The 230,686-nt window shown below is 53.5% G+C and carries 202 protein-coding genes, 9 tRNA genes, 6 rRNA genes and 2 pseudogenes (1 of these 219 cut by a window edge); 128 read left to right on the top strand and 91 right to left on the bottom strand.

All coding sequences use genetic code 11. The features are described 5' to 3' along the window. Positions 1-584: 584 nt before the first annotated feature. The 4 genes from rsmG to asnC all read right to left on the bottom strand — a co-directional run bounded on the left by rsmG (position 585) and on the right by asnC (position 4,532). The gene (gene rsmG, locus ACQ0PY_RS24325) at positions 585-1,208 is read right to left on the bottom strand and encodes a 16S rRNA (guanine(527)-N(7))-methyltransferase RsmG (RefSeq protein ID WP_042998756.1); all 624 of its coding nucleotides are present in this window, start codon (positions 1,206-1,208) and stop codon (positions 585-587) included. A gap of 64 nt (positions 1,209-1,272) precedes the next feature. Further along, positions 1,273-3,162, bottom strand: a complete 1,890-nt coding sequence (gene mnmG, locus ACQ0PY_RS24320; RefSeq protein ID WP_109739688.1) for a tRNA uridine-5-carboxymethylaminomethyl(34) synthesis enzyme MnmG — start codon at positions 3,160-3,162, stop codon at positions 1,273-1,275. A gap of 379 nt (positions 3,163-3,541) precedes the next feature. Continuing rightward, positions 3,542-3,985, bottom strand: a complete 444-nt coding sequence (mioC, locus tag ACQ0PY_RS24315; RefSeq protein ID WP_042998758.1) for an FMN-binding protein MioC — start codon at positions 3,983-3,985, stop codon at positions 3,542-3,544. Positions 3,986-4,073: 88 nt separating this feature from the next. Further along, positions 4,074-4,532: a transcriptional regulator AsnC gene (asnC, locus tag ACQ0PY_RS24310; protein WP_042323573.1), complete on the bottom strand. Its 459-nt coding sequence runs from the start codon at positions 4,530-4,532 to the stop codon at positions 4,074-4,076. Positions 4,533-4,682: 150 nt separating this feature from the next. On the opposite strand from asnC, the gene asnA reads away from it, so the two are divergent. Then, entirely contained in the window at positions 4,683-5,675 is a 993-nt protein-coding gene (asnA, locus tag ACQ0PY_RS24305; protein ID WP_044268167.1) for an aspartate--ammonia ligase, read from the top strand. A 2-nt stretch (positions 5,676-5,677) separates the two neighbouring features. Here the strand turns inward: asnA and viaA are convergent, their stop codons facing one another. Further along, the gene (gene viaA / locus ACQ0PY_RS24300) at positions 5,678-7,129 is read right to left on the bottom strand and encodes an ATPase RavA stimulator ViaA (protein WP_109739687.1); all 1,452 of its coding nucleotides are present in this window, start codon (positions 7,127-7,129) and stop codon (positions 5,678-5,680) included. Next, on the bottom strand, positions 7,123-8,619 hold the full coding sequence (ravA, locus tag ACQ0PY_RS24295) for an ATPase RavA (protein WP_042998761.1): 1,497 nt from the start codon (positions 8,617-8,619) through the stop codon (positions 7,123-7,125). Before ravA ends, viaA begins: the two co-directional genes overlap by 7 nt. A 219-nt stretch (positions 8,620-8,838) precedes the next feature. Between ravA and kup the strand changes: the two genes are divergently transcribed. The 7 genes from kup to rbsR all read left to right on the top strand — a co-directional run bounded on the left by kup (position 8,839) and on the right by rbsR (position 16,761). Beyond that, positions 8,839-10,707: a low affinity potassium transporter Kup gene (gene kup, locus ACQ0PY_RS24290; RefSeq protein ID WP_109739686.1), complete on the top strand. Its 1,869-nt coding sequence runs from the start codon at positions 8,839-8,841 to the stop codon at positions 10,705-10,707. Positions 10,708-10,903: 196 nt separating this feature from the next. After that, entirely contained in the window at positions 10,904-11,323 is a 420-nt protein-coding gene (gene rbsD, locus ACQ0PY_RS24285) for a D-ribose pyranase (RefSeq protein WP_042998763.1), read from the top strand. Positions 11,324-11,330: 7 nt separating this feature from the next. Beyond that, positions 11,331-12,836 (top strand): ribose ABC transporter ATP-binding protein RbsA, encoded by a 1,506-nt coding sequence (rbsA, locus tag ACQ0PY_RS24280; RefSeq protein ID WP_061069422.1) that lies wholly within the window; start codon positions 11,331-11,333, stop codon positions 12,834-12,836. A gap of 5 nt (positions 12,837-12,841) precedes the next feature. Further along, on the top strand, positions 12,842-13,807 hold the full coding sequence (rbsC, locus tag ACQ0PY_RS24275; protein ID WP_042998765.1) for a ribose ABC transporter permease: 966 nt from the start codon (positions 12,842-12,844) through the stop codon (positions 13,805-13,807). Between the two features lie 24 nt (positions 13,808-13,831). Further along, on the top strand, positions 13,832-14,722 hold the full coding sequence (rbsB, locus tag ACQ0PY_RS24270) for a ribose ABC transporter substrate-binding protein RbsB (protein ID WP_042998766.1): 891 nt from the start codon (positions 13,832-13,834) through the stop codon (positions 14,720-14,722). Between the two features lie 107 nt (positions 14,723-14,829). Next, positions 14,830-15,759, top strand: coding sequence for a ribokinase (rbsK, locus tag ACQ0PY_RS24265; protein ID WP_109740599.1), 930 nt, complete (start codon positions 14,830-14,832; stop codon positions 15,757-15,759). A gap of 3 nt (positions 15,760-15,762) precedes the next feature. After that, positions 15,763-16,761, top strand: a complete 999-nt coding sequence (gene rbsR / locus ACQ0PY_RS24260) for a ribose operon transcriptional repressor RbsR (protein WP_080721904.1) — start codon at positions 15,763-15,765, stop codon at positions 16,759-16,761. Here the strand turns inward: rbsR and mdtD are convergent. Next, entirely contained in the window at positions 16,727-18,154 is a 1,428-nt protein-coding gene (gene mdtD, locus ACQ0PY_RS24255; RefSeq protein ID WP_044268176.1) for a multidrug transporter subunit MdtD, read from the bottom strand. The two genes, rbsR and mdtD, sit on opposite strands and share 35 nt — an antisense overlap. Continuing rightward, entirely contained in the window at positions 18,151-18,870 is a 720-nt protein-coding gene (locus ACQ0PY_RS24250) for a FadR/GntR family transcriptional regulator (protein ID WP_042998769.1), read from the bottom strand. Before ACQ0PY_RS24250 ends, mdtD begins: the two co-directional genes overlap by 4 nt. Positions 18,871-19,364: 494 nt before the next feature. On the opposite strand from ACQ0PY_RS24250, the gene ACQ0PY_RS24245 reads away from it, so the two are divergent. The 6 genes from ACQ0PY_RS24245 to ACQ0PY_RS24220 all read left to right on the top strand — a co-directional run bounded on the left by ACQ0PY_RS24245 (position 19,365) and on the right by ACQ0PY_RS24220 (position 24,682). Beyond that, a 16S ribosomal RNA gene (locus tag ACQ0PY_RS24245) occupies positions 19,365-20,906 on the top strand. A 171-nt stretch (positions 20,907-21,077) separates the two neighbouring features. Beyond that, positions 21,078-21,153, top strand: a tRNA-Glu gene (locus ACQ0PY_RS24240). A 196-nt stretch (positions 21,154-21,349) separates the two neighbouring features. Continuing rightward, positions 21,350-24,255, top strand: a 23S ribosomal RNA gene (locus ACQ0PY_RS24235). A 96-nt stretch (positions 24,256-24,351) separates the two neighbouring features. Then, positions 24,352-24,467: ribosomal RNA gene (gene rrf / locus ACQ0PY_RS24230) — 5S ribosomal RNA — on the top strand. Together the 16S, 23S and 5S rRNA genes with 3 tRNA genes alongside form the textbook arrangement of a ribosomal RNA operon. Positions 24,468-24,521: 54 nt before the next feature. After that, positions 24,522-24,598, top strand: a tRNA-Asp gene (locus ACQ0PY_RS24225). Positions 24,599-24,606: 8 nt separating this feature from the next. After that, positions 24,607-24,682: transfer RNA gene (locus ACQ0PY_RS24220), tRNA-Trp, on the top strand. 104 nt (positions 24,683-24,786) lie between these two features. Here ACQ0PY_RS24220 and hdfR read toward each other — a convergent pair. Next, positions 24,787-25,620: an HTH-type transcriptional regulator HdfR gene (gene hdfR, locus ACQ0PY_RS24215; RefSeq protein ID WP_042998770.1), complete on the bottom strand. Its 834-nt coding sequence runs from the start codon at positions 25,618-25,620 to the stop codon at positions 24,787-24,789. 118 nt (positions 25,621-25,738) lie between these two features. On the opposite strand from hdfR, the gene maoP reads away from it, so the two are divergent. Continuing rightward, a complete protein-coding gene (maoP, locus tag ACQ0PY_RS24210) occupies positions 25,739-26,077 on the top strand; it encodes a macrodomain Ori organization protein MaoP (protein WP_042326051.1) in 339 nt (112 codons plus the stop codon). 24 nt (positions 26,078-26,101) lie between these two features. On the opposite strand, the gene ACQ0PY_RS24205 is transcribed toward maoP, so the two are convergent. Then, the gene (locus ACQ0PY_RS24205; RefSeq protein ID WP_109739685.1) at positions 26,102-27,622 is read right to left on the bottom strand and encodes a YifB family Mg chelatase-like AAA ATPase; all 1,521 of its coding nucleotides are present in this window, start codon (positions 27,620-27,622) and stop codon (positions 26,102-26,104) included. A gap of 352 nt (positions 27,623-27,974) precedes the next feature. Here ACQ0PY_RS24205 and ilvL point away from each other — a divergent pair, with 352 nt between their 5' ends. The 7 genes from ilvL (at position 27,975) to ilvA (ending at position 34,526) form a co-directional block, all read left to right on the top strand. Next, positions 27,975-28,073 (top strand): ilv operon leader peptide, encoded by a 99-nt coding sequence (ilvL, locus tag ACQ0PY_RS24200; protein WP_001311244.1) that lies wholly within the window; start codon positions 27,975-27,977, stop codon positions 28,071-28,073. Between the two features lie 86 nt (positions 28,074-28,159). Continuing rightward, on the top strand, positions 28,160-28,210 hold the full coding sequence (gene ilvX / locus ACQ0PY_RS24195; protein ID WP_193762813.1) for a peptide IlvX: 51 nt from the start codon (positions 28,160-28,162) through the stop codon (positions 28,208-28,210). Positions 28,211-28,212: 2 nt separating this feature from the next. Continuing rightward, a complete protein-coding gene (gene ilvG, locus ACQ0PY_RS24190; protein ID WP_109739684.1) occupies positions 28,213-29,859 on the top strand; it encodes an acetolactate synthase 2 catalytic subunit in 1,647 nt (548 codons plus the stop codon). Beyond that, the gene (gene ilvM / locus ACQ0PY_RS24185; RefSeq protein WP_042326055.1) at positions 29,856-30,119 is read left to right on the top strand and encodes an acetolactate synthase 2 small subunit; all 264 of its coding nucleotides are present in this window, start codon (positions 29,856-29,858) and stop codon (positions 30,117-30,119) included. Before ilvG ends, ilvM begins: the two co-directional genes overlap by 4 nt. An 18-nt stretch (positions 30,120-30,137) precedes the next feature. Then, a complete protein-coding gene (ilvE, locus tag ACQ0PY_RS24180) occupies positions 30,138-31,067 on the top strand; it encodes a branched-chain-amino-acid transaminase (RefSeq protein WP_042998773.1) in 930 nt (309 codons plus the stop codon). 61 nt (positions 31,068-31,128) lie between these two features. Beyond that, on the top strand, positions 31,129-32,979 hold the full coding sequence (ilvD, locus tag ACQ0PY_RS24175) for a dihydroxy-acid dehydratase (RefSeq protein ID WP_090050777.1): 1,851 nt from the start codon (positions 31,129-31,131) through the stop codon (positions 32,977-32,979). 2 nt (positions 32,980-32,981) lie between these two features. Beyond that, the gene (gene ilvA / locus ACQ0PY_RS24170) at positions 32,982-34,526 is read left to right on the top strand and encodes a threonine ammonia-lyase, biosynthetic (RefSeq protein WP_043001785.1); all 1,545 of its coding nucleotides are present in this window, start codon (positions 32,982-32,984) and stop codon (positions 34,524-34,526) included. A gap of 54 nt (positions 34,527-34,580) precedes the next feature. Here the strand turns inward: ilvA and ACQ0PY_RS24165 are convergent, their stop codons facing one another. From ACQ0PY_RS24165 to ilvY, 7 genes are all read right to left on the bottom strand, one after another. After that, complete coding sequence (locus tag ACQ0PY_RS24165) at positions 34,581-36,302, bottom strand: DUF7055 domain-containing protein (RefSeq protein WP_044267341.1); 1,722 nt, start codon at positions 36,300-36,302, stop codon at positions 34,581-34,583. Continuing rightward, positions 36,283-37,437 carry a glycosyltransferase family 4 protein gene (locus ACQ0PY_RS24160; protein ID WP_109739683.1) on the bottom strand — a complete coding sequence of 385 codons (1,155 nt, stop codon included), beginning with the start codon at positions 37,435-37,437 and terminating at the stop codon, positions 36,283-36,285. Before ACQ0PY_RS24160 ends, ACQ0PY_RS24165 begins: the two co-directional genes overlap by 20 nt. A gap of 95 nt (positions 37,438-37,532) precedes the next feature. Further along, positions 37,533-37,925 (bottom strand): GtrA family protein, encoded by a 393-nt coding sequence (locus ACQ0PY_RS24155; protein ID WP_109739682.1) that lies wholly within the window; start codon positions 37,923-37,925, stop codon positions 37,533-37,535. After that, entirely contained in the window at positions 37,922-38,611 is a 690-nt protein-coding gene (locus tag ACQ0PY_RS24150; RefSeq protein WP_109739681.1) for a methyltransferase domain-containing protein, read from the bottom strand. Before ACQ0PY_RS24150 ends, ACQ0PY_RS24155 begins: the two co-directional genes overlap by 4 nt. After that, positions 38,608-39,897 carry a glycosyltransferase family 2 protein gene (locus ACQ0PY_RS24145; protein ID WP_109739680.1) on the bottom strand — a complete coding sequence of 430 codons (1,290 nt, stop codon included), beginning with the start codon at positions 39,895-39,897 and terminating at the stop codon, positions 38,608-38,610. The genes ACQ0PY_RS24150 and ACQ0PY_RS24145 overlap by 4 nt, the downstream gene beginning before the upstream one ends. Positions 39,898-40,625: 728 nt before the next feature. Beyond that, positions 40,626-41,819: an enoyl-ACP reductase FabV gene (gene fabV / locus ACQ0PY_RS24140; RefSeq protein ID WP_334263204.1), complete on the bottom strand. Its 1,194-nt coding sequence runs from the start codon at positions 41,817-41,819 to the stop codon at positions 40,626-40,628. A gap of 132 nt (positions 41,820-41,951) precedes the next feature. After that, complete coding sequence (ilvY, locus tag ACQ0PY_RS24135) at positions 41,952-42,854, bottom strand: HTH-type transcriptional activator IlvY (protein WP_042998780.1); 903 nt, start codon at positions 42,852-42,854, stop codon at positions 41,952-41,954. 158 nt (positions 42,855-43,012) lie between these two features. Between ilvY and ilvC the strand changes: the two genes are divergently transcribed. Further along, positions 43,013-44,488, top strand: coding sequence for a ketol-acid reductoisomerase (ilvC, locus tag ACQ0PY_RS24130; protein WP_044267332.1), 1,476 nt, complete (start codon positions 43,013-43,015; stop codon positions 44,486-44,488). Positions 44,489-44,610: 122 nt separating this feature from the next. Here ilvC and ppiC read toward each other — a convergent pair whose 3' ends face one another. From ppiC to ACQ0PY_RS24110, 4 genes are all read right to left on the bottom strand, one after another. Continuing rightward, positions 44,611-44,892 (bottom strand): peptidylprolyl isomerase PpiC, encoded by a 282-nt coding sequence (gene ppiC / locus ACQ0PY_RS24125; protein ID WP_001140251.1) that lies wholly within the window; start codon positions 44,890-44,892, stop codon positions 44,611-44,613. Positions 44,893-44,993: 101 nt separating this feature from the next. Beyond that, complete coding sequence (locus tag ACQ0PY_RS24120; RefSeq protein WP_090050779.1) at positions 44,994-46,139, bottom strand: glycerate kinase; 1,146 nt, start codon at positions 46,137-46,139, stop codon at positions 44,994-44,996. A 7-nt stretch (positions 46,140-46,146) separates the two neighbouring features. Further along, a complete protein-coding gene (locus ACQ0PY_RS24115; protein ID WP_042998783.1) occupies positions 46,147-47,415 on the bottom strand; it encodes a GntP family permease in 1,269 nt (422 codons plus the stop codon). Between the two features lie 119 nt (positions 47,416-47,534). Continuing rightward, on the bottom strand, positions 47,535-48,674 hold the full coding sequence (locus ACQ0PY_RS24110) for a sugar diacid recognition domain-containing protein (RefSeq protein WP_042998784.1): 1,140 nt from the start codon (positions 48,672-48,674) through the stop codon (positions 47,535-47,537). 381 nt (positions 48,675-49,055) lie between these two features. Between ACQ0PY_RS24110 and rep the strand changes: the two genes are divergently transcribed. Continuing rightward, complete coding sequence (gene rep / locus ACQ0PY_RS24105) at positions 49,056-51,080, top strand: DNA helicase Rep (protein WP_044258274.1); 2,025 nt, start codon at positions 49,056-49,058, stop codon at positions 51,078-51,080. 44 nt (positions 51,081-51,124) lie between these two features. On the opposite strand, the gene gppA is transcribed toward rep, so the two are convergent. Next, positions 51,125-52,609 carry a guanosine-5'-triphosphate,3'-diphosphate diphosphatase gene (gppA, locus tag ACQ0PY_RS24100; RefSeq protein ID WP_044258276.1) on the bottom strand — a complete coding sequence of 495 codons (1,485 nt, stop codon included), beginning with the start codon at positions 52,607-52,609 and terminating at the stop codon, positions 51,125-51,127. A 132-nt stretch (positions 52,610-52,741) separates the two neighbouring features. Continuing rightward, positions 52,742-54,010, bottom strand: a complete 1,269-nt coding sequence (rhlB, locus tag ACQ0PY_RS24095) for an ATP-dependent RNA helicase RhlB (RefSeq protein WP_042998787.1) — start codon at positions 54,008-54,010, stop codon at positions 52,742-52,744. Positions 54,011-54,249: 239 nt separating this feature from the next. Between rhlB and trxA the strand changes: the two genes are divergently transcribed. From trxA to ACQ0PY_RS23995, 20 genes are all read left to right on the top strand, one after another. After that, on the top strand, positions 54,250-54,579 hold the full coding sequence (gene trxA, locus ACQ0PY_RS24090) for a thioredoxin TrxA (RefSeq protein WP_001280776.1): 330 nt from the start codon (positions 54,250-54,252) through the stop codon (positions 54,577-54,579). Between the two features lie 133 nt (positions 54,580-54,712). Further along, positions 54,713-54,832 (top strand): rho operon leader peptide, encoded by a 120-nt coding sequence (locus ACQ0PY_RS24085; protein WP_071887707.1) that lies wholly within the window; start codon positions 54,713-54,715, stop codon positions 54,830-54,832. 87 nt (positions 54,833-54,919) lie between these two features. Beyond that, positions 54,920-56,179 carry a transcription termination factor Rho gene (gene rho / locus ACQ0PY_RS24080; RefSeq protein WP_002437993.1) on the top strand — a complete coding sequence of 420 codons (1,260 nt, stop codon included), beginning with the start codon at positions 54,920-54,922 and terminating at the stop codon, positions 56,177-56,179. A gap of 238 nt (positions 56,180-56,417) precedes the next feature. Continuing rightward, a complete protein-coding gene (wecA, locus tag ACQ0PY_RS24075; RefSeq protein ID WP_042998788.1) occupies positions 56,418-57,521 on the top strand; it encodes a UDP-N-acetylglucosamine--undecaprenyl-phosphate N-acetylglucosaminephosphotransferase in 1,104 nt (367 codons plus the stop codon). An 11-nt stretch (positions 57,522-57,532) separates the two neighbouring features. Further along, positions 57,533-58,579, top strand: a complete 1,047-nt coding sequence (gene wzzE / locus ACQ0PY_RS24070) for an ECA polysaccharide chain length modulation protein (RefSeq protein WP_042998789.1) — start codon at positions 57,533-57,535, stop codon at positions 58,577-58,579. Between the two features lie 55 nt (positions 58,580-58,634). Next, complete coding sequence (gene wecB / locus ACQ0PY_RS24065; RefSeq protein ID WP_042998790.1) at positions 58,635-59,765, top strand: non-hydrolyzing UDP-N-acetylglucosamine 2-epimerase; 1,131 nt, start codon at positions 58,635-58,637, stop codon at positions 59,763-59,765. After that, complete coding sequence (wecC, locus tag ACQ0PY_RS24060; RefSeq protein ID WP_061069429.1) at positions 59,762-61,024, top strand: UDP-N-acetyl-D-mannosamine dehydrogenase; 1,263 nt, start codon at positions 59,762-59,764, stop codon at positions 61,022-61,024. The genes wecB and wecC overlap by 4 nt, the downstream gene beginning before the upstream one ends. After that, complete coding sequence (gene rffG / locus ACQ0PY_RS24055) at positions 61,024-62,091, top strand: dTDP-glucose 4,6-dehydratase (RefSeq protein WP_109739679.1); 1,068 nt, start codon at positions 61,024-61,026, stop codon at positions 62,089-62,091. The genes wecC and rffG overlap by 1 nt, the downstream gene beginning before the upstream one ends. A gap of 19 nt (positions 62,092-62,110) precedes the next feature. Further along, the gene (gene rfbA, locus ACQ0PY_RS24050; protein ID WP_334263202.1) at positions 62,111-62,992 is read left to right on the top strand and encodes a glucose-1-phosphate thymidylyltransferase RfbA; all 882 of its coding nucleotides are present in this window, start codon (positions 62,111-62,113) and stop codon (positions 62,990-62,992) included. Continuing rightward, a complete protein-coding gene (rffC, locus tag ACQ0PY_RS24045) occupies positions 62,970-63,647 on the top strand; it encodes a dTDP-4-amino-4,6-dideoxy-D-galactose acyltransferase (protein ID WP_044267319.1) in 678 nt (225 codons plus the stop codon). Before rfbA ends, rffC begins: the two co-directional genes overlap by 23 nt. A 4-nt stretch (positions 63,648-63,651) precedes the next feature. Continuing rightward, the gene (rffA, locus tag ACQ0PY_RS24040) at positions 63,652-64,782 is read left to right on the top strand and encodes a dTDP-4-amino-4,6-dideoxygalactose transaminase (RefSeq protein ID WP_044258283.1); all 1,131 of its coding nucleotides are present in this window, start codon (positions 63,652-63,654) and stop codon (positions 64,780-64,782) included. Between the two features lies 1 nt (position 64,783). Next, complete coding sequence (gene wzxE / locus ACQ0PY_RS24035; RefSeq protein ID WP_044267317.1) at positions 64,784-66,034, top strand: lipid III flippase WzxE; 1,251 nt, start codon at positions 64,784-64,786, stop codon at positions 66,032-66,034. Next, a complete protein-coding gene (locus ACQ0PY_RS24030) occupies positions 66,031-67,110 on the top strand; it encodes a TDP-N-acetylfucosamine:lipid II N-acetylfucosaminyltransferase (RefSeq protein WP_109739678.1) in 1,080 nt (359 codons plus the stop codon). The genes wzxE and ACQ0PY_RS24030 overlap by 4 nt, the downstream gene beginning before the upstream one ends. Further along, complete coding sequence (gene wzyE / locus ACQ0PY_RS24025) at positions 67,107-68,459, top strand: ECA oligosaccharide polymerase (protein ID WP_109739677.1); 1,353 nt, start codon at positions 67,107-67,109, stop codon at positions 68,457-68,459. The genes ACQ0PY_RS24030 and wzyE overlap by 4 nt, the downstream gene beginning before the upstream one ends. 2 nt (positions 68,460-68,461) lie before the next feature. Beyond that, positions 68,462-69,202 (top strand): lipopolysaccharide N-acetylmannosaminouronosyltransferase, encoded by a 741-nt coding sequence (wecG, locus tag ACQ0PY_RS24020; protein ID WP_109739676.1) that lies wholly within the window; start codon positions 68,462-68,464, stop codon positions 69,200-69,202. Positions 69,203-69,405: 203 nt separating this feature from the next. After that, positions 69,406-70,791, top strand: a complete 1,386-nt coding sequence (gene thrP / locus ACQ0PY_RS24015) for a bifunctional threonine/serine APC transporter ThrP (protein ID WP_042998800.1) — start codon at positions 69,406-69,408, stop codon at positions 70,789-70,791. Between the two features lie 102 nt (positions 70,792-70,893). Next, positions 70,894-70,970, top strand: a tRNA-Arg gene (locus ACQ0PY_RS24010). A gap of 57 nt (positions 70,971-71,027) precedes the next feature. Further along, positions 71,028-71,103: transfer RNA gene (locus ACQ0PY_RS24005), tRNA-His, on the top strand. A 19-nt stretch (positions 71,104-71,122) separates the two neighbouring features. Next, positions 71,123-71,209: transfer RNA gene (locus tag ACQ0PY_RS24000), tRNA-Leu, on the top strand. Positions 71,210-71,250: 41 nt separating this feature from the next. Then, positions 71,251-71,327 (top strand) — tRNA-Pro (locus ACQ0PY_RS23995). A 686-nt stretch (positions 71,328-72,013) separates the two neighbouring features. Here the strand turns inward: ACQ0PY_RS23995 and hemY are convergent. From hemY to hemC, 4 genes are read right to left on the bottom strand one after another with little or no spacing between them, the layout of a single operon-like run. Further along, entirely contained in the window at positions 72,014-73,210 is a 1,197-nt protein-coding gene (hemY, locus tag ACQ0PY_RS23990; protein WP_044258291.1) for a protoheme IX biogenesis protein HemY, read from the bottom strand. 2 nt (positions 73,211-73,212) lie between these two features. After that, positions 73,213-74,397 carry a uroporphyrinogen-III C-methyltransferase gene (gene hemX, locus ACQ0PY_RS23985; protein ID WP_099434046.1) on the bottom strand — a complete coding sequence of 395 codons (1,185 nt, stop codon included), beginning with the start codon at positions 74,395-74,397 and terminating at the stop codon, positions 73,213-73,215. Between the two features lie 21 nt (positions 74,398-74,418). After that, a complete protein-coding gene (gene hemD / locus ACQ0PY_RS23980; protein WP_109739675.1) occupies positions 74,419-75,159 on the bottom strand; it encodes a uroporphyrinogen-III synthase in 741 nt (246 codons plus the stop codon). Next, positions 75,156-76,097: a hydroxymethylbilane synthase gene (gene hemC, locus ACQ0PY_RS23975; RefSeq protein ID WP_042998804.1), complete on the bottom strand. Its 942-nt coding sequence runs from the start codon at positions 76,095-76,097 to the stop codon at positions 75,156-75,158. The genes hemD and hemC overlap by 4 nt, the downstream gene beginning before the upstream one ends. Before the next feature lie 390 nt (positions 76,098-76,487). Here hemC and cyaA point away from each other — a divergent pair, with 390 nt between their 5' ends. Further along, positions 76,488-79,034 carry a class I adenylate cyclase gene (gene cyaA / locus ACQ0PY_RS23970; RefSeq protein WP_042998805.1) on the top strand — a complete coding sequence of 849 codons (2,547 nt, stop codon included), beginning with the start codon at positions 76,488-76,490 and terminating at the stop codon, positions 79,032-79,034. 33 nt (positions 79,035-79,067) lie between these two features. Here the strand turns inward: cyaA and cyaY are convergent, their stop codons facing one another. Then, positions 79,068-79,388 (bottom strand): iron donor protein CyaY, encoded by a 321-nt coding sequence (gene cyaY, locus ACQ0PY_RS23965; RefSeq protein WP_109739674.1) that lies wholly within the window; start codon positions 79,386-79,388, stop codon positions 79,068-79,070. Between the two features lie 138 nt (positions 79,389-79,526). Between cyaY and lptM the strand changes: the two genes are divergently transcribed. The 8 genes from lptM to corA all read left to right on the top strand — a co-directional run bounded on the left by lptM (position 79,527) and on the right by corA (position 86,463). Beyond that, a complete protein-coding gene (gene lptM, locus ACQ0PY_RS23960) occupies positions 79,527-79,730 on the top strand; it encodes an LPS translocon maturation chaperone LptM (protein ID WP_042326113.1) in 204 nt (67 codons plus the stop codon). A gap of 36 nt (positions 79,731-79,766) precedes the next feature. After that, complete coding sequence (gene dapF, locus ACQ0PY_RS23955) at positions 79,767-80,591, top strand: diaminopimelate epimerase (RefSeq protein WP_109739673.1); 825 nt, start codon at positions 79,767-79,769, stop codon at positions 80,589-80,591. Further along, a complete protein-coding gene (locus ACQ0PY_RS23950; protein WP_044327586.1) occupies positions 80,588-81,295 on the top strand; it encodes a DUF484 domain-containing protein in 708 nt (235 codons plus the stop codon). Before dapF ends, ACQ0PY_RS23950 begins: the two co-directional genes overlap by 4 nt. Beyond that, positions 81,292-82,188, top strand: coding sequence for a tyrosine recombinase XerC (xerC, locus tag ACQ0PY_RS23945; RefSeq protein ID WP_044327585.1), 897 nt, complete (start codon positions 81,292-81,294; stop codon positions 82,186-82,188). The genes ACQ0PY_RS23950 and xerC overlap by 4 nt, the downstream gene beginning before the upstream one ends. Continuing rightward, on the top strand, positions 82,188-82,904 hold the full coding sequence (gene yigB / locus ACQ0PY_RS23940; RefSeq protein ID WP_042998810.1) for a 5-amino-6-(5-phospho-D-ribitylamino)uracil phosphatase YigB: 717 nt from the start codon (positions 82,188-82,190) through the stop codon (positions 82,902-82,904). Before xerC ends, yigB begins: the two co-directional genes overlap by 1 nt. An 86-nt stretch (positions 82,905-82,990) precedes the next feature. Further along, the gene (gene uvrD / locus ACQ0PY_RS23935; RefSeq protein WP_044258300.1) at positions 82,991-85,153 is read left to right on the top strand and encodes a DNA helicase II; all 2,163 of its coding nucleotides are present in this window, start codon (positions 82,991-82,993) and stop codon (positions 85,151-85,153) included. A gap of 148 nt (positions 85,154-85,301) precedes the next feature. Then, the gene (gene ysgD, locus ACQ0PY_RS23930) at positions 85,302-85,358 is read left to right on the top strand and encodes a YsgD/CorL family protein (protein ID WP_212723238.1); all 57 of its coding nucleotides are present in this window, start codon (positions 85,302-85,304) and stop codon (positions 85,356-85,358) included. 154 nt (positions 85,359-85,512) lie between these two features. After that, positions 85,513-86,463 carry a magnesium/cobalt transporter CorA gene (gene corA / locus ACQ0PY_RS23925; protein ID WP_042326126.1) on the top strand — a complete coding sequence of 317 codons (951 nt, stop codon included), beginning with the start codon at positions 85,513-85,515 and terminating at the stop codon, positions 86,461-86,463. A gap of 91 nt (positions 86,464-86,554) precedes the next feature. On the opposite strand, the gene rarD is transcribed toward corA, so the two are convergent. Both rarD and yigI read right to left on the bottom strand, forming a co-directional pair. Beyond that, positions 86,555-87,448: an EamA family transporter RarD gene (gene rarD, locus ACQ0PY_RS23920; RefSeq protein ID WP_042998812.1), complete on the bottom strand. Its 894-nt coding sequence runs from the start codon at positions 87,446-87,448 to the stop codon at positions 86,555-86,557. A gap of 44 nt (positions 87,449-87,492) precedes the next feature. Further along, positions 87,493-87,960, bottom strand: a complete 468-nt coding sequence (gene yigI / locus ACQ0PY_RS23915; RefSeq protein WP_042998813.1) for an acyl-CoA thioesterase YigI — start codon at positions 87,958-87,960, stop codon at positions 87,493-87,495. Positions 87,961-88,124: 164 nt separating this feature from the next. Here yigI and pldA point away from each other — a divergent pair, with 164 nt between their 5' ends. From pldA to rhtC, 3 genes are all read left to right on the top strand, one after another. Further along, complete coding sequence (pldA, locus tag ACQ0PY_RS23910; RefSeq protein ID WP_058587314.1) at positions 88,125-88,994, top strand: phospholipase A; 870 nt, start codon at positions 88,125-88,127, stop codon at positions 88,992-88,994. 84 nt (positions 88,995-89,078) lie between these two features. Further along, a complete protein-coding gene (gene recQ, locus ACQ0PY_RS23905; RefSeq protein WP_042998815.1) occupies positions 89,079-90,908 on the top strand; it encodes an ATP-dependent DNA helicase RecQ in 1,830 nt (609 codons plus the stop codon). A gap of 66 nt (positions 90,909-90,974) precedes the next feature. Then, a complete protein-coding gene (gene rhtC, locus ACQ0PY_RS23900; RefSeq protein ID WP_042998816.1) occupies positions 90,975-91,595 on the top strand; it encodes a threonine export protein RhtC in 621 nt (206 codons plus the stop codon). A gap of 42 nt (positions 91,596-91,637) precedes the next feature. On the opposite strand, the gene rhtB is transcribed toward rhtC, so the two are convergent. Beyond that, positions 91,638-92,258 (bottom strand): homoserine/homoserine lactone efflux protein, encoded by a 621-nt coding sequence (gene rhtB / locus ACQ0PY_RS23895; protein WP_042998817.1) that lies wholly within the window; start codon positions 92,256-92,258, stop codon positions 91,638-91,640. A gap of 236 nt (positions 92,259-92,494) precedes the next feature. On the opposite strand from rhtB, the gene pldB reads away from it, so the two are divergent. From pldB to bioP, 3 genes are all read left to right on the top strand, one after another. Next, a complete protein-coding gene (pldB, locus tag ACQ0PY_RS23890) occupies positions 92,495-93,517 on the top strand; it encodes a lysophospholipase L2 (protein WP_042998818.1) in 1,023 nt (340 codons plus the stop codon). 8 nt (positions 93,518-93,525) lie between these two features. Next, positions 93,526-94,326: a sugar/pyridoxal phosphate phosphatase YigL gene (yigL, locus tag ACQ0PY_RS23885; protein ID WP_042998819.1), complete on the top strand. Its 801-nt coding sequence runs from the start codon at positions 93,526-93,528 to the stop codon at positions 94,324-94,326. 80 nt (positions 94,327-94,406) lie between these two features. Further along, positions 94,407-95,306 (top strand): biotin transporter, encoded by a 900-nt coding sequence (gene bioP, locus ACQ0PY_RS23880; protein WP_109739672.1) that lies wholly within the window; start codon positions 94,407-94,409, stop codon positions 95,304-95,306. Here bioP and metR read toward each other — a convergent pair. Next, positions 95,194-96,147 (bottom strand): HTH-type transcriptional regulator MetR, encoded by a 954-nt coding sequence (metR, locus tag ACQ0PY_RS23875; RefSeq protein ID WP_109739671.1) that lies wholly within the window; start codon positions 96,145-96,147, stop codon positions 95,194-95,196. The genes bioP and metR overlap by 113 nt on opposite strands. 235 nt (positions 96,148-96,382) lie before the next feature. Between metR and metE the strand changes: the two genes are divergently transcribed. Continuing rightward, entirely contained in the window at positions 96,383-98,644 is a 2,262-nt protein-coding gene (gene metE, locus ACQ0PY_RS23870; RefSeq protein WP_054176992.1) for a 5-methyltetrahydropteroyltriglutamate--homocysteine S-methyltransferase, read from the top strand. A gap of 66 nt (positions 98,645-98,710) precedes the next feature. Here metE and ACQ0PY_RS23865 read toward each other — a convergent pair whose 3' ends face one another. Continuing rightward, positions 98,711-99,520, bottom strand: a complete 810-nt coding sequence (locus ACQ0PY_RS23865) for a dienelactone hydrolase family protein (protein WP_061069437.1) — start codon at positions 99,518-99,520, stop codon at positions 98,711-98,713. A 260-nt stretch (positions 99,521-99,780) separates the two neighbouring features. Between ACQ0PY_RS23865 and udp the strand changes: the two genes are divergently transcribed. The 9 genes from udp (at position 99,781) to tatD (ending at position 107,729) form a co-directional block, all read left to right on the top strand. After that, positions 99,781-100,542, top strand: coding sequence for a uridine phosphorylase (gene udp, locus ACQ0PY_RS23860; RefSeq protein ID WP_042998824.1), 762 nt, complete (start codon positions 99,781-99,783; stop codon positions 100,540-100,542). Between the two features lie 153 nt (positions 100,543-100,695). Next, positions 100,696-102,123, top strand: coding sequence for a DNA recombination protein RmuC (rmuC, locus tag ACQ0PY_RS23855; RefSeq protein WP_044267347.1), 1,428 nt, complete (start codon positions 100,696-100,698; stop codon positions 102,121-102,123). A 94-nt stretch (positions 102,124-102,217) separates the two neighbouring features. After that, positions 102,218-102,973, top strand: a complete 756-nt coding sequence (gene ubiE, locus ACQ0PY_RS23850; protein WP_042326162.1) for a bifunctional demethylmenaquinone methyltransferase/2-methoxy-6-polyprenyl-1,4-benzoquinol methylase UbiE — start codon at positions 102,218-102,220, stop codon at positions 102,971-102,973. A gap of 13 nt (positions 102,974-102,986) precedes the next feature. Beyond that, entirely contained in the window at positions 102,987-103,592 is a 606-nt protein-coding gene (gene ubiJ / locus ACQ0PY_RS23845; RefSeq protein WP_042998825.1) for a ubiquinone biosynthesis protein UbiJ, read from the top strand. Next, entirely contained in the window at positions 103,589-105,229 is a 1,641-nt protein-coding gene (ubiB, locus tag ACQ0PY_RS23840) for a ubiquinone biosynthesis regulatory protein kinase UbiB (RefSeq protein ID WP_044258310.1), read from the top strand. Before ubiJ ends, ubiB begins: the two co-directional genes overlap by 4 nt. A 78-nt stretch (positions 105,230-105,307) precedes the next feature. Next, positions 105,308-105,577: a Sec-independent protein translocase subunit TatA gene (tatA, locus tag ACQ0PY_RS23835; RefSeq protein ID WP_042998827.1), complete on the top strand. Its 270-nt coding sequence runs from the start codon at positions 105,308-105,310 to the stop codon at positions 105,575-105,577. A gap of 3 nt (positions 105,578-105,580) precedes the next feature. Then, positions 105,581-106,111, top strand: coding sequence for a Sec-independent protein translocase protein TatB (tatB, locus tag ACQ0PY_RS23830; protein ID WP_042998828.1), 531 nt, complete (start codon positions 105,581-105,583; stop codon positions 106,109-106,111). Positions 106,112-106,113: 2 nt separating this feature from the next. After that, the gene (gene tatC / locus ACQ0PY_RS23825; RefSeq protein ID WP_042998829.1) at positions 106,114-106,905 is read left to right on the top strand and encodes a Sec-independent protein translocase subunit TatC; all 792 of its coding nucleotides are present in this window, start codon (positions 106,114-106,116) and stop codon (positions 106,903-106,905) included. A gap of 41 nt (positions 106,906-106,946) precedes the next feature. Then, positions 106,947-107,729, top strand: a complete 783-nt coding sequence (gene tatD, locus ACQ0PY_RS23820; RefSeq protein WP_109739670.1) for a 3'-5' ssDNA/RNA exonuclease TatD — start codon at positions 106,947-106,949, stop codon at positions 107,727-107,729. 7 nt (positions 107,730-107,736) lie between these two features. Here tatD and rfaH read toward each other — a convergent pair whose 3' ends face one another. Beyond that, the gene (rfaH, locus tag ACQ0PY_RS23815) at positions 107,737-108,225 is read right to left on the bottom strand and encodes a transcription/translation regulatory transformer protein RfaH (RefSeq protein WP_042998831.1); all 489 of its coding nucleotides are present in this window, start codon (positions 108,223-108,225) and stop codon (positions 107,737-107,739) included. A 168-nt stretch (positions 108,226-108,393) separates the two neighbouring features. Here rfaH and ubiD point away from each other — a divergent pair, with 168 nt between their 5' ends. Further along, positions 108,394-109,887, top strand: a complete 1,494-nt coding sequence (ubiD, locus tag ACQ0PY_RS23810) for a 4-hydroxy-3-polyprenylbenzoate decarboxylase (RefSeq protein ID WP_044327658.1) — start codon at positions 108,394-108,396, stop codon at positions 109,885-109,887. A gap of 38 nt (positions 109,888-109,925) precedes the next feature. Next, complete coding sequence (gene fre, locus ACQ0PY_RS23805) at positions 109,926-110,627, top strand: NAD(P)H-flavin reductase (protein ID WP_044258316.1); 702 nt, start codon at positions 109,926-109,928, stop codon at positions 110,625-110,627. A 168-nt stretch (positions 110,628-110,795) separates the two neighbouring features. Here the strand turns inward: fre and fadA are convergent, their stop codons facing one another. Further along, entirely contained in the window at positions 110,796-111,959 is a 1,164-nt protein-coding gene (fadA, locus tag ACQ0PY_RS23800; RefSeq protein WP_046402115.1) for an acetyl-CoA C-acyltransferase FadA, read from the bottom strand. Positions 111,960-111,968: 9 nt separating this feature from the next. Then, positions 111,969-114,158 (bottom strand): fatty acid oxidation complex subunit alpha FadB, encoded by a 2,190-nt coding sequence (gene fadB / locus ACQ0PY_RS23795; protein WP_044258318.1) that lies wholly within the window; start codon positions 114,156-114,158, stop codon positions 111,969-111,971. Positions 114,159-114,348: 190 nt separating this feature from the next. Between fadB and pepQ the strand changes: the two genes are divergently transcribed. From pepQ to rrf (ACQ0PY_RS23750), 9 genes are all read left to right on the top strand, one after another. Further along, positions 114,349-115,680, top strand: coding sequence for a Xaa-Pro dipeptidase (gene pepQ / locus ACQ0PY_RS23790; RefSeq protein ID WP_109739669.1), 1,332 nt, complete (start codon positions 114,349-114,351; stop codon positions 115,678-115,680). Beyond that, a complete protein-coding gene (locus tag ACQ0PY_RS23785; RefSeq protein ID WP_042998836.1) occupies positions 115,680-116,294 on the top strand; it encodes an IMPACT family protein in 615 nt (204 codons plus the stop codon). Before pepQ ends, ACQ0PY_RS23785 begins: the two co-directional genes overlap by 1 nt. 38 nt (positions 116,295-116,332) lie before the next feature. Then, positions 116,333-117,784: a Trk system potassium transporter TrkH gene (gene trkH / locus ACQ0PY_RS23780; protein WP_042326189.1), complete on the top strand. Its 1,452-nt coding sequence runs from the start codon at positions 116,333-116,335 to the stop codon at positions 117,782-117,784. An 11-nt stretch (positions 117,785-117,795) separates the two neighbouring features. Next, positions 117,796-118,341, top strand: a complete 546-nt coding sequence (gene hemG / locus ACQ0PY_RS23775) for a menaquinone-dependent protoporphyrinogen IX dehydrogenase (protein WP_042998838.1) — start codon at positions 117,796-117,798, stop codon at positions 118,339-118,341. A gap of 391 nt (positions 118,342-118,732) precedes the next feature. Continuing rightward, positions 118,733-120,274 (top strand): 16S ribosomal RNA (locus ACQ0PY_RS23770). Positions 120,275-120,343: 69 nt separating this feature from the next. Further along, positions 120,344-120,420: transfer RNA gene (locus tag ACQ0PY_RS23765), tRNA-Ile, on the top strand. Positions 120,421-120,534: 114 nt separating this feature from the next. Continuing rightward, positions 120,535-120,610: transfer RNA gene (locus tag ACQ0PY_RS23760), tRNA-Ala, on the top strand. A 181-nt stretch (positions 120,611-120,791) separates the two neighbouring features. Then, positions 120,792-123,697: ribosomal RNA gene (locus tag ACQ0PY_RS23755) — 23S ribosomal RNA — on the top strand. A 96-nt stretch (positions 123,698-123,793) separates the two neighbouring features. Beyond that, positions 123,794-123,909: ribosomal RNA gene (gene rrf, locus ACQ0PY_RS23750) — 5S ribosomal RNA — on the top strand. Between the two features lie 102 nt (positions 123,910-124,011). On the opposite strand, the gene mobB is transcribed toward rrf (ACQ0PY_RS23750), so the two are convergent. Together mobB and mobA are read right to left on the bottom strand one after the other, a co-directional pair. Further along, positions 124,012-124,515 (bottom strand): molybdopterin-guanine dinucleotide biosynthesis protein MobB, encoded by a 504-nt coding sequence (gene mobB / locus ACQ0PY_RS23745; RefSeq protein ID WP_109740598.1) that lies wholly within the window; start codon positions 124,513-124,515, stop codon positions 124,012-124,014. After that, the gene (mobA, locus tag ACQ0PY_RS23740; RefSeq protein WP_104445878.1) at positions 124,512-125,096 is read right to left on the bottom strand and encodes a molybdenum cofactor guanylyltransferase MobA; all 585 of its coding nucleotides are present in this window, start codon (positions 125,094-125,096) and stop codon (positions 124,512-124,514) included. Before mobA ends, mobB begins: the two co-directional genes overlap by 4 nt. A 69-nt stretch (positions 125,097-125,165) precedes the next feature. On the opposite strand from mobA, the gene ACQ0PY_RS23735 reads away from it, so the two are divergent. The 3 genes from ACQ0PY_RS23735 to dsbA all read left to right on the top strand — a co-directional run bounded on the left by ACQ0PY_RS23735 (position 125,166) and on the right by dsbA (position 127,136). Continuing rightward, positions 125,166-125,435, top strand: a complete 270-nt coding sequence (locus ACQ0PY_RS23735; protein WP_042325406.1) for a YihD family protein — start codon at positions 125,166-125,168, stop codon at positions 125,433-125,435. A gap of 76 nt (positions 125,436-125,511) precedes the next feature. After that, positions 125,512-126,498: a serine/threonine protein kinase gene (locus ACQ0PY_RS23730; RefSeq protein WP_044257145.1), complete on the top strand. Its 987-nt coding sequence runs from the start codon at positions 125,512-125,514 to the stop codon at positions 126,496-126,498. A gap of 14 nt (positions 126,499-126,512) precedes the next feature. Further along, positions 126,513-127,136, top strand: coding sequence for a thiol:disulfide interchange protein DsbA (dsbA, locus tag ACQ0PY_RS23725; RefSeq protein ID WP_042325410.1), 624 nt, complete (start codon positions 126,513-126,515; stop codon positions 127,134-127,136). Positions 127,137-127,148: 12 nt separating this feature from the next. Here dsbA and yihG read toward each other — a convergent pair whose 3' ends face one another. Continuing rightward, a complete protein-coding gene (gene yihG / locus ACQ0PY_RS23720; protein WP_043001789.1) occupies positions 127,149-128,084 on the bottom strand; it encodes a 1-acylglycerol-3-phosphate O-acyltransferase, YihG family in 936 nt (311 codons plus the stop codon). Positions 128,085-128,448: 364 nt separating this feature from the next. Here yihG and polA point away from each other — a divergent pair, with 364 nt between their 5' ends. After that, the gene (polA, locus tag ACQ0PY_RS23715; protein ID WP_109739667.1) at positions 128,449-131,235 is read left to right on the top strand and encodes a DNA polymerase I; all 2,787 of its coding nucleotides are present in this window, start codon (positions 128,449-128,451) and stop codon (positions 131,233-131,235) included. Positions 131,236-131,401: 166 nt separating this feature from the next. Further along, positions 131,402-131,449 (top strand): small protein SpfP, encoded by a 48-nt coding sequence (gene spfP / locus ACQ0PY_RS23710; RefSeq protein WP_071892919.1) that lies wholly within the window; start codon positions 131,402-131,404, stop codon positions 131,447-131,449. Positions 131,450-131,568: 119 nt separating this feature from the next. On the opposite strand, the gene yihA is transcribed toward spfP, so the two are convergent. Then, positions 131,569-132,201 (bottom strand): ribosome biogenesis GTP-binding protein YihA/YsxC, encoded by a 633-nt coding sequence (yihA, locus tag ACQ0PY_RS23705; protein ID WP_042998843.1) that lies wholly within the window; start codon positions 132,199-132,201, stop codon positions 131,569-131,571. 213 nt (positions 132,202-132,414) lie between these two features. Here yihA and ACQ0PY_RS23700 point away from each other — a divergent pair. From ACQ0PY_RS23700 to hemN, 3 genes and pseudogenes are all read left to right on the top strand, one after another. Continuing rightward, positions 132,415-132,676, top strand: a pseudogene (locus tag ACQ0PY_RS23700) (hypothetical protein). A 103-nt stretch (positions 132,677-132,779) separates the two neighbouring features. Then, positions 132,780-133,289 (top strand): Der GTPase-activating protein YihI, encoded by a 510-nt coding sequence (yihI, locus tag ACQ0PY_RS23695; RefSeq protein ID WP_042998845.1) that lies wholly within the window; start codon positions 132,780-132,782, stop codon positions 133,287-133,289. Positions 133,290-133,476: 187 nt separating this feature from the next. After that, positions 133,477-134,850, top strand: a complete 1,374-nt coding sequence (gene hemN, locus ACQ0PY_RS23690; RefSeq protein WP_109739666.1) for an oxygen-independent coproporphyrinogen III oxidase — start codon at positions 133,477-133,479, stop codon at positions 134,848-134,850. Between the two features lie 88 nt (positions 134,851-134,938). Here hemN and ACQ0PY_RS23685 read toward each other — a convergent pair whose 3' ends face one another. The 4 genes from ACQ0PY_RS23685 to glnA form a co-directional block, all read right to left on the bottom strand. Beyond that, positions 134,939-135,049 (bottom strand): YshB family small membrane protein, encoded by a 111-nt coding sequence (locus ACQ0PY_RS23685; RefSeq protein ID WP_090050632.1) that lies wholly within the window; start codon positions 135,047-135,049, stop codon positions 134,939-134,941. A gap of 110 nt (positions 135,050-135,159) precedes the next feature. After that, positions 135,160-136,569, bottom strand: a complete 1,410-nt coding sequence (glnG, locus tag ACQ0PY_RS23680; RefSeq protein ID WP_042998847.1) for a nitrogen regulation protein NR(I) — start codon at positions 136,567-136,569, stop codon at positions 135,160-135,162. 8 nt (positions 136,570-136,577) lie between these two features. Then, on the bottom strand, positions 136,578-137,627 hold the full coding sequence (gene glnL / locus ACQ0PY_RS23675; RefSeq protein ID WP_042998848.1) for a nitrogen regulation protein NR(II): 1,050 nt from the start codon (positions 137,625-137,627) through the stop codon (positions 136,578-136,580). A gap of 272 nt (positions 137,628-137,899) precedes the next feature. Continuing rightward, on the bottom strand, positions 137,900-139,309 hold the full coding sequence (gene glnA, locus ACQ0PY_RS23670; RefSeq protein WP_042325425.1) for a glutamate--ammonia ligase: 1,410 nt from the start codon (positions 139,307-139,309) through the stop codon (positions 137,900-137,902). A gap of 376 nt (positions 139,310-139,685) precedes the next feature. Here glnA and typA point away from each other — a divergent pair, with 376 nt between their 5' ends. Further along, complete coding sequence (gene typA, locus ACQ0PY_RS23665; protein WP_042325427.1) at positions 139,686-141,509, top strand: ribosome-dependent GTPase TypA; 1,824 nt, start codon at positions 139,686-139,688, stop codon at positions 141,507-141,509. A 165-nt stretch (positions 141,510-141,674) separates the two neighbouring features. Then, a complete protein-coding gene (locus tag ACQ0PY_RS23660) occupies positions 141,675-142,376 on the top strand; it encodes a DUF2778 domain-containing protein (RefSeq protein WP_224788373.1) in 702 nt (233 codons plus the stop codon). A gap of 486 nt (positions 142,377-142,862) precedes the next feature. Here ACQ0PY_RS23660 and ompL read toward each other — a convergent pair whose 3' ends face one another. The 8 genes from ompL to yihU form a co-directional block, all read right to left on the bottom strand. After that, positions 142,863-143,555 carry a porin OmpL gene (gene ompL / locus ACQ0PY_RS23655; RefSeq protein WP_042998849.1) on the bottom strand — a complete coding sequence of 231 codons (693 nt, stop codon included), beginning with the start codon at positions 143,553-143,555 and terminating at the stop codon, positions 142,863-142,865. 67 nt (positions 143,556-143,622) lie between these two features. Further along, entirely contained in the window at positions 143,623-145,044 is a 1,422-nt protein-coding gene (locus ACQ0PY_RS23650) for an MFS transporter (RefSeq protein ID WP_044257152.1), read from the bottom strand. A 44-nt stretch (positions 145,045-145,088) separates the two neighbouring features. After that, positions 145,089-146,471, bottom strand: coding sequence for an MFS transporter (locus ACQ0PY_RS23645; protein WP_042998851.1), 1,383 nt, complete (start codon positions 146,469-146,471; stop codon positions 145,089-145,091). A 45-nt stretch (positions 146,472-146,516) separates the two neighbouring features. Next, positions 146,517-148,553 carry an alpha-glucosidase gene (locus ACQ0PY_RS23640; protein ID WP_109739665.1) on the bottom strand — a complete coding sequence of 679 codons (2,037 nt, stop codon included), beginning with the start codon at positions 148,551-148,553 and terminating at the stop codon, positions 146,517-146,519. Positions 148,554-148,602: 49 nt separating this feature from the next. Beyond that, positions 148,603-149,445 carry an aldose-1-epimerase gene (locus ACQ0PY_RS23635; RefSeq protein WP_109739664.1) on the bottom strand — a complete coding sequence of 281 codons (843 nt, stop codon included), beginning with the start codon at positions 149,443-149,445 and terminating at the stop codon, positions 148,603-148,605. Positions 149,446-149,463: 18 nt separating this feature from the next. Beyond that, positions 149,464-150,705 (bottom strand): sulfoquinovose isomerase, encoded by a 1,242-nt coding sequence (gene yihS / locus ACQ0PY_RS23630; RefSeq protein ID WP_044265143.1) that lies wholly within the window; start codon positions 150,703-150,705, stop codon positions 149,464-149,466. A 15-nt stretch (positions 150,706-150,720) separates the two neighbouring features. Next, positions 150,721-151,599: a sulfofructosephosphate aldolase gene (gene yihT, locus ACQ0PY_RS23625; RefSeq protein ID WP_042998854.1), complete on the bottom strand. Its 879-nt coding sequence runs from the start codon at positions 151,597-151,599 to the stop codon at positions 150,721-150,723. Between the two features lie 20 nt (positions 151,600-151,619). Beyond that, positions 151,620-152,510 carry a sulfolactaldehyde 3-reductase gene (gene yihU, locus ACQ0PY_RS23620; RefSeq protein WP_109739663.1) on the bottom strand — a complete coding sequence of 297 codons (891 nt, stop codon included), beginning with the start codon at positions 152,508-152,510 and terminating at the stop codon, positions 151,620-151,622. A gap of 166 nt (positions 152,511-152,676) precedes the next feature. Here yihU and ACQ0PY_RS23615 point away from each other — a divergent pair, with 166 nt between their 5' ends. From ACQ0PY_RS23615 to fabY, 7 genes are all read left to right on the top strand, one after another. Further along, positions 152,677-153,573 (top strand): sugar kinase, encoded by an 897-nt coding sequence (locus tag ACQ0PY_RS23615; RefSeq protein ID WP_044265147.1) that lies wholly within the window; start codon positions 152,677-152,679, stop codon positions 153,571-153,573. 32 nt (positions 153,574-153,605) lie between these two features. After that, positions 153,606-154,409, top strand: coding sequence for a DeoR/GlpR family DNA-binding transcription regulator (locus ACQ0PY_RS23610; RefSeq protein ID WP_044257161.1), 804 nt, complete (start codon positions 153,606-153,608; stop codon positions 154,407-154,409). Between the two features lie 613 nt (positions 154,410-155,022). Beyond that, the gene (locus ACQ0PY_RS23605) at positions 155,023-157,467 is read left to right on the top strand and encodes an autotransporter outer membrane beta-barrel domain-containing protein (protein ID WP_231912848.1); all 2,445 of its coding nucleotides are present in this window, start codon (positions 155,023-155,025) and stop codon (positions 157,465-157,467) included. Positions 157,468-157,610: 143 nt separating this feature from the next. Beyond that, positions 157,611-158,210: a glucose-1-phosphatase gene (gene yihX / locus ACQ0PY_RS23600; RefSeq protein ID WP_044265152.1), complete on the top strand. Its 600-nt coding sequence runs from the start codon at positions 157,611-157,613 to the stop codon at positions 158,208-158,210. Beyond that, positions 158,204-159,076: a virulence factor BrkB family protein gene (locus ACQ0PY_RS23595; protein WP_044257165.1), complete on the top strand. Its 873-nt coding sequence runs from the start codon at positions 158,204-158,206 to the stop codon at positions 159,074-159,076. The genes yihX and ACQ0PY_RS23595 overlap by 7 nt, the downstream gene beginning before the upstream one ends. Next, complete coding sequence (gene dtd, locus ACQ0PY_RS23590) at positions 159,073-159,510, top strand: D-aminoacyl-tRNA deacylase (RefSeq protein WP_044265155.1); 438 nt, start codon at positions 159,073-159,075, stop codon at positions 159,508-159,510. The genes ACQ0PY_RS23595 and dtd overlap by 4 nt, the downstream gene beginning before the upstream one ends. Before the next feature lie 44 nt (positions 159,511-159,554). Beyond that, complete coding sequence (fabY, locus tag ACQ0PY_RS23585) at positions 159,555-160,496, top strand: fatty acid biosynthesis protein FabY (protein WP_042998862.1); 942 nt, start codon at positions 159,555-159,557, stop codon at positions 160,494-160,496. Between the two features lie 15 nt (positions 160,497-160,511). Here fabY and ACQ0PY_RS23580 read toward each other — a convergent pair whose 3' ends face one another. Continuing rightward, entirely contained in the window at positions 160,512-161,438 is a 927-nt protein-coding gene (locus ACQ0PY_RS23580; RefSeq protein ID WP_061069448.1) for an alpha/beta hydrolase, read from the bottom strand. Positions 161,439-161,647: 209 nt separating this feature from the next. On the opposite strand from ACQ0PY_RS23580, the gene ACQ0PY_RS23575 reads away from it, so the two are divergent. Next, the gene (locus ACQ0PY_RS23575; protein WP_162300700.1) at positions 161,648-161,887 is read left to right on the top strand and encodes a ribbon-helix-helix domain-containing protein; all 240 of its coding nucleotides are present in this window, start codon (positions 161,648-161,650) and stop codon (positions 161,885-161,887) included. Continuing rightward, positions 161,887-162,273 carry a type II toxin-antitoxin system VapC family toxin gene (locus tag ACQ0PY_RS23570; RefSeq protein ID WP_042998865.1) on the top strand — a complete coding sequence of 129 codons (387 nt, stop codon included), beginning with the start codon at positions 161,887-161,889 and terminating at the stop codon, positions 162,271-162,273. The genes ACQ0PY_RS23575 and ACQ0PY_RS23570 overlap by 1 nt, the downstream gene beginning before the upstream one ends. A 30-nt stretch (positions 162,274-162,303) precedes the next feature. Here the strand turns inward: ACQ0PY_RS23570 and fdhE are convergent, their stop codons facing one another. The 7 genes from fdhE to fdnG all read right to left on the bottom strand — a co-directional run bounded on the left by fdhE (position 162,304) and on the right by fdnG (position 171,705). Further along, on the bottom strand, positions 162,304-163,233 hold the full coding sequence (fdhE, locus tag ACQ0PY_RS23565) for a formate dehydrogenase accessory protein FdhE (protein WP_042998866.1): 930 nt from the start codon (positions 163,231-163,233) through the stop codon (positions 162,304-162,306). A gap of 144 nt (positions 163,234-163,377) precedes the next feature. Beyond that, entirely contained in the window at positions 163,378-164,064 is a 687-nt protein-coding gene (locus ACQ0PY_RS23560) for a response regulator transcription factor (RefSeq protein WP_044257174.1), read from the bottom strand. Between the two features lie 4 nt (positions 164,065-164,068). Beyond that, the gene (locus ACQ0PY_RS23555; RefSeq protein ID WP_109739661.1) at positions 164,069-165,565 is read right to left on the bottom strand and encodes a sensor histidine kinase; all 1,497 of its coding nucleotides are present in this window, start codon (positions 165,563-165,565) and stop codon (positions 164,069-164,071) included. 17 nt (positions 165,566-165,582) lie between these two features. Then, complete coding sequence (locus tag ACQ0PY_RS23550) at positions 165,583-166,920, bottom strand: vWA domain-containing protein (protein ID WP_086512772.1); 1,338 nt, start codon at positions 166,918-166,920, stop codon at positions 165,583-165,585. A 184-nt stretch (positions 166,921-167,104) separates the two neighbouring features. After that, a complete protein-coding gene (gene fdoI / locus ACQ0PY_RS23545; protein ID WP_044257180.1) occupies positions 167,105-167,740 on the bottom strand; it encodes a formate dehydrogenase cytochrome b556 subunit in 636 nt (211 codons plus the stop codon). Further along, entirely contained in the window at positions 167,737-168,642 is a 906-nt protein-coding gene (gene fdoH / locus ACQ0PY_RS23540) for a formate dehydrogenase O subunit beta (RefSeq protein ID WP_042998870.1), read from the bottom strand. Before fdoH ends, fdoI begins: the two co-directional genes overlap by 4 nt. A 12-nt stretch (positions 168,643-168,654) precedes the next feature. Then, positions 168,655-171,705 (bottom strand): formate dehydrogenase-N subunit alpha, encoded by a 3,051-nt coding sequence (gene fdnG, locus ACQ0PY_RS23535; RefSeq protein ID WP_090050648.1) that lies wholly within the window; start codon positions 171,703-171,705, stop codon positions 168,655-168,657. Between the two features lie 192 nt (positions 171,706-171,897). On the opposite strand from fdnG, the gene fdhD reads away from it, so the two are divergent. Both fdhD and ACQ0PY_RS23525 read left to right on the top strand, forming a co-directional pair. Beyond that, a complete protein-coding gene (gene fdhD, locus ACQ0PY_RS23530) occupies positions 171,898-172,734 on the top strand; it encodes a formate dehydrogenase accessory sulfurtransferase FdhD (protein ID WP_044265169.1) in 837 nt (278 codons plus the stop codon). Positions 172,735-172,862: 128 nt separating this feature from the next. Next, positions 172,863-173,075, top strand: a complete 213-nt coding sequence (locus ACQ0PY_RS23525; protein WP_042998873.1) for a YdgH/BhsA/McbA family protein — start codon at positions 172,863-172,865, stop codon at positions 173,073-173,075. A gap of 54 nt (positions 173,076-173,129) precedes the next feature. Here ACQ0PY_RS23525 and ACQ0PY_RS23520 read toward each other — a convergent pair whose 3' ends face one another. The 4 genes from ACQ0PY_RS23520 to ACQ0PY_RS23505 are packed head-to-tail and all read right to left on the bottom strand — an operon-like array spanning position 173,130 to position 177,840. Further along, positions 173,130-174,878, bottom strand: a complete 1,749-nt coding sequence (locus tag ACQ0PY_RS23520) for a putative frv operon regulatory protein (protein WP_109739659.1) — start codon at positions 174,876-174,878, stop codon at positions 173,130-173,132. Continuing rightward, a complete protein-coding gene (locus ACQ0PY_RS23515; RefSeq protein WP_044265173.1) occupies positions 174,878-175,948 on the bottom strand; it encodes an aminopeptidase in 1,071 nt (356 codons plus the stop codon). The genes ACQ0PY_RS23520 and ACQ0PY_RS23515 overlap by 1 nt, the downstream gene beginning before the upstream one ends. Then, complete coding sequence (locus ACQ0PY_RS23510; RefSeq protein WP_044265175.1) at positions 175,938-177,383, bottom strand: PTS fructose-like transporter subunit IIBC; 1,446 nt, start codon at positions 177,381-177,383, stop codon at positions 175,938-175,940. The genes ACQ0PY_RS23515 and ACQ0PY_RS23510 overlap by 11 nt, the downstream gene beginning before the upstream one ends. 10 nt (positions 177,384-177,393) lie before the next feature. Continuing rightward, positions 177,394-177,840 carry a PTS fructose transporter subunit IIA gene (locus ACQ0PY_RS23505; protein ID WP_044265178.1) on the bottom strand — a complete coding sequence of 149 codons (447 nt, stop codon included), beginning with the start codon at positions 177,838-177,840 and terminating at the stop codon, positions 177,394-177,396. Between the two features lie 483 nt (positions 177,841-178,323). Here ACQ0PY_RS23505 and ACQ0PY_RS23500 point away from each other — a divergent pair, with 483 nt between their 5' ends. Genes ACQ0PY_RS23500 through ACQ0PY_RS23470 form a run of 7 tightly spaced genes read left to right on the top strand, consistent with a single transcriptional unit; the run spans position 178,324 to position 183,175 of the window. After that, positions 178,324-179,304, top strand: coding sequence for a 6-phosphofructokinase (locus ACQ0PY_RS23500; protein ID WP_044265180.1), 981 nt, complete (start codon positions 178,324-178,326; stop codon positions 179,302-179,304). An 11-nt stretch (positions 179,305-179,315) separates the two neighbouring features. After that, positions 179,316-179,630, top strand: coding sequence for a PTS sugar transporter subunit IIB (locus ACQ0PY_RS23495; RefSeq protein WP_042325486.1), 315 nt, complete (start codon positions 179,316-179,318; stop codon positions 179,628-179,630). Continuing rightward, on the top strand, positions 179,623-180,990 hold the full coding sequence (locus ACQ0PY_RS23490) for a PTS sugar transporter subunit IIC (RefSeq protein ID WP_042998879.1): 1,368 nt from the start codon (positions 179,623-179,625) through the stop codon (positions 180,988-180,990). The genes ACQ0PY_RS23495 and ACQ0PY_RS23490 overlap by 8 nt, the downstream gene beginning before the upstream one ends. Continuing rightward, on the top strand, positions 180,977-181,819 hold the full coding sequence (locus tag ACQ0PY_RS23485) for a class II fructose-bisphosphate aldolase (protein WP_042998880.1): 843 nt from the start codon (positions 180,977-180,979) through the stop codon (positions 181,817-181,819). Before ACQ0PY_RS23490 ends, ACQ0PY_RS23485 begins: the two co-directional genes overlap by 14 nt. 59 nt (positions 181,820-181,878) lie before the next feature. Then, the gene (locus tag ACQ0PY_RS23480; RefSeq protein ID WP_042998881.1) at positions 181,879-182,148 is read left to right on the top strand and encodes a hypothetical protein; all 270 of its coding nucleotides are present in this window, start codon (positions 181,879-181,881) and stop codon (positions 182,146-182,148) included. 32 nt (positions 182,149-182,180) lie between these two features. Further along, on the top strand, positions 182,181-182,618 hold the full coding sequence (locus ACQ0PY_RS23475; RefSeq protein ID WP_044257193.1) for a PTS sugar transporter subunit IIA: 438 nt from the start codon (positions 182,181-182,183) through the stop codon (positions 182,616-182,618). Then, positions 182,615-183,175: a P-loop nucleotide/nucleoside kinase family protein gene (locus ACQ0PY_RS23470; RefSeq protein ID WP_044265183.1), complete on the top strand. Its 561-nt coding sequence runs from the start codon at positions 182,615-182,617 to the stop codon at positions 183,173-183,175. Before ACQ0PY_RS23475 ends, ACQ0PY_RS23470 begins: the two co-directional genes overlap by 4 nt. 46 nt (positions 183,176-183,221) lie before the next feature. On the opposite strand, the gene ACQ0PY_RS23465 is transcribed toward ACQ0PY_RS23470, so the two are convergent. Both ACQ0PY_RS23465 and ACQ0PY_RS23460 read right to left on the bottom strand, forming a co-directional pair. Next, positions 183,222-183,545: an AzlD domain-containing protein gene (locus ACQ0PY_RS23465; RefSeq protein WP_042998884.1), complete on the bottom strand. Its 324-nt coding sequence runs from the start codon at positions 183,543-183,545 to the stop codon at positions 183,222-183,224. After that, positions 183,545-184,204, bottom strand: coding sequence for an AzlC family ABC transporter permease (locus tag ACQ0PY_RS23460; RefSeq protein ID WP_042998885.1), 660 nt, complete (start codon positions 184,202-184,204; stop codon positions 183,545-183,547). Before ACQ0PY_RS23460 ends, ACQ0PY_RS23465 begins: the two co-directional genes overlap by 1 nt. A gap of 98 nt (positions 184,205-184,302) precedes the next feature. On the opposite strand from ACQ0PY_RS23460, the pseudogene ACQ0PY_RS23455 reads away from it, so the two are divergent. Further along, positions 184,303-184,848, top strand: a pseudogene (locus tag ACQ0PY_RS23455) (helix-turn-helix domain-containing protein); the annotation flags it as partial. Between the two features lie 339 nt (positions 184,849-185,187). After that, on the top strand, positions 185,188-186,579 hold the full coding sequence (locus ACQ0PY_RS23450) for a carbohydrate porin (protein ID WP_109739658.1): 1,392 nt from the start codon (positions 185,188-185,190) through the stop codon (positions 186,577-186,579). A gap of 43 nt (positions 186,580-186,622) precedes the next feature. Here ACQ0PY_RS23450 and rhaM read toward each other — a convergent pair whose 3' ends face one another. The 9 genes from rhaM to rhaB form a co-directional block, all read right to left on the bottom strand. Continuing rightward, positions 186,623-186,937, bottom strand: a complete 315-nt coding sequence (rhaM, locus tag ACQ0PY_RS23445) for an L-rhamnose mutarotase (protein WP_042998889.1) — start codon at positions 186,935-186,937, stop codon at positions 186,623-186,625. Beyond that, the gene (gene fucO / locus ACQ0PY_RS23440; protein WP_042998890.1) at positions 186,934-188,082 is read right to left on the bottom strand and encodes a lactaldehyde reductase; all 1,149 of its coding nucleotides are present in this window, start codon (positions 188,080-188,082) and stop codon (positions 186,934-186,936) included. The genes rhaM and fucO overlap by 4 nt, the downstream gene beginning before the upstream one ends. 60 nt (positions 188,083-188,142) lie before the next feature. Beyond that, the gene (locus ACQ0PY_RS23435; protein WP_042998891.1) at positions 188,143-189,147 is read right to left on the bottom strand and encodes an ABC transporter permease; all 1,005 of its coding nucleotides are present in this window, start codon (positions 189,145-189,147) and stop codon (positions 188,143-188,145) included. Continuing rightward, positions 189,144-190,148 (bottom strand): ABC transporter permease, encoded by a 1,005-nt coding sequence (locus ACQ0PY_RS23430; protein ID WP_109739657.1) that lies wholly within the window; start codon positions 190,146-190,148, stop codon positions 189,144-189,146. The genes ACQ0PY_RS23435 and ACQ0PY_RS23430 overlap by 4 nt, the downstream gene beginning before the upstream one ends. Further along, positions 190,148-191,653: a sugar ABC transporter ATP-binding protein gene (locus ACQ0PY_RS23425; protein ID WP_044265190.1), complete on the bottom strand. Its 1,506-nt coding sequence runs from the start codon at positions 191,651-191,653 to the stop codon at positions 190,148-190,150. The genes ACQ0PY_RS23430 and ACQ0PY_RS23425 overlap by 1 nt, the downstream gene beginning before the upstream one ends. 119 nt (positions 191,654-191,772) lie before the next feature. Next, positions 191,773-192,759 carry a rhamnose ABC transporter substrate-binding protein gene (rhaS, locus tag ACQ0PY_RS23420; protein ID WP_042998894.1) on the bottom strand — a complete coding sequence of 329 codons (987 nt, stop codon included), beginning with the start codon at positions 192,757-192,759 and terminating at the stop codon, positions 191,773-191,775. 99 nt (positions 192,760-192,858) lie between these two features. Then, a complete protein-coding gene (gene rhaD / locus ACQ0PY_RS23415) occupies positions 192,859-193,686 on the bottom strand; it encodes a rhamnulose-1-phosphate aldolase (RefSeq protein ID WP_042998895.1) in 828 nt (275 codons plus the stop codon). 110 nt (positions 193,687-193,796) lie between these two features. Further along, positions 193,797-195,056, bottom strand: coding sequence for an L-rhamnose isomerase (gene rhaA / locus ACQ0PY_RS23410; RefSeq protein WP_042998896.1), 1,260 nt, complete (start codon positions 195,054-195,056; stop codon positions 193,797-193,799). Beyond that, positions 195,053-196,522 carry a rhamnulokinase gene (gene rhaB, locus ACQ0PY_RS23405; RefSeq protein ID WP_054176966.1) on the bottom strand — a complete coding sequence of 490 codons (1,470 nt, stop codon included), beginning with the start codon at positions 196,520-196,522 and terminating at the stop codon, positions 195,053-195,055. The genes rhaA and rhaB overlap by 4 nt, the downstream gene beginning before the upstream one ends. Positions 196,523-196,822: 300 nt before the next feature. Between rhaB and rhaS (ACQ0PY_RS23400) the strand changes: the two genes are divergently transcribed. After that, positions 196,823-197,659 (top strand): HTH-type transcriptional activator RhaS, encoded by an 837-nt coding sequence (rhaS, locus tag ACQ0PY_RS23400; protein WP_042998898.1) that lies wholly within the window; start codon positions 196,823-196,825, stop codon positions 197,657-197,659. Positions 197,660-197,799: 140 nt separating this feature from the next. Continuing rightward, positions 197,800-198,648: an HTH-type transcriptional activator RhaR gene (gene rhaR / locus ACQ0PY_RS23395; protein WP_042998899.1), complete on the top strand. Its 849-nt coding sequence runs from the start codon at positions 197,800-197,802 to the stop codon at positions 198,646-198,648. Here the strand turns inward: rhaR and rhaT are convergent. Beyond that, complete coding sequence (gene rhaT, locus ACQ0PY_RS23390; RefSeq protein WP_109739656.1) at positions 198,645-199,679, bottom strand: L-rhamnose/proton symporter RhaT; 1,035 nt, start codon at positions 199,677-199,679, stop codon at positions 198,645-198,647. The two genes, rhaR and rhaT, sit on opposite strands and share 4 nt — an antisense overlap. A 286-nt stretch (positions 199,680-199,965) precedes the next feature. Between rhaT and sodA the strand changes: the two genes are divergently transcribed. Together sodA and kdgT are read left to right on the top strand one after the other, a co-directional pair. Beyond that, positions 199,966-200,586, top strand: coding sequence for a superoxide dismutase [Mn] (gene sodA / locus ACQ0PY_RS23385; protein WP_044257452.1), 621 nt, complete (start codon positions 199,966-199,968; stop codon positions 200,584-200,586). 193 nt (positions 200,587-200,779) lie between these two features. Then, complete coding sequence (kdgT, locus tag ACQ0PY_RS23380) at positions 200,780-201,763, top strand: 2-keto-3-deoxygluconate transporter (protein ID WP_042998902.1); 984 nt, start codon at positions 200,780-200,782, stop codon at positions 201,761-201,763. Positions 201,764-201,848: 85 nt separating this feature from the next. Here kdgT and ACQ0PY_RS23375 read toward each other — a convergent pair whose 3' ends face one another. Beyond that, positions 201,849-202,739 (bottom strand): dihydrodipicolinate synthase family protein, encoded by an 891-nt coding sequence (locus tag ACQ0PY_RS23375; RefSeq protein ID WP_044257454.1) that lies wholly within the window; start codon positions 202,737-202,739, stop codon positions 201,849-201,851. 152 nt (positions 202,740-202,891) lie between these two features. Here ACQ0PY_RS23375 and yiiM point away from each other — a divergent pair, with 152 nt between their 5' ends. Beyond that, positions 202,892-203,566, top strand: a complete 675-nt coding sequence (yiiM, locus tag ACQ0PY_RS23370) for a 6-hydroxyaminopurine reductase (RefSeq protein WP_042998904.1) — start codon at positions 202,892-202,894, stop codon at positions 203,564-203,566. A gap of 116 nt (positions 203,567-203,682) precedes the next feature. Here yiiM and cpxA read toward each other — a convergent pair whose 3' ends face one another. Beyond that, positions 203,683-205,056, bottom strand: a complete 1,374-nt coding sequence (cpxA, locus tag ACQ0PY_RS23365) for an envelope stress sensor histidine kinase CpxA (RefSeq protein WP_044257455.1) — start codon at positions 205,054-205,056, stop codon at positions 203,683-203,685. Beyond that, entirely contained in the window at positions 205,053-205,751 is a 699-nt protein-coding gene (cpxR, locus tag ACQ0PY_RS23360) for an envelope stress response regulator transcription factor CpxR (RefSeq protein ID WP_001033731.1), read from the bottom strand. Before cpxR ends, cpxA begins: the two co-directional genes overlap by 4 nt. A 150-nt stretch (positions 205,752-205,901) precedes the next feature. Between cpxR and cpxP the strand changes: the two genes are divergently transcribed. From cpxP to ACQ0PY_RS23305, 11 genes are all read left to right on the top strand, one after another. Next, positions 205,902-206,402 carry a cell-envelope stress modulator CpxP gene (gene cpxP, locus ACQ0PY_RS23355; RefSeq protein ID WP_043001792.1) on the top strand — a complete coding sequence of 167 codons (501 nt, stop codon included), beginning with the start codon at positions 205,902-205,904 and terminating at the stop codon, positions 206,400-206,402. Between the two features lie 148 nt (positions 206,403-206,550). After that, positions 206,551-207,453 carry a CDF family cation-efflux transporter FieF gene (fieF, locus tag ACQ0PY_RS23350; RefSeq protein ID WP_042998907.1) on the top strand — a complete coding sequence of 301 codons (903 nt, stop codon included), beginning with the start codon at positions 206,551-206,553 and terminating at the stop codon, positions 207,451-207,453. 184 nt (positions 207,454-207,637) lie between these two features. Beyond that, positions 207,638-208,600, top strand: a complete 963-nt coding sequence (gene pfkA / locus ACQ0PY_RS23345) for a 6-phosphofructokinase (protein WP_042998908.1) — start codon at positions 207,638-207,640, stop codon at positions 208,598-208,600. A gap of 202 nt (positions 208,601-208,802) precedes the next feature. Then, on the top strand, positions 208,803-209,792 hold the full coding sequence (gene sbp, locus ACQ0PY_RS23340) for a sulfate/thiosulfate ABC transporter substrate-binding protein Sbp (protein ID WP_044257458.1): 990 nt from the start codon (positions 208,803-208,805) through the stop codon (positions 209,790-209,792). A 102-nt stretch (positions 209,793-209,894) separates the two neighbouring features. Continuing rightward, positions 209,895-210,650 (top strand): CDP-diacylglycerol diphosphatase, encoded by a 756-nt coding sequence (locus tag ACQ0PY_RS23335; protein WP_042998910.1) that lies wholly within the window; start codon positions 209,895-209,897, stop codon positions 210,648-210,650. A gap of 265 nt (positions 210,651-210,915) precedes the next feature. After that, positions 210,916-212,250 carry an MFS transporter gene (locus ACQ0PY_RS23330; RefSeq protein WP_042998911.1) on the top strand — a complete coding sequence of 445 codons (1,335 nt, stop codon included), beginning with the start codon at positions 210,916-210,918 and terminating at the stop codon, positions 212,248-212,250. Positions 212,251-212,260: 10 nt separating this feature from the next. Further along, positions 212,261-213,211, top strand: coding sequence for a PfkB family carbohydrate kinase (locus ACQ0PY_RS23325; RefSeq protein ID WP_046401643.1), 951 nt, complete (start codon positions 212,261-212,263; stop codon positions 213,209-213,211). 18 nt (positions 213,212-213,229) lie between these two features. Next, complete coding sequence (locus ACQ0PY_RS23320) at positions 213,230-214,270, top strand: ADP-ribosylglycohydrolase family protein (protein WP_042998913.1); 1,041 nt, start codon at positions 213,230-213,232, stop codon at positions 214,268-214,270. 62 nt (positions 214,271-214,332) lie between these two features. Continuing rightward, the gene (locus tag ACQ0PY_RS23315; protein WP_043001793.1) at positions 214,333-215,055 is read left to right on the top strand and encodes a GntR family transcriptional regulator; all 723 of its coding nucleotides are present in this window, start codon (positions 214,333-214,335) and stop codon (positions 215,053-215,055) included. Between the two features lie 85 nt (positions 215,056-215,140). Further along, positions 215,141-216,445 carry an SLC13 family permease gene (locus ACQ0PY_RS23310; RefSeq protein ID WP_109739655.1) on the top strand — a complete coding sequence of 435 codons (1,305 nt, stop codon included), beginning with the start codon at positions 215,141-215,143 and terminating at the stop codon, positions 216,443-216,445. 112 nt (positions 216,446-216,557) lie between these two features. Further along, positions 216,558-218,030, top strand: a complete 1,473-nt coding sequence (locus ACQ0PY_RS23305; RefSeq protein ID WP_042998917.1) for a DASS family sodium-coupled anion symporter — start codon at positions 216,558-216,560, stop codon at positions 218,028-218,030. Positions 218,031-218,072: 42 nt separating this feature from the next. Here the strand turns inward: ACQ0PY_RS23305 and tpiA are convergent, their stop codons facing one another. Both tpiA and ACQ0PY_RS23295 read right to left on the bottom strand, forming a co-directional pair. Next, entirely contained in the window at positions 218,073-218,840 is a 768-nt protein-coding gene (tpiA, locus tag ACQ0PY_RS23300; RefSeq protein WP_042325562.1) for a triose-phosphate isomerase, read from the bottom strand. 112 nt (positions 218,841-218,952) lie between these two features. Next, positions 218,953-219,549, bottom strand: coding sequence for a YiiQ family protein (locus ACQ0PY_RS23295; protein ID WP_044328380.1), 597 nt, complete (start codon positions 219,547-219,549; stop codon positions 218,953-218,955). Between the two features lie 100 nt (positions 219,550-219,649). On the opposite strand from ACQ0PY_RS23295, the gene ACQ0PY_RS23290 reads away from it, so the two are divergent. Beyond that, positions 219,650-220,078 carry a DUF805 domain-containing protein gene (locus tag ACQ0PY_RS23290; RefSeq protein WP_042998919.1) on the top strand — a complete coding sequence of 143 codons (429 nt, stop codon included), beginning with the start codon at positions 219,650-219,652 and terminating at the stop codon, positions 220,076-220,078. 6 nt (positions 220,079-220,084) lie between these two features. Here the strand turns inward: ACQ0PY_RS23290 and fpr are convergent, their stop codons facing one another. From fpr to glpF, 4 genes are all read right to left on the bottom strand, one after another. Then, complete coding sequence (gene fpr / locus ACQ0PY_RS23285) at positions 220,085-220,831, bottom strand: ferredoxin--NADP(+) reductase (RefSeq protein ID WP_044257466.1); 747 nt, start codon at positions 220,829-220,831, stop codon at positions 220,085-220,087. A gap of 96 nt (positions 220,832-220,927) precedes the next feature. Beyond that, positions 220,928-221,938 (bottom strand): class II fructose-bisphosphatase, encoded by a 1,011-nt coding sequence (glpX, locus tag ACQ0PY_RS23280; protein ID WP_042998921.1) that lies wholly within the window; start codon positions 221,936-221,938, stop codon positions 220,928-220,930. 158 nt (positions 221,939-222,096) lie between these two features. Continuing rightward, positions 222,097-223,605 (bottom strand): glycerol kinase GlpK, encoded by a 1,509-nt coding sequence (glpK, locus tag ACQ0PY_RS23275; protein ID WP_044257467.1) that lies wholly within the window; start codon positions 223,603-223,605, stop codon positions 222,097-222,099. A 22-nt stretch (positions 223,606-223,627) separates the two neighbouring features. Then, complete coding sequence (glpF, locus tag ACQ0PY_RS23270) at positions 223,628-224,473, bottom strand: glycerol uptake facilitator protein GlpF (protein WP_042998923.1); 846 nt, start codon at positions 224,471-224,473, stop codon at positions 223,628-223,630. A 388-nt stretch (positions 224,474-224,861) separates the two neighbouring features. Between glpF and zapB the strand changes: the two genes are divergently transcribed. Continuing rightward, positions 224,862-225,107, top strand: coding sequence for a septal ring assembly protein ZapB (gene zapB / locus ACQ0PY_RS23265; protein ID WP_090050665.1), 246 nt, complete (start codon positions 224,862-224,864; stop codon positions 225,105-225,107). Positions 225,108-225,328: 221 nt separating this feature from the next. Here zapB and rraA read toward each other — a convergent pair whose 3' ends face one another. The 6 genes from rraA to cytR all read right to left on the bottom strand — a co-directional run. Then, a complete protein-coding gene (gene rraA, locus ACQ0PY_RS23260) occupies positions 225,329-225,814 on the bottom strand; it encodes a ribonuclease E activity regulator RraA (protein ID WP_042998924.1) in 486 nt (161 codons plus the stop codon). 92 nt (positions 225,815-225,906) lie between these two features. Next, entirely contained in the window at positions 225,907-226,836 is a 930-nt protein-coding gene (menA, locus tag ACQ0PY_RS23255) for a 1,4-dihydroxy-2-naphthoate polyprenyltransferase (protein ID WP_042998925.1), read from the bottom strand. Between the two features lie 66 nt (positions 226,837-226,902). Next, complete coding sequence (hslU, locus tag ACQ0PY_RS23250) at positions 226,903-228,234, bottom strand: ATP-dependent protease ATPase subunit HslU (RefSeq protein WP_044257468.1); 1,332 nt, start codon at positions 228,232-228,234, stop codon at positions 226,903-226,905. 9 nt (positions 228,235-228,243) lie between these two features. Continuing rightward, a complete protein-coding gene (gene hslV / locus ACQ0PY_RS23245; RefSeq protein ID WP_044257469.1) occupies positions 228,244-228,774 on the bottom strand; it encodes an ATP-dependent protease subunit HslV in 531 nt (176 codons plus the stop codon). Between the two features lie 91 nt (positions 228,775-228,865). Beyond that, positions 228,866-229,846 carry a cell division protein FtsN gene (ftsN, locus tag ACQ0PY_RS23240; protein ID WP_042998927.1) on the bottom strand — a complete coding sequence of 327 codons (981 nt, stop codon included), beginning with the start codon at positions 229,844-229,846 and terminating at the stop codon, positions 228,866-228,868. Between the two features lie 85 nt (positions 229,847-229,931). Then, on the bottom strand, positions 229,932-230,686 hold the 3' portion of the coding sequence (cytR, locus tag ACQ0PY_RS23235) for a DNA-binding transcriptional regulator CytR (RefSeq protein ID WP_044257471.1). 271 nt of this gene lie beyond the right edge of the window; only the last 755 of its 1,026 coding nucleotides appear in the window; its start codon lies beyond the right edge, outside the window — the gene reads right to left on this strand; the stop codon is at positions 229,932-229,934.

Below are 230,686 nucleotides of genomic sequence, written 5' to 3'. Positions count from 1 at the left end.
GCCGCGTGTCGTATAAAACGTTCTTTGAGGCTTAGAGTCAAGCATCAAAAAGCGGTCAAATTATACGGTGCGCCCTCGTGATTTCAAACAATAAGTAGCTAAAAGGTGAATAAATGTTTAAATATTTTTCCCTGGCCCACATTTATGACTTTTAGCCAAACTGTGAACGATCATGCAAAACTGCAAATAGCGCGTAAACACTGGTGTTAAAGCGTGCTTCAGATCACATATTGAGCATATTCGCCCCGACGGTATTTATTTACTTGGCAAATGATGCCTTTTCAACTTTCTGATATTTAAGCCTAAAATCACTCACTCTTTTAAAAACGACCGATTACATCTCAAAAACCAACCATTGACATTTTTAATAAAAATTCAACACTCGAGAGTGATTCTACGCCTGGATTTTTAGCAGCCTGATATTTTCAGTGTTGACTAATTTTGTCTTTAGCCAAAAAAGCCACGTTGCCCTGTTGATAATAGACAGTAAATGTGGCGTTAAGTGTGACGACTTATATCGGCAAAAATGTCTCAGTGTTTTAACAATAAAAAGACCGATTTTTCTCTATTTTTTTTGATAAATATTAAATTTTGTTTGGCTTAATCACCACCAGATGGCGCTCACCTTCCAGATGCGGAACCTGCAGTTTAACTACCGATTCAACACAAAACGCAGGAGGAAGCGACGCTATTTCGTCTTCCGGTAGCTGGCCTTTCAGCGCATAAAAACAGCCCTTCTCGCCCGGAAGGTGGTGACACCAGCTCACCATGTCATTGAGTGAAGCGAACGCCCGGCTGATCACGCCATCAAACGGTGGCTCTGCGGGAAATTCTTCCACACGACTTTGCACTGGCGTGATGTTAGCCAGCTTCAGCTCATGCTGGACCTGACGCAGGAAACGCACGCGTTTACCCAGACTGTCGAGCAGGGTGAAATGCGCTTGCGGACGCACAATGGACAACGGAATGCCCGGCAACCCCGGTCCAGTTCCGACATCAATAAAACGCTCACCCTGCAAATGCGGTGCCACGATAATACTGTCGAGAATGTGACGAACCAGCATCTCGTTGGGATCCCGCACAGAGGTCAGGTTGTACGCTTTGTTCCATTTGTGCAGCATTTCAACATACGCAATCAGCTGATTTTTCTGGTGATCAGTAAGCGAAATGCCGGCGTCTGCCAGCAGGCGTGAGAGTTTGTTGAGCACGGTGATTACCTGTTTTAACTAATTTGCCCGGTAAGCAATGCGCCACCGGGCAACGTTCAACACATTAAGCGCTGCGGCGCAGCATACCCTGTTTTTTCAGCCACACCAGCAGAATGGAGATAGCGGCAGGCGTGACGCCAGAGATGCGCGATGCCTGGCCGATCGAAACCGGCTTGTGATCGTTTAGCTTGGCAATCACTTCGTTCGACAGGCCAGATACCTGGCGGTAATCCAGCGTGGCAGGCAGCAGCGTGTTTTCATTGCGCAGCTGTTTTTCAATCTCATCCTGCTGACGAGCGATATAACCTTCGTACTTCACCTGGATTTCAACCTGCTCAGCAGCCTGCGCGTCTTCCAGTGCGGGGGCAAACGGCGTCAGCCTCGTGAGCTGTGCATAGGTCATTTCCGGACGACGCAGCAGATCTTCACCACTGGCTTCACGAGACAGCGGCGCAGTAAGGTGAGCATTCACTTCGTTGGCCGATTCCGCCGCAGGCGTCACCCAGGTAGATTTCAGGCGCTGGCGTTCGCGTTCGATGTTCTCCAGCTTCTCGTTGAAGCGAGCCCAACGCACGTCATCCACCAGCCCCAGTTCACGCCCCATTTCGGTCAGACGCAGATCGGCGTTGTCTTCGCGCAGCATCAGACGGTATTCGGCACGCGAGGTAAACATGCGGTACGGTTCTTTGGTGCCCAGCGTGCACAGGTCGTCAACCAGTACGCCGAGATAGGCCTGAGAACGTGCCGGTGCCCACCCCTCTTTGTCTGCGGACAGACGCGCGGCATTGAGCCCTGCAAGCAGGCCCTGGGCAGCAGCCTCTTCGTAGCCGGTGGTACCGTTAATTTGTCCGGCGAAGAACAGGCCCTGGATAAATTTGCTTTCCAGCGTCGGTTTCAGGTCGCGCGGGTCGAAAAAATCATACTCAATGGCATAACCCGGACGGACGATTTTCGCGTTCTCCATCCCTTCCATTGAGCGGACAATCTGCATCTGCACGTCGAAAGGCAGGCTGGTGGAGATCCCGTTCGGGTAAATTTCATTTGAGGTAAGCCCTTCCGGCTCCAGGAAGATCTGGTGCTGGTTACGATCGGCAAAGCGCATCACTTTATCTTCGATCGACGGGCAGTAACGTGGCCCGATCCCTTCGATCACGCCTGCATACATCGGGCTACGATCGAGGTTATTACGGATCACGTCATGGGTTTTCTCGTTGGTATGCGTGATATAGCACGGCACCTGTTGTGGGTGCTGGGCAGCATTGCCCATGAACGAGAAGACCGGCATTGGGTTGTCGCCATGCTGCTGCGCCAGCACGCTGAAATTAATCGTGCGTGCATCGATACGCGGCGGGGTGCCGGTTTTAAGACGGCTTACGCGCAGCGGCAGTTCGCGCAGACGGCGAGAGAGCGGAATGGATGGCGGATCGCCAGCACGGCCACCGCTGTAATTATCCAGACCAATATGAATTTTGCCGTCAAGGAAAGTTCCAACGGTTAACACTACCGCTTTGGCGCGGAATTTTAGCCCCATCTGGGTCACAGCGCCAACGACACGATCGTTTTCAACAATCAGATCTTCAACCGCCTGCTGGAAGATCATCAGGTTGGGTTGGTTCTCCAGCGCGGTACGCACCGCCTGACGGTACAGCACACGATCCGCCTGAGCACGGGTAGCGCGAACCGCCGGTCCTTTGCTCGCGTTTAGTATCCTAAACTGGATACCTGCCTGGTCGATTGCTTGTGCCATCAGCCCGCCGAGCGCATCCACTTCTTTTACCAGGTGTCCCTTCCCAATACCGCCAATCGCCGGGTTGCAGCTCATCTGCCCCAGCGTGTCGATATTGTGTGTCAAAAGCAGGGTTTGTTGACCCATACGCGCTGCGGCCATCGCGGCCTCAGTGCCTGCATGACCCCCGCCAATGATGATGACGTCAAAAGGATCCGGATAAAACATGGTAATTGCCTCGCATAACGCGGTGTGAAAATGGATTGAAGCCCGGGCGGTGGATTCTACTCAACTTTGTCGGCTTGAGAAAGACCCCGGGATCCTGGCTATTAAAAAGAAGATCTTTTTATTTAGAGATCTGTTCTATTGTGATCTCTTATTAGGATCGCCATTGGCTGTGGATAAGGCGGATCCCTGTATTAAGATCAATACTTTGGTAAGGATCATTAGCTGTGAATGATCGGTGATCCTGGTCCGTATAAGCTGGGATCAGAATGAAGGGTTATACACAACTCAAAAACTGAACAATGGTTATTCTTTGGATAACTACTGGTTGATCCAAGGTTCCTGACAGAGTTATCCACACACGATCGCACGATCTTTACACTTATTTGAGTAAATTAATCCAGGATCCCAGCCAGGCTTCTGCCGGATCTTCCGGAATATCGTGTTCAAGGATATTGATCTTCAGCGTTTCGCCGATCTGTCTGGCTCCGGAATGCTTCAGTTCAGCTTCGATCTTCTCGATAGCGCCACAGAAGGTGTCATACTCGCGACTGCCTATACCGATCGCGCCGAAACGAACCTGCGACAGATCTGGTTTTTGCGATTGAAGATCTTCATATAAAGGAACAAGGTTATCCGGAATGTCTCCCGCACCGTGCGTGGAGCTAATGACCAACCAGATCCCGGAGGCAGAAAGATCCTCTAACAGCGGGCCGTGCAGGGTTTCAGTAGAAAAACCGGCATCTTCCAGCTTTTCAGCCAGGTGTTCTGCAACATATTCAGCGCCGCCGAGGGTGCTGCCGCTAATAAGAGTTATGTCAGCCATACGAGCCCATCCTGTTAAAGAAGGGCTATTGTACGCTGTGAGTGAGCTGGGATCTACCTGTGGAAAAATGTGGGATTAAAAAAGGCGATCACGGCTTGATGGTACGCATAATCGGGTTTTGCAGGACGATCAGTGTCTCGGTGGACTGAATTTCATCAATTGTTTGGATCTTGTTGATAAGTACATGCTGGAGCGCATCGATCGACCGGCACATGACCTTAATAAAGATGCTGTAGTGGCCGGTGGTGTAGTACGCCTCAGTGACTTCATCCAGGCTTTCCAGTCTGGCCAATGCCGAAGGATAGTCCTTGGCGCTTTTGAGAATGATGCCGATAAAGCAGCCGACGTCATAACCGAGTTGCTTCGGGCTGACGTCAATGCGCGCACCGGTGATGATCCCCGCCTGTTTCATTTTCTCCACACGCACGTGAATGGTCCCCGGACTGACGCCAAACTGTTTTGCCAGTTCGGCGTAGGCGGTACGGGCATTTTCCATTAAGGCATCAAGAATGCCGCGGTCCAGATTGTCGATCTGATAATTTTCCATAGTTTTTTCTTATGTGTATTAATGATTCACTCTATTTTAGCGGTTAATTTTAATGAATCAAAATTGAATGCGGCTTTTTATTTGTTGATTATTGAATATCACCCCCATTTTGTTGCTTAATCATAGGCAACAGGACGCAGGAGTAAAAAAATGAAAACCGCTTACATTGCCAAACAACGCCAAATTAGCTTCGTGAAATCTCACTTCTCTCGTCAACTGGAGGAGCGTCTGGGTCTGATTGAAGTCCAGGCACCGATCCTCAGCCGTGTAGGGGATGGCACGCAGGATAACTTGTCGGGCTGTGAAAAAGCGGTGCAGGTGAAAGTGAAAGCGCTGCCAGATGCCCAGTTCGAAGTGGTTCATTCGCTGGCGAAGTGGAAGCGTCAAACACTGGGACAACACGACTTCAGCGCTGGCGAAGGGCTCTACACGCACATGAAAGCCCTGCGCCCGGATGAAGATCGTCTCTCCCCGCTCCACTCAGTGTATGTCGATCAGTGGGACTGGGAACGCGTGATGGGCGACGGTGAGCGTCAGTTCTCCACTCTGAAAAGCACGGTAGAGGCTATCTGGGCGGGAATTAAAGCGACCGAAGCAGCGGTAAGCAAAGAATTTGGTCTGGCACCGTTCCTGCCAGAGCAGATCCACTTTGTTCACAGCCAGGAATTACTGAGCCGTTATCCGGGTCTTGATGCAAAAGGTCGTGAACGTGCGATCGCCAAAGAGTTAGGCGCGGTCTTCCTGGTGGGGATCGGCGGTAAGCTCAGCGATGGCCACCGCCATGACGTTCGTGCGCCGGACTATGATGACTGGAGTTCCGCATCCGAGTTGGGGTATGCCGGTCTGAACGGCGATATTCTGGTCTGGAACCCGGTGCTGGAAGATGCGTTTGAACTCTCTTCCATGGGCATCCGTGTCGATGCCGACGCGCTGAAACATCAGCTTAAGCTTACCGGTGATGAAGATCGTCTGAGTCTGGAATGGCACCAGGCGCTGCTGCGCGGTGAAATGCCGCAGACTATCGGCGGCGGCATTGGTCAGTCGCGCTTAACCATGCTGCTGCTGCAACTGCCGCACATTGGTCAGGTTCAGTGCGGCGTATGGCCTGCACAGGTCCGTGAAAGCGTAGCTTCGCTGCTGTAATCTTATCGCCGCCAGCGTCTGAGCAGGCGGCTTCGCATCCCGGTATCAAAGCGCCAGATATGATCGAAAATGCGCATGATGCCGGGTTTGCCATGTGCTGACATCGCCACCGCGTGAAAGCGATGTTGATGAACCCGTTGCAGCTCTCCGACTTTACTCACCACTTCGTCAGGCAACCGCTGGGCGATAAAATCTGAAATCACCACCGCATCGGCATCAAACCACTCTCGTCCCTGCATGCGTTCAATAATGGCGCGAAAACAGCTGGCGATATCCGTACCGCCGCGAAAGCGTTGGCTCAGAAAGCGGATAGCCTGCTCAATGCCTTGTTGGCCGGAAAGCTCATAGCGCACCACTTCGGTGGAAAATAGCATGATGAAGCAACGACGGTTATCGGCAAGGGCAATGCGCATCAGGGCCAGGCAAAAGGCCTTTGCGCACTGTTCATTAAAGCCCCCCATTGAGCCGGAGGTGTCAACGCACACAATGAACGGCCCGCGCGGCTGTTCATCGAAATCCTGATGAATCACCGGTCGTTCAGTGACCTTCTCGCGCCAGGCTTCACCGTGCAGACGATAAGTGAGCAGTTGTTTTTCCACCAGCCGCCGGTAGAACTCATATTCCAGTTCTGTTATGCCGAGCGTGGCCAGTTCCGGTGGCAACAGACGCAGAATATCGTCACTTTGCTGAATACCATCAACCTGCTCAGGCACCGTGGCGGGCTCGCGCACCATCGTGCGAAAGGTCTCCATCGGCGCATCTTTTCGCGGAACGGATTTGGCTTCTCTGGAACGCCCCAGTTGCTCTGCCAGTCGCATCAACTCCGGCTGTTCGCGCAGAAAATCACCGTACTTAACGATCAGTTGATAATCACCGCGTCTGAGCTGACCGGCGCTCATATCCCACAGGCGGCCTGCGGCGGTTTCGTTTTCTGCCAGAACCGGATCCAGTTGCCCGCTCAGGGTCATTCGTTCCTGAACTTCACTCAGTAACTGTTCACGCTCTTCTTCAAGCAATTGCTGATTCAGTGTCGTGGTCTGCACCACCAGACTTAAGCGCCAACGCTGTAAAAAGAGCGTATGCAGAGCGGGGGTGAATATCGTGTTGCTGTCCACCAGTTGCTGCGCCTGTTCGGCATACGGCGAGTGCAGCCGGTGTAATAGCGTCAATATTTGCGGAAGCTGGACGATGAACTGCGCGGTAGAGAGAAGTTGGCTCTGCTGGTAGCACATCACCTCTTCCGTCAGCTCAGGCGGTACGCGTGCATCTTTAAGCCGCCGACGAAGCGCTTCGCGCCAGCGCGGCAGATCGTCCGTGATTGCCGCTTTCAGACGGGGAAATTTTTCAAAAAAGACCGCCAGCTGTGGCGAGGCCAGCAGCGCGAGGATCATCTCTTCGATCATCCCCTCTTCACTGACGGCTAACATGACATTGAGTGTATCCAGTGTCAGCATTGTTGCGCCTGACGGATCTGCTCACCGACATCCTGAAGGCTGGCCTCAATACGACCTAACCAGTCGCTATGAATAAACAGGCACTTTTGCTGTTCGCTAAAGCGGGTATGCTGCTGGCGCCAGTCGTTTTCCAGCGCCTCCAGCTGCTGCTTGATTTCGCCGGGCATGGCTTCTTCCGACGAACCAGGAAGCGCCAGGCGCGTGCCCTGTAGACTCACATCGCGCACAACCAGATGCTGGGCGCTATCGACTTCCATATTCAGCGTCTGAGCAAACCCGATCCCGTTAAGTTTACCGCGGATCTCGCCCCCTTTCGCCAGCCATTGCTCCAGCGCGCTGCGATCAAAAGCGATGTGGATCACTTCCATATCATGCAATTTCAATGGTTTTTGCAGAAGTAGTGTCAGAGTTGTCGCAGTGACCTCAGCGGGCAAATCGTAATGCGGACGACGGCTGAACATGCCACCCTGACGCAGCACGGTAAACGCGGTTTTATCGCTTTGTTGCTGCTGTAACTGAATGCGTTGCTGGACGATACCGCCGAGGCGTGTCAGCATGGTTTGCTGTTGCCAGGCGTGTCCGGTCATCAATATTTCGAGCTGTTGCTGCATCAGGTTCAGGCTCTGGGCGTCGTACCACAGGCAGTCCTTTAGCAGAATGAGATCGATAGGGGCAACGGCGTCACGCCCGCTAAAGAAGGCGCTGGCCTGTAACAGACGAATCGCTTTTTTCCAGCGACGGTCTGAGACGTAAGGCGCATTCGGCAGATTATCCAACTGCTGGCGCAGCGTAAAAATCAGCTCAAAAACATGATCGGGCAGCGTAATTGCGCCAATGTCTTTCTGCCAGCGGTAATACTCTTCATCGCTCACCTGTAGTGAGGCGGGAACCGGGTTTTCGCTTTCGTCCTGTTGGCTTACCAGTAAGGAGCGAAAGTTAGCTTTGTCCTGCACTTTGTCCAGCCACAGACGGATCAGCATACGGTCGTACAGCGCTTCCAGACTGCTGTCTGCTTCCGGTAGTTCGTTGGAGGCGGCCACCAGCAGGCGCATAGGGATTTTTTCTTCGTGCGCGCCGTTGCGAAAGTGACGTTCGTTAATTGCAGTCAGCAGGGTATTGAGGATTGCCGGACCCGCTTTCCAGATTTCATCAAGAAAGACGATTTCCGCTTCGGGAAGATAACCGGCGGTTAAGCGTTCGTAACGACCTTCATCTTTAAGCGCCTGAATAGAGAGTGGGCCAAAAACCTCTTCCGGCGTGGAAAAACGCGTCATCAGATATTCAAACGCCCGCGCATTCTGGAAGGCAAATTTCAGCCGACGGGCAATCAGGCTTTTGGCGATCCCTGGAGGGCCAAGTAAGAAAACGCTTTCGCCGCTCAGGGCGGCCAGCAGGCAAAGCCGAATGGCGTGACTGCGCTCATAGAGACCTTTTTCCAGCGCGCTGCTCAGGCGGGAAATTCTTTCCGCTAATAAATGTGGGTGAGCCATAATAGAGTGGCGTCCTTTCATAAATGTACTGCGTTAACAGCGAGTATAGACGTTTCGGTTCACAGGCTGAACTTGTTCGGGAGGCTGTTTATTTTTCTTTGAGCCAGGTTAATCTGGTCTCATTTAGGGGTACGATTTTGCTTGGAATCGTGCATACTGTGCGCTTTTTGTGGGCCAAGGGACTACGCACACATTTCTTTATATATGAAAGACTAGTCTATGAGCACTGATAATAAGCAATCATTGTCTGCGATTACCCTCGCAGCCATTGGGGTTGTCTACGGTGATATTGGTACCAGCCCACTTTATACACTTCGTGAATGTTTGTCCGGTCAGTTTGGTTTTGGCGTTGAACGCGATGCCGTTTTTGGTTTTTTGTCGCTGATTTTCTGGCTACTCATCTTTGTTGTTTCGATTAAGTATCTGACTTTCGTCATGCGTGCTGATAACGCTGGTGAAGGGGGGATCCTGACGCTGATGTCGCTGGCGGGGCGTAATACCTCCGCGCGAACGACCTCTATGCTGGTCATCATGGGCTTAATCGGCGGCAGCTTCTTTTATGGTGAGGTGGTGATCACCCCGGCCATCTCGGTGATGTCGGCCATTGAGGGTCTGGAGATCGTTGCGCCACAGTTGGATACCTGGATTGTCCCGCTGTCGATAATCGTCCTGACGCTGCTGTTTATGATTCAGAAGCACGGTACCGGGATGGTGGGGAAATTATTTGCGCCTATCATGCTGGCCTGGTTTTTGATTCTGGCCGTGCTTGGCCTGCGCAGCATTATTGCCAACCCCGAAGTGCTGCAGGCGTTGAACCCGATGTGGGCGGTGCATTTCTTTCTGGAATATAAAACCGTCTCCTTTGTTGCGCTTGGCGCGGTGGTTCTGTCGATTACCGGTGTCGAAGCGCTGTATGCCGATATGGGGCACTTTGGTAAGTTCCCCATCCGTCTGGCGTGGTTCACCGTGGTACTGCCTTCGCTGGTGCTCAACTACTTTGGTCAGGGCGCGCTGCTGTTAAAGTATCCGGAAGCGATTAAAAACCCGTTCTTCTTGTTGGCGCCGGACTGGGCGTTGATTCCGCTGCTGATCATTGCGGCGCTGGCGACGGTGATCGCCTCTCAGGCGGTGATTTCAGGCGTCTTTTCGCTGACGCGTCAGGCGGTTCGCCTGGGATATCTGTCGCCCATGCGTATCATTCATACGTCAGAAATGGAGTCCGGGCAGATCTACATTCCGTTCGTCAACTGGATGCTTTATATCGCAGTGGTCATTGTGATTGTCAGCTTCGAACACTCCAGTAACCTGGCGGCGGCGTATGGGATTGCCGTGACCGGCACGATGGTGCTGACCTCGATTCTCTCAACCACCGTGGCGCGTAAAAACTGGCACTGGAATAAGTATTTCGTAGCGCTGATTCTCGTCGCGTTCCTGTGTATTGATATTCCGTTGTTCTCGGCAAACCTCGACAAACTGCTGTCTGGTGGTTGGTTACCGTTATCGCTGGGTCTGGTGATGTTCACCATCATGACCACCTGGAAGAGCGAACGTTTCCGCCTGCTGCGTCGTATGCACGAGCACGGTAATTCTCTGGAAGCGATGATTGCCTCGCTGGAGAAATCCCCGCCGGTACGCGTACCGGGAACTGCGGTATATATGTCTCGCGCGCTGAATGTGATCCCCTTTGCTCTGATGCACAATCTCAAGCACAACAAGGTATTGCATGAGCGAGTGATCCTGCTGACGCTGCGGACTGAAGATGCGCCGTACGTGCATAACGTCCGTCGTGTGCAGATTGAACAGCTGTCGCCAACCTTCTGGCGCGTCGTTGCCAGCTATGGCTGGCGTGAAACGCCGAATGTTGAAGAAGTCTTCCATCGCTGTGGTCTGGAAGGGTTGAGTTGCCGGATGATGGAAACGTCGTTCTTTATGTCGCACGAGTCGTTAATCGTCGGCAAACGCCCCTGGTATTTGCGTCTGCGTGGCAAGCTGTATCTGCTTCTCCAGCGTAACGCGCTGCGCGCGCCTGACCAGTTTGAGATCCCGCCTAACCGCGTGATTGAACTGGGGACACAGGTCGAGATTTAACGTGCTCATCCAGCCGGGCAGCGCAACGCTTGCCCGGCATTTTTCTTCCCGTCCAGCTCTGCTTTGTCTCTCTTGCCATTTCACTTAGCGAAACGTTTCGACGGTGATCACAAATCTGTTACGTAATGATGGTTATTTGCTCACTTCTCAGACTACACTCAATACCAGCGAAACGTTTCGCTAGTGGAGTAAGAAAATGAAGAAAGGCACTGTACTCAATTCAGAGATTTCATCGGTGATCTCCCGTCTGGGGCATACCGATACGCTGGTGGTGTGTGATGCAGGTTTACCCATCCCGAACAGAACTACGCGTATTGATATGGCATTAACCCAGGGCGTACCTTCTTTTATGCAGGTACTGGATGTGGTGACCCGTGAAATGCAGGTTGAGTCGGCCATTCTCGCGACGGAAATTAAACAACATAATCCGCAGCTCCACGAAACGTTGCTCAGCCATATCGAGCAACTGCAACAACACCAGGGAAATACCATAGAAATTCGTTACACCACGCATGAACAATTTAAAAAACAAACCGCAGACAGTCAGGCGGTAATTCGCAGCGGGGAGTGTTCCCCGTATGCGAATATCATTCTCTGTGCTGGCGTCACTTTCTGAGGCTGTCATGGACGCATTACTGCAACTCAAAGGGATCGATAAAGCGTTCCCTGGCGTGAAAGCGCTATCCGGCGCCGCACTCAATGTTTATCCCGGCCGCGTGATGGCGCTGGTGGGGGAAAATGGTGCCGGCAAATCCACCATGATGAAAGTGCTGACCGGTATCTATACCCGTGATGCGGGTTCGCTGTTGTGGCTGGGTAAAGAAACCACCTTTAATGGCCCTAAATCGTCCCAGGAAGCCGGTATCGGCATCATCCATCAGGAACTTAACCTGATCCCACAGCTCACCATTGCGGAAAATATTTTCCTCGGCCGCGAATTCGTTAACCGCTTTGGCAAGATTGACTGGAAGAAAATGTATGCCGAAGCGGATCTCCTGTTAGCTAAACTCAATCTGCGCTTTAAGAGCGACCGCCAGGTTGGTGAATTGTCGATTGGCGACCAGCAGATGGTCGAGATCGCCAAAGTGCTGAGCTTTGAGTCGAAAGTCATCATTATGGATGAGCCAACGGATGCGCTCACCGATACCGAAACCGAATCCCTGTTCCGCGTGATCCGCGAACTGAAGTCGCAGGGGCGCGGTATTGTCTATATTTCTCACCGCATGAAAGAGATCTTCGAGATTTGCGATGACGTGACCGTTTTCCGCGACGGGCAGTTTATTGCCGAACGTGAAGTGGCCTCGCTGACCGAAGACTCCCTGATAGAGATGATGGTGGGACGTAAGCTCGAAGAGCAGTATCCGCGCCTGGATAAAGCGCCTGGTGACATCCGTCTGAAGGTCGATAACCTGTGCGGACCCGGTGTGAATGATGTCTCTTTTACTCTGCGTAAAGGTGAAATATTAGGGATCTCGGGCCTGATGGGAGCCGGGCGTACCGAACTGATGAAGGTTCTGTATGGCGCGCTGCCACGCACCAGTGGTTATGTCACGCTCGACGGGCATGAAGTGATCACTCGTTCTCCGCAGGACGGACTGGCGAACGGTATCGTCTATATTTCTGAAGACCGCAAGCGCGACGGTTTAGTGCTCGGTATGTCGGTAAAAGAGAATATGTCGCTGACCGCGCTGCGCTATTTCAGTCGCAGCGGCGGCAGTCTGAAGCATAAGGATGAGCAACAGGCGGTAAGCGATTTTATCCGCCTGTTCAACGTGAAGACGCCGTCGATGGAACAGGCTATCGGTCTGCTGTCCGGTGGCAACCAGCAAAAAGTGGCGATTGCCCGTGGGTTGATGACCCGTCCGAAGGTGCTGATCCTCGATGAGCCTACCCGCGGCGTGGACGTGGGGGCCAAGAAAGAAATTTATCAGTTAATTAACCAGTTTAAGGCCGACGGCCTGAGCATCATTCTGGTCTCCTCTGAGATGCCAGAAGTATTAGGCATGAGCGATCGCATTATCGTCATGCATGAAGGGCATCTCGGCGGTGAATTCACTCGCGAGCAGGCCACCCAGGAAGTTCTGATGGCTGCCGCTGTAGGCAAGCTTAATCGCGTGAATCAGGAGTAAAAAAGATGACTACCCAGGCTGTTTCTGGTCGCCGTTATTTCACCAAAGCGTGGTTGATGGAGCAGAAGTCGCTCATCGCCCTGCTGGTGCTGATCGCGATTGTCTCGACGTTGAGCCCTAACTTTTTTACCGTCAATAACCTGTTCAACATTCTTCAACAGACATCCGTGAACGCCATTATGGCGGTGGGGATGACGCTGGTGATCCTGACATCGGGTATCGATCTGTCTGTCGGTTCCTTGCTGGCGCTCACCGGCGCGGTGGCGGCTTCAATTGTAGGGATTGAAGTTAACGCGCTGGTGGCCGTTGCTGCTGCCCTGGCATTAGGTGCCGCTGTTGGCGCAGTCACAGGTGTGATTGTGGCGAAAGGCCGCGTGCAGGCGTTTATCGCCACGCTGGTCATGATGCTACTGCTGCGCGGCGTGACAATGGTGTACACCAACGGGAGTCCGGTTAATACGGGCTTTACCGATAATGCCGATCTGTTTGGCTGGTTCGGTATCGGTCGTCCGCTGGGGGTTCCAACGCCGGTCTGGATCATGGGTATTGTTTTCCTGGCGGCATGGTACATGTTGCACCACACTCGTCTGGGTCGCTATATCTATGCGCTGGGTGGTAACGAAGCGGCAACGCGTCTGTCTGGCATTAGCGTCAGTAAAATCAAGATTATCGTCTATTCACTGTGTGGGCTGCTGGCATCGCTGGCGGGCATCATTGAAGTGGCGCGCCTCTCCTCTGCCCAGCCGACTGCCGGTACGGGCTATGAGCTGGATGCCATCGCAGCCGTTGTGCTGGGTGGGACCAGTCTGGCGGGCGGCAAAGGTCGTATTGTTGGGACCTTGATCGGCGCATTAATTCTGGGTTTCCTCAATAATGGTTTGAATTTGTTAGGTGTTTCCTCCTATTACCAGATGATCGTCAAAGCGGTGGTGATTTTGCTGGCGGTACTGGTAGACAACAAAAAGCAGTAACAACGACTACAGGACATCTTAAATATGAACATGAAAAAACTGGCTACCCTGGTTTCTGCTGTTGCGCTAAGCGCCACCGTGAGCGCGAACGCAATGGCGAAAGATACCATTGCGCTGGTGGTCTCCACGCTTAATAACCCGTTCTTTGTCTCGCTGAAAGACGGGGCGCAGAAAGAGGCTGACAAGCTGGGTTACAACCTGGTGGTACTGGATTCTCAGAACAACCCGGCGAAAGAGTTGGCGAACGTTCAGGATTTAACCGTACGTGGTACTAAAATTCTGCTGATCAACCCGACGGATTCCGACGCGGTGGGTAACGCAGTGAAGATGGCGAACCAGGCGAATATCCCGGTGATTACCCTTGACCGCCAGGCAACTAAAGGTGACGTCGTCAGCCATATCGCATCTGATAACGTGCTGGGCGGGAAAATCGCCGGTGATTACATCGCCAAAAAAGCCGGTGAAGGCGCAAAAGTCATTGAACTGCAAGGTATTGCCGGGACTTCCGCGGCGCGTGAGCGTGGTGAAGGTTTCCAGCAGGCCGTTGCGGCACACAAATTTAACGTTCTGGCCAGTCAGCCGGCAGATTTCGACCGCACTAAGGGTCTGAACGTTATGCAGAACTTACTGACTGCGCATCCGGACGTGCAGGCTGTTTTTGCACAGAACGATGAAATGGCGCTGGGTGCGCTGCGTGCTCTGCAAACCGCAGGTAAATCTGATGTGATGGTGGTCGGATTTGACGGTACGCCTGATGGCGAAAAAGCGGTAAATGATGGCAAACTGGCTGCGACTATCGCACAGTTACCGGACCAGATCGGCGCGAAAGGCGTTGAGACAGCGGATAAGGTGCTGAAAGGCGAGAAAGTTCAGGCCAAATATCCAGTTGACCTGAAGCTGGTCATCAAGCAGTAACTGGCGATTCAGGCGACCGCGTGTCGCCTGAGGGACTAAATATAAAGAAAAGTGTGGCATACGCCACCGGGTAATACCGGTGGCGATCTCAGATGGACACCCCGAACATGAAAACCGCAGGCAGTCTTGTCGTTCTAGGCAGCATTAATGCCGACCATATCCTGAACCTTGAAACATTCCCTACGCCAGGCGAAACCGTCACCGGAAATCACTATCAGGTGGCTTTTGGCGGTAAAGGGGCGAATCAGGCGGTGGCTGCGGGTCGCAGTGGGGCTAATATTGCGTTCATTGCCTGTACGGGCGATGACGATATCGGAAGTAACATCCGTAAACAGCTTGTCAGTGACAACATTGACGTCGATTCGATCAGTGTCATTAGCGGTGAGTCCACCGGCGTGGCGCTGATTTTTGTGAACGGCGACGGTGAAAACGTTATTGGTATTCATGCTGGCGCTAATGCGGCGCTTTCCCCTGCATTCGTTGAGGCGCAGCGTGAGCGCATTGCTCAGGCATCTGCATTGTTGATGCAACTGGAGTCGCCGATAGAAAGCGTGTTGACGGCCGCGAAGATCGCAAAGCAAAACAATACGATTGTGGCGCTGAACCCGGCTCCGGCGCGTGAGTTATCCGACGAACTGCTGGCGCTGGTGGATATCATCACCCCCAACGAAACCGAAGCGGAAAAGCTGACGGGGATCCGTGTCGAAACTGATGCTGACGCAGCGAAAGCATCCCAGGCACTGCATGCAAAAGGCATTCGTACCGTATTGATTACATTAGGAAGCCGGGGTGTCTGGGCCAGTGTGAATGGCGAAGGCAGTCGGATACCTGGATTTAAAGTTGACTCTGTCGATACTATCGCTGCGGGCGATACCTTCAACGGCGCGCTGATCACCGCTCTGCTGGAAGAAAAACCGTTGTCTGACGCAATCCGCTTTGCGCATGCCGCTGCGGCAATTGCGGTGACCCGTAAAGGAGCACAGCCTTCCGTGCCGTGGCGTGAAGAAATTGAGGCGTTTTTAGGTCAGCAGAGGTAACGCTTGGCTACCATGAAGGATGTTGCCCGCCTGGCGGGCGTTTCCACTTCAACCGTTTCGCATGTCATTAATAAGGATCGCTTTGTCAGTGAAGCGATAACTCAAAAAGTCGATGCGGCGATCAAGTCATTAAATTACGCCCCTTCTGCGCTGGCGCGCAGCCTGAAGCTGAATCAGACGCGCACCATCGGCATGCTGATTACAGCGAGTACCAACCCCTTTTATTCCGAACTGGTGCGTGGCGTTGAGCGCAGCTGTTTTGAACGCGGCTACAGCCTGGTGTTATGCAATACTGAAGGCGATGAGCAGCGCATGAACCGTAATCTGGAAACCCTGATGCAAAAGCGGGTGGATGGTTTATTGTTGCTCTGTACCGAAACACACCAGCCATCGCGTGAGATCATGCAGCGCTATCCTTCTATCCCTACTGTTATGATGGACTGGTCGCCTTTTGATGGCGATGGTGATAGCGATCTTATTCAGGATAACTCGTTGCTTGGCGGCGACCTGGCTACACAGCATTTGATTGATAAAGGTTTTACCCGTATCGCCTGCATTACCGGGCCATTGGATAAAACCCCGGCGCGATTGCGTCTGGAAGGGTATCGCGCAGCGATGAAGCGTGCCGGGCTGGATATCCCGGACGGTTACGAAATTACCGGTGATTTTGAATTTGGCGGTGGGTTTGAGGCCATGCAGAAACTGCTTTCGCATCAACATCGGCCCCACGCTGTGTTTACCGGCAATGATGCCATGGCCGTCGGCGCCTATCAGGCGTTGTACCAGGCCGGATTGCGAATTCCGCAGGACATGGCGGTGATTGGCTACGATGACATCGAACTGGCGCGTTACATGACGCCGCCGCTTACCACGATTCATCAGCCGAAAGATGAACTGGGTGAGCTGGCCATCGATGTTCTGATTCATCGGATGGCGCAACCCGCCCTACAACAGCAGCGTTTGCAACTTACTCCTGTTTTGATGGCGCGGGGTTCCGTGTAGGTTTGTGTCGCTCTTTGATCAGGTTGCGGCCATCTTTGGCTCTCAGCAACATGAACATCAGGGCTGACACGATCGTAATCGCACCCATCGTTATAAAGGTGTAGTGGAACTGTTCGACCGTATTGGTTCCTTCCATCCCTTCATAAATGCGTAACACCGCCGCGCTTATCGCTACCCCTAAACTGATGGACAGTTGTTGCGTAACGGCCAGTACGCTGTTGCCACTGCTGGCGTTATCATCGGTCAGATCGGCCAGCGTAATGGTGTTCATTGCGGTGAATTGCGTCGACATCGCCATCCCGAGAATGAATAACGGCAGAATCAACATCCAGACGGGCATGGCGGGAGATTGCAGAGAAAACTGCGCAATCATCAATCCGATAAAGACCGTAATGCCCACCAGGGTGGTTCGATAACCCAGACGGCGCAGTACCTGCGTCACCATCGACTTCGCCAGTATTGAACCCAGCGCGGTGGGCGCCATCATGCAACCGGCAATCAGCGCCGGAAAGCCAAATCCTACCTGTAGCATCAATGGCATCAGGAACGGCACACATCCTGTTCCCAGACGGGTTGCCAGGTTACCGGAAATGCCGACGGAGAAAGTGCGCGTCTTAAATAGTGACAACGAAATAAGCGGGGTGGGATGGCGTCGCGCATGACGAATATAAGCCAGCAGTAACACAATACTCAGCAGAATAATGGTCAGTGCTATCCAGGTGGCGACAATTTTCTCGCCAAATAACTCCATCCCGCTGGAAAAGAGCACCAGACTCAGGCCGAAAAGAAAGAAGCCAGTCATATCAAATTTGCGCCGAGGGGTGGTGAAGTTCGGCATATATTTGCGCGCATATAAAATACCGGCGATTCCTATCGGAATATTGATCAGGAAAATCCAGTGCCAACTGGCCCAGGTGACCAGAACGCCTCCCAGTACGGGACCCAGAATGGGGCCGACCAGTCCAGGCATCGTCACAAAATTCAGCACCGGCAGCAGTTCACTGCGTGGGTAAGCTCTTAATAATGCCAGGCGAGCAACGGGCATCATCATTGCGCCACCAATCCCCTGAATCACGCGAAAGATAACCAACTCCGGTAACGTACTTGAAAGCGCACAGGCTAGTGAGCCGAGCGTGAACAAGCTCACAGCGATCATGAATACGCGTCGGGTACCAAAGCGATCGGCCAGCCATCCGCTCACCGGAATTAGCATGGCTACCGTCAGGGTATAACTGATAATTGCGGACTGCATTGCCAGTGGGGAGCGATTGAGACTCTGGGCAATGGCGGGTAAAGCGGTATTTAGAATAGTGGCGTCCAGTGCCTGCATGAAGAAAGCCATTGCCGCTATCCACGGCAATCCGGCCATACTGCGTGCTTTTTTGTTGGTCATGCACAATCCTGGTTATTTTCTGGACGTTCATTTGGGGCGAACAGTAGCGCCTGACAGGCCTTAAACGCACCGTCACCGTCGCTTTGTGCAATGGCATCGACAATCGCCTGATGCAAATCCAGCTTCACAACGGTGTTGTAAGTAATTGAATTAAAATAGGTATGGTAGACAGAATGAAACAACGAGGCAAAAGAGGTTAAGAACGGGTTCGCGCTCATTTCATAAATGTGCTCATGCCAGGCCATGTCCACTTCAATCCAGCGTTCGCGCTTAAAGTTTTTTTTCAGCGCCACCATCTCTTCCATCAATGTATTCAGATGCGCTTTTTGTTCTGCGGTACCGATTGTTGCCGCCAGCGAGCACGCCTGAGGCTCCAGGCTGATACGCATCACCAGAAAGTGTTCAATAACCTGCTGAAAATTCTCTTCAGTCATCCACCAGGTGAGTAATTCCTGATCGAGGAAATTCCAGTTTGCCTGTGGCATCACTCGGGTGCCAATGCGAGGGCGCGGCAGCACCATCCCTTTGGCCGTTAATGTTTTAACTGCTTCCCGAACGGCGGTCCGACTCACACCAAACTGTTCGCCAAGCTCAATTTCGCCAGGAAGAATGGCGCCAGGGGCATATGCACCTTTGAGGATCTGCTGCGCCAGCTTCTCAGCCAGGACATAGGAAAGGTTTTTCTGTGCAGCCAACTGTTGTGCGCTTAAAGGCATGACTCTTTGTCCTTTATCTTTTTCTTACTCATTAGTATGCCACCAGGAAGTGTGATTGCGGCTGCAAAAACAGCAAAACGCTTATTTTATGGCACGTTAATACCGGTTTTGGTGAAAAAAAGAACACTCGGAAAATTATTTTAAATTTCCCCTTGTCAGCCCGAAATAACTCCCTATAATGCGCCTCCACTGACACGGAACAACGGCACACAAGCCGCCGGGTCAGCAGGGTTCTCCGGTGAAAACCAGTGATGAACACCGACAGAGAAAAGCGAAATAAATGCTTGACTCTGAAGCGGGAAAGCGTATTATGCACACCCCGCGCCGCTGAGAAAAAGCGAAGCGGCACTGCTCTTTAACAATTTATCAGACAATCTGTGTGGGCACTCAGAGTGACATGGATTCTTAACGTCGCAAGACGAAAAATGAATACCAAGTCTCAAAGAGTGAACACGTAATTCATTACGACGTTTAATTCTAGGAGCATCAAACTTAAATTGAAGAGTTTGATCATGGCTCAGATTGAACGCTGGCGGCAGGCCTAACACATGCAAGTCGAACGGTAACAGGAAGCAGCTTGCTGCTTTGCTGACGAGTGGCGGACGGGTGAGTAATGTCTGGGAAACTGCCCGATGGAGGGGGATAACTACTGGAAACGGTAGCTAATACCGCATAATGTCGCAAGACCAAAGAGGGGGACCTTCGGGCCTCTTGCCATCGGATGTGCCCAGATGGGATTAGCTTGTTGGTGAGGTAACGGCTCACCAAGGCGACGATCCCTAGCTGGTCTGAGAGGATGACCAGCCACACTGGAACTGAGACACGGTCCAGACTCCTACGGGAGGCAGCAGTGGGGAATATTGCACAATGGGCGCAAGCCTGATGCAGCCATGCCGCGTGTATGAAGAAGGCCTTCGGGTTGTAAAGTACTTTCAGCGGGGAGGAAGGGGTTAAGGTTAATAACCTTAGCCATTGACGTTACCCGCAGAAGAAGCACCGGCTAACTCCGTGCCAGCAGCCGCGGTAATACGGAGGGTGCAAGCGTTAATCGGAATTACTGGGCGTAAAGCGCACGCAGGCGGTCTGTCAAGTCGGATGTGAAATCCCCGGGCTCAACCTGGGAACTGCATTCGAAACTGGCAGGCTTGAGTCTCGTAGAGGGGGGTAGAATTCCAGGTGTAGCGGTGAAATGCGTAGAGATCTGGAGGAATACCGGTGGCGAAGGCGGCCCCCTGGACGAAGACTGACGCTCAGGTGCGAAAGCGTGGGGAGCAAACAGGATTAGATACCCTGGTAGTCCACGCCGTAAACGATGTCTATTTGGAGGTTGTGCCCTTGAGGCGTGGCTTCCGGAGCTAACGCGTTAAATAGACCGCCTGGGGAGTACGGCCGCAAGGTTAAAACTCAAATGAATTGACGGGGGCCCGCACAAGCGGTGGAGCATGTGGTTTAATTCGATGCAACGCGAAGAACCTTACCTGGTCTTGACATCCACAGAACTTGGCAGAGATGCCTTGGTGCCTTCGGGAACTGTGAGACAGGTGCTGCATGGCTGTCGTCAGCTCGTGTTGTGAAATGTTGGGTTAAGTCCCGCAACGAGCGCAACCCTTATCCTTTGTTGCCAGCGGTTAGGCCGGGAACTCAAAGGAGACTGCCAGTGATAAACTGGAGGAAGGTGGGGATGACGTCAAGTCATCATGGCCCTTACGACCAGGGCTACACACGTGCTACAATGGCATATACAAAGAGAAGCGACCTCGCGAGAGCAAGCGGACCTCATAAAGTATGTCGTAGTCCGGATTGGAGTCTGCAACTCGACTCCATGAAGTCGGAATCGCTAGTAATCGTGGATCAGAATGCCACGGTGAATACGTTCCCGGGCCTTGTACACACCGCCCGTCACACCATGGGAGTGGGTTGCAAAAGAAGTAGGTAGCTTAACCTTCGGGAGGGCGCTTACCACTTTGTGATTCATGACTGGGGTGAAGTCGTAACAAGGTAACCGTAGGGGAACCTGCGGTTGGATCACCTCCTTACCTTAAAGAACCTGCCTTTGTAGTGCCCACACAGATTGTCTGATGAAAAGTAAAAAGCAAGGCGTTTACGCGTTGGGAGTGAGGCTGAACAGAATAAGGCCGCTCGCTTTCTATTGATGAAAGCTCACCCTACACGAAAATATCACGCAGCGCGTGATAAGCAATTTTCGTGTCCCCTTCGTCTAGAGGCCCAGGACACCGCCCTTTCACGGCGGTAACAGGGGTTCGAATCCCCTAGGGGACGCCACTTGCTGGTTTGTGTGAGTGAAAGTCGCCGGCCTTTGTATCTCAAAACTGACTCAGCGAGTCATGTTTGAGATATTTGCTCTTTAAAAATCTGGATCAAGCTGAAAATTGAAACGACACACTGTTAATGGTGTGTTCGAGTCTCTCAAATTTTCGCAACACGATGATGAATCGAAAGAAACATCTTCGGGTTGTGAGGTTAAGCGACTAAGCGTACACGGTGGATGCCCTGGCAGTCAGAGGCGATGAAGGACGTGCTAATCTGCGAAAAGCGTCGGTAAGGTGATATGAACCGTTATAACCGGCGATGTCCGAATGGGGAAACCCAGTGCAATTCGTTGCACTATCGTTAACTGAATCCATAGGTTAACGAGGCGAACCGGGGGAACTGAAACATCTAAGTACCCCGAGGAAAAGAAATCAACCGAGATTCCCCCAGTAGCGGCGAGCGAACGGGGAGCAGCCCAGAGCCTGAATCAGCATGTGTGGTAGTGGAACGGTCTGGAAAGGCCGGCGATACAGGGTGACAGCCCCGTACACAAAATTGCATGTGTTGTGAGCTCGATGAGTAGGGCGGGACACGTGGTATCCTGTCTGAATATGGGGGGACCATCCTCCAAGGCTAAATACTCCTGACTGACCGATAGTGAACCAGTACCGTGAGGGAAAGGCGAAAAGAACCCCGGCGAGGGGAGTGAAAAAGAACCTGAAACCGTGTACGTACAAGCAGTGGGAGCCTCTTTATGGGGTGACTGCGTACCTTTTGTATAATGGGTCAGCGACTTATATTCTGTAGCAAGGTTAACCGAATAGGGGAGCCGAAGGGAAACCGAGTCTTAACTGGGCGTTAAGTTGCAGGGTATAGACCCGAAACCCGGTGATCTAGCCATGGGCAGGTTGAAGGTTGGGTAACACTAACTGGAGGACCGAACCGACTAATGTTGAAAAATTAGCGGATGACTTGTGGCTGGGGGTGAAAGGCCAATCAAACCGGGAGATAGCTGGTTCTCCCCGAAAGCTATTTAGGTAGCGCCTCGTGAATTCATCTCCGGGGGTAGAGCACTGTTTCGGCTAGGGGGCCATCCCGGCTTACCAACCCGATGCAAACTGCGAATACCGGAGAATGTTATCACGGGAGACACACGGCGGGTGCTAACGTCCGTCGTGAAGAGGGAAACAACCCAGACCGCCAGCTAAGGTCCCAAAGTCATGGTTAAGTGGGAAACGATGTGGGAAGGCTCAGACAGCCAGGATGTTGGCTTAGAAGCAGCCATCATTTAAAGAAAGCGTAATAGCTCACTGGTCGAGTCGGCCTGCGCGGAAGATGTAACGGGGCTAAACCATGCACCGAAGCTGCGGCAGCGACACTAAGTGTTGTTGGGTAGGGGAGCGTTCTGTAAGCCTGTGAAGGTGTGCTGTGAGGCATGCTGGAGGTATCAGAAGTGCGAATGCTGACATAAGTAACGATAAAGCGGGTGAAAAGCCCGCTCGCCGGAAGACCAAGGGTTCCTGTCCAACGTTAATCGGGGCAGGGTGAGTCGACCCCTAAGGCGAGGCCGAAAGGCGTAGTCGATGGGAAACAGGTTAATATTCCTGTACCAGGTGTTACTGCGAAGGGGGGACGGAGAAGGCTATGTTGGCCGGGCGACGGTTGTCCCGGTTTAAGCGTGTAGGTGTGTGTTCCAGGTAAATCCGGTTCACTTTAACACTGAGGCGTGATGACGAGGCACTACGGTGCTGAAGTGACAAATGCCCTGCTTCCAGGAAAAGCCTCTAAGCATCAGGTAACATCAGATCGTACCCCAAACCGACACAGGTGGTCAGGTAGAGAATACCAAGGCGCTTGAGAGAACTCGGGTGAAGGAACTAGGCAAAATGGTGCCGTAACTTCGGGAGAAGGCACGCTGATGCGTAGGTGAAGCGATTTACTCGTGGAGCTGAAATCAGTCGAAGATACCAGCTGGCTGCAACTGTTTATTAAAAACACAGCACTGTGCAAACACGAAAGTGGACGTATACGGTGTGACGCCTGCCCGGTGCCGGAAGGTTAATTGATGGGGTTATCCGTAAGGAGAAGCTCTTGATCGAAGCCCCGGTAAACGGCGGCCGTAACTATAACGGTCCTAAGGTAGCGAAATTCCTTGTCGGGTAAGTTCCGACCTGCACGAATGGCGTAATGATGGCCAGGCTGTCTCCACCCGAGACTCAGTGAAATTGAACTCGCTGTGAAGATGCAGTGTACCCGCGGCAAGACGGAAAGACCCCGTGAACCTTTACTATAGCTTGACACTGAACACTGGTCCTTGATGTGTAGGATAGGTGGGAGGCTTTGAAGCGCGGACGCCAGTTCGTGTGGAGCCGCCCTTGAAATACCACCCTTTAATGGCTGGTGTTCTAACGTGGGCCCGTAATCCGGGTTGCGGACAGTGTCTGGTGGGTAGTTTGACTGGGGCGGTCTCCTCCTAAAGAGTAACGGAGGAGCACGAAGGTTAGCTAATCCTGGTCGGACATCAGGAGGTTAGTGCAAAGGCATAAGCTAGCTTGACTGCGAGCGTGACGGCGCGAGCAGGTGCGAAAGCAGGTCTTAGTGATCCGGTGGTTCTGAATGGAAGGGCCATCGCTCAACGGATAAAAGGTACTCCGGGGATAACAGGCTGATACCGCCCAAGAGTTCATATCGACGGCGGTGTTTGGCACCTCGATGTCGGCTCATCACATCCTGGGGCTGAAGTAGGTCCCAAGGGTATGGCTGTTCGCCATTTAAAGTGGTACGCGAGCTGGGTTTAGAACGTCGTGAGACAGTTCGGTCCCTATCTGCCGTGGGCGCTGGAGAATTGAGGGGGGCTGCTCCTAGTACGAGAGGACCGGAGTGGACGCATCACTGGTGTTCGGGTTGTCATGCCAATGGCACTGCCCGGTAGCTAAATGCGGAAGAGATAAGTGCTGAAAGCATCTAAGCACGAAACTTGCCCCGAGATGAGTTCTCCCTGACCCTTTAAGGGTCCTGAAGGAACGTTGAAGACGACGACGTTGATAGGCCGGGTGTGTAAGCGCAGCGATGCGTTGAGCTAACCGGTACTAATGAACCGTGAGGCTTAACCTTACAACGCCGAAGCTGTTTTGGCGGATTGAGAGAAAATTTTCAGCGTGATTACAGATTAGATTAACCGGCGAAAGGCGGGTTAATAAACAGAATTTGCCTGGCGGCTTTAGCGCGGTGGTCCCACCTGACCCCATGCCGAACTCAGAAGTGAAACGCCGTAGCGCCGATGGTAGTGTGGGGTCTCCCCATGCGAGAGTAGGGAACTGCCAGGCATCAAATTAAGCAGTAAACTGATGTAAAAATCAGTGGTTGTAGAAAAATTCGGTGGAGCGGTAGTTCAGTTGGTTAGAATACCTGCCTGTCACGCAGGGGGTCGCGGGTTCGAGTCCCGTCCGTTCCGCCACCCTAATTAGGGGCGTAGTTCAATTGGTAGAGCACCGGTCTCCAAAACCGGGTGTTGGGAGTTCGAGTCTCTCCGCCCCTGCCAGAAAATAATCCTTAGCATCTGCTAAGGATTTTTTTTGTCTGTAAAACGCGCCTCCAGATACCGATCTCTTCCTTTTCTGGCATCCTTGCCAATCTCATTTCTGCTTATTCTCCCAGTACATCTATCTTTAGAAGATCTTTGATCAGTACATGTTTATCACTATTTTGCAGCCAAATAGCGTATAACGGACGCGAAAGCGTTGCGCTGTCTGCAACAGTATGCAAACCTCCTTTCTCTTTTGCCCAACGTGTGGGTAACCATGTGCAGCCGTTCAGAGCATGAAGTTGCTGTCTGGCCAGTTCAGCAGAACTGGTGGTGAGTACCGGGACTTCATCGGCAGCAATCAATCCCACTTCGTTTTGTTGAAAGTCTGGCCCCCACTCCAGGCGCAGATAATTCAGAGCCTCTTTCATCGTTGAGGGGCTGGCGCAATATAACGCCAGGGTGAAATACCCCAGTAATTGACTGCTAAATTCATCCATTTTTGGGGCTTCTGTGGTGATAAGCAGATCAAGCTGACGTTCATGCAACTGTTTTACCAGTGACTGGCGCTGCGCAATACGGGCTTCGAATTGCAGGCCGTTCTGGGGCTCTTGTGACTGATACAAGCGTCCCAACCAGCCGTTGAGCATGCACTCCCACAGAGAGGCGCTGGCACCGATTGAAAATTCATTATGTCTGGATGTATGGGCGACCTCTTTACGTGCTGCCTGCCAAGTATTCATTAGCGTTTCCGCATAGGGCAGAAGCTTCTCGCCGGCCGCCGTTAAACGGATATTATTTCTGTGGCGGGTAAAAAGATTCACACCCAGTTGATTTTCCAACTGTCTGATGCGAAAGCTTACCGCCGACTGAGTCAGGTAGAGCGCTTCCGCAGCCCGGCCAAAGTGGCGCGTTCGGCTAACTTCCAGGAAAGTTTTTAACAATTCCGTATCCACAGTGCTCTCCGCAAAATTATTTGTCGTTATGATTTAAATGTTTTGTTTTACACTCTGTCAAGCGTAACTAATACTCCGCGCCATAAATAGATCGGCCAAAGAATTAGGAGCGTGCAGGATGGCGGAAAGCTTTACGACGACTAATCGATATTTCGACAACAAATATTATCCACGCGGATTCTCTCGTCATGGTGATTTCACCATCAAAGAGGCGCAACTGCTTGAACGTCACGGTTATGCCTTCAACGAGCTGGATCTCGGAAAACGCGAGCCGGTTACCGAAGAAGAGAAGCTCTTTGTTGCGGTATGTCGTGGTGAACGTGAGCCAGTGACCGAAGCGGAACGCGTCTGGTCCAAATATATGACGCGTATCAAGCGTCCAAAACGTTTCCATACCCTGTCCGGCGGTAAACCGCAGATGGAAGGTGCTGAGGACTACACAGAGTCTGATGACTAATAAAAAAGGGCGAAGGCCCTTTTTTTATGTCAGTTGTTTCTGCAGGTGAGCAAGCAGTCGATCTATCGCCCGGTAACTGACCGCTTCCTGCAAGTGTCTTCGTGAAATGTGTTCGGCTTGCGCGAGATCGGCAATAGTCCTCGATACCTTTAATAACCGCTGCCAGGCGCGTATAGACAATCCAAGATGGATGAGGGTCTCTTCAAGCCACTGCGCGTCTTCATCTGCTAATGGGCAGTGTTCACGTATCTCCTTGTTTTGCAAGTGCGCATTCAATTTGCCCTGGCGTTTATGCTGACGTTCCCGCGCAGCAATGACCCGATGTTTAACCGTAAAGCTGTTTTCTCCCTTTACACCGGGCTGGCTGAGTATGCCTGGCGGTGGGAGAGGGATCTCAAGAGAAAGATCAAAGCGGTCCAGAAAGGGGCCCGATAGCCGACTGAGATAGCGTAATGTCTGTTCAGGCGTATTGCGGTTATGGTTGCCCTGATAATGACCGGTGGGACTGGGATTCATTGCCGCTACCAATTGAAAGCGCGCAGGATAGGTGATCTTAGCGCGCGTACGCGAAAGGTGGATCTGACCAGACTCTATCGGTTCACGTAGAGCATCTAATGTGCGTCGTTCAAACTCAGGCAGCTCATCAAGAAACAGTATGCCGTTGTGTGCCAAAGAAATTTCGCCTGGTGCGGGGATAGTTCCGCCACCAACCATGGCGGTCAGGGATGCGCTGTGGTGTGGTGAGCGAAAAGGTCGTTGTTTCCATAATTTTTGCACGCTGGTCGAGTTAACCAGACTGAGGATAGCGGCGCTTTCCAGGGCTTCTTCGTTACTTAATGCCGGCAACAGGCCATTAAGACGGCTGGCAAGCATCGTTTTCCCCGTACCCGGTGGGCCAACTAATAGTAGATTGTGGCCACCTGCGGCGGTGATCTCAAGGCTGCGCTTCCCTTGCTCCTGACCAATAATATCGCTGAGATCATCTGATGACACACTGATAGTGTCGTTGTTAACAACAGGATGGCTAAGGTCATGTTTTCCTTCCAGGAAGGCACAGACAGCTTGTAGATGATCGGCAACCAGACATCCTTCACCCTCAATCAGCCCGACTTCGTCTTCGTTCTCTTTTGCCACGATAATGCCCCTTCCCACCCGTATCGCCTCGGTTGCGCTGGATATGGCGCCGGGAACGCCGCGTAACGCACCTGTAAGCGCTAATTCACCCACTAACTCATATTGGTCGAGTTTATGGGTTGTAAGCTGCTCAGAGGCAACCAGAAGCGCCACAGCAATAGGTAAATCATATCTCCCGCCCTCTTTGGGAAGATCGGCAGGGGCGAGATTGATGGTGATTTTCTTTGCGGGAAAGTCATATCCGCTATTAATGATCGCGCTGCGTACCCGGTCGCGCGCCTCTTTGACGGTCGTTTCTGGTAACCCCACCAGTGTTAAACCGGGTAAACCGTTGCTGATATGCACTTCGATAGTAATCGCCGGTGCATTGACACCCAGCGCAGCGCGTGTATGAACAATTGACAGTGACATAGTCCCTCCAGATGCCACTATTATGTCTAATTTCCTCTGTGCAAGATCACTGCTAAATAATGTTTATTCGCAGAAGATTCCGCACTTTTAATGCAATTAGATTACGTCTTCTCTTTTTCTGGAAGGGCGCTCGCAATCCGTTTTCCTCTCCTGCGACGTTATGAAAAAGGGGTTTACTTCCGTCCAGATAGTGATTTTTTTTCAATTCCTGGTTTTTGTATATAAAACAAGGACTTTTCTTTAATCCGTTAGCTGAGTCAGAAAAATGAAAAGAAAAAAATCTTGTGCTATTGGCGAAATCTATGGTAACTCTTTAGGCATTCCTTCGAACAAGATGCCAGAAAAGACAAAAATGACAGCCCTTCTACGAGTGATTAGCCTGGTCGTGATTAGCGTGGTGGTGATTATTATCCCACCGTGCGGGGCTGCACTTGGACGAGGAAAGGCTTAAAAATCAAGCCTTAACGAACTAAGACCCCCGCACCGAAAGGTCCGGGGGTTTTTTTTGACCTTAAAAACACAACAGAGGAGCAGAAAATGAATAACAGCATAAAATTCTGTTTCTTCAGATTTATGACGGGGAACTAACTATGAATGGAGCACAGTGGGTGGTACATGCGTTGCGTGCACAGGGGGTCGACACCGTATTCGGCTATCCCGGTGGCGCAATTATGCCGGTCTACGATGCGTTGTACGACGGTGGCGTGGAACACCTGCTGTGCCGACACGAACAGGGGGCCGCGATCGCAGCCATTGGCTATGCCCGTTCCACCGGTAAAACGGGGGTCTGCATCGCTACTTCTGGTCCGGGGGCAACCAACCTGATCACCGGACTTGCAGATGCGCTGTTAGATTCGGTCCCTGTTGTCGCGATCACCGGACAGGTTGCTGCGCCGTTCATCGGCACTGATGCGTTTCAGGAAGTGGACGTACTGGGGTTGTCGTTGGCCTGCACCAAGCACAGTTTCCTGGTGCAGTCACTGGAAGAGCTGCCACGCATCATGGCGGAGGCGTTTGAGGTCGCTAACTCGGGTCGTCCGGGTCCGGTTCTGGTTGATATCCCGAAAGATATCCAGTTAGCCAGCGGGGCGCTGGAACCGTATTTCACGACCGTCGAAAACGCGACTGTTTTCCCTCAGGCTGACGTAGAGCAGGCGCGTAACATGCTGGCTCAGGCGCAAAAACCGATGCTGTATGTGGGAGGAGGCGTAGGGATGGCGCAGGCGGTTCCGGCGCTGCGTGAATTTATTGCGGTAACGCAAATGCCGGTGACCTGCACGCTGAAAGGGCTGGGGGCTGTTGAGGCGGATTATCCCTACTATCTGGGGATGCTGGGCATGCATGGCACCAAAGCCGCGAATTTTGCCGTGCAGGAATGTGATTTGTTGATTGCCGTAGGTGCACGTTTTGATGACCGGGTGACCGGCAAACTGGATACTTTCGCGCCCCATGCCAGTGTTATCCACATGGATATCGATCCGGCTGAACTGAACAAACTGCGCCGGGCGCATGTCACCTTGCAGGGCGATTTGAATGCGCTGCTGCCTGCGCTGCAACAACCGGTCGACATCGATGAATGGCGTCAGCGTAATGCGGAACTGCGTACTGACCACACCTGGCGCTACGATCATCCAGGGGAGGCCATCTACGCGCCGCTGCTGCTGAAACAGCTGTCGGAGCGTAAGCCTGCCAACTGTGTTGTAACGACGGATGTCGGTCAGCATCAGATGTGGTCTGCACAACATATGACCTACAGTCGCCCGGAGAATTTCATCACCTCCAGCGGCTTAGGCACGATGGGCTTTGGTTTACCGGCTGCCGTTGGGGCGCAGGTTGCGCGACCGGACGACACCGTTATCTGTATCTCCGGTGACGGCTCCTTCATGATGAATGTTCAGGAGCTGGGCACCGTAAAACGTAAGCAGTTACCGTTGAAGATAGTTTTACTGGATAACCAACGGTTAGGTATGGTTCGACAATGGCAGCAGCTGTTTTTCCAGGAACGATATAGCGAAACCACCTTAACCGATAACCCCGATTTCCTCACGTTAGCCAGCGCCTTCGGCATCCCTGGCCAACACATCACCCGAAAAGACCAGGTTGAAGCGGCGCTCGATACCCTGCTGAACAGCGACGGGCCATACCTGCTTCATGTCTCAATCGACGAACTTGAGAATGTCTGGCCACTGGTGCCGCCTGGCGCCAGCAACGCTGAAATGCTGGAGAAATTATCATGATGCAACATCAGGTCGCCGTAGAGGCTCGCTTTAACCCGGAAACGCTGGAACGTGTTTTACGTGTGGTACGCCACCGTGGTTTTCAGGTATGTGCCATGAATATGGAAGCCGCCCGTGACGCGCAGAATATAAATATCGAATTGACCGTTGCCAGTCCACGGTCGGTCGACTTACTGTTTAGTCAGTTAAGTAAGCTGGTGGATGTGGCACATGTTGCCATCTGCCAGAGCACAACAACATCACAACAAATCCGCGCGTAAGCGTGACAGGAAGAAGAAATGACGACGAAAAAAGCTGATTACATTTGGTTCAATGGCGAGATGGTTCGTTGGGAAGACGCGAAAGTTCACGTGATGTCCCACGCGCTGCACTACGGTACGTCTGTCTTTGAAGGCATCCGTTGCTATGACTCGCACAAAGGCCCGGTGGTGTTCCGTCATCGTGAACATATGCAACGCCTGCATGACTCAGCCAAAATTTATCGTTTCCCGGTCTCTCAGAGCGTGGATGAGTTGATGGAAGCCTGCCGTGAGGTGATCCGTAAAAACAACCTGACCAGCGCTTATATTCGCCCGCTGGTGTTTGTTGGCGATGTAGGCATGGGCGTGAACCCGCCTCCGGGATACACCACCGACGTCATTATCGCTGCGTTCCCGTGGGGCGCGTACCTGGGCGCTGAAGCGCTGGAACAAGGGATCGATGCAATGGTTTCCTCGTGGAACCGTGCCGCACCTAACACTATCCCGACCGCCGCAAAAGCGGGCGGTAACTACCTTTCGTCACTTCTGGTGGGTAGCGAAGCACGTCGTCATGGCTATCAGGAAGGTATTGCGCTGGATGTGAATGGTTACATCTCCGAAGGCGCTGGTGAAAACCTGTTTGAAGTGAAAGACGGTGTGCTGTTTACCCCGCCGTTTACCTCTTCCGCGTTGCCGGGGATCACCCGTGACGCCATCATTAAACTGGCGAAAGAACTGGGTATTGAAGTGCGCGAGCAGGTTCTGTCCCGCGAATCCCTGTATCTGGCGGATGAAGTCTTCATGTCTGGTACCGCGGCGGAAATCACCCCGGTTCGCAGCGTTGACGGCATTCAGGTGGGCGAAGGCCGCTGTGGTCCAGTCACCAAACGCATCCAGCAAGCGTTCTTCGGCCTGTTCACCGGCGAAACCGAGGACAAATGGGGCTGGTTGGATCAGGTAAATTCATAATTAAAGATAAATGGGACGGCACGCACCGTCCCGTTTTACAGACACCAGGAGTAAATAACGCATGCCTAAGTACCGTTCCGCTACCACCACTCATGGCCGCAATATGGCAGGAGCCCGCGCGCTGTGGCGCGCAACCGGAATGACGGATGCCGATTTTGGCAAACCGATCATTGCCGTCGTGAACTCATTCACCCAGTTTGTGCCAGGACACGTGCACCTGCGCGATCTCGGTAAACTGGTCGCTGAACAGATTGAAGCGTCCGGCGGCGTGGCGAAAGAGTTCAATACCATTGCCGTGGATGATGGTATCGCTATGGGTCATGGGGGCATGCTTTATTCACTGCCGTCGCGCGAGCTGATCGCAGATTCGGTGGAGTACATGGTGAATGCCCATTGTGCCGATGCAATGGTCTGTATCTCCAACTGCGACAAAATCACCCCAGGGATGCTGATGGCTTCCCTGCGTCTGAACATTCCGGTGATCTTCGTTTCCGGCGGTCCGATGGAAGCCGGGAAAACCAAGCTGTCTGATAAAATCATCAAGCTCGATCTGGTCGATGCCATGATCCAGGGCGCGGACCCGAAAGTCTCTGACGATCAGAGTAATCAGGTTGAACGTTCCGCCTGTCCGACCTGTGGCTCCTGTTCCGGGATGTTTACCGCGAACTCGATGAACTGTCTGACCGAAGCGTTGGGCCTGTCACAGCCGGGTAACGGTTCGCTGTTGGCGACTCACGCCGACCGTAAACAGTTGTTCCTCAATGCCGGTAAACGCATTGTTGAGCTGACTAAACGTTACTACGAGCAGGATGACGCCTCCGCGCTGCCGCGCAGCATAGCCAGCAAGGCAGCGTTTGAGAACGCCATGACGCTGGATATCGCGATGGGCGGTTCCACCAATACCGTTCTGCACTTACTGGCGGCGGCGCAGGAAGCGGAGATCGATTTCACAATGAGTGATATCGACAAACTTTCCCGTAAAGTGCCGCAGCTGTGCAAAGTGGCGCCGAGTACGCAGAAATACCATATGGAAGATGTTCACCGTGCGGGCGGGGTGCTGGGGATTCTGGGCGAGCTGGATCGTGCGGGCCTGTTGAACCGGGACGTGAAGAACGTGCTGGGGCTGACGTTGCCGCAAACCCTTGAGCAGTATGACATCACGGTGACGCAAGATGACGCCGTGAAGCAGATGTTCCGCGCAGGCCCTGCGGGTATTCGTACTACAGAAGCGTTCTCGCAGGATTGCCGCTGGGACTCGCTGGATGACGATCGCGCTGAAGGTTGTATCCGTTCGCTGGAACATGCCTACAGCAAAGATGGTGGTCTGGCGGTACTTTACGGAAACTTCGCGGAAAATGGCTGCATCGTCAAAACCGCCGGCGTGGATGACAGTATTCTGAAGTTCACTGGCCCGGCCAAAGTGTATGAAAGCCAGGATGAGGCGGTTGACGCGATCCTCGGCGGCAAAGTGGTGGCAGGCGATGTGGTCGTGATCCGCTACGAAGGGCCGAAAGGCGGACCGGGGATGCAGGAAATGCTTTACCCGACCACCTTCCTCAAGTCGATGGGCCTCGGCAAAGCGTGCGCACTGGTTACCGACGGTCGTTTCTCTGGAGGCACCTCTGGCCTCTCCATTGGTCACGTTTCACCGGAAGCGGCCAGCGGCGGCAATATCGCGATCATTGAAGACGGTGACATGATTGCTATCGATATTCCAAACCGTGGCATTCAACTGCAACTGAGCGATGCGGAAATTGCTGCGCGTCGTGAAGCACAGGAAGCACGCGGCGACAAAGCGTGGACTCCGAAAGATCGTCAGCGTCAGGTGTCGTTTGCGCTGCGCGCCTATGCCAGCCTGGCGACCAGCGCCGATAAAGGCGCGGTCCGCGATAAATCGAAACTGGGAGGCTGATGATGGCCGAATCACAACCTCTGTCAGCAGCCCCGGAAGGGGCTGAATATCTGCGTGCGGTGCTCCGCGCACCGGTATACGAAGCGGCGCAGGTAACGCCGCTACAAAAAATGGAAAAGCTCTCATCGCGCCTTGATAACGTGATCCTCGTGAAGCGCGAAGACCGGCAGCCCGTTCACAGCTTCAAGCTTCGAGGCGCTTACGCGATGATGGCAGGGCTGACCGAGGCGCAAAAAGCTCACGGGGTGATCACCGCTTCTGCAGGCAACCATGCCCAGGGCGTGGCGTTTTCCTCCGCTCGTCTGGGCGTGAAGGCGCTGATCGTGATGCCTGTTGCGACGGCCGATATCAAAGTCGATGCCGTTCGCGGGTTTGGCGGCGAAGTGCTGCTGCATGGCGCAAACTTTGATGAAGCGAAAGCGAAAGCGATTGAACTGTCGCAGCAACAGGGTTTTACCTGGGTTCCGCCATTCGATCATCCGATGGTGATTGCCGGTCAGGGGACGCTGGCGCTGGAACTGCTGCAGCAGGATGCGCATCTTGATCGTGTATTTGTACCGGTCGGCGGCGGCGGTCTGGCGGCGGGCGTGGCGGTACTGATTAAGCAATTGATGCCGCAAATCAAAGTGATTGCGGTGGAGGCGGAAGACTCCGCCTGTCTGAAAGCGGCGCTGGATGCGGGCCATCCGGTCGATCTCCCACGCGTTGGCCTGTTCGCCGAAGGTGTCGCGGTAAAACGCATTGGCGATGAAACCTTCCGTCTGTGTCAGGAATATCTCGACGACATCATCACCGTGGATAGCGACGCGATATGTGCGGCGATGAAAGACCTGTTCGAAGATGTTCGCGCAGTCGCAGAGCCTTCCGGCGCGCTGGCGCTGGCGGGAATGAAAAAGTACGTCGCTCAGCACAATATCCGCGGCGAACGTCTGGCGCATATCCTTTCCGGCGCTAACGTCAATTTCCACGGTCTGCGCTACGTTTCCGAGCGTTGCGAGCTGGGCGAACAGCGTGAGGCGCTGCTGGCAGTGACCATTCCGGAAGAAAAAGGCAGCTTCCTGAAGTTTTGCCAACTGCTGGGTGGTCGCTCAGTCACTGAATTTAACTATCGCTTTGCCGATGATAAGAACGCCTGCATTTTCGTCGGTGTCCGGTTGAGCAGGGGGATGGAAGAACGCACAGAGATCCTGAATCTGTTGCGCGACGGTGGCTACAGCGTGGTTGACCTCTCTGACGACGAAATGGCGAAGCTGCACGTACGCTACATGGTTGGCGGTCGTCCATCGAAACCGCTACAGGAACGTTTATTCAGCTTCGAATTTCCGGAATCACCCGGCGCGCTGCTCAAGTTCTTGCATACGCTGGGGACCCACTGGAATATCTCGTTGTTCCATTACCGCAGCCACGGCACGGACTATGGCCGCGTACTGGCCGCGTTTGAACTGGGCGATCACGAACCGGATTTCGAAACGCGTTTGCAAGAACTGGGCTATGAGTGTCACGACGAAACGCATAACCCGGCATTCCGCTTTTTTCTTGCAGGCTAACCGCGGCTTAACAGGAGATGACCTGGCCGGGTTATCTCCTGTTTTTTTGTAAGCTCAACGGTAATACGTATGGGCAAACAGTTTATTGTTATCATCTCCGTCTTTGAACAACCCATCATAATTTCCTTCCGGCAACAATAGCGCCTTCTCCGGACCATTAAGTAAGGTGATAGTTTTAGCGCCTGCCGACAAAGTAACCGGCGGGGCGAGTGTGATCCCTTCCACGTTTATTTGTGCTGATATGGGGGTGCCGGTTTCACTGTACAACTGATATCTTCCGGACAGCGGTACGTTAAATTCCTCCTGACGGCCAATGTGTAGTTGTCGCCCCGCCAATCTTATATTTGGCGCGACCTTGACGTAGCTGTTGTCGATGGCTTCTGCGATAGCAGAATAGATATTACTCAACCGGTAGGACCATATAATGACTTTCGGGGGGGACTGAGTCAGCACTTGCCAGGCTTCGGAATGTTTACCTTCTCGCCGTGTCTTTAAAACATACCAGGCATCGAGCCATAGCGTCGTCGGCTCCAGCCTGTTGGGCAGCATCCCTATACCATCAAAATACTTTTCGTCAGGTTTGAGCAGTGCTTCTGCTCTGGTAACCAGTTCAAGTTGTTGCACATTGTTAATTTTCAGGTAGCTGAGATTGAGACAGTAGCTTGAAACCAGGGTTACTGTTGTCACCGCCAGGATAAATAATCTCGTGGCTGGCCTGCGGTTTTGGGCGAGAAGGCTATCTAGCGGGATGAGGGACCAGAGCGATATAAACGGTAGCGCCATAATAAACACATAGGGCCAGGGCTGGTTATGAGTGAAAACTAACGTGGTAATGACGAATGAAAAAATCAGGGCGATGCGCGTTTTTTCATTCAAGGTTTTCCAGCGCTTTAATGCCATTATCATGCCGCTAAAACAGAGCAGATAGAGAAGCGTATTGTCTAAAAGGGTTTGCAAGACATATACACGAATCCCGTTATAGGCTTCGCTGCTGTATATCGCCACTTCTACCGGACCGAAGATCAAACCTTCAGCGATACGTAACGGGTCGCTGCCGCCAAATATAAAGCAATAGGCAATTGCAGGAAGTAACCAACCGGCGGTTAAGTAAAAGCCGCGAACGATAGCATCGATGAAATGTTTGCGCAGCGTAGCGTCAATCACTAATCCAAGCCCAAGCGCCAGATTGAAGAACGCTGATTTTTGGGTAACTAAAAACGCCAGTCCGCTCAGGATACCGGCGATAAAAATCTTTCTTGCGTTGAGCGTATGGCCGCGCAGAATTACCAGAACGGCGGCCAGGGCGAAAAACAGCGCCAGGGGCTCTGAACGGGTGCGGAAGATACGCTCCATAAAATTCGTAAAACAGAGCAAAACGAGAATAATAAAAAGCGCCCGTAAGCGCTGCTCGCCCAGCGCACGCGCGCAGGCATAGATCAGCAGCAGGGTTCCACAAGCGAGAAGTGCCGTCTGCATCCGCGCGACGAGAATGATCGAAACCGCATCCCAGCCAATCAGGTGAGCCAGTTTATAAAACACCGCAAACCCTACTGCTTTAGGGGGGTGAATTGTGTCGAATAGTCCATTAGCAAAATACTTGGCGTAGCCAAGTTGGGCAAACTCATCCATGATCAAGAGAATATGCCAGGCAAAAACGAAAATAAGCGTAACTTTAATGGCAATACTCACACCAAGGAGGAGCGTTAACCTGCGCGGGCAGGCGCCAATAAAAAGCGTGCCGGAGGTATCCATTTTATTATCTTCTGGCTTTGCCATTGGCTTTATCTCCATCTCCATTTAGCACCAACTCCATGATTTCCTGCGCCATTTTTCGCCAGCTATAATGTTCTCTGGCATAACAAATCATGGCTTCACGTTCGTGGAGGGAGAGCGCGCAGTTATCTATTGCGACAGAGCAGAGCTGTGCCGAACGTTGTGGCTCGTTGAGGTCTATGTTCACACCATGTATCCAGCTTGCCGCTACGGGATCGGCTCTGTGAGCCGGGCTACCGCAAATGACGGGTAATCCACAAGCCATTGCCTCCTGGATAACAAGGGGATAGCCTTCTCCGACGGCCGGTAACAGAAGAACATCCGCACAGCGATAAAGCTCTGCCAGTGCGCGGGGGGCCTGAACGCCAAGATCGTAAACGTTGCTCAATCCCCATTCTGCGGGGCGAAGTGGGCCGTTTCCGGCCAGTAAAAACTGGCATTCCGGTCTGGTTATTGCCAGAGCGCGCAGTATCGACAACCCTTTCTTTTCAACATAACGACCCACGAATAGTATGCGCCGGGCACAAGGCGGGAGGTTGTATCTTGCCAGCGGAGTTTGACTGGATACTGAAGTCACGGGGGGATAGAAAATGGTGCTATCAACCCCGTTAAACAGCAATTTATACGGATAACGCGCAGGGGTCCCAAGCAGGTCGTGGCGGACAGTATCGCTAATAAATACCCTGGCATCGGCGGCCCATAACATCGGGCGTGTTACGACCAAATTAGCCAGCCGCATAAGCAGACGCAGTACGGGTGATCTGAAAGGAATGGCGGCAATATGTTGAATCAGAATGACGGGCTTCGCGTGGAGTTTGGCCATCATCATACCAAGGATTGATGTGGCATAGAGCGCATCGTGAATCACCACCGCGTCGCTACGCCGTACGGCGTCGCTAAGTGCGCAAATGGCTGTAGGGCCAGGTAACGGCATTGGCAGACCGGTGAGTTTCTCCAACGGATCGACGCAGCGTAACGCGATAATGTTGAGATTACCGGTAGGTAACGTATCGCTGGCGCTGGCTGCCCAATACGGTGTCGCTCCCAGGTGTGCGAACTGGCGGCACAAATGCCCGGCAACGCGTTCAATACCCCCGCCGTGTGCCTCGTAGAAATGGCTGATCGTCAAGATATTCACTGGCTAGACCCTCACCAGACGCATCGAATGGGGATAAACCACGAGATGGTGTGATACCGTCTTCTGTTGATAGTGCGGGTTCAGGGGAACGTTAATCATATTTGTATGGCTTTACTGCGACCTGACGTGCTGATAGCCCAACGGCTAAGGAGAAAATTCAGCACGAGCATGCAGAGCGAAGCAAGCGGCGCAGCGATGGTCATCGGCAATTCCAGCCAGTGATACCAAATCCAGGTGCTGACAAAGGCAAGAGGGATATTCAGCAACATGCTGATGGTATAACGGCCAAAGCCAGCAAATGAAAGCGGCTGTTTAAACGTGAATAAGCTGTGCAGGATATAACCGACGGTAGCGATGATGGCGAAAGACAACAGGATCGCTAACCAGAGTGCAACGCATAAACTATCCGCCACGATCATGATGGCATTATGTCCCAGGAAACAGCAGCCAGAAATGCAGAGATAAGTAAAAGAGGTGCGAATTTTCATCGGGGTGCTTTCCGGGCACGAAGTAAAAATACGCAGGCGTTGTCATGCCGTACTTGCGCCGGCGTGACATAATCTTCGAACATGGCGCGCAGATTCATCATGACGGCTAGACTTGAGGCTAGAATGCCGCCGATGAGGGGGAGCCGACGGATGAAAAACGCAAAACCTGTCAGGCGAATAATGGTGGTTGTAGCCAATGGGCCAACCAGAGCGTCGACTTCTTCAACCACAAACCCGCGATCGGTAAGATCGGATATGAGACCGGTGCGGGTCCAGCGGCGGTGATCTTCCGGATGAGGATGATAGAGCCAGGTTCCGTGCGTGGAGAGTAACAAGAGACCATCATCATTTAACAAACGCCGAATTTCAGCGCAATACGCATCAAGATCTCTGACGTGTTCCAGTACCTGGACGGAAAGTATGGCTCCTGCGGTACCATCAGCTAAAGGGATACGTCCTTGTGGGTCAATTTTGAGTGTACCGCTGTCATCAAGATCGGCACCACAATAGTTAATATTCAACTGACGCATCATTTCAGCATAGGGGGAATCGCCGCAGCCAAAGTCGATCATGAAGGTATTTGGCTGAATGTGACGTTCTGCTTGCTCGCGTAATCGTCTCGCCAGTGCACGTAACAACAACCAGTCAGTGTGCCAAATTCGAGGGGTGGCCCTGTTTCTTTTCATACTCCGGGTCCTTGCGGTGAGGTATCTGAATCATGCCGGTTCAGGCTGTCCAGCAGGAGCTGTAGTACGAATCCGGCCAGGACCATCAGCACTCCAGCGATGCAGGCTGTGCTGATGGCAAAAACAATGTGTACCGACTGTTCCATTGAGCCACGGGTAAATATCCAGTGAAAAGCAAGGAGGAGGTCGGCAAAAAAACCGGCTATGGCAAGCACAGATCCGCTGAATACCAGCCACTCGAGAGGATGCGAGCGCATGAGCCAGGGGATAACCCGGCTTTCCGCAATCGGGTGGTTAATGGCGATGGCGACCTTCGCTAACACGCCTAACAGGACCGCGATAAGACCAATAAGCGTCGACATTGTCGCCAGGGCAACGAAATGGATACCAAAATAGTAACCGTTGATTTCTATGGGGCCTGCGGCAAGCAGCGCAAGGCCGATAGCTCCGAGCAGTAGTAGCGTAAAGCCAGGGATCAAATAGAGCCTGTCCGGGGCATGAGCGATGAGAAGACGCAGATGTCTCCAGCCGTCACGAAATGAACGTAAATGAGGAGGACGGTTGCGTTTGTCCGGATAGAGCTTGATAGGCACTTCATGAATGATGAGTCCTGCGCGGTGCGCGTTAATGATCATTTCAGAGGCAAATTCCATACCGGTAGAACGAGTGGCCATTTTTTGAAATGCTTCGCGGGTAAAGGCCCGCATCCCACAGTGGAAATCGCGAATGGGTGAGTGGTAAAGCAGCCTGGCTATGCCGGAAAGCAGTGGATTTCCCAGATAGCGATGCAGAGGAGGCATTGCCCCTGGTTCAATTCCTCCAGCAAATCGATTACCCATAACAAAGTCTGCACCGCTTTCCAGTGCATCGACGAAAATATCTAGCTGGCTCCAGTCATAGGAGTCATCGGCATCAGCCATAATGAGATATTTACCTTTTGCCGCACTGGCAGCCGCGCTTATTGCTGCGCCATAACCTTTGACGGACTGATGAATAACTCGGGCACCCAGTGATTTTGCAATTTCAACGGATTGGTCTGTTGAGCCATTATCACCGATGATAATTTCACCTTGAATACCCAGGCGAGTAAACGCTTCTGTTACTTTCTTAATACAGATAGCAAGCGTAAGTTCTTCATTCAGGCATGGAATGATTGCCGAAACCAGGGGCGCGGGCTCTGCCGCCGGTATCTCAACTGGGGAGAAGGCAACCTGTCGAGAAATATAGTTGGCGTGAGTTAATAAATTATCTGAATAACCAAATCGATGAAAATGCGTTGAATGCATAATAGTAAGCTCCGATCCATGAGCAGGATTAAGAGTCTATCCCAATGGGCTATTACATTTGGCATTCTGAACCTGGGCAGGCGTTTGAACGACCATCAGAGCAGCCTGAAAGGTGTGTGAAGCGAGTCCTCCTCACGTATTCCGGCTATGAACCTTTTGTGCCGTGCCACCCGTGTTGCAACATGACTGTAAAAGTACACCTATTGGGATAGGCTCTATATATCTAATGGCAACTTCAATTTAATTCATATTCTGAATGATTTGGAATATGAATGGGTGCTAGTTAATATACCCTGTGTGGATAATATGCGTTAAGTTAATTCACAACTTAATTTGCGTTATATAGATCAAACATCAGATCGCATCGTACAGGAGTCGTCGTTATTAAGTCTACTGGTTTATGGCATGAAAAATGGTAACAGTTTATTCGTTATTTATTAATATCTATAAGGTGATGATTTACTCTGTGCGTCAGGCATTACCCATAAATATATTTTCGTGTAGCAAGTGCCGACGCCTTTCACCCAATGTTATCGCCACAACGCCGTCTCTCACGCATCACTGGCTACTTGTTCTGTTTTTTGGGAACGGCTTAATAAGGGGGAGGGTTTCTAATATTGCGGTAGGGAATATTCTTTGCGCAGGGCGGCACTGCTCTGATTAGTTAAAGTCCTGACTTTTCAGCCAGGACTTGATCAGACGTCTGTTTTTGCTCTTACATCAGCAAATTACAGAGTCACCACATCAAATTCGACTTCGGGGTTCACATCAACCTCGTAATCGACTTCGTCGAGGCCAAAACCGAACAGATTGAGAAATTCCAGCTTGTAGCCTGCATAATCGGTTTCTTGCGCCAGGTTTTCGGTGGTGATCAGCGGCCACAGATCGCGGCATGCCTGCTGAATATCTTCACGCAGTTCCCAGTCATCCATGCGGATACGCTGGTGGTCATCAAGCGCAGCCTTGTCACCGTACAGGCTGGTGGTCATCAGACGGTTAATCTGCTCAATGCATCCTTCATGAATCCCTTGTTCTTTCATCAGTTTGAAGACCATAGAGATATACAGCGGCATTACTGGAATGGCTGAAGAAGCCTGTGTGACTACCGATTTCAGGACCGCAACGTTGGCTGTGCCATTGATTGAAGACAGTTGATTACGCAGCGCACCTGCCGCACGGTCAAGGTCTTCTTTCGCTTTGCCCAGCGCGCCATGCCAATAGATTGGCCACGTCAGGTCGGTACCGATGTAAGAGTAAGCAACGGTTTTCACGCCGTCGGCCAGCACATTGGCCTGGCGCAGGGCATCTATCCACAGCTCCCAGTCTTCTCCGCCCATTACGGTCACGGTGTTCTGAACTTCTTCTTCCGTTGCGGGCTCAATGCTGGCCGTCGTGATCTGATCCTTATTGGTATCAATCGCTTTAGAGGTGTAAACCTCACCAATAGGTTTCAGCGCCGAACGGACAACTTCACCCGTTTTCGGCATTTTACGAACCGGGGAAGCGAGTGAATAAACGACTAAATCAATTTGACCCAGGTCTTCTTTGATGAGCTTGATGACTTCATCACGACATTCGTCGGAGAACGCATCACCGTTAATGCTTTTGGAATACAGACCTTCCCGCTTTGCAGCTTCATCGAAAGCCGCGGCGTTATACCAGCCTGCTGAACCTGGTTTAGATTCGGTACCCGGTTTTTCGAAAAATACGCCGATAGTGGCGGCTCCGCTGCCAAACGCTGCGGAGATTCTTGATGCCAGTCCATAGCCGGTTGAAGCACCGATGACCAGCACGCGGGAAGGACCGTTTTCGATTTTCCCGTTTTGTTTAACGTACTCGATCTGCTTTTCCACATTGACTTTACAGCCAGTCGGATGGGTCGTTGTACAGATGAATCCACGGATTTTTGGCTTGATTATCATAATGATGGCTAATTTAGTTTGTGTTTCGCTGTCATAGGGGCAATGACACCGTCTGTGTATTATGGCGGGTCATTATACAGAAAAGATTCCGCAAAACTGAATCTACCTCTGATTTTAGACCTGACGCTGATACTACTCGGCAATTTTGCGCTCCAGCACAATTTTCCAGAACGCATCAATAAGCGGCTCATGCAGCCGTTTTTTCGGCGCGCAGACGCCCAGTTCGAACGGAGTTTTCTCGTCGCTACGCTCTAAAATCATGACGCGATTGCGCACCGGTTCGGGGCTGTTTTCCAGCACCACTTCGGGCAGTAGCGCCACGCCACAGCCGAGTGCGACCATCGACACCATCGCTTCGTGCCCCCCCACGGTGGCGTAAATCTGCGGGTTGCTGATTTTATGGCGACGAAACCACAGTTCAATGCGGCGGCGCACAGGCCCCTGATCGGCCATGATGAATGGCACCGTAGACCAGTCGGGTTTCTCCACCGAAACCTGATTGCGTACCGGGCAGGGCAGGGCCGGGGCAATGAGTACCACCGCCAGATTTTCCAGCATCGAAAACGCCACCGCGCCCGGCAGCGTTTCAGGCTTACCGGCAATCGCCAGATCCGCTTCGCCGGTCACCACCTTTTCCATGGCATCGGCGGCGTCGCCGGTAGTGAGTTTAATTTCTACTGAGGGATGCTCAGCGCGAAAGCGATCGAGGATTGGCGGCAGATGGCTGTAGGCGGCGGTCACCGAGCAGAAAATATGCAGTTCGCCCGATAGCGACGGACCTTGCTGATCGAGGGTGTGACGCAGTTGCTGATACTGCAACAGCGTCTGCTGGGCAAACGTTCGCAGCTCTTCACCCGCTTCGGTCAGCGTGACTGTGCGATTATCGCGGACAAACAACGGCTGCCCGAGGTCTTCCTCAAGGCGCTGGATCTGCCGTGACAGCGTAGAAGGACTGACGTGCATCGCCCGCGCGCTGCGGCCAAAGTGGCGGCTTTCCGCCAGATGCAGGAACATTTTCAGATCGCGTAAATCCACCGGCGAACCTCTTAATTTTTACGTTGCAGTTATTGCAATGTGACGTTGTGAATATATCAATTTCCGCAATAAATTTCCTGTTGTACTGTGGAGTCATTCTCGCTGAACAGCGAACCGAATAATAAGCACCACAACACAACATCACGGAGTACACCACCATGGCTAACTACTTTAATACACTGAACCTGCGCCAGCAGCTGGCACAGCTGGGTAAATGTCGCTTTATGGGCCGCGATGAGTTCGCCGATGGCGCGAGCTACCTTCAGGGTAAAAAAGTGGTCATTGTCGGCTGTGGCGCGCAGGGCCTGAACCAGGGCCTGAACATGCGTGATTCCGGTCTGGATATCTCCTACGCCCTGCGTAAAGAGGCGATTGCTGAGAAGCGCGCATCCTGGCGTAAAGCGACTGAAAACGGCTTCAAAGTCGGCACGTATGAAGAGCTGATCCCGCAGGCGGATTTGGTGGTTAACCTGACGCCAGACAAACAACACTCTGACGTAGTGCGTTCCGTACAACCGCTGATGAAAGACGGCGCGGCGCTGGGTTACTCTCACGGCTTCAACATCGTTGAAGTGGGCGAGCAAATCCGTAAAGACATCACCGTAGTGATGGTGGCACCGAAGTGTCCGGGTACTGAAGTGCGTGAAGAATACAAACGTGGTTTCGGTGTGCCGACGCTGATTGCGGTTCACCCGGAAAACGATCCGAAAGGCGAAGGCATGGCGATTGCTAAAGCCTGGGCTGCAGCGACCGGCGGTCACCGTGCGGGCGTGCTGGAATCTTCCTTCGTGGCGGAAGTGAAATCCGACCTGATGGGCGAGCAGACCATTCTGTGCGGTATGCTGCAGGCTGGTTCTCTGCTGTGCTTCGATAAGCTGGTGGAAGAAGGGACTGACCCGGCATATGCCGAGAAACTGATTCAGTTCGGCTGGGAAACGATTACTGAAGCGCTGAAGCAGGGCGGTATCACGCTGATGATGGACCGTCTGTCCAATCCGGCAAAACTGCGTGCTTACGCGCTGTCCGAACAGCTGAAAGAAATTATGGCGCCGCTGTTCCAGAAACACATGGACGACATCATCTCCGGTGAGTTCTCTTCCGGCATGATGGCTGACTGGGCTAACGACGATAAGAAACTGCTGACATGGCGTGAAGAGACTGGTAAAACCGCGTTCGAAACCGCGCCGCAGTATGAAGGCAAAATCGGTGAGCAGGAGTACTTCGATAAAGGCGTACTGATGATCGCGATGGTGAAAGCAGGTGTTGAGCTGGCGTTTGAAACCATGGTGGATTCCGGCATCATCGAAGAGTCTGCGTACTACGAATCTCTGCACGAGCTGCCGCTGATCGCCAACACCATTGCGCGTAAGCGTCTGTACGAAATGAACGTGGTGATCTCTGATACCGCAGAATACGGTAACTACCTGTTCTCTTATGCCTGCGTACCGCTGCTGAAAGAGTTCATGACCACGCTGCAGACCGGCGACCTGGGTAAAGCGATTGCTGAAGGCGCAGTGGATAACGCTCAGTTGCGCGATGTAAATGACGCGATTCGCAGCCATGCTATCGAGAAAGTCGGCCAGAAACTGCGCGGCTATATGACGGATATGAAGCGCATTGCCGTTGCGGGTTAAACCGACATTGTCGGGTGGCGGCTACGCCTGACCCGACCTACAAAAGTGCAAAGCCGAAGGCCGGATAAGCATCGTGCCATCCGGCAAAAAAAGCCCAGAGTCTGAACGCTCTGGGCTTTTGCTTAGTTACGGTACAGCACTTTGATGATGTGGTAGCCGAACTGGGTGTGCAGCGGGCCGGTCGGTTCCAGCACCGGGCAGGAAAAGACCACTTTATCGAACGCCGGAACCATCTGGCCCTGGCGGAATTCGCCTAAGTCACCGCCTCGTTTGCCTGACGGGCAGATGGAATGTTTCTTCGCCAGTTTGCCGAAGTCGGCGCCGTTTTTAATCTGCTCCAGAAGATCCAGTGCCAGTTTCTCTTCTTTAACAAGGATATGCAGTGCTGCTGCGGTTTTTGCCATGATCGTGCCTTGAGTCGGGGAAATGAAGGGGGCGATTTTAGCATGTGGGGAGAGGGAAAGAATATCCAGGCCAGCGGTTGGTGACTGGCCTGGATATAGGATTAGTGAATTTGCTGCTGCGACAGCTTCCAGACGCTGGCAATATTACGTGCCGAAATGCGCAGATTGTATTCCGCGTCCTCTAAGGCTTCCGGTAGCGTGGCGATGCGCGTCAACACAGAGAAAACGGCATCCAGCCCATGCTCATGAACAATCTGATGATCCTGGGTCAAACCGCCGGCAAGCGCAATAACTGGTTTTTGATAGCGTTTGGCGCAGCGGGCAACGCCAATCGGCGTTTTGCCGCAGATGCTCTGGCTGTCGAGGCGACCTTCTCCGGTGATCACCAGACTGGCATCGGCTACCAGGCGCTCCAGTTGCAGCGCGTTAATCACAATCTCCACACCGGGTTTTAAATCAGCGCCCAGTAGACCGAGTAATGCGGCTCCCATTCCGCCTGCTGCGCCAGCGCCCGGCGCATTCATTACATCCCGACCGGTAAACTCCTGTAGTCGCTTGCCATAAACCGCCAGCGCACCGTCTAACGCTGCAACCATCGCTTCCGTCGCCCCCTTTTGTGGGCCGAAAATGGCAGAGGCCCCCGTCGGACCGCACAGCGGATTGTTGACGTCGCAGGCCACGGTGATGGAGACCGTCTTTAGACGCGGGTCGGCGTGGGAAGTGTCGATTGTTGCCAGTTTACTGAGCGCACCGCCGCCTTCGGGAAGCGCGTCTCCTTTTTCATCCAGGAGGTCGATGCCCAGCGCCTGTAGCATGCCCGCGCCTCCGTCATTCGTCGCGCTGCCGCCAATGCCAAGAATAATGTGCTCAACGCCCCGATCGAGTGCGGCAAGGATGAGCTCGCCCGTTCCATAGCTGGTGGTCAGCAGTGGGTTACGATGCTCTGGCGGCACATGGTGGAGACCTGACGCCGCAGCCATTTCGATCACCGCCGTCTTCCCGTCACCCAGTATTCCCCAGCGTGCCTGGACCGGTGTTCCCAGAGGGCCTGTGACATCGATAAAGTGGTAATGGCCCTCAGTGGCCTCCACCATCGACTCAACGGTGCCTTCGCCGCCGTCCGCCATAGGGAGTTTGACATACTGGGCATCGGGATATATTTCGCGAAACCCCTGTTCGATAGCCGTCGCCACCTGCATGGCAGACAAACTTTCTTTAAATGAATCTGGTGCGATAACTATTTTCATTGTGTGCTTACCCGGCGAGTCCGAAGACACCAAACAGCAGTGTCGAAATCAATGCGATGACGAAACCAACAAGGGTTTCATAAGGCAGAAGTTTTAAGCGTTCATGGATTTGCATACTGACGCTACCGCCAGTGGCGTGGAAGAAACTGCCGTGAGGGAGATGATCCAGAACCGTCGCCCCGGCATGAATCATGACTGCACCGGCAAGCGCAGAGACGCCAAGTCCCAGCAGCGTTTGACTGAACACGCCTGCTGCAACGGCGGTTCCGGCCGTTGTCGACGCAGTTGCCATCGACATAATTGCGCCAGAGATGGGGGCCAGGAGATAAGAAGGGAGACCGGAAGAGGTTAATCCGTCGATCAGGACCTCTTTTAACGCTGAGTTGGCAATGATGCCAGCCAGCGTGCCGGTACCGAGCAGCATAATGGCGACAGGTGCCATGCGCGTCAGCCCGGACATCATAAAGGCGTTACTTTGTTTAAATCGGCCCATCAGGATTGCGCCGACTAATCCTCCCACTGGCAGAGCAATGAGCGGATCGATAGCAATGCCCGCCACAGGACGCAGCGCTAACAGAATAATGGCAACAAGGGGGGCGCTGATGGCCGCCAGAAATCCGGGTTGTGTGCCGTGCGTGTCCTGAGAAATGATCTCTTCCGTCGTGACCATCGAGCCTTTTTGGCTCAGACGCTTCGCCAGAAAATAGGCGATTGCCAGGCCGAACAATCCGGGAATAATCCCCCCCATCATGACGGATGTGAGCGGGACATGGAATGAATCCGAAGCGGCAATGGCATTGGGATTCGGTGACATGACGTTACCCGCTTTGCCACCGCCAATCATCGCCAGCAAAATGGCGAGTTTTGATAGCCCGGCGCGTCTGGCGATCGAAAGCGCAATCGGCGCGACGGTAATCACCGCGACATCGATAAAAACGCCAACGGCCGTCAGAATCATAGTGGCAATGGCTAAGGCAAGCAGGGCACGACTTTCGCCCACTTTTTTCACTACCGTTTCCGCGATTGTGTTCGCGGCGCCGGATTCGATCAGCACACCAGCCAGTACGCCTGCAGCGAGAATGCGCAGTACGGCATTGGTGATGCCCTGCGCACCCGTGACCATCAGCGTGACGGTCTGGACCAGGTCTGCCCCGCCGACGAGACCACCGACCAGCGCACCCACCATCATGCCGTACGCGGGAGAGACTTTGCGTAATATTAAGACGATCGCCACCACGAGTGCGATGATGGCGCCTGTTGCGGATATTGAAACCATCTTCTGCGTTCTCCATAAAATTGACTGAGGCAGTATGGAGAAGCCGCCGGGAATAGCCTTGTGAGGATCCGCTAAAAAATACGCGTCTGACAGGATGTAAATTTGGAGGAAAATACAGACTACCGTTGCAGCTCCATGCCAATGTACAACCAAAGGAGTTGTTTCAAGTTGTTGATTTTTATTCCCGTTATCTCTTCAACGCGTTGCAGTCGATAGCGCAGGGTGTTTACGTGAATATGCAGACTGGTGGCAGTTTGCGAAAGATCACAATTATGTTCGAAATAGTGCTCCAATGTTTTTTGCATGACGCCTTTGCTGTCCTGAGTAACCAACTCGCACCATATTTTTGATAACTCTTCCGCTTGCCAGGTGCCGGAAAGTCCCCCCAGCAATGAGGCCAGCGCGTAGTCATCGTGAAAGATAAACTGATGCTTAAGCTTCAGCCTTTTCACCATTGCCTGGGTTGATTTCGCCGTCTGATAGGAGCGTCGCAGGCCATTTTCTCCCGCAAAATAGCCGCCGACGATGAGACGTGAAAAGCCGCAGGACTGTGCGTAATGCTTAAATTTCTGTAGCTCGTGCTGCTCCAGCGATTTATTGAGAGTCCCATTTTTCAGGGTGACGGGTTTGAGGATAATCAGCTCGTTAAAGTCGGAAAATGTCACCAGATGGTCGCGGGCGCTGTATTCAAAATAATCCATCAGCGTACGTAGCGCATCGCGATCCGGCTGCTGCAATTCCATGATAAGCACCACGCGCGGCAGCTGGAGATTAACGCCTAACCATGAGACCACGGCGCTTAACGATGACGGAGGCGGGTCGCGTAAAATAAGCTGGTTGATTAGCTCTTCGCGGTAGCGTTTATCCCACTGTTTTTGTTCAAGTAACGCCATTTGTTCAATGATGAGTTCCGACGCCATCTTGACGAGTTGCGCATAAGCCTTCACCTCACCCGGCTCTCCGGTGATACCCAGTACGCCGATAAGCTGATCGCGAAAATTTATTGGCAAATTAATACCGGGCTTCACACCTTTGAGTTTGTCAGCCGTCGCCGAATCGATTTCAACAATCCGGTTTTCAGTTAACGCCAGCACCGCACCTTCATGGCGCTGATGTAAACGGGACGCCTCACCTGAGGCAATGATCATGCCGTGCTCGTTCATGACGTTAACCGAATAGGGGATAATCCCCATCGTGCGTTGGACTATCTGGCGAGCGGTTGAGTCTTGTAGGTAGTAAGTGGCCTGGATCTTATTCATTGTATGCTCAGCATAAGAGGAGGTGCAGTACGTGGCAGCACCTGATTTATTAGCGTATTTGGTTCAGAAATGTTTCGGTTGAATAAACAAAGAAAGTGGGATGAACGGTCTTCTTTTTTGTCGGTTTATACAAGCCAAAGCAGCTTAGTCCGACTATTGTTACTGTTTTTCTTTTATACTCAATATGTTAATTCAACCTCTTGTGCAGGCGTTGTGTAATTTTTTCCGTGTGATCGGCGTTCAGGATTGTTCAGAATCTGGACAGCAGCACAAGCTTACTTACCCTCACAGGCAGCGTTACGCGGGGTTACGGAAAGCTCAATCTCGACCTCGCTTTCTGCTACAATTCGTCCCCCGTTCGAAGATTGAGCACTTTTACCTATGCGTTTAAACCCCGGCCAACAACAAGCTGTCGAATTCGTCACCGGACCGTGCCTGGTGCTGGCGGGGGCGGGTTCCGGTAAGACACGCGTTATCACCAACAAGATCGCCCATCTGATCCGTGGCTGCGGCTACCAGGCGCGACACATTGCGGCGGTGACTTTTACTAATAAAGCGGCGCGCGAAATGAAAGAGCGTGTCGGACAGACGCTGGGACGCAAAGAAGCGCGCGGGTTGATGATCTCCACTTTCCATACGCTAGGGCTGGAGGTGATTAAACGCGAATACGCCGCGCTGGGGATGAAGTCGAATTTTTCGCTGTTTGATGACACGGACCAGGTTGCGCTGCTCAAAGATCTGACGGAAGGGCTGATTGAAGACGACAAAGTGATACTGCAACAGCTGATCTCGACGATCTCGAACTGGAAGAACGATCTCAAAACGCCCGCACAGGCGGCCGCCGGTGCGAAAGGCGAGCGCGATCGTATCTTTGCGCACTGCTACGGGCTGTACGACGCGCATATGAAAGCCTGCAATGTCCTCGACTTTGATGATTTGATTCTGCTACCGACGCTGCTGTTGCAACGTAATGAAGAGGTGCGTGAGCGCTGGCAGAACAAGATTCGCTATCTGCTGGTGGATGAATATCAGGACACCAACACCAGTCAGTACGAACTGGTGAAATTGCTGGTGGGAAACCGGGCGCGATTCACCGTCGTAGGGGACGACGATCAGTCGATTTACTCCTGGCGCGGGGCGCGTCCGCAAAACCTGGTGTTGTTAAGTCAGGATTTTCCGGCGTTACAGGTGATCAAACTGGAGCAGAACTACCGCTCCTCCGGGCGGATCCTGAAGGCGGCGAACATCCTCATTGCCAATAACCCGCACGTCTTTGAAAAACGGCTTTTTTCCGAGCTGGGATATGGCGCGGAACTCAAAGTTCTGAGTGCGAATAATGAGGAGCACGAAGCCGAGCGGGTGACCGGGGAACTCATCGCCCATCACTTTGTAAATAAAACGGAATACAAAGATTACGCCATTCTGTATCGCGGCAACCACCAGGCGCGAGTATTCGAAAAATTCCTCATGCAGAACCGGATCCCCTACAAAATCTCCGGTGGAACGTCGTTCTTCTCGCGTCCGGAAATTAAAGACTTGCTGGCCTATCTGCGGGTGTTGACCAATCCGGATGATGACAGCGCGTTCCTGCGTATTGTGAATACGCCAAAGCGTGAAATCGGCCCCGCCACGCTGCAAAAGTTGGGTGAATGGGCGATGACGCGGAACAAAAGCCTGTTTACCGCCAGTTTTGATCTGGGGCTGAGCCAGACGCTCACCGGGCGCGGCTATGACTCGCTCACCCGTTTTACCCACTGGCTGGGCGAGGTTCAGCGGTTGGCAGAACGTGAGCCGATTGCCGCTGTTCGCGATCTCATCCACGGAATTGATTACGAATCCTGGCTTTACGAAACGTCGCCCAGCCCAAAAGCCGCTGAAATGCGCATGAAAAACGTCAACCAGCTGTTTAGCTGGATGACCGAAATGCTGGAAGGCAGCGAACTGGATGAGCCGATGACGCTCACTCAGGTTGTCACCCGCTTCACGCTACGTGACATGATGGAGCGCGGCGAGAGTGAGGAAGAGCTGGATCAGGTGCAATTGATGACGCTGCATGCCTCGAAAGGGCTGGAGTTCCCGTATGTGTTTATGGTGGGTATGGAAGAAGGCTTCCTGCCACACCAGAGCAGCATCGATGAAGACAACATTGATGAAGAGCGCCGCCTGGCTTATGTCGGCATCACCCGCGCGCAGAAAGAGCTGATTTTTACGCTGTGTAAAGAGCGGCGTCAGTACGGTGAACTGGTGCGTCCGGAGCCGAGCCGTTTCCTGCTGGAGTTACCGCAGGACGATCTGATCTGGGAGCAGGAACGCAAAGTAGTGAGCGCCGAAGAGCGAATGCAGAAGGGGCAAAGCCATCTGGCGAATCTGAAAGCGATGATGGCGGCGAAAAGAGAGAAATCGTAGGCTGGAGGCCGGATTAGGCATTTACGCCGCCCTCCGGCAGTGAATCATTCACGCACTGCTAAAGGCCAGTGGACATAGCTCTGCCACTGGCTTTCTTGTTCAATCAACTCTTTCCCCAACGGATGCTGTTCCAGCCAGTCCGGCGGTAGCGCCAGGGTGAGAATTTCATTCGATGCCTGTAGCGTAATGGCTGGCACCAGATCGTCACGACGGCGGCTGGCGAAGATAATCGCCAGTCTGAGCAGACGACAAAGATGCTCCGCCACACGCGGCGGTACGGCATTTTGCTGATGTAACGACGAGAGATCGACCGGGTTGGTCTGATTTAACAATAGCGTGGCGAGCAGTTTTTTCTGTGCGGGCGTGAAGCCCGGCAGATCCAGATTACGGACCAGATAGGCGGCATGCTGAGGCGCTTGCTTAAAATCAACGCTCAGGCCTATCTCGTGCAGCTGGCAGGCGCTGATCAGCAGTTCGCGGCTGATCGGCTCAAGATGCCACTCATTTTCTACCTGATCGAGAAAACTCACCGCCAGATTCGCAACGCGATGCGCCTGTTCGGTATCCACCATAAACCGGCGCTGAATATTACGCAGCGTGCGGCTGCGAATATCCTGATCCACCGCAAGATGCAGCATCCCGTAGACCAGCCCTTCACGTAATGCGCCACCGGCCAGGGTCATACACTGAATATTGAGTTCGGTGAAGATGGCGATAAGAATAGCCAACCCGCTGGGGAACACCAGCGCGCGTTCCAGGGTTAAGCCTTCAATTTCAAGCTCTTCCAGACGACCGCAGTGAATCGCCCGCTGTTTCAACTGCTGCAGTTTCGCCAGCGTGATGCGCTCATCCATCCCCTGCGCCATCATGATTTCCTGTAACGCCTGAACGGTGCCGGAGGCACCGACGCAGACTTTCCAGCCGTGATAGCGAAGTTCATCGGCGACCGGGCGCAGCACATCGCGCGCCGCTTTTTCCGCTTCGTCGAAATTCTCTTGTGCCAGATTGCGATCGGTAAAGTAGCGTTCGAGCCAGGTGACGCAGCCCATTGACAGGCTGAACAGGGAGGTGGTTTGCGCACCTGTTCCGGTGACCAGTTCGGTGCTGGCGCCGCCGATATCGACGACCAGACGCTGATCCGCTCCGCCAGTGGTGTGCGCCACGCCCTGATAAATCAGGCGCGCTTCTTCTTCACCACTGATGACCTGAACCGGACAACCGAGGATTTCCTGCGCTTTATCGATAAACTCGCTGGCGTTTACCGCGATACGTAACGTAGCCGTAGCGACCACGCGAATTTGCGGCTGCGGAATATCCTGAAGGCGCTCGGCAAACAGACGCAGGCATTGCCAGCCGCGTTCCATTGCTTCAGCAGAAAGGACATTGTTGCTGTTCAGACCGGCGGCCAGACGCACTTTGCGTTTAATGCGCGTGAGCGTCTGGATGCTGCCCGCTACCTCGCGTACGACCAGCATATGAAAACTATTGGAACCGAGATCGATAGCGGCGTACAACGAGGTAGAATTCATACACTTCATCCTTCAACCGGTATCTGTGCTGGCTGCGTTTTTTCACCCGAATCGCTGAAAGTAAGCTCATCAGGATTCGTTTTCTTGCCGCCCTGATACAGGCTGAATGATGTTGTGTATGGCATAACTTTTTTAACCTGAACGACGACGATTACGCGGAGCACCGCCAGAGCGGCGCGGGCCATTGCCAGGGCGCGTACGCGTCAGGCGCAGCGGCTTCGGCAGATTGTTCATCAACGCTTCCGGGTTGTATTTACTCACCGGAATCGAGTGACCAATGTAGGTTTCAATCGCAGGCAGGTTCAGGGCGTACTCTTCACAGGCCAGGCTGATCGAGTGACCGCTTGCGCCAGCACGGCCCGTACGACCGATGCGGTGTACGTAGTCTTCGCAATCGTCCGGCAGATCGTAGTTAAATACGTGCGTCACGGCAGGAATGTGCAGGCCGCGCGCGGCAACGTCGGTTGCGACCAGAATATCCAGATCGCCACGGGTAAATTCATCGAGAATACGCAGACGTTTTTTCTGCGCCACATCGCCAGTCAGCAAACCAACGCGATGACCATCGGCGGCCAGATGACCCCAGATATCTTCGCAGCGGTGTTTGGTGTTCGCGAAGATGATGGCGCGATCCGGCCACTCTTCTTCGATCAGCGTTTGCAGTAAGCGCATTTTCTCTTCGTTAGACGGATAGAAAAGCTCTTCTTTAATACGGTGACCCGTTTTTTGTTCCGGCTCGACTTCAACGTATTCGGCGTTGTTCATCTGTTCGAACGCCAGTTCACGCACGCGGTAAGAGAGGGTAGCAGAGAACAACATGTTCAGGCGTTGGTTGGCCGGCGGCATGCGGCGGAACAGCCAGCGAATATCTTTAATAAAGCCCAGATCGTACATGCGATCGGCTTCATCGAGGACCACCACCTGGATGGCGCCCAGGTTGATGTGATTCTGTTTCGCGTAATCGATCAGACGACCCGTGGTGCCGATGAGAATATCGACGCCGCTTTCCAGCACTTTTAGCTGTTTGTCGTAACCGTCACCGCCGTAAGCGAGACCCAGCTTCAGACCGGTCGTCTGTGCCAGCGGCTCGGCATCAGCGTGGATCTGCACGGCTAACTCACGCGTCGGCGCCATAATTAAGGCGCGTGGCTGGTTCACCTTGCGATCGTCAATCGCGGGATGAGAGAGAAGATAATGAAACGTTGACGTCAGGAACGCCATCGTTTTTCCGGTACCGGTTTGCGCCTGCCCTGCAACATCGCGACCAGCCAGCGTAAGCGGCAGTGCGAGGGCCTGAATGGGCGTGCAGTTATGAAAGCCTTTATTTTCAAGGGCTTCGATAACCTTTGGGTGCAGGGCGAAGTCGGAAAACTTCTGTTCTGTTAAATGTGTTTTGCTCATAGTGTGGTAGAATATCAGCTTACTATTGCTTTACGAAAGCGTATCCGGTGAAATAAAGTCAACCTTTAGTTGGTTAATGCTGTACACAAATCATTCATGATGCGTCGAGGCGGCAAGCGAACGCGTCCACAAGAACGTACAGAGTACGTGACCTGGACGATGAGTGAAGCCAACAAAGAGGCAGCTTAAAGGATGATGTGTATACACCAACACACCAGGCTTATTCCTGTGGAGTTTATATGAGCGATAAAATTATTCACCTGACTGACGACAGTTTTGACACGGATGTACTCAAAGCGGACGGGGCGATCCTCGTTGATTTCTGGGCAGAGTGGTGCGGACCGTGCAAAATGATCGCCCCGATTCTGGATGAAATCGCTGACGAATATCAGGGCAAATTGACGGTTGCTAAACTGAACATTGACCAAAACCCAGGCACTGCGCCGAAGTATGGTATCCGTGGCATCCCGACCCTGCTGCTGTTCAAGAACGGTGAGGTTGCAGCGACCAAAGTGGGCGCACTGTCCAAAGGTCAGCTGAAAGAGTTCCTCGACGCGAACCTGGCGTAAGCCGGACGTCTCATGTTCGGGCGACCTGAATCCTAATTGATTCGGATGACTGGACGCCCGACTTGAGTCGTGCTAAGTTAGTGTTGACTTCGTATTAAACATACCTTATTAAGTTTGAATCTTGATAACTCCAATACTTCCCGTTTTTTCTCGCACGCGAAGTGGACAGATTCCTGGCTTATCATTCAATCCGTCTTGTCGTTTCAGTTCTGCGTACTTTCCTGTGACCAGACAGCGAACAGACATGAGTTGATGGCCGTAAACAGGCATGGATGACCCTGCCATACCATTCACAACATTAAGTTCGAGATTTACCCCAAGTTTAAGAACTCACACCACTATGAATCTTACCGAATTAAAGAATACGCCGGTTTCTGAGCTGATCACTCTCGGCGAAAATATGGGGCTGGAAAACCTGGCTCGTATGCGTAAGCAGGACATTATTTTTGCCATCCTGAAGCAGCACGCAAAGAGTGGCGAAGATATCTTTGGTGACGGTGTGCTGGAGATATTGCAGGATGGATTTGGTTTCCTCCGTTCTGCAGACAGCTCCTACCTCGCCGGTCCTGATGACATCTACGTTTCCCCCAGCCAAATCCGCCGTTTCAACCTCCGCACTGGTGATACCATCTCTGGTAAGATTCGCCCGCCAAAAGAAGGCGAACGCTACTTTGCGCTGCTGAAAGTTAACGAAGTTAACTACGACAAACCGGAAAACGCCCGTAATAAAATTCTCTTCGAAAACTTAACCCCGCTGCACGCAAACTCTCGTCTGCGTATGGAACGTGGTAACGGCTCTACCGAAGACTTAACGGCGCGCGTTTTGGATCTGGCTTCACCAATCGGTCGTGGTCAGCGTGGTCTGATCGTCGCACCGCCGAAAGCCGGTAAAACCATGCTGCTGCAAAACATTGCGCAGAGCATCGCTTACAACCACCCTGACTGTGTGTTGATGGTGCTGCTGATTGACGAACGTCCGGAAGAAGTGACCGAGATGCAACGTCTGGTGAAAGGTGAAGTTGTTGCTTCTACCTTTGACGAACCGGCATCCCGTCACGTTCAGGTAGCGGAAATGGTGATCGAGAAAGCGAAACGTCTGGTTGAACACAAAAAAGACGTTATCATTCTGCTCGACTCCATCACCCGTCTGGCACGTGCATACAACACCGTGGTTCCGGCTTCCGGTAAAGTGCTGACCGGTGGTGTGGACGCTAACGCTCTGCATCGTCCGAAGCGTTTCTTCGGTGCGGCGCGTAACGTGGAAGAGGGCGGCAGCCTGACCATCATCGCAACGGCGTTGATCGATACCGGATCTAAGATGGATGAAGTCATCTACGAAGAGTTTAAAGGCACCGGTAACATGGAACTGCACCTCTCTCGTAAGATTGCTGAAAAACGCGTCTTCCCGGCTATCGACTACAACCGTTCCGGTACCCGTAAAGAAGAGCTGCTCACCACTCAGGAAGAGCTGCAGAAAATGTGGATCCTGCGCAAGATTATTCACCCGATGGGCGAAATCGACGCAATGGAATTCCTCATTAATAAACTGGCGATGACCAAGACTAACGACGACTTCTTCGACATGATGAAGCGCTCGTAAACGAGCTCTCAGCCGAAAACGCCACGTTTTTACGTGGCGTTTTGCTTTTATGTCTGTAATCTTAACGACAAGTTAACAAATCAGGGGTTATTGTCCTCCGCTGCACGTGCGTCAGCCATCAAGTGCGACACGTGGTTAATAATTATACAAAACAGACGGTTCGGAGTGGAGTTTCCCTTCTGAATACAGGCCTTCGTGGTTATACTTCTGCTTATAATTTTCTCTGAGAGCACGCATTGTGAATTTACTGACAGTCAGTACTGATCTCATCAGTATTTTTTTATTCACGACACTGTTCCTGTTTTTTGCACGGAAGGTCGCAAAAAAGGTCGGTTTAGTGGATAAACCCAACTTCCGTAAACGCCACCAGGGATTGATACCGTTGGTTGGGGGCATCTCAGTTTATGCGGGGATTTGTTTCACATTTAGCATTGTGAATGTCTATATCCCCCACGCTGCTCTCTATCTGGCTTGTGCCGGTGTCCTGGTCTTTATCGGTGCACTGGACGATCGCTTTGATATTAGCGTAAAAATACGTGCCACCATTCAGGCTGCTATCGGCGTAATTATGATGGCGGTGGGCAAGCTTTATCTCAGCAGCCTCGGTTATATCTTTGGCCCGTGGGAGATGGTGCTCGGCCCGTTTGGTTATTTCCTCACGCTCTTCGCCGTATGGGCCGCGATCAATGCCTTCAACATGGTGGATGGTATCGATGGCTTATTAGGCGGGCTCTCCAGCGTCTCATTTGCCGCAATGGGGCTTATTCTGTGGTTTGATGGACAGACCAGTCTGGCTATCTGGTGCTTTGCCATGATCGCCGCCATCCTGCCCTATATTCTCTTGAACCTCGGTGCGCTTGGCCGTCGCTATAAAGTGTTTATGGGTGACGCCGGCAGTACGCTGATTGGTTTTACCGTTATCTGGATCCTGCTTGAAACTACCCAGGGTAAAACGCACCCGATAAGCCCGGTTACCGCGCTATGGATCATCGCCATTCCGCTGATGGACATGGTGGCCATCATGTATCGTCGTCTGCGTAAAGGGATGAGCCCGTTCTCGCCAGACCGTCAGCATATTCATCATTTGATCATGCGTGCAGGGTTTACTTCACGTCAGGCGTTTGTCCTGATCACGCTAGCCGCCGCAATACTGGCCTCGATTGGCGTGCTGGCGGAATATTCTCATTTTGTCCCGGAATGGGTCATGCTGGTGCTCTTTTTGCTAGCATTCTTCCTCTACGGTTACTGCATTAAACGTGCCTGGAAGGTGGCGAGGTTCATTAAGCGCATGAAGCGCAGATTACGAAGAAACCGTGATAACAATCCAAAATTAACCAAGTAAATGAGGGTGCGATGACTCAACCATTACCGGGGGCACACGTTGTGAGCGCTGAAAATGAACTGGATATTCGTGGGTTGTTTCGTACCTTATGGGCCGGGAAGGTGTGGATTGTCGGTATCGCGCTGTTATTCGCGCTGATCGCGCTGGCGTATACTTTTTTTGCTCGTCAGGAGTGGAGCGCGACCGCGATCTCCGATCGCCCCACGGTGAATATGCTGGGGGGTTACTATTCCCAACAGCAGTTTTTGCGGAATCTGGATGCGAAAGCGGACAACGCGTCAGGTGATCAACCTTCGGTTATGGACGAAGCCTATAAAGAGTTTGTGATGCAACTGGCCTCCTGGGATACGCGTCGCGACTTCTGGCTGCAAACTGACTATTACAAGCAGCGGATGGTTGGCAACAGCAAGGCCGATGCCGCCATGCTGGATGAGATGATCAACAACATTCAGTTCACCCCCGGTGATTTTGCCCGTGCCATTAACGACAGCGTCAAGCTGATTGCCGAAACCGCACCTGATGCGAACAATCTGCTGCGTCAGTATGTGGCGTTCTCCAGCCAGCGTGCGGCAAGCCATCTCAATGAAGAACTGAAAGGCGCGTGGGCCGCGCGGACCGTGCAAATGAAGGCGCAGGTCAAACGTCAGGAAGAGGTGGCGAAAGCAATTTTCTCCCGCCGCGTGAGCAGTATTGAACAGGCGCTTAAAATCGCTGAACAGCACAATATCTCCCGCAGTGCGACCGATGTGCCAGCGGATGAATTACCGGATTCGGAGCTGTTTCTGCTCGGACGTCCCATGCTCCAGGCACGCCTTGAAAATTTACAGGCGGTCGGCCCCTCTTTCGATCTGGACTACTTCCAGAATCGAGCCATGCTAAATACATTGAATGTGGGCCCCACGCTGGACCCGCGTTTTCAGACCTATCGCTATTTGCGTACACCGGAAGAACCGGTAAAACGCGATAGCCCGCGCCGTGCCTTCCTGATGGTGATGTGGGGCATCGTGGGGGGGCTTATCGGCGCAGGTGTTGCGTTAACCCGCCGCCGCACGATTTAGCACGACTGCCGCAGTGAGGGGCTGGGCCCTCACTGACTATTCGAAGAGAATCGATGTGAAAGTACTGACTGTATTTGGCACGCGACCGGAAGCCATAAAAATGGCACCTCTGGTGCATGCGCTGGCAAAGGATCCTGATTTCGACGCAAAAGTCTGCGTCACCGCGCAGCACCGGGAGATGCTCGATCAGGTATTGAATCTCTTTTCTATTGTTCCTGATTACGATCTCAATATTATGCAACCGGGTCAGGGATTGACAGAGATAACCTGTCGGATACTGGAAGGGCTGAAGCCTATCCTCGCTGACTTCAAGCCAGATGTGGTACTGGTACACGGAGATACCACCACCACGATTGCGACCAGTCTGGCCGCGTTTTATCAACGTATACCGGTCGGCCATGTCGAGGCCGGGTTACGCACTGGCGATCTCTATTCCCCGTGGCCGGAAGAGGCAAACCGTACGCTGACCGGGCATCTGGCGATGTATCACTTTGCGCCGACGGAGAACTCGCGGCAAAACCTGTTGCGCGAGAATATTGCCGACAGCCGCATCTTTGTCACCGGCAATACGGTGATCGATGCGCTGATCTGGGTGCGCGACCGCGTTCTGGCTAGTGATACGTTGCGTTCAGAACTGGCCGAGCAGTATCCGTTCCTCAGTTCGGATAAAAAACTGATCCTGGTGACCGGTCATCGTCGCGAAAGTTTTGGCCGTGGATTTGAGCAGATTTGCCATGCGCTGGCGGAGATTGCGGCCGCCAATCAGGATGTGCAGATTGTCTATCCAGTGCACCTGAACCCGAACGTCAGCGAGCCGGTCAACCGCATTCTCGGTCATGTTGAAAACGTGACGCTGATTGAACCGCAGGACTATCTGCCCTTTGTCTGGCTGATGAATCACGCCTGGCTGATTCTGACGGACTCCGGCGGGATTCAGGAAGAGGCACCGTCACTGGGCAAACCGGTGCTGGTGATGCGTGAAACAACCGAACGACCCGAGGCCATTACCGCCGGGACCGTGCGTCTGGTGGGGACAGACCCACAGCGCATTGTTGAAGAAGTCACGCGTTTGCTGCATGACGAAAACGAATATCAGGCTATGAGCCGCGCCCATAACCCTTACGGTGACGGGCAGGCCTGCGGCCGCATTTTACACGCATTAAAAAACAATCGGGTATCGCTATGAGTTTTTCTACCATTTCTGTTATTGGGCTGGGATATATCGGTTTGCCGACGGCGGCTGCCTTTGCTTCGCGCCAAAAGCAGGTGATTGGGGTGGACGTTAACCCGCATGCGGTGGAGACCATCAACCGCGGTGAAATCCATATTGTTGAGCCGGACCTCGATAACGTCGTGAAAACGGCGGTGGAAGGCGGTTTTCTGCGCGCCACCACGACCCCTGTCGATGCCGATGCGTATCTGATTGCAGTACCGACGCCGTTTAAAGGTGAGCATGAGCCGGATATGACCTATGTCGAAGCGGCGGCGAAATCCGTTGCGTCAGTGCTGAAAAAGGGCGCGCTGGTGATCCTCGAGTCGACCTCTCCGGTTGGCGCGACCGAACAGATGGCGGCGTGGCTGGCCGAAATGCGTCCGGATCTCACTTTCCCGCAGCAGGCGGGCGAGCAGGCGGATGTGAATATCGCCTATTGTCCTGAGCGCGTTCTGCCGGGTCAGGTGATGGTTGAACTGATCAAGAATGACCGGGTCATCGGCGGCATGACGCCGGTGTGCTCGGCGCGTGCCAGCGAGCTGTACAAAATATTTCTTGAAGGCGAGTGCGTGGTGACCAATTCCCGTACGGCCGAAATGTGCAAGCTGACGGAAAACAGCTTCCGCGACGTCAATATCGCCTTTGCGAACGAACTGTCGCTGATTTGCGCCGAGCAGGGGATTAACGTCTGGGAACTGATCCGCCTGGCGAACCGTCATCCACGTGTCAACATTCTCCAGCCTGGACCGGGTGTGGGCGGGCACTGTATTGCTGTCGACCCGTGGTTCATTGTGGCGCAGAATCCGTTGCAGTCGCGTCTGATCCGTACCGCGCGTGAAGTAAACGACGGTAAACCACACTGGGTCGTCGATCAGGTCAAAGCCGCCGTTGCGGACTGCCTGGCGGCGACGAATAAGCGCGCCAGCGAGGTGAAAATCGCCTGCTTTGGCCTCGCATTCAAACCCAATATCGACGATTTGCGTGAAAGCCCGGCAATGGGGATCGCAAAAAGTATCGCCCAGTGGCACAGCGGTGAAACGCTGGTGGTGGAACCGAATATTCACCAGTTGCCGAAAAAGCTGGACGGTCTTTGTACTCTTGCCGCCCTGAACGACGCGCTGGCGACGGCCGACGTGCTGGTGATGCTGGTCGATCATAGCCAGTTTAAAGCCATTCAGGGCGATGCTGTGCAGCAGCAGTACGTCGTGGATACCAAAGGAGTGTGGCGTTAATGAAACGGATTCTGGTGACGGGTGGCGCAGGTTTCATCGGCTCAGCGGTGGTACGGCATATCATTAATGAGACGGCAGATGCGGTGGTGGTGGTGGATAAACTCACCTACGCCGGCAATCTGATGTCTCTGGCTCCGGTTGCGCAGAACGATCGCTTTGCTTTCGAGAAAGTGGATATTTGCGATCGTGCCTCGCTGGATCGGGTATTTCAACAGTATCAGCCAGACTGCGTGATGCACCTGGCCGCCGAAAGCCACGTCGATCGCTCTATCGACGGACCGGCGGCGTTTATCGAAACCAACATTGTTGGCACCTACACGCTGCTGGAAGCGGCGCGGGCGTACTGGAGTGAACAGGCTGACGAGAAGACATCGGCGTTTCGCTTCCACCATATCTCGACGGACGAGGTGTATGGCGATCTGCACTCGACGGATGATTTCTTTACTGAGACGACGCCCTACGCCCCTAGCAGCCCCTATTCCGCGTCAAAAGCCAGCAGCGATCACCTGGTGCGCGCCTGGTTGCGCACTTACGGTCTTCCAACCCTTATCACCAACTGCTCTAACAACTATGGCCCTTACCACTTCCCGGAAAAACTGATCCCGCTGATGATTCTTAATGCGCTGGCGGGCAAACCGCTGCCGGTGTATGGCAACGGACAGCAGGTCCGCGACTGGCTGTATGTGGACGATCACGCGAGAGCGCTGTACTGCGTGGCGACCACGGGAGAAGTCGGTGAAACGTATAACATCGGCGGTCATAACGAGCGTAAGAATCTGGACGTGGTTGAGACGATTTGCGGGCTGCTGGAAACGCTGGCGCCGAACAAACCACAGGGTATCGCACATTACCGCGACCTGATTACCTTTGTGGACGATCGTCCTGGCCACGACTTACGTTACGCCATTGATGCGTCAAAAATCGCCCGTGAGCTTGGCTGGACGCCGCAGGAAACCTTTGAAAGCGGCATGCGTAAAACCGTGGAGTGGTATCTGGCGAATGAGGCCTGGTGGAAGCCCGTACAAGACGGCAGTTATCAGGGGCAACGTTTAGGTCTGAAGGGCTAATTTCCCGGAGGAGGAAGGCATGAAAGGTATCATTCTGGCGGGCGGCTCTGGCACCCGTTTGCATCCTATCACGCGTGGCGTGTCGAAACAGCTGCTCCCCATTTACGATAAGCCGATGATTTATTATCCGTTATCGGTGCTCATGCTGGCCGGCATTCGTGAGATCCTGATTATCACCACGCCGGAAGACAAAGGATATTTTCAGCGTCTGTTAGGCGACGGTTCTGAATTTGGCATTCATTTGCAGTATGCCGAACAACCGAGTCCGGATGGCCTGGCGCAAGCGTTTATCATCGGTGAGACGTTCCTGAACGGCGAACCTTCCTGCCTGGTGTTAGGCGACAATATTTTCTTCGGTCAGGGGTTCAGTCCTAAATTGCGCCATGTCGCCGCGCGTACCGAAGGGGCGACCGTGTTTGGCTATCAGGTGATGGATCCAGAACGGTTTGGCGTGGTGGAGTTTGATGACAATTTCCGCGCCATCTCGTTAGAAGAGAAACCGAAGCAGCCAAAATCTAACTGGGCGGTGACCGGGCTCTATTTCTACGACAGCAAGGTGGTGGAGTACGCAAAGCGCGTGAAACTATCTGAACGCGGCGAACTGGAGATTACCTCTATCAATCAGATGTACCTTGACGCAGGCAATCTGACCGTTGAGCTGCTGGGCCGCGGTTTTGCCTGGCTCGATACGGGAACGCATGACAGCCTGATTGAGGCGAGCACCTTTGTGCAGACGGTTGAAAAGCGTCAGGGATTCAAAATTGCCTGTCTGGAAGAGATTGCCTGGCGCAATGGCTGGCTGGATGATGACGGCGTGAAACGTGCCGCCAGCGCTCTGGCGAAAACAGGTTATGGCCAATATTTACTGGAGCTGCTTCGTGCACGTCCACGCCAGTATTGAGCCGCTGGGCTGGGAAAACCGCTTCTTTGGCATCAACAGCGCCATTGTCCGGCTGGATCCGGCGGCGCCGTTATTGACCGCAGAAGCCTTACAGCCCTGGTCGCGGGTGCAGGCCAAAATCCCGGCGGCCAATACCCGCGAGCTGGATGCTCTGCAACAACTGGGTTTCGCGCTGGTGGAAGGGGAAGTCGATTTTGTTCTTCCTGTCGGGAAAAACAACGGTCAAACTGGCGCAGAAATTGCACAACTGACGGACATTCCGGCCTTGCGCCAGCTCGCTGCGGCGGCCTTTGCGCAAAGCCGCTTTCGCACGCCGTGGTATGCGCCTGATGCCAGCGCTCGCTTTTATGCGCAGTGGATTGAAAACGCGGTGCACGGCACGTTTGATCATCAGTGTCTGGTTCTTCGCACCTCAAATGGGGATATTCGCGGCTATGTCTCGCTGCGTGAACTGGATGACCGCGAGGCGCGAATCGGCTTGCTCGCCGGGCGTGGCGTTGGGGCAGAGCTGATGCAGGCGGCGCTGGGATGGGCGCAGGTGCGCGGCAAAACAACATTGCGGGTGGCGACCCAGATGGGCAACACCGCCGCGCTTAAACGTTATATACAAAGCGGTGCGAATGTAGAAAGCACCGCGTACTGGTTATACAGGTGACAACATGATTCCGTTTAACGCACCGCCGGTGGTGGGTACCGAACTTGAGTATATGCAGTCTGCAATGGGCAGCGGCAAGCTGTGTGGCGACGGGGGCTTTACCCGTCGTTGTCAGCAGTGGCTTGAGCAGCGTTTTGGCAGTGCGAAGGTACTGCTGACGCCTTCCTGTACCGCCTCACTGGAGATGGCGGCACTGCTGCTGGATATCCAGCCGGGTGATGAAGTGATCATGCCGAGTTACACCTTCGTGTCGACCGCGAATGCCTTTGTGCTGCGCGGCGCTAAAATCATCTTTGTGGATATCCGTCCGGATACCATGAACATTGACGAAACGCGCATTGAAGCGGCGATCACCGAAAAAACGCGGGCGATTGTGCCGGTGCATTATGCGGGTGTGGCCTGTGAGATGGACACCATCATGGCGCTGGCGGATAAGTACAACCTGTTTGTGGTAGAAGACGCCGCGCAGGGGGTGATGTCGACTTACAAAGGCCGGGCGCTGGGAACGATCGGCCACATCGGCTGCTTTAGTTTCCATGAAACCAAAAACTACACCGCCGGTGGCGAAGGCGGCGCAACGCTGATTAACGATCGCAGCCTTATTGAGCGAGCCGAAATCATTCGTGAAAAAGGGACTAACCGCAGCCAGTTCTTCCGTGGTCAGGTCGACAAATATACCTGGCGTGATATTGGTTCCAGCTATTTGATGTCCGATCTACAGGCCGCTTATCTCTGGGCACAGTTGGAAGCGGCGGACCGCATTAATCAGCAGCGTCTGGCGCTGTGGCAGACCTACTACGATGCCCTCGCACCGCTGGCGCGTGCGGGCAGAATTGAATTGCCATCCATTCCGGATGACTGCAAACAGAACGCCCATATGTTTTATATCAAGCTGCGCGACATTGACGATCGTAGCGCGCTGATTAACTTCCTGAAAGAAGCCGAGATTATGGCGGTGTTCCACTACATTCCGCTGCATGACTGCCCGGCTGGCGACAAGTTTGGTGAATTCTCCGGCGAGGATCGCTACACCACCAAAGAGAGCGAACGTCTGCTGCGCCTGCCGCTGTTCTATAACCTGTCGGCAGTGAATCAGCGCACGGTGATTACGACATTGCTGAACTATTTCGCCTGATATGTCGCTTGCGAAAGCGTCCTTGTGGACGGCGGCCAGCACGCTGGTCAAAATTGGCGCGGGGTTACTGGTCGTTAAGCTGCTGGCGGTGTCATTCGGCCCGGCGGGTGTCGGGCAAGCGGGAAATTTCCGTCAGATGGTCACCGTGCTTGGCGTCCTGGCGGGGGCCGGCATTTTCAACGGCGTCACCAAATACGTTGCGCAGTCTCACGATAACCCCGAACAATTGCGGCAGGTGGTCGGGACATCCTCGGCGATGGTGCTGGGTTTTTCGACGCTGCTGGCGCTGGTGTTTCTGCTTGCGGCGGCACCGATTAGCCAGGGACTGTTTGGTCATACGCAGTATCAGGGGTTAGTACGCTTAGTGGCGCTGGTGCAGATGGGGATTGCCTGGGCCAACCTGCTGCTGGCGTTAATGAAAGGATTTCGTGATGCGGCCGGGAATGCGCTGTCACTGATTGTCGGCAGCCTGGTGGGCGTTGTCGCCTATTATGGCTGTTACCGGCTGGGCGGCTATGAAGGTGCGCTCCTCGGCCTGGCGCTGGTGCCCGCATTGGTGGTGATCCCGGCGGCAGCCATGCTGCTGAAACGCGGAATGATCCCCCTGCGCTATCTCAAGCCATCCTGGGATAACGGGCTGGCGGGCCAGCTCAGCAAGTTTACCCTGATGGCGCTGATCACCTCCGTCACGCTGCCAGTGGCGTATGTGATGATGCGAAACCTGCTGGCGGCGCACTACAGTTGGGATGACGTCGGGATCTGGCAAGGGGTGAGCAGTATCTCGGATGCTTACCTACAATTTATTACCGCGTCGTTTAGCGTTTACCTGTTGCCGACGCTGTCGCGCCTTACCGAAAAGCGGGACATCACACGGGAAGTGGTGAAGTCGCTGAAGTTTGTTCTGCCTGCGGTGGCCGCTGCGAGCTTCTCCGTCTGGCTGCTGCGTGACTTTGCTATCTGGCTGCTGTTCTCTGAGAAATTCACCGCCATGCGCGATCTGTTTGCCTGGCAGTTGGTTGGAGATGTGCTGAAAGTTGGGGCATATGTCTTCGGTTACCTGGTGATCGCCAAAGCGTCACTGCGGTTTTATATTCTGGCGGAAATCAGCCAGTTCATTTTATTGACGGCATTTGCGCACTGGCTGATCCCGGCACATGGCGCGCTGGGTGCGGCACAGGCCTATATGGCAACGTATGTCGTCTATTTTTCTTTATGTTGTTGTGTATTTTTACTCTGGCGTAGGCGGGCATGACTGTACTGATTCACGTACTGGGATCGGATATCCCTCACCATAATCAAACCGTGCTGCGGTTTTTCAACGATACGCTGGCATCGACCAGCGAGCATGCCCGTGTCTTTATGGTCGCCGGTCAGGATGCCGGGTTGACGGAAAGTTGCCCGGCGCTCTCCATCCGTTTCTACAGCGGTAAAAAATCGCTAGCGCAAGCGGTGATAGCGCAAGCTAAAGCGAACAGACAGCAGCGTTTCTTCTTCCACGGTCAGTTTAATATGGCGCTGTGGCTGGCATTACTGAGCGGTGGAATTAAGCCCAGTCAGTTTTACTGGCACATCTGGGGCGCGGATCTGTATGAAGTCTCCAGTGGACTGAAATTCAAACTGTTTTATCCGCTTCGCCGTCTGGCGCAAAGCCGTGTTGGGGGCGTTTTTGCCACCCGTGGCGATCTGAACTATTTCGCCCAACAGCATCCGCGCGTGCCGGGAGAACTGCTCTATTTCCCGACGCGAATGGATCCCGCGCTCAACAATATGGTGAACGATCGCCAACGCAGCGGAAAAATGACCATTCTGGTGGGCAACTCAGGCGATCGCAGCAACGAACATATCGCCGCGCTGCGGGCGGTGCATCAGCAGTTTGGCGACACCGTAAATGTGGTTGTCCCGATGGGCTATCCGGCGAATAACGAGGCGTATATCGCGGACGTTCGTCAGGCGGGGCTAAGACTGTTCAGTGCAGATAACCTGCAGATCCTCAGCGACAAGCTGGCGTTCGACGACTATCTGGAGCTGCTTCGTCAGTGCGATCTCGGGTACTTTATTTTTGCCCGTCAGCAGGGAATTGGCACCTTGTGTTTGCTGATTCAGGCAGGCGTGCCCTGCGTGCTGAACCGCGAAAATCCCTTCTGGCAGGACATGGTGGAACAGCATCTTCCGGTGCTGTTTACGACCGATGAACTTAACGAACAGGTGGTGCGCGAGGCGCAGCGCCAGCTGGCGTCAGTGGATAAAAATACCATTACCTTCTTTAGCCCGAACTATTTGCAGCCCTGGCATCACGCGTTGCAGGTTGCCGCAGGGGAGGCGCTATGAGTCTGATGCAGTTCAGCGGCCTGTTTGTCGTCTGGCTCCTCTCCACGTTGTTTATCGCCACGCTAACCTGGTTTGAGTTTCGCCGCGTGCGCTTCAACTTCAACGTTTTCTTCTCGCTGCTGTTTTTGCTGACCTTCTTTTTTGGCTTTCCGCTGACCAGCGTGCTGGCGTTCCGCTTTGACGTTGCCGTCGCACCGCCGGAAATCCTGCTACAGGCGCTGCTTTCCGCCGCCTGTTTCTACGCGATTTACTATGTGACCTATAAGACCCGCTTGCGCAAACGGATTGCGGACGTGCCGTACAAACCGCTGTTCACGATGAATCGGGTGGAAACCCATCTCACCTGGATGATTCTGATGGGGATTGCGCTGATCAGCGTGGGCATCTTCTTCATGCACAACGGCTTTTTACTGTTCCGCCTGCAATCGTATAGCCAGATTTTTTCCAGTGAAGTTTCCGGCGTGGCGTTAAAACGCTTCTTTTACTTTTTCATCCCGGCCATGCTGGTGGTCTATTTCCTGCGCCAGGACAGCAAAGCGTGGCTGTTCTTCCTGGTCAGCACCGTCGCATTTGGCCTGCTGACGTATATGATTGTCGGCGGCACTCGCGCCAATATCATCATTGCCTTCGCCATCTTCCTGTTCATCGGTATTATTCGCGGCTGGATCTCGCTGTGGATGCTGGCGGCAGCAGGCGTGCTGGGGATTGTCGGGATGTTCTGGCTGGCATTGAAGCGCTACGGGCTGAACGTCAGCGGTGACGAGGCGTTCTATACGTTTCTCTATCTCACCCGTGACACGTTTTCTCCGTGGGAGAACCTGGCGCTGCTATTGCAAAATTACGACAAAATCGACTTTCAGGGGCTGGCGCCAATTGCCCGTGATTTCTACGTCTTTATTCCTTCCTGGCTTTGGCCAGGGCGGCCGAGTGTGGTGCTGAATACGGCGAACTACTTTACGTGGGAAGTGCTGAACAACCATTCCGGTCTGGCGATTTCGCCAACGCTGATTGGTTCGCTGGTGGTGATGGGCGGCGCGCTGTTTATCCCGCTGGGCGCGGTTGTGGTAGGGCTTATCATCAAATGGTTCGACTGGCTGTACGAGCTGGGTAATCGTGAGGCCAACCGCTACAAGGCCGCGATTTTGCATAGTTTTTGCTTTGGCGCGATTTTCAATATGATCGTGCTGGCGCGAGAGGGACTGGACTCGTTTGTCTCGCGTGTTGTTTTTTTCCTGGTGGTTTTTGGTGCCTGTTTGCTGGTGGCAAAACTTCTGTTCTGGCTGTTTGACCAGGCCGGACTGATCCATAAACGTTGGCGAGCCCTGCCAGACAAACAGGTTGAAGGATAGCAATGACTGATAATACAACAGCACCAATTTACGATCTGCGCGGACTCCAGCTGATTGGCTGGCGTGATATGCACCATGCGCTGGATTATCTCTATGCTGGCGGCCAGCTTAAACAAGGTACGCTGGTGGCGATTAACGCAGAAAAGGTCCTGACGGCGGAAGATAACCCAGAAGTCCGTACCCTGATTGAGGCGGCAGAGTATAAATATGCCGACGGGATCAGCGTCGTGCGCTCGGTACGCAAAAAATTTCCACATGCCCTGGTTTCTCGCGTGGCGGGTGCCGATCTCTGGGAAGCGTTGATGGCCCGCGCGGGTGAGGAAGGCACGCCGGTATTCCTTGTGGGCGGAAAGCCGGAAGTGCTGGTGCAAACGCAAGCGAAACTGCGCGCCCAGTGGAATGTGAACATTGTCGGCAGCCAGGACGGTTATTTTACGCCGGAGCAGCGTCCTGCGCTATTTGAGCAAATCCACGCCAGTGGGGCGAAAATCGTCACCGTGGCGATGGGATCGCCGAAACAGGAAATCTTTATGCGCGATTGCCGGCAGGTGCATCCGCATGCGCTCTATATGGGCGTCGGCGGTACCTATGATGTTTTCACCGGTCATGTAAAACGTGCGCCGAAGGTGTGGCAAAATCTGGGGCTGGAGTGGCTGTATCGCTTGCTGTCGCAGCCGAGCCGCATTACCCGTCAACTCCGTTTACTGCGTTACCTGCGCTGGCACTACAGCGGTAATATCTAAAAACCCCTTCTTCATGCAGGTAGCGCATTCTGCTCCATGCGCTACCATGTTGCCTCATTTTTGCACTGTTTTTACAAAAAAATGCAATTTTTTAATGCTTCGTTTGCCATTTCGCCAAATTTGCGAAAACATGCGCCCCCAGCGATGTACCCATAACAATAACCGGCAATGCCGGAAAGCATGTAAACACGACAAGAGGATTTATGGCAGAGAATAAACCGGAGCTGCAGCGTGGGCTGGAGGCTCGTCATATCGAATTGATTGCCCTCGGGGGCACCATTGGCGTCGGCCTGTTTATGGGGGCGGCAAGCACCCTGAAATGGGCAGGACCATCGGTACTGCTGGCATATATTGTCGCCGGCCTGTTCGTCTTTTTCATTATGCGTTCAATGGGCGAGATGCTGTTCCTGGAGCCGGTTGCCGGTTCTTTCGCCGTTTACGCTCACCGCTACATGAGCCCGTTCTTCGGTTATCTCACCGCATGGTCATACTGGTTTATGTGGATGGCGGTCGGTATTTCGGAGATCACCGCGATCGGCGTCTATGTCCAGTTCTGGTTTCCGGAAATGGCGCAATGGATACCGGCGCTAATTGCCGTTGGACTGGTGGCGCTGGCAAACCTGGCGGCCGTTCGTCTGTATGGCGAAATTGAGTTCTGGTTTGCGATGATCAAAGTCACCACCATCATCGTGATGATTGTGGTGGGTCTGGGCGTGATTTTCTTCGGCCTTGGCAACGGCGGGCAGCCGATTGGCTTTGGTAACCTGACCGGGCACGGCGGTTTCTTTGCCGGTGGCTGGAAAGGCTTCCTCACCGCGTTGTGTATTGTGGTCGCCTCTTATCAGGGCGTGGAGCTGATCGGGATTACGGCGGGCGAAGCCAAAAACCCGCAGGTCACGCTGCGTAGCGCGGTAGGTAAAGTGCTGTGGCGTATTCTGATCTTCTACGTGGGAGCGATTTTCGTGATCGTCACTATCTTCCCGTGGAACGAAATTGGTAGCAACGGCAGTCCGTTCGTCCTGACCTTTGCCAAAATTGGTATCACTACCGCGGCGGCGATTATCAACTTTGTCGTGCTGACCGCCGCGCTGTCTGGCTGTAACAGCGGAATGTACAGTTGTGGGCGTATGCTTTACGCGCTGGCGAAGAATCGTCAACTGCCGGCGGCGATGGGGAAAGTTTCCCGTCACGGCGTTCCGGTGGCGGGCGTGGCGTTGTCGATTGCGATTCTGCTGGTCGGTTCGTGCCTGAACTACATCATTCCTAATCCGCAGCGCGTCTTCGTCTATGTTTATAGTGCAAGCGTGCTGCCGGGGATGGTGCCGTGGTTTGTGATCCTGATTAGCCAGTTGCGTTTTCGTCGGGCGCATAAAGCGGCGATGGCCAGCCATCCGTTCCGTTCAATTCTGTTCCCGTGGGCAAACTATTTGACGATGGCTTTCCTGGTTTGCGTACTGATCGGCATGTACTTTAATGAAGATACCCGTATGTCGCTGTTTGTCGGCATCATCTTCCTGCTCTCCGTGACGGCCGTTTACAAGGTTTTTGGCCTCAACCGTCAGGGTATCGCCCAGAAAACGGGGGAATAAGCGACAAAACGCGCAAAGCGTAACCAAACGCGCATTTTATTTAAAAAGGCACTAGACAGCGGGGTGTGAAGTCCGTATTATCCACCCCCGCAACGGCGCTAAGCGCCCGTAGCTCAGCTGGATAGAGCGCTGCCCTCCGGAGGCAGAGGTCTCAGGTTCGAATCCTGTCGGGCGCACCATTTACCCGGTGCTGGAGCTGCGGTGGTTTTGATACCGCGTAACAAAGATTTGCAGTGGTGGCTATAGCTCAGTTGGTAGAGCCCTGGATTGTGATTCCAGTTGTCGTGGGTTCGAATCCCATTAGCCACCCCATTATTAAAAGTTGTGAAATGCGAAGGTGGCGGAATTGGTAGACGCGCTAGCTTCAGGTGTTAGTGTCCTTACGGACGTGGGGGTTCAAGTCCCCCCCCTCGCACCACGACTTAACGAATTGAACTAAAAATTCAAAAAGCAGTACATCGGCGAGTAGCGCAGCTTGGTAGCGCAACTGGTTTGGGACCAGTGGGTCGGAGGTTCGAATCCTCTCTCGCCGACCAATTTTGAACCCCGCTTCGGCGGGGTTTTTCTTTTTCTACGCCACACTTTCTTCTTCTTTTCCCCTGTTGCTTCCCTGAGACAACCCTGTTTGCCATTGTCGCCATTTGGTGACGATTAACATTCTGATATTTCTCCACTTTCGTATATCGGGCGAGATCTGTCTCTGCTGAGCGACAATGAGGTGTATTTCCGGCTGGCAGAAAAAGGCAAAATCGCCGACAACCCGCGTCAGTACAGGGATAGCGAATTATCTTAATCCCTATTTTTAGCGGTGCAATCCTGGCATGCAATGTGCAATAATAGTCGGGTAGATGCTCATTCCATCTCTTATGCTCGCCATAGTGCCTCATAAACTCAGGAATGATGCAGAGCCGTTTACGGTGCTTATCGTCCACAGACAGATGTCGCTTCGGCCTCATCAAACACCATGGACATAACGTTGAGTGAAGCACCCATTTATGTTGTCATAAAGACCTGTTTAACGCCTGCTCCAAAAGAGCGGGCGTTTTTTTATGCATATACGTCATCCTCCAGGCTGCCCCTTTGTTGGCTGCGCCTGCTCACCCCGGTCACTGACTTATGTAAGCTCCCGGGGATCCTCAGACTTGCCGCCTCGATGCATCCCGAATGATTTTGTGTATGCGATTAATGCCCGGAGCGCGAAGCGTCACCGGGCGTCAGGGCGTTATTGCGGGGGATTATTCTGCAACGTCAGCATCAGGCCGTCACGGCGCATGGTGGCCGCTTCTTCCGGTTGATGCAGGCGGTCGAGCGCGTCGGCAAGCCAGGCATAATCGTACGCGTCCGGGCGCTGCTTCAGCGCGGCGCGGAAGGCAACGGTCGCTTCCTGCCATTCGCCGTGCTTCATCAGCGACTGACCCAGCGTACTCCACAGCAGCGGGCGATCGCCGACGGTCTTGATTTGCTGACGCAGGACTTTCTCCAGCTGTTCCGGATTATTGGTTTTCAGACGCGGAATTGGCAGCACGAGGCGATCGTCATACTGACGCTTCAGACCGTCGATAATGATTTGCTGCGCCATGTCGTGATCGTCGCATTCAATCAGATGCTCGGCCATGGCCACCTGCAGGGCGACCTGATGACGGGTTTTACGGCTCTGGTTTTTCCACCATTCGCGTAGACCATCGCTGCCCTGATCGGCACGTGCCTGATCCATCAGACCAATCCACGCCTGCTGTTCCAGCATCGCACGATGCTCTTCATCACCGACGTTCGCTTTCGCCATTGACGGGATGATATCCAGCAGCGAGCTCCAGGCACCGGTGCGAATGTAGGCCTGTTCTGCCAGACGCAATACTTCCGGATGGCGCGGCGTTACCTCCAGCAATTTATCCACGCCGTGGCGCGCGGCATGGTTCTCATTGCGCGCCAGTTGCAGGCGGACACGCGCGATCTCAACCGGGATCGTGTCGTTGCCCGCGAGTTCTGCCGCACGTTCCAGATGTTGGTTTGCGCGCGCTTCGTCACCACGCTGTTGCGCTGCTTCAGCGGCGAGCAGGTAGTTCACTACCGGCTGTTCAGCATGATCGGCATTTTTCGCCATCAGCTTCTCAACCTGCTGATAGTCTCCTTCCGCCAGTTTCAACAGCGCCTGTTCGGTCTGCTTGCGGGCACGACGACGTTTGCGACCCACAAACCAGCCGCGCGTATGTGCGCCAGTCCGGAAGAGGCGGCGCAGCAGCCATTCGATGGCAAACAGTACCACCATCGCAAGGATCAGGATGATGACCAGCCCAGTCACGCTGGTTTCAATATTGTACGTGTCGGTCTGGATCAGGACATAACCCTGGTGACCGGCAATCATCGGGCCGATCACGATACCCGCGATCAACAGCACAAAGAGCAATAATACTTTTAGCATCATTATTCTCCTTGCGGCGCGGCTGCCGGGGTTTCTGCCTGCGGTGCTTCAGACGCAGGGGGCGCTTCAGATGGCGCGGCGCCCGGTTGTGCCAGCAGGTTACGCACGCGGGTTTGCATCAATTTTTCGAGGATCGCCTGGCTTTGTAGCGTTTCCGGTACGTCCATCGTGATGCTCTGCTGACTCAACTTGTCCACTTCTTCAAGGAAGGCTTTTGTCGTGGCGTCGTCGGTATCGTAGTAGGCACGCACCCAGGTGGAGACGTTATCCAGCGCCTGACGGTAAGTCTCTTCCTGATGGCGCGGCACAGCCTGGGCGGCAACCAGCAGACGAGAGCGGATGTTTTCCCGCAGATAGACATCCTGATTCGGCGCTAACAGCGGGACCGCAGTATCATCGCGGCGGCGGATGGTGATAAAGCTGTCCATAAAGTTCTGCCAGCTTTTTTGTAGATTGACGCGCCATTCGCTGATTGAACTGGAAAGCTCAGGGCTATCGGCGTCCATCGGTGAACCGTCGCTGTCGTTATCCGCCAGACGCAGGTTATCGATCTGATTAGAAAGCTGATTAATTTTCAGGATGATACCGTCGTAATCCACCTGAGCGACGGAGGAAAGACTGGCGATATCATCGGTGATAGCCCGGCGTGCGGTAATCAGGCTGGGATCGTTCATGTCCGCGAGGCTGGCATCTGCGCTCTTCAGTAGCGCGGCCGCCGTCGTCACATCCTGATCGCTCCACAGCTTACGTCCGGCCAGCTTGACCAGGAAATCGGCCTGCGCAAGCAGCCAGGTTTTGGCATCACTACCGGAAATCGTGGCGACTTTCTGTTGGACTTCATCCAGCTGTTTCGCCAGTTCAGTTTGCTGACGGTTGGCCTGCTCAAGCTGCGCCGCCTGCTGTTTAATGACGCCTTCCAGCTCCGCCTTCTGGCTTTCCTGCGCTTTTTGCAGCGCGGTCAGTTGATTAGCCAGTGCATCGCTGGTGGCGGTCTGTGTGGTCGCCTGTTGTTTTCCCCAGCCATAGAGTCCAACACCGGCTGCCAGCGCGATGGCGATTGCCACCGCACTCAGGATGAGCGCAGTGCCGTTTTTACTCTTTTTTTCAGCAGTAGCTGGCTGTGGCTGAGTTTCCACGGCCTCCCTGGTCTCTTCAACCACGGCGGAGGATTTTTCTTGTTCCGTCATTATGGCTTCCCATTATGAGAGTTATTGTAATGCGCGCAGTAGCGCATCGTTGTCGGCGTTATCAGCGACCTTAATATCTTGCCAGCCCAGTTCCCGGGCGAGGTGCGCCAGACGCTCGCTGACGACAATAAGCCGACAGCGTAGTAACCAGTTTTCGCGATACCACTGCGGGATTAGTGCGTTAAGCTGTTGCAGCATTTCCCCGCTGGTGACCACTATCGTTGTCACGCCGCGCGACTGCCAGCGCATCGCTTCTTGTGCCCCATCGTAAGGTTTAGCACTACGTTGATAACATTCATAAAACGTGACATCTGCACCGCGTGCCGCCAGGGTTTCGCCTAATAGCTCCCGACCGCCGTTGCCGCGTAAGATCAGCGCACGTTTGCCCGCAATATTTTGTAATTCAGGTAATTGTAGCAAGACTTCGCTGATTTCCCGATCCAGTGGATAGCGAATGTCATATCCGCTGACGGTATGCAGCGCCAGGGCGGTCGCGCGACCAATAGCAAAATAGTGCGCGGCGGCCGGCCACTTCAGCCCTTCACGTTCCAGTTGCGCATGGGCAAAAGAGACCGCGTGCTGTGACAGCACAAAGAGCAGATCGTTATCAGTGATCGTCGAAAACACCCCGGCCAGTCGCGATAAATCCTGACCCGGGGTAAATTCGATGAGCGGAAAACTCCAGGCCTCCTGCCCCAGTGTGCGCAGACGGCTCACTAACGCTTCCCCTGCGGGAGACGGGCGGGTGACCAGGATACTCATGCGGGGGATTCTCCGTTATAAACCTCGGTCAGAATCGCGCGCGCGCCGTTATCCAGCAGCTCTTCGGCCAGCGAAATGCCCATCTGCTCCGCCTGATCGGGCGAGCCACGGCGCTCTCCGCGTACCATTTGTGAACCGTCTGGCGCACCGACCAGCGCGCGTAGCCAAATCTCACCATCAATGATTTCAGCATAGCTGCCAATTGGCACCTGACAGCCCCCTTCCAGGCGGGTGTTCATGGCGCGCTCGGCTTTGACGCGAAGGGCGGTCATTTCATCATTCAGCGGGGCCAGCAGCGCCTGAGTCCGGCTATCGTCGAGGCGGCATTCGATGCCAACTGCGCCTTGCCCCACGGCAGGCAGCGACACTTCTGGTGGTAGCGCCGTGCGGATTCGCGATTCCAGCCCTAAGCGTTTTAAACCGGCAACGGCCAGGATAATGGCATCATAGTCGCCGTTATCCAGCTTGCTCAGGCGGGTTCCAACGTTGCCGCGCAGTGAACGAATGACGAGATCCGGACGGCGTTCTGCCAGCTGACACTGGCGACGCAAACTGGAGGTGCCCACGATGCTGCCGGCAGGCAGTTCATCAAGGGTGTTATATGTGTTCGAGACAAAGGCGTCGCGCGGATCGTCGCGCTCACAGATAGTAACCAGTCCCAGACCTTCCGGAAATTCAACCGGAACATCTTTCATTGAGTGCACCGCGATGTCGGCACGTTTTTCGAGCAGCGCAACTTCCAGCTCTTTTACGAACAGACCTTTGCCGCCTACTTTCGCCAGTGGGGTATCAAGAATGACATCACCACGCGTCACCATAGGCACCAGCTCCACGACCAGGCCGGGATGGCTCGCCATCAGAGCGTCTTTGACATAATGTGCCTGCCAGAGCGCGAGGGGGCTTTGGCGTGTGGCAATTCTTAAAACATTGTCTAACATGCTTGTTACCGTCATTATCGTCCGTGGTTCATCCTAACATCCTTACAAGTGGGATGTCAGTGTTACGGTCAAAGGTAAGTCAAGGATAAGACGCTGTGTTGCGGCTGGCAGTATTTAATGACGAGAAACCGTCCGGGCGTACTTCAGAATTTACGCGAAGCGATTGGTGCTACACTTGTATGTAGCGCATCTTTCTTTACGGTCAATGAGCAAGGTGTTAAATTGATCACGTTTTAGGCCATTTTTTCGACTGAACGCACAAAAAAAAGGTCGTAAAAGGTAACGGTTATTTTTGTCATTTGGTTTATCCCGAATGGTGAAGGTTGTTGGTAAGCGGATCGCGCTGCGACAATCGACGGCATGACGGGTAGCAACATCAGGCGATACGTCTTGTACCTCTATATTGAGACTCTGAAACAGAGACTGGATGCCATTAATCAACTGCGTGTGGATCGCGCGCTTGCTGCCATGGGACCTGCTTTCCAGCAGGTGTACAGTCTTCTGCCGACATTATTGCACTATCACCATCCGCTGATGCCGGGATACCTCGATGGTAACGTTCCCAGAGGCATTTGCTTTTACACGCCTGATGAAACCCAACGCCACTATCTGAACGAACTGGAACTGTATCGCGGTCTGGCGCCGCAGGATCCGCCAAAAGGTGAGTTGCCGATTACCGGCGTTTATTCCATGGGCAGCACCTCCTCTGTCGGACAAAGCTGTTCGTCGGATCTTGATATCTGGGTGTGCCACCAGTCCTGGCTGGACAGTGAAGAACGACAACTGCTGCAGCGTAAATGCAGTCTGCTGGAAAGCTGGGCCGCTTCGCTGGGGGTGGAAGTCAGCTTCTTCCTGATTGATGAAAACCGTTTCCGCCATAATGAAAGCGGCAGTCTGGGTGGTGAAGACTGTGGCTCGACGCAGCATATCCTGCTGCTGGATGAATTCTACCGTACCGCGGTGCGTCTCGCCGGTAAGCGTATTCTGTGGAATATGGTGCCGGGCGATGAAGAAGAGCATTACGACGACTACGTTATGACGCTCTACGCTCAGGGTGTGCTCACGCCAAACGAATGGCTGGACCTGGGCGGATTAAGCTCGCTCTCCGCTGAAGAGTACTTTGGCGCCAGCCTCTGGCAACTGTATAAAAGTATCGATTCACCGTACAAGGCGGTGCTGAAAACGCTGTTGCTGGAAGCCTACTCCTGGGAATACCCCAATCCACGCCTGTTGGCGAAAGACATTAAACAGCGCCTGCATGACGGCGAGATCGTCTCGTTTGGTCTTGACCCGTACTGCATGATGCTGGAACGCGTGACGGAATACCTCACGGCGATTGAAGATCCGACGCGCCTGGATTTAGTGCGCCGATGTTTTTACTTAAAAGTTTGCGAAAAACTGAGCCGCGAACGCGCCTGCGTCGGCTGGCGTCGTGAAGTGCTCAGTCAGTTAGTAAGCGAGTGGGGATGGGACGAAAATCGTCTGGCCATGCTCGACAACCGGGCGAACTGGAAGATTGATCAGGTACGTGAAGCGCACAACGAACTGCTCGATGCCATGATGCAGAGCTACCGTAATCTGATCCGCTTTGCGCGTCGTAATAATCTCAGCGTCAGCGCCAGTCCGCAGGATATTGGCGTTCTGACCCGTAAGCTGTACGCCGCGTTTGAAGCGTTACCCGGTAAAGTCACGCTGGTGAACCCGCAGATTTCGCCGGACCTCTCTGAACCGAACTTAACCTTTATCCACGTTCCGCCAGGTCGCGCCAATCGTTCAGGTTGGTATCTCTACAACCGTGCGCCAAACATGGATTCCATCATCAGCCATCAGCCGCTGGAATATAACCGCTATCTGAATAAGCTGGTGGCCTGGGCGTGGTTTAACGGTCTGCTGACGTCGCGCACGCATCTGTTTATTAAGGGCAACGGCATTGTCGATCTGCCGAAATTGCAGGAGATGGTGGCCGATGTGTCGCACCATTTCCCGCTACGTTTGCCTGCGCCGACGCCGAAAGCGCTCTACAGCCCGTGTGAAATTCGCCATCTGGCGATCATCGTTAACCTCGAATATGACCCGACGGCGGCATTCCGCAATCAGGTGGTCCATTTTGACTTCCGTAAGCTGGATGTTTTCAGCTTTGGCGAAGAGCAAAATTGCCTGGTGGGCAGCGTAGATCTGCTGTACCGCAACTCGTGGAATGAAGTGCGTACGCTGCATTTCAACGGCGAACAGGCGATGATAGAAGCACTGAAAACGATTCTGGGCAAAATGCACCAGGACGCCGCGCCGCCGGACAGCGTGGAAGTGTTCTGCTACAGCCAGCATCTGCGTGGTTTGATTCGTACTCGCGTGCAGCAACTGGTTTCAGAGTGTATCGAGCTGCGTCTCTCCAGTACCCGTCAGGAGACAGGGCGCTTTAAGGCATTGCGCGTTTCCGGTCAGACATGGGGCCTGTTCTTTGAACGTCTGAATGTGTCGGTACAGAAGCTGGAAAACGCCATTGAGTTCTACGGCGCAATTTCGCATAACAAATTGCACGGCCTGTCAGTTCAGGTGGAAACCAATCAGGTGAAACTGCCGTCGGTCGTGGATGGCTTCGCCAGCGAAGGGATCATTCAGTTCTTCTTTGAAGAGACCGGTGATGAGAAGGGCTTTAACATCTACATTCTGGACGAGAGTAACCGGGCGGAAGTGTATCATCACTGCGAAGGCAGCAAAGAAGAGCTGGTGCGCGACGTCAGCCGCTTCTACTCCTCGTCGCACGACCGCTTTACCTACGGCTCCAGTTTCATCAACTTCAACCTGCCGCAGTTCTATCAGATTGTGAATACGGACGGGCGCGCACAGGTGATCCCGTTCCGCGCACAATCACTCGGCAACGTTCCGCCAGCCAATCAGGATAACGACACGCCGCAGTTGCAGCAGTATTTCTCGTGATAGTTTTGCCGGATGTTATCCGGCAAATAAGACTTAACGGAAGCTGACTTCTTCGCCCGCCTGATGCGTTGCCGCCTGTTCCAGCAGATCCCAGAAGGTTTCTCCGCTCCGGTCGCAAACCCATTCGTCCCCTTTCAGGTCAAAATGGTAGCCGCCCTGTTTGGTCGCCAGCCACACCTGGTGCAGCGGTTCCTGACGGTTAATAATGATTTTGCTGCCGTTTTCAAAGCTAATGGTCAGTACGCCGCCATTGATTTCGCAGTCGATATCGCTGTCGCCGTCCCAGTCGTCAAGACGTTCTTCGATGGTCATCCACAAGGTATCGGCCAGGTGATGAAATTCACTGTCGTTCATTGTCGTTTCCCGTTTTTTCGTGATGGCGGCAGTATAACCTGAAACAAATCGCGTTGCAGATTACAGGCAAACTCTTGCTTTTACGCCTTCTCCTGCGATGATAGAAAACAGAAAGTATGAACTTACAGGCAATCCATAATGAAAAACGTGTTTCAGGCACTCGCTGTTCTTCTCACTCTGTTCAGCCTGACGGGTTGTGGCCTTAAAGGGCCGCTCTATTTCCCTCCGGCTGATAAAAATGCACCGCCGCCGACTAAACCGGTTGATACACAAACGCAATCCACCACGCCCGATCAAAACGATCGTGCCACGGGAGATGGGCCTTCCCAGGTGAACTACTGACGGTGTGTTTCTGTACCCGCGTGAACGGAGTGAATAATGCAATTCTCTAAAATGCATGGCCTTGGCAACGATTTTATGGTCGTCGACGCGGTAACGCAGAATGTCTTTTTTTCGCCAGAATTGATCCGTCGCTTATCTGACAGGCATCTGGGGGTGGGGTTTGATCAACTGCTGGTGGTTGAACCTCCGTACGATCCTGAGCTGGATTTTCATTACCGCATTTTTAATGCCGACGGCAGTGAAGTGTCGCAGTGTGGTAACGGCGCGCGCTGTTTTGCCCGTTTTGTGCGCCTCAAGGGGTTAACCAACAAACGTGATATTCGCGTCAGTACGGCGAATGGGCGGATGGTGTTGAGCGTGACGGACGATGAGTTAGTGCGCGTCAACATGGGTGAACCCAATTTTGAGCCATCGCAGGTGCCTTTTCGCGCTAACAAAGCGGAAAAGACCTATATTATGCGAGCGGCGGAACAGACAATATTGTGCGGTGTCGTTTCAATGGGTAATCCGCACTGTGTGATTCAGGTCGACGATGTTGATACGGCGGCGGTGGAAACGCTGGGACCGGTTCTGGAAAGTCACGAACGTTTTCCTGAACGGGCCAATATCGGTTTTATGCAGATCTTGAAACGCGAGCATATTCGCCTACGCGTTTATGAGCGCGGCGCGGGAGAGACACAGGCCTGTGGGAGCGGCGCGTGCGCGGCCGTCGCCGTCGGCATTCAGCAAGGTTTGCTGGCGGAAGAGGTCCGCGTGGAATTACCGGGCGGTCGCCTTGATATCGCCTGGAAAGGTCCGGGTCATCCGTTATACATGACTGGCCCGGCGGCACATGTCTATGACGGGTTTATCCATCTATGAAGCAGCCAGGGGAAGAACTACAGGAAACGCTTACGGAACTCGATGACCGGGCGGTCGTCGACTATCTGCAGAAAAATCCTGAGTTTTTTATCCGCAATGCGCATGCCGTGGAAGCGATGCGGGTGCCGCACCCGGTGCGGGGCACTGTCTCGCTCGTTGAGTGGCACATGGCCCGCGCGCGTAATCACATTAACGTCCTTGAAGAAAATATGTCGCTGTTGATGGCGCAGGCGAATGCCAACGAAAGCCTGTTTTATCGCCTGTTGCATTTGCAGGGACGTCTGGTTGCCGCGACCAGCCTGGACGATATGCTGATGCGCTTTCATCGCTGGGCGCGTGAACTGGGCCTTGCCGGTGCCACGGTGCGCCTGTTTCCCGATCGCTGGCGTCTCGGCGCGCCGTCAAGCTATACCCATCTGGCGTTAAGCCGCCAGGCCTTCGAACCGCTGCGTATTCAGCGGCTGGGGCAGGAGCAGCACTATCTGGGCACCTTAAACGGTCCGGAATTGCTGGTGGTGTTGCCGGAAGCGAAGGCGATTGGTTCGGTGGCGATGTCGATGCTGGGACGTGACGGCGATTTGGGCGTCATTTTGTTCAGCAGCCGCGACACGCATCACTATCAGGCAGGCCAGGGAACGCAACTCCTGCATGAAATCGCGCTGATGATGCCGGATCTGCTGGAGCGCTGGGTTGAACGCGTATGACGGACTTTGCCACCGATGTCACCCGATTTCTGCGCTATCTGGGCGTAGAACGCCAGCTTAGCCCCATCACGCTGAAAAACTATCAGCGTCAGCTTGATGCCATCATCGCTTTAGCCGGAGAAACCGGACTGCAAAGCTGGCAACAATGTGACGCTGCAATGGTGCGCAGTTTTGCGGTGCGCAGCCGCCGTAAAGGACTTGGCCCTGCGAGTCTCGCGCTACGCCTCTCTGCTCTGCGCAGCTTCTTCGACTGGATGGTTAGCGAAGGCAAGCTGAAAGCCAATCCGGCGAAAGGGGTACAGGCACCCAAAGCGCCGCGCCATTTGCCGAAAAATATCGATGTTGATGATGTGAACCGTCTGTTGGATATCGACCTTAACGATCCGCTCGCCGTGCGCGACCGCGCGATGCTGGAGGTGATGTACGGTGCGGGTCTGCGTTTGTCGGAGCTGGTGGGGCTGGACATCAAACATCTGGATCTCGACAGCGGTGAAGTGTGGGTGATGGGGAAAGGCAGCAAAGAGCGTCGCCTGCCCATTGGTCGCAATGCGGTGGCGTGGATTGAGCACTGGCTGGATCTGCGCGGGTTGTTTGGCAGCGAGGAAGACGCGCTGTTCCTGTCGAAGCTGGGCAACCGTATTTCCGCGCGCAACGTGCAAAAGCGTTTTGCCGAGTGGGGCATTAAGCAGGGGTTAAACAGCCACGTGCATCCGCATAAGCTGCGCCACTCGTTTGCCACGCATATGCTGGAATCGAGCGGTGACCTGCGAGGCGTACAGGAACTGCTGGGACACGCCAACCTCTCGACCACGCAAATCTATACTCATCTTGATTTTCAACACCTGGCCTCGGTGTACGATGCGGCGCATCCACGCGCCAAACGGGGGAAATAATGCGTTTTTACCGGTCTCCAGGACCCATCTCGGCGATCACGTTCGATCTCGATGACACTCTTTACGATAACCGCCCGGTTATCCAGCGCACCGAACAGGAAGCGCTCGCCTTTGTGCAAAACTACCATCCGGCGCTACGCACGCTGCAAAATACTGATCTGCAACGCTTGCGTCAGGCGGTACGGGAAGCGGAGCCGGAAATTTACCACGATGTCACCCGCTGGCGTCATCGCGCCGTCGAGCGTGCCATGCTAAACGCCGGACTCTCCGCGCAGGAGGCGGTTGCGGGGGCGAATGCCGCGATGATGAACTTTGCGAAGTGGCGCAGTCAGGTCGATGTCCCGCAAGAGACGCACGACACGCTGAAAGCGTTAGCGAGAAAGTGGCCGCTGGTGGCGATCACCAACGGCAACGCGCAGCCGGAGCTGTTCGGCCTCGGCGACTATTTCGAATTTGTGCTGCGCGCCGGTCCGGACGGACGCTCAAAGCCGTTCAGTGATATGTACTTCCTGGCGGCGGAAAAGTTAACTGTGCCGATCGGCGAGATCCTGCACGTGGGCGACGATCTGACGACCGACGTTGCCGGGGCGATCCGCAGTGGGTTGCAGGCCTGCTGGATTAAACCGGAAAATGCCGACCTGATGCACACTTTTGACAGCCGCTTACTGCCACATATTGAGATTTCACAGTTGGCATCTCTGACCTCGCTGATATAATCACCAGCAGTTCTGTATAAATACACAGCTTTTTGGCGGATGGCGCGACGCTTATCCGCCCTACTTCTTTTAATGCGGCGGTGCCAATGGACGTTTCTTATCTGCTCGACAGCCTCAATGATAAACAGCGCGAAGCGGTGGCCGCGCCACGTAGCAACATGCTGGTTCTCGCGGGGGCAGGGAGCGGTAAGACACGCGTACTGGTACACCGTATCGCCTGGCTGCTGACGGTAGAAAATAACTCGCCGTATTCGATTATGGCGGTAACCTTTACCAATAAAGCGGCGGCGGAGATGCGTCACCGTATCGGCCAGATTATGGGCACCAGCCAGGGCGGCATGTGGGTCGGCACTTTCCACGGTCTGGCGCACCGACTGCTGCGCGCGCATCACATGGATGCGAATTTGCCGCAGGATTTTCAGATCCTCGACAGCGAAGACCAGTTGCGTCTGCTCAAGCGTCTGATTAAGGCGATGAACCTCGACGAGAAGCAGTGGCCGGCGCGTCAGGCGATGTGGTACATCAACGGACAGAAAGACGAAGGTCTACGCCCACATCATATTCAGAGTTTCGGTAACCCGATTGAGCAGACCTGGCAGAAGGTGTATCAGGCCTATCAGGAAGCGTGCGATCGTGCGGGGCTGGTGGATTTTGCCGAACTACTGCTGCGCGCGCATGAGCTGTGGCTCAACAAACCGCATATTCTTCAGCACTACCGCGAACGTTTCACGAATATCCTGGTGGACGAATTCCAGGATACCAACAACATCCAGTATGCCTGGATCCGTCTGCTGGCTGGCGATACCGGCAAAGTGATGATCGTGGGCGATGACGACCAGTCGATCTACGGCTGGCGCGGCGCGCAGGTAGAAAACATCCAGCGCTTCCTGAACGACTTCCCCGGTGCGCAAACCATCCGTCTTGAGCAGAACTACCGCTCAACCAGTAATATTCTCAGCGCGGCGAACGCTCTGATCGAGAACAACAATGGGCGTCTGGGTAAAAAGCTGTGGACCGATGGCGTCGAAGGCGAGCCCATTTCACTCTACTGCGCGTTTAACGAGCTGGATGAAGCGCGCTTTGTCGTCAACCGGATCAAAACCTGGCAGGACAACGGTGGCGCGCTGGAGCAGTGCGCTATTCTCTACCGCAGTAACGCCCAGTCGCGTGTGCTGGAAGAGGCGCTGCTACAGGCCAGTATGCCGTACCGCATATACGGCGGCATGCGCTTCTTCGAGCGTCAGGAAATCAAAGATGCGCTCTCTTATCTGCGCCTGATTGCGAACCGCAATGATGACGCCGCCTTTGAACGCGTGGTGAATACCCCGACGCGCGGGATTGGCGATCGGACGCTGGACGTGGTGCGCCAGACGTCACGCGATCGCCAGCTCACGTTGTGGCAGGCGTGCCGCGAACTGTTGCAGGAAAAAGCGCTGGCCGGTCGTGCCGCCAGTGCGCTGCAACGCTTTATGGAACTCATTGACGCACTGGCACAGGAAACGGCAGATATGCCGCTGCACGTGCAGACTGACCGGGTGATTAAAGATTCCGGCCTGCGCATGATGTACGAGCAGGAGAAAGGCGAGAAAGGTCAGACCCGCATCGAGAACTTAGAGGAACTGGTGACGGCGACGCGCCAGTTCAGCTACAACGACGAAGACGAAGATCTGATGCCGTTGCAGGCCTTTCTCTCCCATGCGGCGCTGGAAGCGGGCGAAGGGCAGGCGGATACCTGGCAGGATGCGGTACAGCTCATGACGCTGCACTCGGCGAAAGGGCTGGAGTTCCCGCAGGTGTTTATCGTCGGGATGGAAGAGGGGATGTTCCCCAGCCAGATGTCACTGGATGAGGGCGGACGCCTTGAAGAAGAGCGTCGTCTGGCCTATGTCGGCGTGACCCGTGCGATGCAGAAACTGACCCTAACCTATGCCGAAACGCGTCGCTTGTATGGCAAAGAGGTGTATCACCGTCCGTCGCGCTTCATCGGTGAGTTGCCGGAAGCGTGCGTTGAAGAGGTCCGTCTGCGTGCAACGATCAGCCGTCCGGTGAGCCATCAGCGGATGGGGACGCCGATGGCGGAAAACGACACCGGTTACAAGCTGGGCCAGCGTGTGCGCCATGCTAAGTTCGGCGAGGGCACCATTGTGAATCTGGAGGGCAGCGGCGAACACAGCCGGTTGCAGGTGGCTTTCCAGGGACAGGGAATTAAATGGCTCGTTGCTGCGTATGCGAAGTTAGAAACGGTCTAACTTATAGATAACTATCACTTTAATTTCCCCCTCTGCTAACCTTTCTGCATAAGGGGAAATTATTACTTTTTCGCGTTTCGTTGCGTGTTGACGGCAAATTTTTGCTGGCGTAACATGCGCGCACGATTACGCTAAGAGGACATTCGCCTTGGACACACCCAGTAGATACTGGCTCATTATCCTGTCATCCAGGATCAACTCCTAAGGCTATCCCTTTTTGCTGATAGCCTTAGCGGTTGTCAGCGACCTTCTCTTTTTTCCCGTCGCGCTGAGTCAGGCTGTTTAATGGTCTGAAACCCAATTTGTTTCTGTGTGCCCACCGAACTGTCCGATATTTTTAAGCATTGGGAGTCCCGGTCATGCTGAGCGCATTTCAACTGGAAAATAACCGACTCACCCGGCTGGAAGTCGAAGAGTCACAAACCCTGATTGATGCCGTCTGGGTCGACCTGGTCGAGCCCGACGACGACGAGCGACTGCGCGTACAATCTGAGCTGGGCCAGAGCCTGGCGACCCGTCCTGAACTGGAAGACATCGAAGCATCCGCCCGTTTCTTCGAAGACGAAGACGGTCTGCACATCCACTCCTTTTTCTTCTTCGAAGATGCGGAAGACCACGCGGGTAACTCCACTGTGGCATTCACCATCCGCGATGGTCGCCTGTTTACCCTGCGTGAACGTGAACTGCCCGCGTTTCGTTTGTATCGTATGCGCGCCCGCAGCCAGGCCATGGTTGACGGTAACGCCTATGAACTGCTGCTGGATCTGTTCGAAACCAAAATCGAACAGCTGGCGGATGAAATCGAAAACATCTACAGCGATCTGGAAGAGCTGAGTCGGGTGATTATGGAAGGGCACCAGGGCGATGAGTACGATGAAGCCCTCTCGACGCTGGCAGAACTGGAAGATATCGGCTGGAAAGTCCGCCTGTGTCTGATGGATACCCAGCGTGCGCTGAACTTCCTGGTCCGCAAGGCGCGTTTACCGGGCGGACAACTGGAACAGGCGCGCGAGATCCTGCGAGATATCGAATCCCTGCTGCCGCACAATGAATCCCTGTTCCAGAAAGTGAACTTCCTGATGCAGGCGGCGATGGGCTTTATCAACATCGAGCAGAACCGCATCATCAAGATCTTCTCGGTGGTTTCCGTGGTTTTCCTGCCGCCGACGCTGGTGGCCTCCAGCTATGGGATGAACTTTGAGTTTATGCCTGAACTGAAGTGGAGCTTTGGCTACCCGGGCGCGATTATCTTTATGCTGCTCGCCGGTCTGGCACCGTATCTGTACTTTAAACGGAAGAACTGGCTGTAATGGTTATGCCGGATGGCGCTTCGCTTATCCGGCTTACAGAAAGTACATCATCATAGGCCGGATAAGGCACAGCCGCCATCCGGCAACCCCCCTAACTCCGACGTCCACGTCTCTGCGTATAAATCGCATCTGTCACGAAGATCGCCAGCGCGACCCAGATAAAGGCAAATGTCACCATTTTATCCGCGCCCGGCACTTCACCGTAGAACGTGACGGCCAGCAGGAACATCAGCGTCGGGCCGATGTACTGGAAGAAACCCAGCGTAGAAAGGCGCAGGCGCGTCGCCGCACCGGTAAAGCACAGCAGCGGAACCGTGGTCACCACCCCGGCGGCAATCAGCAGCAGGTTGAGCGACATCGGGTTCTGCCCCATATGGCTGGTTGAGCTGTCGGCGATACCGAACAGGTAGATGGCGGCAACAGGCAACAGCCACAAAGTTTCCACCAGCATCCCGGTTTGCGCTTCAACGGCGATTTTTTTGCGTACCAGACCGTAAAAGGCAAAGCTGAACGCCAGTCCCAGCGCGATGACGGGCAGTGAACCGAAGGTCCAGAGCTGCACCAGAACGCCACAGGTCGCCAGAATTACCGCCAGCCACTGCATCCGACGGAAGCGTTCACCGAGGAAAAGCATTCCCAGCACAATGTTCACCAGCGGGTTGATAAAATAACCCAGGCTGGCTTCCAGCATATGGTGGTTGTTTACCGCCCAGATAAACAACAGCCAGTTGCCCCCCACGAGTACCGCCGAGAGCGCCAACAGGAAGATCTTTTTCGGTGTTTTCAGCAGCGCTTTTACGCTCGACCACTGTCGGCTAATGCTGATCAGCGCCACCATAAAGAAAAACGACCAGATCACGCGATGGGTCAGGATTTCATCTGCGGGGACATAATAAATTAGCTTGAAGTACGCCGGAGCGATCCCCCAAATAAAATAGGCGGCAAGCGCGAGTAACACGCCCAGCCGCGTTTGTTTTGCATCCATCGGGAAAAACTCATGTCTGAAATGTAACAACAGTTTACCTGTTTTTACCCCACCATATAAGTGGCGGTGGCGCTGGCAATATAAAGCTGCTCTTCGTTGTGTAATTCCACACGCGCGACGGCGACTTTATTCCCGGCGCGTAGCAGACTGCTGGTGGCGGTAAAGCGATTGCCCCGACCCGGACGCAGGTAGTCTACGCGCAGATCGATGGTCCCCATGCGAGACAGCCGCTGGCGCAGTTCGTCTTCACTGATGGTTTCATGGCGCGTCAGAGTACTGCCGACACACACCAGCCCGGCAGCCACGTCCAGTGCAGAGGCGATCACCCCGCCATGCAGTATGCTTTGCGCCCAGTTTCCCACCATCATCGGCTGATTATTAAACGCCAGTTGGGCAAACTCTTTCTCATAGCGTTCCAGTTCCAGGCCCAGCGCCCGGTTGAACGGCATGTGGTAGACAAACATTTCGCCCACAAGCTTCAGGACTTGCTCAGCAGTCAGTACGGCAGACATACGATTCCAACACTCCATTAGTTAATGAAATGTTGATGTTATGCTTCTTAAATGTTGTTTTCCACTTTAAGACGGGATAACTAACGAGGATGTGTGTAAATATGTAAAATGGTTGGCAGAATAATAGACAAATCAAAAATCTTTCGTTCAGGAGAACAACAAGAATGCGGGCGATTCTGGCTTGGTTGCTACCAGCAGCACTGCTGCCGCTGGCGGCGTATGCGCAAGAGGCGACGGTGAAAGAGGTTCATGATGCACCGGCGGTGCGGGGCAGTATTATCGCCAATATGCTGCAGGAGCATGATAATCCTTTTACGCTCTATCCCTACGATACGAACTATCTGATCTACACCAATACCAGCGACATGAACAAAGAAGCGATCAGTTCCTACAACTGGTCCGAAAATGCCCGCAAAGATGAAGTGAAGTTCCAGCTGAGCCTGGCGTTTCCGATCTGGCGTGGGATCATGGGGTCGAATTCGGTTCTGGGCGCCTCTTATACGCAGAAGTCCTGGTGGCAGTTATCCAATACAGAAGAGTCGTCACCGTTTCGTGAAACCAACTATGAACCGCAGCTGTTCCTGGGTTTTGCTACCGATTACCGCGTTGCCGGATGGACGCTGCGCGACGTGGAAATGGGGTACAACCATGATTCGAACGGGCGTTCCGATCCGACATCACGTAGCTGGAACCGTCTTTACACGCGCCTGATGGCGGAAAATGGCAACTGGCTGGTAGAGGTTAAACCGTGGTACGTCATCGGCAGTACCGACGATAACCCGGATATCACCAAATACATGGGCTATTACCAGCTTAAGGTCGGCTATCACCTGGGCGATGCGGTCCTGAGCGCGAAGGGCCAGTACAACTGGAATACCGGTTACGGCGGCGCGGAGCTGGGGCTGAGTTATCCGATGACGAAGCATATTCGTCTCTATACCCAGGTATATAGCGGGTATGGCGAATCGCTGATCGACTATAACTTTAATCAGACGCGCGTCGGTGTGGGTGTGATGCTCAACGATATCTTCTGATCGATGATTGTGTTTTAAACATTGCAGTTTCTCCCTCAGGCGCTGAAAATAGCGCCTGTTTTGATTTAAGCGAACGGGGTTAATGTGGCGCAGGCGGAAGTGTTGAATCTGGAATCTGGAGCTAAGCAGGTTTTGCAAGAAACCTTTGGCTACCAGCAGTTTCGCCCGGGTCAGGAAGCGATCATCGACACCGTCGTTTCGGGGCGCGACTGCCTGGTCGTGATGCCGACCGGGGGCGGAAAATCCCTCTGCTATCAAATCCCTGCCTTACTGCTCAACGGCCTGACCGTGGTGGTTTCGCCGCTGATTTCCCTGATGAAAGATCAGGTCGACCAACTGCTGGCGAACGGCGTGGCGGCCGCTTGTCTGAATTCGACGCAAACCCGTGAGCAGCAGCTTGAAGTGATGACGGGGTGTCGTACCGGACAAATCCGTCTGCTGTATATCGCTCCTGAACGCCTGATGCTGGATAACTTCCTTGAGCACCTGGCGCACTGGAATCCGGTGTTACTGGCCGTGGACGAAGCGCACTGTATCTCGCAGTGGGGACATGATTTCCGCCCGGAATATGCCGCACTCGGCCAGCTCAGACAGCGTTTTCCCACACTGCCATTTGTCGCGCTGACCGCGACCGCTGATGAAACCACACGGCTGGATATTGTTCGTCTGCTGGGACTGAACGATCCCTTAATCCAGATCAGCAGTTTTGACCGTCCGAACATTCGCTACATGCTGATGGAGAAGTTTAAACCGCTCGATCAACTGATGCGTTACGTGCAGGAACAGCGTGGTAAATCCGGGATTATTTACTGTAACAGTCGTGCGAAAGTGGAGGACACCGCCGCGCGTCTGCAAAGCCGGGGCATTAGCGCCGCGGCATACCATGCAGGGCTGGAAAATCACATCCGCGCCGACGTGCAGGAGAAATTCCAGCGCGACGACCTGCAAATCGTGGTGGCGACCGTCGCTTTTGGCATGGGCATCAACAAACCTAACGTGCGTTTTGTGGTGCATTTCGATATTCCCCGCAACATTGAGTCCTACTACCAGGAGACCGGTCGTGCCGGGCGAGACGGCCTGCCCGCGGAGGCGATGCTGTTTTACGATCCGGCGGATATGGCGTGGCTGCGCCGCTGTCTGGAAGAAAAACCGCAGGGACAGCTACAGGATATCGAACGGCACAAGTTGAACGCGATGGGCGCGTTTGCCGAGGCGCAAACCTGTCGTCGTCTGGTGCTGCTTAACTACTTCGGTGAAGGGCGTCAGGAACCGTGCGGCAACTGCGATATCTGTCTTGATCCGCCAAAACAGTATGATGGCGTGAAGGACGCACAGATTGCGCTCTCGACCATTGGTCGGGTAAACCAGCGTTTTGGGATGGGTTACGTGGTGGAAGTGATACGCGGGGCTAACAGCCAGCGTATTCGCGAACTCGGCCACGACAAGCTCAAGGTGTACGGTATGGGGCGCGAACAGAGTCACGAGCACTGGGTGAGCGTGATCCGCCAGTTGATTCACCTGGGCTTCGTTACGCAAAATATCGCCCAGCATTCCGCGCTACAGCTCACCGATGCTTCACGTCCGCTGCTGCGCGGCGAGGTCACCCTGCAACTCGCAGTGCCGCGTATTGTCGCCCTGAAACCGCGCGTCATGCAGAAATCTTTCGGCGGCAATTACGATCGCAAACTGTTCGCCAAACTGCGCAAGCTGCGTAAAGCTATTGCTGATGAAGAGAATATCCCGCCGTACGTCGTCTTCAACGACGCCACGCTGATTGAGATGGCGGAACAGATGCCGGTTTCCGCGAGCGAAATGCTCAGCGTCAACGGGGTGGGAATGCGCAAACTGGAACGCTTCGGTAAAGCGTTTATGGCGTTGATCCGCGCGCACGTTGATGGTGACGACGAAGAGTAGTCAGCCGGGCAAAAAAGTGCCAGGATGGTGACTCACTGAACTGTTTCCCCCGCGAGTATTTTCATCATGTTAATGTTATTTCTCACCGTGGCGATGGTGCACATTGTGGCACTGATGAGCCCAGGGCCGGATTTCTTTTTTGTCTCGCAGACGGCGGTCAGCCGCTCGCGCAAAGAAGCGATGATGGGCGTGCTGGGCATTACCTGTGGCGTCATGGTGTGGGCGGGCATCGCGCTGCTCGGCCTGCATCTGATCATTGAAAAAATGGCCTGGTTACACACTATTATCATGGTCGGCGGCGGCCTGTATCTGTGCTGGATGGGCTACCAGATGCTGCGTGGCGCGTTGAAAAAGCAGGATGTCGCGGCACCCACGCCGCAGGTTGAGCTGGCGCAAAGCGGTCGCAGTTTCCTGAAAGGGTTACTGACGAACCTGGCTAACCCGAAAGCCATCATCTACTTCGGTTCGGTCTTTTCTCTGTTTGTCGGCGACAGCGTCGGTACTGCCGCGCGTTGGGGGATTTTCGTGCTGATTATCGTTGAGACTTTCGCGTGGTTTACCGTGGTTGCCAGCCTGTTTGCGCTGCCGAAAATGCGTCGTGGCTACCAGCGTATGGCGAAATGGATCGACGGTTTTGCCGGGGCGTTGTTCGCGGGGTTCGGTATCCATCTGATCATTTCGCGCTAAGTCTTTGTGCCGGATACGTGCCAGTTGCTATCCGGCAACCGGTCAGGCGTGGCGCGCCGACGCCAGCAGTGCACCCACCAGCATAAACAGCGAACCGAAGATTTTATTCAACGCTTTCATCTGTTTCGGTCCTTTGATCCACAACGCGATACGCTGCGCCAGCGTGGCGTAGCCGATCATCACCACGATGTCGACTGCAATAGTGGTTACACCGAGCACGATGTACTGCATCAGTTGGGGTTCTTTTGGCATCACGAACTGTGGGAAAAGGGCCGCCAGGAAGACGATGCTTTTAGGGTTTGTCAGGTTCACGAATACGGCGCGTTTAAACAGGCGACCGCGCGACTGGGTCTGGGCCATAGCATTCAGATCAATCGCACCGGCGGCGCGCCATTGCTGGATGCCTAACCAAATCAGATAGGCCGCGCCCGCCCATTTCAGCACCTCAAAGGCGATGACGGAGCGTGAAAACAGCGTGCCCAGACCGACGCCGACCAGCACGATATGAATGCCCAGTCCGGCCTGTAACCCGGCAATCGACGCCACTGCGCCGCGATAGCCGTGATTAAGGGAAGTCGTCATGGTATTGATGGCGCCGGAACCGGGCGAAAGGCTCAAAATTATGGATGTCAGCAGGTAGGCGAACCACCATTCAAAAGTCATGAGAAACTCCCTGATTGCACTTTAAATACACTAAATAATTCGAGTTGCACAAAGGCGGCGACGCAGCGAAATCCCAGGCGCGTACAGGGAGTACATGACGGGGATGAGCGAGGAAAGCCAGCGCATCTGCAGCTTGAAGTATGACGGGTATATGCCACAATACGCTACTGTTGCGGTGTTGTGTCAGACATGATTAAAAAAACGATTTTTACCTGGTAAACGAGGCTGGATACCCGATGTTTCAGCAGCAAAAAGACTGGGAAACGAGAGAAAACGCGTTTGCGGCTTTTTCCATGGGGCCGCTGACAGACTTCTGGCGTCAGCGCGAGGAAGCGGAATTGACCGGCGTCGGTCGTGTGCCGGTGCGGTTTGTCCGGTTTCGCGCAGCGCATAACGATCGTGTCATTGTCATCTGTCCGGGGCGAATTGAAAGCTATGTAAAGTACGCTGAGCTGGCGTATGACCTGTTTCATCTGGGCTTTGATGTCCTCATTATTGACCATCGCGGTCAGGGGCGTTCCGGGCGTATGCTATCGGATCCTAATCGCGGACATGTCGACAATTTCAACGACTATGTTGATGATTTATCGGCGTTCTGGGGACAAGAAGTGCAGCCGGGACCGTGGCGTAAACGTTATATTCTGGCACACTCGATGGGCGGGGCGATTGCGACGCTGTTTTTGCAGCGCCATCCGCATCAGTGCGATGCGATCGCGCTCTGCGCGCCAATGTTTGGTATTGTGATGCGTTTGCCGGACTGGATGGTACGCCATATCCTCGACTGGGCCGAAGGTCATCAGCGTATCCGGGAAGGGTATGCGATCGGCACCGGACGCTGGCGGGCATTGCCCTTTGGCATGAATTTATTAACGCACAGTCGACAACGCTATCGGCGTAATTTACGTTTTTATGCCGATGAGCCGCAGCTGCGCGTCGGCGGCCCAACCTTTCACTGGGTACGGGAAGGCATCCTGGCGGCTGAACAGGTGCTGGCAGGCGCGGGCGATGACGCCACGCCAACTCTGCTGATTCAGGCTGAAGAAGAGCGTGTGGTGGATAACCGCATGCACGAACGTTTTTGTGAACTCCGCGCCGCAGCGGGCCATCCTGTCGAAGGGGGGCATCCGCTGGTCATTAAAGGCGCTTACCATGAGATCCTTTTTGAAAAGGACGCTATGCGCTCAGTTGCGCTTCAGGCTATCGTTGATTTTTTCAACAAGCATAACTCATCAGCGGAAACCGCTTTGCTCAGAGGTTGAATTTTTATATGTATCAGATTGTTGCGTCTGATTTAGATGGCACACTGCTTTCTCCCGACCATACCCTATCCCCCTACGCGAAAGAGACATTGAAGCTGCTGACCGCACGCGGCGTTAACTTTGTCTTTGCGACCGGTCGACATCATGTCGATGTGGGGCAGATTCGCGATAATCTGGAGATTAAGTGCTATATGATTACCTCCAACGGCGCGCGTGTGCATGATATGGATGGCAATCTGGTGTTTACCCATAATCTGGACCGCGATATTGCCAGCGATCTGTTTGGGGTGGTGAACGCGAACCCGGATATCATCACTAACGTCTATCGCGATGACGAATGGTTTATGAACCGCCATCGTCCGGATGAAATGCGATTTTTCAAAGAGGCGGTGTTCCATTACTCGCTGTTTGAACCGGGTTTACTGGAGCCGGAAGGCGTCAGCAAAGTGTTCTTCACCAGTCATTCTCATGACGTCCTGCTGCCGCTGGAACAGGCTATTAATGCGCGCTGGGGCGATCGGGTGAACGTGAGCTTCTCCACGCTCACCTGTCTGGAAGTGATGGCGGGCGGCGTGTCGAAAGGCCATGCGCTGGAGGCGGTCGCCAACGCGATGGGTTACAGCCTCAAAGACTGCATCGCCTTTGGCGACGGGATGAACGACGCTGAAATGCTGTCAATGGCAGGCAAAGGCTGCATTATGGCCGGGGCGCATCAACGCCTGAAGGATCTGCATCCGGAACTGGAAGTGATCGGCTCTAATATCGACGATGCGGTGCCGCATTATCTGCGCGATCTCTTCTTACGCTAAGATGAATGCTGATTAATTAATCAGTTGTCAACTTAACTCTCCGCTACAATGGATACTCCATATTCTACGAGATATCCATTGTGGCGTTACTGATCATTACCACGATCCTGTGGGCTTTCTCCTTCAGCCTGTTCGGGGAATACCTTGCCGGGCACGTCGATAGCTACTTTGCCGTGTTGGTTCGGGTCGGTCTGGCGGCGCTGGTATTCCTGCCTTTCCTGTGTACGCGCGGGCACAGCCTGAAAACTATCGGGCTTTATATGCTGGTGGGAGCCATGCAGCTTGGCATCATGTATATGCTGAGTTTCCACGCTTATCTCTATCTGACTGTCTCTGAACTGCTGCTGTTTACCGTGTTGACGCCGCTCTATATCACGCTGATTTACGATCTGATGAGTAAACGGCGGCTGCGCTGGGGGTATGCGTTTAGCGCGCTGCTGGCGGTGATTGGCGCAGGGATTATTCGTTATGACCAGGTGACCGATCACTTCTGGACTGGTCTGCTGCTGGTACAGCTTTCCAACATCAGTTTTGCCATCGGGATGGTGGGCTATAAACGCCTGATGGAGACGCGCCCGATGCCCCAGCATAACGCCTTTGCATGGTTTTACATCGGCGCATTTCTGGTGGCGGTAGTTGCCTGGTTCTTGTTGGGCAATGCGCAGAAAATGCCGGAAACCACGCTCCAGTGGGGAATTCTGGTGTTCCTGGGCGTGGCCGCTTCAGGCATCGGCTACTTTATGTGGAACTACGGCGCGACACAGGTTGATGCGGGGACGCTGGGTATTATGAACAATATGCATGTGCCCGCAGGGCTGCTGGTCAACCTGGCTATCTGGCACCAACAGCCTCACTGGCCAAGTTTTATTACTGGTGCGATGGTGATATTGGCTTCACTGTGGGTGCATCGAAAGTGGGTCGCTCCGCGCTCCGAACAAACGGCAGATGATCGCAGGCGTGATTGCGCGCCGATCGAATAAACGCCTCAGTCACCGGCTGGCGCTGCTCGCCATCACGCACGGCGGCGTACAGGCGGCTCCATAAGCCCTCTCCCAGGGTTCTGGTCACCACCAGACCCTGGCGTTCAAAACTCTCCACGACCCAGTGCGGCAGGGCAGCAATGCCCATGTTTGCCGCCACCATCTGAATCAACAGCAGAGTATTATCCACGCTTTTCAGTGACGGGCTGACCCCTGCGGGCTGAAGAAAATGACGCCAGACGTCCAGTCGACTGCGTTGTACCGGATAGATCAGCAGCGTTTCGCTGGCTAAATCTTCCGGGGTGATCTGCGTTTTGCTGGTCAGCGGATGCTCGGGTGCCAGCACCAGGCGAACTTCAAAATCAAACATCGGAGAATAATGCAGCCCGCTGCGCGGCAGAATGTCAGAGGTCATCACCAGATCGAGCTCGTCCTGCTGGAGCGCCGGTTGGGGGTCAAACGTCACGCCGGATTTAAAATCCATCTCCACCTGCGGCCATTTGGCGCGGAAGTTTTCCAGCGCCGGGGTCAACCACTGAATACAGCTATGGCACTCAATGGCGATACGCAGACGGGTTTGTTGTGGTTCGTTGCAGGCCTGCAACGCGCGGTTAATTTGTGGCAGAACCTGACTGGCCAGTTGCAACAGGATCTCACCCTGTGGGGTGAAACGCAGCGGCTGACTTTTACGTATGAATAGCCGAAAGCCAAGGCGCTGTTCCAGATCGCTGAACTGGTGAGACAGGGCGGATTGGGTCTGATGCAGCGTCGCCGCGGCGGCTGCCAGTGACCCGGTATTCCGCAACGCCTGGAGCGTTTTCAGGTGTTTAATCTCGATCATGAAAGTCCTTCACTTCGGCATGAACAAATTGCGCTTGAGGAATATACAGTAACTGTCAAATATGGATGTGTAAACATCCAGACGTCCAAAATCCTTCGTATTTTAAATTTATGGTGCGTTGGCTGCGTTTCCCCGCCCTGGTTACTTACTGATGTAAGCTCCCGGGGATGAGCAAACTTGCCACCTTCCCTGAATTAAAAATCCATAGGATTTACATATAATTAGAGGAAGTAAAATGACAATACTGAATCACACCCTCGGTTTCCCTCGTGTTGGCCTGCGTCGCGAGCTGAAAAAAGCGCAAGAGGGCTACTGGGCGGGTAATGTGACCCGTGAAGAACTGCTGGCGGTGGGCCGCGAACTGCGGGCGCGTCACTGGGATCAGCAAAAGCAGGCAGGTATCGATCTACTGCCGGTCGGCGATTTTGCCTGGTACGACCATGTTCTGACCACCAGCCTGCTGCTCGGTAACGTCCCGGCGCGTCATCAGAACAAAGATGGTTCCGTCGATATCGACACCCTGTTCCGCATTGGTCGCGGTCGTGCGCCGACCGGCGAACCGGCTGCGGCGGCAGAAATGACCAAATGGTTTAACACCAACTATCACTATATGGTGCCGGAGTTCGTTAAGGGTCAGCAGTTCAAACTGACCTGGACACAACTGCTGGATGAAGTAGACGAAGCGCTGGCGCTGGGTCACAAGGTGAAACCTGTGCTGCTCGGCCCGGTCACTTACCTGTGGCTGGGCAAAGTAAAGGGCGAGTCGTTCGATCGCCTGAGCCTGCTGAAAGACATTCTGCCGGTTTACCAGCAGGTGCTGGCGGAACTGGCAAAACGCGGCATCGAGTGGGTGCAGATCGACGAACCCGCGCTGGTGCTGGAACTGCCGCAGACGTGGCTGAACGCCTTCAAACCGGCCTACGATGCGCTTTCCGGGCAGGTGAAACTGCTGCTGACCACCTACTTTGAAGGTGTAACGCCTAACCTTGATACCATTGCCGCGCTGCCGGTACAGGGACTCCACGTTGACCTGGTCCACGGTAAAGATGACGTGACAGCGCTGCACAAACGCCTGCCGACTGACTGGCTGCTGTCTGCCGGTCTGGTCAATGGACGCAACGTCTGGCGTGCCGATCTGACAGAAAAATATGCCCAGATTAAAGATATCGTAGGCCTTCGCGATCTGTGGGTGGCCTCGTCCTGCTCATTGCTGCACAGCCCGATCGACCTGAGCGTTGAAACGCGTCTGGATGCGGAAGTGAAGAGCTGGTTTGCCTTCGCCCTGCAAAAGTGTGGTGAACTGACGCTGCTGCGCGATGCGCTGAACAGCGGCGATACCGCCGCCATCGCCGAATGGAGCGCACCGATTCAGGCGCGTCGCCACTCGACCCGTGTGCACAATGCAGCAGTGGAAAAACGTCTGGCGGCCATCACCGCGCAGGACAGCCAGCGGGCGAACCCGTACGAAGTGCGCGCTGAAGCTCAGCGTGCGCGCTTCAACCTGCCTGCATGGCCGACGACCACTATCGGTTCTTTCCCGCAGACTACTGAAATCCGCGGCCTGCGTCTGGACTTCAAAAAAGGTCAGCTTGATGCTAACAACTATCGCACTGGCATCGCGGAGCATATTAAGCAAGCGATTGTTGAGCAGGAACGCTTAGGCCTGGACGTGCTGGTCCACGGTGAAGCCGAGCGTAACGACATGGTGGAATATTTCGGTGAGCACCTCGATGGTTTTGTTTTCACCCAGAATGGCTGGGTGCAGAGTTACGGCTCTCGCTGCGTGAAACCGCCGGTGGTGATCGGCGACGTCAGCCGTCCAGAAGCGATCACCGTAGAATGGGCGAAGTATGCTCAGTCGCTGACTGACAAACCGGTAAAAGGCATGCTGACCGGCCCGGTGACCATTCTCTGCTGGTCCTTCCCGCGTGAAGACGTCACCCGCGAAACCATCGCCAAACAGATCGCGCTGGCACTGCGTGATGAGGTGGCGGATCTGGAAGCGGCAGGCATTGGCATCATTCAGATTGATGAACCCGCACTACGCGAAGGGCTGCCGTTGCGTCGTAGCGACTGGGCGGCTTATCTGGCGTGGGGCGTGGAAGCGTTCCGTATCAACGCGGCGGTGGCGAAAGATGATACCCAGATCCACACCCACATGTGTTACTGCGAGTTTAACGACATCATGGATTCTATTGCCGCGCTGGATGCTGACGTGATCACCATTGAGACCTCACGTTCCGACATGGAGCTTCTGGAGTCGTTCGAAGAGTTCGACTATCCGAACGAAATCGGACCGGGCGTGTATGACATTCACTCGCCGAATGTCCCGAGCGTAGAGTGGATTGAGGCGCTGTTGCAAAAAGCGGCACAACGTATCCCGGCTGAACGCCTGTGGGTGAACCCGGACTGTGGCCTGAAAACCCGCGGTTGGCCGGAAACCCGCGCCGCGCTGGCGAACATGGTGAAAGCCGCGCAGAATCTGCGTCAGGCGTGATCTTCCTGGGCCCGGTAAGGCGAAGTCGCCACCGGGCCTGTTGTCGGGGGGCGGTTCAGACCTGCGTTATTTCTTACTTCCGTACTGTGCAAACCACGCCAGCATTCTTTGCCAGCCGTCTTTGGCAGATTCTTCGTGATAGCTCGAGCGGTAGTCGGCATTGAAGGCATGACCGGCATCAGGATAGACAACAATCTCCGTATTGGCGTTAGCGGCGCGTAAGGCCTGGCGCATGGTCTCCACGCTCTCCTGTGAAATACTGTTATCCTGACCGCCGTACAGACCCAGCACCGGGGCGTTCAGATCGGTCGCCACATCGACAGGATGTTTCGGCGAATTCAACGACTTATCGCCAACCAACTTCCCATACCAGGCTACAGCGGCTTTCAGTTGCGGGTTATGCGCCGCGTACAGCCACGTAATACGTCCGCCCCAACAAAAGCCAGTGATCATCAGACGATGAACATCGCCACCGTTGCGGGACGCCCAACTGGCGACGTGATCCAGATCGGCCAGAACCTGAGAATCCGGCACTTTCGCCACCAGACCGCTCAATAGCGTGGGAATATCGGCGAAATCATTGGGATCGCCTTCGCGGAAGTAGAGTTCTGGCGCGATAGCCAAATAGCCGTCCAGCGCCAGACGACGGCAGATGTCGCGGATATGTTCATGCACGCCAAAGATTTCCTGCACTACAATGACCACAGGCAGTGGGCCATCGCTCTTTTTCGGCCGGGCGTGAAACGCCGGCATCTCGTCCCCCTGAGAAGGGATTGACGTAAAACCCGCGACGATGGCGTCGTCCGGGGTATGCACTGAGGTAGAGGCAATAGGGGATGCTGCAGGTGCAAAACCGGTTTGTGGTGTTGATGTCATGGTATTCTCCGTACCCTTAGAAAAATAGCGCACTATTAACTATAGACAGCCTTTAACCATTCACACTGCCTCAAACGGCTCGCTTTTTGTGCAAAGAAAGAGAAAGTTGGGCTATTGATGTGATGTTGATCACTTTTTGTAGGTAAATTCATGCAAATGAATTGCATCATGGTGATAGCGGTCACGAAAATATCTTAAGTCCTTCGGTAAAGTGTCTTTTTGCTTCTTCTGACAAAAACCGAATCACAGAGGAGTTTTATATGTCCAGGTCTGACGTTTTTCATCTCGGCCTCACCAAGAACGATTTACAAGGGGCTACGCTGGCTATCGTCCCTGGCGATCCGGAACGTGTAGAAAAGATCGCCGCGCTGATGGAGAAGCCGGTTAAACTGGCATCTCACCGTGAATTCACTACCTGGCGCGCAGAGCTGGACGGTAAAGCCGTCATCGTCTGCTCGACCGGTATCGGCGGCCCATCAACTTCTATAGCGGTGGAAGAATTGGCTCAGTTGGGCATTCGTACTTTCCTGCGTATTGGCACCACGGGGGCCATTCAGCCGCATATCAATGTCGGCGATGTTCTGGTCACCACGGCGTCCGTTCGTCTGGATGGTGCGAGCCTGCACTTTGCGCCGATGGAGTATCCGGCAGTCGCTGACTTTGAATGCACCACCGCGCTGGTTGAAGCGGCAAAATCCATCGGTGCCACAACTCACGTGGGCGTAACTGCATCTTCTGACACCTTCTACCCAGGCCAGGAACGTTACGACACTTTCTCCGGTCGCGTAGTACGTCGTTTCAAAGGCTCCATGGAAGAGTGGCAGTCAATGGGCGTGATGAACTACGAAATGGAGTCCGCCACGCTGCTGACCATGTGTGCAAGCCAGGGCCTGCGCGCCGGGATGGTTGCGGGGGTAATCGTCAACCGCACCCAGCAAGAGATCCCGAATGCGGAGACGATGAAACAAACTGAAAGCCATGCGGTGAAAATCGTGGTGGAAGCGGCACGTCGTCTCATCTAATTCTCTTCTCTTCCGTAAACAAGGCCGACGCGTTCGGCCTTTTGCTTTTACGCGATTATTTGCGTACCGCCTCGCAGGAAAGTTCTTTAAAACTGGACGTTTATACAGCACAATTCTATTTTGTGCGGGTGATGTATGGCGTCGGGAGGCATTTTGGATATCTCAATCATCATTTATGCGGTTATTGCGCTGGTGGGCATTGCGCTTGGCTGGCTGATAGCCAGCTATCAGCATGCGCAACAGAAAGCCGAACAATTCGCTGAACGTGAAGAGATGGTTGCGGCATTAAGTGCTGCCAAACAACAGCTTGCCCAAAGTGAACACTGGCGTGATGAGTGCGAGTTGCTCAATAACGAATTACGTAGCCTGCGCAGCATTAACACCTCGCTGGAAGCGGATCTGCGTGAAGTGACCACGCGAATGGAAGCCACACAGCAGCATGCGGAAGATAAAATTCGCCAGATGATCAACAGCGAGCAGCGTCTGAGCGAACAGTTTGAAAACCTGGCAAACCGAATCTTTGAGCAAAGCAATCGCCGGGTTGATGAGCAAAACCGACAGAGCCTGAATGGTCTGCTGACGCCGCTGCGTGAACAACTGGACGGTTTCCGTCGCCAGGTTCAGGACAGCTTTGGTCAGGAAGCGCGAGAACGTCACACCCTGGCGCATGAAATTCGCAATCTCCAACAGCTTAATGCACAAATGGCCCAGGAAGCGGTCAACCTGACGCGTGCACTAAAAGGCGATAATAAAACGCAGGGGAACTGGGGCGAAGTCGTACTCACCCGTGTGCTGGAAGCATCCGGACTGCGTGAAGGTTATGAGTACGAAACGCAGGTCAGTATCGAGAATGACGTTCGTTCCCGCATGCAGCCCGACGTAATTGTACGTTTACCGCAGGGAAAAGATGTGGTGATCGACGCCAAAATGACGCTGGTGGCCTATGAGCGCTATTTTAATGCGGAAGACGATTACACCCGCGAAAGCGCGCTTCAGGAACACATTGCTTCGGTGCGTAACCATATTCGCCTGTTGGGACGTAAGGACTACCAGCAACTTCCGGGGCTGCGCACGCTGGATTACGTGCTGATGTTTATTCCGGTGGAGCCCGCGTTTCTGTTAGCGCTCGACCGACAGCCCGAACTGATTACTGAAGCGCTTAAAAACAATATTATGCTGGTCAGTCCCACGACATTACTGGTGGCGTTGCGAACCATTGCGAATCTTTGGCGTTACGAACATCAAAGCCGTAATGCGCAACAGATTGCGGACCGTGCGAGTAAGCTCTATGACAAGATGCGGCTGTTTGTCGACGATATGTCCTCCATCGGACAGAGTCTGGACAAAGCGCAGGATAACTATCGTCAGGCGATGAAAAAGCTGTCGTCGGGGCGCGGCAACGTGCTGGCACAGGCCGAAGCGTTTCGCGGCTTAGGGGTAGAAATTAAGCGCGAGATTAACCCTGAACTGGCGGAACAGGCCACAACGCAGGATGAAGAGTATCGGTTGCGATCGGTACCTGAAGAGCAGGAAGATGCATCTTATTCCGACGATGACGGGATAAAGCAGCAATCGAATTAGTCCGTTCGGAGTAACCCGGACGGGCAGAAGGGTAGGGCAATGCGCCCCAATCTGTTACACTTCTCGAACAATTTTTTGATGAGCAGGCACTGAGATGGTGGATAATTCACAAGAAACGACGCACTTTGGTTTTCAGACTGTCGCTAAAGAGCATAAAGCGGACATGGTGGCCCACGTTTTTCATTCTGTGGCATCAAAATATGATGTTATGAATGATTTGATGTCTTTTGGCATCCATCGTTTGTGGAAGCGCTTCACCATCGACTGTAGCGGCGTCCGCCGTGGTCAGACAGTACTGGATTTAGCCGGGGGAACCGGCGATCTGACGGCTAAATTCTCCCGTCTGGTCGGGGAGACCGGCAAGGTGATTCTGGCTGACATCAATGACTCAATGCTCAAAATGGGTCGTGAAAAGCTGCGCAATATCGGCGTGATTGGCAACGTAGAATATGTTCAGGCCAATGCGGAAGCGCTGCCGTTCCCGGACAATACGTTTGACTGCATCACTATTTCCTTCGGTTTGCGTAACGTCACGGACAAAGACAAAGCCCTGCGCTCGATGTTCCGTGTCCTGAAGCCAGGTGGTCGTCTGCTGGTGCTGGAATTCTCTAAACCGATTATCGAGCCACTGAGCAAAGCGTACGACGCCTACTCGTTCCATATCCTGCCGCGTATCGGTTCAATGGTCGCCAATGATGCCGATAGCTATCGTTATCTGGCGGAATCCATCCGTATGCATCCCGATCAGGACACCTTGAAAGCGATGATGCAGGACGCCGGGTTCGAAAGTGTCGACTATTACAACCTGACAGCGGGTGTGGTTGCGCTACATCGTGGCTATAAGTTCTGACAGGAGAACGGGGATGCCTTTTAAACCCTTAGTGACTGCAGGAATGGAAAGTTTGCTTAATTCATTCCTGTATCGTTCGCCGGCGTTGAAAACGGCGCGAGCGCGTCTGCTGGGAAAAGTGCTGCGTGTAGAGCTAAAAGGCTTTTCGACATCATTAATTCTGCTGTTCAGCGAACGCCAGGTTGACGTGCTGGGCGAGTGGGCTGGCGAGGCCGATTGTACGGTGATCACTCATGCCAGCGTATTGCCAAAATTACGTGACCGCCAGCAACTGGCTGCGCTGATTCGCAGTGGCGAACTGGAAGTGCAGGGTGATATTCAGGTTGTGCAAAATTTCGTTGCCCTTGCCGACCTGGCGGAATTCGATCCTGCTGAACTGCTGGCGCCTTATACCGGCGACATCGCGGCGGAAGGGATCAGCAAAGCCCTGCGCGGCGGGGCAAAATTTCTCCGTCACGGGATCCAACGTCAGCAACGTTATGTTGCCGAAGCCATTACGGAAGAGTGGCGAATGGCACCCGGACCGTTAGAGGTTGCCTGGTTCGCGGAAGAAACGGCAGCGGTGGAACGCGCTGTCGATGCGCTGACCCGGCGGCTGGAAAAACTGGAGGCTAAATGACGCCAGGTGAAGTACGGCGCCTGTATTTCATCATTCGCACTTTTTTAAGTTACGGACTTGATGAACTCATCCCCAAAATGCGGATCACGCTGCCGCTGCGGTTATGGCGTTACTGCCTGTTCTGGATGCCAAACCGGCATAAAGACAAATTATTGGGAGAGCGACTGAGACTGGCTCTGCAGGAGTTAGGGCCGGTGTGGATCAAGTTTGGTCAAATGCTCTCAACTCGCCGCGATCTCTTCCCTCCGCATATCGCCGATCAACTGGCGTTGTTACAGGACAAAGTCGCCCCCTTCGATGGCAAGCTGGCGAAAGCGCAAATCGAAGAAGCGATGGGCGGACTGCCCGTTGAAGCCTGGTTTGATGAATTCGAGATTCAGCCGCTGGCGTCGGCGTCAATTGCTCAGGTGCATACGGCGAGACTGAAATCGAACGGCAAAGAGGTCGTCATCAAAGTCATACGTCCTGACATCCTGCCGGTTATCAAAGCGGATCTACGACTGATTTATCGTCTTGCCCGCTGGGTGCCGCGCTTGCTACCGGACGGTCGCCGTCTGCGCCCGACGGAAGTGGTGCGGGAATATGAAAAAACACTGATTGATGAGCTGAACCTGCTGCGCGAATCGGCCAACGCCATTCAGCTACGGCGAAACTTTGAAGACAGCCCCATGCTCTACATCCCGGAAGTTTATTCTGACTACTGCAGTGAGAATATGATGGTGATGGAACGCATCTATGGCATCCCGGTTTCCGATGTGGTGACGCTGGAGAAAAACGGCACCAACATGAAGTTGCTGGCGGAGCGCGGCGTGCAGGTTTTCTTCACTCAGGTGTTTCGCGACAGCTTTTTCCACGCGGATATGCATCCCGGAAACATCTTTGTCAGTTATGAACACCCCGAAAACCCGAAATATATTGGCATTGATTGCGGCATTGTCGGCTCCTTAAACAAGGAAGATAAGCGTTACCTGGCGGAGAACTTTATCGCGTTCTTTAATCGTGATTACCGCAAGGTTGCGGAACTGCATGTTGATTCAGGCTGGGTTCCGCCGGATACCAACGTTGAAGAGTTTGAGTTTGCGATTCGTACCGTATGCGAGCCTATCTTCGAGAAACCGCTAGCAGAAATCTCGTTTGGTCACGTTTTGTTAAACCTTTTCAATACGGCGCGTCGATTTAACATGGAAGTGCAGCCTCAACTGGTATTGTTGCAGAAGACATTACTGTATGTTGAGGGCGTAGGACGTCAGCTGTATCCGCAGTTGGATCTCTGGAAAACGGCGAAGCCTTTTCTGGAATCATGGATTAAAGATCAGGTCGGTATTCCGGCGCTGGTCAGGGCATTTAAGGAAAAAGCGCCGTTCTGGGTCGAAAAAATGCCAGAACTCCCTGAACTGGTGTACGACAGTTTGCGCCAGGGCAAATATTTACAGCACAGTGTTGATAAGATTGCGCGCGAGCTTCAGGAGAATCATGTGCGTCAGGGCCAATCCCGTTACTTATTGGGAATTGGAGCCACGTTACTATTGAGTGGGACATTCCTGTTGATTAATCGTCCTGAATGGGGCTATATGCCCGGCTGGTTGATGGCAGGCGGTCTGGTCGCCTGGATTGTCGGCTGGCGCAAAACTCGCTGATTTTTTCATCGCTCAAGGCAGGCCGGGTAACGTATACTACGGCCTTATTAATTCATCATCTATCACAGAGGAACATGTATGGGTGGTATCAGTATTTGGCAGTTGGTGATCATTGCCGTCATCGTTGTACTGTTGTTTGGCACCAAGAAGCTCGGCTCCATCGGTTCCGATCTTGGCGCATCCATCAAAGGCTTCAAAAAAGCCATGAGTGATGATGATGCTAAACAGGATAAAGCCAGTCAGGACGCTGACTTTACCGCGAAGTCTATTACTGACAAACCGGCAGACGCTGCTAAAGAAACGGCGAAAAAAGAAGACGCGAAAAGCCACGATAAAGAGCAGGTGTAATTCGTGTTTGATATTGGCTTTAGCGAACTGTTACTGGTGTTTATTATCGGCCTCGTCGTACTGGGGCCGCAGCGATTGCCGGTAGCCGTCAAAACGATAGCTGGCTGGGTACGCGCATTGCGATCCCTTGCGACCACCGTTCAGAATGAACTGACCCAGGAGCTTAAGCTCCAGGAGTTTCAGGACAGCCTGAAAAAGGTTGAGAAAGCGAGCCTGGAAAATCTGACTCCCGAGCTGAAAGCCTCAATGGATGAACTGCGCCAGGCGGCGGAGTCAATGAAACGTTCCTATAGCGCGAACGAGCCCGAAAAAGCGAGCGACGAAGCGCACACCATCCATAACCCGGTGGTGAAAGGGAACGAAGAACAGCATGAAGGGGTCACGCCCGCTACTGCTGAAGTCCAGGCCAGCGCACCGGAACAGGCTCCTGAGATTGTCGGGGAGACGTCTCCTGCCGTCAACGTGAAGGACGCTGAACCGAAAACCGCTGCCCCTGTTGCTGGCTCCTCCCCTACGTCGAGTGATAAACCGTAAACATGGCTGTAGAAGATACTCAACCGCTTATCACGCACCTGATTGAGCTGCGTAAACGTCTGCTTAACTGCATTATTGCGGTTATCGTGATTTTTCTGGCATTGGTCTATTTTGCCAATGACATCTATCACCTGGTTTCCTCGCCGCTTATCAAACAGTTGCCGCAGGGCGCAACCATGATCGCGACGGATGTCGCATCACCGTTCTTCACCCCGATCAAATTAACCTTCATGGTGTCGCTGATCCTGTCAGCACCGGTGATCCTTTATCAGGTCTGGGCGTTTATCGCGCCAGCGCTGTATAAGCATGAACGCCGCATGGTGGTACCGTTACTGATCTCCAGCTCGTTACTGTTCTATATCGGCATGGCGTTTGCCTACTTTGTCGTGTTCCCGCTGGCGTTTGGCTTCCTTGCCAATACCGCGCCGGAAGGTGTGCAGGTCTCGACGGATATTGCCAGCTATCTGAGCTTTGTCATGGCGCTGTTTATGGCGTTCGGGGTCTCGTTTGAGGTGCCCGTTGCCATCGTGCTGCTTTGCTGGATGGGGGTGACGACACCGGAAGATTTGCGTAAAAAACGGCCTTATGTGTTAGTTGGCGCGTTTGTGGTAGGGATGTTGCTGACGCCGCCGGATGTTTTTTCGCAGACGTTACTGGCGATTCCGATGTACTTCCTGTTTGAGGTCGGCGTTTTCTTCTCACGTTTCTATGTCGGTAAGCGACAGACACGGGATGAAGATAACGAGGCGGAATCAGAAGCCGAAGCTGAGAAAGCCGAGAAGACAGAAGAGTAAATTCAACCGCCCGCCAGGGCGGTTGTCATATGGAGCGAAGCATGTTTGATATCGGCGTTAATTTAACCAGCTCGCAGTTTTTAAAAGACCGTGATGAGGTTGTGGCTCGCGCGAGGGCCGCTGGCGTGAAGGGCCTGCTTCTCACCGGAACAAACCTGCATGAAAGCCAACAGGCGCAACGACTGGCGCACATTTATCCTCACTGTTGGTCGACGGCCGGTGTTCACCCGCACGACAGTAGCCAGTGGCAGCCTGCCACAGAGGAGGCGATTGTGGCGCTAGCGTCAATGCCTGAGGTCGTGGCGATTGGCGAATGTGGCCTTGATTTCAATCGTAATTTTTCCACTCCGCAGGAACAAGAGCGGGCGTTTGATGCGCAGTTGCGTATCGCTGCTGAGTTACAGATGCCGGTTTTTATGCATTGTCGTGATGCGCATGCACGATTTCTGACGCTGCTGGATCCGTGGCTGGACAAACTCTCGGGTGCGGTGCTGCACTGCTTTACCGGCACGCGTGAAGAAATGCAGGACTGTATCGACAGAGGATTACATATCGGCATTACAGGCTGGGTCTGTGATGAGCGTCGTGGGCTGGAACTGCGCGAATTGCTACCGTTTATTCCGGCCGAACAGTTGCTGATTGAAACCGATGCGCCGTATCTGTTGCCGCGCGATCTCTCGCCGAAACCCGCATCGCGACGTAACGAACCGGCATATCTGCCACATATTCTTGAGCGTATCGCCCACTGGCGCGGAGACGATCCGCAGTGGCTTTCCGCCACAACGGATGCGAACGTCAGGACACTGTTTGGAATGTCGTTTTAAGTCGCCGTTAAAGCTTACGGAAACCGGTGTTTTTCACGCTCTGCTTCACCTCTTTATTCAACAGGTTGAGCAGCAGCATGGAACGCGCTTCACCGTCCGGTTCAGTGAAGATCGCCTGCAGGCCTTCAAAAGCCCCTTCCGTGATGACCACTCGATCGCCGGGGTAAGGCGTTTCAGGGTCGACAATGCCTTCTGGCTTATAGACGGAGAGCTGGTGAATCACCGTAGCAGGGACAATTGCCGGTGATGCGCCAAAGCGGACAAAATGGCTGACGCCGCGCGTGGCATTGATCGTCGTGGTATGAATCACTTCCGGGTCAAATTCCACGAACAGATAGTTAGGGAACAGGGGTTCGCTGACTGCAGTACGTTTTCCACGCACCATTTTTTCCAGGGTGATCATCGGTGTCAGGCAGCTCACTGCCTGTCTTTCGAGGTGTTCCTGAGCACGCTGAAGTTGCCCGCGTTTGCAGTACAGTAAATACCAGGATTGCATAATGGCTCTTATCCGCTTATTCGGGGCGCAAGCATAGCAAATGTAAGGCGTGAAGTTAATTATAATCCCGGTGGCGGCGGTGGGCTGCCAGAGTTCACGCTAATTTAACAAAAATACAGCATCACGATGATGAACGCCGTATAATGAGGCGCTTACGAAGAGGCCACAATGGACGCCATGAAATATCACGATTTACGCGACTTCCTGACGCTGCTTGAACAACAGGGTGAACTCAAACGCATTACGCTTGAAGTGGATCCATATCTGGAAATCACAGAAATTGCCGACCGCACGTTACGTGCCGGTGGCCCTGCGCTGCTGTTTGAAAACCCCAAAGGCTATTCAATGCCGGTGTTGTGTAACCTGTTTGGTACGCCAAAGCGTGTCGCGATGGGCATGGGGCAGGATGATGTCTCTGCGCTGCGGGAAGTGGGTAAATTACTGGCCTTTTTGAAAGAACCGGAGCCGCCGAAGGGCTTCCGCGATCTGTTTGATAAACTGCCGCAGTTCAAACAGGTGCTGAATATGCCGACGAAGCGACTGCGCGGTGCGCCTTGTCAGCAAAAAATCATCTCTGGCGATGACGTCGATTTAAACCGAATTCCCATTATGACCTGCTGGCCAGAAGATGCCGCGCCGCTCATCACCTGGGGGCTGACCGTCACGCGTGGCCCGCATAAAGAGCGGCAGAATCTGGGGATTTATCGCCAGCAGTTGATTGGCAAAAATAAATTGATCATGCGCTGGCTGTCCCATCGTGGCGGCGCGCTTGATTATCAGGAGTGGTGTGCGGCGCATCCGGGTGAACGTTTCCCGGTGTCTGTCGCCTTAGGCGCCGATCCTGCCACCATTCTTGGCGCGGTGACGCCGGTACCAGACACACTCTCAGAGTACGCCTTTGCCGGTCTGCTGCGCGGTACGAAAACCGAAGTGGTTAAATGCCTGTCTAACGATCTTGAAGTGCCTGCCAGTGCGGAAATTGTGTTGGAAGGGTATATCGATCCGGGTGAAATGGCACCGGAAGGCCCGTATGGCGACCATACGGGGTATTACAATGAAGTGGATAGCTTCCCGGTCTTTACCGTCACGCATATTACCCAGCGTGAAGATGCGATTTACCATTCGACCTACACCGGTCGTCCGCCGGATGAGCCTGCCGTACTTGGCGTTGCGCTAAATGAAGTGTTTGTGCCGATTCTGCAAAAACAGTTCCCGGAAATCGTCGATTTTTACCTGCCGCCGGAAGGGTGCTCTTATCGCCTTGCCGTCGTCACGATTAAAAAACAGTACGCGGGGCATGCGAAACGCGTCATGATGGGTGTCTGGTCATTTTTACGCCAGTTTATGTACACCAAATTTGTTATCGTCTGTGATGATGACGTCAATGCACGCGACTGGAACGATGTGATTTGGGCGATTACCACCCGTATGGACCCGGCCAGGGACACGGTGCTGGTAGAAAATACGCCAATTGATTATCTGGATTTTGCCTCGCCGGTCTCCGGTCTGGGTTCAAAAATGGGGCTGGATGCCACGAACAAATGGCCAGGTGAAACCCAACGCGAGTGGGGACGTCCAATTAAAAAAGACCCCGACGTGACCGCCCGCATTGATGCGATTTGGGATGAACTGGCCATCTTTAATGACGGTAAAGGCGCCTGAGGCGCTCGTTTTGCCCTACAGACCCATAGAGGGAGCGCATGACAACCTTAAGCTGTAAAGTGACCTCGGTAGAAGCTATCACTGATACCGTATACCGTGTTCGTTTAGTACCCGACGCGGCATTTTCCTTTCGTGCCGGTCAATATTTGATGGTCGTGATGGATGAGCGGGATAAACGTCCGTTCTCGATGGCCTCTACGCCGGATGAGCAGGGTTTTATTGAGCTCCACATTGGCGCGTCAGAAATTAATCTCTATGCCAAAGCAGTGATGGATCGCATCCTGAAAGATCATGAGATAACGATAGATATTCCGCACGGCGACGCATGGCTGCGTGACGATGAAGAGCGTCCACTGATCCTGATTGCTGGTGGTACGGGTTTTTCCTACGCCCGTTCCATTCTGCTGACGGCGCTGGCGCATAATCCCAATCGTGAGGTCACGATTTACTGGGGGGGACGTGAAGAGAAGCATCTCTACGATCTCTCTGAACTTGAAGCGCTCTCTGTCAACCATCCCAATCTGCGCGTCGAAGCCGTGGTGGAACAACCGGAAGCCGGCTGGCGTGGGCGTACAGGGACGGTCTTAACGGCGGTGATGCAGGATCACGGAACGCTGGCCGATCATGACATCTACATTGCCGGGCGTTTTGAGATGGCGAAAATCGCGCGTGACCTGTTCTGTAATGAGCGCAGCGCACGTGAAGATCGCCTGTTTGGCGATGCGTTCTCATTTATCTAAGAAGAGAAACGAAGAAGAAAAAACCCGCCCCTGACAGGCGGGAAGAACGGCAACTAAATGGTTATACCGTGACGTTTTCGTTGTAGGCCGGATGAGATGCTTTAGCGTCGCCATCCGGCAATCGAGCCGGGGCGCTTCGCTTACCCGGCCGACAATGAGTGAATATCTTTACACCCGCTCAAACACGGTCGCGATACCCTGACCCAACCCAATACACATCGTCGCCAGGCCGAACTGGACATCTTTGCGTTCCATCAGGTTCAACAACGTGGTGCTGATACGCGCGCCAGAACAACCCAACGGGTGACCGAGCGCGATCGCGCCGCCGTTAAGGTTGATCTTCTCGTCAATCTGCTCCATTAACCCCAGATCTTTAATACACGGCAGGATCTGCGCAGCAAACGCTTCGTTCATCTCAAACAAACCGATATCACTGGCCGAAAGCCCCGCTTTTTTCAGCGCCAGTTTCGACGCCGGAACCGGACCGTATCCCATGATGGAAGGATCACAACCGACCACTGCCATTGAGCGCACGCGGGCGCGTGGTTTCAGACCTAACTCGCGTGCACGACTCGCGCTCATCACCAGCATGGCGGCGGCACCATCGGAGAGTGCAGAAGAGGTTCCTGCGGTGACCGTGCCGCTGACCGGGTCAAACGCCGGACGCAGGGTAGATAACGCTTCAACCGTGGTTTCCGGACGGATCACTTCGTCGTAGTTAAACTGCTTCAGCACGCCATCGGCGTCATGCCCACCGGTTGGGATAATTTCGTTCTTAAACGCGCCGGACTGCGTGGCGGCCCAGGCGCGGGCGTGTGAACGTGCGGCAAAGGCATCCTGCATTTCACGGCTGATGCCGTGCATGCGTGAGAGCATCTCCGCCGTTAGTCCCATCATGCCCGCCGCTTTGGCGACGTTACGGCTCAGACCTGGGTGAAAATCGACGCCGTGGCTCATCGGCACATGGCCCATATGCTCCACGCCACCCACCAGACAGGCCTGTGCATCACCGGTCATAATCATTCGTGCGGCGTCATGCAATGCCTGCATGGAAGAGCCGCACAGACGGTTGACGGTCACCGCCGGAACGGAGTGTGGAACTTCCGCCAGCAGCGCCGCGTTACGGGCGATGTTAAAGCCCTGCTCCAGCGTCTGCTGCACGCAACCCCAGTAGATGTCATCAAGCGCCGCCGCTTCAAGCGCCGGATTACGCGCCAGAAGACTACGCATCAAATGTGCGGAGAGATCTTCCGCACGCACGTTGCGAAACGCGCCCCCTTTCGAACGGCCCATCGGGGTACGGATCGCATCAACAATTACAACCTGTTCCATTGTGACTCCTTAAGCCGTTTTCAGGTCGCCGACCGGACGGGCAGGCTCAACCGGGGGATAATACGGTTCGTTATGACGCGCTTTATTACGCAGACCTTCCGGAACGTCGTATAACGGACCGAGGTGCTGATACTGTTGCGCCATATCGAGATACTTCGCGCTGCCGAGCGTATCCAGCCAGCGGAACGCGCCGCCGTGGAACGGAGGGAAGCCCAGACCGTAAACCAGTGCCATATCGGCCTCTGCCGGACTGGCGATAATGCCTTCTTCGAGACAGCGCACCACTTCGTTGACCATCGGGATCATCATACGGGCGATAATTTCGTCTTCGCTGAAATCACGCTTCGCGTTACTGACGTCAGCCAGCAGGTCATCAACGGTGGCATCCTCTTCTTTCTTCGGCTTACCTTTGTTGTCTTCTTTATAGCGCCAGAAGCCCAGACCGTTTTTCTGACCAAAACGACTGGCGTCAAACAGCGCATCGATCGCGTCGCGATAATCTTTTTGCATCCGCTGCGGGAAGCCTGCGGACATCACGGCCTGCGCGTGATGCGCTGTATCAATGCCGACAACATCAAGCAGGTATGCCGGGCCCATCGGCCAGCCGAACTGTTTTTCCATGACCTTGTCGACTTTGCGGAAGTCCGCTCCGTCGCGCAGCAACTGGCTGAATCCCGCGAAGTAAGGGAACAGTACGCGGTTTACAAAGAAGCCAGGGCAGTCGTTCACCACAATCGGTGTTTTGCCCATTTTGCTTGCCCAGGCGACTACTTTCGCGATGGTTTCATCGGCGCTTTTCTCGCCACGAATGATCTCAACCAGCGGCATCCGGTGAACCGGGTTAAAGAAATGCATCCCGCAGAAATTTTCCGGGCGTTTCAGCACGCTTGCCAGTTCACTGATGGGAATGGTGGAGGTGTTAGAGGCCAGCACGGTATCCGGGCGAACCTTGTCTTCCGTTTCGGACAGCACCGCTTTTTTGACTTTCGGGTTTTCAACCACGGCTTCGACCACGATGTCCACGCGATCAAAACCGGCATAGTCCAGCGTAGGGTGAATGGTCGAAATCACGCCCGCCATCTTCAGACCGTCAATTTTGCCGCGCTCAAGCTGTTTGTTCAGCAGCTTAGCCGCTTCGGTCATTCCGAGGGTCAGGGATTTGTCATTGATATCTTTCATGATAACCGGCACGCCTTTCCACGCCGACTGATACGCGATACCGCCGCCCATAATGCCTGCACCCAGCACAGCAGCCTGTTTTGGCGTCTCAACGTCTTTGGTCAGCTTCTTCGCTTTGCCTTTCACATATTGGTCGTTAAGGAAGATACCGACCAACGCGCGGGCTTCATTGGTGTGCGCCAGCGGAACAAAACTTTTGTTTTCCAGATTAAGCGCTTCTTCACGGCCAAAACGCGCGGCGGCTTCAATGGTTTTCACTGCAGTCATCGGGGCCGGGTAATGTTTGCCTGCCGTTTGCGCGACCATGCCTTTGGCAATGGTAAAGCTCATGGCAGCTTCAATTTTGCTGAGCTTCAGCGGTTCCAGCTTCGGCTGACGCTTCGCTTTCCAGTCCAGATCGCCGCTGATGGCCTGACGTAAAACTGCTTTTGCGCCTTCAATCAGTTTTTCCGCTTTCACGACGCCATCGACCAGACCGATTTTCAGCGCCTGTTCAGCACCAACGTCTTTACCGGCAGCAATGATCTCCAGTGCGCTGTCCGCGCCTAACATGCGCGGCATACGTACGGAACCGCCAAAGCCTGGCATGATGCCCAGCTTTGTTTCTGGCAGACCGATACGCAGATCCGGCGTCGCCAGGCGGTAATCGGTCGCCAGTACGCATTCGCAGCCGCCACCTAACGCATAGCCGTTAACCGCAGAAAGCGTGGGGACCGGCAGATCTTCCAGACGGTTAAAGACGCTGTTGGCGAAATGCAACCACTGGCTGAGCTGTTCTTCGGGAACGAGAAACAGCGAAAGGAATTCGGTGATATCGGCACCGACGATAAAGGCTGCTTTATTCGAACGCAGCAGCAGCCCTTTTAAATCTGTTTGTTTTTCCAGTACGTCCAGCGCCTGGCCGAGGCTGGCGACGGTTGCCGTGTCGAGTTTGTTCACTGAGCCTGGGGCATCGAACACCAGTTCGGCGATGCCATCTTCCAGCCAGTCGAGGTACAGGTTGTCGCCTTTGTAAAGCATGTCAGTCTCCTGAATCCGCAAGGTGATCTGGTCATACCAGATGAAGCGAAGTGTGTATTTTATGTTAATAAAATGCAAATGACTGATTAAAAAAATGCCGATCCGATCACACCTGGTAGAAATCACGCTCTCGTGAATCGATGTGCTAAGATGCGGAGACTTGAGGTCGAAAAAAACAGAAGGATAGAAAATGGAATCACTGGCCGCACTCTATAAAAATCATATCGTTACCTTACAAGAACGGACGCGTGATGCGTTGGAACGCTTTAAGCTTGATGCGCTGCTTATTCACTCCGGCGAGCTGGTTAACGTTTTTCTCGACGATCATCCTTACCCGTTTAAGGTTAATCCGCAGTTTAAAGCCTGGGTGCCGATGACTCAGGTTCCCAACTGCTGGTTGCTGGTTGATGGGGTGAACAAACCCAAACTGTGGTTTTACTTGCCGGTCGATTACTGGCACAACGTTGAACCGCTGCCGACCTCCTTCTGGACTGAAGAAGTTGAGGTGATTGCCCTGCCGAAGGCGGATGGCATTGGCAGTCAACTGCCTGCCGCGCGCGGCAATATTGGTTATATCGGCCCGGTTCCAGAGCGTGCGTTGCAACTGGAGATCGCCGCCAGCAATATCAACCCGAAAGGGGTGATCGACTATCTGCACTATTACCGCGCCTACAAAACGGACTACGAACTGGCCTGCATGCGCGAAGCGCAGAAAATGGCGGTGAATGGACACCGTGCGGCGGAAGAAGCCTTCCGTTCGGGGATGAGCGAGTTCGATATCAACCTGGCCTATCTGACTGCGACCGGTCACCGCGACACCGATGTGCCGTACAGCAATATCGTGGCGCTGAACGAGCATGCGTCGGTTTTGCATTATACAAAGCTGGATCATCAGGCACCGTCTGAAATCCGCAGCTTCTTGCTGGATGCCGGTGCGGAGTACAACGGTTATGCCGCAGACCTGACCCGTACCTGGTCGGCGAAAAGCGACAACGAGTATGCGCAGTTAGTGAAAGATGTGAATGACGAACAGCTGGCGCTGATTGCCACCATGAAAGCGGGTGTCAGCTATGTGGATTATCATGTTCAGTTCCATCAGCGTATTGCAAAACTGCTGCGTAAGCATCAGCTCGTCACCGATATGAGCGAAGAGGCGATGGTCGAAAACGATCTCACCGGACCGTTTATGCCGCACGGTATCGGCCATCCGCTGGGCCTGCAGGTGCATGATGTCGCGGGCTTTATGCAGGATGACACCGGTACGCATCTCGCCGCGCCGTCCAAATATCCGTATCTGCGTTGCACCCGTGTGCTCCAGCCGGGCATGGTGTTGACCATTGAACCGGGCTTTTACTTCATCGAATCGCTGCTCGCGCCGTGGCGTGAAGGGCAGTTCAGCAAACACTTCAACTGGCAGAAAATTGAAGCGCTGAAACCGTTTGGTGGTATTCGTATTGAAGATAACGTGGTGATCCACGAGAACAACGTTGAAAACATGACGCGGGATCTGAAACTGGCGTAATGGACAGTTGGTTAATCCCTGCGGCGCCGGTCACCGTTGTCGAAGAGATCAAAAAAAGCCGCTTCATTACGTTGTTGGCGCATACCGATGGCGTAGAGGCGGCAAAAGCGTTTGTGGAATCAGTCAGAGCGGAGCACCCGGACGCCCGTCACCATTGCGTGGCGTGGGTGGCGGGAGCGCCGGATGATTCGCAGCAATTGGGCTTTTCAGATGATGGTGAACCGGCGGGAACGGCAGGCAAGCCGATGCTCGCGCAGTTGATGGGCAGCGGCGTTGGGGAAATTACCGCCGTTGTGGTGCGCTATTACGGCGGGATCTTACTCGGCACCGGCGGACTGGTTAAAGCCTACGGCGGTGGCGTAAACCAGGCATTGCGTCAGTTAACGACACAGCGCAAGACGCCATTAACCGAATATACTTTGCAGTGTGAGTACGCGCAGTTGGCTGGCGTTGAAGCACTTCTGGGTCAATATGGCGGCAAAATCGTCACCAGTGATTACCAGGCATTCGTTCGGTTAAGGGTGGCGCTTCCTTATGCGAAAGTGGATGAATTTTCAGCAAAGCTGGCGGATTTTAGTCGTGGTTCATTGCAATTGTTAGCGATTGAAGAATAATCCCCACCTCATTTTGAAGAACTAAGGAAGCGGCAGAGATGCATTTTCGCGCCATTACCCGAATTGTAGGACTACTGGTTATCTTATTTTCGGGCACGATGATCCTCCCGGGGCTGGTAGCGCTTATCTATCGTGATGGGGCGGGACGCGCATTTACGCAAACCTTTTTTGTCGCACTGGTGATTGGCTCCATGTTGTGGTGGCCGAATCGTCGTGAGAAAGGCGAACTGAAATCCCGTGAAGGGTTTCTGATCGTGGTACTGTTCTGGACCGTGCTGGGTAGCGTGGGTGCGTTACCCTTCATTTTTTCTGAAAGCCCGAACCTCACGATTACCGATGCGTTTTTCGAATCATTCTCCGGACTGACCACGACCGGCGCTACCACGCTGGTGGGGCTGGATTCGCTGCCGCATGCGATCCTCTTTTACCGCCAGATGCTGCAATGGTTCGGTGGGATGGGAATCATTGTGCTGGCCGTCGCGATCTTGCCGATACTCGGCGTCGGTGGGATGCAGCTCTATCGCGCTGAAATGCCAGGGCCGCTGAAAGATAACAAGATGCGCCCGCGTATTGCCGAAACGGCAAAAACGCTGTGGCTGATCTACGTCCTGCTGACGGTCGCCTGCGCGCTGGCGCTGTGGTTTGCCGGCATGCCAGCGTTTGACGCCATCGGACACAGTTTCGCTACTATCGCGATCGGCGGGTTTTCTACCCATGATGCCAGCGTGGGTTATTTTGACAGCCCAACGATTAACACTATCATCGCTATCTTCTTATTAATCTCTGGTTGTAACTACGGTCTGCACTTCTCGTTACTGAGTGGCCGCAGCCTAAAGGTTTACTGGCGTGACCCCGAATTTCGCATGTTCATTGGCGTCCAACTGACGCTGGTGGTCATCTGCACATTAGTGCTCTGGTTCCATAACATCTATAGCTCCGCACTGACGACGCTCAATCAGGCCTTTTTCCAGGTGGTGTCGATGGCGACTACGGCCGGATTTACCACCGACAGTATTGCGCGCTGGCCGCTTTTCCTGCCGGTATTGCTGCTATGTTCTGCGTTTATCGGCGGCTGTGCAGGGTCAACGGGCGGGGGACTGAAGGTTATCCGTATCCTCTTGCTGTTCAAACAGGGGAACCGCGAGCTGAAGCGCCTGGTGCATCCCAATGCGGTCTATAGCATCAAACTGGGGAATCGCGCGCTGCCGGAGCGTATTCTTGAAGCGGTCTGGGGATTTTTCTCGGCGTATGCGCTGGTTTTTATTGTCAGTATGCTGGCGATTATCGCGACTGGCGTGGACGATTTCTCGGCCTTTGCTTCCGTGGTGGCGACGTTGAACAATCTTGGGCCCGGGCTGGGCGTCGTGGCGGACAACTTTGCCAGTATGAATCCAGTGGCAAAATGGATCCTGATTGCCAATATGCTGTTCGGTCGTCTGGAAGTCTTCACTTTGCTGGTACTTTTTACCCCGACCTTCTGGCGTGAATAATGGAGTAACACGTGAAAACACTGATTCTTTTCTCATCTCGCGATGGACAGACCCGGGAAATCGCCGCTTATCTGGCGTCAGAACTCAAAGAGCTTGGCGTTTGTACGGATGTCGTCAACCTGCATCGTACCGAAGAGCCTGACTGGGAACGCTATGATCGTGTAGTTATTGGCGCATCCATTCGTTATGGACACTATCATTCTGCATTTCTCGAGTTTGTGAAGAAACATGCGACGCGACTGAATCACATGCCAAGCGCGTTTTACTCCGTCAACCTGGTGGCGCGTAAACCGGAAAAGCGGACGCCGCAGACCAACAGCTACGCGCGCAAGTTTTTAATGAACTCACAGTGGCGGCCAGACCGTTCTGCGGTTATCGCCGGGGCGCTGCTGTACCCACGCTATCGCTGGTATGATCGCATGATGATTCAACTCATTATGAAAATGTCGGGCGGCGAAACGGATACGCGCAAAGAAGTTATCTATACCGACTGGGAGCAAGTGGCGAGTTTTGCCCGCGAAATCGCCCAGTTAACCCCCGATTCGGTGGTTAAATAAACGCAAAGAATAAAAAATGCGCACTCGGAAAATTATTTTAAATTTCCCCTTGTCAGCCCGAAATAACTCCCTATAATGCGCCTCCACTGACACGGAACAACGGCACGCAAGCCGCCGGGTCAGCGGGGTTCTCCGGTGAAAACCAGTGATGAACACCAACAGAGAAAAGCGAAATAAATGCTTGACTCTGAAGCGGGAAAGCGTATTATGCACACCCCGCGCCGCTGAGAAAAAGTGAAGCGGCACTGCTCTTTAACAATTTATCAGACAATCTGTGTGGGCACTCAGAGTGACATGGATTCTTAACGTCGCAAGACGAAAAATGAATACCAAGTCTCAAAGAGTGAACACGTAATTCATTACGACGTTTAATTCTAAGAGCATCAAACTTAAATTGAAGAGTTTGATCATGGCTCAGATTGAACGCTGGCGGCAGGCCTAACACATGCAAGTCGAACGGTAACAGGAAGCAGCTTGCTGCTTTGCTGACGAGTGGCGGACGGGTGAGTAATGTCTGGGAAACTGCCCGATGGAGGGGGATAACTACTGGAAACGGTAGCTAATACCGCATAATGTCGCAAGACCAAAGAGGGGGACCTTCGGGCCTCTTGCCATCGGATGTGCCCAGATGGGATTAGCTTGTTGGTGAGGTAACGGCTCACCAAGGCGACGATCCCTAGCTGGTCTGAGAGGATGACCAGCCACACTGGAACTGAGACACGGTCCAGACTCCTACGGGAGGCAGCAGTGGGGAATATTGCACAATGGGCGCAAGCCTGATGCAGCCATGCCGCGTGTATGAAGAAGGCCTTCGGGTTGTAAAGTACTTTCAGCGGGGAGGAAGGGGTTAAGGTTAATAACCTTAGCCATTGACGTTACCCGCAGAAGAAGCACCGGCTAACTCCGTGCCAGCAGCCGCGGTAATACGGAGGGTGCAAGCGTTAATCGGAATTACTGGGCGTAAAGCGCACGCAGGCGGTCTGTCAAGTCGGATGTGAAATCCCCGGGCTCAACCTGGGAACTGCATTCGAAACTGGCAGGCTTGAGTCTCGTAGAGGGGGGTAGAATTCCAGGTGTAGCGGTGAAATGCGTAGAGATCTGGAGGAATACCGGTGGCGAAGGCGGCCCCCTGGACGAAGACTGACGCTCAGGTGCGAAAGCGTGGGGAGCAAACAGGATTAGATACCCTGGTAGTCCACGCCGTAAACGATGTCTATTTGGAGGTTGTGCCCTTGAGGCGTGGCTTCCGGAGCTAACGCGTTAAATAGACCGCCTGGGGAGTACGGCCGCAAGGTTAAAACTCAAATGAATTGACGGGGGCCCGCACAAGCGGTGGAGCATGTGGTTTAATTCGATGCAACGCGAAGAACCTTACCTGGTCTTGACATCCACAGAACTTGGCAGAGATGCCTTGGTGCCTTCGGGAACTGTGAGACAGGTGCTGCATGGCTGTCGTCAGCTCGTGTTGTGAAATGTTGGGTTAAGTCCCGCAACGAGCGCAACCCTTATCCTTTGTTGCCAGCGGTTAGGCCGGGAACTCAAAGGAGACTGCCAGTGATAAACTGGAGGAAGGTGGGGATGACGTCAAGTCATCATGGCCCTTACGACCAGGGCTACACACGTGCTACAATGGCATATACAAAGAGAAGCGACCTCGCGAGAGCAAGCGGACCTCATAAAGTATGTCGTAGTCCGGATTGGAGTCTGCAACTCGACTCCATGAAGTCGGAATCGCTAGTAATCGTGGATCAGAATGCCACGGTGAATACGTTCCCGGGCCTTGTACACACCGCCCGTCACACCATGGGAGTGGGTTGCAAAAGAAGTAGGTAGCTTAACCTTCGGGAGGGCGCTTACCACTTTGTGATTCATGACTGGGGTGAAGTCGTAACAAGGTAACCGTAGGGGAACCTGCGGTTGGATCACCTCCTTACCTTAAAGAACCTGCCTTTGTAGTGCCCACACAGATTGTCTGATGAAAAACGAGCAGTAAAACCTCTACAGGCTTGTAGCTCAGGTGGTTAGAGCGCACCCCTGATAAGGGTGAGGTCGGTGGTTCAAGTCCACTCAGGCCTACCAAATTTTCCCTGAATACTGCGTTGTGAAACGACTCGCATACTTTAAGTATGCTTCGCCATTCCACGCCTTGTCTCAGGAAAAATTATCGGTACAGAGGTTCTGACTACACTGTATGGGGCTATAGCTCAGCTGGGAGAGCGCCTGCTTTGCACGCAGGAGGTCTGCGGTTCGATCCCGCATAGCTCCACCATACTGTAGAACGTAATCAAGAAAACTTCAGAGTGTACCTGAAAGGGTGCGCTGCGAAGTTTTGCTCTTTAAAAATCTGGATCAAGCTGAAAATTGAAACGACACACTGTTAATGGTGTGTTCGAGTCTCTCAAATTTTCGCAACACGATGATGAATCGAAAGAAACATCTTCGGGTTGTGAGGTTAAGCGACTAAGCGTACACGGTGGATGCCCTGGCAGTCAGAGGCGATGAAGGACGTGCTAATCTGCGAAAAGCGTCGGTAAGGTGATATGAACCGTTATAACCGGCGATGTCCGAATGGGGAAACCCAGTGCAATTCGTTGCACTATCGTTAACTGAATCCATAGGTTAACGAGGCGAACCGGGGGAACTGAAACATCTAAGTACCCCGAGGAAAAGAAATCAACCGAGATTCCCCCAGTAGCGGCGAGCGAACGGGGAGCAGCCCAGAGCCTGAATCAGCATGTGTGGTAGTGGAACGGTCTGGAAAGGCCGGCGATACAGGGTGACAGCCCCGTACACAAAATTGCATGTGTTGTGAGCTCGATGAGTAGGGCGGGACACGTGGTATCCTGTCTGAATATGGGGGGACCATCCTCCAAGGCTAAATACTCCTGACTGACCGATAGTGAACCAGTACCGTGAGGGAAAGGCGAAAAGAACCCCGGCGAGGGGAGTGAAAAAGAACCTGAAACCGTGTACGTACAAGCAGTGGGAGCCTCTTTATGGGGTGACTGCGTACCTTTTGTATAATGGGTCAGCGACTTATATTCTGTAGCAAGGTTAACCGAATAGGGGAGCCGAAGGGAAACCGAGTCTTAACTGGGCGTTAAGTTGCAGGGTATAGACCCGAAACCCGGTGATCTAGCCATGGGCAGGTTGAAGGTTGGGTAACACTAACTGGAGGACCGAACCGACTAATGTTGAAAAATTAGCGGATGACTTGTGGCTGGGGGTGAAAGGCCAATCAAACCGGGAGATAGCTGGTTCTCCCCGAAAGCTATTTAGGTAGCGCCTCGTGAATTCATCTCCGGGGGTAGAGCACTGTTTCGGCTAGGGGGCCATCCCGGCTTACCAACCCGATGCAAACTGCGAATACCGGAGAATGTTATCACGGGAGACACACGGCGGGTGCTAACGTCCGTCGTGAAGAGGGAAACAACCCAGACCGCCAGCTAAGGTCCCAAAGTCATGGTTAAGTGGGAAACGATGTGGGAAGGCTCAGACAGCCAGGATGTTGGCTTAGAAGCAGCCATCATTTAAAGAAAGCGTAATAGCTCACTGGTCGAGTCGGCCTGCGCGGAAGATGTAACGGGGCTAAACCATGCACCGAAGCTGCGGCAGCGACACTAAGTGTTGTTGGGTAGGGGAGCGTTCTGTAAGCCTGTGAAGGTGTGCTGTGAGGCATGCTGGAGGTATCAGAAGTGCGAATGCTGACATAAGTAACGATAAAGCGGGTGAAAAGCCCGCTCGCCGGAAGACCAAGGGTTCCTGTCCAACGTTAATCGGGGCAGGGTGAGTCGACCCCTAAGGCGAGGCCGAAAGGCGTAGTCGATGGGAAACAGGTTAATATTCCTGTACCAGGTGTTACTGCGAAGGGGGGACGGAGAAGGCTATGTTGGCCGGGCGACGGTTGTCCCGGTTTAAGCGTGTAGGTGTGTGTTCCAGGTAAATCCGGTTCACTTTAACACTGAGGCGTGATGACGAGGCACTACGGTGCTGAAGTGACAAATGCCCTGCTTCCAGGAAAAGCCTCTAAGCATCAGGTAACATCAGATCGTACCCCAAACCGACACAGGTGGTCAGGTAGAGAATACCAAGGCGCTTGAGAGAACTCGGGTGAAGGAACTAGGCAAAATGGTGCCGTAACTTCGGGAGAAGGCACGCTGATGCGTAGGTGAAGCGATTTACTCGTGGAGCTGAAATCAGTCGAAGATACCAGCTGGCTGCAACTGTTTATTAAAAACACAGCACTGTGCAAACACGAAAGTGGACGTATACGGTGTGACGCCTGCCCGGTGCCGGAAGGTTAATTGATGGGGTTATCCGTAAGGAGAAGCTCTTGATCGAAGCCCCGGTAAACGGCGGCCGTAACTATAACGGTCCTAAGGTAGCGAAATTCCTTGTCGGGTAAGTTCCGACCTGCACGAATGGCGTAATGATGGCCAGGCTGTCTCCACCCGAGACTCAGTGAAATTGAACTCGCTGTGAAGATGCAGTGTACCCGCGGCAAGACGGAAAGACCCCGTGAACCTTTACTATAGCTTGACACTGAACACTGGTCCTTGATGTGTAGGATAGGTGGGAGGCTTTGAAGCGCGGACGCCAGTTCGTGTGGAGCCGCCCTTGAAATACCACCCTTTAATGGCTGGTGTTCTAACGTGGGCCCGTAATCCGGGTTGCGGACAGTGTCTGGTGGGTAGTTTGACTGGGGCGGTCTCCTCCTAAAGAGTAACGGAGGAGCACGAAGGTTAGCTAATCCTGGTCGGACATCAGGAGGTTAGTGCAAAGGCATAAGCTAGCTTGACTGCGAGCGTGACGGCGCGAGCAGGTGCGAAAGCAGGTCTTAGTGATCCGGTGGTTCTGAATGGAAGGGCCATCGCTCAACGGATAAAAGGTACTCCGGGGATAACAGGCTGATACCGCCCAAGAGTTCATATCGACGGCGGTGTTTGGCACCTCGATGTCGGCTCATCACATCCTGGGGCTGAAGTAGGTCCCAAGGGTATGGCTGTTCGCCATTTAAAGTGGTACGCGAGCTGGGTTTAGAACGTCGTGAGACAGTTCGGTCCCTATCTGCCGTGGGCGCTGGAGAATTGAGGGGGGCTGCTCCTAGTACGAGAGGACCGGAGTGGACGCATCACTGGTGTTCGGGTTGTCATGCCAATGGCACTGCCCGGTAGCTAAATGCGGAAGAGATAAGTGCTGAAAGCATCTAAGCACGAAACTTGCCCCGAGATGAGTTCTCCCTGACCCTTTAAGGGTCCTGAAGGAACGTTGAAGACGACGACGTTGATAGGCCGGGTGTGTAAGCGCAGCGATGCGTTGAGCTAACCGGTACTAATGAACCGTGAGGCTTAACCTTACAACGCCGAAGCTGTTTTGGCGGATTGAGAGAAAATTTTCAGCGTGATTACAGATTAGATTAACCGGCGAAAGGCGGGTTAATAAACAGAATTTGCCTGGCGGCTTTAGCGCGGTGGTCCCACCTGACCCCATGCCGAACTCAGAAGTGAAACGCCGTAGCGCCGATGGTAGTGTGGGGTCTCCCCATGCGAGAGTAGGGAACTGCCAGGCATCAAACAAGTGAAGAGCCCATCCTGACGGATGGGCTTTTTGCGTTTCTGGATCACCGAATTTTGTAGGCCGGGTAAGGCGAAACCGCCACCCGGCAAGTCGTCAGATCGCACTCCACTCCACAATAAACTTCGCAATCACATCCAGATCATTTAAATCCAGCACCGGAACTTCAAGCGGCAATACAACATCACTGGCTACCGCAATCACATGCTCATCCAGCGTTAATTCGCTGAAATCATGCCCTGCATCGCTTCTGAACAGCAGGATCTTAGGCACGGCCTCATGCTTAAATCCCTCAACCAGCACCAGATCCAGCGTGGCATGATCCATCCTGCTGACCAGGTACGCCAGATTCAGTTCGGGTTCTTCAGGTGTCTCAGTCATTAATGCCCAACGTTGCTGACTGGCGACCAGCGTTTGCGCCGCTCCTGCTTTGCGTAGCTCGTAGCTGTCTTTGCCTGGCTTATCCACATCCATATCATGATGCGTATGTTTGATAAGTCCGGGGCGGATCCCGGCGGCGCACAGCGCCGGGATTAGCTTCCTGAGCAGCGTCGTTTTTCCCGTTCCGCTCCACGCGGCGATAGCCAGTAGAGGGATCATGGTTTCTTCTGCCATTTATCAAGCTCCTCAAGGGTATTCACATTCACAAACGCTTCCTTGCAGTCGCTGAAGTCAACGGCATGCCCACCTGCCTGACGCATAAAAACCATGACCCGTCGCTCGCCAGACTGTAAATAGCGCTGCAAAAATGGCTGGACTGAACGGTGAACCAGCGCAATGGTGGGATGATCGCGCTCTCCATCATGCACCCATACCACCGGTGCATGATTGCACCGGGCACGTAAGCGGGCAGCCAGCGTTTGCGGGATAAAAGGGGTATCACAGGGGCAGAACAGAAACCAGTCGCCCGCCTCCTGTTGGAAAACAGAAAGCATGCCCGCCAACGGGCCGGGAAAATCCGCCATCACATCTGAAATGACTTTCAGGCCACCCGAGCGATAAATTTCCTGATGCCGATTGGCATTCACAACCACCGTTTCCAGTTGGGATAACAGCGTATCGGCGACATGTTTCCACAGCGGTTTCCCTTTAAGCTCAAGCAAGCCTTTATCAATGCCCCCCATTCGCCTGGCCTTTCCGCCAGCCAGTACAACCCCTGTTATTGCACTATCCTGATTCACTGATATCGCCTCTTTTATTGTGGGATTGACCCTGCTAACGTGTCTGTCTCAAGAGTAAGGAGCACGACCATGAAATGTAAACGCCTGAATGAAGTTATTGAACTCCTCCAGCCAGCCTGGCAAAAAGAGCCCGACCTTAACCTGATGCAATTTTTGCAGAAACTGGCGAAAGAGTCAGGTTTTGACGGTGAACTGGCGGATTTAACCGACGACATTCTGATCTATCACCTGAAAATGCGCGACTCTGCAAAAGACGCGGTTATTCCCGGTATTCAGAAAGATTACGAGGAAGATTTCAAGACGGCGCTGTTGCGCGCTCGTGGCGTAATTAAAGAGTAAAAGCTTGTAAGCGGGGCCACCGAAGCTGTTATGAAATGATATCCTGAATCATTCGACGTATTTTCCGGATGATGGGATGAATAACAACACTTTCAATTTCCAGACATTACACCCGGATACCATCATGGATGCGCTGTTTGAGCAGGGGATCCGGGTGGATTCTGGTCTTACCCCGCTTAACAGCTATGAAAACCGTGTCTATCAGTTCCAGGATGAAGACCGTCGGCGTTTTGTCGTTAAATTTTATCGCCCTGAGCGCTGGTCAGTTGATCAGATCCTGGAAGAGCATCAGTTTGCGATTGAGCTGCTTGAGGATGAAGTCCCGGTTGCTGCGCCGTTGGCTTTTAATGGTCAGACGCTATTATCGCATCAGGGGTTCCACTACGCGATTTTTCCAAGTGTAGGCGGTCGACAGTTCGAAGCGGACAATATCGATCAAATGGAAGCGGTGGGCCGTTATCTGGGGCGTCTTCATCAGACCGGCCGTAAGCAGCCATTTACCTGGCGACCGACCATCGGGCTGGACGAATACCTCGTCGAGCCGCGTAAACTCTTCGAGCATGCCCAACTCATTCCGTCCGCACAAAAGGCCGCATTTCTGAAAGCGACGGATACGCTGATTGCGGCCGTCATTGAGCGGTGGCATACAAATTTTGACAGCCTTCGTCTACATGGCGACTGCCACGCTGGAAATATCCTCTGGCGCGAGGGGCCGCTGTTTGTCGATTTAGATGATTCCCGCAACGGTCCTGCCATTCAGGATCTGTGGATGCTTCTTAATGGTGATAAAGCTGAGCAACGTATGCAGCTTGAAACGATTATTGAAGCTTATGAAGAAGTTAGTGAGTTCGAAACATCTGAAATTGAACTGATTGAACCTTTACGTGCTATGCGTTTGGTTTATTATCTTGCCTGGCTGATGCGTCGTTGGGACGATCCTGCGTTTCCTAAAAACTTCCCGTGGTTAACTGGGGAAGATTACTGGCAACGACAGACCGCGACATTTATCGAGCAGGCAAAAGTCCTGCAAGAACCCCCATTACAATTAACACCCATGTATTAATCGGAGACGTAATCATGAAAAAGATTTGGCTGGCGCTGGCTGGTATGGTTTTAGCTTTTAGCGCATCGGCAGCGCAATTCGAGGATGGTAAGCAGTATACCACCCTGGAAAAGCCCGTTGCCGGTGAACCGCAGGTGCTGGAGTTCTTCTCCTTCTATTGCCCACACTGCTACCAGTTTGAAGAAGTCCTTCATGTTTCTGAGAATGTGAAGAAAAAACTTCCTGAAGGCGTCAAAATGACCAAATACCACGTTGAGTTCCTGGGCCCGTTGGGCAAGGATCTGACGCAAGCGTGGGCCGTTGCGATGGCACTGGGCGTAGAAGATAAAGTGACTGTGCCGATGTTTGAAGGGGTACAGAAAACCCAGACCGTGCAGAGCGTTGCAGATATCCGTAAAGTGTTCGTGGATGCCGGTATTAAAGGCGAAGATTACGATGCCGCGTGGAACAGCTTTGTCGTGAAATCACTGGTTGCGCAGCAGGAAAAAGCTGCTGCCGATCTGCAACTGCAGGGCGTGCCGGCGATGTTTGTTAACGGTAAATATCAGGTGAATCCGCAGGGCATGGATACCAGCAGCATGGATATCTTTGTTCAGCAATATGCTGACACGGTGAAATACCTGGTCGGTAAGAAATAAAAGCAGCGCCGGTCAGTGACCGGCGTTTTTAGTTGTCGCTTTAATCTCTTCTATTAACACGTCTTTTTCGCTCCATAGCGTATTCAGCCATAGCTGGAAACGACGCTTAAATCCTTTATCGTTAACGTAGTCGCCGTGCAGTTCTTCCTGAATGGGTTGCATGTCCACGCGAACCACTATGCGCGTTAGTTTCCCGCTCAGCATATCGAAGAAGGGCGTACGGTCGTTTTCCGGATAGCACAGCGTAACATTAAGTAATTTATCGAACTGCGAACCTAACACATTCAGCGCCATCGCAATGCCCGCCGCCTTTGGTGGCAACAGGTGTTGATACGGCGAGCGGGTCTGCTGACGTTTTTCTTCGGTAAAGCGGGAGCCCTCGACGAAATTAACGATCGTGGTGGGATGCGCGCGGAATTTCTCGCAGGACCGACGGGTAGTCTCGACATCTTTACCGCGGCGTTCCGGGTGGCGCAGGAGATAAGCGCGCGAATAGCGCTTCATAAATGGCATATCCAGTGCCCAGCAGGCGAGGCCGATAAAAGGTACCCAGGCCAACTGTTGCTTAAGGAAGTACTTGTTCATAGGAATGTGCTTGCGAAAGAGTACGCACAGTACCACGATGTCCGCCCAGCTGTGATGATTACACACCAGCAGATACCAGTTTTTCTTGCTCAGTCCTTCCAGGCCCTGCACATCCCATTTCAGCCATGGATTGAGATGCAACAGCAGGGCGAGGCCTTCACACCAGCAATACATCATGAAATTACAAAACAGAGATACCTTGCGCCAGACGAACGGAACGGGCAGCAGGAGCTTTACCAGTCCGGCCAGAATGATCGGTACGGAGCACAAAATTGTGACCACAATGGTCAATGCAATGCTCAGCAACAGGGTGACTGTAGCGAGTAATCTCGCCATGATTAAATTATTCAAAGGATTAGCCATAAACAGTACGCTAAAGTCGCGCAAGGGGGCTGATTTTATCAGAAAATGACTCAAATGACGGTTCTTCGCGACAGAGAAAAACACGCCATATCTATCCACATTCAGTAATTCAATGAAAACATAAAGGGTTTATTCTGTCGTTTTTATAATTAATTGAATTTAAAGAATTTTATAAATGATGGTTAACGCATCGTTTTGAAATTAATGCGATGAAAATTAATTATTCACAAAGTTATCCACAGGCGGCTTTGCGAGCGATCCAGAAGATCTGCAAAAGAATTACGACAAATGTGGTGAAAAACTCATGTTTTCATCCTGTCTGTGGCATCCTTTATCCATAATCTGATAAACAGGCACGGACATTATGGTTCAGATCCCAGAAAACCCACTTATCCTTGTAGATGGCTCCTCTTATCTCTATCGCGCATACCATGCGTTTCCGCCGCTGACCAACAGCGCAGGCGAACCGACAGGCGCGATGTACGGTGTCCTCAATATGCTGCGCAGCCTGATCATGCAATATCAGCCAACGCATGCCGCAGTGGTATTTGATGCCAAGGGTAAAACCTTCCGTGACGAATTATTCGAGCATTACAAATCGCATCGCCCGCCGATGCCGGACGATCTGCGGGCGCAGATCGAACCGCTGCATGCCATGGTGAAGGCGATGGGGCTACCGCTGCTGGCTGTATCTGGCGTGGAGGCGGACGATGTTATTGGTACCCTGGCGCGTGAGGCAGAAAAAATGGGGCGCCCGGTGCTGATCAGTACCGGCGATAAAGACATGGCCCAACTGGTCACGCCAAATATCACACTCATCAATACCATGACCAACACCATTCTTGGTCCAGATGAGGTGGTGACAAAATACGGCGTGCCGCCGGAACTGATCATCGATTTCCTGGCGCTAATGGGCGATTCCTCCGATAACATTCCGGGCGTACCGGGGGTCGGGGAAAAGACCGCGCAGGCATTGCTACAGGGGCTGGGCGGCCTGGATACTCTTTATGCTGAGTCCGATAAAATTGCCGGGTTGACGTTCCGTGGTGCGAAAACTATGGCGGGTAAACTTGAGCAAAACAAAGAGGTGGCATACCTCTCCTATAAACTGGCGACGATCAAAACAGACGTTGAGCTGGAACTGACCTGCGAACAACTGGAAGTGCAACAACCCCAGGCTGACGAACTGGTTGGGCTGTTTAAAAAGTATGAATTCAAGCGCTGGACCGCTGATGTCGAAGCGGGCAAGTGGTTACAAGCAAAAGGGGCAAAACCGGCGGTAAAACCGCAGGAAACGATTGTCATTGATGAAGCCCCGGAAGAAGCCGCTGTCGTACTTTCTTATGAGAATTACGTGACCATTCTCGATGAAGCGACGCTGGAAACGTGGATTACGAAGCTGAAAAAAGCGCCAGTGTTTGCCTTCGATACCGAAACCGACAGTCTGGATAACATCTCCGCCAACCTGGTAGGGCTCTCATTCGCTATTGAGCCGGGAGTGGCGGCTTATGTGCCAGTGGCGCATGACTATCTGGATGCGCCGGATCAAATCTCCCGCGACCGTGCGCTGGCGATGCTCAAGCCGCTCCTGGAAGATGAAAACGCGCGTAAGGTCGGGCAAAATCTCAAGTACGATCGCGGCATTCTGGCGAATTATGGTATCGAACTGCGCGGCATCGCTTTTGATACCATGCTCGAGTCGTACATTCTGAACAGCGTTGCCGGACGTCACGATATGGACAGTTTGTCCGATCGCTGGCTGAAACATAAAACCATCACTTTTGAAGAGATTGCGGGTAAAGGGAAGAACCAACTAACCTTTAATCAGATTGCGCTGGAAGAGGCGGGACGTTACGCGGCAGAAGATGCCGATGTCACCTTACAGCTGCATCTGAAAATGTGGCCAGAGCTGCAGCAGCACAAAGGGCCGCTGAACGTCTTTGAAAACATCGAAATGCCACTGGTACCGGTGTTATCTCGTGTAGAGCGTAACGGTGTGAAGATCGACCCCGCGGTGCTGCACAAGCACTCCGAGGAGATCACGCTCCGTCTGGCGGAGCTGGAACAGAAAGCCCATGAGATTGCAGGAGAAGTATTTAACCTTTCTTCAACCAAGCAGTTGCAGACGATCCTGTTCGAAAAACAGGGCATTAAGCCGCTGAAGAAAACCCCAGGCGGCGCGCCGTCAACCTCTGAAGAAGTGCTGGAAGAACTGGCGCTGGATTACCCGCTACCTAAAGTGATTCTTGAGTATCGCGGTCTGGCGAAGCTGAAATCGACCTACACCGACAAACTCCCGCTGATGATTAACCCGAAAACCGGGCGTGTGCACACCTCTTATCATCAGGCCGTGACCGCGACGGGCCGTTTGTCATCGACCGATCCGAACCTGCAAAACATTCCGGTACGTAATGAAGAAGGGCGTCGTATCCGCCAGGCATTTATCCCGCCGAAGGATTACCTGATTGTTTCTGCGGACTATTCGCAGATTGAATTGCGTATTATGGCGCACCTTTCACGCGACAAAGGGCTGCTGACGGCGTTTGCCGAAGGGAAGGACATTCACCGTGCCACCGCCGCCGAAGTGTTTGGTCTGCCGCTGGAGACCGTGACCAGCGAACAGCGTCGCAGCGCGAAAGCGATCAACTTTGGTCTGATCTACGGTATGAGTGCGTTCGGTCTGGCGCGCCAGTTGAACATTCCGCGTAAAGAAGCGCAGAAATACATGGACCTCTATTTTGAACGTTATCCCGGCGTGCTGGAGTATATGGAACGCACTCGCGCTCAGGCGAAAGAGCAGGGCTACGTTGAAACGCTGGAAGGCCGTCGTCTCTATCTGCCGGATATTAAATCCAGCAACGGCGCGCGTCGAGCGGGTGCGGAGCGTGCGGCGATTAACGCCCCGATGCAAGGAACCGCTGCCGATATTATCAAACGGGCGATGATTGCGGTCGATGGCTGGCTGGAAATGGAAAAACCGCGCGTGCGTATGATCATGCAGGTACACGATGAACTGGTGTTTGAAGTACACAAAGACGACCTGGACACGGTAGCGAAAAAGATCCATCAGTTGATGGAGAACTGCACACGCATTGATGTACCGCTGCTGGTGGAAGTTGGAAGTGGTGAAAACTGGGATCAGGCGCACTAAGTGCTCGCGAGATAACGCGCTTTTTTCGTAATTAAGCAACATAAGTGCGCGATTTTTGTGATGGGTATTGGAATTCCCTATGTAAAGAATGAAAAAAAATTACAAAAAGTGCTTTCTGAGCTGCTCAAAAAAGAGTAAAGTTATTCGCGTAGGGTACAGAGGTAAGATGTTCTATCTTTCAGACCTTTTACTTCACGTAATCGGATTTGGCTGAATATTTTAGCCGCCCCAGTCAGTTTCTGACTGGGGCGTTTTTTATGGGCGAAAGAAAGATAGGGTCGGCGTGCCAGACCGGATAAGACGCACCGCGTCGCTATCCGGCGTCGCGATGAATTACTCCCCGCCCTGATCCTCTTCCACCGGCGCCAGTTCGTTAAACCAACTGTCCAGCTTCTGCCGTAATTTATCCACGCCCTGCTTTTTCAGCGATGAGAAGGTCTCAACCTGCACATCGCCGTTAAAGGCTAATACCGCTTCACGGACCATATTCAGTTGGGCCTTACGCGCCCCGCTCGCCAGTTTGTCCGCTTTCGTCAGCAGCACCAGAACCTGGATGTTGCTCTCGACGGCCCACTGGACCATCTGCTGGTCGAGATCTTTTAGCGGGTGGCGAATATCCATCAGCACCACCAGTCCCTGCAGGCTCTGGCGTTTTTCCAGATATTCACCCAGCGCGCGTTGCCACTTGCGCTTCATCTCTTCCGGCACTTCGGCGTAACCATAGCCGGGCAGGTCAACAAGGCGTTTGCCGTCGACCACTTCAAACAGGTTAATCAATTGAGTGCGGCCAGGCGTTTTCGAAGTCCGCGCCAGGCTCTTCTGATTGGTCAGCGTGTTCAGCGCGCTGGACTTACCTGCGTTGGAACGGCCAGCAAATGCCACTTCAATCCCCGTATCGGAAGGTAAATGGCGAATATCAGGCGCGCTCATCACAAAGTGCGTCTGTTGATAATTCAGGTTAATCAAAGCGGTCGTCTCCGTCAGTCAAAGCTTTGCCGCGATTATACCTGAACAGGAGCAAAAGACTGATTTTTCGACATGGGTCTGTTGTGAGTAAAAACCCTGCATATTGTGAGACATTGCCGATTGTTCTTATACGAAATTTCAGAGTAATTGCAGAGAATATAATTAAATAAATCAACTAAATCATACTATTAAAAGGTATGTAATATTCTGAAAATGGCTGAACTGTGCGGCCAACGACTTGTTACTTTACTCCAAAAGAGTAGAGTAACCCCCATAGCGAGGATAGCTGTACAGGAAGACGACTCAGGATGAGGGTCAGGAGCGCCAGGAGGCGAAGACACAGGATTGTCAGGATGACAGGCGTTCGGAGACGTTGGTATACGGAAACGGAAAAGACACGGAATGTTCCAGGCTGACGGAAAAACAGGGTGCGTTGATAGCCGACAGGGAATGTAGGACCCGTTCAGGGTTGTGAGTAAGGTGAAAAGGCGACAGAGCAATCTGTCGCCTTTTTTCTTTATTTCTGCTAGATTCCGGCGCAATTATATACTGAATAAAACAGCCAAAGACGAATCACTATGAAATCCACTTCTACACCACGCGGCAAAGGCCCTGCAAAGGCACGCCGTAAAACCCGCGAAGAGCTGAATCAGGAAGCTCGTGACCGCAAGCGTCAGAAAAAACACCGTGGACACGCGGCGGGTAGCCGTGCGACCGGTGGTGACGCGGCGTCAGGCGGTAAAAACAAGAACCAACAGAAAGATCCACGCATCGGCAGTAAAACCCCTATTCCATTGGGCGTGACCGAAAAAGTCACCAAACAGCACAAACCGAAGAGCGAGAAACCTATGCTTTCACCGCAGGCTGAGTTGGATTTACTGGAAACAGATGAGCGCCTGGACGCGCTGTTAGAACGTCTTGAAGCAGGCGAAACCTTGAGCGCGGAAGATCAGTCCTGGGTGGATGCCAAACTGGATCGCATCGATGAACTGATGCAGAAGCTGGGCCTCTCCTACGATGATGACGAAGAAGAGGAAGATGATGAGAAGCAGGAAGATATGATGCGCCTGCTGCGTGGTGGTAACTAACGGTTTACACCGTGGGCCTGCCCGTCCTGCTTATAACCCTTCCGGTTATATGTTATCTGGTGTGGTTATTCGTTAAACTACAGCGGTTGTCGCGGCGACAGAAGTGGCTGCGCAGCCGGCTTAGTACTCGAAATGGAGTGCGGCCGGTACGCCGTACCCGCCAGAGACGCCATCGGAAGGAGTGAGCATGTCAGAACAACAAATAGACTGGGATCAGGCCCTGATCCAGAAATATAACTATTCCGGGCCGCGCTATACCTCGTACCCGACCGCGCTGGAATTTTCTGATGCGTTTGGCGAACCGGCATTTTTACAGGCTGTCGCGCGCTATCCTGAGCGTCCGCTCTCGCTTTACGTCCATATCCCGTTTTGCCATAAACTCTGCTACTTCTGCGGCTGCAATAAGATTGTGACCCGTCAGCAGCATAAGGCCGATCAGTATCTGGATGCACTGGAACAGGAAATTCTGCACCGTGCGCCGCTGTTTGCCGGACGCAAGGTCAGCCAACTGCACTGGGGCGGCGGCACGCCGACTTACCTGAATAAAGCGCAAATCAGTCGCCTGATGGCGCTGCTGCGAAATCATTTCCACTTCAATGCGGATGCGGAGATTTCGATCGAAGTCGATCCCCGTGAGATTGAGCTGGATGTGCTCGATCATTTACGCGCGGAAGGCTTTAATCGTCTCAGCATGGGCGTGCAGGACTTCAACAAAGAGGTCCAGCGACTGGTTAACCGTGAGCAGGATGAGGAGTTTATTTTTGCGCTGCTCAATCACGCACGTGACATTGGCTTTACGTCGACCAATATCGATCTGATCTACGGTTTACCTAAACAGACGCCGGAAAGTTTCGCCTTTACCCTGAAGCGGGTTGCGGAATTAAGCCCCGATCGTCTGAGCGTCTTTAACTATGCGCATTTGCCGACGCTGTTTGCCGCGCAGCGCAAAATAAAAGATGCCGATCTGCCCAGCGCGCAGCAGAAGCTGGATATTTTGCAGGAAACCATCTCCTCGCTGACAGAGACCGGCTATCAGTTTATTGGTATGGACCATTTTGCCCGCCCGGATGACGAACTGGCGATTGCCCAGCGCGAAGGCGTTCTCCACCGTAATTTTCAGGGATATACCACCCAGGGTGACACCGATCTGCTGGGGATGGGCGTTTCTGCCATCAGTATGATTGGCGATTGCTATGCCCAGAACCAGAAAGAGCTGAAACTCTACTATCAGCAGGTGGATGAGCAGGGAAATGCCTTATGGCGCGGTATCGCGCTGACTCGCGATGACTGTATCCGTCGTGACGTCATCAAGTCGCTGATCTGCAATTTCCGTCTCGACACTGCCTCAGTTGAGCAGCAGTGGGATCTGAACTTCGCGGATTATTTTGCCGAAGACCTGAAGCTGTTGGCGCCGCTGGCGAAAGATGGGCTGGTGGATGTGACAACGAAGGGGATTCAGGTCACGCCGAAAGGGCGTCTGCTGATTCGCAACATTTGCATGTGCTTTGATGCGTATCTGCGCCAAAAAGCGCGGATGCAGCAGTTCTCACGCGTGATATAAAAACGTTGCCCGGTGGCGCTAACGCTTACCGGGCCTACGATTGATGTTGCCTGTAAGCCAGATAAGCATAGCGCCATCCGGCACAGTGTTAGCTGAACAGCCCAACCAGCGCGGCGCACAGTACTGCGGCAACCGCAGTTTGTGGCGTATGGCTGTCGACCGCTCCGCTTGATAGCAGATTTATAATCGATTCCAGCATGTTTTGTCCCCCGTTTGCCGGGCACGATCATACTGAACTCATCGGAACAGTAAAGTGCAAAATAACGGCAATTTGCGCTCAATTATTAATCTTTACACAACCGTGTGACGTTACTCCATTCCCAGCTCTTTCAACTTACGCGTCAGGGTATTACGCCCCCATCCGAGCAAGCGTGCCGCTTCCTGTTTATGGCCCTGTGTATGGCGTAGTGCTGTGGTCAGCAACGTGCGCTCCATTTCAGGTTGTGCTTCCGACAGCAGGTTTTGATGACCGGATCGCAGCGCCCGATCCGCCCACTGCGCCAGAAGCGTGGCCCAACTGTCCGGCTGGAGATGCGACGGGCTTTCGGGCGCGGTGGCTTCGAACAGTTCAGCGGGGAGATCCTGAATTAATACCTCTTGTCCAGCCGCCATTACGGTTAACCAGCGACAGGTATTTTCCAGTTGGCGAACGTTGCCCGGCCACGCCAGCCGCGTCAGCGCCGCTTCGGTTTCCGGGTGCAATAACTTAGCTTCTACGCCCAGTTCGCGCGCTGCAACCTGCAGGAAGTGGCGGGCCAGGCGCGGAATATCCTCCCGGCGCTCGCGCAACGGCGGCAGGTGTACGCGGATGACGTTCAGACGATGGAATAAATCCTCACGAAACTTGCCTTCCTGCACACGCAGTTCCAGGTTCTGGTGAGTCGCGGCGATGATTCGCACGTCCACCTTCACCGGCGCATAGCCGCCAACGCGATAAAACTGTCCGTCGGCTAATACGCGCAAAAGACGGGTCTGCACATCCAGCGGCATATCGCCAATCTCATCAAGAAACAGCGTGCCACCATCGGCCTGTTCGAAGCGTCCCTGACGAATGGTATTCGCTCCGGTAAATGCCCCTTTTTCATGACCAAACAGCTCGGATTCGATCAAATCTTTCGGAATCGCCGCCATGTTGAGCGCGATAAACGGCGCTTTGGCGCGTGGGCTGTGGCGGTGCAGGGCATGGGCGACCAGTTCTTTACCCGTCCCGGACTCTCCGTTAATCAACACGCTGATGGAGGAACGCGAGAGCCGCCCGATAATACGAAATACATCCTGCATGGCCGGCGCTTCACCGATGATGTCGGTTGTCGGGCCGTTGATCTGAATATTGCGCGGCTGCTGCTGTTCCTGATAATGGCTGATGGCGCGTTCAACCAGCGCTACCGCTTCATCGATATCAAAGGGTTTCGGCAGATAATCAAACGCCCCTTGCTGATAGGCGCTGACGGCAGCATCCAGATCGGAATGCGCAGTCATTATGATGACCGGCAGCATTGGATGACGCTGTTTAATCTGTTTTAACAGCGCCAGTCCGTCCATCCCCGGCATGCGAATGTCGGACAACAGTACGTCCGGCGTTTTGCTCGCCAGCGCGCCCAGCACGTCGTTACCGTTTTCAAAGGTCGTACAACTCAGACCCGCCCCGGCGAGAGCACGTTCAAGCACCCAACGGATGGAACTATCGTCATCGACTACCCAGACTATCCCTCGTTGCATAAGCACCTCTATTTCCGAATCGGCAGATAAACCGAGAACTCGGTATGGCCTGGCCAACTGGTAAATTCAATTTTGCCGGAATGCTGATCGATCAAATTACGGGCGATGGATAATCCCAGCCCGGTGCCGCCTTCGCGGCCGCTGACCATGGGGTAAAACAGCGTATCCTGTAAGTGGGAAGGAATCCCCGGTCCGTTATCTTCGACGTCGATACGCGCCGCCAGGCGATAGCGCTCGCCGTGCAGCGTGAGCTGGAACGCGGTACGGGTACGTAGCACAATCTCCCCACCGTCTGCCCCCAGAGCCTGCAATGCATTACGGACAATATTCAACAACACCTGCTCGATCTGTTCCGGGTCGTGCGGCAATTCCGGTAGGCTGGGATCGTAATCGCGGACCAGCGTGACGTTGGCCGGTAATTCCATAGAAACCAGCGCCACCACGCGCTCTGCCACCTTATGAATGCTTTCCGTGACATGCGTTCCCGGCATCTGCGGGCCCAACAGCCTGTCGACCAGATTACGCAGTCGATCAGCCTGTTCAATAATGACTTTGGTGTATTCCAGCAGCGCCGGGTCGGGCAGGGCTTTACTTAATAGCTGTGCAGCGCCGCGTAAGCCACCGAGCGGGTTTTTAATCTCGTGTGCCAGTCCTCGCACCAGATCGCGCGCAGCGACCTGCTGAGCGTGCTGTAGCTGCTCCTGGCTCAGGCGGCGCTGATTATCCATCGGCGCCATTTCGAGCAGGATCTGGCCGTCTGGCAAACGCTGCGCGGTGAGCGAAAGAATGTGTGAACGCCCATCAATCACCAACGTGACCTCATTGTCGGTAAACCCTTGTCCCGCCTCTAAGCTTTCACGCATCAGTTCGATATTCAAAGAAAAATAGCTCAGGAGTTCAGGAAGCGGCGTACCAAACAGTTTGCGGGAGCTTTGGGCGAGTAACTGCTGCGCGGCCGGGTTGGCGTAATGCACCGCCAGCTCATCGTCGACCAGTAAGATGCTGTTGATTAAAGAATTGAGGATCTGCCCAGCATCGGGCAGCGTGCCTGTTGCCATACAGCAGTCTCCTGAAAAATTTGCACCAATTTAGTGCATTATAGCTTTTTATGTAGAAAAAGCGCGAAGGATCAGATTGTTGACGGTGAAAAAAGCCCATCGTGAGATGGGCTAAAAGTTTCCACGGCAACTAAAAAACACCTGACGTCTTTCACGCCGCTGCTGCGTTGGCTACCTTCGCTCACCCCAGTCACATCGTTATCCTGTTCCTGGGGATTCGCTCCGTTGCCGCCTTGCCGCAACGTGAAATTCGTCGGGCTTTTAAGATACAGTTAAACGCTGTAGTACAGCTCAAACTCTACCGGGTGCGGCGTCATACGTACGCGGTCGTTTTCTTCAATACGCAGCGCGATGTAAGCATCGATAGCTTCATCAGTGAACACGCCGCCCGCTTTCAGGAACTCGCGATCCAGGTTCAGCTCGTTCAGTGCTTCTTCCAGAGAACCTGCAACCTGTGGGATCTCTTTCGCTTCTTCCGGCGGCAGGTCGTACAGGTTTTTGTCCATGGCTTCGCCAGGGTGGATCTTGTTCTTAATGCCGTCAAGACCGGCCATCAGCAGTGCTGCAAAGCACAGGTACGGGTTCGCTGCCGGATCCGGGAAACGGACTTCGATACGACGTGCTTTTGGAGACGCGACCACTGGAATACGGATAGAGGCAGAACGGTTACGGGCAGAGTAAGCCAGCATAACCGGTGCTTCGTAGCCCGGGACCAGACGCTTGTATGAGTTGGTGGTCGGGTTCGCAAGGGCGTTAATCGCTTTAGCGTGTTTGATTACGCCGCCGATGTAGTACAGCGCTTGCTCAGACAGGCCCGCATATTTGTCGCCAGAGAACAGGTTGGTACCGTTCTTGGACAGGGACATGTGGCAGTGCATACCGGAACCGTTATCGCCGAACATCGGTTTTGGCATAAAGGTCGCGGTTTTGCCGAAGCGGTGAGCGACGTTGTGTACCACATATTTGTAGATCTGAATTTCGTCCGCTTTTTTGGTCATGGTGTTGAAGCGGGTTGCCACTTCGTTCTGACCCGCAGTGGCCACTTCATGGTGGTGAGCTTCAACGACCAGGCCCATTTGCTCCATCACCAGACACATTTCAGAACGGATGTCCTGAGCAGAATCTACTGGTGGAACCGGGAAGTAGCCGCCTTTTACTGCCGGACGGTGACCTTTGTTACCACCTTCGTACTGGGTGGAGGAGTTCCAGGCGCCTTCGATGTCATCGATAGCCACGTGAGAACCGGAGATTGACGCGCCGAAACGGATGTCGTCAAACAGGAAGAATTCTGGTTCTGGCCCAAACAGAACGGTATCCGCGATGCCGGTGGAGCGCAGGTATTCTTCAGCACGCTTGGCGATAGAGCGCGGGTCGCGGTCATAGCCTTGCAGGGTGCCAGGTTCCAGGATGTCACAACGGATGATCAGTGTAGAATCCGCGAAGAACGGGTCGATGACTGCGGTAGAAGCATCCGGCATCAGCACCATGTCGGATTCGTTGATGCCTTTCCAGCCACCAATCGAAGAGCCGTCAAACATTTTGCCTTCTTCGAAGAATTCGGCATTTACCTGATGAGCAGGAATCGTGACGTGCTGTTCTTTACCTTTGGTATCAGTGAAGCGCAAATCAACAAACTTCACTTCGTGCTCATTCAGCATCGTCAAAACGTGTTCAGCGGACATACTTAACTCTCCAGATTGGTCATAGTCGTCGTGGTAACGAGGTGTTCAATTCTTTAATCATTGGCCGTGTCGCCGTAAAAAAGATAAAGCGAAATCTGTGCCAACTTTTAAATTGCCCCTAAAAGGCGTTATCATGCGCACCATCGTGCAAAAGGGTTGCACCATGCCGTGTATGTTGCACCAGTATAGTGCTTTAATGTGAACATTAAGCACCATATTGGTGCAATGGACCGTGCATAACCCTTTTAACGCTCCGTGAAAGCGATCACAAAGAAACTCTGCAATACTTGTTTGCGGAGGATGTTTGTGATCCTGTTTTGTAGTGCGATTAATCCGTGTACAATAACGCGCTATTTCTAATGCCTGAGGCAAAGTTGTGATCGAAAATTTGCGTAACATCGCCATCATCGCGCACGTCGACCATGGTAAAACTACCCTGGTTGATAAGCTGCTGCAGCAATCCGGTACGTTCGACTCTCGTGCCGAAACTCAAGAGCGTGTGATGGACTCCAACGATTTGGAGAAAGAGCGTGGGATTACCATCCTCGCGAAAAACACCGCTATCAAATGGAATGATTATCGTATCAACATCGTTGATACCCCTGGGCACGCAGACTTCGGTGGTGAAGTTGAGCGTGTCATGTCCATGGTTGACTCTGTGCTGCTGGTGGTTGACGCATTTGACGGCCCAATGCCGCAGACGCGCTTCGTGACCAAAAAAGCCTTTGCGCATGGCCTGAAGCCGATCGTGGTCATCAACAAAGTTGACCGTCCTGGCGCGCGTCCGGACTGGGTTGTCGATCAGGTATTTGACCTGTTTGTGAACCTCGACGCGACCGACGAACAGCTGGATTTCCCGATCATCTACGCTTCTGCGCTGAACGGTATTGCTGGTCTGGATCACGAAGATATGGCGGAAGACATGACCCCGCTGTATCAGGCGATTGTCGACCACGTACCTGCGCCGGACGTTGACCTTGATGGTCCGTTCCAGATGCAGATCTCTCAGCTGGACTACAACAACTACGTTGGCGTTATCGGTATCGGCCGCATCAAACGCGGTAAAGTGAAGCCGAACCAGCAGATTACTATCGTGGATAGCGAAGGCAAAACTCGCAACGGTAAAGTCGGTAAAGTCCTGACTCACCTGGGTCTGGAGCGTATCGATAGCGATCTGGCAGAAGCAGGCGACATCATCGCGATCACCGGTCTGGGCGAGCTGAACATCTCTGACACCATCTGCGATCCGCAGAATGTGGAAGCGCTGCCGGCACTGTCTGTTGATGAACCGACCGTCACCATGTTCTTCAACGTCAACACCTCTCCGTTCTGTGGCAAAGAAGGTAAATACGTTACCTCTCGTCAGATCCTTGACCGCCTGAACAAAGAGCTGGTGCACAACGTTGCACTGCGTGTTGAAGAAACTGAAGATGCGGACGCGTTCCGTGTATCCGGTCGTGGTGAGCTGCACCTGTCTGTTCTGATCGAAAACATGCGTCGTGAAGGTTTCGAAATGGCGGTTTCCCGTCCGAAAGTTATCTTCCGCGAAATCGATGGTCGTAAACAAGAGCCGTTCGAGAACGTGACGCTGGACGTTGAAGAGCAGCACCAGGGTTCTGTCATGCAGGCACTGGGCGAGCGTAAAGGCGACCTGAAAAATATGAATCCAGATGGCAAAGGCCGCGTACGTCTCGACTACGTGATTCCAAGCCGTGGTCTGATCGGCTTCCGTTCAGAATTCATGACCATGACCTCCGGTACCGGTCTGCTGTACTCCACCTTCAGCCACTACGACGACGTACGTCCGGGTGAAGTGGGTCAGCGCCAGAACGGCGTACTGATCTCCAACGGTCAGGGTAAAGCGGTTGCGTTTGCACTGTTCAGCCTGCAGGACCGCGGTAAGCTGTTCCTGGGTCACGGTGCTGAAGTGTACGAAGGCCAGATCATCGGTATTCATAGCCGTTCTAACGACCTGACGGTAAACTGCCTGACCGGTAAGAAACTGACCAACATGCGTGCTTCCGGTACTGACGAAGCCACGGTTCTGGTTCCACCGGTTAAGATGACTCTGGAACAAGCTCTGGAGTTTATCGATGACGACGAACTGGTAGAAGTGACGCCGCAGTCTATCCGTATTCGTAAACGGCACCTGACGGAAAACGATCGCCGCCGCGCGAACCGTGGTCCGAAAGAAGATTAATAATTTACATTGATAGTAAAGCCCAGATGGATGAAAATCTATCTGGGCTTTTTTTATCCTTTTTACGATCTCAATCAACCTATCTTTTTTTTGTCCATATAACTATTAAATAGGCGCTTTCTTGTTGAGGATATATTCATATTTAATATATTTATGAGGGAATCAATGATTTATTGTACATTAAACCTACGAGAAATTTCTCAGGATAATACATTAAAGTTAAGATGTGCTGGTTCTGGTGTATATGATGTTTTTTCTGGCTTAGGACATTTAAAAAATAATCCAGATGCTTATATGGAAAAAAATGGCCCAATACCTCCTGGAAAGTATTGGATCGTTGATCGTCCCACTGGGGGGATTGGTTCGATATTAAAACAAAAGGAGAAGGAATGGCGCACTGGAAATAATTACGATGAGTGGTTTGCATTGTTTAAAAATGACAGTTTAATAAATGATAAAACGATTGTGGTGTTTAAGTCTTATATAGGTGTTGGTCAATCGGATTATCTAAATGATATCCGCGCTCTTTTGGTTCATGAACCTCCTGAACAAGATTCAGTATATAAAAAACTTAATATATCAGTTTATCAGAAAAGGGCACTAGTGAAAAATGCTAGTGAAAACTTTTCAGGTATTAACGAGCGTCCTTTTACCTATAATTTACAAGAGCGCTCTTCTTTTAGATTACATCCGTTGCGGCCAGATGGTACCGGAGTTTCAGACGGTTGTATAACATTTTACCATAGAGAAGATTTTAATAAATTGAGACGCGATCTTTTACGTGCCAATAAACAAAAAGTGCCGGGGAGTCAACTTGAAGCCTATGGCATAATTACTGTTTCGGATAATAGATATGACAAATATTAGCTATATTTTACTGTTTATAATATCTACTTCCGTCTCATTCGTATGGGCGATTTTGATATATTATCTGAACCCACATGGTTATTATCTTGATTTGTTTATAATTTATTTTGTGACTTGTTGTTTTTTTATATATTTTTTGATGCTGCGTTTTTTCCATCCAGTAGATTATAAAACTGTTGCTGGCGGTATAGTTTATTTATTGACGTTTAGCTATATCCCATTGATAATAGATATGCTTAGTATAATTGAAGGTTTTGTTTCATGGCTGTATTCCTTCCTGAGTTTGGATGAATATAACAGAAACTATTTTCTTGTTAACTATGAAGTGACTATCTATTTGGCTTTTTCATCATTGATTGCTCTGAGCATAACTTGGGTACTAGATTTAATATTAACCAGATATTTAAAAATAAAATGCCTATTTATCAGGAAATAGTTTATTCACTTCTTAAGTGAGGGCCTTTAGTGGCCCTCATCTGGTACAGATTAGAAGAAATATTTAACCCCAACGCGAATCTGATTTTGTTCGCGGTGATAGGGTTCTACGTTCCGGTCCAGCCAGCGCAGTTCGAAGTAGGGCAGCCAGTTCTGGTTGATCCGATAACGGAAGGTATTCGTAATTTCCCAGTGATGATCCTTGCCATTGCTGCTATTAAAATCATTCACCCGCATAAAATAGTGGGGTTCAAAGGTATACGAGAATTTATCGGTAATAATAAAGTTCCAGTAGTTGCCGATCTCATAGGTATCATTATTATCCCGATCGCCATTTAAATCGACCGAGCTGTAATTATTATGGTTGTAGCGGTTACGCACCGTCAGATTAAACCACGGTGTAAACTTGTAATTCACGTCCAGATACACCGCGCCGCTGGAGCCAATACTCTTGTCGGTAATCAACCCGCCAGGTTGGATCGTTAATTTATCCGTGGGTTTGAAGAGCGGATACCAGCCCTCGATCTCGTTATAGCCGTGTTTTAACTCGTCTTCACGCTGGAGCGTATAGGTATTAGTGAGCATAATGCCCGCACCCATGTCAAAGTTATAGCCAACGCGCAGCATGATCTCTTGTTGATCGGATGCCAGATTATACGCCTCCCGGTTTTCGACATAAGCGCCAGCAACTACAGAGGTGGATATCACTGAAGATAACAGAATGAGAGTATGTAATGTTTTCATCATAAATCCATTTTTTAAGCGTAGGGAAGCCGCCATCCATCTGGATGGAAATAGCGGCAAGATTTGTTTAAAGATTTACAGTAGCGATGTTTTTATTGTTATTGGTTACGTCAGAACGAGTGTTGTTCTTTTTTCGTTGATTTATTTCCTCAATAATAAAAGCGAAACGCGCTTCGTTAAGCTTATAAAAGAAACCCATGGTCAGTGCAGCAATAATCGCCAGACCACAGGGCCAGAGAAAAATTAACTGGCGTAATCCCAGTAAGGTCGCGTCGCTTTGCGCGATGTTGGGGATATAACCAATCTGGGTCAACATCATTCCGGGCAGAAACCCCGCCAACGCAGCGGAAATCTTGCGCGAAAAGGTATATCCGGTATAGACGGAACCTTCTGCGCGAATCCCCGTTTTCCATTCGCCGTAATCCACGGTATCCGGCACCAGCGCCCAGTTCAGGCTGTTCACGAAGGCGGTACCGAAGAAGGCTACACAGGAAAAGGTGACGAATAAAAAGGAGGTTCCGCCCCAAAAGAAATTCAGGATATCCCCAACTGCCCAGAGTGTTAGCCCTCCGAGATAAACCTGTTTTTTACCGAAACGCCTTACGGTCATGGGTACTAACAGTACACCTGCCAGAATGCACCCCATGCTGAAGAAGCCCATCCATGAGAGCAAATGGATATCGTTCAGAACGTACTGTGTGTAATAGACCTGGATCGCCAGTTTGATGTTGAACGCTGCCAGCGTACACAGATTGGCAATACACAGCACTAACAGAGGTGGGTTGCGGAAAATGGCGCAGAACGACTTGAGAATGCCAGGCTTATGGTGATCTGGCACGATTTCGATGTAACGTTCCTTAACGCCACGGAAACACCACCACATACTGAACAGTCCGCACACGGAGAAAATCAGCGCGGCAATTAAATAGCCCAACGATGGCGAACGGGTAAACAACGCCTGAATCGGCATAAAGCCGACGGTACACAGCAGCAGACCAATGGTTGCGCCGCCCTGGCGCCAGGCGGCAAGCTGGGCGCGTTCGTGCGGGTTTTTGGTGATAGCTGGCACCATTGCACCATAAGAGCAGTTCATAAGGCTATAAAACAAACCAAACAGCATAAACAGGAGGGTGGCCAGCGTCGTCTTCACCGTTAAGGTAAAGTCCGTGGCAAAGAACTGCGCGCTGGCAACCAGCGCCACGGGAAAAGAGGCATAAAGTATGAAGGGGCGGAATTTACCCATTACACCAATATTACGGCGTGAATCCAGCAATACACCGGTTAATATATCGGTAAAGGCAGTAAAGAACTTCGCCACCAGGAAGATTATGCCGCCGTAATACGCAGGCATCCCCAGCACATCGGTATAAAACTTAAGCAGATACAGCGTCCCGATACACAGCATCAGGTTTGAGCCGAAATCACCTATGCCGTAGGCGCACTTCTCACGCAGGCTCAGTTTCAGCGTTAGCGGATCATGGTCAGACATAATCGCCTCTCATAACGCCCCGTAGGGCGTTGGATATTATTGTTTTAAATCGTTTGTTTACGGGCTTCGATTTCGCCAACGATACGGATATACATTTTTTCGTTGAGATTGTAGAAACAGCCCATTGCAATGATGGTGACGACCGCCAGCGCACAGGGATAAATAAAGATCAGCTGCCGTAACCCCTCGACCGTTCCCGCCGATTGCACCACGTTAGGCACATAGCCGATTTGGGTCAGCATCCATCCCGGGAAGAAGCCGGCCAGCGCCTGTGAAACCTTACGGAAGAACGTAAAACCGGTGTAAACCGTCCCTTCAGAACGCACGCCAGTTCGCCATTCGCCGTATTCCACCGTGTCGGAAACCAGCGCCCAGTTCAGGCTGTTCACAAACGCAGAGCCGAAGAATGCCAGGCAGGAGAACGCGACAAAACTGACCGAGCCTCCGCCGAAGAGGTAGTTGAGGAGATCGCCTGCAACCCAGATCAGCAGGCCACCGATATAGACCTTTTTCTTGCCAAAGCGACGCACCATCCCCGGCATTAAAAAGACGCCGATGAAGATACAGCCCATGCTGAAAAAGCCCATCCACGACAGCAAAATCGGATCGTTCAGCACGTACTGGGTGTAATAAACCTGGATCGCCAGCTTGACGTTAAATGCGCCGAGCGTGCAGAGATTGGCAATACACAGGATGAAAAGCGGACGGTTACCGGCGATGGCACGAAAGGACTGCAATAATCCCGGTTTTTGCGCCGCGTCGACAGGTTTCACTTCGACATAGCGCTCTTTCACCCCGGCATAGCAGCACCACATAAAGAACAACCCGAACAGCGAGAACAGCGTCGCGGCGAAGATATACCCCAGTTGCGAATTGCCTTCGATCAGGTTCATGACCGGCACAAAACCGACGGTGCACAGCAGCAGGCCAAGCGTCGCGCCACCCTGCCGCCAGGCGGCGAGCGAGGCGCGTTCGTCCGGGTTTTTGGTGATGGCGGGCACCATTGCGCCATAGGAACAGTTCATCATGCTGAAGAACAGCCCGTAGAGCATAAACAGGACGGTCGCCATGACCGTTTTTCCGGTGATTTCAAACGGTGTACCGACAAAGTTAGCGATAGCCAGCAGGGTCACCGGAAACGCAGCGTACATAACAAAAGGACGGAATTTACCTTTTGGACCGATTTTACGCCGTGAATCGAGCATAATACCGGTTCCCATATCGGTAAACGCGGTAAAAAACTTGGCAATAAGAAAAATGATACCGCCATAGGTGCCCGGTAAACCGAGAACATCGGTATAAAACTTCAGTAAATAGAGCGTACCGATATCCAGAAGAATATTGGAACCTAAATCACCCATTCCGTAGGCGAGTTTTTCCTTAAAGGGCAAGCGTAGGGTTGCCGGGTTGGTTATGTTTTGACTCATGATTATCCCTCATTTGCCCATGAGTTTTCCCATGGGCGAGCCTTATTAGAAGTGGCGTAAAGATGCAAACAGCGACGCCCACTCACTTTTCGCGCGATAAAAGACTGGCGGTTTACCTAATGGCGCATCCACGGTTACCTCGCCGCCACTTTGCGTTTCACCTGTCCAGAGATTCACCCAATGATCCTCCGGCAGATACAGCGTCCAGTCGCAGCGGCCCTGCTCATGTACCGGAGCGACCAGCAGGTCTTGCCCCAGCAAGTACTGGTATTTCAGAGTGTAGGTGCGCGCATCGTTTTCGTAATGCAGGAACAACGGACGCATAACTGGCAAGCCAGTTGCGGCGTTTTGCGCGACGGCTTGCTTAAGGTACGGCTTCAACGTCGTAAACACGGTCGTCATTCTGGCGAAATGGGCGATGGTTTCCTCATCGCTGTCAAACTGCCAGTTATCACCGGGACGGTTACCTTCGTGGGTGCGCATCATGGGCGTGAAAGCATTGAAATCACACCAGCGCAGCAGCAACTCTTTGTTGCGTTTCATCTCAAACAGGGTGGTATAGCCGCCAATATCGCTGTGGTGCAGGCCGTGACCGCTCATAGCCAGCGACAGGGCAGCGGGAATAACGGAGGCGAGTCCATCGTCCAGACTCCAGTCCACGTTCTGGTCACCCGCCCACATCATGGTCGAGTATTTCTGACTGCCGGTGTAACCTGCGCGCATAAAGAACAGGATCTCGCCGAGTTTGCCGGTTTCCTGTAATGCCTCGTAGTTACATTTTGCCCACAGCGCAGGCCAGGCGTTATGCATGATCTCCGCGCTGACGCCGTTATGCAGAACCGTGTCGGTCGGCAGGTATTCGCCAAAGTCCGCCATCCAGCCGCCGCAGCCGAGTGCGATCATATTTTTCTTGATGACGTCTTTGAACCAGTCGTAGGCCGCCGGGTTGGTCAAATCAACCACGCCGCCGTAAAACTCACCAAATTCAACCAGATAATCATTACCGGACGCATCTTTTGCCAGATAACCGAGCTTTGCCGCTTCGGCGCACAGGTCTTTATCGCTGGCGACATACGGGTTGATATATGAAAGGAATTTCACGCCTTCGGCGTTCCACTGTTTGATACGGCTGTCCAGTTGTGGATAGTTGTCGCTGTTCCACTTCCAGTTCCACATCACGCGCTTACCGAATGACGTCATGCGGATCCCGGACCAGTCCTGCGCCCAGATGCCGTTTACCTTCACGCCAGCACGACGCATCGTATCCAGTTTCTTCTGGCACACTTCGGTGCCGCCCTGAATGCCCAGCGTGACGCCATCATAAATCCAGTCCGGTAATTCTGGTTGGCGACCTAACAGCGCGGTCAGTTTTTCCAGCAGCGCGATATAGGTGTCGGCGCATTCAATACGCAGGGTGGTTTTCTCCTCCCACAGCGCCAGTTCGTGATAATCCGGCGCGCTGAAGTCAAAATTCATGTAGCAACTGTTATCAACGTGGCAGTAATACTTCTGCGTACTGACAAACGTGGGTTGTGGGAAGAAGGTCCAGTAGTAGTCGCCGCCTGCGTTCTCTTTGCAGTCGGCCTGCCAGGTGACGTAGCTGGTTTTGTTACGGCCCACCCCCTGTTCGCTGGTCCACAGTGGAAACGGTTTGCCACGCAGATCGAAGTAAGAGAACTGCTCGCCGCAACCGTAGATATGGTCATTCGGGTTAGCAGCCAGTCTCAGCCAGATACGGTTATGGTCGGGATCGTCATTGTGCAGATCCAGTTGCAAACGACCCGCTTCATCGGTGGAGATGCGTAGCGTCGCCGTGACGGCATCACCACGACTAAAGCGTACTCGCCAGCCGTCGGCTGATTCACTGACAGTGGCATCGGTCAGGGCAATTTTCTCGTTAAGTTTGTCTTTAATGCTGAAGTTGCCACGAAACATGTCGATATCGGCGACGCCAGCACCAACCCACAGACAGGGGGCTGCTTCGCTGTGACGTAAAATTAATCGCTGGTGGTACGTAAGCGTAAATCCATTCTGTAACGTCGTCAGCTCTAATGGGGTTGACCGTTGTTGTAACGAATTCATCATCGTCTCCGTAATAAATAGGGTAATTCGGTAATTTGTCGGAAATCTTTTATTCGCTGCCGATGAGAAAATGCATCTGATGTGTTTCTCCTGGCGCGAGATAAATCAGGCCTGTTCCGGAGTTAAAGGCATCGGGTGGGCAGGTCATCGGTTCCACTGCAAGACCACGCCTTGCTAATTTCTCGCCGGTATATACCTGCAGCCAGGGTTGATGGCTGCGTAAAAAAGTCGTTATGTTTTGTGAGGCACAGGTCATCCTGACTTCCCACTCAACCTCAGGTGTCAAGACCCTGAATGTATGATCGATAGAGGTTCCTGCAATGCGTCTCGGCGTTGTGAAATCCCGTTCACTACCTGTTTCTTCACTCGCAGGAAGCGTCAATTCACAACCATCAATGGGGTGCAGATTGCAGGTCAAATAGGGATGGGCTCCGGCACCATACAGTGCGATTTCGTCACTCAGATTCTGCGTACGAATAAAGACATGCAGCCCGTGTGTTTCCTCCAGTCGATAAATCACCTCTGAAACCAGCGCAAAGGGATAACCATAAGAAGGCGGCAGAAAAATCGTCAGTGACGCTTCCGTTTTTGACTGCTGATTAATCTGCCAGTCCCGCCAGGCCAGTAATCCATGAATAGCGCTATGCGTAACCGGATCGTTAATGGCAAGCTGGAAGCGCTTGCCGTTATGTTGATAGCAGCCTTTTGCCACGCGATTTGGCCAGGGTATTAGCACTTTTCCCAAATGTGCCAACGGTATCTCTTCCGGCTTATGGGGAATAACGACGTGACGCCCACGGTGCGTCAGTTCTGCTAATCCGGCGCCAACTGTGACTATTTTCGCGCAGTAGTGCCCGGCCTGAAGATGAAGTGTTTTTCCACCGCTATGCATGGCTGCTATCCTCGTTGCTTACCTGGCGTTGATATCCAGAAGACCGGCAGCAACCGCAGGAGCAAGGCCCGGTGCCAGCGGTAAACGTGGGATAACCAGACAGTGCAACAGGTGATAAATATCCTGTTTACCGTCCCATACCCGGGTTGTGACCTTGTTGTCCGCATCCAGCTCCTGCCACCAGGAACCATTTTCGTAATCCATCAGGTACTTAATGCAGTATTCCCACCACGTCTGATACCAGGTTTCGTACTGGCGATCGCCCGTGACCGTATATAGCGCATAGGCGGTACCCATTGCTTCTACAATCGGCCAGCGCACCCGTTCACGAACAATGGGTTTGCCATCCCAGTCAACGGTGTACACGATGCCGTCAGCGCCGTCGGGTGCCCAGGCATCACGAATGGTGGCGTGGAAAAGACCTTTTGCGTCTTCCAGTAACCAGGCGGGCGGTTGTTCGCTTCTCGCTTCTAACGCGGCGTGGATATGCAGCATCAGACGGCCCCACTCAATCCAGTGGCCTGGCGTGCCGCCATAGGCGCGGAAACGGTGGGCGGGGTTGTCTTTGTTGTAGTCGCGGACCGGATTCCAGTTCACGTCGAAATGCTCATTGACCCGGTATTCCCCTTTGCGGGCGACATCGTGAATGATGACCGAGGCGATGTGGATCGCACGATCCAGCCATTTTTTGTCATGGGTGACGTCGTAAACAATCAGGAAGGCTTCCACGGCGTGCATATTGGCATTGCCGCCGCGATAGTCTTCGGTTTTGCTAAACGCTTCATCCCAGGATTCCAGACACATTTGCTCTTCTTCACTCCAGAAGTATTTCTCAATGACTTCAATGGTGTAATCGAGCAGTTTCCTGGCCTCAGGGTGTCCGGTGGTGACCGCGCTGGCAGCGCCCAGCAGTGCAAAAAAGTGTTGGTATCCCTGTTTGGAGGCATCTACCACGCCTTCATCATTCACGCAGGCGTACCAGCCACCGTATTTTTTATCCCGCAGCGCGCCGTTCATGGCCTTAATACCGTGATCGACCAGGCTGTAAGCGCCCGGTCTGCCCATCGCTGCGGCGACGGAATAGACGTGCAGCATGCGGGCGGTGATCCACAGGTGCGTGCCCATCTCTTCTTTGACCTGTCCTTTATTACCCAGCCAGCCGAATCCGGTTGGCACCGCCGCGTTCTTACCAAAATTGAAGATGCGATCGGTTTCTTGCTCCAGCCAGCGGTTGTGGCTCATGGTGTTAAACCATTTCATGCTTTGATCCTCGTATTAACGGCGGCGGGCCATCATTTCATCGACAATTTCACCTAAGCGTTGCAATTTAGGTGCAGACACATCACGCAGCATCATCTCGCTGTCCGGCAGGCCAATCACCGATGACCAGACCGCACGACCGGCAAGGAAGCCAGAAGCGCCAGCACTCATTGCAACGCTGACCGCGCGTGGAAACAGCTTTTCATCAACGCCGGAAGAGAGAATGACCCACGGCATATTGATGTGTTCGTTCAGGTGTTGAGACGCGCTGAGCAGGGCTTGCTGCGTGCCTTTACCCTGCAGCGGCATTTCGACCTTATAGAGATCGGCGCCGCTGTCGCCCAGTTCTTTGGCGGCGTCGATAATCGCCTGTTCACGATCGAATTGATCGCCGCGACGCGGCGGACGGACTACCGGTTCGATGATGCTCAATAGACCCTGGCTATGGCACAACGTATTAAATTCTTTCACCATTTCAAGACGTTGCTGCGCATCTTCATCACTGCGCCAGAGCACCAGCAGTTTTAAGGCTTTCGCGCCATCCTGCTTGACGGCCTGAGGATTGATGGTTTTATCAATCACTACGCTGTCGACGGGGATGCCATTACCCGGGATGAAGGCGTCGGCGGCGACAATCATGGCGCAGCTTTTGGCAACGGCATTCTGCTCTACCGCCTGGCGGTAGCAAAACTGTTGGTCCAGCAGGATCGCGGAGGCATACGGCGAGAGAATTTTTGCAGCATTGACTTTAAAATCCGTGAGATGCTGATCGGTGACCGGCGTTGGCGTGCCTGCGGCGGCAAACATCAGGCGCATTGCTTCACGCTGGTCAACGGCCAGCATGGCGAAACCGCCGGAAGGTCTGGTGATATCTTTCAGGGTGTACGTGGTCATTCTTCAGTCCTTTTTACCTGTCAATGGTGGTTTTTCAGTCCGGCAGAAGTGCGAACCTGTTCAAGAATGGCGGTCCAGTCTTCCCGCCCACGGCCAGCGGCTCGTGCCTGGTTATAAACTTCCCTGGACGCCGCGCCGAGCGGCATAGGAACGTGCAGCTGGTTGGCGACATCCAGCGCGATGCCGAGATCTTTGTGGGCCAGGTCGATCATGAAGGCCGGGGAAAGATCGCCTTTCAGCACTTTGTTCGGCCACGAGGTGGTGAAGTGACCTTTACCTGCGGGTGTCCCGCTCATGACCTGTAGCGCGACATCGAAGGAGAGACCCAGCGCTTCACACAGCACGGCGGCTTCGGCTGACAGGGCATTCAGCGCAATGCTCATGTAGTTGTTAATCAACTTCACGCGGATCCCCATTCCTGGGCCGCCGGCGTTAATCAACTCATTCCCCATTGCCATCAGTACCGGTGTGGCGCGCTCGACCTGGTCCGGTGTGCCGCCCGCCAGCAACAGCAATGTACCGGCAACGGCGTGATCCGAGGTTCTCCCGACCGGGACATCCATCATGGCGAAGCCTTTAACGCGAAGGTCGGCGATCAGCTTGTCAGTCTGCAAGGGATGGATGGTTGACATATCGATCACCAGCGCTTGTGGGGAGAGGCGTTCGCAAACGCCTTTTTCGCCCAATAATACGCTGCGCACCAGATCGCCGTTGGGCAGCATCGTGATGACAAACTCAGCGCCTTCTGCGGCCTGTGCTGGAGAGCGGGCTGGTTGTGCCCCTTTTTCGACCAGACGTTGGACGGCATCGGGGTTAACGTCAAAAATGCTAAGTTGGTGACCCTGTTTGAGTAAGTTGCTCGCCATTGGGGCGCCCATCTGTCCTAATCCGATAAATGCGATGACTGCCATATCGTTCTCCTGAGACGGTGGTGTCATTTTTTGTCAATTATGACCGGTTGTTTCTGTCTGTTTTTGATCGTATTTGTAATTTATGGTCAAAAAATTGACAGCCGTCACTTTTTAAACATTTTGTGGAATTAAAATAATCTCATCCCGAAATGCTTAAGGAACGACCATGATTCGTATTGCTTGTGTAGGTATTACCGTGCTGGATCGCATCTATTACGTAGAAACGTTACCGGCTGTAGGCGGTAAATATGTGGCGCGTCGTTATACCGAGGTGGGCGGTGGACCAGCCGCCACTGCCGCAGTGGCAGCGGCGAAGTTAGGGGCACAGGTAAACTTTATTGGCCGTGTGGGCGATGACGACACCGGAAAACACCTGTTGGCGGAGCTGGAATCTCTGGGGGTCAATACCCGTTACACCCGGCGCTATGCGGGGGCAAAGTCGTCGCAATCGGCTATCATGGTTGATGCTCAAGGGGAGCGGATTATCGTCAATTTCCCGAGCCCCGATTTGCCGGCGGAGGCCGACTGGCTCAATGACATCGACTTTTCCCAGTGGGATATCGTACTGGCGGACGTTCGCTGGCATGAAGGGGCAAAGCAGGCCTTTACGCTGGCGCATCAGGCGGGCGTGGAGACGCTGCTGGATGGTGATGTGACGCCTCAGGACATCAGCGAGCTGGTGGCCTTAAGCGATCATGCTGTGTTTTCGGCCCCGGGTCTGGCGCGCCTGACGGGCATCAATGAGACCGCCAATGCGTTGAAACAATCACAAACGCTCACAAATGGACATGTCTACGTCACGCAAGGTAGTGAAGGGTGTGACTGGATAGAAAATGGCACGCTGCAACACCAGGCCGGTTTTGCAGTGGATGTGGTGGATACAACCGGGGCAGGCGACGTTTTCCACGGTGCGCTGGCATTCAGCCTCGCATCAGGAAGCGAACTGAAAGACGCGGTCAGGTTCGCCAGTGGGGTGGCGGCACTGAAGTGTACCCGACCGGGTGGACGTGCAGGAATTCCTGACTGTGATCAAACCCGATCTTTTCTGTCACTTTTTGTATAAAATGCAGGGCAATGGTTTTTCGAGGAATTTTCATGAGTTTTACCGAACTGACCGGTAACCCACGGCATGATCAGTTGCTATCGCTCGTTGGTGAGCGTGGGTATATGAACATTGATGAACTGGCGGGTTTACTGGATGTCTCTACGCAGACGGTGCGCCGTGATATCCGTAAATTAAGCGAACAGGGGCTGATTACCCGTCATCACGGTGGCGCTGGCCGCGCGTCCAGCGTGGTTAACACCGCTTTTGAGCAACGTGAAGTCTCGTGGACGCAAGAGAAGAAAGCCATCGCGGAAGCGGTGGCGGACTATATTCCAGATGGTTCCACGGTGTTCATTACCATTGGCACCACCGTGGAACAGGTGGCGCGGGCGTTGTTGAACCACAATCATCTGCGCATCATCACCAACAGCCTTCGGGTTGCGCATATTCTCTATAACAATCCCCGTTTCGAAGTGATGGTCCCCGGTGGAACGCTGCGTCCACATAACAGCGGGATTATTGGCCCTTCTGCGACTGCGTTTGTCGCTGATTTCCGGGCGGACTACCTCGTCACCAGCGTCGGGGCGATTGAAAGCGATGGCGCGATGCTGGAATTTGACGTCAATGAGGCCAGTGTGGTGAAGACGATGATGGCTCACTCCCGCCATATTCTGCTTGCTGCCGATCATACGAAATACCACGCCTCGGCGGCGGTAGAAATTGGCAATGTTTCTGCGGTAACCGCGTTGTTTACTGATGAACTCCCTGGCCCGGCTCTGCATACGCTTCTTCAGTCTCATCAGGTTGAAATCGTTCAGGTGAGCCCAGACCAGGATGATGGCGTTTCTTCGTAACAGACTCCTTTCAAAATAAACCGCCGTTCAGGCGGTTCTTATCACAAAAAATATAAATAGTTAAACGTCCTGGTATTATGTATAAAAATCCTAAAACTCGCATGAAGTATCAAATTGTGCTTTTAATGCGCATTGATTCGTAAGCTTTTTTTACCCTCGTTACGCACTCTTTTTATTCATTAAAAAAACACCCAGGAATAATATAAATAAATGGATGTCATTTTATTATTTTTGCTTTTTCGTCAGTTCAACCCCCGTTGACATAACCTTTGAATAACTGTATTAATCGCGCAAAAGGAAAGATTTATAATTTTAAGGTAAGTGAATCTTTAAGGTTTTAAAGATGAACGGACCCGCTTTGCCTTTTAATTAATTTTTACTGCGTCTTTTATGCTCTTATCCGAAAAAAGAGTAGTACGGAAAAGGTATTCCTATGAAAACACAAAAAATGCAATGCAAACCACCCTCACCGGGGAAATTGGCACTCTGTATCGCCAGTGCGCTGGCGCTCGGAGGATTTAGCGGGCAAGCGGTTTCCGCGGGGTGTAGTTACACGACTACGGCACAGTTCTTATGTGATGACCAGACGATTTACTATAGTGGTAATCCTCTGATGTCAAATAGTCGGGACTATACGACATTTAACGAAACCATGATTAATACCAGCCAAAACGGAACAACTACACCTTTGCAAGGTTGGGGTGTATACCTCGATAGCGCAGGCTATAAATTTAAAAATCTGGTAATTAATACAACCGGTTCGGAAGCAGATGGTATCCACTCAAAAAATGCGGGTGGCAGACTGGAAGCTGAAAATATCTCTATTATTACTACCGGAACGAGTTCCGACGGGATTAACCTCGGACGTGAGTTGAGCAACGCATCCTCCGTTGTGGAAGTGAGCGGTAACGTGAGGGTGGATGCCGAAAATGGTATGGGGTTGCGCGCAAATATATCCAGAGCAAATACCAGCGCACAGTCATCAATTATTGTTCATGGGAATGCGGATATTGTTACCCGTGGTTCTGGGGGCGCGAACTCTGGATACGGGATCTATGCTGGTAAGGATCTCGGTGACTTATTTGGCAGTGCTGCGGGAATCGCGGATGTCACGATTGGCGGTACTGCAACCATTACCACTTCCGGTTCGAATGCTCATGGTGTTTACGCAGGAAGGAAAGGTGAGGTCAACCTCAATAACGTCAATATCACAACCACTGGTAGTGGCGCGAATGGTATCTATGCTTACGCCAGCAGTGATTTTGCCACAGTGAATTTGGGTGGGGACACCACCATTAAGGCGACAGGCAATAATGCCAATGCGATGTATGCCTATCAAAGTAAAGGCCTCATTCGCTCCTGGGATGCCACTACGGACACTGCAAGCTCTGGTGTCTATAACATTGAGGGCAACCTTTATGCACGCTATAGCGGCGTTATTGACCTGACAATGGATGATGGGAGCCATTTCGTGGGCACCGCCAACTCTTCGCAACTGGAAAATACAGCATCTTACCGTGCGACTATTAATCTGGATATGAAGGGTGCCAGCAGCGAATGGACGATGACTGGAAATTCCGTGGTCTCTAATCTGACGCTGGATCAGGCGACGCTGCGCTACAGTCCTGACGGCGTGTCTCGCGATGATGCGGGAACCTTCAAAACATTGACTGTGATAGGAAACTACATCGGGACCAACGCGCTGTTAGTGCTGAATACCGTACTGGAAGGGGATTCGTCTCTGACCGATAAACTGATTGTTCAGGGCGATACCTCCGGTAATACCAAAGTGGGGATCAACAACATTGGTGGTGTGGGTGAACTGACCGTCGATGGGATTAAAATTGTTGAGGTTACCGGTAATTCTGACGGTACCTTTACCAAATCAGGGCGTATCGTCGCCGGTGCGTACGACTATGACGTGGTGAAAAAAGCCAGTGACTGGTATCTGACCAGCGAGCTGTCACCGGTGGATCCGCCGCCAGTGGAGCCGCCTCCGCCACCACCGACTGAGCCGGATCCCGATCCCGCGCAGCCAGACCCAACTGATCCTCCAGGACCGCCAGTATATCCGGGCCCCGTCGAGCACCAGTATCGCCCTGAATTCGGGAGCTATCTGGCGAACAACTATGCGGCCAATACGATGTTTATCACCCGTCTGCATGACCGTCTGGGTGAAACTCAGTATACCGATATGCTGACTGGCGAAGAAAAAGTCACCAGTATGTGGATGCGTAACGTAGGGGGCCATAATCGCTTTACTGACGGCAGCGGGCAGTTGAAAACCAACGCTAACCGTTATGTTCTGCAGTTAGGCGGCGACCTGGCGCAGTGGAGCAGCGACGGCCTCGATCGCTGGCATCTGGGTGCCATGGCGGGTTATGCCAACCAGAAAAGTAAAACCCGTAACAGTTACACTGGCTATTCGTCTCGTGGACAGGTAGATGGTTACAGCGTCGGTCTGTATGCCACCTGGTATGCCAATGAAGCGGATAAGACCGGGACCTATCTGGATAGCTGGGTACTGTATAACTGGTTTGATAACACCGTTAGTGGCGAACATCTGGCCAGCGAAAACTACAAATCCGACGGTATCACGGCGTCTGTTGAAGGCGGTTATAGCTTCCTGGTCGGGGAAAGTGAAAATAAAACCTACTGGATCCAACCGAAAGCGCAGGTTATCTGGATGGACGTGCAGGCCGATTCACACCGTGAGCACAACGGGACGGTGGTTAAAGACAAAACTGACGGCAACCTGATGACTCGCCTCGGCGTCCGTGCTTACCTGAAAGGTCATGCGGAGAAAGATGCCGATAAAGGCCGTGATTTCCAGCCGTTCATTGAAGCGAACTGGATCCACAACACCAATAACCAGACCGTACAGATGGGCTCCATCAAGGATGACATCAGCGGGACACGTAACATTGGTGAGCTGAAAGTGGGTATTGAAGGGCAAATCAACCCGCGTCTGCAGGTGTGGGGTAACGTGGCGCAGCAAATGGGCGACAACAGCTACAGCGATACCTCTGCGATGCTCGGGGTGAAATACAGCTTCTAAGAAACCGAGAAATATCACACCAGAACAAGGCGATGCTCTCAGGGCATCGCCTTTTTTTCCTTCATCTTTCCCTGACGGGTACATAGTCAAAACGCCCCTTTCCCGCTACAGTTATTCATCCACGGCAAGTAAGGAGAAGGGACATGCTCTATATCTTTGATTTAGGTAATGTGATTGTCGATATCGACTTCAACCGCGTATTAGGTACCTGGAGCGATCTGAGCCGTGTGCCGCTGGCGTCGTTAAAGCAGAGCTTTACGATGGGTGAGGCCTTCCATCAGCACGAACGGGGAGAAATCACCGATGAAGCATTTGCCGAGGCCCTTTGTCATGAGATGGATCTGTCGCTGAGCTACGAACAGTTTTCCCATGGCTGGCAGGCCGTTTTTGTCGCGCTACGGCCTGAGGTTATCGATATCATGCAGAAACTGCGTGAGCAGGGGCATCGCGTGGTCGTCCTGTCGAACACCAACCGGCTGCATACGACGTTCTGGCCAGAGGAATATCCAGAAATTCGCCAGGCGGCGGACCATATTTATTTGTCGCAGGATCTGGGGATGCGCAAGCCGGAGACACGGATTTATCAGCATGTGTTACAGCAAGAGGGTTTTTCAGCGAGCGACACGGTCTTTTTTGATGACAACATCGATAATATAGAAGGGGCCAACCAGTTGGGGATAACCAGCATTCTGGTGACCGATAAAACCGTCATTCCTGAGTATTTCGCGAAGTTGTTATGCTAAAAACCGTGCATCAAAAAGCCAGGCATCATACCCGACCGATCTGGGCCTGGCTGAAGCTCCTCTGGAAGCGCATTGATGAGGACAATATGACGACCCTGGCAGGGAATCTTGCCTACGTCTCGTTGCTCTCATTAGTGCCGCTGATCGCCGTTGTATTTGCGCTTTTCGCCGCTTTTCCGATGTTTTCCGATGTCAGCGTCCAGTTGCGACACTTTATTTTTGCCAACTTTATCCCGGCAACGGGCGATGTGATTCAACGTTACATTGAGCAGTTTGTCGCCAACTCCAACAAAATGACGGCGGTGGGGGCCTGCGGATTAATCGTCACCGCGCTGCTGTTGATGTATGCCATTGATAGCGCGCTGAATACTATCTGGCGCAGCACGCGCACGCGGCCAAAAGTGTACTCCTTTGCTGTGTACTGGATGATTTTGACGCTGGGACCATTACTGGCAGGGGCCAGTCTGGCGATCAGTTCCTATCTTCTCTCATTACGCTGGGCCAGCGATCTCAATACCGTGATTGATGATGTGCTGCGTCTCTTCCCGCTGATCCTCTCCTGGCTCTCATTCTGGCTCCTCTACAGCGTGGTGCCGACCACGCGCGTACCGAATCGGGATGCGATTGTCGGCGCCTTTGTCGCTGCGGTCCTGTTCGAGGCCGGAAAGAAAGGTTTCGCGCTTTATATCACCATGTTCCCGTCATATCAGCTTATTTACGGCGTGTTAGCGGTGGTACCCATTTTGTTTGTCTGGGTGTACTGGACGTGGTGTATCGTCTTGCTTGGTGCGGAAATAACTGTCACTCTCGGGGAATACCGCAAACTCAAACAAGCCGCAGAACAAGAAGAAGCAGACCAACCATGATTGCATTAATTCAGCGCGTAACCCGTGCCAGCGTCACCGTGGAGGACGAAGTGACGGGTGAAATTGGCTCAGGACTTTTAGTGTTGTTGGGTGTCGAAAAGGATGACGACGAGCAGAAAGCGAATCGCCTGTGTGAACGTGTGCTCGGCTACCGTATTTTTAGCGATGCCGAAGGCAAAATGAACCTGAACGTGCAACAGGCGGGCGGGAGTGTGCTGGTGGTTTCACAATTTACGCTGGCGGCGGATACCGAACGCGGCATGCGTCCGGGGTTCTCTAAAGGGGCGACGCCGGAGCGGGCGGAGGCCCTGTACGATTATTTCGTCGAACGCTGCCGCCAGCAGGACATGAATACGCAGACCGGACGCTTCGCTGCGGATATGCAGGTTGCGCTGGTGAATGACGGCCCCGTGACGTTCTGGTTACAGGTATGAATCAGCTTCCGGCGTGGCCGCGGGTTACAAGAGAGAGTACCGCTATGTATCACCTTCGAGTACCGCAAACAGAAGAAGAATTAGAGCGTTACTATCAGTTTCGCTGGGAAATGCTGCGCAAGCCGCTGCATCAACCGAAGGGTTCCGAGCGTGATGCCTGGGACGCAATGGCGCACCACCAGATGGTGGTCGATGAAGAGGGCAATCTGGTTGCCGTCGGGCGGTTGTACATCAATGCCGATAATGAGGCTTCCATCCGTTTCATGGCTGTCGATCCCACCGTGCAGGAAAAGGGGCTGGGAACGCTGATGGCAATGACGCTGGAGTCCGTCGCACGTCAGGAAGGGGTCAAACGAGTGACCTGTAGCGCACGGGAAGACGCTGTCGAATTCTTCGCCAAACTGGGTTTTGTCAATCAGGGCGAAATCACCACGCCGCAAACTACGCCGGTTCGCCACTTTTTGATGATCAAACCGATTGCCTCGCTCGATGACATTTTGCATCGCGGCGACTGGTGCGGACAGCTACAGCAGGCGTGGTATGAGCACATCCCGCTGAGCGAGAAGATGGGTGTACGTATTCAGCAGTACACCGGACAAAAATTTATTACCACCATGCCGGAGACGGGCAATCAAAATCCGCACCACACGCTGTTTGCCGGGAGCCTGTTTTCGCTGGCTACGCTGACCGGCTGGGGGCTTATCTGGCTGATGCTGCGTGAGCGCCATCTTGGGGGCACGATCATTCTCGCTGACGCCCATATCCGCTATAGCAAACCTATCAGCGGCAGACCCGCCGCGGTTGCCGATCTCGGCTCGTTGAGCGGCGATCTTGACCGTCTGGCGCGCGGGAAAAAGGCGCGGGTTCAACTGCAGGTAGAGCTGCTGGGCAATGACACACCGGGCGCTATTTTTGAAGGTATTTACATCGTCCTGCCCGCCAAACCGTTTGGTCCCTATGAAGAAGGCGGAAACGAGGAAGAGTAGGGGGAACTCCCTTCTCTATTCTTCGCTAACGGACGGGATAGTCACGCGCCAGGCGATATCCTGCATTGCGCTGCGCGCCGCATGGCTGACGCCAGCTAGCTGGAAAAAACCATGAATCACGCCGAGGTAGCGCTGGCAGGTGCAGTCGACGTGTTGGGTCGTCAGTCGCTCATACAAAAGTTCGCCTTCGTCGCACAGCGGATCAAATTCAGCGGTGATGATGTGCGTAGGCGGTAAGCCGCTGAGATCATCTCGCCAGAGCGGGCTGGCTTCGGGATGCTGGCGATCGGTATGGGGCATATACATCTCATACCCGGTTAGCAACGTGTCGCGGGTAATGATGTAGTCCAGACCGTTGCGGGTATAGCTCTCACATTTTGCGGTCGCGTCGAGCATCGGGTAGATCAGCATCAATTGTGCGGGCAGCCATTGCTTTGCTGCCTTCAGGCGCAATGCTGTCACCAGCGCCAGGTGTCCGCCCGCACTGTCCCCGGCAAGCGTGATGTGCTGGCGTTCAACGCCAAGCTGTTTCGCATATTGCCAGATCAGGTTGGCCCCTTTTTCAGCATCGTCATGCGCCGCAGGAAACGTGTGTTCTGGTGCGAGGCGGTATTGTACGGCAATCACCCGGCAACCGCTGGTATACGCCAGTTGTCGCAACTGATTATCATGCGTGGCAAATCCGCCGCTCACGAAACAGCCGCCGTGGTAGTAAATAACGCAGGGCAGAGCACCCGAAGCATGGCGCGGTGATACGACGCGCAGCGTCATCCCCTCCAGTTCAACATCGCTGACCTCTACGCGCATTTCGGTCTTTCCGGCCAGCGCGGTACTGGCGATATAGCCTGCTCTCCGGTCATCAATATGTTGCCGACGAACAGAAGGACGTCCCGCCGCGATAAATTCCTCGACCCGTTGTGCAATCCCGTTTTCAAGCGCCATTTTCTTAATCCCTAAAATCTGTATGAATATACAGTGTTATAACCTGGTTTTTCATGAAAGAGAATGGTGGATTTGGGACAGAGTAAAATTCTGGAAAGCGCCTCGCAAAAGGAAAAGTCACTACGGAGATCGCTTTTTTCCTGCTTGCTGACGGTGTATGTTGTTTGAAAATTATTCGCCAATGATATACTGGAAGTATATGTATGCATATGGCTGGAATGGACATGGGCAGAATATTACTCGACTTATCCGATGAGATGATCAAGCGCCTTGACGATCTCAAGCAGCAGCGGAATCTGCCGCGTGCGGAGTTGTTGCGCGAAGCGGTTGAACAGTACCTTGAAAGGCAGGGACAGGCTGAAACCACGATTTCCAATGCGCTGGGGCTCTGGCAGGGCTGTGAGGAAGACGGCGTTGAGTATCAGAGGACGCTACGCGAGGAATGGTAATGCAAAAGGGTCCCGTGCTGTTCGATACCAATATCCTGATTGATTTATTCAGCGGGCGCCAGGAAGCACAGCAAGTACTGGAAGCGTATCCGCCGCAGAATGCCATCAGCCTGGTTACCTGGATGGAAGTAATGGTGGGGGCAAAAAAATACCATCAGGAATATCGTACACGTGTGGCGTTGAGTGCGTTCAACATCATCGGCGTTTCACAGGAAATTGCTGAGCGAAGCGTGAATCTCAGGCAGGAATATGGGATGAAACTTCCGGACGCGATCATTCTGGCTACCGCGCAGATTCATCGGTTTGCGCTTGTGACGCGCAACACCAGAGATTTCGCGGGGATACCTGGCGTCATTACGCCTTATCAGTTGCAAGCCGGACGATAAGCACCGTCCGGCATCACCTGTTGAAGGCGTTTACTCCCCTTCTCCCGGGAACAGGAACGGGTTGATGGAACTGCGGGCGAAGCCTTCTTGCTCCATGCGCGCGTCCAGTACCAGCGACGCGAGGTCGTCGGCGACGGCTTCCACTTTCGGGTCTTTTTCCTGATAGAGGATCTTAAGGTAGGTTCCACAGTCACCGCAGCTTTCGGCTTTGATTGCCGCCTGCTCATTATCCAGTGACCAGTAGTGCAGATCGCGGCTTTGCTCGCAGTTGCTGCATTTAACACGAACCACATGCCACTCGGTTTCACAAAGGTTGCAGTGCAGATAGCGCAGTCCCTGGGTGGTGCCAATTTGCACCATGCTGGAGACCGGCATCGAGCCGCACACCGGGCAGTACTGACGTTGTTCGCCGTATTCCGCGCGGGCTTTACCCGGGATAAGGCTGGCCATTTGCGCCCAGTACAGCGACAGCGCGGCCCAGATGAACGGGGCCTTATCGCTGCTGACCGCGGCGAAATCGGAGGCAAACAGAGCGCTGGCCATCTGTTCCAGTTCCTGTTCGGAGGCTTTTTCCAGATTTTCGATCACCGCCAGCGCCGGGCCGCTCATCTCCGGTTTCAGTTCGGCGATCAGCGAGTGCAGCAGTTTCTGCCAGTGCTTATCGCGTGGCAGAACGTGGATATCCAGCGGCGGCTTACCCTGATCGTTGGCTTCTTTGATGCGTGCAGTGAGATCCATCTGCAACGGATGGTCATACAGCACCACTTCCTGGGCATGGGCGATCAGCGCAGCAAAGCGCAGGTAATCTCCCAGCGGGTTATTCTCAGCCAGTTCGCGCAGACGCTCGGCGCGACGGTTATACAGATTTTTGAGCCGGGGGAATAATAACGGTGGAATCATATCCGTCGCGCGTTTCTCGCTCTTTTCCAGCTCATCTTGCGGGATGATACGAATGCTCATTCAGTCACTTCCTGGTTAGGCAGATTTAGCTAGGTGTAATCCGCTCTGTGAATTGGCGGGCATTTCGCGCCCGCGCTGGTGAATGTCATTAATGATAACCGCAATCGGCCTGCGGGTTATAGCGGTGACATCGCAATGTGTGCGTTACGATACCTGATATCGATACCCCAGACCATGCACCGTTCGGATTAGCTGCGGCTGATTGGCATCCTGTTCGATGACTTTGCGGAGCCGGGAAATGTGCTGATCCAGCGTACGGCTATTGGGCAAATAGTCGTACCCCCACGCCGCATCGAACAACATATCGCGCGTAACCACCTGATTTTTATGACGCTCAAGACAGCTTAAAATGCGAACTTCCCGCAGCGTCAGCTCCAGCTTTTGTTCGCCGCGCCAGGCGCACAGTTCATTCGGTAACACCGTCAGGTCGCCAAAAGCAAAACTGAGGTTAGGCTGCGTGGCGCTATGGTTTAAACAACGACGGGCGATGGTTTTTATCCGCGCCCGCAGTTCATGAATACCAAACGGTTTGCTGATGTAGTCATCTGCACCCAGTTCCAGCCCCACGACACGGTCGATCTCCTCATCTTTGGCGGAGAGAAACACGATGGGAATGTGTTCGTTCTGGCGGCGAATTTCCCGGCAGACGGTATAGCCATCCATTTCGGGCATCATGATGTCTAACAGCACAAAGTCCGGTTTGTCGCGATGATAACTCTCCAGCGCCGCGCGCCCGTTCGGTGCTGCTATGATCGAATAACCCTCGCGCGACAGTGCATCCACCAGACCCTGGCGGATGTTTGCATCATCTTCGGCAATCAGTATCTTCATATTCTCATCCCTGCGGCAGCGTAAGGGTAAAGCGGACGCCTGGCTCTTGCGCCGTTACCTGAATCTTTCCGTGCAGGCGTTGCGCCAGTTGGCAAGCGATGGTGAGCCCAATACCGGTACCTGAAACACCCTCGGTAATGGAGGATTTGACCCGATAAAACGGGCGGAAGATCAAGGACATCTCATTTTCCGCAATACCGGGACCATAGTCGCGAACGGCGATCTCCACGTTTTCCGCAACGTGTTCAACGGTCAGATCCACGCGCTGGCCCTGCGAAGCGTATTTTTCGGCATTACTGAGAAAGTTGCTGACAATTTGCGTGATCACGTCGCGATCGCTGTGCAATATCAGATTCTCAGGGCAGGACATGTGAATCGTCATGCCTTTAGCCTGCAACGCAGGCGTAAAGATCTGCGTAATTTCTGTCATCAGACGGCGGAGATTGACTGGCTGAAGATGCAGTTTCGGTGCGCGCGTAAAGGTCAGGATATTCTGGATAAGCCGTGATAACCGCTGGCCTTCCTGAGTGATCACATCCACATAGCGTCGCTCATGCGTTTGTTCATCATCCAGCCCTTCGCGCAGCAGTTCGGCATAGAGCGTGATGTTGGTCAGCGGTGTTTTCAGTTCGTGTGACACCTGGCTGACAAAATCGACCTGCTGGCGCGCCTGACGCGCCGCGCGGGTATATTCCCGCCACAGCGAGACGCCCAACAGTGCGACGGCGAGAAGCAGCAGGACGATTAATGCGCCGCCCCACAGCCAGATATGCCAGAGCGGTGCGTTGACGCCGTAAGCGCTGACCTGCCACGTTGTGAGTGGATACGCCAGCGTGCGGGAGTCCAGTAAAGTGAGCCGCCGCAGATCCGCCTGCGCGTTCTGATAAAGCTGACGGCCGTTTTCCGTCACCCTGACAATCTGCTGCGGATCCCCCGGGTTCACCTGTATGCCGTTCGCCATATCCATCATCAGCTGTACCCAGGAGAGGCGAAAGCCGATGATCGCCCCCTCTTTCTGCCGCCAGTAGATCAACAGCGGTTCCGGAGTCTCAAAACTAATAAACCAGCCGGCCTGCGGCGTGTCCTGCTCGCTTTGCGTCATATGACTGGCAAGTTGGCTGGGATCGTTGACCAGCGGGCTGAGCAGGCGTACCCACTCTTTATCCTTGTTGCTCAACGGCTGACGCTCATCGGGGTAAAGGAGATGATTTTTCCGCAGCATAAAGACGTCGGCAATGTCGCTGTCGTTCTCTTTAAGCGCGCTGAGGGTGGCGACCTCTGCGGGGTCGATAAAATCGCCAATCGCATGCAGGCGGGAGGCTTTTTGCTGCAGAATATTTTCGATCCCCCTGGCGACGCTGGCGGTTTGCGATTTCGCCAGGGTTTGGGTCTGGTACTGACGCAACAAGACTTCATGTTCCAGAGTGCGAACGCCCAGGTAAGCAAGCAGAATAAAAAACATCAATGTAATGACGAGATAAATCGGCTTACGTCTGAACATCCAGCACTCCTTGTGGATCAGTTCGATTTCGAACTCTGGTTTTTGGTTTTATAACTCTGTTCTTTCAGCGACTTGCGCGACGCTTCTTTGCTTTCGCTTTCCATCCTGTCCAGCAACTTAAGATTTTCCTCTGCGCTCGCCTGTGCCTTCATTCTGGCGGCCGGTGCGCTAAGCGGTAACGCGCTGAGTGTACTGGAGTTTTCGCGCAGGATCGCTTTCGCCTCGTCCATTTTGCCTTCATCGATGAGCTGTAACGCCTGCTCATTCTGAATGGCGGATTTCTGAATGGCGGAATCGACGATCACATCCTCCACCTGCGCTTTCTGAACCTCGTTGGCTGAGGCGGTATAGCTGACGGCCATCTTGTCATCCCAACGCTCTTTCTGCCCGGTGGCGAGGTTGTTATAGCTGACGTTGACCTCAGCGAGCGGCTTGCTTTGTGCGGCCTGGCCTTTCGCCGGCAGCACTTCCAGCATGACATATTTCTCCTGATTGGCGTAAAGCTGGTTCAGTTTAACGGTCACCGTGTTGTCGCGGATTTCACCTTCACGCCCCAGCAGGCGAAGTGGCTTAACGTTGTCGGCGACGTTAATTTGCACCACCACATCCTGAGCGACGACGGACATGACATCGCCAAATTCATGGGCAAATGCCTTCTCCAGGGCATCGGTGTTTTGTACAAACACGTGGTTGCCATCGCTGTACTGGGCAATCGCCGCCATCAGATCTTCATTGTAGCCTTCGCCAATACCCATCGTCGTGATGGCAATCCCTTTGCGGGCGGCAATCTTACCCAGTTCTGCCAGCTCGCTGGTGGAGGAAGGGCCGATGTTCGCCTGACCATCAGACAGCAGGATGATGCGGTTAACATGGGCCTTATCGAGGAATTTACTGTTTTCTTTGATACCGCGGCTGACACCGGCAAACAGGGCAGTACCGCCGCGTGCGGTCAGTCGTTCACGGATTTGGCTGATAAGTTTCGCTTTATTGTCGACTTTGGCCGCCGGCACAATGACATCCACGACGTCGTCGTAAATCACCACCGAGAGCGTGTCCTGGGCGCTTAAAGTGTTCACTGCCATTACGGCAGCTTCTGTGGCTTGTTCGATACGCTCGCCGCCCATAGAGCCGGAGCGGTCAATCACCAGCGCGAGGTTGATCGGGCTGCGTTTGGTTGCATGCAGCGGGAAACCCGTCAGTGATACTTTGAGGTAGTTTTTGTCCTGGCTGTTTTCCAGCACCAGAGGGGAAGCCAGTTCGGATTTAATCGTCACTTTCGGCGCGGGCGGTTGTGCCGCCGTTGTTGTCGCAAGCAGTCCCATTGCCAGGGCTGCGAAGAGGTGTTTGAGATTCACGGTACGTCTCCTTGTCTTAAGAATCGACTCCATTCTTATGCGACCGTAACGTCGGTTGGTCTGTAATCTGTATAAAGTTGTCAAAAAGTTGTCAAAACGGCCTGTCAGGCCAAAAATATCCCTTAAAAAAACGCCGGAAACTCAGTCTCCGGCGTTATCTTATCGGTTCACGAACAGCCTTTGCTTACGACTGGGTTTTATCCTGCTTTTCGCGAACTTCACGGTACCAGCGCGGGTGATGCTTCTTCGCCCAGGAGCGGGTTACCCAGCCCTCTACCATCGCGGTAATAGTACCTTTTACCCACAGCGCGGCGTAAATATGCACCATGATAACCACAATCAGCGCGACGGCGGCAAATGAATGCAGCATTAACGCGAAGCGGATCACCGGAATGGAGAACGCTGGCGCAAAGTACGGACGCCAGATGATCACACCGCTCACCAGCAGCAGCACCAGGAAGATAATCGCCGCCCAGAACACGCATTTCTGGCCGAAGTTATACCGCCCGGTGTCACCCACCTCTTCGTTGACGACAATCTTGCGAATGTTCTTCGCCCAAAAAATGTCATCCCGGTTAATCAGGTTGTGGTGCCAGTAACGGAAGAACATGATGATGAACGAGGCAAACATGATGACGCCCACAAACGGGTGCAGAATACGCGCCAGTTGCGGTGTGCCCATGATTTGCATCAGCCAGTTGAAGGACGGGAAGAAAAAGCCCAGTCCGCTCACCGCCGCCAGCACGAAGCAGAAGGCGGTGACCCAGTGGTTGATGCGTTCCGGCGCGGTGTAGCGCACGATGGTGTCACGTCTTTTCATTTGCGCACCTCATCGTCTTTCTCTTCATGCAGGTTGTTCTCTTCCTCATCCGCACGGTTTGGACCGACACCGACGTAGTGGAAGATGCTGGCCGCAAAGGTCGCGGCAAAGCCGACCGCTGCAAGAGGCTTCCAGATCCCTTTCCAGAATTTCACGGTGGCGCTGATTTCCGGGTTCTCCGGCAGACCGTGGTACAGATTCGGTTTGTCGGCATGGTGCAACACATACATCACGTGCGTCCCACCTACGCCCGCCGGATCGTACAGGCCAGCATTGTCGTAACCACGGGTTTTCAGTTCTGCCACACGCTCGCCAGCCAACGTTTTCATGTCCTCTTTGGAACCAAAGTGGATAGCACCCGTTGGGCAGGTTTTCACGCAGGCCGGTTCCTGGCCAACGGTCACGCGGTCAACGCACAGCGTACATTTATAGACGCGGTTGTCTTCCGGGTTGAGTCGCGGCACGTCGAACGGGCAACCGGCGATGCAGTAACCACAGCCGATGCACTGCTCGGACTGGAAGTCGACAATCCCGTTGGCATACTGAATGATAGCGCCTTCTGCCGGACACGCCTTCAGGCAGCCCGGATCGGCGCAGTGCATACAGCCATCCTTACGGATCAGCCATTCCAGTTTGTCGTTCTGCTCCACTTCCGAGAAACGCATCACGGTCCAGGATTTAGCGGTTAAATCCGCCGGGTTATCATAGACCCCGACGTTGCTGCCGATCTCATCACGGATGTCGTTCCACTCTGAACAGGCCACCTGACAGGCTTTACAGCCGATGCAGGTGGTGACGTCAATGAGCTTCGCCACTTCTTCCTGGAAGTCCCGCGCCTGAGGCGCGGGGGTGAGACCGTTAGTCGCGGAACGACGGATAATGTCTTGCGATTGATAAGCCATAAGTCGTCTCCGTTACACCTTTTCCACGTTCACCAGGAAGGACTTAAATTCCGGCGTTTGTGAGTTGGCATCGCCCACCGATGGCGTCAGGGTGTTCGCAATAAACCCTTTCTTCGCCACACCTTCATAGCCCCAGTGAATCGGAATACCGATAGTATCGATATCCTTACCGTCTGCCTTCAGCGTGCGAATACGCTTAGTCACCACTGCTTTGGCTTTGATATAGCCGCGGTTAGAGGAGACTTTAACAGTGTCGCCATGGGCGATACCGAGCTTGTTCGCCAGCGTCTCGCCGATCTCCACAAATTGTTCCGGCTGCGCGATAGCGTTAAGCAGCGCATGCTTGGTCCAGTAGTGGAAGTGCTCGGTCAGACGGTAAGTGGTTCCGACGTACGGGAACTTATCGGCTTTACCCAGCGCTTCGGCGTCGGCCTTAAAGATACGGGCGGCAGGGTTGGAGATCACGTTCGGGTGCAGCGGGTTGGTACCCAGCGGCGTTTCAAACGGTTCGTAGTGTTCCGGGAATGGACCTTCCGCCATCTTGTCGAGAGCGAACAGACGTCCCATCCCTTCCGGTTGCATGATGAACGGCCCGACGTCGCTGCCTGGCGCGGCGGCGCTGTAGTCCGGAATGTCCATCCCGCTCCATTTTGCGCCGTCCCATTTCAGGATCTGGCGCTTTGGATCCCACGGATTACCCTGCGGGTCAGCGGAAGCACGGTTGTACAGGATGCGGCGGTTCAACGGCCATGCCCATGCCCAGCCCAGCGTATTGCCCAGACCGGACGGATCGGCGTTATCGCGACGCGCCATCTGGTTGCCTTCCGGCGTCCAGCTACCGGCGAAAATCCAGCAGCCACTGGAGGTGGTGCCGTCGTCACGCAACTGAGCAAACGAGCTGAGCTGTTGGCCTTTCTTGACGATCACTGCGCCCGTAGCCGGGTCGATGAGATCGGCCAGCGCTTTCCCGTTACTCTCCATCGCCACTTCTTCCGATGCCGGTTCATGTGGGGTGGAGTAGTTCCAGGTCATGCTCAGCACCTGTTCCGGGTTGGCACCGCTCTGCTCAGCATACATTTTGCGCAGGCGCAGGAAGATACCGGCCAGGATTTCGCCGTCGGTGACCGCGATCCCCGGGGCGTCTGCGCCTTTCCAGTGCCACTGCAGCCAGCGACCGGAGTTCACGATCGAGCCGTTCTCTTCGGCGAAGCAGGTGGACGGCAGGCGGAACACTTCGGTCTGGATTTTCGACGGATCCACATCGTTCGACTCACCGTGGTTTTGCCAGAAGGTGGAGGTCTCGGTGTTGAGCGGATCGATCGTCACCAAGAACTTCAGTTTGGACAGTGATGCGATCGTCTTGTTTTTGTTCGGGAATGAGGCAACCGGGTTGAAGCCCTGGCAGATATAGCCATTGACCTTACCCTCTTTCATCATCTCGAAGTACTGCAGCACGTCGTACCCTTTGTCCCACTTCGGCAAGAAGTCAAAGCCCCAGCTATTTTCCGCTGTCGCTTTATCGCCGTAGAAGGCCTTCATCAACGAGACGAAGAATTTCGGGTAGTTGCCCCAGTAGTTGACCTGGTCTTTCAACAGCGGTTTTGGCGTGTTCGCGGCCAGATACGTTTGCAGGTCCGGCTGTTTTTCATTCGGTAGCGTCAGGTAACCCGGCAGGCTTTGTGACAGCAGGCCTAAGTCTGTCAGCCCCTGAATGTTGGAGTGGCCGCGCAGGGCGTTAACGCCGCCGCCTGCCATCCCCATGTTGCCAAGCAGCAACTGGATCATCGCCATGGTACGAATGTTCTGCGAACCGATGGAGTGCTGTGTCCAGCCGAGGGCATACAGGAACGATGCGGTTTTGTCTTTCGCGCTGGTTTCCGCAATGTACTCGCAGACTTTCAGGAAGTCGGCTTTTGGCGTACCGCAGATATTTTCCACCACGTCCGGCGTGTAGCGGGAGACGTGCTGTTTCAGCAGGTTCCAGACGCAGCGCGGGTGTTGCAGGGTGGTATCGCGTTTGGCAAAGCCCTCTTCGTCCAGCTCATAGTTCCAACTGGTCTTGTCGTACTTGCGTTGATCCGCGTTATAGCCAGTGAACAGGCCATCTTCGAAGCCGAAATCTTCACGCACGATCAGGCTGGCGTTGGTGTAGGCCTCGGTGTATTCGCGGTTATATTTTTCGTTCGTCAGCAGGTACAGCATCACGCCTGACAAGAAGGCAATGTCAGTACCAGAACGGATTGGGGCATAGAAATCGGCCACCGACGCCGTACGCGTGAAACGCGGATCGATCACAATCAGCTTCGCGCCGTTGTGAATCTTCGCTTCCATCGCCCAGCGGAACCCGACCGGGTGTGCTTCAGCGGCGTTACCGCCCATCACCACGACGAGGTTGGCGTTCTTAATGTCGACCCAGTGGTTGGTCATCGCACCGCGACCAAATGTTGGAGCAAGACTTGCTACCGTTGGTCCGTGTCAGACACGCGCCTGGTTGTCGACCGCGAGCATACCGAGCGCGCGGGTGAATTTTTGCGTTAAAAAGCCGGTTTCGTTACTGGACGCGGAAGCACACAGCATCCCGGTAGACAGCCAGCGGTTAACGGTAACGCCTTCAGCGTTTTGCGCAATGTAGTTGGCATCGCGGTCTTCTTTCATCAGTTTCGCGATGCGGTCAAATGCCTCATCCCAACTGATTTGTTGCCATTTATCCGAGCCTGGCGCGCGGTATTCCGGGAATTTGAGGCGACTTTCGGAGTGGATGAAGTCCACCAGACCGGCCCCTTTCGGGCAGAGCGCACCACGGTTGACCGGATGGTCCGGGTCACCTTCGATATGGAAGATTGACGCTTTGGCGTTTTTTGCACCGTCGCCGAGGCTGTACATCAACAGCCCACAACCAACGGAACAGTAAGTGCAGGTATTACGGGTTTCGCGGGTGCGCAGCAGTTTATATTGCCGGGTTTCCGCGAGCGCTACGCCGGGCGCGAAGCCCAGTGCTGCCGCCGTGGTGCCTGCCATACCGCCAGCGCAGATCTTAAAGAACTGCCTTCTGCTGACCTGCATGGTTTGCTCCTTTTTCGACATTGTCACATCCCTTTCACATTCATGTTGGTGAGCGCTCAGGGTGTGGTTGTTATTTTTCTTTGCGGACGGGACCGCAAAGGTCCAGAATTGGGTTAATTCCCCCCATCCAGGAGGGGCTTGCGACAGAATACCACAATGTTGGTACGTGTGTTCTTATACGGTTAAAAGAAAGTGAATAAGATACATCCAAAAGAAGTCGGAAATGTGATTAATGTCACAAGCTCTCGCCAGGTTAACCTTTGGAAGCGTGAGGATTTGCATCACCCTCAGCCGGATGAGGTCGCTGAAGAGGTGCCCGTGGCGCTGGTTTATAACGGCATTTCTCATGTTGTCATGATGGCCTCGCCGAAGGATCTGGAACATTTTGCAGTCGGTTTTTCCTTGTCTGAGGGGATCATTGACAGCCCGCGCGAGATCTATGGCATGGATGTGGTTCCCTCCTGTAATGGACTTGAAGTCCAGATCGAGCTTTCCAGTCGCCGTTTTATGGGGCTGAAAGAGCGCCGTCGCGCGTTGGCCGGACGCACCGGCTGTGGCGTGTGCGGGGTTGAGCAGCTCAATGACATCGGTAAACCGGTGCAGCCGCTGCCGTTCACCCAGACTTTTAACCTCTCCAGACTTGATCACGCATTAAGACATCTGAAAGATTTTCAGCCTGTGGGGCAGCTCACCGGGTGTACGCACGCTGCGGCGTGGGTGATGCCATCGGGTGAACTGGCGGGCGGACATGAAGATGTCGGTCGGCATGTTGCGCTGGATAAACTGCTGGGGCGCCGTGCCGCCGAAGGCGAAAGCTGGGTGCCGGGAGCGGCGCTGGTTTCCAGTCGCGCAAGCTATGAGATGGTGCAGAAGTCTGCGATGTGCGGCGTTGAGATTCTGTTTGCGGTCTCTGCTGCCACCACGCTGGCGGTGGAAGTCGCTGAGCGCTGCAATCTGACGCTGGTGGGGTTCTGTAAGCCAGGCAGGGCGACCATTTATACTCATCCGCAGCGTTTAATCGCTGAGTGATTTTGATTCAATTAATTTGAATGAGACGGGCAAATCCTTCCGCTTTTAGTTGTCTGAGTAACGGCCTATTATTTATCACATCAAGGCACGGTGCCTTACTTAAACAACTAAGTTAAAGGGTTTATATCATGAAAAGCATCAAAACTTTTGTCGCAGTTATCGCTCTCGCTACCTCTTTCGGTTCTTTTGCTGCCCAGTCTGTGACCGCGACCGGTTCTACTCTGGAAAGTGCTGAAGCAAAAATCGCCGCTCAGGCTGAACAGGCTGGTGCAAGCTCCTATAAAATCACTCAGGCTTACACCGGTAACCGCGTGCACATGACGGCGGAACTGCTGAAATAAGTTCATCTCCATTGTCGAAAGAGCGCCCTTGAGGCGCTTTTTTTGTGTCTGTCATTATTGTTTTAACAACGACATAAACGCGTCATATCCCGTTAACTCACAAATGGTTTCGGCGGGATGCTGACACAGCACGCTGGCCAGATAGCTGAAGATCTTTAATTCGTGACGTGCGTCAGCGGCAGCGCAAGCAATCAGTACATGGCTGACCGGTTCATTATTGACCTGTACGGGATGCGCCAGAGTAATAAAGAACCCGCGAAAGTGACGCTTCTGTTCGCTCCAGCAGTGGGGGATCGCCAGATGATTGATAATCAGGTTTTCGCCTTCATCTTCGCGGGCGCATATCCGCAGTGCTTCATCACGGGTGATATGTTCCTGCGCCACGAGTTTGTCGCAAATCTGATGGGTAATGTGATGCCAGGTTTCGTCGGCGAGATTCATATAGTGAAAGCTGCCCGGCTCAGAGAAGAAGCGCTCCGGTTGCTGACGAATAAACGCCGTGGCAAGAAAATTTTTGATTTGTTCGGACCCGACTGCGGAAATAATATTTTTAATAGTCAGGACATTTTTTAATGAGTCATCCAATAAATAGTGGCTGTTATTGACGATCAACAGGGGATCAACTTCTTGTCTTATCGCGTACACATCACTGGGAGTGCGTGCAATGATCACCCGACAATTCAATACATCACGTTCAATAGCCTGCTGATTTATGGTGGCAATCGCATTTTGATCGGATAATAAAATGATGGGTTGACGCTCATTTTGGTGCCGCTCCAGCGCACAGGCGAAATAGAGCCCGATCAGATCACTGTCAAACAGCGGAATTTCTAACTGTTCCCGCAGTAGCGCAATGAAGCGCAGGCTCATGTCAAATGCAGCGGGCCAGGCCGCTTTCAGGTTATTCATGCTGCTCTGGCGATGTTCCGGTACCCAAACGGGGGCCGAAACGCATCTCAGCAGGTGACCCGTGATATTTTCAACCAGTTGCGTATCGATAAGGTTCAAAGTGGCGACGCCAGGTACGCGTTGTAGTAAAGCAATCACGGTATCGGCAGACAGGGTCATGGCCTGTTGTTGCTGTTTATCCAGCAGTCCGTGCAGCGTTTTGAACGCGTTCTCGCCAAGATAGATCCCGCCCTGTTCTACGGCATTTTTTAACACTGTATGCCGACATTCAGGCCATGTGCCCGAGAGTTGATTACGCAGTGCATAGACCGCCAGCACCAGACTGGCGAGGTATTCACCCGACGTCAGTGGGAACTCAGCAAGAAGATGTTCACATGCGCTGGTAAGTCGTTCGACAGTGTCTCGCGTCACGCCGGGGAGAGGAATTAACAGCGGGTCTTTTTTGAGCAGATTCGCCAGCAGGACAATCCGTTTTTCTTCTGGTTCATCAACGAAATGGCCCACACCGGGGCGGCTGGAAAGACAAAATGCACGCTCATAGCGTTGCTTCAGTCGCGACAGACGGTCTGCGACCCAGGTTTCCGGCAAATTAAGCGAAGAAGCCAGTTGTACGCGGGGGGTAAAGGTATTGAGCAGCAGAAGTGCCAGCAAACGATCGTCGTTATCATGGCGTTGTAAAAGCTGAAAAAAGCTGCGCCGGTCGATAATGTCCAGTTGGTAACCCGCACTGCCACCAGGCTGAATGCGCGCTTTCCCGCTGAGGGTAAAATTGATGTAATCAATATCGCGCAGGATTGTTCTACCTGAAACGCCAGTTTGCCGCGCCAGCTCGCTGAGTGAGTTAGGCCGTTGTTCAAGAAGGTCGACAAGCGTTAACTGGCGTTCACTGAGCATCAGATCACCCGGCGAAAGTCGGTGAAAGTTTTGATCTGCTCTGCCGTCAATGAAGTCAGCAGCTCACGGACTAACGTAAACAATGCATCATAATCTTTTGCAGAAATCATGCCGCTATTGGCATGCAGATAGCGGGTGGGCAAACAGAGTGCTGCGACGGGGCGCCCGCCACCCATCACATTGTAGCGTCCACCGTCTGTTGCTCCGGTTTTCATGGTACAGAACTGTAAAGGGGCGCCACTGTTTTCTGCACTCGTCCTTAATGCAGCGACCAGCTGTTGATTTGGGAAATAACGTTTATCAAACAGCATGAGCCCTGGACCTTCACCCAGTTTCAATGGGTATTTGGTGTTGTCGATTCCAGGGACATCACCAGCAACAGCAGTATCCAGGACGATAACCACGTCGGGCCTGATGTGTTCTGCTGAGGTTTGCGCGCCGCGCAGCCCCACCTCTTCCTCCACACTGCCCACGCCATAGAGGGTGATATTCGGATTATCGACGGACTGCAAAAGTTCTGCCATCAGGGCGCAGCCGACACGATTATCCAGTGCTTTGCCGACGATTTTGTCGTCGCCCCAGCAGGCAAAGTTCGCCTCTGGGCTAATGAAGTCACCGATCGCAATACCGCGCCTTTCTACCTCTTCGCGGCTGCTTGCGCCAATATCAATGAACATTTCGTCAAATGTCAGTGGTTGCTGTTTCTGTTTTTCGGTGAGGGCATGCGGTGCAACGGAACCGATAACACCAGGGATTTTAAATCTCTTGCGTGTACAAATAGTGACCCGGTGGTTCAGCATCGACTGACTCCACCAACTCCCAATTGTCGTAAAACGCAGAAAACCGCTATCGTCGATATGTGTGACCATAAAGCCGACTTCATCCATATGACCGACGACTGCCACCTTTGGCCCACAATGACCTTTACGAGCAACAAAACTGCCGAGGCCGTCAAACGTCATTTCATCCACGCAGGATTCCAGCTCATTGATGAGAATTGCACGCACTTCTTGTTCATCGCCACTGACCGCGCTGGCTTCGCATAATTGCTGAAGTAACTTAATGTTCATGTTCATGTTCCTGTTGCGCGGTCTTGCGTCTCAGCCACAGCCCTTTCAGGATGATAATCAACGCAATGTTCAGTGCGAGGCCAATAGCCAGCACCAGGTAAAAGGAGCCTACCGGCGACATCAGGCCAATCAGCGGATCAAAAATACCTAATCCCGGCGCGAGGCGTTTGATTCCGAAAGCGATCACCAGCATTCCGGTAATACCACCGGAGAGTGTATTGGCGGTAATCATTGGCAGCGGTGCGGCCAGGGCATAAGGAATTGCGGGTTCGGTGGCGACAGTGGCGCCGACCACAATCGCGCTGCTCGCGGCGGCCTTCTCCTGTGAGGTAAACAGTTTGGGTGTCAGATACGTGGCAATGCCTACCGCGACGGGAGGCATTAGCGCCACTACGCCGACGATGGCGTACCAGTCATAGATATGTTTTTCCAGCAGTGAGAAGCAGAAAAACCATGCGGTTTTGTTGATGGGCCCACCCATATCAAATGCCAGCATCGCGCCAACGAGGAAGGCGGCGCCCATTTTCATGGACGGGGGGATCGTGTTCAGGAAGTGCAGCAGGCCGCTCATCAGATCCGACATCACCGGACCAATAACGTAATACGTCAGCACGCCAAACACCAGCAAAGTGGCGAATGGGATTAGCATCGAGCCAAGCAACGGCTGGAGCGCTTTGCCGAGACGGACTTTGCGAAACCACAGCACGAAATAGCCGATTGCCAAACCCAGTACCACCGCGCCGAGAAAACCAGCACCAGACTGGGTGCCGAGCAATCCTTTGTCGTTAGCCAGATAGCAGACCAGAAACGCCGGGGCAAATGCGGGTTTGTCGGCAATCGACCACGCGATATACGCCCCCATAATGGGGATCATAAAGGTGAAGCCCAGATAGCCGATGGATTCGATAATCCAGGTAAATGACGGCGCACCCTTCGACATATCGGTATACGGCAAGCCGAACTGCACCAGCATATTCGCGATGGCGACCAGGATACCGCCACCGATCACAAACGGGAGCGCAGCGGAAACCCCCGCCATCAGGTGGCTCATTACACTGCCTTGCTGGACATCCTGTTTACCGAGTTTAACGCTACTATCTGCGGTAAACATCTGCGAATGAGAAGGCAACTGTGTGAAAATCTGGTCGATATTTTTTAGCGCCTGGGAAATGGCGATCTCATAGACTTTTTTCCCGGCAAATCGCGCCCGATCGTCACCACTTAAGCCACGCCCGGTGGCTAAAATCACGTAATCGGCGGCGGCAATGTCATCCTGCGTCAGGCGGTTTTCTACACCACTTGCCCCCTGGGTTTCGATTTTAATCGTATGACCGAGCGAGCGTGCTTTTTGCTCAAGCGCTTCGGCCACCATATAAGTGTGGGCGATGCCGGCAGGACAGTTGGTGATTGCTACTAAACGTAAGGATGACTCCATAGCCGCTTCCTTATGAAGTTAAGGTCTGATTGAGCAAAGTCAGTACCCGAGTGGCGTCACCTTGCTTCAGTTGATTGATGAAATCCTGATGGATAAGTTTGCGACACAGGGTGCCGATGATTTTGACCTGATCGTCTTCGCCGGTTTGCGGTATGCCGAGGCAGATCCAACAGTTAACGGCTTCGCCATCGCTGGACTGCCAGTCCACTCCGTGAGTTTTACGGGCAAACAGTACAAAGGGGTGTTCTACGCAGGCGCTTTTGCCATGGGGCACAGCGATACCTGATCCGAATCCGGTAGAATGCAGTTTTTCCCGCATCAGCAGCGTTTGTAAAAACAACTGGCGATCGGTGATCGCGCCATTCCTAAACGCCATTTCCGCGAGTTGTTTCAGAATGGAATAAGTGCTGTTGCCCTGAATATTCAGGTCAATACAACGTACCGTAAGCACTGACATAGAGAGACTCCGTTAAAACCTCTTTTCTACGATTTTAACGATGCTTTCGTATTGAGATGAGCGGCAATATGTCTGAGCGGAGTGACATAATGTGGGCTAAGCATCAACAGGCTTTGTGCACAAGGCCACATTTTGCAACGCGACGCAGAAAGAAATAATGCGCTGATAAACCTCCCGGACGCAAAAAAATGCGATATTTCTCACATTTCTCTCTTTTTATAAACTCGATATAACGTACAGAATAGGGGTGCGTAAAAAGGATGAGGGGGGCTTCAATTAACTAAATGATAATTAACGGAATTAAAAAATCACGCTTTGATAAATTTCACTTTTATATGTGATTGGTATCACAAAAATTGACCATGCAATCAGTCTGTCAATATTACTCGCCTCTGAATTTATCAGCATAATGTGATCTTCATTGCAAATAGCGGACTTGAAGTCAGGGAAAAATGTTTCCACGGGTGCTTCGGAGGAAACGCAATGAAAATTGGTATTGTCATTAGTGGGGGCGATGTGTCTGGAATAAATAATTTCATATTCCAGATTGCCCGACTCGCGGATGCAAAAATTACCTTATTTAATGGTGGTATTCCCGGCTTGCTGGAGAAAAATCATCATGACGTGGCATGGCGCGATTTGGTCGATTTTTCTATCGCGGCAATACCTCTCATTACCTCGGGAAGAACGACCCGTAAGTTGCAGCGTAGCGAATATGAAACGATCGCCAGAAAACTCAAGTCGCTGCACATTGATGTGTTAATTATGGCGGGCGGTGACGGCAGTTTACAGTTTCTCAATACCCTGAGCGAATTTGATATTAATTGTTTTGGCGTGGGGATGACTATCGATAATGATGTTTATGGCAGTCATTATACGATTGGTTTTTCGACCGCCTGTGAACAGATTATTAAGGAGGTTTCTCGTTTACGAAATACGGGCAGAGCGCTACCTGGTCGTGTGTTTATGGTGGAATTATTGGGGGGGTATTGTGGTGAATTAACGCTGCAATCCGCAATTAAATGCAATGCGGATATCGCCCTGATTCCGGAATGCCAGATGTCGCTTGATGCCTTAGCGGAACGGGTAAGTCAAAAACTGACCGTCCAGAATAGCGTGATTATTCTGTGTTCAGAAGGCTACACCAGAGAATATTCTCCCGGTTTTCAGGGGGCGATTGACACCATGATAAAACAGCTCGAACCACGTATTGGCGAGCGCATTCGTAAAACGATTGTTGGTTACGGTTTACGTAATGGCGATCCGACCTGTGAAGAAATTTATCAGGGCACCATCATGGCGAGCGAAGTGGTTCGATGCATCCAGTCAGGGATGAAAAATAAAGCGATTATTATAAATCAAAGCAATAAACCTATTCCGATTGATCTCGTAAGTATGAAAAAACGTCTGGTCGATACAGAAGGACATCATTACAAACTTGCCAAACAACTCAATATTATTTGAGGAGACCTTACATGCTGAAAATTCTTTGCGTATGTGGCTGCGGCCTCGGTTCAAGTTTTGCTATTGAAATGACGGCGAAAGCGGTTTTAAAGAAACTGGAAATTCCTGCGCATATCGAACATACCACGGTATCTGAAGCAGGGGCGTTTAAATCTGACATGATCCTGACGCAAAAAACCTTTGCTGACATCTTAACGGCTGATGCCAGTGAAGAAGAAATTAAACGGGTCGTGGTTCTGAATAAGCTCACGGACAAAGACGAAATTGAAGCCAAAATCGTCGCGTTTTTAAAAGAGCGGAATCTGAAGGTAGCTCATTATGAATAGCTTCGTTGAATTCATCGTTAAAGATTTGCTCGGTCAGGCGTCGATATTAATCGCCTTTATCGCGATGCTCGGACTGATCCTACAAAAGAAATCACCGGGAAAAACCGCAGAGGGGACGTTTAAAACGCTGCTCGGTTTTTTAATCATGATGGCCGGGATCAATATTATTGTCGCCACACTGACCTTCCTGAACGATATTTTTACTCAGGGATTTGGTATGAAGGGCTACATTACCGATGTGGCTGCCATCGCCGGGTTAGCTAACCGTGAGTTGGGCTCAGAAGTGGCGTTAACCCTGATGGTGATTTTTGCCGTCAATATCATCATCGCGCGTCTGACACCGCTGAAATACATCTTCCTGACCGGACAAGCGTTGTTGTGGATGGCGACCATTGGCGCGGTCATTGGCTATAAATCGGGGCTCACCGGACTGCCGTTGATTCTGACCGGCGGGGTTTTTGGCGGCGTGATGGCGGTGCTGATGCCTGCGCTGGCGCAACCGGTGGTCAGGCGCATCACCGGCTCGGATGATGTAGCGCTGGGGCACTTTTGTACTATTGGCTATCTCGTGCAGGCGGCGGTGGCTAAAGTGGTGGGCAAAGGATCTCGCTCCACGGAAGACCTTGAATTACCCGATAATTTCAAGTTCTTACAGGATACCTATCTCGCCATGGCGGTAGTGATGGTGCCGATGTACCTCATTCCGGCGCTGGCGGCGGGTCCGGAATATATCGCCCAGTTCTCCGGCGGCGTGAACTATCTGATGTATGCCTTCATGCAGTCCATTCAGTTTGTGGCCGGTGTCTTCGTGCTCTACAGCGGCGTGCGCTTACTGCTCAACGAACTGGTTCCGGCATTTCGCGGTATCGCTATGCGTATCGTTCCGGATGCAAAGCCCGCGCTGGATTGCCCGGTTCTGTTCCCTTATGCCCCCAACGCGGTGATTGTTGGGTTCCTGGCGACCACTGTCGGTTCCATCATCGGTATGCTGGTGTTCCCGATGTTTGGTCTGGCGATGATCCTGCCGGGTCTGCTAACTAACTTTTTCGCCGGGGGGACCGCGGGCGTCTTTGGCAACGCGCTGGGCGGCCGTCGTGGCGCGATGATCGGCGGCGTAGTTCACGGGCTGTTCATCACCTTCCTGCCTGCGATTCTGGTGCCGATGCTGGAAACCTACGGTTTCACCGGCGTCACGTTCAGCGATTCTGACGTCATCAGTTCCGGCCTCGTTTTAGGCCACGCCTTCCAGAATAACTGGCTGTTTGTCGCGTTGTTCATTGTTTTTGTTGCCGCACTGGCATGGTTCGTAAACGGTAAATCCGCTAAGCCAAAAGGGGAAAATGTTCATGAGTCTGTATAATTTCAACGAGATCCTAAAAATCGGCCAGGAAAGAAATTTCAAAGCGATTGGATCCTTTAACCTGCACTGTATTGAAATGCTGCCTGCGTTTTTTAAAGCGGCGCAAAAAACGAATAGCCCGTTAATGATTCAGATTTCAACCGGGACGGCAGAATATCTGGGTTATCGCCTGCTGGTTGATGCGGTGCGTTCGCTGGCAGAGAGCGAGAATGTCCCGACCTGTCTGCATCTGGATCACTGCTCTGATATCAGCGCCATTGAGACGGCGATGAATGCCGGATTTTCCTCGGTCATGTATGACGGCTCGCACCTGGAACTGGAAGAGAATATCGGTAATACCCGCATCGTGGTGGAGATGGCCAGACCGCGCAATATTACGGTGGAAGGCGAGCTTGGGGCTATTGGTGGCTCAGAGGATGGTAAAGCAGTGGCGGCAGAGGATATCTGCTTTACGACGGTAGAAGATGCCAAACGCTTCGTTGAGGAAACGCGAGTCGACATGCTGGCGGTGTCGGTGGGGACGGTACACGGCCTGTATACCGGCAAGGCACAGATTCAACATCAGCGGCTGCAAGAGATCAGCGCCGCGACCGGTGTTCCACTGGTATTACACGGGGGAACGGGGGTGAGTGATGACGATATGCGCCTGGCCGTCACTGAAGGCATTAATAAAGTGAATGTCGGCACGGAAATGAACGTACAGTGGGTCGACCAGTGTAAAAATACCTTTGAGAAAGGCAAAGTGAATGACAGCGTACGTAAGTTTTTAATTCCGGCAAATAATGCCGTCACCCAGGTATTAATGGAAAAGATCGCGTTATTTAAATAACTCCGTTATTAATAAATGATGTTTTGTTGCCCTGTTGTCCATCAGGGCGGGGGATCGCTATGTTTGAATCTTTGAAATCGTTATGGAAAAAAGAAACACGCCCGCCGGAAGATTATGATGAACAGTCCCGTGTTCTGGCAGGAGAAATCGCCAGGCTGGAAGGTGAACTGCAGGGCAACCCGGGTAATGGTGAAATACAGAAAGCATTAATGCTGATCTATAACCGGGCGCTGTCGGTCTATGCCAAAAGCCAGACGCACCGGCAGGATATTGATTCGCTTTTTGTGCGTATAGATGAGTTGCGTAATGTTATTCGCCGGAATATTTAGCGTCGGGTTTATTAAGCGCTTAGGGAGTCGTCATGACGATAAAAGAATTACTGATCGAGGCCGATGCCATTCAGGTTGGCGTCGCGGAAAACGACTGGCAGAAGGTGATTCAACTGGCGGCCAGACCGTTGGTCGCAAAAGGGTATATTTCAGCGGAATACGGTCAGGCAGTTATCGACAACACCCTCAGTCATGGGGCGTATTATGTATTTGATGAAGGGGTTGCGATCCCCCATGCCCGTCCAGAATGTGGGGTGAAGCGCAACTGTTTTAGCATGGTGCTGTTGGATAAGCCCATTCAGTTTGCCGACAGTGAAGCCGCCGACATTGTCATTATGTTTGGTGCACAGGACAGTAATGCGCATATTGAAGAGGGCATCCGCGCCATTGTCGCCTTACTCGATAACGATGAACGCATGGCGAAGTTGCGGGCGGCACGTTCCCAGGAAGAGGTGGTCGCGTTGCTATGAAACGACACCTCTCGCCGGACTGTAAAACAGTGATTCTGATTAACGGGATCCCCGCTTCAGGTAAAAGTACCATTACTCATCAGCTCTCCGGGACCTTCAGTCTGCCATTGCTGACGATTGATGGGATCAAAGAGCCGTTTATGGCGCGCTTTACGGATATCGACCGACCTTTCAACCGGCAGTTGGGCTGTGCGGCCTATGAGGTGATCTGGTCTATTATCGGCCACGCTCCGGCGAACGTTGTCTGGCTGGTTGATGCCTGGTTTGGCTTTCAGCCTCGCGAGAGGTTGCAACAACTCTTGCAGCAGGCGGGCGTTGAGAAGGTGTTGGAAGTGTGGAATCAGATCACGCCTGAGCTGGCCGTGACGCGCTATGCCACCCGCTTACAGGATCGCAAACCGGGTCATCCCGGTGAGGAGTATCTACCCGAACTGGCGCAACTGGCAGAATGCGCCGAACCGATGCGGCTCGGGCCGGTGTTTACGGTAGATCAACAGCAAACGCTGGATATTGAATCCGTTATCGCCTGGATAGACGAACAAATAGACAAAACCTGAACGGTAGAGTGTCGTTACCCCTTCAAGGGCGCCCGCGGGCGCTTTTTTAGTGTATCCCTACCATTCGCAGCAGCGCGGTCACCACGGCGGCGGCGACGATCACCACAATCAATGGCATCTTACGCCAGGCGAGAAAGACCGCGAACGCCACGCCGAGAACGCGTGCCATGCCAGCAAAATGCTCGCCTTCATAAAAGGTGGTGGCCAGGGCGACGGAAAACAGCAGTACCGTGGCGGCATCGGATAACAGTGCCTGAGCGCGTTCAGAGAGCGCCAGGCGACTGCCCAGTCTGGCGCCGCCGAGGCGCATTAAATAGGTGCCTGCCGATAAAATGGCGATACCGACGATAAACAGCGTCATGTTACCCATTACTTTTTCCTCGTCAGTAAGCCCAGCAGGGAGAGCAGAACTGGCAGCCCGACCGGCGCGAAAGGCACGGCGGCGAGCGACACGGCGGCTCCGCTCAGGCCCCGAATCAGAGTGGTACGGTTTTTAAACGCCGGGACGACGAGAGCCAGCAGGATAGCCGGGAACACGGCGTCCAGCCCGATGGTTTCCGGGGCTGGCAGCAATTGACCCACCACGGTGCCCAGTAGGGTCCCCAGCGGCCACAGAATGGCAACGCCGAGGCCACATAGCCAGTAGGCGGCTTTGCGCTGCTCTGGGGTTTTCTGCGACAGGCCGAACACGACGCTTTCATCGTTCATAATATGGCAGCCGAAAAAACTCGCCGCGCGGGTGCCGACCAGATCCCGTACCGTCACGCCAAACGGAACATGGCGGGCGTTAACCAGTAAACCGGCTGCGGCAGCGGCTAACGGATTACCGCCGCTGGCGACAATGCCGATAAACATAAATTCGGACGCTCCTGCCAGCACACAAATAGAGAGTACAAACGGCACCCACACCGGGAAGCCATAAGCCATCGCCAGTGAACCGTAGGACATCCCAACCACGCCTACCGCCAGGCAGACCAGAAAGATTGCTTTTATCGTGTCTGCCTTCAGACAGGAGAAGAAGTGCGCCATGATTTAGCCATATCGAACGAATTTCCATTATAATGAACGCAACATCAGTGTTTGACAAGATGAACGATTCGTTCGATATAAAAAACATGGAGTCGGGTATGACACAACCCATCAGCGTGATCGCCAAAAGTCTGGTTCGCGAGCGTCAGCGGACGGGTCTGTCGCTGGCAGAAATCGCCCGACGGGCGGGGATCGCCAAGTCGACGCTTTCCCAACTGGAGGCGGGGAACGGTAATCCTAGCCTGGAAACCCTCTGGTCGCTTTGTGTGGCGCTGGATATTCCCTTTGCGCGACTGCTGGAGCCGCAGGTGCAAAAAACGCAGGTGATCCGGTGCGGTGAGGGTACGAAAGTAGTGGCTGAACAGGCGCACTATCAGGCGATTTTACTGGCTGCCTGCCCGCCTGGCGCACGGCGTGATATCTATCTGTTGTTGACCCAGCCAGGAGCCGACCGCATTTCTCAGCCGCATCCACCGGGCTCGATCGAGCATATTATTGTCACGAAGGGAAAAGCGCTGGTCGGGCTGACAGAAGCGCCAGAAGTGTTAGGTGAGGGCGACTATATTTGTTATCCCGCCGATCAGGAGCATATCTTCCAGGCGCTGGAAGCGGATACCCAGGCGATTCTGGTGGCCGAGCAGAGTTTAGCGAACCTGGAATTTCACCGTTATGGTATGCAAAAGGCTCCCCCGAATGATTACTTCTAATTATTTTTTCTCTTAATGCATATTTAATTGTTTTTATGATATTTCGTTTATTTTAGCTCTTTTGTTATATTCCTCACGAACTGAAAGCTTTCTGCGTTTACACAAAGAAAGCTGCATGTTAGTAATTGCTGGCCTGCGGCGCGGTAACAGTTGATTATTATCATCAATTGTAGCCGTTATTAAATATAAAAATAACACATACTATTTTGTTATTCATTTTGCGTATTTCTCAAAGAAATACGCTGTCCATTATTTATTTTCAAGGAGCGCAAATAAATGAGGAAATCGACGCTGGCTTTAGCAATAGGTCTGTTATTAATCGCTAATAATGGTTTTGCTAAAACGCAAAAAATGACGCTGGAACAACGGCTCGAACAATTGGAAGCGCGACTGGAGGCCGCAGAATATCGGGCGGCAAAGGCGGAAAATCAGGTTCAGCAATTACAGACCCAACAGGCAACCGAAATCCGTGAAATTAAGGCGGCACAGGGCAACACGCCAGTTAACGGCCAAACCCCTCCTGAGGAGACGAAAAAGAATGCCGCGACACCGAATCTGCTGCTTTCCGGTTATGGCGATCTGAAAATCTATGGTGACGTTGAATTCAACATGGATGCGGAAAGTAATCATGGCTTGCTGGCAATGACCAATGCCAGTGTTGACCATGACCCGACTAACGAACAGTGGAATATTAATGGCCGGATTTTACTGGGCTTTGATGGTACACGTAAGCTGGGTGAGGGTTATTATGCCGGATTCTCCGCCCAACCGCTGGGAGATATGACCGGTACGGTGAATATCGATGATGCCGTCTTCTTCTTTGGTAAAGAGAATGACTGGAAAGTGAAGGTGGGGCGCTTCGAAGCCTACGATATGTTCCCACTGAATCAGGATACCTTTGTTGAACATTCGGGGAATACCGCCAACAATCTGTATGACGACGGCAGCGGTTACATCTATATGATGAAAGAAGGCCGCGGTCGTTCTGATGCTGGCGGTAACTTCCTCGTCAGCAAGCAGGTGGATAACTGGTACTTCGAGTTAAACACTCTGCTGGAAGAAGGCATTTCACTCTATAACGATGACGAATTCCACGGCCGGAGAATGGATCAACAGAAAAACGTTGCCTATTTGCGTCCGGTTATTTCATGGTCGCAGGATGCGTTCTCGGTAGCTGCTGCGATGGAGTCGAACGTCGTCAATAACGCCTATGGCTACACCAACGCAAACGGTAAATTTGTCGATCAGTCGGACCGTACCGGTTACGGTATGACGATGACATGGAATGGTTTAAAGAGCGATCCGGAGAATGGCATGGTGGTAAACCTGAATACCGCTTATCTTGATGCCAATAATGAAAACGATTTTACCGCCGGGCTGAACGCGCTGTGGAAACGTTTTGAATTAGGTTATATCTACGCGCATAACAAAATTGATGACTTTGAAGGGGTGGTGTGTGATGACGGCTGCTGGATTAATAATAAAGGCACCTATGACATTCATACCATTCACGCGTCGTATCAGTTTGCTAATGTGATGAATATGCAAAACTTCAATATTTACCTTGGCGCATATTACTCAATTCTGGATAGCGAAGGCGATAACGTGAACGGCGACGATTCTGATAATCGTTATGGTGGTCGCGTTCGCTTTAAATATTATTTCTAAACGAAAAAGGCCCGGTAGCGCCGAGGTCTACCGGGCTCATCGATTACTCCAGATAAAACACGTTTTTCAGCTCTGCGCTCACCGGGCTGTTATCCGGATTTGCGGGCATGACGTCGCGCATATGCTTCCACCAGCGCTGACAAACGTCAGTGTTGGCAACGGCGTTCCAGCGTTCTTCGGACTCAATCTCTACGGTCGCAAACAGCAAATTACGCGGCGCATCGAGATAGATCGCGTAATGATGCGCCCCGTGCGCTTTCAGCACAGCTTCCAGCTCCGGCCAGATGGGATTATGCCGACGCTGGTACTCCTCATGTGCGTCGGCATTCACCTGCATCACGAACGCTTTGCGGATCATAATGCCTCCAGATACAGCTCGCGTACTTCGTCACGGCTGGCAGTCCGCGGGTTACACGGCGCACAAGGATCCGCCAGCGCTTTGTCCAGCCAGCCTTCGATATCCTCTTTAGTGACGCCAAGCTGGCTGAAACCAGCCGGAATACCGACACGTTTGCTTAATGCGCGGATGGCGTTGATCGCTTCCATACTTGCTGCTTCATCGCTCATACCACGGGTATCGACACCCATCGCCTGCGCGATGCGGGCAAAACGCGCCACTGCGTTCGGGCGGTTAAAGTTTTCGATAATCGGCAGCAGGATGGCGTTACAAACGCCGTGCGGCAGGTTATGCGTGGCGCCCGGCTGGTGCGCCAGGGCGTGAACCAGCCCCAGGCCGGCGCTGTTGAACGCCATCCCCGCCAGATACTGACCAAACGCCATTTGCTCGCGCGCTTCCAGGTTGTGGCCATCATCGACCGCTTTTGGCAGCCACAGGTTGATCAGGCGAATCGCTTCCAGCGCATTGGCGTCAGTCAGCGGGTGTGCACCAACAGAAACATATGCTTCCACCGCGTGGGTCAGCGCGTCCATACCGGTTGCTGCCGTCACGGAGGCCGGGATTTCCAGCATCACGCTGGCATCGTCCACGGCGATATCCGGGATAATGTTCGGATCGATGATAACCTCTTTCACCTGGCGTCCGGAGTCGATGATCACGGCGTTGCTGGTCATCTCGGCAGCGGTTCCGGCAGTGGTGTTAATGGCAACCAGCGGTACGCCTGGGTTTTTCACTTTCCCCACGCCGGAGTAAGCGGTGGAAGGCCCCGGGTTCGCGGTGAGGATTTTCACGGCTTTAGCGGTATCGATCGGGCTGCCGCCGCCAAAGGCGATGAGGTAATCACAGTTCGCGTCCTGATAAGCCGCGTAGCCTTTTTGCACCAGCGCTTCGGTCGGGTTCGGGAACACCTCATCGAACAGGTGGTACGACATTTTGTGCTCATCCAGCGCCGCAAACAGACTGTCGAGCAGGCCCAGCTTAACCAGTTGACCGTCGGTGACGATCAGCGCTTTTCCCCATTGCTTATTCGCTACGAGGTTCACCATATCGCCAATCGCGCCCGCGCCATGCAGACTGATTTTCGGAAGTGCCAGCATAAAGCTCATGTTGTTTCTCCTTAAAGTGATGATATTTCCGGCGGCAAAACTCCATGTCGCCGGAGGGATTCAGATTCGTCGTCGTTGCATCATTCGGCGGGTAAGAATTGGCAGCGAGATCACCACGATCAGCATCGCGCCGATAATGATCGACATCACGATGCCCGGCACGTTGAGCAGGCTCAGGCCGAAGGTCACCAGCCCCATCAGGAACGCTGCGATGATGACGCCGGTCATGCTGCCGGAGCCGCCGAGAATATTGACGCCACCCAGCACCGCCATTGTTACCACGGCCAGCTCCCAGCCCATCGCGATGGTGGGACGCGTACTGCCGAGTCTGGAAGTGAGCAACACGGCGGCCAGTCCCGCCATGAGTCCGACCAGAGCGAATAAAATCAGGTTGTGACGTTTCACGTTAATGCCGGAGTACCACGCGCCCACCGGGTTATTACCGATGGCGTAGGTGCGGCGACCAAAGTTCGTTTTGTGCAGCAGGAAGGTGAACACGATCGCCAGTACGATAAACAGCGCAAACTCGAACGACAGCGCGCCCCAGACGTAGCCCTGACCAAACCACGTAAAGCTTTCCGGGTAAGCATTCAGCGCCTGATCGCCGAGTAAAATGTAGGTTATGCCGCGATACAAACTCATGGTGCCGATGGTGATCACGATGGATGAGAGATTAAACCGCGTCACCAGGATGCCGTTCAGCAGCCCGCACAAGAGTCCGGTTCCCAGCCCGACGCAGACCAGCAGGGGCGTATCCATTCCCGCTGCCGCGCAGAACCCCATGGCCGTCGAACTCAGCGCCAGAGTTGACGCCACCGAGAGATCAATTTCCCGGGCGATAATCAGCATCGCCATGGGCAGCACGATGATCGCTTTTTCGGTGAAGTTGAACGTTGCGTCGGAGAGATTCCAGATATTAAGGAAGTACGGCGAGGCCAGCGCGTTGACGATAAATACCGCCAGGGTGACGGCGAACAGAAAACCCTCCCAGCACAACAGGCGTTGCCAGACCGCGCGCGTATCGGGGGCGCGTTCGATCGCTTCAGACGTCATCACTTTATTCATGAGTTCACCGCCTGTTTTTGCCGTGCCAGCGCTGCGTTGCGCAGAATTAACCGGCCTTTGTGTTTATTGCTGCGTTCGTTGAGCAGAACGGCAATCACGATCACCGCGCCGGAAATAGCCATCTGCCAGAAGGGTGAGATGCCAATGACGGGCAATGCGTTATTGATCACGCCAAGGAACAATGCGCCACACAGGCAACCGAGAACGCGACCGATTCCTCCCATTGTACTGATACCCCCAATCACACAGGCTGCCACAACCTGTAACTCAAAACCGTTAGCTACATCGACATAGGCAACAGCGAATCGGGAAATCCACAGGTAGCCGCAGAAACCGGCGAGGGCACCCGACAGGCAGAAGCTGATGAACTGCATTTTCCCGGCGTTGATCCCGGTGTAATACGCCGCAGTGGCATTCCCGCCTGCGGTGTACAGCGCTCGTCCTGTGCGGCTGTAGCGCAGGAAGTAGCTGACTACGATAACGGCGGCGATGGCGCACCAGCTCAGTACCGGCAGGCCAAGCAGAGCAAAACGAGGAAGGGCGAGGAAGCTGTCGCTCATCTGATGCGAGTTAATCCAGCCGCCGTTCGACAGCAAAAAGATAATGCCGCGATAAATGCTCATGGTACCGAGCGTGACCACTATCGCCGGGATACCTAATTTCCAGACCAGCAGACCGTTGATCATTCCCATCACCAGACCGCAGGCGGTTGCCAGTAATATCAACGCCCAGACGGGGATCTCAGGATGCTGGAAGTTGAGCAGGGCGACGATCATCCCGGTCAGCGCCAGATTGGCGGCCATCGACAGATCGATACCTTTGGTCAGTAGTACCATCATTTGCCCGAGCGCGAGGATGAGCAGAATCGAGGTGTCATTGAAGATTTCGGCCAGATTGCCAGGAGAGACAAACGACGGGACGCGACTGCCGATGGCGGCGATCATCAGGAGAATAACCACTGCCAGCAGGGCTTCGCGGTGTTTGAGCAGGCGCTGAATCATTATGCTGCCTCCTTATTGATGCCGCTGGCGGCGCTGACAATGGCCTCCGCTGTGGCTTCACCGGCGCGGTATTGCGCGACCATCAGCCCTTCGTGCATGACGATAATTCTGTCTGCCATGCCCATCACTTCCGGGAGTTCAGAGGAGACCATGATCACCGCCAGCCCTTGCGCCACCAGTTCGGACATAAACTGGTGCACCGCCGCTTTTGAGCCGATATCGATGCCTTTGGTCGGTTCGTCGAGAATAATCACTTCAGGATGGGTGGCGAGCCATTTACCAATCACCACCTTTTGCTGATTGCCGCCGGAAAGCGTTTCGACCGCCTGACGCCAGCTAAACGCTTTGACCTGCAGGCGTTTAGCATAGCTGTCCGCCAGTTGCCACTCTCGCGCCGCATTGAGTACGCCACGCGGATTCAGCTTACTCAACTGCGGCAGGCTGATATTCTCGGCGATACTCATTTCAATGATTGCCCCCTGTTTTTGTCGTTCTTCCGGCACGCAGACAATACCAGCGCGAATCGCATCGGCAGGCTGATGAAAATGAATGGCCCGTCCGTTGAGACGGATTTCACCGTGAGAAGGCCGGGATACGCCGGACAGCGCCTGCATCAATTCGGTCCGTCCTGCCCCCACCAGCCCGTAGAAACCGAGGATCTCCCCTTTTCTCAGAGTGAAATCAATGTGGGCAAATTCAGTGGGATGGCAGAGATCTTTCACCTCCAGTACCGTCTCGCCTTTCTCGCAGGCCACTTTCGGGAAAGTCTGGGTAATCGCGCGTCCTACCATCATGGCGACCATCCGCTCTTCGCTAATCTCATGAATGTCGCCGGAACTGACGAATACGCCGTCGCGTAGAATGGTGTAGTGATCCGCCAGCTCAAAGATTTCATCGAACTTGTGGGAGATAAACAGAATCGCTTTGCCTTCCTGCTTCAGGCGCTCAACGATTTGATAGAACTCCAGAATTTCGTGTTGCGACAGTGCGGCGGTCGGTTCATCGAGAATCACTACCTGGGCCTCAAAGGAAAGCGCACGGGCAATGGCCACCATATGGCGCTGGGCGATGCTCAGGGTTTTCAGCGTGGCGCGCGGATCGATCTGCACCTCAAGGCGGGTGAGGATCGCCTGCGCCCGACGGTGCATTTCTGGCCAGTCGAGCTTTTTGAAAAAGCCTTTATACAGGTATTGGCCGACAAAAATATTCTCAGTCACCGACAGCTCATCGAACAGCACCGTTTCCTGATGAATCGCGGTAATGCCGACTTTATGCGCCGCTTCCGGCGTCGGGAGCTGAACAGGAATAGCCTTGTAGAGGATTTCCCCCTCATCAGGCTGATAGATGCCGGTCATGACTTTGACCAGCGTGGATTTCCCCGCGCCGTTTTCGCCCACCAGCGCGGTCACTTTGCCTGGCCAGAGATCGAGCTGCACGTTCTCAAGGGCGCGCACGCCGGGGAATATCTTGGTGATCCCATGAAGTTGCAATAAAGGGGTGGACATGTCGGTTCTCCTCTTCATGTAGTGTTGCCGGATGGCGCTAACGCTTATCCGGCCTACAAAACGTATCGGTACCCGCAGGCCGGATAAGCACAACGTCACCCGGCGGCGTGACCCAGGGATCAGAAGATTTTTGAGAACTTATCAATGTTGCTGGCATCGTAGACGAATGGCTTAGCCATCGCCCCATTGCCGTCGGCATCCAGTTGCACTTTACCCAGTTTCCCCATATTGGCTTCGGTTTTGCTGGCGGTGCCTTTAACCAGATCGTCCGCCAGATACGTCGCCGCATAGCCCAGATCGATAGGATTCCAGATCGCAAAACTTTTCGACGCGCCTGACTTCACCGCGCCCGCCATTTCGGATGGCAAGCCGAGACCCGTCACATACACTTTGCCAATTTTGCCCTGATCCTTCACTGCCTGCGCCGCGGCGACAATGCCGACGGAAGACGGGGAGACGATCACTTTCAGATCCGGGTAAGATTTGAGCAGCCCTACTGCTTCGCGGTAGCTCTTGTCTGAGAGATCGTCGCCATAAGCTACGGTCACCAGGTTGATAGACGGATACTGCGGAAGCACCTTTTTCATCTCCGCAATCCAGATATTCTGGTTGGTCGACGTTGGCGTGGCGCTCAGGATCGCCACATCGCCTTTCTCCACGTTCAACGCCTTCAGCGCATCGGCGGCGAGTTTGACGTTGGTTTCGCCGATCAGGGCATTATTTGACGGGTTAAGGTGGATCTGCCGCCCCGCAGGCGCGACGCCGGAATCCCATGACACGACTTTGATACCACGCTGCATCGCTTTCTTCAGGACGGGTACAACGGCATCGGGATCGTTGGCAGAGATGGCGATCGCATCAACACCCTGGGCGATTAGCCCATTCAATACTTCGATCTGCGCTTCAGCGGTAGTCGTGGTGGGACCGGTGTAGATCACTTTGACATCACCGATCTCTTTGGCGGCTTCCTGAGCGCCGACGTTTGCCGCTTCGAAAAATCCATTACCTAACGATTTCGCCACCAGGGCGATTTTTACTTCAGCTAAAGCGGAACCGGACAACGCCAGAGCGGCAACGGTGAGGATCAAGCTTGTCTTTATATTCATTGCTTTTACTCCACATCATGTTGATTCCCATGGGGAATGGTTTGGATTTGCAGGTGACAGAGTTCGCCCCGTCTCAGTGAGCGGGGCGCGATGTTGTTATCAATACAGTTCTAATGCACTGGCGAGCGGGGTGACGCCAAAGCGTTTACCCAGCGCGATCAGTTCTTCGCGGCTGATGGTTTGCTTCATACCGCCCATCGACAGCACTTTGACTAACACTTCGGCGGACTTCTCGGCGGTATCGATCAGTCCAAATGTTTCATCCAGCGTCGGGCCGCTGCCGAATACGCCGTGGAACGGCCACAACACCAGCGAATGTTTCTGCATTTCCTGCGCGGTGGCCTGGCCGATTTCATCGGTGCCCGGCACCATCCATGGCAGAATGCCCACGCCATCCGGGAAGACCACCAGACACTCGGTACTGCCTTCCCACAGTTTGCGGGTAAAAAGCGCGGTGCTGTTTTCCAGCACGTAGGTCAGAGCGATCAGGTTGGTGGCGTGGCAGTGCATGATCACGCGATCTTTACCTTGCGTGGTCTGGATACGTTCGCAGTGCGACAGGAAGTGTGCCGGCAACTCAGAGGTGGGCACCGCCTCGTTCGTCAGCCCCCATAGAATGTGGTAGCCCGCTCCGTCGCTGTCCACTTTCACGATGCCCAAATTGGCGGCGGGATCGAGTTGTACGTTGCGGAAGAATTTACCAGAGCCGGTCACGATAAACGGCGTGTTCGCCAACAGCGGCATTGGCTGGCTCAGGGCAATGTAGCGTGGCGCAGGATGGAAATCGGCGCTGAAAGGGGCAATATCCGCGTCATCGAGACGCAGCGTCAGGTTGCCGCCATTGCGCTCGTCCCAGCCTTTCAGCCAGGCGTCGGAGGTGGCTTTAATCATCCCCTGGACAAACCAGGCGTCGAGAATATTTTGCATAAAAGGTCTACCTGTTTTAGTCAATGCCCGATGGCACTGCGCCTATCGGGCCTGCGATGTTGAATGTGTCAGTAGGCCGGATAAGCGCAGCGCCATCCGGCAATAATGTGTTAACCGCGTTTGCTCAAAATCTCTTTCTCATAGGCGCGAACGCTCTCGAGCCACTGGCTGCCAGCGGGTGTGTCATGACGCTGGCAATACATTTCCCATACCGCCTGCCACGGCAGCGATTTTTGCTCTTCCAGCAATGCCAGGCGTGCGGTGTAATCGCCACTGGCTTCCAGTTGGCGCAGATGTTCGGTGGGTTCCAGCAGGGCGCGCAGCAGCGCTTTTTTCATATTGCGGGTACCGATGACCCATGCCGCGATGCGGTTGATGGAGGCGTCGAAGAAGTCGAGACCGATGTGGACGCGGTCGAACAGGTTGTGGCGTACGATCTCGCTGGCAATCGCCTGGGTTTCATCATCCAGCAGTACCACGTGGTCACTGTCCCAACGCACCGGGCGGCTCACGTGCAGCAGCAGACGCGGCACATACAGCATGGCGGCGGAGATTTTGTCGGAGATCACTTCTGTCGGATGGAAGTGGCCCGCATCAAGGCACAGCGCGGTCTGGCGGCTGGTGGCATATCCCATGTAGAACTCGTTGGAGCCGACGGTGTAGCTTTCTGCGCCGATGCCAAAGAGTTTGCTTTCAACAGCGTCGATATGGTGCGCCGGGTTCAGTTTTTCACTGATGACTTCGTCCAGCGCGTCCATCAGACGCTGACGCGGGGCCAGGCGGTCTACGGTGACATCTTTCATGCCGTCCGGGATCCAGATATTCATCACCGACGGCGTGCCCAGTTGCTCGCCAAAGTAGGCGGATACGCGGCGGCTGGCCTTGCAGTGGTCGATCCAGAACTGGCGGATTGTGTCGTCGGCATGCGCCAGCGTGAAGCCGTCAGCGCTCAGCGGATGCGAGAAGCAGGACGGGTTGAAATCCAGACCAAGTTGATGCGCTTTTGCCCACTCTACCCAGTTTTTAAAGTGTTCCGGTTTGATTTTGTCACGGGCGACCGGGGTATCGGATTCCAGATAGATGGCATGCAGGTTCAGGCGTTTAGGCCCAGGGATCAGGCTAAGCGCCTGCTCCAGATCGGCGCGTAGCTCATGGGCATTACGCGCTTTACCCGGGTAGTTGCCGGTGGCCTGAATACCGCCGGTGAGCGATCCTTCCGGGTTTTCGAAACCGGCTACATCATCGCCCTGCCAGCAGTGCATTGAGACCGGCAGACGATCGAGCTGGCGCAGCGCCTCCTCGACATCAATACCTACTGCGGCGAAGCGTTGTTTCGCCAGTTCCCAGGCTTGTTCCAGTTGAGTGGTCATGCGCAAAGCTCCTTTGTCTGTCGTTTTGAATGAAATTGCGTCACATAGCGGGCAATCTCACTGTCAGGATTGGGGGTAAACGTCGTCAGGTTGTAATTAGCGGTGACCACCTGACGGAAGTCATCGACGTTGTTGAGTTCATCCAGCGTCATCAACTGGATACCGATGTTGCCGAGCGTAGAGGCTTCAACAGGCCCAGCCATGACGCGAATACCGCAGGCATCGGCGCACAGTTGGTTCAGCAGGGCGTTCTGGCAGCCACCGCCGACAATGTGCAACTGGCTGAAGGTCTCGCCGCGCAGCGTCGCCAGTTCTTGCAACACATCGGCGTACAGCAGCGCCAGACTGTCGAAAATACAGCGCGCCAGTTCTGCATCGCTATCAGGCACCGGCAGTCCGGACTCGCGACAGGCGGCCTGAATTTCAGCGCTCATGTTGCCGGGGTTGATAAAGCGATCGTCATTCGGGTTGATCAGAAAACGGCAGGCGGGCAATGCGTGCGTGGCGGCAATCAGCGCGGACAGGTCGTCCACCTGGCGCTCTTTCAGCACGCGCTGCAGCAGCCACAGACCCATGATATTTTTCAGTACCCGATAACGCCCTTCCGCGCCGCCTTCATTGGTGATGTTCGCCGCCAGCGCGGCGTCGTTGGTGTAAGGCGTTCGGCTTTCAAAGCCCATTAACGACCAGGTGCCGGAGGAGAGATACGCACTGTGTTTATCAGCCAGCGGCGAGGCGATCACCGCGCTGGCGGTGTCGTGACTGGCGACGGCCACCACGGGGATCTGATTCTTCTGCGGGCAAATCCAGTAACCAATCACGTTGCCCGGATGCGTCGGGTGACCAAACCAGGCGTTGTCTGCCCCCGTCCATGCCAGCAGCGTCTCATCCCAGTCATCGCTGTTGATGTTTACCAGTTGCGTGGTGGTAGCGTTGGTGTATTCCCAGTTCAACTCCCCGGTCAGACGAAAGCTGAAGTAGTCGGGGATCAGCAAGGCATGTGCGACCTGCGAAACCCACTCCGGCTGCTGTTCAACCAGCGCACGCAGCTGGTAGAGCGTGTTGAACGGCAGAAACTGGATCCCGCTGCGTTGATAAATAGTGGTTTTACCGAGCTGTTCCTGTGCGCGTTGCATTACGCCTGTGGTGCGGCTGTCACGATAAGAAACCGGTAGCCCGACGCGTTGGCCTTGTTTATCGATCAGGACATAGTCCACGCCCCAGGTATCAATACCGATACTGTCAATGCGGATGCCTTCATCGCAGACTTTTTCCAGCCCCAGGCGAATGGCGTCTTCGAGACTGTCGAGATCCCAGGTGTCGAAACCGTCCTGCTTTTGCAGGCAGTTCGCGAAGCGATGGATTTCACGCAGCGTCAGGGTGCGATGTTCACTGTCATAGCGCGCCAGCATTACGCGTCCGCTGGAGGCACCAAGATCGACAGCGACACAATGGCGAAAAGTCATAGTGAGGTCCTTCTGAGTTTCATTAAGCCCAGTCTAAAAAACCTCGTCATGGCTCACCTTCTTGTTACTGACAGGCAAAATTGGCCGTTGGCAAGAAAGCAAAGGTGAACGTGATAACGTTCACAGTTTCCGGTAATAGGCGCGATTTCACCTGATGTGACGCCGTCCGCATTTCCGGATCTTTCCCGTCTTTTCTTGAAAAATTGACCTTGTTTGCACGGTTTTATGTCAAAAATTTAAGGTGAGGTGGCTAACCCTTAATTACTATTTCTGACATGTTCATTTGACCTGGATGCCATCATGACCGTACTGCACTGCGTGGATTTTTTTCCATCAGGTAAAGCGCCTGTGGCCATTGAGCCCCGCTTACCTCAGTCCGCTTTTCCAGAGCATCATCATGATTTTCATGAGATTGTGATTGTGGAACATGGCACCGGTATTCATGTATTCAATGGACAGCCCTATACCATCAGCGGCGGTACGGTTTGCTTTGTCCGCGACCATGACCGGCACTTGTATGAGCATACGGACAATCTTTGCCTGACCAATGTGCTCTACCGTTCGCCCGATGCGTTCCGCTTTCTGGCAGGGTTAGATCAGTTACTGCCGCAGGAACAGGATGGCGTGTATCCCTCTCACTGGCGGGTGAATCAGAGCGCGCTACAACAGGTGCGCCAACTGGTGGCAAAAATGGAACAGGACGGCGATGAGAGCGATCTCCCCGGCGTCGCCAATCGTGAAATTCTGTTTATGCAACTGCTGGTGCTGTTGCGCAAAAGTAGCCTGATGGAAGGGGCGGACAATAACGATGCGCGCCTGAACCAGTTGATGGCCTGGCTGGAAGATCATTTTGCGGAGGAGGTCTGCTGGGAGGCGTTGGCCGATCGCTTCTCGCTTTCCCTGCGCACGCTGCACCGCCAGTTGAAACAACAGACCGGGCTGACGCCGCAGCGCTATCTTAACCGTCTGCGCTTAATCAAAGCCCGCCATCTGTTGCGTCATAGCGATGAAAGCGTCACAGAAATCGCCTATCGCTGTGGTTTTGGCGACAGTAACCACTTTTCGACCCTGTTTCGCCGTGAATTTGACTGGTCGCCGCGCGACATTCGCCAGGGACGGGATGCGTTACTTCAGTAACGCGAATGCTATCAACGTTTTTCGCCGCCAGAATGTTAATAATCATCGATCTGTGATGCCGGAAATCTTATCCGGCCTGGGTGTTGACGTAATTTGCGGGTCGGATAAGGCGAAGCCATCATCCGGCAAGGAATATTCAGGTGGCGAATCAACTGATTCTTCTAAAAGATGACTTCTTTGCGAATGCCGGACAGGCCGTCGCTGTCGCCGATCGCTATCCGCAGGATGTGTTTGCCGAACATACGCATGATTTTTGTGAGCTGGTGATCGTCTGGCGCGGCAATGGTCTGCATGTGCTCAATGACCGTCCCTATCGCATCACCCGTGGCGATCTGTTTTATATTCGCGCCGAAGACAAGCACTCTTACACCTCCGTTAACGATCTCGTGTTACAAAACATCATCTATTGCCCGGAGCGGTTAAAGCTGAATCTGGGCTGGGAGAGCGCGATCCCGGGTTTTAACGGCACACCGCGACAGCCGCACTGGCGACTGGGCAGTGTGGGTATGACGCAGGCGCGCCAGGTGATAAGCCAGCTTGAGCATGAAAGTAACCAGCACGATCCGATCGCCAACGACATGGCGGAGCTGCTCTTTGGCCAACTGGTGATGACGTTGAAGCGTCATCGCTATGCGACCGACACGCTGCCAGCGACCTCCAGCGAAACGCTGCTGGATAAACTGATTACCGCGCTGGCCGCCAGTCTGGAGCGTCCGTTTGCGCTGGATGTCTTCTGCGATCGGGAAGCGTGCAGTGAACGCGTGCTGCGCCAGCAGTTTCGTAGCCAGACCGGAATGACGATTAACCAGTATCAGCGCCAGGTTCGCGTCTGTCATGCGCAATATTTACTTCAGCACAGCCGTCTGATGATCGGTGAGATTTCGATGAAGTGTGGCTTTGAAGACAGTAATTACTTTTCTGTGGTGTTTACGCGGGAAACCGGGATGACGCCCAGTCAGTGGCGTCATCTCAGTAATTCAACGGATTAGCTTGCCATACCCAGACCGACAATGTTGGCGGCGATGATGATCACCACACATCCCAGACTCAGGACGCTGACAGGACGACGCCCGGCGTTGTTCCACTCTTTCAGTACCAGACCGACAATACCACCGCACAGCACGTAGAAACTCATGTGCAGCATCCAACTGATGTAGTCATATTGCGCCGGAATGCGCGCGTGGCCCCAGGCGTAGAAAAAGAACTGCAAATACCACATCAGGCCACCCAGTGCGGACAGCAGCACGTTGGTGATGATAAGCGATTTTGCCAGAGAGAAGTCGGCTTTTACCGACAGGTTCTTCACTTTTGCCAGACGAATAAAACAGAAACCCAGGTTGACCAACGCGCCGCCGCCCATGATCACTACATAGCTTGGCAGTGCGACATACAGCGGGTCTACATCCAGCGCCGCGGCGGCTTCATGCATCGGCTTCGCCGCGTTCATCGCAAACGACATGCCTGCGGAGAAAATGCCGCACATTACCGCCAGCAACAGCCCTTTTTTCAGGTTGAATTCTTCGGCTTTGATGCCCATTTTACGCTCTTTGAGCTGGCCCGCGCGGGTGACGATCCCGACGCCAATCAGCGCAACCAGCACCCCGAGCAGCGTCATACGCCCGCCTTCGGTGTTAATCAACACATCAAAATTGCCGTTGATGATAGGGGTCATCAGCGTACCGACAATCAGCGTAATGCCGATGGCAATGCCAATCCCCATCGACATGCCAAGGTAGCGCATGGTCAGACCGTAGTTGATATTGCCGATGCCCCACATGGCGCCGAACAGAAACACCGGCAGTAGAGTGGAAAGGCTGAATGAACTGTAGTAGGCCCAGAAGTCAGGCAGCAGCATGGCGCTGATGGTCCACGGGAGGATCAGCCACGAGACAATCCCACCGACCGACCACATGGTTTCCCATGACCACTGTTTCACTTGTTTGAACGGGGCATAGAAACAGGCTGCACTGGCCGCACCTATCAAATGCCAAAAAATACCCATCGTAATCGCGTTACTCATCACATCATCCTCATTGTTTTTATCGTCGTTTCTAGCCTTCCGACGTCATGAGTTTAAAAATTGCGCAGATGTATAACCTTTTGCCGATTGCCGTGATTTTCCCTTTCTGGCAAAGACCCGGTTAAGTGGGTGATATGGCTCACATAATCAGCAATAGACGTTAATGTAATAACCTTAGTAAAAGTACGGCATTGATAATCATTTTCAATATCATTTAATTAACTATAATGAACCAACTGCTTACGCGGCGTTAACACCCGGCCGCTCGACAATAATGGAGATGATTATGAGTTATACACTGCCATCCCTGCCGTACGCTTATGATGCGCTGGAACCGCACTTCGATAAGCAGACGATGGAAATCCACCATACCAAACACCACCAGACCTATGTAAACAACGCCAACGCGGCGCTGGAAAGTCTGCCTGAATTCGCTAACCTGTCTGCTGAAGAGCTGATCGCTAAACTGGATCAGGTACCGGCCGACAAGAAAACCGTTCTGCGTAATAATGCGGGCGGTCACGCTAACCACAGCCTGTTCTGGAAAGGCCTGAAAAAGGGCACTACCCTGCAGGGCGATCTGAAAGCGGCTATCGAACGTGATTTCGGCTCTGTTGATAACTTCAAAGCAGAATTCGAAAAAGCTGCCGCCACCCGTTTCGGTTCCGGCTGGGCCTGGCTGGTGCTGAAAGGCGACAAGCTGGCGGTCGTTTCAACCGCAAACCAGGATTCCCCGCTGATGGGTGAAGCGATTTCTGGTGCGTCTGGCTTCCCGATTGTGGGCCTGGACGTGTGGGAACACGCTTACTACCTGAAATTCCAGAACCGTCGTCCGGACTACATCAAAGAGTTCTGGAACGTGGTGAACTGGGACGAAGCGGCTGCGCGTTTCGCTGCAAAAAAATAAGTCTTATTTAACAAGACATCGCGTTTATATGACCCCGTCGGCGTGGCCGGTGGGGTTTTTTTGTGATCAAAATCGAATGAAAAACAGTGATCCACAAAAATTGAAACATTGTTTTATTGTGTGGTTGGGATCACTTTTATTATTGTGCTGAATGTCTATCGTTGACACATCTTTACATCGGAAGGTGATGGAAATGCAGATTAAACGCACGATAGAAAAAATCCCTGGTGGCATGATGCTCGTCCCTCTGTTCCTGGGCGCGTTGTGTCACACGTTCTCTCCTGACGCGGGGAAATATTTTGGCTCATTCACCAACGGGATGATCACTGGCACGGTGCCTATTCTGGCCGTGTGGTTCTTCTGCATGGGAGCCTCCATCAAGCTAAGCGCGACGGGTACCGTCCTGCGTAAGTCCGGGACGCTGGTGGTGACTAAAATTGCCGTGGCGTGGGTAGTGGCGGCGATTGCCTCGCGGATTATTCCTGAACATGGCGTGGAGGCAGGATTCTTTGCCGGGCTGTCGACACTGGCGCTGGTTGCGGCAATGGACATGACCAACGGCGGGCTGTACGCGTCCATTATGCAACAGTACGGCACCAAAGAAGAGGCCGGGGCATTTGTTCTGATGTCGCTAGAGTCCGGACCGCTGATGACGATGATCATCCTCGGTACGGCCGGGATTGCGTCGTTTGAACCGCATGTGTTTGTCGGCGCAGTGCTGCCTTTCCTGGTGGGCTTTACGCTGGGTAACCTTGACCCGGAACTGCGTGAATTCTTCAGTAAAGCCGTCCAGACGCTGATCCCTTTCTTCGCCTTTGCGCTGGGTAACACCATCGATCTGAGCGTGATAGCACAGACCGGTCTGTTGGGTATTCTGTTGGGTGTGGCGGTGATTATCGTCACCGGTATTCCGCTGATTATTGCCGATAAACTGATTGGCGGCGGCGACGGTACAGCAGGAATTGCGGCGTCCAGCTCAGCAGGAGCTGCAGTGGCGACGCCGGTACTGATTGCAGAAATGGTGCCCGCGTTTAAACCGATGGCACCGGCTGCAACTTCGCTGGTCGCCACCTCGGTGATTGTGACATCAATCCTGGTGCCGATTATCACCTCCATCTGGTCGAAGAAGGTCAAAGCAAAAGTGGCGGCAGTCGACATCCAGAATGCAGTGAAATAATACAATAATGCCGGATGGCGCTACGCTTATCCGGCTTGTTTTTGCGTCATAAAAAGGCCTGGTGAATCTCACCGGGCCTTGTCTATTAACGACCAAACACCTCATCAATCGTCCGGCAATCGTGTTCGTTCAACTCGCCGCCCGCATTGCGTGAAACCCCTGTGCAATAGCCAAACTTGCGCGATACCACCGTCTTGATGGTGGTGACGAAATCTTCGCCGATGGCATAAATCGACATGTATACGCCAATTTTCTGCTGAATGTCGCGAAGGGCCGCCAGGTCACCGGCCTTGAACGCCTCACGCGCGCTGACAAACAGCTCCGGCATCACATTGTTCAGCCCAGAGATAATCCCCGCGCCGCCAGCCAGCAGATTGGGAATGAAGTACTCGTCATAGCCTGAAAGGACGGCAAAGTCGTTACGCACGGCCTGCGTTGCCTCGATCATTCTGCGGGTATGCGACTGACAGTCAACGGTATCTTTGATCCCGGCAAAGTTCGGGAACTCGCTGGCAAGCTGGGCAACCAGATCCGGCGTTAAGTCGCTGCCGGTGCGCGGCGGGAAGTTGTAGGCAAACCATTTCCCGCTGAGCTTTTGCCCCAACTGGCGGAAGTAGCTCAGCAGTTGCTTCGGCGTTTGACCGTAGTAATAGGGTGGCAGAACCATCACTGCATCGTAGCCTGTGCGATACGCTTCCTGCGCCATCCGCAAGACATCGTGGATGCAGGTGGAGGAGACGTTAGCCACCATCTTCAATGGGCTCATGCCGCGCGCCTCGCGAATCAACAGCAGGCGTTCGTCAAGGGTGAAGGAAGCGAACTCTCCGATACTGCCCATCAGCAAAATCACGTCGATTTTTGCGTCAGTGAGGCGTTGAAGGTGTTGGCTCAGACCGTTGAGATCGATATTACCATCCTGATCCATTGGCGTAATGGAGGGGCACCAGACGCCAGCAAACTGCGTTTGACCTGTCACGTTGTTGACTCCTTATTATGAAATGCCGTTTCAAAATCACTTCCATTGATAGCATGGATATTTGCGCGTCGTGTGAACCTTGCTCTCATTTTGCGCGGTTGAGGTAAAATAATTGTGGTTAAATAAGGCAAATTGATCAGGGAGAGGGCCAGATGCGATATCCAGTAGACGTGTTCAGCGGCAAGATTCAGGACTACGCGGGAAGCCGCCCCAGTGCAATTGGCAAAATTCAGGTCGATGGCGAACTGATGCTGACGGAACTGGGTCTGGAAGGTGATGAACAGGCAGAAACGAAAATCCACGGCGGGCCCGATCGTGCGCTGTGCCATTATCCGCGCGAACATTATCTGTACTGGGCGCGGGAGTTCCCCGATCAGGCGGATCAATTCGTGGCCCCGGCGTTTGGTGAGAACCTCTCTACCGATGGCCTGACGGAACACAATGTCTATATTGGCGATATTTTCCGTTGGGGCGAAGCGCTGATTCAGGTCACACAGCCGCGCTCACCGTGCTTTAAGCTTAATTTCCACTTTGGTATTAGCGATATGGCGAGCCTGATGCAGAACTGCGGCAAAACGGGCTGGCTGTGTAGTGTGATTGCGCCAGGCATGGTGTCAGCCGATGCGCCACTGGAGCTGGTTTCCCGCGTTAGCGACGTCAGCGTACAGGAGGCGATCGCCATAGCCTGGCATATGCCTTTTGATGATGAACAGTACCATCGTTTACTGTCAGCGGCGGGGCTGTCGAAGAGCTGGACGCGAACGATGCAAAAGCGTCGTTTAAGCGGCAAAATCGAAGATCAATCACGGCGTTTGTGGGGCAAATAAGCGCTGCTATCCGGCAACGGAAAAAATGCCTGATGGCGCAACGCTTATCCGACCTACCGTTCGTGGAGATTTGTCGGCCGGATAAGGCGTTTACGCCACTATCCGGCACAATACCGTTACGAACGTTTATACAACGGCAACCAAATCACCAGCCGTAAACCGCCCAGCGGGCTGTCTTCGGCTTTCACCCAGCCGCGATGCTGCTGAATGGCGGTTTCTACAATTGCCAGACCCAGACCGGTGCCGCCGGATTCGCGATCGCGTGCTTCATCGGTGCGATAGAACGGGCGGAAAATCTGCTCACGGTCTTCCGGGCTGACGCCAGGACCATCATCATCCACCGTGATCGTAATTCCGTCTTTATCCACTGCGAAGCCGACTTCAATCTTCGAGTGTGAATAGCGCAGGGCATTACGGACGATGTTTTCCAGCGCACTTTCCAATGCGTTCGGGTTTCCGTACAGCGGCCACGGTCCCGGCGGGAAATTCACCGTAAGCGATTTGCCCATCTGTTCGGCTTCAAAGGCGGCATTATCCAGCACCTCACCCCACAGATGATTGGCTTTCATCGTTTCGCTGACCAGCGCATTTTTCTGCTGATTGCGCGACATGACCAGCAGATCGTTGATCATGCTGTCCAGACGCTGCGCTTCCGTCTCAATACGCTCCAGCTCCTTACTTTCGCCGCTGCGACGACGCAACAGCGCGGTCCCCAGTTGCAAACGGGTGAGCGGGGTTCTCAGTTCGTGTGAGATATCAGACAACAGACGCTGTTGCGTGGTCATCATCCGCTCCAGCGCGGTCACCATCTGGTTAAAACTGGCGCCTGCGGCAAGAAATTCCTGCGGACCGGCTTCCAGTTCCGGATGCTGACGCAGGTTACCCTGAGCCACCTCATCCGCCGCGTTTTTCAACTTACGCGCCGGTTTTGCCAGGCTCCACGCCAGCCATAACAACAGCGGAGAACTGACTAACATCGTGACAATCAGCAACAACAGCGGGCGGTCAAACAGCAGGTTGATAAAATCGGATTGGGAACTGCTGGCTGGTCGAATCAGGTAAAGCTGGTAGTTATCTTCCCCGTCTCTGACGGAGAAGGGCCCCACCATTTCAACGCGACCGTACTTTTTCTTCTGCGGATGATCGGCGTTATCCGCCTGACCAATAAAGTTACGAATGATCTGCATTTCGCTGCGTTCAGCGCCGATCACGCGTCCTTCTGTAGTCACTAGCAATAACCGCTGTCCTGGCGGCGCCCACTTGTCAATCGCACGGAACAGGCGACGCCACCACATCAAATCATTGGGTGGATCGTTCGCGAGTTCAGCTTCTACGTGTTGCTCAATCATTAACCCCTGGCGCTGTTCGCTGTCCAGTAGCTCGGTCATCTGGCGTGAGTCGAGCTTGGGTAACATCAGTACCAACATCAACACCAGTGCCAGCGTCAACCAGAAGATGGCAAAGATGCGCGCGGTTAAGCTCCCTATCATGAAGCGGAAACCATCAGATAGCCGCGACCACGCAGAGTTTTAAACCACGGATGCCCGTCTTTCCGCTCCGGCAGTTTGCGCCGCAGGTTGGAGATATGCATGTCGATGGCACGGTCGAAAGGCGTCAGGCGTTTACCCAGCACTTCCTGGCTCAAATGTTCACGCGATACCACCTGGCCGAGATGCTGCGCCAGCAGATAGAGCAGGGTGAATTCGGTACCAGTTAACTCCAGCGTCTGACCATCAAAGCTGGCTTCCTGGCGGCCCGGGTTAAGGCTAAGGGCATCCACTTCCAGCGTCGGCGAGCCGTTATCGCTGCTCTGCTGCTGCTCGCTCCAGTGCGAACGACGCAGGATCGCGCGGATACGGGCGACCAGTTCACGATCGTTAAACGGTTTCGGCAAATAGTCATCTGCACCCAGCTCAAGGCCGAGTACACGATCCAGTTCGCTGCCGCGGGCGGTCAGCATAATTACGGGCGTCTGGTGTGTCTGGCGAAGCGCTTTCAACGTATCGATACCGTTTTTCTTCGGCATCATCACATCAAGCAAAAGTAAATCAATGCTGTCGTCCAGAAGCTCAAGCGCCTGCTCCCCGTCATGGGCAACCAGCACATTGAAGCCTTCCATTTCGAGCAGCTCCTTTAACAGGGAAGTCAGCTCTCGGTCATCATCAACTAACAGGATTTTATTCATTGTTTAAGTACCTCCGAGGCAGAAATTACGTCATCAGGCGTCGCTAATCCATGACTTTACGTTGTTTTACACCCCCTGACGCATGTTTGCAGCCCGAATCGTAAACTGTCTCTCGTTGAATCGCGACAGAAAAGATTTTGGGAGCAAATGATGCGCAAAGTTACCGCTGCCGTCATGGCCTCAACGCTGGCACTCAGTACGGTTAGCCATGCAGCTGAAGTCGTTACAGGCGATAACTGGCACCCGGGAGAATCCTCTGCGCCGCGCACTGTACAGAGCCATATGTTTGACGGCATAAGTTTAACCGAACATCAACGTCAACAGATGAGAGATCTGATGCAACAGGCCCGCCATGAGCAGCCGCCTGTTAATGTTAGCGAAATGGAGACGATGCATCGTCTTATTACTGCAGAAAATTTTGATGAAACCGCTGTACGCGCTCAGGCAGAAAAAATGGCGCAGGCACAGGTTGCCAGACAGGTCGAAATGGCCCGCGTTCGCAACCAGATGTATCGCCTGCTTACCCCCGAGCAGCAAGCGGTTTTAAACGAGAAGCACCAACAAAGAATGGAGCAATTGCGCGACGTGACGCACTGGCAAAAAAGTTCTTCGTTGAAGTTATTGAGTAGTAGCAACTCACGTTCCCAGTAGTAAACCCTGTTTTCCTTGCCATAGACACCATCCCTGTCTTCCCCCACATGATGTGGGGGTTTTTTTTGCCTGCAAATTGTCATCGTCATAATCACTGATTGTCTTACACCATCCGTTATACTACCGGCATGAAATGGCAGGAGTGTTTATGAATCAATCCTATGGGCGGTTAGTCAGTCGGGCGGCCATTGCCGCGACAGTGATGGCATCGCTGTTACTTTTGATCAAAATTTTTGCGTGGTGGTACACCGGGTCGGTGAGTATTCTGGCGGCCCTGGTCGACTCGCTGGTGGATATTGCCGCGTCGCTCACTAACCTGTTAGTGGTGCGCTATTCGCTGCAGCCCGCGGATGATGAACATACCTTTGGTCATGGCAAAGCGGAATCACTGGCTGCGCTGGCGCAAAGCATGTTTATTTCCGGTTCGGCGTTGTTTTTATTTTTAACGGGTATCCAGCATCTGATTACCCCCACGCCGATGAACGAACCCGGCGTGGGGGTTGTGGTTACCATTATCGCCCTGATATGTACTGTGGTGCTGGTCTCGTTTCAGCGCTGGGTGGTGAAGCGGACGCAAAGCCAGGCAGTAAGGGCGGATATGCTTCATTATCAGTCTGATGTTATGATGAACGGTGCGATTCTCGTGGCGCTCGGTCTGGCCTGGTACGGCTGGCATCGTGCAGACGCGTTGTTTGCTTTGGGGATTGGCATCTATATTTTATATAGCGCGTTACGCATGGGTTATGATGCCGTGCAGTCGTTACTGGATCGCGCATTACCCGATGAAGAACGTCAGGAAATTTTTGACATCGTGACATCATGGCCTGGCGTCAGTGGTGCTCACGATCTCCGTACGCGGCAGTCAGGGCCGACCCGCTTTATTCAGATTCATTTGGAAATGGAAGATAATCTGCCGCTCGTTCAGGCGCATGTTGTGGCTGAACAGGTAGAGCAGGCGATTTTACGGCGTTTTCCGGGCTCCGATGTCATTATCCATCAGGACCCGTGTTCCGTCGTTCCCAGGGAAGGCAAAAGGTTTGAGCTTTCGTAAGTGAGCGTAAAAAAGAGAGCCAGGCCCGCATTTTGTGTATAAATTACCGCCATTTGGCCTGACCTGAATCAATTCAGCAGGACGTGATTGTTATACTATTTGCATATTCGTTGGATCGTCTCGCTATGCAGGATCGACTTCCGGCAACAGACTTCATTTTGCATTCCAAAGTTCAGAGGTAGTCATGATTAAGAAAATCGGTGTGTTGACAAGCGGCGGTGATGCGCCGGGCATGAACGCAGCAATCCGTGGTGTGGTGCGCGCAGCACTGACGGAAGGACTGGAAGTCATGGGGATTTATGATGGCTACCTGGGTCTGTACGAAGACCGCATGGTGCAGCTTGACCGTTATAGCGTGTCCGACATGATTAACCGCGGTGGTACCTTCCTGGGTTCCGCTCGTTTCCCGGAGTTCCGTGACGAAAATGTCCGCGCCGTGGCTATCGAAAACCTGAAAAAACGTGGAATCGACGCGCTGGTGGTGATCGGCGGTGACGGTTCTTACATGGGTGCGAAACGCCTGACTGAAATGGGCTTCCCGTGCATCGGCTTGCCTGGCACTATCGATAACGATATCAAAGGCACTGACTACACCATCGGTTACTTTACGGCGCTGGGCACCGTGGTTGAAGCGATTGACCGTCTGCGCGACACCTCGTCTTCTCACCAGCGTATCTCTATCGTTGAAGTGATGGGGCGTTACTGTGGCGACCTGACGCTGGCGGCAGCGATTGCCGGTGGCTGTGAGTTCGTTGTGGTACCGGAAGTGGAATTCAGCCGTGACGATCTGGTTGCTGAAATCAAAGCGGGTATTGCGAAGGGTAAGAAACACGCTATCGTGGCAATCACTGAGCACATGTGCGATGTCGACGAACTGGCGCATTACATTGAGAAAGAGACGGGCCGTGAAACCCGCTCGACCGTACTGGGTCACATCCAGCGCGGCGGTTCTCCAGTGCCTTATGACCGCATCCTGGCTTCCCGTATGGGTTCTTACGCCATTGAACTGCTGCTGGAAGGTCACGGTGGTCGTTGCGTCGGTATTCAGAACGAAAAACTGGTTCACCATGACATCATCGATGCTATCGAAAACATGAAGCGTCCGTTCAAAGGTGACTGGCTGGATTGCGCGAAGAAACTGTACTGATTCTTCTCTGCGCCTGATGGCGCTACGTTTATCCGGCCTACAGATCGCAAGACTTGTAGGCCGGATAAGGCGTCAGCCGCCATCCGGCATAAGCCCTCCATATATTCCCTCACGTTATAGCCAATCTTTTTTTATTCTTTAATGTTTGGATACCTTTCTGGCACGCTTTGCTCATCACAACACAACATAAGAGAGTTGGGCGATGAACAAATGGGGCGTGGGGTTAACTTTGCTGCTGGCATCCAGCGGCGTTCTGGCAAAGGATATTCAATTACTGAACGTGTCTTACGATCCAACGCGTGAGCTGTACGAGCAGTACAACAAAGCGTTTAGCGCACACTGGAAGCAAGAAACGGGCGATAACGTGGTGATTCGTCAGTCACACGGCGGGTCAGGCAAACAGGCGACCTCGGTGATTAACGGCATTGAGGCGGATGTGGTGACGCTGGCACTGGCCTATGATGTGGATGCGATTGCCGAGCGTGGTCGTATTGATAAAAACTGGATCAAACGCCTGCCGGACAACTCTGCGCCTTACACCTCCACCATTGTGTTCCTGGTGCGTAAAGGCAACCCGAAGCAAATTCATGACTGGAACGATCTGGTTAAGCCTGGCGTTTCGGTGATCACGCCTAACCCGAAAAGCTCCGGCGGTGCACGCTGGAACTATCTGGCTGCCTGGGGTTATGCGCTGCATCACAACAACAACGATCAGGCAAAAGCGCAGGACTTTGTGAAGGCGCTGTTTAAGAATGTCGAAGTGCTGGACTCTGGCGCACGCGGCTCGACCAATACCTTTGTCGAACGCGGCATCGGCGACGTGCTGATCGCCTGGGAGAACGAAGCGCTGCTGGCGACCAATGAGCTGGGCAAAGATAAATTTGAAATCGTGACGCCGAGCGAATCCATTCTGGCTGAACCGACGGTCTCCGTTGTGGATAAAGTGACCGAGAAGAAAGGCACTCAGGCCGTGGCGGAAGCCTATCTGAAGTATCTCTACTCACCGGAAGGTCAGGAGATTGCGGCGAAAAACTACTACCGTCCGCGTGATGCAGAGGTGGCGAAGAAATACGAAAATGCGTTTCCGAAGCTGAAACTCTTTACCATTGATGAAACGTTCGGCGGCTGGACGAAAGCGCAGAAAGAACACTTCTCGAATGGCGGAACGTTCGATCAAATCAGCAAGCGTTAAGAGCTGGCAGGAGAAGAAGCCCGGGGTATTTACCGCCGGGCTTTTTTATTTGTCATCATTTTGCGTTACTCTTGCAGGCCGTTGAGATACAGGGAACGCGTTATGAAAAAAACAGGCTATGGACTACTGGCCGTTGTCGTTATTGCCGCTGCGGCAGGTTTTGGCTACTGGAAGCTGGCCGGAAACCCGGATGCGTTGCGTAAGATTGTGCTTGAGCAATGCCTGCCCAACCAGTTGCAGCATCAAAACCCTGCGCCATGTGTCGAAGTGAAGCCCGATGCTGGATATGTGGTCTTTAAAGATCGCAATGGTCCGCTGCAATATCTGCTGATGCCGACTTATCGCATTAATGGCACCGAGAGTCCGTTGCTGGTGGAACAATACACGCCGAATTTCTTCTGGCTGGCCTGGCAGGCGCGCGATTTCATGAGCCAAAAGTATGGCAAGGATATTCCGGACAGCGTCGTGTCGCTGGCAATCAATTCGCGCAGCGGACGGACGCAAAACCATTTCCACATCCATATTTCCTGCCTTCGTCCTGATGTCAGAGCGCAACTGGACGCTAACCAGACCAAAATCAGCACCCGCTGGTTACCGCTGCCGGGCGGACTGCGCGGGCATGAGTATCTCGCCCGTCGCGTGACAGAAAGCGAACTGGCGCAGCGCAGTCCGTTTATGATGCTGGCCGAAGAGGTGCCGGAAGCGCGTGAGCGAATGGGCAGCTATGCGCTGGCGCTGGCGCGTCAAAGTGATGACGCTTTTGTTCTGTTGGCCACGCAGCGCAACATGCTGGCGTTTAACCGGGCGTCGGCAGAAGAAATTCAGGATCACGACTGTAAGCTCCTGACTCAGCCCTGATCGCCACGCCGACGGTTGTCGGCGTTTTTTTGCACAATCTCCCACTTCAGGCCAGCGAAGATGTATCGTTGGTTAAAATAATGTGAATTCGGTCAAAAGATATAAAGGTATACCTTTATATCTTTTGTGGTTCCATTACACTCCCTCATAACGCCTGATCCTGGTTTTCTGGGTCATGCGTTAATCATAAAAGCTTTTATTTCACGTAGTTACGTCATCCTTTTTTCGACATTCTTGCGCTGAACGGCGCAAAAGGAATACCGATATGAAATTGTCTATCGTGGAAAAAATAGGTTTCGGCGCCGGGGATATGGCGATCAACGTAGTGATTATTGCCATGCAGCTACTGCTGGCATATTTCTACACGGATATTTACGGTTTACGGGCAGCGGATGTGGGTGTGCTGCTGGTGGTGGTGCGGATGATCGATGCCATTATCGATCCGGCAATGGGAATGCTGACCGACAAAGTGTCGACCCGCTGGGGACGCTATCGTCCATGGTTGTTATGGTTTGCCATTCCATTTGGCTTTGCCGTCTATCTGATGTTTATCACGCCGGATATGGCGTATATGGCGAAGCTGGCATGGGCCTATTTCACTTACATTCTGATGACGCTGGTCTATACGGCGATCACTATCCCTTATATCTCTCTGATTGGTGTCATCACGGACGATCCGGGCGAGCGTCTGAGCGCCAACGGGTATCGTTTTGTGATGACCAAAATCGCCGCGTTTCTGGTGACGATTGTGGTTCCCATGCTGGCGGTCTGGCTGGGACAGGGCAATAAAGCGCTGGGTTATCAGCTCTCTATGGGCCTGATGGGGGCGATGGGCGCCGTGCTGTTTATCTTCTGCTTTATGACCACCCGCGAACGCAGCGAGCCTGAATTGCCGTCACTGTCCGTCAAACAGCAGTTCGCGAATTTACTGCGTAACGACCAGTGGCTGATTCTGGGCGTGGTGATTATGTTGCTGATGTGCGGCTACGTGATCCGCGGTTCGGTCGCGGCCTATTACGCCAAATATTATCTGAATGGCGGTGACAGCCTGATTTCACCGTTCCTGACCGTCGGCGTGGTGGCGTCTATTCTGGCGATGATTGCGACCACGTGGGTGACTAAGTTCTGGGACAAAATAAAAATGTTCCGCTACACCCAACTGATGACCTTCGCGCTGAGTATCGGCATGTATCTTTGCGTCGGGCAGCAGAACCTGATCCTCGCCTTTGTCTTTTACTTTCTCATCAACTTCTTCTGCGACATGCAAATGCCGGTGTTCTGGTCTTCCATCGCGGAGGCCGTCGATTACGGCGAGAAGAAAACCGGGCTACGCGTTTCCGGACTGGCTTTCGGCGGCATTCTGTTCTTTCAGAAATTCGGGATGGGGATTGCCGGCGGCGTCCTTGGCTTCCTGCTGAGCCACTTCGGCTACCAGGCGGATGTCCAGCAGAGTGCAAGCTCGCTGACCGGGATTGCGCTGATGATGACGCTCATCCCTGCCGTCTTCCATCTGGTGGTTGGCGTGGTGATGAAAAAGTATCTGATCAACAACGATTATTACCGCGATATCCAGAGTGAACTGGCGCAGCGTCAGGCGTGAGGAGGAGCAGATGAGTCATCTCAAAAAAGTCTGGGTGATTGGCGACGCGTCCGTGGATCTGGTGCCGGAAGGCGCGGACACCTACCTGAAATGTCCGGGGGGGGCATCGGCTAACGTCGCCGTTTGCATCGCGCGACTGGGTGGCGACTGTGAATTTATCGGCTGTCTTGGGGAGGATGACGCCGGACGTTTTCTCCGCCAGACGCTGGCAGAAAACGGGGTAGGTGTGGGGTCATTGCGCCTCGACCCACAGCAAACCAGCGCGGTACTGATCGTCAATCTGACGCCAGAAGGCGAGCGCAGTTTTACCTATCTGGTACATCCCGGCGCGGACACTTTTGTCTCGGTGCAGGATTTACCGACTTTCAGCGCCAACGAGTGGTTTTACTTCAGCTCGATTGGCCTGACAGACAGTCCGGCGCGTGAGGCGTGTCTGGAAGGCGCCAGACGCATGAAGACGGCGGGAGGGCACGTCATGTTCGACGTTAACCTGCGCGTCAGCATGTGGCGGGATACCCAGGAAATCGTCCCCTTACTCGCACAATCTATTGCGCTGGCCTCCATCTGCAAGGTCTCTGCGGATGAGCTGTGTTGGCTGGGTAAGGTCGAACGCTGGCAGGACGCACGCTATCTGATGCGTGAACTTGGCTGTGAAACCACCGTTATCTCATTGGGCGATGCAGGGGCGTACCTGGTGACGCCAGAGGGCGAATGCGCGTTCCCGGCCGCGAAAATTTCCGTGGTGGACACCACCGGAGCGGGCGATGCCTTTGTCGGCGGGCTGCTTTATACCCTTTCACAGGCCGCTTCCTGGGACAGTCACTTGCTTGCGCAGGCGATCGGTACAGCCAATGCCTGCGGCGCGATGGTGGTCACGGCAAAAGGGGCGATGACCGCGCTGCCTTATCCTGAACAGCTCGCGGCTTTTCGCGCCAGTCATCCACTGGAAAAAATATGCTAAACCGTTAAGGAGTCATTCATGCACGTTGAAATTAACAAAATACTGGGCTGCCTGATTGGTGCCGCTGCGGCGGACGCGATGGGCGCAGCGACCGAAGTGCGTACTCAGCAACAAATTCGCGAATACTTTGGTGGCTGGGTGACCGGTTTTGAGAAACCGCCCGCCGATACGTTTGGTCGCTGTAACGAAGCCGGAATGTGTACCGATGACTTTATTCAGGCGAAGTACATCATGGACGCCCTGCTACAGCACCATCGTCAGGTGAGCGATGAAGCAATGCGTGAAGCCTTCCAGCGCTGGCTGGCCTATCCGTACTACGCCAATTTTACCGGGCCAACCACCCGAGCCGCGATGAAAGCCATATTTAACGATAATCGCGTGTCCCTGCAGGGGGAACTGGAAGGTGAGAAACAGTCGGTACAGATTATCAATAAGGGGAATGCGGAAGCCACCAACGGCGCGGCAATGAAGATTTGGCCTGCCGCTGTACTGCATCCTGGCGACATAGAAAAAGCGATTCAGACTGCGCTGGAAATCTGCCGCTTTACCCATAATAACGTACTGGCGATGTCTGGCGCAGCGGCGATGGCGGCAGCAACCAGCGAGGCGTTACAGTCCGTGGCGAGTGCGGAAAGCATCATTGCGGCCGGGATTTACGGCGCTGACAGGGGTTATGCGCTGGCGGCAGAACAGGGCGCGATGATGGTTGCCGGGCCGTCGGTGGCGCGTCGTATTGAACTGGCGGTAGCGATCGGTAAGCGGCACGCCCATTGGGAGACGGCGATTGTTGAGATTGCCGATATCATCGGGTCCGGGTTGCACGTCAGCGAGGCGGTTCCGGCCGCGTTTGGTCTGTTCGCGTGTTGTCCGGATTCGGCCGTTGATGCTATTATTTCCGCCGTTAATATCGGCAATGACACCGATACCGTCGCCACCATGGTTGGGGCACTCTCCGGCGCCTGGCACGGTGCTGATGCTTTTCCTGCCGACTATTTAACTACCGTTAATCGTATGAATCATTTCGATTTGGCTGAACTCGCCAGACAGATTAAAGGGTAGTGCGCTGCCCTGCGGGGGCGGCGACAACCGTCCCCGACTGGCAGACTTTCGAGGTAAATGGCTTGCAGGTTGATAAAACGAGTTTCACTCCGCTGTATAAGCAGTTGTTTTATATCATCTGCCAGCAGATCCAGAACGGGACCCTGCCGCTGGGGAGTCAGTTGCCAACGCAAAAAGCGATCGCCCAAACCTATAATGTGTCGCTGATCGTCGTGAAGCAGGCGTGGAGTGAGTTGATCAACGCCGGTGTGATCACCTCTCAGCGCGGAAGTGGTTCCGTGGTGAGCGCGGTGCCGGAAGGCGTCAGCTATGGTCATACCTTTCGCGGGATCACCAGCGACCTGCGTGATGCCAGCGTGGCGGTTGAGAACCGCATTCTGGAAATCGCCACACGCCGGGCGCGCGACGCGCAGGAAGATGGTTTAAGCCTGCCGGCCCATCATCACTATCTCTATATTTCTCGGGTGCGATACCTGAACGATCGCCCGTTTAACCACGAGAAAATTTATCTCGATCTCTCCTTCTTTCCGGGATTAACCCTGACAGCGGATGAACTGGCCCATACCTCGCTTTATCACCTGTTGAATGTGAAAAGCGACTCAGCGATCGAAAAGGTCGATGCCATTCTGCCCAGTCCTGATTTATGCGAGAAGCTGCAGATTGCTGAGAACAAACCACTCCTTTCCGTGGCGCGCCAGACGTTTATGGCGGGGGAAGCGCATCCCTTTGAGTATTGCCGCTACTATGTGCTGTCTGACTACTTCGGCGAAATCCATTATCACTGACCCTCTGCTTTTTTAGGGGGAGACGCGCGTTTACAGAAGGGGGATGCCCCCGTATTCTTGTTGAAAAAAACAACAGGAGACAGGCATGTCGCTCTGGTTTTCACACCCTCTGTTTCTGCCCTCGTTGGTGGTGATTGTCACCATCCTGCTCTGGGCAACCTCGCTATTACCGGAATTTATCACTGCGCTGCTGTTCTTCACGGTGGCGATGGTGGCAAAAATCGCCCCACCGGACGTCATCTTTGGCGGCTTTGCCTCCTCGGCGTTCTGGCTGGTATTCAGCGGCTTTGTGCTGGGCGTGGCGATCCGCAAAACCGGACTGGCGGACAGGGCGGCAAGAGCGTTGTCATCACGGCTGACGGAATCCTGGCCGCTGATGGTCTCAAGCGTGGTGCTGCTGAGCTATGCACTGGCGTTTGTAATGCCCTCCAATATGGGACGTATCGCGCTGCTGATGCCCGTTGTTGCAGCGATGGCGAAGCGTGCCGGGATCCTCGATGGCACCCGTGCGTGGTATGGTCTGGCGCTTGCTGTGGGTTTTGGCACTTTTCAGCTTTCCGCCACCATTTTGCCTGCTAACGTGCCGAATCTCGTGATGAGCGGGGCGGCGGAAGGATCGTACGGTATCCACCTGAACTATCTGCCTTATCTGCTGCTGCATACGCCGGTATTAGGCTGGCTGAAAGGTGGACTGTTGGTTGCGCTGATCTGCTGGCTGTTTCCCGGAAAACCCCATGCACCACGTGAATTCTCACCACCGGAGCCAATGAGCCGCGACGAAAAACGACTGGCCTGGATGCTGGCAGTCGTGCTGGTGATGTGGGTCAGCGAAAGCTGGCATGGCATTGGCCCGGCGTGGACCGGGCTGGCGGCAGCGGTCATCACCCTGTTACCGCGTGTCGGGTTCATCAATGGAGAGGAGTTTTCCACGGGGGTTAACATCCGTACCTGCATTTATGTTGCCGGTATTCTTGGACTGGCGAGTGTAGTGACGCAAACCGGTATTGGCGATGCGGTCGGTGAAGCGCTGCTGCACGTGATGCCGCTGGATCCGGAGAAACCGTTCACCAGTTTTCTCGCCCTGACCGGCATCACCACTGCGCTTAACTTCATTATGACCGCCAACGGCGTTCCGGCGCTGTATACCACTCTGGCGCAGAGCTTTTCTGAGGCAACGCAATTCCCGCTGCTGTCGGTGATTATGATTCAGGTGCTGGGCTATTCAACGCCGCTACTGCCGTATCAGGCATCACCTATTGTGGTGGCGATGGCGTTAGGCAGGGTGCCAGCGAGAGCCGGGCTGCTCCTGTGTCTGGTGCTGGCGCTGACGACGTATCTGATCCTGCTGCCACTGGACTATGCATGGTTTAATCTATTAGGAAAATTGTAGTGTTAATTGCCTGATTATTTTAGTTTTGTGAGAGGGTGGTGAGTTTTACCTGCACGAATGACGGTTAATACTGAAACGCATACTTATGCGCAGGATACTCAAGGATTGAACCATGGATAGATTGACCCCCATTCGCGGTTGGCCCGCCATCATCTCGATGGTTATCACACTGACCATCTGGTTTATCATCCCTTGTCCTGCGGACGTGACGCCACAGGCATGGCATCTGCTGGCGCTGTTTATCGGTACGATTGCGGCCATTATCGGCAAAGCGATGCCCATCGGGGCGATTGCTGTTGTGGCGATCATGCTGGTGGCGATGACCGGTGTGACGAATCCCGGTAAGCCTGCGGCAGCGCTTAACGATGCGCTGAGTGGCTTTTCCAACCAACTGATTTGGCTGATTGGTTTATCGATCATGCTGTCGCAAAGCTTGCTGAAAACAGGACTTGGGGCGCGTATCGGCTACGGATTTATTGCGTTGTTTGGTAAGCGAACCTTAGGTATCGCGTGGGCATTAACCCTCGCGGAAACGCTGATTGCCCCCGTCACCCCAAGTAACACGGCACGCGGCGGCGGCATTATTCACCCGGTGATGCGCGCCATTGCCGACAGCCTTGGATCGCAGCCCGGCAATAGCGAAAATGGCTCAACGGGGCGCTATCTGGCGCTGGTGAATTACAACATTAACCCGATCAGTTCAGCGATGTTCATCACCGCAACCGCCCCTAACCCCCTCATTGTCACCTTTTTGTCCCAGGGAACGGATGGGGTACTGAATATGACCTGGGGGATGTGGGCCATTGCGGCGCTTCTTCCGGCGGTCGTTTCGCTGATTGTGATGCCCATCGTCATCTGGTGGCTCTATCCACCCGCCATTACCCGCACACCCAATGCGCCGCAGTTCGCCCGGCAAAAGCTGGATCTTCTCGGCCCACTGTCGCTGGCGGAAAAAATCACGCTGGCGGTGTTCATTTTGTTGCTCTGCCTGTGGGCTGGCGTTCCCGCGATGATCATGGGCAGCGGCTGGACCGTTAACCCCACCAGTGCGGCGCTGATCGGTTTATCGATTCTGTTGCTGACGGGGGTATTACACTGGGAGGACATCCTGAAGTGCCGCGGTGCCTGGGATACCATTGTCTGGTTTGCCGCGCTGGTGATGATGGCGGATTTCCTCAGCAAACTGGGACTGGTCGGCTGGCTTGCGACCAGTGTGGGGATGGCAATCAATCATCTTGGCGTCCACTGGAGTATTGCGACACTGCTGTTGATCCTGCTTTACGTCTACTCTCATTACTTTTTCGCCAGCACCACGGCGCATATCACGGCCATGTTCTCCGCCTTCTTCATCGCGGGGTTAGGTCTGGGCGCGCCACCGGCCCTGCTGGGGCTGATGCTCGGTTTCTCTTCTTCGCTGATGATGTCGCTCACCCACTACGGTACGGGCACTGCGCCGATTATTTTTGGCTCTGGCTATGCCACTCTGGCGGAATGGTGGAAGACGGGGCTAGTGATGAGTGTGGTAAACCTGACTATCTGGGCGGTGACAGGGGCTTTCTGGTGGCACTGGCTGGGATACTGGTAATACGGGGATAAGTCGGGGGAGAGGTCCCCCCGACTACACAACTTAAGCTTGTTTTGCTGCTTCAGCTGCTTTTACGATCACGGCGAAAGCGTCAGCTTTCAGAGAAGCACCGCCAACCAGCGCGCCGTCGATATCAGGCTGAGTGAACAGTTCTGCCGCGTTAGCTGCGTTTACGGAACCGCCGTACTGGATGATGACCTGCTCAGCAATTTTCGCGTCCGCTTTGGCAATATGATCACGGATAAATTTGTGAACAGCCTGTGCCTGCGCTGGCGTTGCGGATTTGCCGGTGCCGATTGCCCAAACCGGTTCGTAAGCGATAACTACGCCTTCGAATGCCGCAGCACCCTGTGTTTTCAGAACGGCGTCGATCTGACGTGCGCACACTTCTTCTGTTTTGCCCGCTTCGTTTTCAGCTTCGGTTTCACCGATGCACAGAACGGGAGTCAGACCCTGCTCTTTCAGCACAGCGAATTTTTTCGCGATCAGTTCGTCAGACTCTTTGTGGTAAGTACGACGCTCAGAGTGGCCGATGATGATGTACTGTGCGCCGATGTCTTTCAGCATTTCAGCACTTGTTTCACCGGTAAATGCGCCGGACAGGTTCAGGTCAACGTTCTGTGCGCCCAGGAGGATGTGGCTACCGGCCGCAGCATGTTTTGCCAGATCGATATACATTTCTGGCGGTGCGATCGCTACCGCACAGCCAGCGACGCCAGCCAGCTCTTTACGCAGGTTAGCAATCAGTTCGTTTACCATGTGGCGGCTGCCGTTCAGTTTCCAGTTACCCATCACTAAAGGATGTCGCATTTCTATTCTCCACGCTTTGTCAGCGAATTAAGGAAGATGGCCGCCCCGCAGGGCAGCATGGTCTGTGAAACAGTATAGAGATCACTCCCCGGAAAGGCTTTGCTTTTTATCATCAATTGGGCCTGTCCAGATTTTCAGATAACGCCAGCTTAATCGGTTCAACCGCGAAGGTCAGCCCCTTTTCGCCGTTATCTGCGACAACATAGCGAATTGCGCCTTCGGTCTCCGCGTAATAGCGCTTATTTTTCCCCGACGTAAGCAGCTTTTGCAGCTTTTTCTGGCTCTGCTCTTTGGTCAATAAGGGGGCGACCGTGCGGATCACTGCCGCCATATATTCCTGCGCTTTGGCTTTCGCCGCTTTCTGTTCCGGCCCCTGAATCGGCAGCCAGGTTATCTGCATGCTCTTAATCTTCAGCGTTCCGCGCTCAAGAGCGGTCGAGGCGTACAGGTTTTCATTTATTTTGCTGGCCGCACGGGTGAGGTTGGCTTTGTCGCGACTACTGTCGATGGCGCGGAATTCATTTAAGGTAAGCTTCGGATTTTGCGTATTAAAGTTTTCGCGAAACTGGCTGATCGAAAGGTCAAACGTGGGGGCACCGGCGAGTAAATACGGTGCGGTGGTGGCCGCCAATGGCTCAGCCGCCAGCGCCGGAGGGCTGGAGAGCATCGCAGAAAACAATAATAAAAACAGTGAACATCCTGGCTTCATCAATCTTACCTTTCGTTATGACTGTCCACGATTAAAACGATAACCGTCTGGCTTGTCAAAAGGGTAAACTGTCGAAGATAGTCATTTTAAAGGAACAGACATGACCCTACAGCAGTGGTTATTCTCATTTAAAGGGCGTATTGGACGCCGTGATTTCTGGATCTGGATTGCGCTGTGGATTGTCAGCATGGTGGTTCTGTTTTCGCTCGAGAGTCAAAAATTACTTCCCGATCAGATTGCTCCCTTTGCCCTAGTGTGTCTGCTCTGGCCGACGGCAGCGGTTACGGTGAAACGTCTGCACGATCGTGGGCGTTCGGGGCTGTGGGCGTTATTGATTATTCTTGCCTGGATGCTGTTAGCCGGTAACTGGGCTATTCTGCCGGGGATGTGGCAATGGGTGGTCGGACGGTTTGCGCCGACGCTTATCCTCATCATGACTCTTATCGACCTGGGGGCGTTTGTTGGCACCCAGGGCGAAAATAAATACGGTAAAGACACGCAGGATGTCGCGTTTAAATCAGCGCCCTGAACCGTATTACCAGTAATGCTCGGCGGTCATATGGCCTGGCCGGCGACGAAGGTGTTTCGTCATCTGCCGGGTCTCTTTCAGCAACTGCTGTGTGTCGCGAACCATTTGCGGATTTCCACACAGCATCACATGGCTGGTCTCTTTATCCATCGGTAAGCCTACCGCTTTTTCCAGTTCGCCACTTTCAATCAATGCCGGAATGCGGCCGGTCAGTGAACCCGCGACGGTCTCCCGGCTCACCACCGTCTGGATCCGCAGTTTGCCTTCGTAGCGCTTTTGCAGCGCCTGCATCAGCGGCAGGTAGCTTAAATCGGCGGCGTATCGTGCGGCGTGGACCAGTACCAGATTTTTGAAACGTTCGAGATCGTTACCCAGTTGCAGAATCGATAAATAGGGACCAATGGCGGTGCCGGTTGCCAGCATCCATAACGTGTCGCAGTCCGGTACTTCGTCAAGCACAAAGAAACCGGCTGCTTCGCTCACTACCTGTACTTCGTCGCCGGGCTTGAGTGCCGCCAGACGTGGGCTTAGCTTACCGTCAGGCACGGTGACCAGGTAAAACTCCAGATCGGGATTGTCAGGGGCATTCACATACGAGTAGGCACGCTGGACGCGCTCGCCGTCAATCTCAAGACCGAGTTTGGTAAATTGACCTGCGGTGAAGGGATGAACGGGGGCGTGAACGGTCAGACTAAACAGAGCATCAGTCCAGTTCTGTACCTTTGTGACTTTGCCTGTTACCCAATCTGCCATGGTTTTCTCCTGTACGGGTCTCGTTCCCTTATCTTCGTTCGTTGGCGGAAAGATTTCCAGCCCGGAGGGGCTGGAAGGCTCGAACGAACAAATCAGTTACAGGATGTGCGCCTGCACGTCCGGGTCTTTACGGTCGAGATAGTGGATCGACTGAATACGGCGGATGGTGCGTGACTTACCGCGGATCAGCAGCGTTTCGGTGGTCGCGATATTACCTTTACGGCTGATCCCTTCCAGCAGATCGCCTTTGGTGATGCCGGTTGCGGAGAAAATAACATTATCGCTGCGCGCCATTTCATCCAGACGCAGCGCTTTACCCGCCTCGATGCCCATTGCCTGGCAGCGTGCCAGCTCTTGTTCGCCAATGCGACGGTTCTCTTCGCTGTCGCCTTTGACATCATGACGAGCCAGCAGACGGCCCTGCATGTCGCCATCCAGTGCGCGGATCACCGCGGCGGACACCACGCCTTCCGGCGCACCGCCAATCCCGTACAGCACATCCACTTCGCTGTCCGGCATGCAGGTCAGAATGGACGCGGCAACATCGCCATCAGGAATCGCGAATACGCGCACGCCAAGCTTCGCCATCTCTGCGATCACGTCATCATGACGCGGTTTCGCCAGAATCGTCACCGTCAGTTCGCTCAGCGGTTTACCCAGCGCGTTGGCGACATTGCGCAGGTTCTCTTCCAGCGGCAGATTGAGATCGATGCTGCCTTTTGCGCCCGGTCCGACAATCAGCTTTTCCATATACATGTCAGGTGCGTTCAGGAAGCAACCCTTGTCACCCACGGCCAGAACGGCCAACGCGTTGGCCTGGCCCATCGCCGTCATTCGTGTGCCTTCAATGGGGTCGACGGCAATATCCACCGCGTCGCCGCGACCGGTACCGACTTTCTCACCGATGTAGAGCATCGGCGCTTCGTCGATCTCGCCTTCCCCGATCACGATGGTCCCGTCAATGTTGACCTGGTTTAGCATTATGCGCATGGCGTTAACCGCCGCGCCGTCGGCGGTGTTTTTGTCACCGCGTCCTAACCATTTGTAGCCAGCCAGCGCCGCCGCTTCGGTTACGCGGGAAAATTCGATGGCAAGTTCTCGTCTCATAGCAAACTCGTAGCAGAAAGGAATGGCGCGAAGTGTAGCACAGGGGAGAGGGGGAAATTATTGATATCAGAGGGTGAGTGTGCGGGGTTGTCCCCGCACCGTAATCTCATCCGTAGGCCGGATAAGACGCTTTCGCATCGTTATCCGGCAATTCGCGATTACTCTTCGTGGTCTTCCCACGCCAGCGCGCGTTTGACCGCTTTCTTCCAGCCGCTGTAACGGTAGTTACGCTCGGTGGTTTCGATGCCAGGGCGGAATTCACGTTCGATGACCGCTTTTTCCTGCAGTTCATCAAGGTTCTGCCAGAAACCGACTGCCAGACCGGCCAGGTAGGCCGCACCCAACGCCGTGACTTCACGCACTTCCGGACGCTCAACGCGCGTGCCAAGAATGTCAGACTGGAACTGCATCAGGAAGTTGTTGGCGACCGCGCCACCGTCCACGCGCAGGGCGTGCAGGCGAATGCCGGAGTCTGCCTGCATCGCTTCCAGTACGTCGCGGGTCTGGTAGGCAATAGATTCCAGCGTTGCACGGATGATGTGGTTGGCGTTCACACCACGGGTCAAACCGAAGATCGCGCCACGCGCATACGGGTCCCAGTACGGCGCGCCCAGGCCGGTGAAGGCGGGGACGACGTACACGCCGTTAGTGTCCTTCACTTTGGTCGCGAAATACTCGGAATCGAAGGCGTCGCTGATGAGCTTCATTTCATCACGCAGCCACTGAATAGAAGCGCCCGCCATAAACACAGCGCCTTCCAGCGCATAGTTCACTTCCCCGGTCGGGCCGCAGGCGATGGTGGTCAACAGGCCGTTTTCGGATTTCACCGCTTTTTCGCCGGTGTTCATCAGCATAAAGCAGCCGGTACCGTAGGTGTTTTTCGCCATCCCTTCCTTCACGCACAGCTGGCCGAACAGTGCAGCCTGCTGGTCACCGGCGATACCGGAGATCGGAATACGCGTGCCGCCTTTACCGCCGATGTTGGTCTGACCGTAGACCTCGGAAGAACGGCGCACTTCCGGCAGCATGGCGCGTGGAATATCCAGCGCATCCAGCATCTTGTCGTCCCAGTCCAGCGTGTGGATGTTGAAGAGCATGGTACGCGAGGCGTTGGTGTAATCCGTTACGTGTACGCGTCCCTGGGTCATTTTCCAGATAAGCCAGGTATCAACGGTACCGAACAGCAGTTCGCCGCGACGTGCGCGCTCACGAGAGCCTTCGACGTGGTCGAGGATCCACTTCACTTTGGTGCCGGAAAAATACGGGTCAATGACCAGACCCGTGTTATTGCGGATGTACTCTTCCATGCCATCGCGCTTCAGATGTTCGCAGATATCCGCGGTACGACGGCACTGCCAGACAATCGCATTATAGATAGGTTTACCGGTCTCACGTTCCCAGACGATGGTCGTTTCACGCTGGTTAGTAATCCCGATAGCTGCAATCTGATCGGAACTGATGTCCGCTTTCGCCAGGACTTCCACCAGGGTAGAGCTCTGCGTTGCCCAGATTTCCATCGGGTCGTGTTCTACCCAGCCTGCTTTCGGGTAGATCTGCTCAAATTCGCGCTGTGAGACGCTTACGATATTGGCATCATGATCCATCACGACGGCGCGGGAGCTGGTGGTTCCCTGGTCGAGCGCAACGATATATTTTTTCTCAGTCATAATTATTTGTCCCGTAGTCACATTACAGCGAAGCTTTTTGTTGTGAAGTGGTCGTGGTTTCCTTCTCTTCCACGGCACAGATATCGCACGGCAAATGGCGACCGATCAGCTTGCGATAGGCGAAAGCGCCCAAAATAGCACCAACGATGGGGCCAAACAGCGGCACCAGGAAGTAAGGAATATCTTTGCCACCGGTGAAGGCGACATTACCCCAGCCTGCAAGCCAGGCGAACGCTTTCGGACCGATGTCACGTGCCGGGTTCATCGCAAACCCGGTCAGTGGGCCCATGGATGCGCCGATAACCGCAATCAGTAAACCAATCAACAAAGGAGCCAGCGGGCCACGCGGTACACCGTTACCGTCATCAGTCAGCGCCAGAATAAGCCCCATCAGGATAGCGGTAATCACCATTTCAACCGCGAAGGCCTGCACAAAATTGATATGTGGGTTGGGATACGTTGAGAAAGTGCCGGCCAGATCAACACTCTCAATGCTGCCACGTACAATGTGGTGCGTTTGTTCGAAGTCGGCGAAAAGATTGTAGTAAAGCCCGTAAACTAACGCCGCTGCGCAAAAGGCACCGGCAAATTGAGAAAGGATAAAAGGAACAACTTTGCGCTTGTCGAAACACGCAAACAGCCACAACGCGATAGTGACTGCCGGGTTGAGATGTGCGCCAGACACCCCTGCGGTCAGGTAGATAGCCATGGCTACCCCCAATCCCCAGATGACGCTGATTTCCCACTGTCCAAAAGACGCACCCGCGACTTTAAGCGCAGCGACGCACCCCACACCGAAGAAAATCAACAACCCGGTACCGAGGAATTCAGCAATGCACTGGCCTTTTAAGGTTGATGTTTGACTCATAATCGGATCCTGAAGAGTTTAATGTTTATTGTATGCGAGGAGATCACTGACGTCCGCGATGCCCTGTAGGCACACTGTTAATTTATCGTTAACGAGCACAAACGAGAAATATCGAACTTAAAATGTGTGTACTCCGTCAATAAAATGAGCGTTTTCGCGCCATGAGGCGCGTTTTGTTATACAAAAATAGTGTGAGCTGAATCATTTCATTAACCAAAGCGTTAACACTTAAGGGTTAGGCCGTCGATGTCTGTAAGAGTCGACTGAAAAGTGTTGCAAACCGCAATCAGCGCGGGATGCCGCTGGACAGGGAGAGCGGGGCTTCATACAATCGGCACTATATATTGTGCGCGTTCACGTGAAGCGTCGCCTTGCAATTCAGGAGAGTATGACCATGTCTTTAGAAGTGTTTGAGAAACTGGAAGCAAAAGTACAGCAGGCGATTGATACCATCACCTTGTTGCAGATGGAAATTGAAGAGCTGAAAGAGAAGAACAGCTCGCTGGCGCAGGAAGTGCAATCTGCACAGCACAGCCGTGAAGAGCTCGAGCGCGAAAATCAGTCTCTGAAAGAACAGCAGAATGGCTGGCAGGATCGTTTGCAGGCATTGCTGGGCCGCATGGAAGAAGTCTAATCCTCGTCATCTTTCACGTTATGGCGGCGTTGGCTGCGCGTATTCACCCCGGTCACGTAGTTTACTACGCTCCTGGGGATTCATTCGCTTGCCGCCTTGCCCTAACGCGAAATCTTTAGAGGATTCCTGAGCAAGTAGCTTGTAGGCCGGATAAGGCGCAAGCCGCCATCCAGTAGCCCGCGATAACCAATAAAAAAGGCACCTTACGGTGCCTTTTTCGATCACTCGATATCGAGCGGGTCTTCGGAGAGGATGATTCCGGTGTTATCGGCGTACAGATGGTCGCCGGAGAAGAAGGTCACGCCGCCGAAATTGACGCGGACATCGCTTTCCCCAATCCCTTCGCCTGCTGCACCTACCGGAATCGCGGCAATCGCCTGAATGCCGATGTCCAGCTCTTCCAGATCGTCTACCTGACGCACCGCGCCGTAGATGACCAGGCCTTCCCATTCATTTTGTACAGCCAGACGCGCCAGTTCGGCGTCGACCAGCGCACGACGGACAGAACCGCCGCCATCGACCAGCAGAATGCGACCACGGCCATTTTGTTCGAGCAGATCGTACAGCAACCCGTTGTCCTCGAAACATTTCACCGTGACGATTTGTCCGCCAAACGACGACCGTCCTCCAAAGTTAGAGAACAGTGGTTCCACGACGTTGACATCTTCTTGATAGATGTCACAAAGCTCGGAAGTATCGTATTTCATAGGCTTAACGTTCAGTTGCTGCGAGAATTTTTAGTATATCGCGCTATGCGTACTGTTGGCAAAATCATCAATTGTTAATTGATATTTGTCAGTTATCTCGCCCACTGACTTAAGAAAATCCCGACAACAAACAGCAGGTTAGTCAGCAACGCGGCTTTTACCGTACGTTCAAGCATAGGGCGCATCGCTGCTGGTTCCATCTGGCGCATCACGTAACGCGCCTGTTTTACCAGTACCGGTGCGGCCAGCAGGAACAACCAACCCCACGGACTTTGCAGCGAAAGCAGGTTAAACAGCGCCAGGCAGATCAGCGTGCCTATCAACAAGCAAGCGTGGTAACGACGGGCATTTACGGCGCCGAGGCGGACAACCAGCGTGTTCTTGCCGTTTTCCCGGTCACTGTTGATATCGCGCAGGTTATTGATGTTAAGCACGGCGGTGGCCAGCAGACCGCAGGCGGTAGCTGGAAGGATTAACGCCGGGATCAGTGTATGCGCCTGCAGATACCAACTCCCCATCACGCTCAGCCAGCCAAAGAAGACCAGCACGGAAATATCGCCCAGACCGATGTAGCCATAAGGACGATTGCCCACGGTATAGGTGATGGCGGCAATGATCGACAGTACGCCAAGCACCAGGAAGCCGACAAAATCCGCCGGCGTGCGGCACGCCACCGCAACCAGCGACAGACCGGACACGCAAATGAGTACCACGGTGATGATCAGCGCGCGCTTCATCTCCTGTTGGGTGATCACCCCTTTTTGCATCCCACGCAGCGGCCCAATGCGATCCGGCTTATCACTGCCTTTAACGGCATCACCATAGTCGTTGGCGAGATTTGACAGGATTTGCAGAAGCCCTGCCGTAATGAGCGCCAGCAAGGCGACCAGCGGATCAAAATATCCCTGCCACCATGCCAGGGCAGTACCGACGATGATCGCCGCGAAGGCGAGCGGTAGAGTCTTGGGTCGTAAACTTTCCAGCCAGGCCTGGGAGCGGCTAATTTGTTGTTGTTCAGTCATATTTAGCGCCAATAAAAATGGGGCCTTTCAGCCCCATCAACAATGATGAAAATGCAGTGAACGCGATTATAGGATAAAACGGCTCAGATCTTCATCTGCGACCAGCGCATCCAGATGTTTGCTCACATAATCCGCATCAATTGTTATGCTTTGACCGTTCAAATCGCTCGCATCATAGGAAATATCTTCCATCAGACGCTCCAGAACGGTGTGCAGACGACGGGCACCGATGTTTTCGGTGGTCTCGTTAACCTGCCATGCTGCTTCAGCAATACGCTTGATACCGGATTCCGTAAACTCAATGTTGACGCCTTCGGTCGCCATTAGCGCTTTGTACTGCACGGTAACAGAAGCGTTAGGTTCCGTCAGAATACGTTCGAAGTCGCTGGTAGTCAGCGCCTGCAGCTCTACGCGAATCGGCAGACGACCCTGCAGTTCCGGGATCAGATCGGACGGTTTTGCCACCTGGAATGCGCCAGAGGCGATAAACAAAATGTGGTCGGTTTTGACCATACCGTGTTTGGTCGAGACGGTGCAGCCTTCAACCAGCGGCAGCAGGTCGCGCTGTACGCCTTCACGGGACACGTCCGGACCCGAGGATTCGCCGCGCTTACAGATTTTGTCGATTTCGTCGATAAACACGATCCCATGCTGCTCAACGGCGTCGATAGCTTCCTGTTTCAGCTCTTCCGGGTTCACCAGTTTGGCCGCTTCTTCTTCAATCAGCAGCTTCATCGCGTCTTTGATTTTCAGCTTACGCGCTTTCTGCTTCTGTCCACCCAGGTTCTGGAACATGGACTGCAGTTGGCTGGTCATCTCTTCCATTCCCGGAGGCGCCATGATTTCCACGCCCATCGGTGCGGCGGCAAGATCGATCTCGATTTCTTTATCGTCGAGCTGGCCTTCACGCAGTTTTTTACGGAACGCCTGACGCGCAGCGGACGGTTCAGACTGTTGCTCCGCCTGGCCCCAGTTATTTTTCGCCGGTGGGATCAGCACATCAAGAATGCGCTCTTCTGCCATCTCTTCCGCACGATAGCGGTTCTTTTCGATCGCCTGGACGCGAACCATTTTAATGGCGGCATCGGTCAGATCGCGGATGATAGAGTCGACTTCTTTACCGACATAACCCACTTCGGTGAATTTTGTTGCTTCCACTTTAATGAACGGCGCGTTGGCAAGCTTTGCCAGACGACGGGCGATTTCGGTTTTACCGACACCGGTTGGGCCGATCATCAGAATGTTTTTCGGTGTAACTTCATGGCGCAGCTCTTCGTCGAGCTGCATGCGGCGCCAGCGGTTACGCAGTGCAATCGCCACGGAACGCTTGGCGTTATCCTGGCCGATGATGTGCTTGTTCAGTTCGCTGACGATTTCGCGTGGGGTCATTTCAGACATGGGAGATCCTTACGCTTTAGACGGTAATTCTTCAATGGTATGGAAATGGTTGGTGTAAATGCAGATATCACCTGCAATATCCAACGCTTTTTCAGCAATGTCGCGAGCGCCGAGCTCGGTGTTTTCCAGCAGAGCACGTGCCGCAGCCTGGGCGTAGGGACCGCCGGAGCCGATGGCAATCAGATCGTTTTCCGGCTGCACGACGTCACCGTTACCGGTGATGATGAGGGAGGCGGTTTCATCCGCGACCGCCAACAGCGCTTCAAGTTTGCGCAGCATGCGATCGGTACGCCAGTCTTTCGCCAGCTCAACGGCGGCTTTAACCAGATGTCCCTGATGCATTTCCAGCTTGCGCTCAAACAGTTCGAACAGCGTGAACGCATCCGCCGTACCGCCCGCAAAGCCAGCAATGACTTTGTCGTTGTACAGACGACGCACTTTCTTCACGTTGCCTTTCATGACGGTGTTACCCAGTGTGGCCTGACCATCACCGGCGATAACCACCTGGCCGTTACGGCGTACGCTTACTATTGTTGTCACGAGCAGACCCCTTGGTTACAAATGCAGAATACAAGCCCCGCATGGTGTGCGGGGCATAATGCAAGTATAGATGGGGGGGATTTTGGGGGTTTCAACCCCCGGAGGCGAGTCGAATACAGTTTGTGTGACCTGCCATCTTCAGACGGCTAATGGTGCTGTCGGCATTCTCTTTGCCTTTCACCGGCCCGATGACCACGCGGTTCCAGCCATTATTGGTGGTGATTTTGGAGTCAAAGCCTTCGAAAGCTAACTGTGCACGCACGGTTTCTGCCTGTTCTGCGCCTTTAAACGATCCACATTGTACCATCCAGCGACGTTCGTCTTTCTTCTCTGTCGTCGGCTTCGGCGCCTCTGGCACGCGCTCAACCGGTGCGGCTGGCTGTGTTTTTGGCTGCGATGCCGTGGTGTGTGCCGGGGTCTGCAGCAGATCCTGGTACGGTTGCGACGTCGCAGCGGGTTTCTGCGTCTGCGTGGCAGGCTTCGACGGCTGCTGCACTGGCGCCGTTTGCGCAGTACGCGTTTGCGTCTGTGGCTGCGTACGCGGCTGTTGAACCGGCGGCGTGCTGTTCCACTGCTGCTGTTGCTCAACCTGACGTTGCTGAGCCTGGCGCTGCAACGTTTGCTGACGTTGTGCCGGTGTCTGCTCGTTCCACGGCACTTCGTTGAGCTGCGTCGGTTGCTGGCGCATGTCGGCCTGCATTTGCGCAAGTAACTGACGCTGTTCTTCAGTCAGTTGATCCGGCTTCATGACTTCACCACCGGCTGACGGTTCTGTGGGCGCACGTACGCCCGGCTGACGGCTTTCCAGCTCTTTAATATAGCGCCAGCGCTCTTCCGGCTTTGGCGGCAGCCCGTTGCCGGTCACTTTCTGACCCTGCAACGTTTCGGATTCTTCTTTTTTATGATGCGTAATGAAGTACAGACCACCGATAAAGGCCACAAGCACGGCGGCGGCAATGGCGACCATTGCGGGCGATACCGCAGACGTGTTGCGTTGCTTTTTCCGTGAGGTGCTCTTTTTGCGCCGCGAAGGTGCCGGTTGGCCGCGACGTACATAATCTCGTTGTGCCACTATCGTTTCGCTGTATTGATTCGTTCGTCAGCCCGCCATGTTACTTAAGCGGCGGGCCTTTGACCAGACACGGTGTCTGAAAGGTTTACGTTAAGGCGCGCGTCGTACCCCGAAGGATTAACTCACAATCCATTAAACGCGAGCCGCTGTTGACATTTTGCCCCTGAATTTGGTCAAGCAGCAACAGCATCGCTTCGCGACCAATTTCGAAACGCGGTTGCGCAACGGTGGTCAGCGGCGGATCGCAAAACTCCGCCAGGGCGATGTTGTCGAAACCAATAATCGACAGGTCATCCGGGACGTTGATGCCCTGGCGTTTGGCCCATGAGAGAGCGCCAAGCGCCATGACATCGCTATGACAGAATACCGCTGTCGGTGGTTGCGGCAAGTCGAACAGTTGTTTAAGCGCATTGCCGCCAGCTTCGTAGGTAAAATCCCCACGGGCGATATAGTGCGGATCAACGGTAATACCGCAACGACGCAGCGCCTGCACGTAGCCCTGCAAGCGGTAATGACACAGCGGCATTTCTTCCGGCCCGGCAATACAGCCAATGCGCTGATGTCCCAGCTCATGCAGGTAGTTCACGGCATTGAAGGCGGCGGTCAGGTTATCGATATGGACGGTAGGCAGTTCCAGTTCCGGCGCAAACTCGTTCGCCATCACCATCGGCGGCAGATTGCGCTGCTCTTCAATACTGGCGTCAAACGGCAGACGAGAGCCCAGCAGCAGCATGCCATCAATTTGCTTGGTGATGATCAAATTGACGAAGGTTTTTTCCTGCTGGTTCTGATGCGCACAATCGCCGATCAGCACCAGATAGCCATGACTGGCGGCGGTGA

It is taken from the genome of Citrobacter sp. LST-B2, assembly GCF_057983045.1.
The sequence above is the reverse complement of the archived record's forward strand: the minus strand, read 5'-3'. Positions and strand labels throughout refer to the sequence as shown.

Coding starts and splice junctions, on each gene's coding strand:
- wecG (WP_109739676.1), top strand. CDS start 68,462: ATGACTGATAATACAACAGCACCAATTTACGATCTGCGCGGACTCCAG.
- cpxR (WP_001033731.1), bottom strand. CDS start 205,751: ATGAATAAAATCCTGTTAGTTGATGATGACCGAGAGCTGACTTCCCTG.
- cyaY (WP_109739674.1), bottom strand. CDS start 79,388: ATGAACGACAGTGAATTTCATCACCTGGCCGATACCTTGTGGATGACC.
- hemC (WP_042998804.1), bottom strand. CDS start 76,097: ATGTTAGACAATGTTTTAAGAATTGCCACACGCCAAAGCCCCCTCGCG.
- hemN (WP_109739666.1), top strand. CDS start 133,477: ATGTCAGAACAACAAATAGACTGGGATCAGGCCCTGATCCAGAAATAT.
- metE (WP_054176992.1), top strand. CDS start 96,383: ATGACAATACTGAATCACACCCTCGGTTTCCCTCGTGTTGGCCTGCGT.
- ACQ0PY_RS23480 (WP_042998881.1), top strand. CDS start 181,879: ATGTTTGAATCTTTGAAATCGTTATGGAAAAAAGAAACACGCCCGCCG.
- rhaS (WP_042998898.1), top strand. CDS start 196,823: ATGACCGTACTGCACTGCGTGGATTTTTTTCCATCAGGTAAAGCGCCT.
- rbsK (WP_109740599.1), top strand. CDS start 14,830: ATGAAAACCGCAGGCAGTCTTGTCGTTCTAGGCAGCATTAATGCCGAC.
- fucO (WP_042998890.1), bottom strand. CDS start 188,082: ATGAGCTTTATGCTGGCACTTCCGAAAATCAGTCTGCATGGCGCGGGC.
- rffG (WP_109739679.1), top strand. CDS start 61,024: ATGAAACGGATTCTGGTGACGGGTGGCGCAGGTTTCATCGGCTCAGCG.
- yihI (WP_042998845.1), top strand. CDS start 132,780: ATGAAATCCACTTCTACACCACGCGGCAAAGGCCCTGCAAAGGCACGC.
- kdgT (WP_042998902.1), top strand. CDS start 200,780: ATGCAGATTAAACGCACGATAGAAAAAATCCCTGGTGGCATGATGCTC.
- rhaD (WP_042998895.1), bottom strand. CDS start 193,686: ATGCAAAATATTCTCGACGCCTGGTTTGTCCAGGGGATGATTAAAGCC.
- ACQ0PY_RS23500 (WP_044265180.1), top strand. CDS start 178,324: ATGAAAATTGGTATTGTCATTAGTGGGGGCGATGTGTCTGGAATAAAT.
- wecC (WP_061069429.1), top strand. CDS start 59,762: ATGAGTTTTTCTACCATTTCTGTTATTGGGCTGGGATATATCGGTTTG.
- fabY (WP_042998862.1), top strand. CDS start 159,555: ATGTATCACCTTCGAGTACCGCAAACAGAAGAAGAATTAGAGCGTTAC.
- yihG (WP_043001789.1), bottom strand. CDS start 128,084: ATGGCTAATCCTTTGAATAATTTAATCATGGCGAGATTACTCGCTACA.
- ACQ0PY_RS23495 (WP_042325486.1), top strand. CDS start 179,316: ATGCTGAAAATTCTTTGCGTATGTGGCTGCGGCCTCGGTTCAAGTTTT.
- pldA (WP_058587314.1), top strand. CDS start 88,125: ATGCGGGCGATTCTGGCTTGGTTGCTACCAGCAGCACTGCTGCCGCTG.
- ACQ0PY_RS23560 (WP_044257174.1), bottom strand. CDS start 164,064: ATGAAGATACTGATTGCCGAAGATGATGCAAACATCCGCCAGGGTCTG.
- hemX (WP_099434046.1), bottom strand. CDS start 74,397: ATGACGGAACAAGAAAAATCCTCCGCCGTGGTTGAAGAGACCAGGGAG.
- ACQ0PY_RS24155 (WP_109739682.1), bottom strand. CDS start 37,925: ATGAAAATTCGCACCTCTTTTACTTATCTCTGCATTTCTGGCTGCTGT.
- rhaB (WP_054176966.1), bottom strand. CDS start 196,522: ATGACTTTTCGCCATTGTGTCGCTGTCGATCTTGGTGCCTCCAGCGGA.
- glpX (WP_042998921.1), bottom strand. CDS start 221,938: ATGAGACGAGAACTTGCCATCGAATTTTCCCGCGTAACCGAAGCGGCG.
- ACQ0PY_RS23555 (WP_109739661.1), bottom strand. CDS start 165,565: ATGTTCAGACGTAAGCCGATTTATCTCGTCATTACATTGATGTTTTTT.
- dsbA (WP_042325410.1), top strand. CDS start 126,513: ATGAAAAAGATTTGGCTGGCGCTGGCTGGTATGGTTTTAGCTTTTAGC.
- glnL (WP_042998848.1), bottom strand. CDS start 137,627: ATGGCAACAGGCACGCTGCCCGATGCTGGGCAGATCCTCAATTCTTTA.
- ilvL (WP_001311244.1), top strand. CDS start 27,975: ATGACAGCCCTTCTACGAGTGATTAGCCTGGTCGTGATTAGCGTGGTG.
- mioC (WP_042998758.1), bottom strand. CDS start 3,985: ATGGCTGACATAACTCTTATTAGCGGCAGCACCCTCGGCGGCGCTGAA.
- dtd (WP_044265155.1), top strand. CDS start 159,073: ATGATTGCATTAATTCAGCGCGTAACCCGTGCCAGCGTCACCGTGGAG.
- ACQ0PY_RS23510 (WP_044265175.1), bottom strand. CDS start 177,383: ATGGAGTCATCCTTACGTTTAGTAGCAATCACCAACTGTCCTGCCGGC.
- gppA (WP_044258276.1), bottom strand. CDS start 52,609: ATGAATTCTACCTCGTTGTACGCCGCTATCGATCTCGGTTCCAATAGT.
- ACQ0PY_RS23290 (WP_042998919.1), top strand. CDS start 219,650: ATGACCCTACAGCAGTGGTTATTCTCATTTAAAGGGCGTATTGGACGC.
- ubiJ (WP_042998825.1), top strand. CDS start 102,987: ATGCCTTTTAAACCCTTAGTGACTGCAGGAATGGAAAGTTTGCTTAAT.
- ilvG (WP_109739684.1), top strand. CDS start 28,213: ATGAATGGAGCACAGTGGGTGGTACATGCGTTGCGTGCACAGGGGGTC.
- ilvE (WP_042998773.1), top strand. CDS start 30,138: ATGACGACGAAAAAAGCTGATTACATTTGGTTCAATGGCGAGATGGTT.
- ACQ0PY_RS23525 (WP_042998873.1), top strand. CDS start 172,863: ATGAAAAGCATCAAAACTTTTGTCGCAGTTATCGCTCTCGCTACCTCT.
- ACQ0PY_RS24030 (WP_109739678.1), top strand. CDS start 66,031: ATGACTGTACTGATTCACGTACTGGGATCGGATATCCCTCACCATAAT.
- trkH (WP_042326189.1), top strand. CDS start 116,333: ATGCATTTTCGCGCCATTACCCGAATTGTAGGACTACTGGTTATCTTA.
- ompL (WP_042998849.1), bottom strand. CDS start 143,555: ATGAAAACATTACATACTCTCATTCTGTTATCTTCAGTGATATCCACC.
- dapF (WP_109739673.1), top strand. CDS start 79,767: ATGCAATTCTCTAAAATGCATGGCCTTGGCAACGATTTTATGGTCGTC.
- zapB (WP_090050665.1), top strand. CDS start 224,862: ATGACCATGTCTTTAGAAGTGTTTGAGAAACTGGAAGCAAAAGTACAG.
- ACQ0PY_RS23645 (WP_042998851.1), bottom strand. CDS start 146,471: ATGAGTCAAAACATAACCAACCCGGCAACCCTACGCTTGCCCTTTAAG.
- ACQ0PY_RS24250 (WP_042998769.1), bottom strand. CDS start 18,870: ATGCCTTTAAGCGCACAACAGTTGGCTGCACAGAAAAACCTTTCCTAT.
- ACQ0PY_RS23615 (WP_044265147.1), top strand. CDS start 152,677: ATGATTCGTATTGCTTGTGTAGGTATTACCGTGCTGGATCGCATCTAT.
- ubiD (WP_044327658.1), top strand. CDS start 108,394: ATGGACGCCATGAAATATCACGATTTACGCGACTTCCTGACGCTGCTT.
- rhaT (WP_109739656.1), bottom strand. CDS start 199,679: ATGAGTAACGCGATTACGATGGGTATTTTTTGGCATTTGATAGGTGCG.
- rbsD (WP_042998763.1), top strand. CDS start 10,904: ATGAAGAAAGGCACTGTACTCAATTCAGAGATTTCATCGGTGATCTCC.
- ACQ0PY_RS24145 (WP_109739680.1), bottom strand. CDS start 39,897: ATGCATTCAACGCATTTTCATCGATTTGGTTATTCAGATAATTTATTA.
- cpxA (WP_044257455.1), bottom strand. CDS start 205,056: ATGATAGGGAGCTTAACCGCGCGCATCTTTGCCATCTTCTGGTTGACG.
- metR (WP_109739671.1), bottom strand. CDS start 96,147: ATGATCGAGATTAAACACCTGAAAACGCTCCAGGCGTTGCGGAATACC.
- ACQ0PY_RS23310 (WP_109739655.1), top strand. CDS start 215,141: ATGTCGCTCTGGTTTTCACACCCTCTGTTTCTGCCCTCGTTGGTGGTG.
- ACQ0PY_RS23950 (WP_044327586.1), top strand. CDS start 80,588: ATGAAGCAGCCAGGGGAAGAACTACAGGAAACGCTTACGGAACTCGAT.
- hslU (WP_044257468.1), bottom strand. CDS start 228,234: ATGTCTGAAATGACCCCACGCGAAATCGTCAGCGAACTGAACAAGCAC.
- ppiC (WP_001140251.1), bottom strand. CDS start 44,892: ATGGCAAAAACCGCAGCAGCACTGCATATCCTTGTTAAAGAAGAGAAA.
- glpK (WP_044257467.1), bottom strand. CDS start 223,605: ATGACTGAGAAAAAATATATCGTTGCGCTCGACCAGGGAACCACCAGC.
- pfkA (WP_042998908.1), top strand. CDS start 207,638: ATGATTAAGAAAATCGGTGTGTTGACAAGCGGCGGTGATGCGCCGGGC.
- ACQ0PY_RS23465 (WP_042998884.1), bottom strand. CDS start 183,545: ATGGGTAACATGACGCTGTTTATCGTCGGTATCGCCATTTTATCGGCA.
- maoP (WP_042326051.1), top strand. CDS start 25,739: ATGGCGGAAAGCTTTACGACGACTAATCGATATTTCGACAACAAATAT.
- ACQ0PY_RS24110 (WP_042998784.1), bottom strand. CDS start 48,674: ATGAATAAGATCCAGGCCACTTACTACCTACAAGACTCAACCGCTCGC.
- ACQ0PY_RS23320 (WP_042998913.1), top strand. CDS start 213,230: ATGCACGTTGAAATTAACAAAATACTGGGCTGCCTGATTGGTGCCGCT.
- rhaM (WP_042998889.1), bottom strand. CDS start 186,937: ATGATCCGCAAAGCGTTCGTGATGCAGGTGAATGCCGACGCACATGAG.
- ACQ0PY_RS24115 (WP_042998783.1), bottom strand. CDS start 47,415: ATGGTTTCAATATCCGCAACAGGCGCCATCATCGCACTCGTGGTGGCG.
- ACQ0PY_RS24205 (WP_109739685.1), bottom strand. CDS start 27,622: ATGTCACTGTCAATTGTTCATACACGCGCTGCGCTGGGTGTCAATGCA.
- ACQ0PY_RS23330 (WP_042998911.1), top strand. CDS start 210,916: ATGAAATTGTCTATCGTGGAAAAAATAGGTTTCGGCGCCGGGGATATG.
- fadA (WP_046402115.1), bottom strand. CDS start 111,959: ATGGAACAGGTTGTAATTGTTGATGCGATCCGTACCCCGATGGGCCGT.
- ACQ0PY_RS23735 (WP_042325406.1), top strand. CDS start 125,166: ATGAAATGTAAACGCCTGAATGAAGTTATTGAACTCCTCCAGCCAGCC.
- ilvA (WP_043001785.1), top strand. CDS start 32,982: ATGGCCGAATCACAACCTCTGTCAGCAGCCCCGGAAGGGGCTGAATAT.
- fdoH (WP_042998870.1), bottom strand. CDS start 168,642: ATGGCTTATCAATCGCAAGACATTATCCGTCGTTCCGCGACTAACGGT.
- yihS (WP_044265143.1), bottom strand. CDS start 150,705: ATGAAATGGTTTAACACCATGAGCCACAACCGCTGGCTGGAGCAAGAA.
- ACQ0PY_RS23430 (WP_109739657.1), bottom strand. CDS start 190,148: ATGATTCAGCGCCTGCTCAAACACCGCGAAGCCCTGCTGGCAGTGGTT.
- rbsC (WP_042998765.1), top strand. CDS start 12,842: ATGACTACCCAGGCTGTTTCTGGTCGCCGTTATTTCACCAAAGCGTGG.
- asnA (WP_044268167.1), top strand. CDS start 4,683: ATGAAAACCGCTTACATTGCCAAACAACGCCAAATTAGCTTCGTGAAA.
- yihU (WP_109739663.1), bottom strand. CDS start 152,510: ATGGCAGTCATCGCATTTATCGGATTAGGACAGATGGGCGCCCCAATG.
- fpr (WP_044257466.1), bottom strand. CDS start 220,831: ATGGCAGATTGGGTAACAGGCAAAGTCACAAAGGTACAGAACTGGACT.
- rhtC (WP_042998816.1), top strand. CDS start 90,975: ATGTTAATGTTATTTCTCACCGTGGCGATGGTGCACATTGTGGCACTG.
- wzxE (WP_044267317.1), top strand. CDS start 64,784: ATGTCGCTTGCGAAAGCGTCCTTGTGGACGGCGGCCAGCACGCTGGTC.
- ubiB (WP_044258310.1), top strand. CDS start 103,589: ATGACGCCAGGTGAAGTACGGCGCCTGTATTTCATCATTCGCACTTTT.
- ACQ0PY_RS23580 (WP_061069448.1), bottom strand. CDS start 161,438: ATGGCGCTTGAAAACGGGATTGCACAACGGGTCGAGGAATTTATCGCG.
- mdtD (WP_044268176.1), bottom strand. CDS start 18,154: ATGACCAACAAAAAAGCACGCAGTATGGCCGGATTGCCGTGGATAGCG.
- xerC (WP_044327585.1), top strand. CDS start 81,292: ATGACGGACTTTGCCACCGATGTCACCCGATTTCTGCGCTATCTGGGC.
- pldB (WP_042998818.1), top strand. CDS start 92,495: ATGTTTCAGCAGCAAAAAGACTGGGAAACGAGAGAAAACGCGTTTGCG.
- sbp (WP_044257458.1), top strand. CDS start 208,803: ATGAACAAATGGGGCGTGGGGTTAACTTTGCTGCTGGCATCCAGCGGC.
- glnA (WP_042325425.1), bottom strand. CDS start 139,309: ATGTCCGCTGAACACGTTTTGACGATGCTGAATGAGCACGAAGTGAAG.
- rhaS (WP_042998894.1), bottom strand. CDS start 192,759: ATGAATATAAAGACAAGCTTGATCCTCACCGTTGCCGCTCTGGCGTTG.
- mnmG (WP_109739688.1), bottom strand. CDS start 3,162: ATGTTTTATCCGGATCCTTTTGACGTCATCATCATTGGCGGGGGTCAT.
- uvrD (WP_044258300.1), top strand. CDS start 82,991: ATGGACGTTTCTTATCTGCTCGACAGCCTCAATGATAAACAGCGCGAA.
- rfbA (WP_334263202.1), top strand. CDS start 62,111: ATGAAAGGTATCATTCTGGCGGGCGGCTCTGGCACCCGTTTGCATCCT.
- fadB (WP_044258318.1), bottom strand. CDS start 114,158: ATGCTTTACAAAGGCGACAACCTGTACCTCGACTGGCTGGAAGATGGC.
- ACQ0PY_RS23610 (WP_044257161.1), top strand. CDS start 153,606: ATGAGTTTTACCGAACTGACCGGTAACCCACGGCATGATCAGTTGCTA.
- ACQ0PY_RS23785 (WP_042998836.1), top strand. CDS start 115,680: ATGGACAGTTGGTTAATCCCTGCGGCGCCGGTCACCGTTGTCGAAGAG.
- yigL (WP_042998819.1), top strand. CDS start 93,526: ATGTATCAGATTGTTGCGTCTGATTTAGATGGCACACTGCTTTCTCCC.
- ACQ0PY_RS24120 (WP_090050779.1), bottom strand. CDS start 46,139: ATGAAAATAGTTATCGCACCAGATTCATTTAAAGAAAGTTTGTCTGCC.
- ACQ0PY_RS23650 (WP_044257152.1), bottom strand. CDS start 145,044: ATGTCTGACCATGATCCGCTAACGCTGAAACTGAGCCTGCGTGAGAAG.
- ACQ0PY_RS23475 (WP_044257193.1), top strand. CDS start 182,181: ATGACGATAAAAGAATTACTGATCGAGGCCGATGCCATTCAGGTTGGC.
- udp (WP_042998824.1), top strand. CDS start 99,781: ATGTCCAGGTCTGACGTTTTTCATCTCGGCCTCACCAAGAACGATTTA.
- ubiE (WP_042326162.1), top strand. CDS start 102,218: ATGGTGGATAATTCACAAGAAACGACGCACTTTGGTTTTCAGACTGTC.
- tatD (WP_109739670.1), top strand. CDS start 106,947: ATGTTTGATATCGGCGTTAATTTAACCAGCTCGCAGTTTTTAAAAGAC.
- rbsA (WP_061069422.1), top strand. CDS start 11,331: ATGGACGCATTACTGCAACTCAAAGGGATCGATAAAGCGTTCCCTGGC.
- wzyE (WP_109739677.1), top strand. CDS start 67,107: ATGAGTCTGATGCAGTTCAGCGGCCTGTTTGTCGTCTGGCTCCTCTCC.
- ACQ0PY_RS24150 (WP_109739681.1), bottom strand. CDS start 38,611: ATGAAAAGAAACAGGGCCACCCCTCGAATTTGGCACACTGACTGGTTG.
- ACQ0PY_RS23305 (WP_042998917.1), top strand. CDS start 216,558: ATGGATAGATTGACCCCCATTCGCGGTTGGCCCGCCATCATCTCGATG.
- ACQ0PY_RS24165 (WP_044267341.1), bottom strand. CDS start 36,302: ATGGCAAAGCCAGAAGATAATAAAATGGATACCTCCGGCACGCTTTTT.
- viaA (WP_109739687.1), bottom strand. CDS start 7,129: ATGCTGACACTGGATACACTCAATGTCATGTTAGCCGTCAGTGAAGAG.
- rfaH (WP_042998831.1), bottom strand. CDS start 108,225: ATGCAATCCTGGTATTTACTGTACTGCAAACGCGGGCAACTTCAGCGT.
- rbsB (WP_042998766.1), top strand. CDS start 13,832: ATGAACATGAAAAAACTGGCTACCCTGGTTTCTGCTGTTGCGCTAAGC.
- pepQ (WP_109739669.1), top strand. CDS start 114,349: ATGGAATCACTGGCCGCACTCTATAAAAATCATATCGTTACCTTACAA.
- ACQ0PY_RS23640 (WP_109739665.1), bottom strand. CDS start 148,553: ATGAATTCGTTACAACAACGGTCAACCCCATTAGAGCTGACGACGTTA.
- ACQ0PY_RS23470 (WP_044265183.1), top strand. CDS start 182,615: ATGAAACGACACCTCTCGCCGGACTGTAAAACAGTGATTCTGATTAAC.
- ACQ0PY_RS23520 (WP_109739659.1), bottom strand. CDS start 174,878: ATGCTCAGTGAACGCCAGTTAACGCTTGTCGACCTTCTTGAACAACGG.
- tatA (WP_042998827.1), top strand. CDS start 105,308: ATGGGTGGTATCAGTATTTGGCAGTTGGTGATCATTGCCGTCATCGTT.
- ACQ0PY_RS23435 (WP_042998891.1), bottom strand. CDS start 189,147: ATGAATAAAGTGATGACGTCTGAAGCGATCGAACGCGCCCCCGATACG.
- rep (WP_044258274.1), top strand. CDS start 49,056: ATGCGTTTAAACCCCGGCCAACAACAAGCTGTCGAATTCGTCACCGGA.
- tatC (WP_042998829.1), top strand. CDS start 106,114: ATGGCTGTAGAAGATACTCAACCGCTTATCACGCACCTGATTGAGCTG.
- ACQ0PY_RS23730 (WP_044257145.1), top strand. CDS start 125,512: ATGAATAACAACACTTTCAATTTCCAGACATTACACCCGGATACCATC.
- glnG (WP_042998847.1), bottom strand. CDS start 136,569: ATGCAACGAGGGATAGTCTGGGTAGTCGATGACGATAGTTCCATCCGT.
- ACQ0PY_RS23325 (WP_046401643.1), top strand. CDS start 212,261: ATGAGTCATCTCAAAAAAGTCTGGGTGATTGGCGACGCGTCCGTGGAT.
- tpiA (WP_042325562.1), bottom strand. CDS start 218,840: ATGCGACATCCTTTAGTGATGGGTAACTGGAAACTGAACGGCAGCCGC.
- ravA (WP_042998761.1), bottom strand. CDS start 8,619: ATGGCTCACCCACATTTATTAGCGGAAAGAATTTCCCGCCTGAGCAGC.
- rraA (WP_042998924.1), bottom strand. CDS start 225,814: ATGAAATACGATACTTCCGAGCTTTGTGACATCTATCAAGAAGATGTC.
- lptM (WP_042326113.1), top strand. CDS start 79,527: ATGAAAAACGTGTTTCAGGCACTCGCTGTTCTTCTCACTCTGTTCAGC.
- ACQ0PY_RS23685 (WP_090050632.1), bottom strand. CDS start 135,049: ATGCTGGAATCGATTATAAATCTGCTATCAAGCGGAGCGGTCGACAGC.
- wzzE (WP_042998789.1), top strand. CDS start 57,533: ATGACTCAACCATTACCGGGGGCACACGTTGTGAGCGCTGAAAATGAA.
- ACQ0PY_RS23460 (WP_042998885.1), bottom strand. CDS start 184,204: ATGGCGCACTTCTTCTCCTGTCTGAAGGCAGACACGATAAAAGCAATC.
- ACQ0PY_RS23490 (WP_042998879.1), top strand. CDS start 179,623: ATGAATAGCTTCGTTGAATTCATCGTTAAAGATTTGCTCGGTCAGGCG.
- ACQ0PY_RS23660 (WP_224788373.1), top strand. CDS start 141,675: ATGATTTATTGTACATTAAACCTACGAGAAATTTCTCAGGATAATACA.
- corA (WP_042326126.1), top strand. CDS start 85,513: ATGCTGAGCGCATTTCAACTGGAAAATAACCGACTCACCCGGCTGGAA.
- thrP (WP_042998800.1), top strand. CDS start 69,406: ATGGCAGAGAATAAACCGGAGCTGCAGCGTGGGCTGGAGGCTCGTCAT.
- mobB (WP_109740598.1), bottom strand. CDS start 124,515: ATGATCCCTCTACTGGCTATCGCCGCGTGGAGCGGAACGGGAAAAACG.
- ACQ0PY_RS23485 (WP_042998880.1), top strand. CDS start 180,977: ATGAGTCTGTATAATTTCAACGAGATCCTAAAAATCGGCCAGGAAAGA.
- ACQ0PY_RS23295 (WP_044328380.1), bottom strand. CDS start 219,549: ATGAAGCCAGGATGTTCACTGTTTTTATTATTGTTTTCTGCGATGCTC.
- ACQ0PY_RS23865 (WP_061069437.1), bottom strand. CDS start 99,520: ATGACATCAACACCACAAACCGGTTTTGCACCTGCAGCATCCCCTATT.
- ACQ0PY_RS23515 (WP_044265173.1), bottom strand. CDS start 175,948: ATGAACATTAAGTTACTTCAGCAATTATGCGAAGCCAGCGCGGTCAGT.
- rhtB (WP_042998817.1), bottom strand. CDS start 92,258: ATGACTTTTGAATGGTGGTTCGCCTACCTGCTGACATCCATAATTTTG.
- rarD (WP_042998812.1), bottom strand. CDS start 87,448: ATGGATGCAAAACAAACGCGGCTGGGCGTGTTACTCGCGCTTGCCGCC.
- ACQ0PY_RS23605 (WP_231912848.1), top strand. CDS start 155,023: ATGTCAAATAGTCGGGACTATACGACATTTAACGAAACCATGATTAAT.
- fre (WP_044258316.1), top strand. CDS start 109,926: ATGACAACCTTAAGCTGTAAAGTGACCTCGGTAGAAGCTATCACTGAT.
- cpxP (WP_043001792.1), top strand. CDS start 205,902: ATGCGCAAAGTTACCGCTGCCGTCATGGCCTCAACGCTGGCACTCAGT.
- yigB (WP_042998810.1), top strand. CDS start 82,188: ATGCGTTTTTACCGGTCTCCAGGACCCATCTCGGCGATCACGTTCGAT.
- fieF (WP_042998907.1), top strand. CDS start 206,551: ATGAATCAATCCTATGGGCGGTTAGTCAGTCGGGCGGCCATTGCCGCG.
- ACQ0PY_RS23425 (WP_044265190.1), bottom strand. CDS start 191,653: ATGTCCACCCCTTTATTGCAACTTCATGGGATCACCAAGATATTCCCC.
- sodA (WP_044257452.1), top strand. CDS start 199,966: ATGAGTTATACACTGCCATCCCTGCCGTACGCTTATGATGCGCTGGAA.
- hemY (WP_044258291.1), bottom strand. CDS start 73,210: ATGCTAAAAGTATTATTGCTCTTTGTGCTGTTGATCGCGGGTATCGTG.
- asnC (WP_042323573.1), bottom strand. CDS start 4,532: ATGGAAAATTATCAGATCGACAATCTGGACCGCGGCATTCTTGATGCC.
- rho (WP_002437993.1), top strand. CDS start 54,920: ATGAATCTTACCGAATTAAAGAATACGCCGGTTTCTGAGCTGATCACT.
- rffA (WP_044258283.1), top strand. CDS start 63,652: ATGATTCCGTTTAACGCACCGCCGGTGGTGGGTACCGAACTTGAGTAT.
- ilvM (WP_042326055.1), top strand. CDS start 29,856: ATGATGCAACATCAGGTCGCCGTAGAGGCTCGCTTTAACCCGGAAACG.
- ACQ0PY_RS23450 (WP_109739658.1), top strand. CDS start 185,188: ATGAGGAAATCGACGCTGGCTTTAGCAATAGGTCTGTTATTAATCGCT.
- kup (WP_109739686.1), top strand. CDS start 8,839: ATGAGCACTGATAATAAGCAATCATTGTCTGCGATTACCCTCGCAGCC.
- ilvC (WP_044267332.1), top strand. CDS start 43,013: ATGGCTAACTACTTTAATACACTGAACCTGCGCCAGCAGCTGGCACAG.
- hemD (WP_109739675.1), bottom strand. CDS start 75,159: ATGAGTATCCTGGTCACCCGCCCGTCTCCCGCAGGGGAAGCGTTAGTG.
- fabV (WP_334263204.1), bottom strand. CDS start 41,819: ATGATAATCAAGCCAAAAATCCGTGGATTCATCTGTACAACGACCCAT.
- yiiM (WP_042998904.1), top strand. CDS start 202,892: ATGCGATATCCAGTAGACGTGTTCAGCGGCAAGATTCAGGACTACGCG.
- fdoI (WP_044257180.1), bottom strand. CDS start 167,740: ATGAAAAGACGTGACACCATCGTGCGCTACACCGCGCCGGAACGCATC.
- rhaA (WP_042998896.1), bottom strand. CDS start 195,056: ATGACCACTCAACTGGAACAAGCCTGGGAACTGGCGAAACAACGCTTC.
- ACQ0PY_RS23570 (WP_042998865.1), top strand. CDS start 161,887: ATGCAAAAGGGTCCCGTGCTGTTCGATACCAATATCCTGATTGATTTA.
- polA (WP_109739667.1), top strand. CDS start 128,449: ATGGTTCAGATCCCAGAAAACCCACTTATCCTTGTAGATGGCTCCTCT.
- trxA (WP_001280776.1), top strand. CDS start 54,250: ATGAGCGATAAAATTATTCACCTGACTGACGACAGTTTTGACACGGAT.
- yigI (WP_042998813.1), bottom strand. CDS start 87,960: ATGTCTGCCGTACTGACTGCTGAGCAAGTCCTGAAGCTTGTGGGCGAA.
- ilvD (WP_090050777.1), top strand. CDS start 31,129: ATGCCTAAGTACCGTTCCGCTACCACCACTCATGGCCGCAATATGGCA.
- yihX (WP_044265152.1), top strand. CDS start 157,611: ATGCTCTATATCTTTGATTTAGGTAATGTGATTGTCGATATCGACTTC.
- fdhE (WP_042998866.1), bottom strand. CDS start 163,233: ATGAGCATTCGTATCATCCCGCAAGATGAGCTGGAAAAGAGCGAGAAA.
- ACQ0PY_RS23335 (WP_042998910.1), top strand. CDS start 209,895: ATGAAAAAAACAGGCTATGGACTACTGGCCGTTGTCGTTATTGCCGCT.
- ACQ0PY_RS23595 (WP_044257165.1), top strand. CDS start 158,204: ATGCTAAAAACCGTGCATCAAAAAGCCAGGCATCATACCCGACCGATC.
- glpF (WP_042998923.1), bottom strand. CDS start 224,473: ATGAGTCAAACATCAACCTTAAAAGGCCAGTGCATTGCTGAATTCCTC.
- ACQ0PY_RS23505 (WP_044265178.1), bottom strand. CDS start 177,840: ATGTCAGTGCTTACGGTACGTTGTATTGACCTGAATATTCAGGGCAAC.
- yihT (WP_042998854.1), bottom strand. CDS start 151,599: ATGACCACGTACACCCTGAAAGATATCACCAGACCTTCCGGCGGTTTC.
- ACQ0PY_RS23635 (WP_109739664.1), bottom strand. CDS start 149,445: ATGCATAGCGGTGGAAAAACACTTCATCTTCAGGCCGGGCACTACTGC.
- ACQ0PY_RS23575 (WP_162300700.1), top strand. CDS start 161,648: ATGGCTGGAATGGACATGGGCAGAATATTACTCGACTTATCCGATGAG.
- rhlB (WP_042998787.1), bottom strand. CDS start 54,010: ATGAGCAAAACACATTTAACAGAACAGAAGTTTTCCGACTTCGCCCTG.
- menA (WP_042998925.1), bottom strand. CDS start 226,836: ATGACTGAACAACAACAAATTAGCCGCTCCCAGGCCTGGCTGGAAAGT.